154 protein-coding genes and 1 tRNA gene are annotated in these 179,725 nt (G+C 42.0%); 73 read left to right on the top strand and 82 right to left on the bottom strand.

Features of this window, described 5'->3' with window-relative positions:
- Window positions 1-46 precede the first annotated feature (46 nt).
- On the top strand, window positions 47-2,011 hold the full coding sequence (locus PP181_RS13625) for a heavy metal translocating P-type ATPase (RefSeq protein WP_163627708.1): 1,965 nt from the start codon (window positions 47-49) through the stop codon (window positions 2,009-2,011).
- A 288-nt stretch (window positions 2,012-2,299) separates the two neighbouring features.
- A complete protein-coding gene (locus tag PP181_RS13620; protein WP_127139846.1) occupies window positions 2,300-2,599 on the top strand; it encodes a MerR family DNA-binding protein in 300 nt (99 codons plus the stop codon).
- 273 nt (window positions 2,600-2,872) lie between these two features.
- On the opposite strand, the gene PP181_RS13615 is transcribed toward PP181_RS13620, so the two are convergent.
- From PP181_RS13615 to PP181_RS13575, 9 genes are all read right to left on the bottom strand, one after another.
- Entirely contained in the window at window positions 2,873-3,694 is an 822-nt protein-coding gene (locus tag PP181_RS13615; protein ID WP_127139847.1) for an NHL repeat-containing protein, read from the bottom strand.
- Window positions 3,684-4,025 (bottom strand): hypothetical protein, encoded by a 342-nt coding sequence (locus tag PP181_RS13610; RefSeq protein ID WP_272637511.1) that lies wholly within the window; start codon window positions 4,023-4,025, stop codon window positions 3,684-3,686. Before PP181_RS13610 ends, PP181_RS13615 begins: the two co-directional genes overlap by 11 nt.
- The gene (locus PP181_RS13605; protein WP_239057499.1) at window positions 4,022-4,519 is read right to left on the bottom strand and encodes a heavy-metal-associated domain-containing protein; all 498 of its coding nucleotides are present in this window, start codon (window positions 4,517-4,519) and stop codon (window positions 4,022-4,024) included. Before PP181_RS13605 ends, PP181_RS13610 begins: the two co-directional genes overlap by 4 nt.
- 28 nt (window positions 4,520-4,547) lie before the next feature.
- Window positions 4,548-5,417 carry a hypothetical protein gene (locus PP181_RS13600; RefSeq protein WP_239057500.1) on the bottom strand — a complete coding sequence of 290 codons (870 nt, stop codon included), beginning with the start codon at window positions 5,415-5,417 and terminating at the stop codon, window positions 4,548-4,550.
- A 13-nt stretch (window positions 5,418-5,430) separates the two neighbouring features.
- Complete coding sequence (locus PP181_RS13595) at window positions 5,431-5,703, bottom strand: thioredoxin family protein (protein WP_127139848.1); 273 nt, start codon at window positions 5,701-5,703, stop codon at window positions 5,431-5,433.
- Window positions 5,704-5,859: 156 nt separating this feature from the next.
- A complete protein-coding gene (locus tag PP181_RS13590; RefSeq protein WP_127139849.1) occupies window positions 5,860-6,222 on the bottom strand; it encodes a metal-sensitive transcriptional regulator in 363 nt (120 codons plus the stop codon).
- Between the two features lie 64 nt (window positions 6,223-6,286).
- Complete coding sequence (locus PP181_RS13585) at window positions 6,287-6,496, bottom strand: GDCCVxC domain-containing (seleno)protein (protein ID WP_163627710.1); 210 nt, start codon at window positions 6,494-6,496, stop codon at window positions 6,287-6,289.
- Window positions 6,496-7,098, bottom strand: a complete 603-nt coding sequence (gene merTP / locus PP181_RS13580; RefSeq protein WP_163627712.1) for a mercuric transport protein MerTP — start codon at window positions 7,096-7,098, stop codon at window positions 6,496-6,498. The genes PP181_RS13585 and merTP overlap by 1 nt, the downstream gene beginning before the upstream one ends.
- Window position 7,099: 1 nt before the next feature.
- A complete protein-coding gene (locus PP181_RS13575) occupies window positions 7,100-7,471 on the bottom strand; it encodes an ArsR/SmtB family transcription factor (RefSeq protein ID WP_163627714.1) in 372 nt (123 codons plus the stop codon).
- Between the two features lie 501 nt (window positions 7,472-7,972).
- Here PP181_RS13575 and PP181_RS13570 point away from each other — a divergent pair.
- The 5 genes from PP181_RS13570 to PP181_RS13550 all read left to right on the top strand — a co-directional run bounded on the left by PP181_RS13570 (window position 7,973) and on the right by PP181_RS13550 (window position 11,173).
- A complete protein-coding gene (locus PP181_RS13570) occupies window positions 7,973-8,809 on the top strand; it encodes a DUF932 domain-containing protein (RefSeq protein ID WP_163627716.1) in 837 nt (278 codons plus the stop codon).
- Window positions 8,810-9,462: 653 nt separating this feature from the next.
- Window positions 9,463-9,810, top strand: coding sequence for a single-stranded DNA-binding protein (locus tag PP181_RS13565; protein WP_163627718.1), 348 nt, complete (start codon window positions 9,463-9,465; stop codon window positions 9,808-9,810).
- A gap of 70 nt (window positions 9,811-9,880) precedes the next feature.
- The gene (locus PP181_RS13560; protein WP_127139855.1) at window positions 9,881-10,330 is read left to right on the top strand and encodes a JAB domain-containing protein; all 450 of its coding nucleotides are present in this window, start codon (window positions 9,881-9,883) and stop codon (window positions 10,328-10,330) included.
- A 141-nt stretch (window positions 10,331-10,471) separates the two neighbouring features.
- Entirely contained in the window at window positions 10,472-10,627 is a 156-nt protein-coding gene (locus tag PP181_RS13555; protein WP_239057501.1) for a hypothetical protein, read from the top strand.
- 366 nt (window positions 10,628-10,993) lie between these two features.
- Complete coding sequence (locus tag PP181_RS13550; RefSeq protein ID WP_127139856.1) at window positions 10,994-11,173, top strand: hypothetical protein; 180 nt, start codon at window positions 10,994-10,996, stop codon at window positions 11,171-11,173.
- Here PP181_RS13550 and PP181_RS13545 read toward each other — a convergent pair.
- Window positions 11,134-11,538 (bottom strand): hypothetical protein, encoded by a 405-nt coding sequence (locus PP181_RS13545; RefSeq protein WP_272637510.1) that lies wholly within the window; start codon window positions 11,536-11,538, stop codon window positions 11,134-11,136. The two genes, PP181_RS13550 and PP181_RS13545, sit on opposite strands and share 40 nt — an antisense overlap.
- Before the next feature lie 107 nt (window positions 11,539-11,645).
- Here PP181_RS13545 and PP181_RS13540 point away from each other — a divergent pair, with 107 nt between their 5' ends.
- Genes PP181_RS13540 through PP181_RS13530 form a run of 3 tightly spaced genes read left to right on the top strand, consistent with a single transcriptional unit; the run spans window position 11,646 to window position 14,866 of the window.
- The gene (locus tag PP181_RS13540) at window positions 11,646-12,230 is read left to right on the top strand and encodes a BfmA/BtgA family mobilization protein (protein ID WP_127139857.1); all 585 of its coding nucleotides are present in this window, start codon (window positions 11,646-11,648) and stop codon (window positions 12,228-12,230) included.
- A gap of 2 nt (window positions 12,231-12,232) precedes the next feature.
- On the top strand, window positions 12,233-13,252 hold the full coding sequence (gene mobB, locus PP181_RS13535; RefSeq protein WP_163627719.1) for a MobB family relaxase: 1,020 nt from the start codon (window positions 12,233-12,235) through the stop codon (window positions 13,250-13,252).
- Between the two features lie 12 nt (window positions 13,253-13,264).
- Window positions 13,265-14,866, top strand: a complete 1,602-nt coding sequence (locus PP181_RS13530; protein ID WP_272637509.1) for a type IV secretory system conjugative DNA transfer family protein — start codon at window positions 13,265-13,267, stop codon at window positions 14,864-14,866.
- An 11-nt stretch (window positions 14,867-14,877) separates the two neighbouring features.
- Here PP181_RS13530 and PP181_RS13525 read toward each other — a convergent pair whose 3' ends face one another.
- The 16 genes from PP181_RS13525 to PP181_RS13450 all read right to left on the bottom strand — a co-directional run bounded on the left by PP181_RS13525 (window position 14,878) and on the right by PP181_RS13450 (window position 34,955).
- Window positions 14,878-15,081 (bottom strand): hypothetical protein, encoded by a 204-nt coding sequence (locus PP181_RS13525; RefSeq protein WP_163627920.1) that lies wholly within the window; start codon window positions 15,079-15,081, stop codon window positions 14,878-14,880.
- A 143-nt stretch (window positions 15,082-15,224) separates the two neighbouring features.
- Window positions 15,225-16,799, bottom strand: a complete 1,575-nt coding sequence (locus PP181_RS13520; RefSeq protein ID WP_163627919.1) for a T9SS type A sorting domain-containing protein — start codon at window positions 16,797-16,799, stop codon at window positions 15,225-15,227.
- A gap of 25 nt (window positions 16,800-16,824) precedes the next feature.
- Window positions 16,825-17,226, bottom strand: coding sequence for a hypothetical protein (locus tag PP181_RS13515; protein WP_163627918.1), 402 nt, complete (start codon window positions 17,224-17,226; stop codon window positions 16,825-16,827).
- 519 nt (window positions 17,227-17,745) lie between these two features.
- Complete coding sequence (locus tag PP181_RS13510) at window positions 17,746-18,642, bottom strand: CorA family divalent cation transporter (RefSeq protein WP_163627917.1); 897 nt, start codon at window positions 18,640-18,642, stop codon at window positions 17,746-17,748.
- A 557-nt stretch (window positions 18,643-19,199) separates the two neighbouring features.
- Window positions 19,200-19,676, bottom strand: coding sequence for a DUF1905 domain-containing protein (locus tag PP181_RS13505; RefSeq protein WP_163627916.1), 477 nt, complete (start codon window positions 19,674-19,676; stop codon window positions 19,200-19,202).
- A 246-nt stretch (window positions 19,677-19,922) separates the two neighbouring features.
- On the bottom strand, window positions 19,923-20,630 hold the full coding sequence (locus PP181_RS13500) for a VIT1/CCC1 transporter family protein (RefSeq protein ID WP_163627915.1): 708 nt from the start codon (window positions 20,628-20,630) through the stop codon (window positions 19,923-19,925).
- A gap of 417 nt (window positions 20,631-21,047) precedes the next feature.
- Window positions 21,048-23,882 carry a type I restriction endonuclease subunit R gene (locus PP181_RS13495; RefSeq protein ID WP_272637508.1) on the bottom strand — a complete coding sequence of 945 codons (2,835 nt, stop codon included), beginning with the start codon at window positions 23,880-23,882 and terminating at the stop codon, window positions 21,048-21,050.
- Window positions 23,883-25,268, bottom strand: a complete 1,386-nt coding sequence (locus tag PP181_RS13490; protein ID WP_272637507.1) for a hypothetical protein — start codon at window positions 25,266-25,268, stop codon at window positions 23,883-23,885.
- Between the two features lie 214 nt (window positions 25,269-25,482).
- Window positions 25,483-26,349 (bottom strand): PD-(D/E)XK nuclease family protein, encoded by an 867-nt coding sequence (locus PP181_RS13485; RefSeq protein ID WP_272637506.1) that lies wholly within the window; start codon window positions 26,347-26,349, stop codon window positions 25,483-25,485.
- Between the two features lie 8 nt (window positions 26,350-26,357).
- On the bottom strand, window positions 26,358-26,663 hold the full coding sequence (locus PP181_RS13480) for a PD-(D/E)XK nuclease family protein (RefSeq protein ID WP_272637505.1): 306 nt from the start codon (window positions 26,661-26,663) through the stop codon (window positions 26,358-26,360).
- A gap of 119 nt (window positions 26,664-26,782) precedes the next feature.
- On the bottom strand, window positions 26,783-28,003 hold the full coding sequence (locus PP181_RS13475; protein WP_272637504.1) for a hypothetical protein: 1,221 nt from the start codon (window positions 28,001-28,003) through the stop codon (window positions 26,783-26,785).
- 2 nt (window positions 28,004-28,005) lie between these two features.
- Window positions 28,006-29,235, bottom strand: coding sequence for a restriction endonuclease subunit S (locus tag PP181_RS13470; protein WP_272637503.1), 1,230 nt, complete (start codon window positions 29,233-29,235; stop codon window positions 28,006-28,008).
- Between the two features lie 2 nt (window positions 29,236-29,237).
- Entirely contained in the window at window positions 29,238-30,800 is a 1,563-nt protein-coding gene (locus PP181_RS13465; protein ID WP_272637502.1) for a type I restriction-modification system subunit M, read from the bottom strand.
- A gap of 155 nt (window positions 30,801-30,955) precedes the next feature.
- On the bottom strand, window positions 30,956-33,352 hold the full coding sequence (locus tag PP181_RS13460) for an AAA family ATPase (RefSeq protein WP_272637501.1): 2,397 nt from the start codon (window positions 33,350-33,352) through the stop codon (window positions 30,956-30,958).
- A 150-nt stretch (window positions 33,353-33,502) separates the two neighbouring features.
- Complete coding sequence (locus tag PP181_RS13455) at window positions 33,503-34,426, bottom strand: hypothetical protein (protein ID WP_127139864.1); 924 nt, start codon at window positions 34,424-34,426, stop codon at window positions 33,503-33,505.
- Between the two features lie 244 nt (window positions 34,427-34,670).
- Window positions 34,671-34,955 (bottom strand): helix-turn-helix domain-containing protein, encoded by a 285-nt coding sequence (locus PP181_RS13450; RefSeq protein ID WP_272637500.1) that lies wholly within the window; start codon window positions 34,953-34,955, stop codon window positions 34,671-34,673.
- Window positions 34,956-35,470: 515 nt separating this feature from the next.
- On the opposite strand from PP181_RS13450, the gene PP181_RS13445 reads away from it, so the two are divergent.
- The 4 genes from PP181_RS13445 to PP181_RS13430 all read left to right on the top strand — a co-directional run bounded on the left by PP181_RS13445 (window position 35,471) and on the right by PP181_RS13430 (window position 42,601).
- Window positions 35,471-35,593, top strand: coding sequence for a hypothetical protein (locus PP181_RS13445; protein ID WP_272637499.1), 123 nt, complete (start codon window positions 35,471-35,473; stop codon window positions 35,591-35,593).
- 130 nt (window positions 35,594-35,723) lie between these two features.
- Window positions 35,724-38,756: a SusC/RagA family TonB-linked outer membrane protein gene (locus tag PP181_RS13440; RefSeq protein ID WP_272637498.1), complete on the top strand. Its 3,033-nt coding sequence runs from the start codon at window positions 35,724-35,726 to the stop codon at window positions 38,754-38,756.
- Between the two features lie 16 nt (window positions 38,757-38,772).
- Window positions 38,773-40,203, top strand: coding sequence for a RagB/SusD family nutrient uptake outer membrane protein (locus PP181_RS13435; RefSeq protein ID WP_272637497.1), 1,431 nt, complete (start codon window positions 38,773-38,775; stop codon window positions 40,201-40,203).
- Between the two features lie 76 nt (window positions 40,204-40,279).
- The gene (locus tag PP181_RS13430; RefSeq protein WP_272637496.1) at window positions 40,280-42,601 is read left to right on the top strand and encodes a zinc-dependent metalloprotease; all 2,322 of its coding nucleotides are present in this window, start codon (window positions 40,280-40,282) and stop codon (window positions 42,599-42,601) included.
- A gap of 117 nt (window positions 42,602-42,718) precedes the next feature.
- On the opposite strand, the gene PP181_RS13425 is transcribed toward PP181_RS13430, so the two are convergent.
- The 4 genes from PP181_RS13425 to PP181_RS13410 all read right to left on the bottom strand — a co-directional run bounded on the left by PP181_RS13425 (window position 42,719) and on the right by PP181_RS13410 (window position 44,923).
- Window positions 42,719-42,964 carry a DUF6520 family protein gene (locus PP181_RS13425; RefSeq protein ID WP_272637495.1) on the bottom strand — a complete coding sequence of 82 codons (246 nt, stop codon included), beginning with the start codon at window positions 42,962-42,964 and terminating at the stop codon, window positions 42,719-42,721.
- A gap of 57 nt (window positions 42,965-43,021) precedes the next feature.
- Entirely contained in the window at window positions 43,022-43,474 is a 453-nt protein-coding gene (locus PP181_RS13420) for a MauE/DoxX family redox-associated membrane protein (protein WP_272637494.1), read from the bottom strand.
- A gap of 96 nt (window positions 43,475-43,570) precedes the next feature.
- Window positions 43,571-44,497, bottom strand: coding sequence for a helix-turn-helix domain-containing protein (locus PP181_RS13415; RefSeq protein ID WP_272637493.1), 927 nt, complete (start codon window positions 44,495-44,497; stop codon window positions 43,571-43,573).
- A 45-nt stretch (window positions 44,498-44,542) separates the two neighbouring features.
- A complete protein-coding gene (locus tag PP181_RS13410) occupies window positions 44,543-44,923 on the bottom strand; it encodes a DUF7793 family protein (protein ID WP_272637492.1) in 381 nt (126 codons plus the stop codon).
- A 199-nt stretch (window positions 44,924-45,122) separates the two neighbouring features.
- Here PP181_RS13410 and PP181_RS13405 point away from each other — a divergent pair, with 199 nt between their 5' ends.
- The 5 genes from PP181_RS13405 (at window position 45,123) to PP181_RS13385 (ending at window position 50,148) form a co-directional block, all read left to right on the top strand.
- A complete protein-coding gene (locus PP181_RS13405) occupies window positions 45,123-47,528 on the top strand; it encodes an aminotransferase class I/II-fold pyridoxal phosphate-dependent enzyme (protein ID WP_272637491.1) in 2,406 nt (801 codons plus the stop codon).
- Window positions 47,529-47,540: 12 nt separating this feature from the next.
- Window positions 47,541-48,380: an RteC domain-containing protein gene (locus PP181_RS13400; RefSeq protein WP_127139874.1), complete on the top strand. Its 840-nt coding sequence runs from the start codon at window positions 47,541-47,543 to the stop codon at window positions 48,378-48,380.
- A gap of 286 nt (window positions 48,381-48,666) precedes the next feature.
- Window positions 48,667-48,945, top strand: coding sequence for a helix-turn-helix domain-containing protein (locus PP181_RS13395; protein WP_252079433.1), 279 nt, complete (start codon window positions 48,667-48,669; stop codon window positions 48,943-48,945).
- 4 nt (window positions 48,946-48,949) lie between these two features.
- On the top strand, window positions 48,950-49,489 hold the full coding sequence (locus PP181_RS13390) for a hypothetical protein (protein WP_127139876.1): 540 nt from the start codon (window positions 48,950-48,952) through the stop codon (window positions 49,487-49,489).
- Window positions 49,486-50,148, top strand: a complete 663-nt coding sequence (locus tag PP181_RS13385) for an ATPase (RefSeq protein WP_206513107.1) — start codon at window positions 49,486-49,488, stop codon at window positions 50,146-50,148. Before PP181_RS13390 ends, PP181_RS13385 begins: the two co-directional genes overlap by 4 nt.
- A gap of 70 nt (window positions 50,149-50,218) precedes the next feature.
- Here the strand turns inward: PP181_RS13385 and PP181_RS13380 are convergent, their stop codons facing one another.
- Entirely contained in the window at window positions 50,219-50,827 is a 609-nt protein-coding gene (locus PP181_RS13380) for an N-acetylmuramoyl-L-alanine amidase family protein (RefSeq protein ID WP_127139877.1), read from the bottom strand.
- A 253-nt stretch (window positions 50,828-51,080) separates the two neighbouring features.
- On the opposite strand from PP181_RS13380, the gene PP181_RS13375 reads away from it, so the two are divergent.
- The 10 genes from PP181_RS13375 to PP181_RS13330 all read left to right on the top strand — a co-directional run bounded on the left by PP181_RS13375 (window position 51,081) and on the right by PP181_RS13330 (window position 61,757).
- A complete protein-coding gene (locus tag PP181_RS13375; protein WP_127139878.1) occupies window positions 51,081-51,368 on the top strand; it encodes a hypothetical protein in 288 nt (95 codons plus the stop codon).
- A 1-nt stretch (window position 51,369) separates the two neighbouring features.
- Window positions 51,370-51,648 (top strand): hypothetical protein, encoded by a 279-nt coding sequence (locus PP181_RS13370; protein WP_127139879.1) that lies wholly within the window; start codon window positions 51,370-51,372, stop codon window positions 51,646-51,648.
- Window positions 51,641-54,055, top strand: coding sequence for a TraG family conjugative transposon ATPase (locus PP181_RS13365; RefSeq protein WP_272637490.1), 2,415 nt, complete (start codon window positions 51,641-51,643; stop codon window positions 54,053-54,055). The genes PP181_RS13370 and PP181_RS13365 overlap by 8 nt, the downstream gene beginning before the upstream one ends.
- Window positions 54,052-54,657 (top strand): conjugal transfer protein, encoded by a 606-nt coding sequence (locus PP181_RS13360; protein WP_206513108.1) that lies wholly within the window; start codon window positions 54,052-54,054, stop codon window positions 54,655-54,657. The genes PP181_RS13365 and PP181_RS13360 overlap by 4 nt, the downstream gene beginning before the upstream one ends.
- A gap of 6 nt (window positions 54,658-54,663) precedes the next feature.
- Window positions 54,664-55,494, top strand: coding sequence for a hypothetical protein (locus PP181_RS13355; RefSeq protein WP_163627930.1), 831 nt, complete (start codon window positions 54,664-54,666; stop codon window positions 55,492-55,494).
- A 46-nt stretch (window positions 55,495-55,540) separates the two neighbouring features.
- Window positions 55,541-56,167, top strand: a complete 627-nt coding sequence (locus PP181_RS13350; protein WP_163627929.1) for a conjugal transfer protein TraK — start codon at window positions 55,541-55,543, stop codon at window positions 56,165-56,167.
- Complete coding sequence (traM, locus tag PP181_RS13345; RefSeq protein WP_163627928.1) at window positions 56,148-57,095, top strand: conjugative transposon protein TraM; 948 nt, start codon at window positions 56,148-56,150, stop codon at window positions 57,093-57,095. Before PP181_RS13350 ends, traM begins: the two co-directional genes overlap by 20 nt.
- A 10-nt stretch (window positions 57,096-57,105) precedes the next feature.
- Window positions 57,106-57,906 carry a DUF4138 domain-containing protein gene (locus PP181_RS13340; protein ID WP_163627927.1) on the top strand — a complete coding sequence of 267 codons (801 nt, stop codon included), beginning with the start codon at window positions 57,106-57,108 and terminating at the stop codon, window positions 57,904-57,906.
- Window positions 57,907-58,334: 428 nt separating this feature from the next.
- A complete protein-coding gene (locus PP181_RS13335; RefSeq protein ID WP_163627926.1) occupies window positions 58,335-59,882 on the top strand; it encodes a Fic family protein in 1,548 nt (515 codons plus the stop codon).
- A gap of 453 nt (window positions 59,883-60,335) precedes the next feature.
- Window positions 60,336-61,757, top strand: coding sequence for an amidohydrolase family protein (locus PP181_RS13330; protein ID WP_163627925.1), 1,422 nt, complete (start codon window positions 60,336-60,338; stop codon window positions 61,755-61,757).
- 790 nt (window positions 61,758-62,547) lie between these two features.
- Here PP181_RS13330 and PP181_RS13325 read toward each other — a convergent pair.
- The 4 genes from PP181_RS13325 to PP181_RS13310 all read right to left on the bottom strand — a co-directional run bounded on the left by PP181_RS13325 (window position 62,548) and on the right by PP181_RS13310 (window position 68,856).
- The gene (locus tag PP181_RS13325; RefSeq protein ID WP_419776386.1) at window positions 62,548-64,722 is read right to left on the bottom strand and encodes an alpha-glucuronidase family glycosyl hydrolase; all 2,175 of its coding nucleotides are present in this window, start codon (window positions 64,720-64,722) and stop codon (window positions 62,548-62,550) included.
- A gap of 313 nt (window positions 64,723-65,035) precedes the next feature.
- On the bottom strand, window positions 65,036-65,254 hold the full coding sequence (locus PP181_RS13320) for a hypothetical protein (protein WP_154918731.1): 219 nt from the start codon (window positions 65,252-65,254) through the stop codon (window positions 65,036-65,038).
- Between the two features lie 32 nt (window positions 65,255-65,286).
- The gene (locus PP181_RS13315; RefSeq protein ID WP_272637489.1) at window positions 65,287-67,155 is read right to left on the bottom strand and encodes a tetratricopeptide repeat-containing sensor histidine kinase; all 1,869 of its coding nucleotides are present in this window, start codon (window positions 67,153-67,155) and stop codon (window positions 65,287-65,289) included.
- 207 nt (window positions 67,156-67,362) lie between these two features.
- Window positions 67,363-68,856 (bottom strand): DUF1593 domain-containing protein, encoded by a 1,494-nt coding sequence (locus tag PP181_RS13310; protein ID WP_272637488.1) that lies wholly within the window; start codon window positions 68,854-68,856, stop codon window positions 67,363-67,365.
- 272 nt (window positions 68,857-69,128) lie between these two features.
- Between PP181_RS13310 and PP181_RS13305 the strand changes: the two genes are divergently transcribed.
- The 9 genes from PP181_RS13305 (at window position 69,129) to PP181_RS13265 (ending at window position 82,334) form a co-directional block, all read left to right on the top strand.
- Complete coding sequence (locus tag PP181_RS13305; protein ID WP_272637487.1) at window positions 69,129-69,716, top strand: DUF4202 domain-containing protein; 588 nt, start codon at window positions 69,129-69,131, stop codon at window positions 69,714-69,716.
- 20 nt (window positions 69,717-69,736) lie between these two features.
- Window positions 69,737-70,321, top strand: coding sequence for a precorrin-2 dehydrogenase/sirohydrochlorin ferrochelatase family protein (locus PP181_RS13300; protein ID WP_138258606.1), 585 nt, complete (start codon window positions 69,737-69,739; stop codon window positions 70,319-70,321).
- A gap of 4 nt (window positions 70,322-70,325) precedes the next feature.
- Window positions 70,326-70,694 carry a DUF7009 family protein gene (locus PP181_RS13295; RefSeq protein WP_272637486.1) on the top strand — a complete coding sequence of 123 codons (369 nt, stop codon included), beginning with the start codon at window positions 70,326-70,328 and terminating at the stop codon, window positions 70,692-70,694.
- A gap of 62 nt (window positions 70,695-70,756) precedes the next feature.
- Complete coding sequence (locus tag PP181_RS13290) at window positions 70,757-72,625, top strand: feruloyl-CoA synthase (RefSeq protein ID WP_272637485.1); 1,869 nt, start codon at window positions 70,757-70,759, stop codon at window positions 72,623-72,625.
- A gap of 495 nt (window positions 72,626-73,120) precedes the next feature.
- Complete coding sequence (locus PP181_RS13285) at window positions 73,121-73,957, top strand: DUF3883 domain-containing protein (protein ID WP_272637484.1); 837 nt, start codon at window positions 73,121-73,123, stop codon at window positions 73,955-73,957.
- Between the two features lie 228 nt (window positions 73,958-74,185).
- Window positions 74,186-76,855 carry a UvrD-helicase domain-containing protein gene (locus tag PP181_RS13280; protein ID WP_272637483.1) on the top strand — a complete coding sequence of 890 codons (2,670 nt, stop codon included), beginning with the start codon at window positions 74,186-74,188 and terminating at the stop codon, window positions 76,853-76,855.
- A 274-nt stretch (window positions 76,856-77,129) separates the two neighbouring features.
- Entirely contained in the window at window positions 77,130-78,557 is a 1,428-nt protein-coding gene (locus PP181_RS13275) for a DUF1593 domain-containing protein (protein ID WP_272637482.1), read from the top strand.
- A 695-nt stretch (window positions 78,558-79,252) separates the two neighbouring features.
- The gene (locus PP181_RS13270; RefSeq protein ID WP_138258602.1) at window positions 79,253-80,527 is read left to right on the top strand and encodes a ribonucleotide-diphosphate reductase subunit beta; all 1,275 of its coding nucleotides are present in this window, start codon (window positions 79,253-79,255) and stop codon (window positions 80,525-80,527) included.
- Window position 80,528: 1 nt separating this feature from the next.
- Window positions 80,529-82,334, top strand: coding sequence for a ribonucleoside-diphosphate reductase subunit alpha (locus PP181_RS13265; protein ID WP_272637481.1), 1,806 nt, complete (start codon window positions 80,529-80,531; stop codon window positions 82,332-82,334).
- A 233-nt stretch (window positions 82,335-82,567) separates the two neighbouring features.
- Here the strand turns inward: PP181_RS13265 and PP181_RS13260 are convergent, their stop codons facing one another.
- Together PP181_RS13260 and PP181_RS13255 are read right to left on the bottom strand one after the other, a co-directional pair.
- A complete protein-coding gene (locus tag PP181_RS13260) occupies window positions 82,568-84,088 on the bottom strand; it encodes a carboxylesterase/lipase family protein (protein WP_272637480.1) in 1,521 nt (506 codons plus the stop codon).
- A gap of 18 nt (window positions 84,089-84,106) precedes the next feature.
- On the bottom strand, window positions 84,107-86,089 hold the full coding sequence (locus PP181_RS13255; RefSeq protein WP_272637479.1) for an alpha/beta hydrolase-fold protein: 1,983 nt from the start codon (window positions 86,087-86,089) through the stop codon (window positions 84,107-84,109).
- Between the two features lie 260 nt (window positions 86,090-86,349).
- Between PP181_RS13255 and PP181_RS13250 the strand changes: the two genes are divergently transcribed.
- On the top strand, window positions 86,350-87,180 hold the full coding sequence (locus PP181_RS13250; protein WP_272637478.1) for a DMT family transporter: 831 nt from the start codon (window positions 86,350-86,352) through the stop codon (window positions 87,178-87,180).
- Window positions 87,181-87,190: 10 nt separating this feature from the next.
- Here PP181_RS13250 and PP181_RS13245 read toward each other — a convergent pair whose 3' ends face one another.
- Complete coding sequence (locus PP181_RS13245) at window positions 87,191-87,382, bottom strand: hypothetical protein (protein WP_154918746.1); 192 nt, start codon at window positions 87,380-87,382, stop codon at window positions 87,191-87,193.
- 262 nt (window positions 87,383-87,644) lie between these two features.
- Between PP181_RS13245 and PP181_RS13240 the strand changes: the two genes are divergently transcribed.
- The 6 genes from PP181_RS13240 (at window position 87,645) to PP181_RS13215 (ending at window position 96,250) form a co-directional block, all read left to right on the top strand.
- Window positions 87,645-88,898 (top strand): TolB family protein, encoded by a 1,254-nt coding sequence (locus tag PP181_RS13240; RefSeq protein WP_272637477.1) that lies wholly within the window; start codon window positions 87,645-87,647, stop codon window positions 88,896-88,898.
- Between the two features lie 131 nt (window positions 88,899-89,029).
- Complete coding sequence (locus PP181_RS13235) at window positions 89,030-90,742, top strand: PorP/SprF family type IX secretion system membrane protein (RefSeq protein ID WP_272637476.1); 1,713 nt, start codon at window positions 89,030-89,032, stop codon at window positions 90,740-90,742.
- A gap of 627 nt (window positions 90,743-91,369) precedes the next feature.
- Window positions 91,370-91,990: a response regulator transcription factor gene (locus tag PP181_RS13230; RefSeq protein ID WP_272637475.1), complete on the top strand. Its 621-nt coding sequence runs from the start codon at window positions 91,370-91,372 to the stop codon at window positions 91,988-91,990.
- Between the two features lie 269 nt (window positions 91,991-92,259).
- Window positions 92,260-93,741, top strand: coding sequence for a xylulokinase (locus tag PP181_RS13225; RefSeq protein ID WP_272637474.1), 1,482 nt, complete (start codon window positions 92,260-92,262; stop codon window positions 93,739-93,741).
- A gap of 21 nt (window positions 93,742-93,762) precedes the next feature.
- Window positions 93,763-95,079 (top strand): xylose isomerase, encoded by a 1,317-nt coding sequence (xylA, locus tag PP181_RS13220; protein WP_154918750.1) that lies wholly within the window; start codon window positions 93,763-93,765, stop codon window positions 95,077-95,079.
- Window positions 95,080-95,233: 154 nt separating this feature from the next.
- Window positions 95,234-96,250, top strand: a complete 1,017-nt coding sequence (locus tag PP181_RS13215; protein WP_272637473.1) for a LacI family DNA-binding transcriptional regulator — start codon at window positions 95,234-95,236, stop codon at window positions 96,248-96,250.
- On the opposite strand, the gene PP181_RS13210 is transcribed toward PP181_RS13215, so the two are convergent.
- On the bottom strand, window positions 96,251-97,627 hold the full coding sequence (locus tag PP181_RS13210) for a Gfo/Idh/MocA family protein (protein WP_272637472.1): 1,377 nt from the start codon (window positions 97,625-97,627) through the stop codon (window positions 96,251-96,253). It lies immediately after the preceding gene.
- 144 nt (window positions 97,628-97,771) lie between these two features.
- Between PP181_RS13210 and PP181_RS13205 the strand changes: the two genes are divergently transcribed.
- The 5 genes from PP181_RS13205 (at window position 97,772) to PP181_RS13185 (ending at window position 104,293) form a co-directional block, all read left to right on the top strand.
- Window positions 97,772-99,148, top strand: coding sequence for a sialate O-acetylesterase (locus tag PP181_RS13205; protein WP_272637471.1), 1,377 nt, complete (start codon window positions 97,772-97,774; stop codon window positions 99,146-99,148).
- A gap of 141 nt (window positions 99,149-99,289) precedes the next feature.
- The gene (locus PP181_RS13200) at window positions 99,290-101,011 is read left to right on the top strand and encodes a GMC family oxidoreductase (protein ID WP_125222756.1); all 1,722 of its coding nucleotides are present in this window, start codon (window positions 99,290-99,292) and stop codon (window positions 101,009-101,011) included.
- A gap of 4 nt (window positions 101,012-101,015) precedes the next feature.
- The gene (locus PP181_RS13195; RefSeq protein ID WP_272637470.1) at window positions 101,016-101,738 is read left to right on the top strand and encodes a gluconate 2-dehydrogenase subunit 3 family protein; all 723 of its coding nucleotides are present in this window, start codon (window positions 101,016-101,018) and stop codon (window positions 101,736-101,738) included.
- An 11-nt stretch (window positions 101,739-101,749) separates the two neighbouring features.
- Window positions 101,750-102,568, top strand: a complete 819-nt coding sequence (locus tag PP181_RS13190) for a sugar phosphate isomerase/epimerase family protein (protein ID WP_154918755.1) — start codon at window positions 101,750-101,752, stop codon at window positions 102,566-102,568.
- A gap of 99 nt (window positions 102,569-102,667) precedes the next feature.
- A complete protein-coding gene (locus tag PP181_RS13185; RefSeq protein WP_272637469.1) occupies window positions 102,668-104,293 on the top strand; it encodes a sulfatase family protein in 1,626 nt (541 codons plus the stop codon).
- Here the strand turns inward: PP181_RS13185 and PP181_RS13180 are convergent, their stop codons facing one another.
- From PP181_RS13180 to PP181_RS13170, 3 genes are all read right to left on the bottom strand, one after another.
- The gene (locus tag PP181_RS13180; protein ID WP_272637468.1) at window positions 104,294-105,283 is read right to left on the bottom strand and encodes a sugar phosphate isomerase/epimerase family protein; all 990 of its coding nucleotides are present in this window, start codon (window positions 105,281-105,283) and stop codon (window positions 104,294-104,296) included.
- Between the two features lie 38 nt (window positions 105,284-105,321).
- On the bottom strand, window positions 105,322-107,097 hold the full coding sequence (locus PP181_RS13175; RefSeq protein WP_272637467.1) for an arylsulfatase: 1,776 nt from the start codon (window positions 107,095-107,097) through the stop codon (window positions 105,322-105,324).
- A 62-nt stretch (window positions 107,098-107,159) separates the two neighbouring features.
- Window positions 107,160-108,281: a glycoside hydrolase family 130 protein gene (locus tag PP181_RS13170; RefSeq protein WP_272637466.1), complete on the bottom strand. Its 1,122-nt coding sequence runs from the start codon at window positions 108,279-108,281 to the stop codon at window positions 107,160-107,162.
- 142 nt (window positions 108,282-108,423) lie between these two features.
- On the opposite strand from PP181_RS13170, the gene PP181_RS13165 reads away from it, so the two are divergent.
- The 3 genes from PP181_RS13165 to PP181_RS13155 all read left to right on the top strand — a co-directional run bounded on the left by PP181_RS13165 (window position 108,424) and on the right by PP181_RS13155 (window position 110,485).
- The gene (locus PP181_RS13165; protein ID WP_272637465.1) at window positions 108,424-109,137 is read left to right on the top strand and encodes a M15 family metallopeptidase; all 714 of its coding nucleotides are present in this window, start codon (window positions 108,424-108,426) and stop codon (window positions 109,135-109,137) included.
- 20 nt (window positions 109,138-109,157) lie between these two features.
- The gene (locus tag PP181_RS13160) at window positions 109,158-110,072 is read left to right on the top strand and encodes an alpha/beta hydrolase (protein WP_272637464.1); all 915 of its coding nucleotides are present in this window, start codon (window positions 109,158-109,160) and stop codon (window positions 110,070-110,072) included.
- Window positions 110,073-110,411: 339 nt separating this feature from the next.
- Window positions 110,412-110,485, top strand: a tRNA-Pro gene (locus PP181_RS13155).
- Between the two features lie 505 nt (window positions 110,486-110,990).
- Here PP181_RS13155 and PP181_RS13150 read toward each other — a convergent pair.
- Window positions 110,991-111,791 (bottom strand): membrane metalloprotease, encoded by an 801-nt coding sequence (locus PP181_RS13150; RefSeq protein ID WP_272637463.1) that lies wholly within the window; start codon window positions 111,789-111,791, stop codon window positions 110,991-110,993.
- A gap of 363 nt (window positions 111,792-112,154) precedes the next feature.
- On the opposite strand from PP181_RS13150, the gene PP181_RS13145 reads away from it, so the two are divergent.
- Window positions 112,155-113,105, top strand: a complete 951-nt coding sequence (locus PP181_RS13145; RefSeq protein WP_272637462.1) for a DUF4382 domain-containing protein — start codon at window positions 112,155-112,157, stop codon at window positions 113,103-113,105.
- A 73-nt stretch (window positions 113,106-113,178) separates the two neighbouring features.
- Here PP181_RS13145 and PP181_RS13140 read toward each other — a convergent pair whose 3' ends face one another.
- From PP181_RS13140 to PP181_RS13090, 11 genes are all read right to left on the bottom strand, one after another.
- Window positions 113,179-114,315, bottom strand: a complete 1,137-nt coding sequence (locus PP181_RS13140) for a serine hydrolase domain-containing protein (protein WP_272637461.1) — start codon at window positions 114,313-114,315, stop codon at window positions 113,179-113,181.
- 47 nt (window positions 114,316-114,362) lie between these two features.
- On the bottom strand, window positions 114,363-114,731 hold the full coding sequence (locus PP181_RS13135) for a hypothetical protein (RefSeq protein ID WP_272637460.1): 369 nt from the start codon (window positions 114,729-114,731) through the stop codon (window positions 114,363-114,365).
- Window positions 114,732-115,130: 399 nt separating this feature from the next.
- The gene (locus PP181_RS13130) at window positions 115,131-116,090 is read right to left on the bottom strand and encodes an alpha/beta fold hydrolase (RefSeq protein ID WP_272637459.1); all 960 of its coding nucleotides are present in this window, start codon (window positions 116,088-116,090) and stop codon (window positions 115,131-115,133) included.
- A 91-nt stretch (window positions 116,091-116,181) separates the two neighbouring features.
- The gene (locus PP181_RS13125; RefSeq protein ID WP_272637458.1) at window positions 116,182-116,826 is read right to left on the bottom strand and encodes a hypothetical protein; all 645 of its coding nucleotides are present in this window, start codon (window positions 116,824-116,826) and stop codon (window positions 116,182-116,184) included.
- Between the two features lie 216 nt (window positions 116,827-117,042).
- Window positions 117,043-117,660 carry a CatB-related O-acetyltransferase gene (locus PP181_RS13120; protein ID WP_272637457.1) on the bottom strand — a complete coding sequence of 206 codons (618 nt, stop codon included), beginning with the start codon at window positions 117,658-117,660 and terminating at the stop codon, window positions 117,043-117,045.
- Entirely contained in the window at window positions 117,657-118,043 is a 387-nt protein-coding gene (locus tag PP181_RS13115; protein ID WP_272637456.1) for a hypothetical protein, read from the bottom strand. The genes PP181_RS13120 and PP181_RS13115 overlap by 4 nt, the downstream gene beginning before the upstream one ends.
- Window positions 118,040-118,912, bottom strand: a complete 873-nt coding sequence (locus PP181_RS13110; RefSeq protein WP_272637455.1) for an SDR family oxidoreductase — start codon at window positions 118,910-118,912, stop codon at window positions 118,040-118,042. Before PP181_RS13110 ends, PP181_RS13115 begins: the two co-directional genes overlap by 4 nt.
- A gap of 24 nt (window positions 118,913-118,936) precedes the next feature.
- Window positions 118,937-119,395 carry a hypothetical protein gene (locus PP181_RS13105; RefSeq protein WP_272637454.1) on the bottom strand — a complete coding sequence of 153 codons (459 nt, stop codon included), beginning with the start codon at window positions 119,393-119,395 and terminating at the stop codon, window positions 118,937-118,939.
- Between the two features lie 21 nt (window positions 119,396-119,416).
- Entirely contained in the window at window positions 119,417-120,496 is a 1,080-nt protein-coding gene (locus tag PP181_RS13100) for a serine hydrolase domain-containing protein (RefSeq protein WP_272637453.1), read from the bottom strand.
- Between the two features lie 100 nt (window positions 120,497-120,596).
- Window positions 120,597-122,369 carry a helix-turn-helix domain-containing protein gene (locus PP181_RS13095; protein WP_272637452.1) on the bottom strand — a complete coding sequence of 591 codons (1,773 nt, stop codon included), beginning with the start codon at window positions 122,367-122,369 and terminating at the stop codon, window positions 120,597-120,599.
- Window positions 122,370-122,550: 181 nt separating this feature from the next.
- Window positions 122,551-124,023 carry a sensor histidine kinase gene (locus PP181_RS13090; RefSeq protein WP_272637451.1) on the bottom strand — a complete coding sequence of 491 codons (1,473 nt, stop codon included), beginning with the start codon at window positions 124,021-124,023 and terminating at the stop codon, window positions 122,551-122,553.
- Window positions 124,024-124,316: 293 nt separating this feature from the next.
- Here PP181_RS13090 and PP181_RS13085 point away from each other — a divergent pair, with 293 nt between their 5' ends.
- The 7 genes from PP181_RS13085 (at window position 124,317) to PP181_RS13055 (ending at window position 130,925) form a co-directional block, all read left to right on the top strand.
- Window positions 124,317-124,718: a response regulator gene (locus PP181_RS13085; RefSeq protein WP_138258569.1), complete on the top strand. Its 402-nt coding sequence runs from the start codon at window positions 124,317-124,319 to the stop codon at window positions 124,716-124,718.
- A 77-nt stretch (window positions 124,719-124,795) separates the two neighbouring features.
- On the top strand, window positions 124,796-125,338 hold the full coding sequence (locus PP181_RS13080) for a heme NO-binding domain-containing protein (RefSeq protein ID WP_272637450.1): 543 nt from the start codon (window positions 124,796-124,798) through the stop codon (window positions 125,336-125,338).
- The gene (locus PP181_RS13075; RefSeq protein ID WP_272637449.1) at window positions 125,331-127,745 is read left to right on the top strand and encodes a PAS domain S-box protein; all 2,415 of its coding nucleotides are present in this window, start codon (window positions 125,331-125,333) and stop codon (window positions 127,743-127,745) included. The genes PP181_RS13080 and PP181_RS13075 overlap by 8 nt, the downstream gene beginning before the upstream one ends.
- Window positions 127,702-128,832, top strand: coding sequence for an FIST signal transduction protein (locus PP181_RS13070; protein ID WP_272637448.1), 1,131 nt, complete (start codon window positions 127,702-127,704; stop codon window positions 128,830-128,832). Before PP181_RS13075 ends, PP181_RS13070 begins: the two co-directional genes overlap by 44 nt.
- Window positions 128,832-129,890 (top strand): sensor histidine kinase, encoded by a 1,059-nt coding sequence (locus PP181_RS13065; protein WP_272637447.1) that lies wholly within the window; start codon window positions 128,832-128,834, stop codon window positions 129,888-129,890. Before PP181_RS13070 ends, PP181_RS13065 begins: the two co-directional genes overlap by 1 nt.
- Window position 129,891: 1 nt before the next feature.
- The gene (locus PP181_RS13060) at window positions 129,892-130,212 is read left to right on the top strand and encodes an Hpt domain-containing protein (protein ID WP_154918778.1); all 321 of its coding nucleotides are present in this window, start codon (window positions 129,892-129,894) and stop codon (window positions 130,210-130,212) included.
- A 2-nt stretch (window positions 130,213-130,214) separates the two neighbouring features.
- Window positions 130,215-130,925: a LytR/AlgR family response regulator transcription factor gene (locus tag PP181_RS13055; RefSeq protein WP_138258563.1), complete on the top strand. Its 711-nt coding sequence runs from the start codon at window positions 130,215-130,217 to the stop codon at window positions 130,923-130,925.
- A 579-nt stretch (window positions 130,926-131,504) separates the two neighbouring features.
- Here the strand turns inward: PP181_RS13055 and PP181_RS13050 are convergent.
- Window positions 131,505-133,526: a tetratricopeptide repeat protein gene (locus PP181_RS13050; protein WP_272637446.1), complete on the bottom strand. Its 2,022-nt coding sequence runs from the start codon at window positions 133,524-133,526 to the stop codon at window positions 131,505-131,507.
- Window positions 133,527-134,114: 588 nt separating this feature from the next.
- Between PP181_RS13050 and PP181_RS13045 the strand changes: the two genes are divergently transcribed.
- From PP181_RS13045 to PP181_RS13035, 3 genes are read left to right on the top strand one after another with little or no spacing between them, the layout of a single operon-like run.
- Window positions 134,115-135,257: a response regulator gene (locus PP181_RS13045; protein WP_272637445.1), complete on the top strand. Its 1,143-nt coding sequence runs from the start codon at window positions 134,115-134,117 to the stop codon at window positions 135,255-135,257.
- 38 nt (window positions 135,258-135,295) lie between these two features.
- Window positions 135,296-136,573, top strand: a complete 1,278-nt coding sequence (locus tag PP181_RS13040) for an oligosaccharide flippase family protein (protein WP_272637444.1) — start codon at window positions 135,296-135,298, stop codon at window positions 136,571-136,573.
- A 20-nt stretch (window positions 136,574-136,593) separates the two neighbouring features.
- Window positions 136,594-137,823 (top strand): glycosyltransferase, encoded by a 1,230-nt coding sequence (locus PP181_RS13035; protein WP_272637443.1) that lies wholly within the window; start codon window positions 136,594-136,596, stop codon window positions 137,821-137,823.
- Window positions 137,824-137,874: 51 nt separating this feature from the next.
- On the opposite strand, the gene PP181_RS13030 is transcribed toward PP181_RS13035, so the two are convergent.
- The 11 genes from PP181_RS13030 to PP181_RS12980 form a co-directional block, all read right to left on the bottom strand.
- Entirely contained in the window at window positions 137,875-139,401 is a 1,527-nt protein-coding gene (locus PP181_RS13030) for a glycoside hydrolase family 2 TIM barrel-domain containing protein (protein ID WP_272637442.1), read from the bottom strand.
- The gene (locus PP181_RS13025; protein WP_272637441.1) at window positions 139,398-140,582 is read right to left on the bottom strand and encodes a hypothetical protein; all 1,185 of its coding nucleotides are present in this window, start codon (window positions 140,580-140,582) and stop codon (window positions 139,398-139,400) included. Before PP181_RS13025 ends, PP181_RS13030 begins: the two co-directional genes overlap by 4 nt.
- Window positions 140,583-140,623: 41 nt before the next feature.
- A complete protein-coding gene (locus tag PP181_RS13020) occupies window positions 140,624-143,713 on the bottom strand; it encodes a hypothetical protein (protein ID WP_272637440.1) in 3,090 nt (1,029 codons plus the stop codon).
- A 407-nt stretch (window positions 143,714-144,120) separates the two neighbouring features.
- Window positions 144,121-144,963, bottom strand: a complete 843-nt coding sequence (locus PP181_RS13015) for a universal stress protein (RefSeq protein ID WP_138258555.1) — start codon at window positions 144,961-144,963, stop codon at window positions 144,121-144,123.
- Between the two features lie 149 nt (window positions 144,964-145,112).
- Entirely contained in the window at window positions 145,113-145,526 is a 414-nt protein-coding gene (locus tag PP181_RS13010; protein ID WP_138258554.1) for a DUF6691 family protein, read from the bottom strand.
- Window positions 145,527-145,529: 3 nt separating this feature from the next.
- Window positions 145,530-146,087, bottom strand: a complete 558-nt coding sequence (locus PP181_RS13005) for a YeeE/YedE family protein (RefSeq protein WP_154918786.1) — start codon at window positions 146,085-146,087, stop codon at window positions 145,530-145,532.
- A 218-nt stretch (window positions 146,088-146,305) separates the two neighbouring features.
- On the bottom strand, window positions 146,306-146,443 hold the full coding sequence (locus PP181_RS13000; protein WP_161595348.1) for a hypothetical protein: 138 nt from the start codon (window positions 146,441-146,443) through the stop codon (window positions 146,306-146,308).
- Between the two features lie 35 nt (window positions 146,444-146,478).
- On the bottom strand, window positions 146,479-147,933 hold the full coding sequence (locus PP181_RS12995; RefSeq protein ID WP_272637439.1) for an NAD(P)/FAD-dependent oxidoreductase: 1,455 nt from the start codon (window positions 147,931-147,933) through the stop codon (window positions 146,479-146,481).
- A 116-nt stretch (window positions 147,934-148,049) separates the two neighbouring features.
- A complete protein-coding gene (cydB, locus tag PP181_RS12990; RefSeq protein WP_272637514.1) occupies window positions 148,050-149,087 on the bottom strand; it encodes a cytochrome d ubiquinol oxidase subunit II in 1,038 nt (345 codons plus the stop codon).
- A 10-nt stretch (window positions 149,088-149,097) separates the two neighbouring features.
- Entirely contained in the window at window positions 149,098-150,453 is a 1,356-nt protein-coding gene (locus PP181_RS12985; protein WP_154918789.1) for a cytochrome ubiquinol oxidase subunit I, read from the bottom strand.
- Between the two features lie 160 nt (window positions 150,454-150,613).
- Entirely contained in the window at window positions 150,614-151,279 is a 666-nt protein-coding gene (locus tag PP181_RS12980; protein WP_138258549.1) for a peroxiredoxin, read from the bottom strand.
- Between the two features lie 195 nt (window positions 151,280-151,474).
- Here PP181_RS12980 and PP181_RS12975 point away from each other — a divergent pair, with 195 nt between their 5' ends.
- Together PP181_RS12975 and PP181_RS12970 are read left to right on the top strand one after the other, a co-directional pair.
- Entirely contained in the window at window positions 151,475-151,852 is a 378-nt protein-coding gene (locus PP181_RS12975; RefSeq protein ID WP_154918790.1) for a hypothetical protein, read from the top strand.
- 76 nt (window positions 151,853-151,928) lie between these two features.
- Window positions 151,929-154,223 carry a TonB-dependent receptor gene (locus tag PP181_RS12970; protein WP_272637438.1) on the top strand — a complete coding sequence of 765 codons (2,295 nt, stop codon included), beginning with the start codon at window positions 151,929-151,931 and terminating at the stop codon, window positions 154,221-154,223.
- 57 nt (window positions 154,224-154,280) lie between these two features.
- Here the strand turns inward: PP181_RS12970 and PP181_RS12965 are convergent, their stop codons facing one another.
- Both PP181_RS12965 and PP181_RS12960 read right to left on the bottom strand, forming a co-directional pair.
- The gene (locus tag PP181_RS12965) at window positions 154,281-154,877 is read right to left on the bottom strand and encodes a class I SAM-dependent methyltransferase (RefSeq protein WP_272637437.1); all 597 of its coding nucleotides are present in this window, start codon (window positions 154,875-154,877) and stop codon (window positions 154,281-154,283) included.
- Between the two features lie 8 nt (window positions 154,878-154,885).
- Window positions 154,886-155,413, bottom strand: a complete 528-nt coding sequence (locus PP181_RS12960; protein WP_272637436.1) for a DsrE family protein — start codon at window positions 155,411-155,413, stop codon at window positions 154,886-154,888.
- Between the two features lie 198 nt (window positions 155,414-155,611).
- Between PP181_RS12960 and PP181_RS12955 the strand changes: the two genes are divergently transcribed.
- Window positions 155,612-156,652: a c-type cytochrome gene (locus PP181_RS12955; RefSeq protein WP_272637435.1), complete on the top strand. Its 1,041-nt coding sequence runs from the start codon at window positions 155,612-155,614 to the stop codon at window positions 156,650-156,652.
- Between the two features lie 6 nt (window positions 156,653-156,658).
- Complete coding sequence (locus tag PP181_RS12950; RefSeq protein WP_272637434.1) at window positions 156,659-157,996, top strand: OprD family outer membrane porin; 1,338 nt, start codon at window positions 156,659-156,661, stop codon at window positions 157,994-157,996.
- 71 nt (window positions 157,997-158,067) lie between these two features.
- Here the strand turns inward: PP181_RS12950 and PP181_RS12945 are convergent, their stop codons facing one another.
- Window positions 158,068-159,375 carry an NAD(P)/FAD-dependent oxidoreductase gene (locus PP181_RS12945; protein ID WP_272637433.1) on the bottom strand — a complete coding sequence of 436 codons (1,308 nt, stop codon included), beginning with the start codon at window positions 159,373-159,375 and terminating at the stop codon, window positions 158,068-158,070.
- A 157-nt stretch (window positions 159,376-159,532) separates the two neighbouring features.
- Window positions 159,533-159,736 carry a YgaP family membrane protein gene (locus tag PP181_RS12940; RefSeq protein ID WP_138258541.1) on the bottom strand — a complete coding sequence of 68 codons (204 nt, stop codon included), beginning with the start codon at window positions 159,734-159,736 and terminating at the stop codon, window positions 159,533-159,535.
- 202 nt (window positions 159,737-159,938) lie between these two features.
- Between PP181_RS12940 and PP181_RS12935 the strand changes: the two genes are divergently transcribed.
- Window positions 159,939-160,820 carry a sterol desaturase family protein gene (locus tag PP181_RS12935; protein WP_272637432.1) on the top strand — a complete coding sequence of 294 codons (882 nt, stop codon included), beginning with the start codon at window positions 159,939-159,941 and terminating at the stop codon, window positions 160,818-160,820.
- 157 nt (window positions 160,821-160,977) lie between these two features.
- On the top strand, window positions 160,978-161,829 hold the full coding sequence (locus tag PP181_RS12930; RefSeq protein WP_161598235.1) for a universal stress protein: 852 nt from the start codon (window positions 160,978-160,980) through the stop codon (window positions 161,827-161,829).
- Between the two features lie 152 nt (window positions 161,830-161,981).
- On the opposite strand, the gene PP181_RS12925 is transcribed toward PP181_RS12930, so the two are convergent.
- The 10 genes from PP181_RS12925 to PP181_RS12880 form a co-directional block, all read right to left on the bottom strand.
- The gene (locus PP181_RS12925; protein ID WP_272637431.1) at window positions 161,982-162,986 is read right to left on the bottom strand and encodes a c-type heme family protein; all 1,005 of its coding nucleotides are present in this window, start codon (window positions 162,984-162,986) and stop codon (window positions 161,982-161,984) included.
- Between the two features lie 137 nt (window positions 162,987-163,123).
- Entirely contained in the window at window positions 163,124-163,390 is a 267-nt protein-coding gene (locus tag PP181_RS12920) for a heavy-metal-associated domain-containing protein (RefSeq protein ID WP_272637430.1), read from the bottom strand.
- Window positions 163,391-163,409: 19 nt separating this feature from the next.
- Window positions 163,410-163,757: a rhodanese-like domain-containing protein gene (locus PP181_RS12915; RefSeq protein WP_272637429.1), complete on the bottom strand. Its 348-nt coding sequence runs from the start codon at window positions 163,755-163,757 to the stop codon at window positions 163,410-163,412.
- A gap of 335 nt (window positions 163,758-164,092) precedes the next feature.
- Window positions 164,093-165,502: an MBL fold metallo-hydrolase gene (locus PP181_RS12910; protein ID WP_272637428.1), complete on the bottom strand. Its 1,410-nt coding sequence runs from the start codon at window positions 165,500-165,502 to the stop codon at window positions 164,093-164,095.
- A gap of 264 nt (window positions 165,503-165,766) precedes the next feature.
- The gene (locus tag PP181_RS12905; RefSeq protein ID WP_272637427.1) at window positions 165,767-167,182 is read right to left on the bottom strand and encodes an MBL fold metallo-hydrolase; all 1,416 of its coding nucleotides are present in this window, start codon (window positions 167,180-167,182) and stop codon (window positions 165,767-165,769) included.
- A 129-nt stretch (window positions 167,183-167,311) separates the two neighbouring features.
- On the bottom strand, window positions 167,312-168,124 hold the full coding sequence (locus PP181_RS12900) for a sulfite exporter TauE/SafE family protein (protein ID WP_272637426.1): 813 nt from the start codon (window positions 168,122-168,124) through the stop codon (window positions 167,312-167,314).
- Between the two features lie 72 nt (window positions 168,125-168,196).
- Window positions 168,197-168,829, bottom strand: coding sequence for a Crp/Fnr family transcriptional regulator (locus tag PP181_RS12895; RefSeq protein ID WP_138258532.1), 633 nt, complete (start codon window positions 168,827-168,829; stop codon window positions 168,197-168,199).
- Between the two features lie 8 nt (window positions 168,830-168,837).
- Complete coding sequence (locus PP181_RS12890; RefSeq protein ID WP_336297575.1) at window positions 168,838-169,323, bottom strand: DUF983 domain-containing protein; 486 nt, start codon at window positions 169,321-169,323, stop codon at window positions 168,838-168,840.
- 49 nt (window positions 169,324-169,372) lie between these two features.
- On the bottom strand, window positions 169,373-169,732 hold the full coding sequence (locus PP181_RS12885; RefSeq protein ID WP_154918807.1) for a DUF2200 domain-containing protein: 360 nt from the start codon (window positions 169,730-169,732) through the stop codon (window positions 169,373-169,375).
- A gap of 23 nt (window positions 169,733-169,755) precedes the next feature.
- Window positions 169,756-170,556: a 3-keto-disaccharide hydrolase gene (locus PP181_RS12880; RefSeq protein WP_272637425.1), complete on the bottom strand. Its 801-nt coding sequence runs from the start codon at window positions 170,554-170,556 to the stop codon at window positions 169,756-169,758.
- 297 nt (window positions 170,557-170,853) lie between these two features.
- Here PP181_RS12880 and PP181_RS12875 point away from each other — a divergent pair, with 297 nt between their 5' ends.
- From PP181_RS12875 to PP181_RS12865, 3 genes are read left to right on the top strand one after another with little or no spacing between them, the layout of a single operon-like run.
- Window positions 170,854-174,177, top strand: coding sequence for a transglutaminase family protein (locus PP181_RS12875; RefSeq protein WP_272637424.1), 3,324 nt, complete (start codon window positions 170,854-170,856; stop codon window positions 174,175-174,177).
- Window positions 174,178-174,190: 13 nt separating this feature from the next.
- Window positions 174,191-176,755 carry a circularly permuted type 2 ATP-grasp protein gene (locus tag PP181_RS12870; protein WP_272637423.1) on the top strand — a complete coding sequence of 855 codons (2,565 nt, stop codon included), beginning with the start codon at window positions 174,191-174,193 and terminating at the stop codon, window positions 176,753-176,755.
- A gap of 2 nt (window positions 176,756-176,757) precedes the next feature.
- Window positions 176,758-177,648: a transglutaminase family protein gene (locus tag PP181_RS12865; protein WP_272637422.1), complete on the top strand. Its 891-nt coding sequence runs from the start codon at window positions 176,758-176,760 to the stop codon at window positions 177,646-177,648.
- Here the strand turns inward: PP181_RS12865 and PP181_RS12860 are convergent.
- Window positions 177,645-178,529: a dienelactone hydrolase family protein gene (locus PP181_RS12860; RefSeq protein WP_272637421.1), complete on the bottom strand. Its 885-nt coding sequence runs from the start codon at window positions 178,527-178,529 to the stop codon at window positions 177,645-177,647. The two genes, PP181_RS12865 and PP181_RS12860, sit on opposite strands and share 4 nt — an antisense overlap.
- A 12-nt stretch (window positions 178,530-178,541) precedes the next feature.
- Window positions 178,542-179,408, bottom strand: coding sequence for an MBL fold metallo-hydrolase (locus PP181_RS12855; protein ID WP_272637420.1), 867 nt, complete (start codon window positions 179,406-179,408; stop codon window positions 178,542-178,544).
- Between the last annotated feature and the right edge of the window lie 317 nt (window positions 179,409-179,725).

Here is a 179,725-nt window from a genome sequence, read left to right as displayed (position 1 = left end):
ATTATCGAAGTAGTTTTTAAAATGATATCAAACTTGATTAGAACATATGAAAAAGAAAAAAATAAACTTACGTGACTTAGAACCAAAAAAACAACAAGGCGAGCACAGTCACGACGATGGCCATAACCATAGCAGCCCTGAAGAAATTTCAAATTTTAGAACCTATCTACCGGCTATTTTCAGCTTTGTGATGTTGATAGCCGGAATCGCTATTGATTACTTTGATGCGTTTCCTTTCTTCAAAGGATGGATTCGCATAGTATGGTACACGGTAGCCTATATCCCTGTTGGTTTTCCGGTGATAAGAGAAGGCTGGAAAAGTATTAAAAATGGTGATTTCTTTACCGAATTTTTCTTGATGTCCATAGCCACTTTAGGGGCGTTCGCTATCGGCGAATATCCAGAAGGCGTAGCCGTAATGTTATTTTATGCTGTGGGCGAACTGTTCCAGAATGCGGCCGTTAACCGTGCGAAGGGAAATATAAAAGCCTTACTCGATGTAAGACCAAATGAGGCTTTGGTTTATCGTGATGGTGATTTTGTTTCAGTAAATCCCGAGACTGTTGAAATCGGTGAAAAGATACAGGTACGTGTAGGCGAAAAAGTTCCTCTTGATGGTATTCTGCTTTCTGAAAAGGGTTCTTTTAATACTGCTGCCTTGACAGGCGAAAGCAAACCTGATACAATTGCTAAAGGCGATACCGTTTTTGCTGGAAGCATCAACCTTGATGGTGTAATCGAAATCGAGACGACCAAGGAATTCAAGGATAGTTCCATTGCACGAATTCTGGATATGGTACAGAATGCAACTGCCAGAAAATCAAAGACCGAACTGTTCATCAGAAAATTTGCTCGGATTTATACGCCAATCGTTGTATTCCTTGCCATCGGACTGACGTTTCTACCTTACTTTTTTGTAGATGATTATGTTTTTAGGGATTGGCTCTATCGAGCATTAATATTCCTTGTGATATCCTGTCCTTGTGCTTTAGTCATCTCTATACCGCTGGGCTATTTTGGCGGATTGGGTGCGGCATCCCGCAACGGTATTCTTTTCAAGGGTGCTTCCTTTCTCGATGCAATGACCCAAGTGAACACGGTCGTAATGGACAAAACAGGAACTGTTACTAAAGGGGTTTTTAAAATCAAGGAAATCAATTCCATCACATTTGAGGAAACCGAGTTTATGAAGTATTTGATGGCGATGGAAGAGCAATCCACTCATCCTATCGCCAAGGCGATTCTCGAATATAAAGCTGACGGCTCGGATTATGAAGCGACTAATGTTTCAGAGGTTGCCGGAAAGGGATTGAAAGGAACTGTCAACGGGAAAACGGTGTTGGTAGGTAACAAGGCTTTGATGACCTCAAACCGCATAGAAGTCCCCTCGGAAACAGATGGTATTGTAGAATCAATCGTTATGGTGTCTATTGCTGGGGAATTTGCAGGTTATGTAACCATTGCAGATGAACTCAAGGATGATGCGCACCAAGCCATTAAACAAATTCGGGATTCAGGAATTTCCAAAATTATAATGCTATCCGGCGATAAGGATTCTATAACTCAACAAGTTGCAAAAGAGTTAAATATCGATTGGGCGAAAGGTGGGTTGTTACCCGAAGATAAACTGAATGAAGTTGAAGAACTTAAAAAGCAACCTGAAACGAAAGTCGCATTTATTGGCGATGGCATTAACGACGCACCCGTTTTGGCGGCAAGTGGTGTAGGTATTGCGATGGGTGGTTTGGGTAGCGACGTTGCTATAGAAACAGCCGATGTTATCATACAGACCGACCAACCCAGTAAGATTGCAAGAGCGATTAAAATTGGTCGATCAACGCGAAGAATTGTCTGGCAGAATATTGGGTTGGCATTTGGTGTAAAGGTTATTGTCCTCATTCTCGGTGCAGGTGGATTGGCCACGATGTGGGAAGCCGTATTTGCTGATGTAGGTGTTGCGTTGCTTGCTATCCTCAATGCCGTCAGATTGCAGAAAATGAAGTGGCAATAGGTCTTTTAATAAAGGGACTTATAGAAATACAGCCCCATAAATTAAACATTTTATGAAACGCAACGAATCCAGAAAAGAGATACTTAAAAAGACCAAATAAACAGAATGTTTGCGAACACCTACAATTTTAAGTGGTTGGATTTTGTATGCGATGTTTGTGCTCATTATTTTTTAAGTTTTCTTTACAAATATAGACCGTGGAGTATAGTCAACGGTCAAGCGAAATGTAGACTTTATTTTTAAGGTATATGCAAATGGGCCAGTTGTCCAAGAAAACAAGGTTTTCCGGTGATACCATATGCTTTTATAAAAGAAGGGTTTGATGCCGATGTCTCAAAGGAAGATGAATGCAACAGTTATAGGAATTACTCCGATGGAACTTTGGAAAAACTTCTTGTCAATGATGAAATGAAAGGCTTTGGGGTTACCTTAAATGAGATTTCAGATTTTTTGGGGCTATTGGAATTCAATACAGCTGCGTGTGAGAATGTATCACAAAAAATGCTTGAAAAGGTAAGGTTGATCGATAAGAAAATAAAAGAGTTGAAAGAAATGAAGAGCCTGATTATTGGAAGCTTGGATTCCTGAGCGTCCCAAGAAAGCAAATCGGAAAATTGCCCCTTGATTTCAGTAAATTTTTAGTTGAACGCTCAATTTTTCAGAGTAGCACATAACTTCTAACGGAACTCCATTCGGTATATATCCTCTATTTGGTGGTGCAAGATTTGATAATCCTTTAGCCTATCAAACCGATTAAAGGTGCCCTGCAATAATATTTTTTAGAAAGAATAGACCAAATGTTTTCATAAAAAGATGCTATTGTTACGTAAAGTATTTTTTTAAGGAACCAGTGATACATTACTATCTTAAAGACCAGATTAAAATTGAGTTTTCCTTAAAATTTGTGATGTAAAGTTTGTTCCTGTCGAACAGAACATCAGTTGGATATACGATGTTTTCTGTCAATATCTGAAGCAGTTGGCCCTGATGGTCAAAAATTAATACACGACTATTTTCTTGGTCGGTGATGGCCAATTCATTGACGTTTAAAGCAATTCCTGAAGCCACGTTTATTTTCTCATTTTGTCCGATGGTGGCAATATGGTTGCCTTCAAAATCAAAAATCTGGATCCTGTGGTTATAGGCATCAGCCACGTAAACCTTGCCGTTTTTCATCTTTACATCTATAGGATAGTATAGTTTCCCATCCTTATGTCCCTGTTTACCGATGGTAAAACTTTTATTAGGGGTCTCCACAATAATACGATGGTTATAAAAATCAGCGACCAAAATGGTGTCCCCATATACGGAAACACCTGCCGGTGCCTGTGGAGTCTTATTTATTTTCATGGGGCTTAACCTGCTATTTTTATATTTCCAAATGGAATCGGTCAAAAACTCTGGAATATAAAGTGTACCCTTTTCAAAATGGATGTTCATCGGTCGTTGGATGCCCGTGATGGAATCCAATACTTTTCCGTTCAGGTCTATTTTATACAGCCGGAAATAATCGGGGTCCGTAAACCAGATGACATCCCTATCCTTTGCCAACGCCAAGGGACGGGATTCTTCGGGAAGCGTAATCTTTCGTTCAAGCTGCCACTGTTTTTTGTGCCTCTCACAACCGGATATGAAAAGAACCAAGAAAACAATTGAGAGGACACTAACTAGTTTAGAATTCATATAAGTAGTTTAAGACGATAAAAATCAGGACCAGCGAGGTAACCGTCCATAAAGACCATGAATTGATACTGCATTTGCCAACGGTATTTTCGCACGGTTTCCCTTTGTTGCACTTTCTTGAACCTTTGAAATTTTTGTAGTGGGCGATCCCAAGAACAACTACCGAAAAGGTGCTCAGATAGGATTGTGCGGGATGCAGCCATTCAAAGTTTCCGGCCAAAACTCCCAATCCTGCCCCGAACGATAAAAATGCGGGCACAAGACAGCACATCAGGGGTAGAAAAGAGGTAAGCAAGCTTGTGCTCAACATCAATTTTAAAGTGGTCCTCATTGAATCCGTTCCATTTTTGATATCGTAAGTATCCATTGGCTTGGAAGATTGTCATCTTCCACATCGTCCACCGTGCCACTCACCGTGACGTTGCCCTCCGTCATTTTTTCAAGATATTCTGTAGAAGTGGCCTGCGACACCAAAAATTGTTCCCGGGGGGTGGCTACCAACCATTGGCCATTTTCTTTACTTAGTTTGCCCGAAACGGTCACCGCTGCTTTTTTAGCGGAAAACCCGTTCTTTTTCACTTCCTCTTGAATGGCCCCCAAAGTGAGTTCGTTCTCAGCGGCCAGGTCAAGATAGGCCCTTCCATCATTGAGACTGACACGGACCTTCTGAAGACCGTCCATCTTTTTCAGTCCCCGTTCCAGGCCATAGGCACAAGGGGCACAATCCATCCCGTACACTTCCTGGTCCACATAGGTTATCTGGGCGTTTAGAGTGCCCACAACCAACAAGACCATTATTATCACCAATACACTATTTTTCATCATACTCAACTTTTTAAAAATTTATCGCTATCTATAACCAATAGCTCAGATTTATCGCTACTCGGTATTTTTCCCTTACAGCTCCTGGAGTCAGGTTCTGTACCGCCGGGAACATAGCGCCAAAGGATATGCCCCATGCACCGTACAGTCCCAAAAAAGATGGGCCGACCAGAACCTTCGTGCTTCTCGTGCCAGAATCGTTCAGGTTTCCCTCATAGATGGCCTCACCGGGAAACTCGGCCAACGATTCAATGAAAATGCGCCAATCGGGTTTTGGATAATCACCCATAAAAATATTGGGGCGATACCCCACAACGGCAGAGGCATAGGGCAAATCCCCCAATTGTTCGCCGTTTTTCCCGAAATAATAGTGGTATCCTCCCCCGAGCCATCCATACCAGGTCCGTGAAGCATAGCCAGTTGAAATGGCGGCGTGTACGGATTGGCCGACGTTGACCTGTCCGCGTACATCATCGGTAGGTGTGGAAACACCAAAAACAGCGGTTGACTCAAAGCGCTTGCCCACACCAAAGGCATTGGAAAAAAAACGGTACCAAAGAGAAGCCTCGATATCTCCGTTTGCGGGCATATTGCTGTTGCCCCGGGTCCTCGGTGCGTTATCCAAACGCCCGATCATTGTCGGTGTGGTCAAATTGACCTGCAAATCTTCGGTAATTCCATAGGAAAATAGATAACGCAACATATACAAGGTTTCATCTTCCGTGCTTAGGGTCATACCAGCCACATTCAGATCCACTCCGCCCTTGGCAAGGGTCGGGGTCTGTAGACCATACAAGGGGCCGTGGCCTTGAGCCACCGCTACCCCCGTGAAAGCCAATTGGAATATCAATACCAGATAGTTGATTCTTGCCGGTAACTTCGTGATTTTTTTGACAATCATTTTTAGCTGGTTTTTATGAGATCTGTCCAATGCCCGCCTCCGTCAACCTTTCTTTGGTAATGGACGAGTCCTTACAACAATCCAACAATTTTCCGTTGACCGCAACCGCCGGTATTTTATGTACTCCGTATTCATTCATCTTAGCGAGACAGGTCTTATCGCTGAATTGCTCAACCAAATCGTATGTGGTTACTTCACATTCATCACAAGCCAGTTCCCGAACCATTTCGACGACAGGGTCACAGATCGGACAATTGGCGGTAAAAACTTCTACTTGACGTTTCATCTTTCTGTTTTTGAATTGTTTATTTCTTCTTTCCATTGTCATCGGATCCAAACAACGAATCAAATGTAGGAAGGAGGGTAGGGTGGTCTCCAAACAATATTAAAAAAAAATGTCCCTTTTTTTTGGGCCATTGATCGTATTGCTTTTTGGTAAAGTTTATTTGTCCCTATAGTCTTCCAGTTTGGCCTTAAGGGAGGCTATTTCCTTCATTTTGTCCGTAAGACTGTCCAATTCCAGATTAGGGAACTGCTTCCTGATAAATTCAATACGGTCTTCATTGCCACAATTCCCAGGGCAGGCTTCCACGGTTTCTGAAATCTTGATGGCAAGTGCCTTTCGATAGGTTTCGTCAAGCAACAGGAAGTAGGCCTTCTCCAGTCCCTTCTGGGCTGCCTTGAACTGTATCAGTATCTTCTCCGGGTCCGTATCCTCATCCAGCATTTTAACGAGACCGCTTATTTGCCCATTGATACTTTGCAACCTCGTTTTTATGTCCTTGCTTAAATCTCGTGGTATCATTGATTTTGAATTTTGTGACAAAGTAATGAGGCTCCCAGGGTGGTCCCCAAATAATTTTTCAAATTTACTCGCAACATAGAGAGCTTTCCTGAACGGATGGACAGGCAACGGTGCCATAGGAGCAGAATACACAACAATCGCCCTCTTTTGGACGTAATACTTCTTTGCAATTTTCACAATCGTAAAAGAATTGGCAAGCTGTCGTTGGCATTTCTTCCTCTTTCCTATGTCCACAGTTTGGACACTTGATCGTTGATTCTAAAATAGCTTCCATTATTCTATGATTTTATATCCCGTTTTTCCAATAGCAGATACTATTTCATTAGCACTTACCTTACTTCTGTCAAACTTTACAAAAGCTTTGGAAGTCTCATAATTTGCATCTACCCCTAAAACACCCTCTAGTTTATTTACCTCGTTTTCAATATGGGCCTCGCAACCTGCACATGTCATTCCCTCTATGGAATAAGTCAATTCACTTACGTTACTTTCAGATACATAGACTATTTGCCTCTCGGCATTTGAGTTAGGATAAAATATTTTAGAATAGTAGGGAAATGCCAACATTGTACCTGCAAAAATGGTAATCAAAAACAGGAAAGTCTTGGATTGTATGAACTTAGGTCTATCATCTTCACAGGCGCAATCAATATCCTGTGGACGTGGTTTTAATTTTTGATACCACGCAAATCCAAGAATCAAAACGGTCACACCCATTAAAATAGGTCTGTACGGCTCTATCCAAGAAAATGTGGAAGCAATTCCAGTAGTGCCGGAAAGCAGAGCCAAGACAGGGGTGATACAGCACAGTGAGGCCACGAAAGCTGAAAATAATCCAGTAAATGCCATTCGGTTGGATGTCATTGTTTTTTTCATGTTATGCAATTTTCCTTTCAGAGACCACATTGCTCAAAATAGCAGCCAAGAACGCTTGGTTTTCCTTTGAAATACGATATAATATCGTTTGTCCTGCTCTACGGGCAGAAATGACATTTGCATCCTTCATCTTACGTAAATGTTGGGAAATAGCCGGTACGCTCATTGCTAAAATATCGGCAAAATCACAGGGGCACAGTTCTGTTTCCCGTTGCAACAAATACAATATTTTAAAACGAACTTCATTGCCGGCCAGTGCCATAACTTTGCTTATTGCCTCGATAGAAGTTGTAACGCCGCTCAAATCTTCCTTGCATCTCAATATTTGAACATGATCGGCCTCTGCCCGGATACAACTATTTTGAATATCCATATGAACGATTTTCAACTAAATTACAATTGTATAATAATTTAAGCAAATACTTAAATATGTAATTTCTATCCACGACCGTTTTTCTTAAGGATGGAATCCAAACGAATGATCTTCTATTGGAGTTTTTGTTCTTTTCCTTAGTATTCTGGTTGGATAAGCTTTTTTGGATTATCAATGATCCTTGATTTTAAAGCCTAAGATATATATGCTCAACCCACCACTTGATTCACTTTGCTGGGATAAATCGAAAACATCGGAACAAACTTTTATACTCGGGTCTTTACCCAAGTGGTTCAGATCATATGGTTTTCCACTTTGAATGACACCATGGCCCAACACCCCGACCAATCCTTTGCACCAAGGTAAACGTCGCATCCTGTCACCGGACAAGGGACGGCATAAAGCCGCCAATCGCTTTTTATTCCGTTTCCTTGCCGCTCCACAGCCTGCCTCCCGTTTGGATTTCCATGCAAATATTGTTTAACCTTAAATCCAATGATTATGTATTTAGACAGATTGCAACAGGACGAGGTCTTCGTACCGACCCAGGTAAGACCGTTAAATGAACTGACCCCAATGCCCTCCCGTAAAGGGCTGGAACGCGCCATTGTCAGCAATGGCAAGATTGTCAATATTGTGTCCAAGAGCTATGGGCACATCGCCAACGAGCTTTTCTTCAAAAAAGCGGAACAGATGCTCATCGATGCGGGTCTTGACTACCACCGCCAGACCATCAACCGCTCGGACCGTACCTTCTGCATGGACTTTATCCTTTCCGACAGCTCCCAGTTCTCGGTGGGCAATGGAGAGGATACCATTCTGCCCATGCTGCGGTTTACCAACTCCTACGATGGGAGCGAGCGCACCTCGGGACATTTTGGGTTCTACCGCCAAGTATGCTCCAATGGCCTGCACGTGGCACAGGCAGAGATTGCCTTTTCCATCAAGCACAGCACCAACGGCGCCCACTTGATCATGCCCGAGATGGAGGGGCTGTTCAAAAAGTTCATGGACAACGAGTTCTATACCATCTCCGACAGGTTCAGCCAAATGATGGCCGTCGAACTGGTGGACACCAAGACCTTCGTAAGGGAAGTGCTGGAACGTACCAAACTGTTCCGTTATGAGTGCAGCGACAAGAACGCAAACCCGTCCAAAAAGGCCCGTGAGGTCATCGACATATTGGACAATGAGGCCGTATTGTTGGGCACTGCCCCAAACCTCTGGTTGGGCTACAATGCCTTCAATGCCGTATTGCACGGTACCCTGAAACGAAGCTTTTCACGTCAGGAGCGTCTGGACAAACAATTGTTCCAGACCGTTCTTGAAATGGCCTAAGTGTTCCGGTCTGGCATCAAGAGGGCACAACCCCTGAAGGAATCGCCATTGCCAAAACATCGACTCCCGGTACCTGAAGTATCGGGAGTTTTTTTGGTCATCAAAGCCATTTAAATACTATCGGGAATCGGTCAAACAAGGAAGCCCAACGTCCAGTGCTTTTTCACGTCATCCCCGGCAAACCCTTCTTGGGGATTTGCTCGTGGATTCCTAAAGCCCTGTCGTTGGTCTGGTGATTTTAAGGGGTTCATAATAAAAGAAGCCTTTGGTTGTTTTTCGGGGCATCGAAAAACAGGGCAGTGCCCAAGGACTTCCAATCAGGACGCCATCCCCTTAGCTCGCTTAACTTTCCGTACGCTTGCACGGGCTTGGGTCGGAAGGAATTCCTAGGGCCCTTATGGAACCCGTCAAGGCCAAGCGGGTTTTGCTCACAAATAGGGTTTCCACTTCCTAGTTTTTAGCCCTTCGGTAAAAACCACGTCGCAGAGCCTCCCGATTTCCTCCCAAAAGCCTTGACTGAACCCCCTTCTTTTATTGTGCTGCGCACCCAAGAAGCAAACAAACACCCCTTAAAATCCGCACACAATTGCATGGAGATACGGGGAAATCAGTAACCCGTCTGCCAAGAGGGCAGGCATTTAAAACCTTTTATTATGAGCAGTTTAAGAAACAAAGTACAGTTGATCGGTAACGTGGGGCAAGACCCAGTGATCACCAACTTGGAAAATGACAAAAAAGTTGCCCGTTTGTCCTTGGCGACCAATGAGCATTACAGGAACAAAAAGGGCGAAAAGGTCACCAATACCGAATGGCACAACGTGACCGCCTGGGGCAAGACCGCCGACATCATCGAAAAGTTTGTAATCAAGGGAAAGGAACTTGCCATTGAGGGAAAACTGACCTCCCGATCCTATGAGGACAAAGAGGGCAACAAGCGCTATGTGACCGAAGTGGTAGCGAGTGAGATTTTACTGTTGGGTGGAACCACCAGCGAGGAATAGAGGTTACGGGTGCCCTGTCTTTCTTTGGATTGGGCGCCCCATTCCTTTTTTAACCTGTAACAAGAAAAAGATGGAACTCAAAGTCAACGAAATACAGATCAGTTATCGGGAAAAGCTCTCTACCCTCAAATCCCTGTCGGTGACCAACTCCAAGGAGGTGGCGGAACTGTTGTTCCAAAATTGGGACAATCAGACCATAGGCCTGTACGAAACTTTTAAGATCGTATTGCTGAACCAGTCCAACAAGGTCAAGGGCATTTATCCGCTCTCCCATGGGGGCATCACGGGAACCTTGGTGGATGTGCGCATCCTGTTTGCCCTAGTACTGAAAACCCTTTCCGTGGGGGTCATCCTGGCACACAACCATCCCTCTGGGCAGCTCAAGGCAAGTTACCAGGACAAACAATTGACCCAAAAAATCAAAGAGGCCGCACAGCTTTTTGATGTCAAGGTATTGGACCATATCATTCTGGCACCCGATGGACGGTATTACAGTTTCGCAGATAACGGAATCCTATAAATGTTGTAGAAATGGACGAAAAGACAACAACATCCGAGCCTGAAAATGCAGAAGCATATCAACATGACCCAAGGGACTATCCCGATGGGTTCGATCCGAGCCTTTATGATTTGTAAACAATGAATTTTTAAACATTGAAACATGGTCTATTTGAATTTTACAAACCTCGATAGCGAAACCCAGGAACGTTTGCTTTCCAGTTCCAAGGAAGATGTGGAATATCGTTCCGGGACCGAATTGCGCCAATTTGCAGAAATCCATGATAAGGACTATGAAGCCCTCTTGGGCCTGCCCTGAGCGGAGTCGAAGGGAAGCGATGCGAAATCTATACAATTATGATTTTGTATTTAATATGTGAACCCTAAACACACTATCCAAGCCCATCCATTATGATGGGCTTTTTTTATGGGTTCATGGTTTGTTTTTAGGTGGGTCGAACACCCAAAAACCAATTAGGGAAATTCTTGTTTGTAAAGTACTGGGCAACCTCAAAGAATACCTATCCCTTATTTGACCGCAAGTTCGCCCTTCAAAAATGTTCCCATCAAAAGACTACGGCATAAACCGTTCGTACCTCACTATTTATTCCGTTTCCTTTTGAGCCGAAATTTTTGGGAAGTGCGGGGATGCCATCAAATAATTGATAACTTAAAATCATGTATTATGAAAGCAATTGTAAAAAAGTCGTTGGAGATCCCGGCAAAGAAACACCCAAAGAAAAGCGTTGTCAAAAAGACAGCTGATGCCACGGTGGACAAAACCTACTCCCTGGTGGTCAATCTCTGGATATTCCGGTATGAATATTACAGGGAACAGACCGACACCGTCCCATCGGAGGACTGACTGGAACAAGGCCCTTGAAAAAGGGTCTTTTTTTTTGGCGTTCCGGGGGAACACCTGACGTTGTGGAAACCCAGAAATGCCCGTTCCATATATTCCGTGGGCAAATGATGCCATTTGCCCACAGAACGCATTTTTGTACCCCGGGGAATGTGGGTATATTTAAGATGCTGCACCGCAGCACAGTTTGCACGGCATCCCAACCTGATTTGACTTTCCCAAAGTCCGTGCTCCATAAGGTATAATATGATAAGGGACGGCGGTCTTTTCAAGACGGCTTGTGCGATGCTTTTTTGGGCCGCTGCACAAAAAGGAGGAGCAAGAGGGTAGCACGCTCGCGCGTCCTTCCGATCATAGTTGCTGCGCAAGGCCCCTGTTTATGGGGGTTTGTGATATTTTAAAAAATAGGGTCCTTGGCGTTTTTAGCGTAAAAATCCGCTGGGGCCAATAAAACCAAGGAATTTTTAAGCTAAAAATGGATAGAGGATACGAAAAGGAAGCGTTTCGGACCGTGTGCATCAAAATATCGGTGCTCGCCAAATTCAAGGGCTTTTCCAAGCGGCAAGGGAAATCCCATTCCATGACGCTATTGGCCATGGTGGAGTTTTTTGAGCACAACGGGATCTCCCCGGACGAACGGATGCACGAGACGATCGCCAGCCTCAAATACCTGATCAAACGCCGCTTCAATGCCATGGTCGCCATTATGCGCAGCATTGAAAAGGAACAGACCCTGCCCACCGTTAGCATGATCCAGGCCCTCTTTGAACAGGAGCTGGCATCCGATGATGAGGAATGGGACAGCGATTTTGATTTTATCGAACAGCAATTGACCGAGGCCAAGCCATCCAAGGAGATGGAATCTTTTGATGTGGAGGTCACCGTGCCCAAGATCCGTTATGACCGTTTGGAAGAACAAATGGAGGAGCTCAAGGAGGATTTTACCTATGTGCTGGACCATGTGAGCGTATACCACAACCGCTTTGGGAAGGACCACCTCAAATTGGACCTCAATCCCGAGGCCATTGAAAAATACCGTACAAAACTTAAAAAGAAGTAATTATGTACATCGCCATCACACGCCAACAACTGGGGGACAATTTTAAGGGGAGTGCCCGGGATTTTGTCAACTATCTGGAAAAGGAGAACGAAGGGAGGGAACCGGAACTACAGGAAGGGTATTTCAATCAGGAAGAGAACAACATCGATGCGGAGCGGGTCATTGCCGAGATCGACGCCAATACGGCCAAGCTCAAGAAACGGGAGCCCAAGTTCTATTCCCTGGTGGTGAGCCCTTCCCAAAGGGAACTCCAGCATATCGGAAACGACCCCGAGAAACTGAGGCAATATACCCGGCAGGTTATGAATACCTATGCGGCCTCCTTTTATCGGGACCGTGAAGTGACCGTCAAGGACATCCTCTATTTTGCCAAACTGGAACGGGAACGCACCTATTCCGAAAAGGATCGCGAGGTCAAGGAAAACCAGGCCCATGCCAGCAAGATATTGGAACTGCAACACCGGGTCAGGGCCATTAAGGAAGGGCGGGAGCAAGGGGAAATTGCCAAGCTCCGGGAAAAGATAAATGTACTGGAAGGAGAGGCCCCACACCAATTGAACGGGAAGCGCATCGTACCCGGTATGGCCAAGGAAGGCTACCAGAGCCATATCCATATCATCGTGAGCCGAATGGATAGGACCAATACCCATAGCCTTTCCCCGGGGTCCAAGTTCCGAACTTCCGAGACCACGCTCCATGGGCAGACCGTCAAACAGGGCTTTGATCGGGACAAGTTCTATCGGGCAGCGGAAAAGACCTTTGACCAACAATTCAATTACCGAAGGAACTTTGTGGAGACCTACCATGCCCGTAACCTCTTGGACAAGGATCCGAAACGCTTTTTTTCGGCCCTCTTGGGCTTGCCAACGAATGAACGTCAAGCGGCCAAGCAATTGTTGTTCAAGGCGGGCATCAAGGTGCCGACCATACCGGTCAACAAGGCGCAATTGGCCTATAAGGCGATGATGCAGCTCAAAAAAGGAATCGGAAAGGCCTTGGAATCGGGGTCTATCGGAATTTAAAACAGTATTGCTATGGAAAATATAGGTTGGATGGAATTTATGGTCGGTTTGCTCGTTGGGGGAGGGATCTCCTTTGTGGTCAATCGATACCTCAAGTATGGCTTTCTGTATTATCTCGGTATCCTGCTTATGGTGGCAATCGCCATTGGAGAGATATTTGGCTGGCACCTCCTTTTGAAACAGTCCTTGGGCCTATGGCTTCCCTTGTTTTTTGTACATACCGTCATCTATGGGCTGGTGGATTACCATAAGGATAAGGGGAAGCCGTCCAAGGTGTTCGAGGTCAAATTGAAGGTAAGAGGAAGGCCCTTGGTGCTGGGCAACATCCGTCGTGGCGTATCCGTGATGGCCTCAGCAGGGAGCGGGAAGACCGAAAGTGTCATCTATGGCTTCTTGGAGCATTTTAAAAGAGAGGGTTTCTCTGGGGTCCTCCACGATTACAAGGATTTTGAGATCACGGAAATGGCCTGTCCCCTTTGGAAAGATCAAAAGGTGCCCTTCCATATCGTGTCCTTTGGGCCGATCTACCATCGGGTGAATCCCATCGCACCCCGTTACCTGCCCGATGAGGAGAGTGTCCATGAGGTGTCGCGGGTCTTGCTGGAAAACCTGATGGAACATCGGGACTCCGATGAGAACAGTACCTCCCGTTTTTTTAAGGATGCAGCTGAGGGTTTGATCAGTGGACTGATATGGCGGCTTAAGACCGAATACCCCGACTTCTGTACGCTGCCCCATGTGATGGCCCTGTACCAACAGTTGGGGACCAAAAGCTTGATCAAGTTTCTGAGGGAGAATCTTACCTCACGGGCCATGGCCGATGCCTTTATCAGTGGTGTAGGGTCGGAGCGGCAGACCGCTGGGGTGATGAGTACCTTGGCCAATGCCATCAAAAAGATCAGTACACGCAAGATTTTTATGGTATTGTCCGCTGATGAGATTCCACTGGACATCAATAATGAAAAACATCCTTCGGTCATTGCTTTAGTGAACAATCCACAAAAAGATGCCTCCCTTTCTCCGGTGATCGCCACCATTATGCATACCATTTCCAAACAGATGTCAAGAAGAAACCGCAAACCTTCCTTTATGCTGTTGGAAGAGGCCTCTACCTTACGGTTGTTGAACATGCACCGGATTCCGGCCACACTTCGGAGCTATGATATTGTGAGCGTTTATGTGTTGCAGGATAAGGTGCAAAATGATATGATGTACGGGGAGAAGGCCAGCAAGGCTATTTTATCCAATCTGTCCTATCAGTTCTTTGGGAAGGTGAACGACCCGGATACGGCAAGGTATTATGAGCGCTTCTTTGAACTGGTCAAAATGCCCACCCGGAGTGTGAGCAAAAGCTCGGGGCTGAGTCTGGAACGACGCATCACGGAAGGGGAAAAGGAGGTGTCCAAGCGCAGGGCGGAGGTGTTCTTCCGCTTGAAGCAGGGGGAGTTTGTGGTCTTTGCGGACGGGAAGGACCGAAAGGTACAGTTCCGAAGGCCCGAAATTCCAAAAGGCTTGCCCAAGCCCCTTGAAATCAAGGAGGGGGATTTGGAGCGGCATTATTTGAAGGTGCACCGGGAAGTCAGGTCGATATTTGATAACCAAGGAGGAAAGTAAACCTTGATTGGTCAATTCCTCTTGATACGATCAAGAATGAAATCTGCCCTTTTGCCAACGGGTGCTTTGGGTACCTCCACAAGTCCATAATCATATCCTCGATTGGTCTGAATCATTTTATTATAAGTGAACACCGCCTCGTTCCAATCCTGTGTCCGCTCGGCATCGGTATGGTAAGTATGGTAAATATCCCTCCAAGGGGGTAAGATGAACACATGGGTATGATACTACCAGTTTTCGGCATAGGTTTTTTTCCTGATCAATTAGAATGCCTTCTAGGACAGCGTAGAAAAGGGCATCCAAAAATCCACGGTCAAAAAAATGCAATTTGGTTACTGTTAAAGTCATAGGAATGGTATCACTCTATAATCACAGTGTGGATTTCATCCACTTTCTTTCCAACAACCCTTAAGAAATAGATTCCCTTTGACAATGCTGATACGTCCATTTTCATTTCTTGTACAGGTCCATTGTAGATGATTTCCTTAACAGCGTTTCCTGAAAAGTCCAACAATGTCAGTACAACATCCTGAATCTGGGGCATTGTTTCCAAACTTAATAAATTAATATTGCCTATTTGATTCTCTTGAGCCATAGAGACGCTTATTTCTGAAAAAGCAGGGTTCGGATAAACGGCCATTCGATGGCCACCGCTACAGTCTTCATAATAATAAGCATAATCAGAGCCGCAGTTAGAGGTTACCCCCATTTGGGAGGATCCACCTTCACATTCATATCTATAGCTAAAATAACGAGAAGTCGTTGTGCTTATCAGTTGGGAATTGATATACCATTTAAACGGGCTGGATCCGCCAGAAACATAGCCACTTACATAAATTGCGGCACCCTCTCCCTCAACGCTGGTAACAGACAAGTCCAGATTCTGTGAATTTAGGTTTACATTTTGGGTAATGACCATACCGTCCCCACATGCTCCGGGATTTGATATTGTCGCCCTTATCCAACCCGTGGATCCAGTTCCAGTCCTTGAGAAAGTACAAGGGTTTGATCCTTGGGATGAAATTCTGGTAATGTTGCTACTAGAGTCCCAGTTTATTGTAGCACCTGGTGGGAGGCCAATAATAGAATACGACCCGGAGGAACATAAATTCTCTAGGCCACTCATTTGAAAAGTGTTGACAAAGTTTTGTAAAATTGAATTGGAAATAAGGGCTTGTCTCATCCGTACCCCTTGACTACTTGTAAAATGATCCCTACAATGATGACGGGAATACGACATTATATTGTGCGTTAAGGGAGTATATCCACCCCCACCAGTATAAATACATGCAGCAGTAACGTTACCTGTACCGAGTTGTGGGTCTGCCGGGGTATCACAAACCAAATCACCAGCCGTCCCACAATTATCACCGTTAATATTTTCAGTACCAAAATATGTTTCGTGTGTATGATACAGATCAAGACAGTGGCCAACTTCATGGGGTGAAGTAGTAGATAATGCACTATTATTGATTACAGTTAGATTATTGGAAGGTATATATGCTAATCCAGCAATGGCTTGGCCATTAATTTCATAAAGGGTCTCAACAATATAATAGTTGAGTGCATTCGGGTTGTTATCAGTTGACATCAGATTATCCAGTTCATTTTTGTCATCGATATTGACATAGTTACTGTTGTTAATGAAATTTGTGCCAATACTGTTAAAAAATATATTATGGTCGTTAAAAGCATCGTTCAATTCGTCTATGACAGCATTTCTGTTTACAGCAACAAATGCATTTGTGCCATTGGATTCCTTAATAACATGGAATTGGACATCAATACAGTAATTTGTCACCTTTTGCTTTGATGTTTCAGTAGACGGATAGGTATTTTTAACTGTAGGTGTCTCAGTTCCGCATGTTTGGGAATTTGCACTACAATAGCATAGACAAATTAAAATAAACAGTGTTTGATAATTTTTTTTCATGTTTTAGTTTATCATTGGTTGGTAGTTAGATTTTTTTGAAAATGTCATAACAACCTTCATCACAGGTGCTTGGGATGCTTGTTAAAATCAAATTATTTTCCTCAAATTTGAATAGAAAACGAATTGGCTCGTCATGACAAGGCCTATTAATGGTTAAGGTGTCTTTCTCTATAGAAAACATGCCATCGCAATTGGGTACGAAACTGTCTTTGATAACACCATCTTCTGTAAATATTAAGGTTTTACCGTTATCAATGGAATCAATCCCATCTCCATCGAACCTTTGAAAGAGGAGCCATTGACCAGTTAATTCATTTTCTTGATTTTTTTTACCATCGTCGTCATTGCAGGATTGGAAAGTAAATACCATTGCCAACCCCATAAAAAAGCTCATTACCAAAATCTTCATTGTATTGTTGTTTTTCATAATTCTAAATTTATTGAGTTCTTTATCATCAATTGTAAAGGAAGTATTATCATAAGATTAATCTTACATTTTTTACCTCCATTTGTCAAAGATGTATTTTTTTGGGATCGGTTACCACTTAGAATATCAGCACAATGTTATTTTCAGTAATCAAAAAGTGCATATGTCTTCATACAAGAATTGACAGGCCAGTTACCGAAATAGAGATTGCGACAACGTTTTTAGAACGGAAAGAAGGTTGGAGTTGGAGGACGAACTTCTATGCCGCCATGCGGGCGGACTCAGCATCAATTTTTTTGAGAGATATCGCAGAAAAACCAGAAACAACCTAAATGAAAGTGTGTGGGATGATTAACAATAGCTTTCTTAACCAAGCTCTATTTTTGGGTGAATTGGAGGTAAATTCTTTAAAACAAAAAAGTGCCCTAATCCACGGAAGTTATAAGCTTAAATAAAAGATTTATAATAGGGCCTCTAGTGATACCATAGCCTGTTTTTTGCCAAAAAAAGGTATTCGGGCTAAAGGAAACGCTTTCGTTTGAACCAAAGGAATACGATCAGGCAGATAAGGATCATAAATCCCAAAGTATAGAAATAACCATTTTGCCAGCGGAGCTCAGGCATAACATCAAAGTTCATCCCATATATCCCGGCAACGAAGGTAAGGGGAAGGAAAAAAGCTGAAAAGATGGTGAGCACCTTCATGACATCGTTGCTTTTCTGTGCGGTGACGGACAGGTAGGAGGCCAGAAGCCCGTTGGTGTCCTCCACGGCCTCATCATAGAGCAGGTATTGGGCGGTAAGACTGTCCTTGATGTCCTGTAACTGGGGGTCATGGCCTTCACCGACCTTTAGGGCATCGATCACAGAGCGGATGAGTACGGTCAGTTTTTTGCCGATCCGGGCCTTTGCCTTAAAAAAATAAAGTTGCTCCAGTGTTAGATTGTCCCCTTTTTTTGTAAAGATGAGATTTTCAATATCATCGATCTTGCTGGACAGGTTTTCCAATGGCTCCTGAAAACTGTCGACCATTTTATCAATGATGTACAAAATGAGTGCGTCCATGTGCCCCATGTCGGGTAAATTGCTGTCAAGAAAAGCATATTCCGCCCTATGTATGGTTATCAAACGCCCTTTGGTCACAAAAAAGGCGATCTTATTGGAAAAATCGTTGATGGAGGTAGGTTTGTCGACCTCTTGCGTACATGCCCTCAATATCATGAAATAGCCATCTTCCATCTGTTCCATTTTTGGAAGGTGCCCGGCCTGGAGACTGTCCTTTACCAAAATGGGGTTCAGGCCATGGGTGGCCGCTATCCCTTGGGCCTCTTCGTTGGATGGGTTTTGTATATCGATCCATGTGAAATCCTGATATCTTTTTTCCCTGATAGTGGCAGTGTATTGTTCGCTGTTCATTGGCTTTTATCAAATTAATGGGGAATTGCAATTTAGGAATACGATTTTATAATCTGGCCAAAATCAGCATTCCTTCTCCCAAGCTAGTTGCCATGCACGGTTTTCAATCGTTGGGTTTGGGTCATACGGTCGGCCAATGGCGGTTAATAAGGGACAGTCCTTCAACCTAAAAGAATGGCACATCGGTATAGGGCCACCATTTTTATCAACTCCTTCCAAGTCGTGAGTAAATTTCACTTTATATCTTTAAAATCTTATTGGTCAATTCCGAAATGACAAGTAGGAACATATTTCCAACCATTTTTTACATACAATATCTTTTAATCTATCAGGCCTGACGGACATTGTGGGTCTACAGATTCATATCCTTCCATAATCAGGATTTTCGCCCCTAATTGTGTAGCTTGGACAATTTAACTTTTCCAATTAATCAAGTGTAAATCTGTAGTAATTTAGTTTTTATGTTGTCTATTTGTCGTAATAAGGCACAACACCCTGCTAGACGCAGTAACGTTCTGGCTGTTAAGGCAATTTGGTTTAGCTGTTAGCAATAGTGTTTATTCAGTTTCATACATTTTATTCCCAAGTTTTTCAATTATGTCCACTATCTTTTCAGCTTTTTGATTGTCAGTCGAAACATCATTAATTTCCTTAAAAAGTTCTTCACGTTGGTTTTTACTTAAATCTTCAAAAAGACTAATTACTTGAGCATCCCTAAAGCATTCTAAAATTTCCGTGTTATCCTTTTTATTAGTTTGATTTTCAAGATGTAAAGTTACAATAACTGTGTCGCCACCTTTTTTGTTTATTGCGTTTCTTATTTCAGAATTCACTGATATCTTCTTATCAGAATTTTTTACTGGTCCTAAGTTTTTATTTTTAATTTCATAATCGTCTATCGTCCCCGAAACTTTTAAATCGCCCCATTTACCTTTTATATTTCTTGTATTTGGTATAATCAATTGATATGTCCAAGCTCCATTCCCGGGAATATATTGCAGAGTCAACTTTTCATTTTCAATGATGTAATTCATTCGTTTACATTTAGGATTATTTTTCCTTCAATTTTGGCGTTTTCTACTTGTCTATGAGCTTCAACAGCATCCTCCAATCTCATAATTTTTCCAAATGACCGCTTTGAATTTTAGAGAGCCGACATTTTCATTAAGCGAATAATTTAGGGCTTCTCTTGGATTGCTTTCCGCTTCAGAATCCACCAAAAAATATGGGTTAATGATTTATCGTTACATGCGGATATACTGTCCCCATATTTATAAATTTTAGACGCTTACCCCAAAGAGATAACCCACGAATGCAGAAAGTCCCATAGCGATTGTGCCCCAAATGGTAATCCTGACCATTCCCTTCAACATATTTGAACCACCGGTTTTTGCGGCCGTTGCTCCCAAAATGATCAAGAAAATAGTTGTAAATCCATATAACCAATATTCCATTCCTTTAATTGGGGCAAAAAGAACGACTAGAAGAGGTAACATGCCCCCAACAGTAAATGCAGCACCTGACGCCAACGCGGCCTGAATCGGGTTGGCTTTACTGATCTCATTGATGCCCAATTCGTCCCGTATGTGCGTTCCCAGGGCATCGGCCGCAGTTAGTTCTTGGGCAACTTGCAGCGCTGTTTCCTTTTTCAGCCCTCTTTTTTCATAGATCTGGGCCAATATGTTCAACTCTTCTTCCGGCATTTCGACCAGTTCTTTTTTTTCTCTTTCAATATCTGCCTTTTCAATGTCGGTCTGTGAGCTTACAGATACATATTCTCCTGCTGCCATGGATGCCGCTCCTGCCACAAGGCCTGCCACCGTTGCTAAAATAACAGGGTCATTGGCCGAACTCGCCGTTGCAACGCCGATTGCGAGACTGGAAATGGAAATTATGCCATCATTGGCCCCCAAAACGGCCGCCCTTAACCAATTGCTCCTGTGGATGTAATGACTATCAAGGTAATTGTCGAGTGTTAAATTTTTCATTTCTTGCCTTGTTTTGGTTGCCATTGGGCCTAAGTTTAACTAAACTTTTTCGTGAACCATCAAATAAGCTTGGCATTAATGTTGTCCTTTAATGCGAGGTATGATGTCATTAATTTTCCATAAGGAATTGGGGGTAATCCAGCAACAATGTAAGAAATTTATAGAAAACCTATTAAGAATCAAATAGGGATTTAATAAAAGGAATGCTGGTACATATTATAAACAAGTTGGAATTGCAGAAAAAGCGGGTTCATTGCCACACCACGCTGTCTTTATCAGCCGTCTGTGCCCCCATCACCCGCAAGGTGCTGGCCCATTCTTGACCGCGGTGTGGCAACTATATGGTAAATTTACGAAAAAGGGTTGGAGGCAACTTTATTACAGGCGATGATAGAGGACTTTCTTACTCTGAACTGTCTATCCCATCCCATCAATAAAAGTTTCCACAAAGTCTTTTATCTTACCCAATATCCTGTCGGATGAGGTGGCTCTCTCCCTAAGGCTGGGTCTTTCGTTCATAACGGCAATAATCGAATCTCGTAAGGGTTCTTTTTCCGTGAACAGGTAATTGCTGACCAAATCAACCAACTTCTGGTAATCCAAGTTTTCTTCTTTGGCCAATTGAAGTATGGCTTTTTTCTTCTCTACCGTCCAAAAGGATTCAAATTCATTGGCCACCAGTTCGGAGTCGGTTATCAACGGTAGATTTTCCGTTATAAATCTTTCAATCAATTCTTTTTTGCTTCTTAATTGAGATTCTGAGGACAATATATCTGAAATCGCTTTGCGCTGTTCTTCTTGCTCCTTTGGTTCTGAATCGTGAAGTTTGGCCAGTAAGGTTAATATATAGGTAACATTTATTTCATCCCTTCGGATCAGTTCCAATTCAAAATCTATATCGTTTAGAATAGATACTTTCTCCTTCTGGGTTTCCGATTTTATGGTGTCATATAAATCCAAGTACTTGCTCTTGTAGTTCTCAAAGGTTTGTTCGTCAATTCCCAAATCCTCAAAACTAAATTCGGTGAATGTTCCAAGTACATTTTTTACGCGCATCAATTCCCTAAAGGCCTTTACAAATTCCAGTTCTTCTGCTTCAGAAGCCAAATCGTTCACACTATCAAAGGTTGGTGCAATGGCCTTTACACGCCCAACGGCTTCATCAAACTTTTCAATGTAATCATCATAGGGTTGCACTATGATCTCTTCAATGGCTTCTTTATTGGAAAACAGGGTTATGGCCTCGTCAGTGGGTTCTTTAAGGTTTCTAAAGGCCACAACATTTCCCTGGGATTTCACCTCATCCAATATTCTATTGGTACGGGAATAGGCCTGTATCAAGCCATGGTACTTTAAGTTTTTGTCCACGTAAATGGTGTTTAGCAACTTACTATCAAAACCTGTCAAGAACATATTGACCACCAACAAAACATCTACTTGTCTGTTCTTAACTCGTTTTCCAATATCCTTGTAATAGGAATAAAATTCATTGGTGGAATAATTGGTTTTGAACATCCCGTTATAGTCAGCCATAAACGCTTCCAATTTATCCCTTGTATGTTTTGTATCGTACCTTGATGGGGGCTCGGCCGCAAAATCATCATAATCCTCATCGGGGATAAAGCCCTGTGCGTCCTCATCCAATTGGTTGGCTTGGTAGGAGAATATCGTAGCTACTTTTAAATCGTGTTCGCCTGCTTCTTTCTTAGCTTGGAACAGCTCGTAGTACTTTATTAGCGTCTTTACATTCTGAACGCAAAAAATGGCCGTGTAACGTCGATTATGGGTTTTACGGTTATGATTGTTGATTATAAAATCAACATTGTTCTCCAATCGCTCAGGAGCCTCCAAAACCTCTGCGGTATTGATGTCCTCCACTTTTATATCAACAACATCATCTTTAGGTTTTACAGTGTTCATATATTCGATAGAGAACTTTAAAACGTTCCTGTCCCGTATGGCATCGGTGATGACGTATTTATGCAAACACTCTTCAAACAGATCCTTGGTGGTTCGTCTGCCCAGCTTATTTTTTACTGAATTATCGGCAAAAATTGGAGTGCCCGTAAAACCGAACATTTGGGCATTGCTAAAGTAGGTTTTAATGGCGTTATGGGTATCCCCAAACTGGCTGCGGTGGCATTCATCAAAAATAAATACGATACGCTCGTTTTTGAGCTTGTCCACTTTGGCCATGTGCTTTGGCTTGGAAATGGCCGTATTCAGTTTTTGTATGGTCGTAACAATCAGTTTCGTATCATCGGAGAGCTGCTTCACCAATGTGCCTGTATTGTTCGTGGCATCAATACTGCCCTCACTAAAGCTATTGAACTCTTTGATGGTCTGATAGTCCAAATCCTTACGATCGACCACAAAGACCACCTTGAGCACATCCTCTAAATTGGTAAGGATTTGAGCCGCTTTAAATGAGGTCAATGTTTTGCCCGATCCTGTGGTATGCCATATATAACCAAACTTATTGCTGTTTTTGACACGCTCCACAATCGCCTCTGTCGCATAGTACTGATATGGTCGCAACACCATTAAGGTGTTGGCCGTGTTCAACACAATGTATTTGGTGATCATCTTGGAGAGGTGGCATGGCTCCAAAAATGCTTTGGCAAACTCACTTAATTGCGTAATGATGTTGTTCTCCCTATCCGCCCAAAAGAAGGTTTGTTTAAAGGAACGTGCTTTTACAGGGTTGTTGGCAAAATACTTTGTGTTTACCCCATTACTGATGACAAAGAGCTGCACGAATTGGAACAAACCACTTCCAGAACCAAACGAATGCCGCTCATAACGGTTGATTTGATTGAAGGCCTCTTTCATTTCCAAGCCCCGCTTTTTAAGCTCTATTTGCACCAATGGCAGACCGTTTATGAGTATGGTAACATCATAACGGTTTTTGTAAGAACCTTCCATGGTGATTTGGTGGGTGACCTGATACTGGTTTTTGCACCAATGCACTTGGTTGATCAACTCCACATAACCCGTTTCTCCGTTATCTTTTGTATAAGTGATACGGTCACGAAGGGTTTTGGCCTTTTCAAAAATGTTGCCCTTGGAGAGTTGGTTGCGTATTTGCCTAAATTCTGCTTCCGAATAGGTGGTCCGGTTATGTTTCTCCAACTGACTCTTTAAGTTGGCGAGCAACTCAACCTCATCTTTTATACTGACTTTTGTATAGCCTAAGTCCTGTAGCTGTTCAACAAGGTTTTCCTCTAAAATGTATTCGGGTTGGGTGGTCATTTATTTAACGAATTTACCGAAATTATATCCAACGCTTATTCCAACAAAATGAGATGCACTTACTTCTCTCCATTGCAATTCAAAATTTACCGTTGGCTTGTTGTCCTTATCTTTTAAACTAAAAGGAATACCCAGTTTCCAATTTTTATAATCTTTTAAACTTGATTGAATTGACTCTATGGATGCACTTAAACCCATTGAATTATTAAACAACAACAATACACCTTCCATTTTAACAGCAGTTGCCCACGCATCATCATAGTCTCCCAAAAATACAGAATCAGAATCTCCCTCCACAACAGTTGTAATATTGTCTTTTACAATATTTTGAAAAGTCGCAGCAGTCTGATTACTAACCTTAAAATTGTTGGTCTTAAACAAGCCACTTTCAATAGTAAGCTTTGATGACCAATCTTTACCCCATCCATTAGTGTTTTTGGCAAATAAATAGTTAAATGTACCCGAAAAATTGTAGTCTCTGAAATTCCGCTTATCAATTACCAAACTATCCAAACTATGTTTTATAATTCGTTCCGTTAAGGGTAAATAAGCATCAATCGAAAACCAAGATAAATGGGAAGTTTTAATCAACTTCTCACTTTCTATATATTTAAGTTCTTCATCTATTATAGACTCATAGAATTCAAAATATTTTTTAACTATCTGCTTTTCTTCAGATTCCTTAATGATTAATTCGTTATCCCTATTATCAAAGTCTTTAAGAGTAACATCTTTGTTTAAAGCCACTGAATTGTATTTTTTCAGTGATTTTGCAACTTCTTTTTTTACATAGTTTTGTCTTATGTAGTCTATTTTTTCTACCTCCCCAGAAGAAATTTTGCCGTTAAAAACATAAGTATACTTTAGACCTAAACCGATATTACTATTAAACTCATATTCATTCGTTGTACTATTTTTTGAATATAAATTTGAAAATCCGTTACTTAAATTTGATTTCAGATAAGCCGTGAATAAATTTCCTACCTTTTGTATAGGTCTCAATAATTTAACCGCTTTTCTTTTCTCTTTATTTGCCAGAAAATTGTCCAACCTAAATGATTTCCCAATGGTTAAGGTCTTTTCTGAAGTATTAGCATTTATAAAGAAGTTACTAAAAGACAAATCTTTTGTGTTGTTGGCGTATGCAGTAATTTTTGCCTTGAAATACTTGTTCAGTACTGCATTGTTATAAAAACTATTTGCAGGCAATGAATCCAAGTCAGCTTCATAGTACTTAAAAAGAGTTTCTATGTTTAGATTATTTTTGTCAGATATTAATTCATTAACCTGATTCCTTTTTGCTAAGTCCTTTAAGATGTCATTCTGTGCATTACAGATGGAAAAATAGAAAAATAGTAAGGCTGTGATAAATACAGAAGCTTTCATAATGTTGGGTTTTGGTTAGTGAAAAAATGGGGGAAGACAACTAAATTCAAGTTGTAAGAGACAAGATACTATTATATACCCAAAACCTATTGTACAAAAACCCCAGAAATTCTAGGGTTTTTGTGCATTCACATTCGCTCTTTCTATTATAAAAACACTTGCCAAATTACCTCTTTCTAGAAGTTAGGTTTGTCCTTTTCGGTCTTTGCCACAACTATTTCAACGTCGCCAAAGGTGCTTCACTAACACTACAGATTTCCAAAAGTTTCTCTTTAACAAACTCAATCAATTCCTCTCGTTGGCTGGCATTAAATAGCTTGGAACGCTCACTTACATCATCAAAATACAGTATATCCCTGTTATAAGGCCATATATTGCTTTCCCTAAAGCCTGACTGAAAATATGCATGTTGCCCCAAGGCTTCTTTCAAAGGTGCTCTTTCCACTTTATCTTTATTGGCTATAATGCCATATATGGATTTTTGCCAAGGCATTTTGGATTGTCCTTCCAATTTGATGGAAATATTTTTTGGCCATTTGTCATTGGAAATAATTATTCCCTTCCAAGACTGGCTCAAATCATCGTCTGCCTTAATGTTCCAGTGGTCGTCCAATTCACTTTTAAGTCTTGCCACAATCTCATCCACAAACTTTTTGGTAGTTTCCAGTTCCACATCGGAGATTGCATTACTAATGGTTTGGGCTGCATTGTAGTTTTCCTTGACAAGCTTGTGCATTTCTTTTTCCATTACATCGGATAATTGATTGGTTAGTTTCTTTAATAAAATAATGTATTGCCGTATGGACTCCCTAAGAATCGGGTCTTCTGCGGATTCCTTTAAACAGGCTTCCAGCCAGTCTATAATATCTGTTTTATACGAAAGAGAATAGTAATCCTTGTCCAGAACCAATTTACCTTTACTTTCTGATGAAGCATCGGAACCATTGAGCGTTAAGTAATATACCGTGTTGTTTTCTTTGTTATGATTACAATAGCGTTGTAGTTGCACATTCTGGTCGGCTGCGTAGATTTTATTCTCAATGCAAATGCTGTTGACTAGGTCGGTTATGTAAATATCCACCCTGCCCCCTAATAGGTTGGCATCATTCGTCTTCCTATATACTTTTCCAAGACAACACTTGCTTTATCCAAATTGATGGTATCATTCCCCACGGTTTGTAAGAACAATTGCAAAAACAAGTCTCCCTTTAAATGCGAACCTTTGGGATTGAGCAATTCCCCTAAAAGAGCGGAATGTGTACCGTTCTCCTTGTGTTCCATGTTGAGGATGGAGAACACATTAAAGTTTTCCCCTTTTAATCTCGACACCTCATTGTGGTGGGCAATGATTCTTTTGGCGTCCTTGATCAGTTTTTTTTCGTTGGTGTACGTCATATACTAAATTGGTCTATACAAATAGCTGCTGCAACAAGCCTTTTTTAAACTTTTGGGTGTTTTCAACTTGTTATTGGTTTGCCAGGCTTCTTGTAACATGTATTCGGGTTGGGAGGTCATTATCTAAATTTTCTGAAAGCTTGAATGAATTGGTAAATCCCATAGCCCACCAGTAATCGGCCAATAAAATCAAAAACATAAAAACAAGTGCCATATTCCACTCCATCGCCTAAATAGTCGAATTTATGCGTGGGCAATAAAAACTGAATAAAATATTTTAAACCATCCAAAAAAGCCGCAAGAGAAAAATTAGGGTAAAAATCATATTTGGAAGTGGCCATAACCGAACCGAAGAAAAAAGGCCAGCCCACTAAAACAATGAACGCGAAAGCTCTTCCATACGAAGAACCATGATTATTGGAGCACTTATTTAGCCATAAATTAAATTGATCCAGTTTTACCTCTAAATATTTCGCTTTTTTTAGAACGTGTGACTTATTTTCTTCCACAAGCTTAATCCGAAGCTCATTTCTTAATGTTTCCTTTTCCAGCTTTTTGTATTCAATACTTTGAACTACATTATTTTGAGAAATATGCTCTTGTTTTAAAATTCTGAACGTTTCTCTCTTATTCTTAATGGGTATTTCAGCAGTTTCAGAAATCGCTCTTTCATAAGTTTCCTCTGAAAGATTTTTATTTAGACACTTATAATCTTTAACATGAAAATCAAAGATGCCCATTTCACCTGAACGTATAGCCGTTGATAAATCAAAGCCTTTTTCAATTTTTGTGCCTCTAAAAAGAATGAGTTTGTCTATAAGGCTATACGTGAAAAGTACATTTTCTTTAAAAGCAGTGGCACTAAAAACTGTTGTCCCCAAAAATTCTGTTTTGAAGAAAATTGTTGGTTGATAAAAAACACTTCTCCAAAAATCTGCTAAATCATAAAATGTTGTATTTCTAAAATTAACATTGTCATAAAAATAACATTCCCTAAATCTTATTTTACCGTTCAAATAATTATTTTCAGCATCAACAAAATTAAATTTGCAACTATTGAACTGTAGATTACTTTCAGATTCTACAAGCTCTAGTAAATACTTAAACTGACAGTTTGAAAAAGAAAAATGTTGCTTACTATTATTAGGTGAATATCTAGCCTCCCATTTTTCACTAGCTGATTCAGGTATTATTCTTTCTTCATTTATAGGCAATGTCAACGGGAAGTTTATTTCTAGATTTTTCACGCCAAAATAAAAATCCTCATCAACTTCAAAATAATTCTGTTTGAATAATTCTTCAAGTTCTTTCTCGCTATTTACTGGTATTAACTCTTCCATTTCTACACAAACATCTGCTGCAAAAGCCCCTTTTTAAACTGTTGGGTGTGTTCTATTTGAGCCTGCACCACGGCTATTTTTTTATCAATGACACTTAGAAAATCGGCGATTTTGGTTTGTTCTTCTTTTGAAGGTGTAGAAACCTTTATTTTTTCAATTTCAGACTTACTTATCTCAGAAAAGGTAGAACCATTTGCTCGTTTTAATAATTGATGTTTATTCATTTTAACCCAATTAAAAATAAAGACATTGTTGTTGTCTTTATTGACAATTAAAGATTGAAAGCCTTGATTAGTTGTGCACTCTTTTAAAGTTATGGCGACTTCTCCAATAGTTGCTCTAGTTGTCATTAAAATAGTTCCCACTGGAAGAATTTTTGCCGAAGATTTCTTTAAACCTAATTTTGACAATTTTCTAATGCTTTCATTGACAAAATCTTTTTTGATTTCAGTTGGTGTGAACCATTGAATATTTCCATTCCAATACTCACCCTTGCTTGTCTTAGGAGTACCCCCACCAACAATTTCACAAACATCCCCCAACCGTTTCTCCTCCCAATTAGGGTATGCACTCCCACCTGCTTTGGTAAACCGTAATTGTGGAACTTGCCCTGAGCATGCCGAAGGGAAGATTTGCTGCATCACACCCTTCTTATAGTCTTCCAACAAACGTTTCTTTTGTTGTAATTGGGCTATTTTTTTATCAACAGATGAAAGAAAAGAGGCTATTTTTTGTTGTTCGGGGAGTGTAGGAATGTTAATAGGTATACTTTTCAGGTCACCTGTAGTAAACCCTTTTATTGAAGTTCCTTGAGAGTGTTGAAAAAGTAGCTTACTCTTTGATATGAAATAATAAGCTATGTAATAGCTATCGTCTTTCCTTGGTATTAAGTTTGCAAAATCCTGACTTGTACATAAGTCTTGATTCGCAACAGCCACTTTACCAATTCCTACCCTCGCAACAAATAATATACTACCCTTCGGTATAACTTTAGTTGCACTTTCAGTTATGGCTAATTCAGATAAATATCTTGAAATATTTATATTGTGAATGTCATTTTCCTTAATGTCCGAACTTGAAATCCAAGGTGTTTCACCTTGCCAATACTCTGATTTATTTGTGGATGGGGTGCCTCCTCCTTTAAATGTTCCTAACATACCAACTTTTTCATCTTCCCATTCATCCGAAAACTCAACAAACCGCAATTTCGGCACCCGCTTTTGTTCTTTCATGGTTAAAACGGTGTTTTAAGGTTCAGTTGTTGGCAGAAGTCGGCAATGAGGGCATCCGTTTCGGCCATATCTTTTTCCAAGGCCTGTAAATCGGTGGCCACTTGGTCCAAATCCACAGGCTCCTCTTCTTCAAACGTATCCACATAGCGGGGTATGTTGAGGTTATAATCGTTTTCGGCCACCTCTTCCAAACTCGCTATATAACTAAATTTGTCTTTGGTGCTTCGGGTGCGGTAAGTATCTATAATGGCATCAATATGAGCTTCGTTCAGTTTGTTTTTATTGCCGTCTTTTTCAAAACCCTGTGAGGCATCAATAAATAAAATGTCATCGTTGTGTACCCTGCATTTGCTCAACACCAAAATACAGGTGGGGATGCTTGTGCCATAGAAGACATTGGCAGGCAGACCTATCACGGCATCCAAATAATTCAGTTCCTTTATCAGGTATTCCCTAATGGTGCCTTCGGCACTCCCCCTGAACAACACACCATGCGGCAACACGCAGGCCATGGTACCGTTTTCCGCCAATTGGTACAGCATGTGTTGCACAAAGGCAAAATCGGCCTTACTGGTGGGCGCCAAACGCCCGTATTGGCTAAAACGCTCGTCGTTTTCGTTCAAGGGGTTGTTTTTGCCTTTCCATTTGGCCGAAAATGGTGGATTGGCCACAATGGCCTCAAAACGCATATCCAAATGTTGGGGTTGTTCCAGCGTGTCCTCCTGCCTAATATCAAAGTGCCTGAAATGGACATCGTGCAAGATCATGTTCATCCGGGCCAAGTTGTAGGTGGTGCGGTTGAGTTCCTGCCCGAAAAAATCATCCACAGGCACCTCCCTGCTCACACGTAACAGCAAGGAGCCCGAGCCACAAGTGGGGTCATATACGCTTTTAAGCCGTTTTTTGCCCGTGGTCACTATTTTGGCCAGTATCTTGGAGACTTGCTGCGGGGTATAGAATTCGCCTGCTTTTTTCCCTGCTCCGCTGGCAAATTGTGAAATCAGGTACTCGTAGGCATCGCCCAAGACATCCGCCTCTGCATCCTCCAGGGCAAAGTCAATTTTATCCAAATGAAACAGCACTTTGGAGATAAGGCTGTTTCGGGCTTCGGTACTTCTGCCCAGTTTGGTACTGTTGAGGTCCAGGTCCTCAAAAAGTTTATTGAAATCGTCCTCGCTTTCCGTACCCATGGTACTTTGCTCAATACTGTTGAGAATGCTTTCCAGATCGGCAAGGATAAAGTTGCTCTCGTTTTCGGTATTGGCATTGCCCTTTTTGGCTATGGAGCTAAAGAGTTCATCAGGTTTTAGGTAGTACCCCAATTTTAATAGGGATTCCTCTTTAATGGCTTCCAAATCGCCTGCATCGGTAACCAAAAGGTAATCCTTAATTTGCTCGGTTTCCAATAACGTATTGGCGTATAGGTATTGTTTTTCGGAAAGGTATTTGTAGAAAATAAAGCCTAGAATATAATCTCTAAATTCATCGGCATCCATTTTGCCTCTCAACTCATTGGCAATGTTCCATAATTGCGTTTCGAGCAGTTTCTTTTGTTCTTCGGACATGAAGTATATTTAATTTTGGGTAGGGGAAATCTTATTATTCTCAAATATATGGAAACATTCGGTTTTAAGGGTAGCTTACAGATGGACTGGGTTGTTTGAGCGTTGTACTCCGTTAGTTAAGGGCGGGGCCATCCGCTTGATTGTGAGCAGTGTTTTTATTCTTCATCTTGAATTTCTATTCCGATACTCGATAATAAGGCTTCATATTGTTCATTATCTTTTTCTTTTATTTTATCTAGAATAAACTCTGCAGTTTTTTTCATTTCAGGTATGTCTATCGGTGTCATACTTCTTTCAAACAACCCCTCTAAATGTGAAAATTCGTTGTTAATTCTATCAGTCATTATCGAGGCTTGTCTATTATTCCCAAAGAACTTTGTTAGTTTATCAACTTGTTTGATAGTATTTGGGTATTTGTAGTATAGAAAAGCCTCTAGGAATTTCCGTGTATTATTTCCGAAATTATAGTATAAATTATGTTGATTTTCATCATCTGTCTCAGCAATCGAGCACTGATAAATTTGGTGGAAAAGGAAATTAAACTCTGTTACATAATCTTTTAAATACCTTGGCATTAATGTGATTTTACTTATTTCATTTTCTCTTGAAATCAAAAAATAGTTACAATGATTTTTGTTTAAAGCACTTGGCAATCTTTTTAAGTATTTTAAGAAGTCTAAATTATGAGTGGAAATAAATATCTGTTCATACTCTTGACTTGTGAAAATTTCTGCATTGATAAGACTATAAACGAAAAAAATATGATTACTATCTAAACTCGAAATTGGATCGTCAATCCAAATTATTGGCTTACTTCCCTTTGTTTCGACATCTTCAAGCTTTGCCATAAAATAACAAAACGCAATTAGACTGCTTTCACCTTCACTTAAATGATGTGCCTTGTTTCCGTTCCTTACAATTTCAAATTTTATTTTCTTCCCTCCAAACTCATCAGTATCCTCTAATGCTTGTAGTGTCAAAAAATCGTGACCAAAAAAATTATTTAAATATTCATTTACTTTAATTGCCCCTTTTTCTTCATCATTCATCAACCGCTCTTTAGCTTCGATTTGAGCAATTTGTCGCTTGATTTTTTCCTCCACATCATTCTTGGATTGAGTTTCAGCATCTGAAGTGTCTTTTAAAGATTGCACTCTTGCTTTTACAGTTGAAAATTGAATGTCAGTAGTAAAATCGCTTACCTCTCTCAATCTCAAAAGCTTCTTTGCTTTTGTCTGTTCGGTTTCCAAGGAACTACTGTATTCGTTCGCTTCTGTCCTAAAAGTTTCATATTTTTTCCAACAATCCTCTAGTAATTTACTATTATCAGTTACATCATTGTACGATTTAGAATTGAGTAGGTCATCTTTGCGTTCAACAAGCTTTTCTTTTATAGTATTTAAATCTGATTTTAATACATCAATCGCTTGTTCTCTTTCTTCTATTAAAGTGTCCAAGTCTGAATGAAACTTTGAGTAAAACAAATTTTTGTCAATTACTAGTATGGTCTCAATCTTCCGAATTGAATTTTCCGTTTCAGAAATTAAAGAATCAATTTCCTTTTCTAGTTTTTCTGATTCTTCATCAAAATGACTTTCTAATGCATTCCAACGTTCTTGTGAAATATCATTACCACAAAAAGAGCATTTTTCAAGCTTGTCCTTGTGTAATTGGCGACCTTCTTTTACCCAACGATTTAAAATTGCGTCTTTTAAAAGCTGCTCAATTTTATTGGAATTGCTAATTGATTTAGTTACGAGTTCTTTTGCCTTTCTATTTAGTGTATTTAAATCAAAAGTTGGTTTTTCAATTTCTGGAATGTTTGCATTTGTACTTTCATTGAGCAAATTCAATTTCGCTGTTACTTCTTGATCAGTTAATGGCTGAAAAGAGGTGTCCGAAACGGTTTTTACGTCACTTAGTAGTTTGGTGATATTATAGTTTTGGTCTCCAAACTTATCGGATTTGTATTTTATACCATTCGGATTGTTTGTTGCTTTATACCTTAATTGGTCATTTAAGCTATTGTTTGCGGTTTGATATGCTTGTAATGCAGTTGTTGCTCTCAATGAAGCATTTTTTAATTCAAGATAAAATCCTGTAGCATCAATTTCTTCTTCAGGATTTTCTTTCACACCCAGTTCATTTTTTAAAGCTTGAATTTCAGCTTCAATTGTAGCATTCCCACCAATTATGGCAAAAGGTGCTATGCTTTCATCAGGATTTACGATGAAACGAAGATTAGCCTTTACAAAGTCCTCATTGAAAACTCTGATTTTTTTTCCGTGTGCAGTTAAATTAGTTGGTGTACCATCAGCAACATCAGTTATGCTAACTTCAAATTCAGGGTTTTCATATTTGTCGGATAAATTGCCTGTTTCTAAAGCTCTTACAATACGCGACAAAGTAGTTTTTCCCGAATAATTCCGACCATAAAAAATATTGATTAGTTTAAATAGAACAACATTATTTCCGCTATCACGCATAGTTGAATCCCAATCAAAATTTTGAAATACAGCAAGATTATTTATTGATTTAAACTTTTTAATCATCTATTCGTATTGTTCTGGTTACATTGCTCACAACGGTCCGCAGCTAAGTAACGTGGAGCTTTCGAAGCTCTTACTTGTCCGTCCGTGACAAATTTAGCCACGAAGAGCGAAACCACTAACTGCCCCTTGTTTTCTTAGGTACTGTTGTTTTTAGTTTTCTGTTATTCCAATTGCATCTGCTAATTCTTTTAATCTACCAATTAAAAGTCCTGCTTTATTCCCCCAATACTTTATTTTCGAAATTTTATCTTTTAACCACTCAAGTTTAGGGTTCTTCTCTTTTAGAACTGTTTCGATCAAATCTTCAATAATCTCTTTGTCTGAGCCTTCTACATCTTTAGACTGTAACTCTTCTTTTAATTTTTTAAGTTCATCATCTAAATCAGGTTTAACCCATTTGACTAAATTCTCGTTTGAAATGGAAATGTTTCCTGTTTTGGCGGTATTTTGATTCAAGTTATTAATTGTAATTCTTCCTATACCTTCAATCTTCTGCGCTAAATCTTTAATATCTGATTCTATTCTAGAATACTGTTGAGAAAGAATTGTCATTTGTGATTTTAAGTCGACATACATTGATATGTCCAATCCAGGTTGACCATAATTATTGCTTTCAATATTATTATCCCCTTTCTTTTCTTCCTTTCCTTCTTTAGGCTTAATATTAATCATACTCAATGTTGAAGAAAGCATACTCTTTTGTTTGCCAAGATTCCGCAAGAGATTATTTTCGAACTTGCTCTTATCTTGACTCCAAATCTGTTCTTTCAGTTCAATAATGTCTTTATTCTTTTCATACAAATCGACCAAATCAGGTTTTCGAGAAGGCATAATATTCGAAATAATTTGGCTGGTTTGGGAATACCAATCTTCATATTTGTCAATCAATTCCAATTGGGTATTTAAAGTGTCCCCGGAAGGCTCAACCCAAGAATAGTCAGAGAATCCAATTACTACTACGCTCCCACCTCCTGTGGGAGAGTATTTAACCTGTACTTTTTGAAAGAATGCTTTAGCTAGCTCTTCTATTTCGGGAACCTTTTTCAGTAGGTCTTCTATTTGTTTCTTATTCATCTGTCTATTTTAATTAAGCACAACTTATTTATATACCCAGTTCTTCAGTATACACCGCCAAAATAGTTGGCCATGCCTAAGCCACGCCTCATAATGGTAGGTACAGCTTTCTTATCGTTCAACAAAGTTCTGGGGGGAGTATTGACGCTAAATGTAAGAATTTTCTAGAAAAGGAAAATGTGAATTTCTGTAAGAGACTTAAAGTGGGGGAAGGGCAAACTGAATATTTACTTTAATTGAATCCCTAACTGTTTTTAGGTTGAGCGGCTTTGATGTTTTTATATTTTTCTTCTTTTATAGGGTATTCAGGCCAAAAGTCTTTAGGTGAGCACTCCAATGCTATTGCAATTAAATTCAAGTGAATTGTATTGTATTTGGCCTTTTTAGAAGGCGCTTCTATCTGTGAGATAAAACCAATATTTTTTCCAATAGCTAGAGATAATTCTTCCTGCGTCACATCTTTGGCTTCTCGAATTTCTCTAACTCTAGATATTATATAACGTTCTATTTCGTCCAGCGATTCATGCATCCATCAAATTGAAACAAATTCTCAAAGAATAATTATGTACTATAGTACAGATTAAAAAATATTGTTATATTCGTCTAGAATTACATATTTTGCGATTCTTCGTTTAGAACATATTTGAAGCTATCGCTTTGAATCTCGACTTGAAAACTGGTAATTTTTAGTACACGAGAGGATAAGCAGATTGGCTCACGACCCGGGCGTGAGCTCTCTTATTCGTGTACAGGTATACCAGTACCTCAAGTCGGTAAGTTGAGTTTTCACGCCCAACTTTTTTCTTAGCGTTTGGTTTCTTTTTAGACTTTCGGGGCATCGCCCAACCATTTGGGTTATGGGAAACAATTGGCAGCTTTTTTTTGTAGGGTTCACACCGTGTTTTTGTCCCGTTTTTGGGGCATCGCACTCGGTGTTTGATATCCTGTTTAAAAAGAAGCCCAAGAACCCCGTATAACCTCCAAAGGCTAGTGCTATGGGATGCACGTTACATTTTTTTCCGGTTCACGATATCTCTTTGTCCCATGGCAAACGACTACACTTTTGGGCAACCGGCCCATAACAAGATCATAGCCACCATTATTTTTTGGGAATCCATTTCCGAGGGCCTTTGCCACTTGGACAGGATGGCCTATGTCCGAACCTAAATGTCCTAACACAAGTTACGGCTTTGCAGTGACTTTTGGGGCAGTGTGGATAAAAACCTATGGGCAGTTTCGTAATTGTCCCGTAGGGAATGCAATGAAACTAACAAAGTTATCAAACGAACTCAATTTTATGCAACTAGTAATACCATGTATGCGCAGGGCATCCCTGTTCATACTCCTATATGTTTTTTTAATGCCCATTTTAACGCAAAAACTGCAGGCGGGCACTGCCTTGGAACCACCACAGGCCACCGTATCCGGCACCGTGACCGATACTTCGGGGAGTCCCCTGGCCGGGGTGAACCTAGTGGTGGAATCCAAGAATGTTGGAACCATGTCCGATCTGGACGGTTCTTTTTCCATTAATGCCGGTCCTTCTGATGTGCTCATCTTTTCCATGGTGGGTTACAAGACCCTTACCGTGCCCATTGGGGGTAGGGAAGAGCTCTTTGTTTCTTTGGAAGAGGATGTTACTGCGTTGGGGGAAGTAGTGCTCAATGCAGGTTATTATACCGTTTCTGAAAAGGAACGTACTGGAAATATTGCCACTATCAATGCCGGTGTTATCGATAAGCAGCCGGTGAGAAATCCCTTGGCGGCGATGCAAGGGCAAATGTCCGGGGTCAACATTGTCCAGACCACGGGACTGCCCGGTGGTGGTTTCGAAGTCGAGGTACGGGGCAGGAATTTTATCAATGGTGTTTCCGACCCCCTGTATATTGTCGATGGGGTTCCCTTTGGCTCCCAATCCTTGGAGGCGTCTCGGATTTCCAATGAAATCATTGGAGGGAATGTCAGTCCCCTCAATGCCATCAATCCCAATGATATTGAGAGCATAGAAGTGCTCAAGGATGCGGATGCCACGGCCATTTATGGGTCCCGTGGCGCCAATGGGGTGGTGCTGATCACCACTAAAAAGGGGAGGTCTGGAAAGACCCGATTCGATGCCCATCTCAGTTCCTCCTTGGGCGAGGTATCCCACTTTGTGGAACTGATGGATACAGAACAATATTTGGAAGTTCGCAGGGAGGCCATTAGCAATGATGGGTACGGCTCCTTATTGGAGGACCCTTTCTATGACTTTGTTTGGCCCGATATCAAATCATGGGACAATAATCGGTACACGGACTGGCAAAAGGAACTGATCGGGGGTACTGCCTACCGGAACAATGCACAACTTTCCGTCTCTGGTGGCGGAGAATCGACCCAGTTCTTGGTCGGTGGCACCTACCAAAGAGAAACTACGGTCTTTCCAGGGGATTCCCACTATAAAAAGGCTTCCGTACGCAGCCAGGTCAACCATGGCTCACCTAATGGAAGGTTCAAGTTAAGTTGGTCCACGATCTATTCCAATGAGTACAATAAGATGCCGAGCGTTGACTTCAGTGCAAAGGCCAATTCCTTGGAGCCCAATGCCCCTGCACTCTATGATGAAGAGGGCAACCTGAACTGGGAGGGGAATACCTGGGACAACCCATTGGCTTCCTTGGAGGAAACGTATGTGGCCCAATCCAATACCCTTATCTCCAATGTCATGGTGTCCTATGGTATCTTGCCCAATCTGGAACTGAAATCCAGCTTTGGATTTACGAGTTATCGGTTGGATACCTATCGGACCATGCTCAGTTCGGCCACAAATCCAGGAAGGAATCTGACACCCCAAAGCTATTCCAATCTGACCACCAATGCCTCGCAAAGGGAATCTTGGATAGTGGAGCCCCAATTGCACTGGCGGAAGGATTGGGAGGGTGTTTCCGCAAAGGTGTTGGTTGGAACGACCTTTCAGTCGGAGACCACCCAACAATTTGTGTTGAGGGGATTGGGCTTTCCCAATGATGGCTTGATCAATAATATGTCTGCGGCGCGAACACTGGAAGTACTTTCTGATGCCGATAGCGAGTATAGGTACAATGCCGTGTTCGGCAGGGTCAACCTGAACGTATTGGATCGATATATCCTTAACCTAACAGGACGTCGTGACGGATCCTCACGGTTTGGTCCGGGCAGGCAGTTCGGGAACTTTGGGGCCGTTGGTCTTGCATGGATCTTTTCGAGGGAGTCCCTGTTCGGGGAAGGTTCCGTGCTCAGCTTTGGTAAGTTGCGTGCCAGTTATGGTACTACGGGGAGTGACAATATCGGGGATTATCGTTTTTTGGATACCTATAGTGTTTCAGGGGACGATTACAATGGTGTGACCATTTTGGAGCCAACTGGGATTTTCAACCCCCAGTTCGGTTGGGAGGAGAATCGAAAGTTGGAGGCGGCCCTTGAGCTTGGGTTTTTCAATGATCGTTTGTTTCTGAATGCTTCTTGGTACTGCAACCGATCCTCCAACCAACTGGTAGGGATACCCTTGGCGGCCACTACAGGTTTCTCGGAACTGACAGGGAATTTCGATGCCTTGGTGGAGAACACGGGATGGGAGCTGGATCTGCGTACCGTTAATCTCAGCTCCAAAAAATTGAATTGGTCCACTACCTTCAACCTGACACTTCCCAAAAATAAGCTGGTGGCCTTTGACGGTCTGGAATCCTCCACTTTTGCCAACCGTTATGTTATCGGCGAACCCCTGACCATTGAACGGCTTTTCCATGCCCTGGGAGTGGACCCGGAAACCGGTGTGTATACGTTTGAGGACTACAATGAAGATGGGGGCATCAGCAGGTCTGAGGACAAGGAATGGATAGAGGACCTGGCTCCTGAGTTTTATGGCGGTCTAGGCAATTCCTTGAGTTTGGGGAATATTACCTTGGAGGTTTTTTTTCAGTTCAAAAAACAGAAGGCTTTTAATGCCTTTCGGTATCGATCTACCCCTGGTTATAGGGGAAACGCCTCCGTGGATTTGTATGACCGTTGGCAAGAGCCTGGGGATGTGGCCCCAATCCAACGGTCTTTCAGTGGATTGGCACCCTCAGGGGGATGGGGCGCTTTTCAGCAGGAGAGTAATGCCGCTGTTTCCGATGCCTCCTTTATTCGATTACGGAACGTATCCCTGAACTATAAGGTTCCCACACTGGATAATGGCTTGGATGTGAACGTCTACCTGCAGGGACAGAATTTATTTACCCTGACCGATTACAAAGGGCCTGATCCCGAAGAACCCTCCAGAGACCGTCTTCCGCAGTTAAGAAGGATATCCCTTGGCCTGCAACTAAGTTTTTAATGAAAAAATGAACAAGATGAAAATTTTAAAGCAAAACATATATCATGCAATCTCTTTTGGCGGTAGTCTTCTATTGGATAAAGGAACCATTCTCCGATCATTTCTTTTGGTCGCCGGTCTAAGTATGTCCGCTTGTACGGATTTTGTGGAAGTGGATCCCCCGAGGAACAATTTGGTCTCGGAGACTGTTTTTGACGATCCGGCCACGGTGGAATCGGCATTGGCCAACCTCTATCATGGAATGCGGGAAGGCGGAATGGTGTCCGGTAGCTTTGGGATGACCCCTTTATTGGGTGTGTATAGTGATGAACTGGATTATTTTGGTTTTGATGCCGATTTTTCCCAACTGTACTATCACAACCTATTGGCGAGCAACGGTACCCTAATGGATTGGTGGGGCCAAGCCTACCACCTTATTTATGCCGCCAATGATATTATCAAAGGGGTGGAGCTTTCCGATGAACTTACCAAGGATGAAAAGAATAAGTTTAAAGGCCAGGCACTCTTCGTTAGGGCCTATATGCATTCATTATTGGCCTCGCTCTATGGGGACGTCCCCTATATCACCACTACGGATTACGTAAAGAACAACAAAGTGTCCCGAATGGACGTGGTCGTGGTTCAAGAACATATCATTGATGATTTGGAAGCGGCCGTGGACCTTTTGAAGGGATTGGATATGAATCAAGGGGAACGGGTACTGCCCGATCAATACGTGGCCCAAGCCTTTTTGGCACGGATGTATTTGTACTCGGAACGTTGGGAAAGGGCAGCATCCCTTTCCACTGAACTTATCAATGTCTTTGAACTGGAGAATGATCTGGATCAGGTGTTCTTGAAGGATTCTCCTGAGACCATATGGCAGCTCAAGGCGGAAGATGGTGAAAATACAAAGGAGGCCGGCCAATTGATCATCCAGTCCATCCCTGGGCAAACCTATGCACTGACCGATGGGCTTTTGGGAGCCTTTGAGCAGGGTGACGGTAGACGGGAACACTGGATAGGAGGTGTTACGGATGAGGATCATACGATTACGCTTTTTTATGCCCACAAATACAAGGCGGACTCCAATGAAACGGAGACCAAGGAATATTCCATTCTCTTTCGGTTGGCCGAACAATATTTGATCCGAGCCGAGGCCCGAGCCCATTTAGGGAATGTATCCGGTGCTTTGTCAGACCTCAATGCCGTAAGGGCCAGGGCAGGTTTGGTTGAGGTTACTGCCAATTCAACGGAGGCGTTGTTGGAGGCCATTCTCAAAGAGCGGCGCGTGGAACTCTTTACGGAACAGGGGCTCCGTTGGTTTGACCTGAAGCGGACAGTGATGGCCAACGAGGTAATGGGTGCCCTAAAGCCCAATTGGAAACCTACTAATGTGCTGTTTCCCATTCCTGAGGCTGAACTGGAAACCAATCCAAATCTATTGCCCCAGAACCCCGGGTATTGATTTAGACAGGGAAAAGCCACTTGATAAGGCTCCTAAGGAGAATTGGCTTGATTTACTAATCTTAAATATAACATGCATGAATAACTATATATTAGGTTTCTTTTGGTCACTATGTGTCATGGCGAACGTCTTTGGGAGAATGCCCATGGCGCATACCCTTGTGCCATTTGTGTTACCTCAAGAAAAACCTCCATTTTTAACCGCTTTTATGGAAGGGGACCAACTGTTCCTTGAAATTCCGGACCAACAATTGGATCGCCATATGATGTTTATGTGCTACAATGGGGTAAAGCGCAGTTTTATACAAGTGGTCTGGTCCCTACATAACGATAGCATGGTCTTGAAGCAACAAAGCATTGCATCCACTGCTGGAATCCAAATCCCGGTAGTTCCGGGATTGCCACTTAAAGAAAATGTTATCGCCATCTTTCCAGTAGAAAAGGAGAATACGGGAGCAAAGGGTCATTGTGTCAATATCACGGATCTCGTGTTGAGGAAGGAGATTAAATGGCCCCAAACGTTTGGCGGGGTGTCCTTTGGAAGTCCTATCCCGGACATATCCCTGGTTGTCGATGCGTATAATGGGCAGGATGAAACCCTGTTCAAGGTGCGACGTGGAATGGCCACTTCAGGTTCAAGGGTGGCAAAGCCCTTGATCTTTGGCTTCTGCGCCTTGGGAGAACCCATGAAAGGAAGGCGGTTTGATTACCGTATGGGATTCAGTAATGAAGAACAGGACAACGGTTTTCATTTTGGCCTGAAAAATAGAAAGGCCAATATCGGGCGGTGGCGTCTTAAAAAAAAGTACGATGATCAAAAGGTGAGTGTTCCCGAAGAACCCATTACCTTTTTGATCTCCCCGGAGGTCCCCAAGAAATGGAGATCCTATGTCAAAGCGGGAATAGAGGAGTGGTTGCCCGCTTTTGAATCGGCAGGGTTCAAGGATGCCTTGGTGGTCAAGGAAATGGACAGTCTGGATACGTGGCAGGCCCATAGTATCCATACCAATGTGGTGCATTGGTCCCAGAAAAAATTTTTTAGGGACAAGGAGTATCAGGATTTCGGGGGGACCATAGGTAACGTTGTAGACGCTAGGTCAGGCGAGATTTTAAAGGGTGATATCTTTTTGGGCGGCTCGGTGCGGAGTGCATCGGAAAGATACTTTGTGCGGTCCTCGCCCTTGGACAAGAGGGCGCAAAACTTTCCTTTTCCCGATGAACTTGTCGGGGCACTGTTCCAAAGGACGGCGGCCCATGAAGCGGGCCATGTCTTTGGATTGTTGGACGGGAATTTTGGGGAGTATATCTATCCATCGGACAAAATGAACGATAGTACCTGGTTGGCGACCATGGGCCATACGCCAAGCGTGATGAACTATGCCAGGAGCAACAACATTCCCCAGCCCGGGGACAGTATTCCTCCCCATTTGTTGATCCAGCATGTGGGTCCGACAGACCACTATAGTATACAATGGGCCTATACGGAATTTCCCCAAGAGATATCGGCCGAGGAAGAGAAGACGGCCTTGGAACGAATGATTCGATGGCAGGATACCGTGCCTTGGTATCGGTTCAATCTCAACCAAATGGAGGTGGTCGGGCCGGTGAATACCAGTCAGGTGGTAGAGACCAATGATCCTGTCCGTAGTACGGAACTGGCGCTGAGGAATGTAAAACGGGTTATCGAAATGTTGCCCCAAGTGACCCAAGGACAGAGCGACAATGCCCGTTTGGATCGTCTATATACGAAATCCGTAGCGTTGTGGAACGATCATATGAAACATGTGCTTTCCCTTGTTGGGGGATATGATGTGCAATATCAATCCCTGGATCAACCGGGTAATCCGTATGAACCGATTCCATGGGAAAAACAAATGGAGGCCTTGGACTTTTTATTGGCCAATGCCCTGGATGCCCCTGAATGGCTTACCGATCCAGCTTTTCATTCCAGGTTGAAGTACTCCTCCTTTCCAGATCAAGTCGTGGCTTATCAACAGTTGTTGATATTGGATATGATCGTCGCCAATCGACTGAAACGATTCGAGCAAATGGAAATCAGAAGGAACCAAAAAGATTTGCTTCGAGCATATCTGCACAGATTACAATCAGGGCTTTTCCTGGAACTCTATGGGGATATGGATTGGGTAGCTCCTAGAAGGCAGGAGGTTCAAATGACCTATATTGATGGATTGATCGGGCAGTTATCGAAAAAACGGACTGCGCTTGGTGCCGATGAACAGTTTCTTAACTACTCTGATTATTCAAAAGGTCTCATGGTATCGCAACTTATGGATTTGAAAAAGCAACTTGAAAAGACAGTCAAAAGCAAAAGAAGGAGTGATGTCAATGGGCACTGGAAGATGTGTTTGAGAAAAATCCATAGGTTTTTGGAGCATTGAGGAAAGTTTTACCATGGATAAGGCAAGTAGCTGATTGTCCTTGGTGTTTTTGAGTTAGTGCAAAAAAGGTGCCTTGTTGAAGGCACCTTTTCTTATGTAAATAACCAAGGGAGATTGTTAATCCCTGCCCAACTTAGGACTTGTTTCGGATTGTTCCGCATACAATTGGAATCCCTCGTAGGTACATAAATCTTCCCCGTTTGGGATACATTCTGGATCAACGGTGACAGTTTGCCAACCATTGATAGGGTCGAGGTAATGGCCCTGGGCTGGCACTGTTGTCTCTTCAGTGGCAAAGGCCAGACCAACCGCCATGATGATGGCGAAGGCCGGTAAAACGATTTTTAAAAATGATCTTTTCATTGTTCTATGTATTAAGAATGATGCCTACTCTTTTACTTAGGTTTTCGGCTTTCCCTATCACTGCACAGTGTTTTTAGATGATGACTTTTTTTCTTTGTTTTCCAATAGCACAATACCGATCAGGGCCAGTGCCATCCAACAGGCATTGAACACGAGGTGGGTTTCCCAGCCCATGGAGGATATGACGCCCCCGCAGGAGCAGGGGATGGAATCACTATATCTTAGAACTAGGATGATATAGGAGGTAAACAAGCCCATTAGGGTGAAACTGGCACAAAGAGCCAATTTTTGGTATTTGGGAAACCACAGAAGGCCAGCGATCACTAACTCCAGAAAGGGAACCCCCCACGAGATCAAAGAGGCATAAGGGGATAGGTAGGGCATCCGTTCCAACCGCAGTTGAAAGATGTTCAAATGGTTCAGTTTGCTTACCGCGGTATAAACGAAAAGGACGGTCAGTAAAAGACTGAAAAGGGCAACAAACTTGGAGTGGATTCCTTTGTACGACATATCTTTTGATTTGATATGACAAAGTTCGGGAGTCCGATTTACTTAAAACGGAGCATTCCTTGATTCAAACGGAGTAATTTGCGCATTTTGAAAGGGTTACCCCCTTAATGCGGTTGGGGTCTTGCCGTATTTGTCCCGAAAGGCCCGGGAGAAATGGGCGGCGCTCTTGAAACCGTTCATATGGGCAATCTCCTTGAGGGAAAGGTTGCTGTGCTGGATCAGGGTCTTTGACTTTCTAAGACGTTCCTGGGTCAGGAAACGGAAGATTGTGGTGCCATAGATCTGTTTGAAACCATACTTCAGCTTGTATTCATTGGTCCCCATCTGGAGGGCGAGGTCCTTGAGCAGGGGAAGATCCTTATGCAAATTGTTGAGGATCGTGTCATGGACCTCCCGAATCATTTGAATGTCCTCTGGGGTCAAGGTAACCTTATGCTCCTTGATGCCCTTGGTCACTTTGAGCTTGTTTTTGGGCAGTCCCGTTTCAAAGGGTTCCCCTTTGGAAAAGAAAACGGAGTTCAACACGATTTTCTGACCGCTACCATCCAAGGCCTGGTAGACCGATATTTGACAATCCTTGGCCAGCAAAAGACCATCGTTCGTAATGAATTCCAGGAACAGTACCGTTTCCGATCGGTCCCGCTTCAAATGTTTGATCATCTTTTTTGACCAAGTCCTTTGGGAGTTTTCGGTCATGAGTTCGGTGATATGTTTTCCGATAATGTCCTTGGGCATACAGGACAACAGGGAGCAGGTTCCGTTGGTGACCAATTCAATTTGACCTTTGGCGTCCAAGATCAGGGACAGTTGTATGATACATTGCGGAGTGTTGTGTGCATTGGCAAAACCCTGATGGATAAAGGCTGCCGCTATTTCCTCATTGACCATGTTCAGCATGACCACCAAAGAGGCGATATTGTCATTTTTATCGGAAGGCTCAAGGGAATAGAAGAAGTTGCCCTTGGCCATTTCCAAAAGCATCTTTTGGATGCGCTTTATCCTAAAATCATCGTTGTTCGGCATGGTTGTCGGTTTTTAAACAGTGGATCGTTTTGATGGTCTGTGACTTCATTGCTGGCCATGTTTTTTTAAAAAGGCCAGGGCCTCGGATTTTTTGGTAAAGGACCGGGTAGGGGTCGTTAGCGCATGGGTGCCCAAGTATATGCTGCTTATCACATCCGTCACAGGGGGATCGATCAAAAAGGCCAAGGCGGTAATCCATTGTGACCCTTCCAAGGCCAAATAGTCCCGTGCCGGTTTATTGACCCTCCGTACCTCACGGATGTCGCAGAGCACGGGCATTTCCCTTCCGTTTTGGAGCATCATCCGATCTCTGACAATCATTTGGGCGGCCCTGAGGTCGATACATAGGTCTTTTTGATAAATGATGTGCATCAACGCTTCGGTCATCAGATAAACAGCGTATTTGTTTTCATGTGATCTTTTCATGTGGCAAAAACTGGTAAAAACCCTGAATTTACAAAAATACTTTTTTCGGTATCGTAACATGGGGAACACTGTGCCAAATTAAAGGTATTTGACTTGACTGAAACGGAATAATACTTGATTGAAACGGAGTAAATGATTTGAGAATACCATTTAATCTGACAATTGCCATTACTTTTTAGGACAATTTAAACCAAACGATATGGCTAAGATCAAACACCACAATTTTTTGAACACCGTGCATGAAGTGTTCACCGATGCAAAACAGGCCGGGGTGCTGCACCTCTATGCCGGGGGAGAATCCTTTTCGGGCCGTACCATCCGGGTGGGCGGTAAGGATATGTTCCATTTTGGGACCACAGGCTATTTGGGGCTGGAGCAGGATGTCCGATTAAAAGAGGCCGCCAAGGAGGCCATTGATAAATTCGGGACCCAGTTTCCACTTTCCAAGTCCTATATCTCCAATCCGCTTTACGAAGCGCTGGAATCATCCATTGGGGAAATGTACGGGCATCCCATTATCATTACCAAGAACAGCACTCTGGGCCATTTGGGGGTCATCCCCAGTGCCGTGGATGATGATGACGTCATCATTTTGGACCATCAGGTGCACTGGAGCGTACAGAACGCCGCCAAGATGCTCAAAACACGGAGTGTGCCGATTGAAATGATACGGCACAACAATTTGGAGATGTTGGAGGACAAGATCAAGAAGTACCGGGATTCCAAGCGGCACATTTGGTATATGGCGGATGGGATCTACTCCATGTACGGGGACTATGCCCCAGTTAAGGAGTTGATGGACCTGTCCGAAAAATATCCCCAATTGCATTTTTATTTTGACGATGTGCATGGGATGAGTTGGGTGGGGCAGAACGGAACGGGCTACGTATTGGACCAATTGGGGGAGTTGCCCGAAAATGTGCTCCTGTTCGGTACGCTGAGCAAGACCTTTGGGACCAGTGGGGCGGTGTTGGCCTGTTCCAACGCCAAATTATATGACAAAATCAAGACCTTTGGTGGTCCCTTGACCTTTTCGGCACAGTTGGAACCCGCTTCCGTGGCCGCCGCCATCGCTTCCGCCAAGATTCATCTGTCTGAGGAAATCTATGAGCTGCAAGGGGAACTTCGGGAACGTATCGATTATTTCAATGCTTGTTTGGGAGCTACGGAGCTTCCCTTGATAGACCGGAACGAATCCCCGGTATTTTACATAGGGACGGGAATGCCCAAAACGGGCTATAATTTTGTCAACCGCCTGATGGGGGAGGGTTTTTATGTAAATCTGGGCATCTTTCCAGCGGTTCCGGTCAAGAACACCGGAGTGAGAATCACCATCTCAAGACATAATGAAAAGGCCGAGATCAAAGGGCTGGTCGATGCCATGGCATACCATTTTCCCTTGGCCTTGGAAGAGACGGGGACGAACCCGGAAAGGGTGTACCATGCCTTTACATTGGAACCCAAGACACGGGAGGAGCGCAGACCATTGGATGATCTGACTTTGGAGGCCAAGGAATCCATAAACCAGGTAGATAGGGAAGCATGGAACCGTTGTTTGGGCGGACAGGGTGTATATGATTGGGCTGGAATGAAATTCCTGGAGTCCGTGTTCCATGGCAATTCAAAAAAAGAACATAATTGGTCGTTCCGTTATGTGATCATAAGGGATGTCAATGGAAATCCGATATTGATGACCTTCTTGACCTTTTCCCTTTGGAAGGACGATATGTTGGCCCCTTCCGAGGTGTCCCGATCCATTGAGGAGGAACGAAGGTTAAATCCCTATCATCTTTCGTCCATGATACTTTCCATGGGCAGTTTGTTCACTGAAGGAGACCATGTGTATTGGGACAGCGCGCATCCATTGGGCGATCTGACCATGAACATTTTTTTGGAGTTCATGGAACAAGAGGAACGGAAGTTAGGGGCGAAAATGACCGTACTTCGGGATTTTCCCAAGGAAAGCAATTGGAACAGTCATCTTTACGGACATGGCTTTCTCCGGGTGCAAATGCCCGATTCCTGTACTGTTGATCTACAGGAAACACCTTCTATAGAACAGTATATCGGAGCACTATCTTCCAGAAACAGGAGGCATTTTAGGAAGGATATACAGCCCTATCTTGGCTTGGTCCATTGCAGGGCGGTCCAAAAACTAACTGCTGTGCAATTGGTCCAGGCCAAAAAACTGTTTGGGGAAGTGCAGTCCCGCAATTTGGGGCTCAATACTTATTCCTTCCCCGATGCGCTTTTTGATCGGATGAACGAGAACCCCTTATGGGAATTTATTATGCTGTGCCCCACTGATGAACCGGATAGGGTAGTGGGCGTTATGTTCTGTTACACCAATACGAATCAGGTGTGCGTCCCTGCCTTTGTCGGGATGGATTATGGTGCCTTGGAGCAATACGCCGTTTATCGTCAATTGCTTTATCATACCATTGAACGGGCCATAGTCCTTGGTATTCCGAAAATTGATTTTGGAATGACCGCTGCCTTTGAGAAGCGGAAACTCGGTGCGATTGTGCAGGAAAAATATGCATACATCCAAACCCGTGATAACTTTATCTTGGAACTCTTGGGGGTCATGGAGGGACAGCAATAATGGAGCGGTGCCATGAAATATCAAAAACTGTTATCAGAATTTGAGGGCCAGTTGGAGGCCTTGGAAAGTGGGAACGGCGATATCCTTTACAAAGCGGAGAAGGGCATCGTACTGGTGGAGAAGTGCATTCATAAACTGCAAAAGCAGATTGTGGGCAAGGACTTTGAGACACAGGCGGATGAGATCTATTTCTTCAAGCATGTCAAGCCGCAGATCTTTAGCAAGCTCATCTATTACATCCGCCTCTTCAGTATAGAGAGCAAACGCCCGCGGGGAAAGGATGTGGCCCAGGTCAAATACCTACAGCAACAGATCGATAAGCTGCAGACCTTCTTCAACGACAACTTGGAATTCTATAACTATTACCGGCGTGGGGCCATGTCCATGGACGAGCAGTATTTTGTCCGGGGCAACCGGGACCTGCGCATGCCCCTGGAATCCTTTCACTTTTTGATCGATGACCAGTTCTCCACCTGTCAGGACGGCACGGTGGCCACCATCATGGCCTATGACATGCTCATCGTGTACCTGAGAAAGGAAGTGGACGATCTGAACAACAATATGGAACCTACAAAGAACACACCTATGGAAAAACCATCAAAATTATTTTGGACCGGGAGCAAGACGGACCTGATCGAGCTCCTCTATGCCCTTCACACCAGTAAATACATCAATGGGGGGACCGTTGACATCAAGGAACTGGCCTCCCATTTCGAATACTTCTACAATGTGGATCTGGGCAATTACTACCACACCTTTATCGATATCCGTTCCCGCAAGAGCAGTAGGACACGGTTCTTGGAACGGCTCATCGAGATGCTCAACCAGCGGATGGAATCCCTGGAAGAATAGCTCCCTAATTTTTCCCAAGTTGGTACCAACTTGGGAATTTTGGTTTTCGGGGGTTTTGGGGACCGATTTTTCCCATTTTCAAACTTTTTTGGACCTCACCAAAGTCCAAATGGCCCTGAATCGATACAATTTATAGGATAAAAAAATCGTTCCCAAGTTGGTACCAACTTGGGAAATTTTTCCAAAAACCTTTTTGAGTTTTGTCAGTGAAAGTCAAATCGATGGAAGGGCCATCAAATGAAATGATAGTAATGCGGTGGTCCTTCTTTTTAAAAACTCAGAAATTATGGGAGCGACCATTATTACCTCGGAAGACCTAATGGAGTTCAAAGTGGAACTTTTGGAAGACATCAAGGAACTATTGCAAAACCACAACGGCACAACGGCCAAGAAATGGATCAAATCCAATGAAGTGCGGGAACTCCTGGGCATTTCCCCGGGAACCTTACAGAATTTGCGTATCAATGGCACATTGCCCTATACCAAAATAGGAGGGGTGCTCTATTACGATCAGCGGGAGATTATGGAAGTGTTGGAGCGGAACAAGGTCAACAAGAACTTCTAGGGGTTTGGAGGACATCAACTATATCAAACACCTGAACGGTGTCTTTGACCAATTTGCAAAGGACAACCGTTTGAACCCGACCCATATCAGTCTGTACGTAGCCCTTTTTCAGCTTTGGAACCATAATTTTTTTAGGGAGGAATTCCATATCAACAGGGAAGAGGTCATGGACTTTTCAAAAATAGGTTCCAAGTCCACTTACCATAAATGCATCAAGCAGTTGAGTCATTGGAACTATTTGCTATATATCCCTTCCCATAACCCTTTTAAGGGAAGCCGTATCAAGATGTTCGATTTTGGGACAAGTGATGGACAAGCTGTGTACCGAAGCCGTACCAAAATCGGGACAAGCAGTGGACAAGCACTGGTACCTATAATAAAACATATACAAACTAGGACAAATCATAAAAACAATAACAAACCGGAAAATTTAAAAAAAATGATTCCGTTGGATTTTGAAAACGACAACAAACCTAACGGGCTTGGCCAAAATCGGGACAACCTAAAAACCACCTCGGACAAGGATTACGGGGAACCACTATGAAACTGGACCATCCACATATCATCACGGAGGGCAACCTGACCTACCGCTTGGGAGAACTGAGCGGCAACAGCATCCTTTATGATTTTGACAAGATGCTCATCTATCTGGAGGCCAAGGGCAAGCTGATGTTCGGGGAGCGGTTCAGGATCTACAAGGAAGACCGCGGGATATTGCTGAAACTCTGCAACTATATCATCAAGGACTATGACAGCTGCAAAAAGGACGGCATCGACCCCAACAAGGGCCTGTTGCTGTCCGGGCCCGTGGGCTGTGGCAAGACCAGTCTGATGCGGCTATTGAAATTCCTGGTGCCTTACCAAAAACCGTATTCTGTCATTCCCAGCCGAAATATCGTGTTCGGCTTCAACCACATTGGTTTCAAGGTTATTGAGGACTACGGCAATGGGCAGTACTTTTGTTTTGATGACCTTGGGGTGGAACCTACGGGAAGGCATTATGGAAAGGATTGCAATGTAATGGGGGAGATCCTGTTGTCGCGCTACGAGCTTTTTGTCAACCGGCAGATCAAGACCCATTGCACCACCAATCTCAATGCCCGGGAACTGGAGGAACGTTATGGCAAGCGGGTAAGGAGCCGCATGCGGCAGATGTTCAATTTGGTGGCCTTTGAAAAGAACAGCAAGGACAAGCGCAAATAACTTCATTGTCGTTTGAGCACCATTCCCAATAGTTTTCCGATGATCTTGATGATTTCCATTAAAAATGCTTTCATAGTTCCAGGTTTTTAAAATTGTCAATGCCCAATAGGATGGCCAAGGCGATGGCTTTGATGTTCTTGCCCTTTAATAGATAGCCTGATTCATCCTGGTGGGACAGAAAGGCCATTTCAGCCAAAACAGACGCGCAAGTGGTAACTTCCCGCAGCACTTGAAAGTTGGCAGATTCAATGCTCCGTTGTTCGATGCCAAGGTTCCGTACCACTTCATCCAGGATCAATGATCCCAATAGAATACTTTCCCTAGAATATTGTCCGGACCTATTATGGACAAAAACCTCCATACCATTTGCTTCCGAGTTTTCCGCATGGTTGCAATGCAGCGACACAAACATATCGGCATGCAAGGCTTTTGCCAATCTGGAGCGATTTCCAAGGGATATCAAGGTATCGGTGTACCGTGTGAGATAGATATCGTATTTGCCATCCAAAAAGGTATGGTTCCATCGAACGATTTCCCTGGCCACGCTTAAGGCCACATCCTTTTCCCTAACTCCATATATCCCAATGGTGCCGGAATCCACCCCACCATGTCCGGGGTCAATGACCAGAATTTCTTTACGGGGCATTTGCTGACCAAAAAGCGGATAGAAATTGCACATCAAAAGGACAAAAACTTGAACTGAGCTAAGTCGAAGTTTGACGTTTTTGAAGCATTTGCAGACCCAGGGTTTTAAGGTTATCAACATAGCATTCCGCTTTTTACATAGATTTTGATGCCAATCCGCAGCAATAAAAACCAAATCATAACAATGAATATGTTATTCACAAATATCTGGTATACAACTATTTATGTGTCAATATACAGTAATTTTCGAATATCAAAACCAAACGAATTTTTAAACACTTTTTGATATGAAAAAAGCACTGTACTTCACTCTGTTATCACTATTAATTTCCAATACAGTTTTTGCCCAGATTGGTGGCATCGAGGATTCGGTCAACGATATTTCCGATACCATTCGGGCGATATTCCCCATTATCCTCGGAGTCATCTTTTTGGTGGGCTTTTTGTTCAATGCCGGTCATTTCTTTGGGGAGAACTCCGATTTGAAAAAAGGGATTACCCGGGTACTGGTCTTTGTGCTGATCGCTGGGGCCGTGGTGGGCATCTTCACCTATCTCATCGGAATAGTGGTCTAGGATGAAAAAGTACGAGGTCTATAGAAATATCCGCAAGCAGGCCATGATCATGGGCTTGCCCATTTCCTTGTTTGCCCTGATGATGGTATCGGTCATCGGTTCCCTGCTGATCATCATCTTTTCCTTCAGTCTTGGTGTCATCGTAGCCCTGCTGTTGTTCAATGCCCTGTTGTTCGGGGCATTGGCGCAGTTGGCCAAAAACCCAAATGTATTTGCTATCCAAAAGGTCTTCCCCCAAACCATCAGCAATAAAAAACTAAGTCCGCTTTCCTATGGATAAGATCAACCTAAATTCATATCATCCCATTCTTGATATCCAGGGGCATACCGTGTTTGCCTCCAACGGCAATGTAGTACTTTGTTACAAAGTGGATTTTCCCGAAGTGTATTCCCTTTCCGAGCCCGATTTTGAGGAACTGCACAGTATGTGGTTCCAGGCTTTCAAATCCCTGCCCACTGGTACGGTCATCCATAAAAAGGACATATATCAAAAAGTGGGCTATGATGCTGGGCAATTACCCGATCGTACTTTTTTGGAAAAGGCCACCCATGATTATTTTAAGGGCAGGGAATACCTGAGCCATCAAAGCCATCTGTTCTTTGTGCTGCCCTTGGACAAGGCCCTGAACGCTTCCAAGTATGTGAATCCCTTTCGGAAAACGGAAAAAGGCTATTATCGAAAATTGGATGCGCAGGTAGCGGAATTCATCACCGCGGTGAACGATGCCGTTTCCTATATCAACAACTGCCAAAGAGTGTCATTGGTGCCCATGCTACCCGCTGACATACTCACCCATACGAACGATTATTACAATGGTTTCAACCAAGATTTCGATACAGACATTTTATTGGGCAAAAAACATATCGAGATCGGCGACTATTATTTTGATGCCATAGCCGTCAACAATGAAGGGTGTTTTGCCGGAACGGTCCAGAGCAGCAAGATCAATGAAAAATTCACCTCGGATGACTTTAGCTTTCACCAAGGGTTTATCGATGGCCTGGGACTGGACCTTAACGAGAACCACATCATCAACCACATCCTCTATCTGGATGACAAACACAAGTGGTGTAAGCTACTGGACAAAAAAGTGGAGGAGCTCAGCAAAAGTTCCAATTTCGGTTCCCGGAACAAAGTGGTCCTCAAAAAGGTACAGCAAATCCTGGACCAGATCAATACCGATGACTCCTCTCGTATTATCCGTGGCCATCTCAATATCATTTTTTGGCATCCGGAAACCGAACATGTAAAACGGATAGGCTCCAAAATCAAGGGGGAGTTCAAGGAATTGGACATGGTGCCCTATCATCCCAATGGCGAGGAACGCAAGCACTACTTTTTGAACTCGCATCCCTGCCATGCCACCAACTTCTCCAACGAAGATCTGTATGTCACGGATCTCAAACATGCGCTGTGCCTGTACATCAACAACACGAGTTACAGATCCGATGATTCGGGGATCCTATTCAATGACCGCCAACACAACATCCCCGTCTTGAAGGATGTCTGGGACGAACGGAAAAAACGTATCAAGGCCCGGAACTTTGCCATTTTCGCCCCAACGGGCGAGGGCAAATCCTTTCTTGCCAACAATATCCTTCGTCAATTCTTTGAGCAGGGCGTGCGTCTGGTCATTATCGATCTGGGGGGCTCTTATGCCAAATTTGCCAAGCTGTACCCGGATGACCACATCATCCTACGGTACGAGCAGGGCAAGAACCTGGGCATCAACCCTTTTTATGTTTCAGGGGAGGGCGACTTTACCCCTGAAAGGCTGGAGGACCTGGCCGTATTCCTGTTGGAACTCTTGGCAGAGGGCAATACAGTGTCCAAGGGCAGGGAAGTGGCCATGAAAAAGGTGCTGCTCCATTACTACAAAACTGTGCGGGAACACCATTCCTTGGCGTCATTGTACCAGTTTGTGGACCATCATAAGGACAATCTAATCAAGGATCTCCATATCAGGGAGGAGGATTTCAGTGTCTATGGGTTTCTGCATATCCTATCGGAGTATGTGGCGGGTGGCCTGTACAGCTTCCTGTTCCATGTCGGCGAGGACCAGACCTATACCATCGAGGACAAGCGGATGATCGTCTTTGAACTGGACGAGGTGCGGGACAACAAGGAAATCCTCTCCGTGATGCTCAAGCTCATCAAGTCGGCCATCCAACGCACGATATGGCGTAACCGTTCCGAACGGGGCATCATCCTGTTCGATGAGTTTGCCAAGCAGCTGAAATTTGCGAACGTGCTGGAAAGTGTGGAGTTCTATTATCAGGCCATTAGAAAGCAGAACGGGGCCATTGGCATCATCCTACAGTCCATCAACCAATTGCCCAACAATTCCACTTCCGCGAGCATTTTGGAGAACACCCAGGTCATTTACAGTCTCCGTAACGAAAAGGGCTATGACGAACTGAAAAATAGGCTTAACCTGTCGTCCCATGACCTGAACCAGCTGCGATCCATCCGAAACAATCTGAGCGGGGATCGAAAGTATACCGAAATGTTCATCAAGATCGGGAAGGAGAGCAACATTTTCCGATTGGAAGTACCACCAGAGGTCTTTGCGGCCTATCTGACGGATGGGACAGAGAGTACCCAGATACTGGAACTTTTCGAAAAGACGAACGATATGGAACAAGCCATCACCACATTCATTAACCATAAAGACAAAGCGACATGAAAACAATTAGGAAACCAACATTTAGGAAAAAGATCCTTACACTGGGATTTGCCCTAACCTTCACCTTATTACTGCCGGCAGGCGCTGCCTGCCAGGGGATGCCGGTGTATGACAATACGAACTTCATCAGCATGACCAAATCGCTGGTGGAGTCGGCCAAACAGACCTCGGAACTGTTGAAGACGGTGCAATTTCTAAAAGAGCAAAAGGATAATGTCGTCAAGGTCAGCAATACAATCAAACAATTGAAGGCCCTACAGGAGCTGACCAAGAACAATGAGATTTTGTTCAGGACCGTACAGCAAGATGTAAGGGATATTTTGAATTCTCCCTATATCAAAGCGGGGGAAGTAGAGCAGGTATCCCGCTCATTTGAACAGATCATGGACACGGCCATAGACGACCTGGATTTTGTGAACCAGATCCTGTCCAGTGATTTTTTGAAAATGACCGATGCGGAACGCACGGCCATTTTGATGGAAAAGAAAGTCCAGTCCCACGAAATGGTCGCCGAACTGGAGGTAAAGACCAGACGCTATAGGGAGATCATTTCCTTCAGGAAGATGCAGGACAGGATCAATAATCGCGAAACACAATATTAGGGAATTATGTTCTTGGGAATAGGATTGGAATATGTGGATACAGTCTACCGGACCATCATGGACAGTGATTTTGCCCAGTATACCATTACGGGCATGAAGGCACTGGCCGTGCTGTTCTTTTTGGTCAACATTCTGAAGAAATACAACGAAGGCATCGCAGCTACCGATGGGCATACCTGGGGGCTGACACCCACGGAACTGGCCAAGAACTTTGCCGTCGTGATCTTGGTCATCTTCTCCACACAGGTGTTGGATGTCTTTGATGCTATTTTGGTGTCCATTGAGACCCAATACCGAGATACGGCCCCAGCGCTCCTCCCGTTACAGCTACAGGATGTGGATCTGGAACGGGATGTGGGCGCACTGGAGGCTGCCAAAAAGGCGTTGGCGCTGTTGTACGAGGCCTTGGTGACCCCTTTGTACGGGTTGAAGGTGCTGGCCTTTGTTATCGGGATTTTCCTATGGATGATGGACCTGTTCATCTATCCGCTGTTCCTGGCGGAACGCTTTTTCCTGTTGGGCATTATGCGGGCCTTCTTTCCCTTGGTGATTAGCTTGGCCGTGTTTGAAAAGTTCAGGGGACTGGCCTATAACTTCTTTAAGCTCTATACCGGGGTATATATGTTGGTACCGGCCTTCTTTTTGGTCAATGTCTTTGTCAATGCCCTGTACACGGAGATCAATACAAGCTTTTGGAACAACCTGTTCGGGACGGACTGGGGCAGTGAATTTTTTGCACCACTGATCGAACTGGCTTCCATTGGGTTCATCGTGTTCCTGAAGTTCAAACTGTACCGCAAAGCCACCTCCTTTACCTTCAAGCTCTTTGGTGGCTAAGACACATTTATAAATGTCCAATGCACATTAAAAAATTTAATAAAGAATGAAAACACCCTTTAAAAACATATACAATATCCTAAAGCTCAACCGCTTTATCGTGCTGGTCACGGTCATCGGGGCCGTACTGACCTGTATGGTCTCGGTGCTGATGGTCATAGGGCTCCACAGGGAAAGTATGGACAATGCCTTTGTGGTCAACGGGGATGGAAGCGTAATCCCATTAAAAATGGTCTCCCAATTGGAAAACCTCGAAGTGGAGGCCAAGGCGCATCTGGAACTGTTCCACCGCTATTTCTATGGAATCGATGCCAGTAACTATGAGAGCAACTTAGAGAAAGCCCTTTGGTTGGGCAATTCTTCGGTGGACGCCCTCTACCGGCAGAAAAAAGCGGAAGGGGTCTATAACCGTTTGCTGCAATATTCCCTGGTACAGAAAGTACGGAGCATTGCATCCAAGATGGACCTGCAATCGGAACCCTATAGGTTTGAGACCGTCACCGTATTTGAGATCAACCGGGGGTCGGTCACCGATACCTATGAGCTGACCACCACGGGGAACCTGATCCATGTGGACCGGAACTTTCCGAACAATACCCATGGTCTGTTGATCACCAACTTTTTTGAAAACACTTTAAAAAGAATTGAAAATTATGAAAGTAGAGAAAAATAAAATCGTTTTCGCGGCAGTCATTCTTTGCGTGGTCCTGTTGATTGTGGGCTATGCGATGATGGCACTGGGTGAAGGGGAAGACCCTGTAATTGACAACAACCAGATTCCCGTACCGGAACTGGGGGAGGAGCAGGAGCAGTACAAAACCAAACTGGAGGCCTTGGATGCCATCAAGGAAGAACGGCAGACCAACGCCCCGAGCATTTATGACGAGAGCCTGTTGGATTCCACAGGGGTCTATGACCCGGACCTGATGGAAAAGAAAAGGATACGGATTATTGACAGTATCTACAACGAAGGGCGCATTGATTATGCGGAAGGGACATACCGGAAACCCAAGACTGGGAAAGTGGCATTGGGCAATACCAAATCGGATTCCATCACCACCACAAAAGAAATTGAGACCAAAGATCCATCCATAGAGGTCAAGGAATTGGGGTTGGAACACCAATTGTTCTTCGCCTCAAATCCCATGGAACGGCCCATGGAGGTGACCAGAACCACGGATTCCCAGATCTTGGTCAGGGTGGATGGCACCCAAACGGTAAGGCAGTATTTCCGGTTACGGATGCGGCTCTTGGCAGATGCTGTCATCAATGGCACTGTAATTCCAAGAAATACGGCCATTTACGGATTTGTGAGCTTTAAGCCCAACAGGGTGCTGATCGCCATTGACCATATTGGCCACAGTCCCGTTACCTTGGCCGCTTATGATTTTGAAGATGGAGGTGAGGGAATTTATGTGGTGAACAGTTTTCGGGCGGAGGCCGGAAGGGAAGTGGTGGGGGATGCCATTGATGGTATCAATATCGGTGGGGTACCACAGGTCAGGGGCATCAAGGCACTCTTCCAAAGGGACAACCGTCTGGTCAAGGTGACTATAATGGATAATTATCGACTCATTTTAAAAGTCCCAAAGGGACAGTAAAACCTATCTTATGAAAATACGTATTCTTATACCGTTATTGGCATTGGCCAATGTATTGAACGCACAGGAAGTGTTGGACACCATCTACGCCAACGGGCATAAAAACGTGGCCCTGTTCTTTTCGGAACCCATCCGTCAGGGCATTGTGGGAGCGCCAAATTTTGTGTTTAGCTATAACCGGGAAAAGGAGCAGCACTTTGGTTTGGTACAGGCCAAGCCGGGCGAGGAAAGCAACCTATTGGTGTTGACCAAGGATGGACGGGTATATTCCTATATCCTCAAATACCGGAAACAACTCAGCAGGTTGAACCATTTTGTTACCGGTTCTGAGAGTATTGGCACTGAAAGACCGATTACAATTCGCAAAGAAGAACAAGAGGACGAAGAACTGGACAGTATTGCCAAGCGAAGGGAATACTTTGAGCGCTTTTGTAATTATCTTTTAAAGGCCAAGAACGAAAGGTTGGCCACCAAGAGAAAAGGGCGCATTAAACTTCAGTTACAGAAAATGGCCTACAATGGAAATGAGACGTACTTGGTCATGCAAGTGTCCAATAATTCGAACATTGATTTTGAGGTGGACTATCTAAAAGTCTATAGCGTTACCGGGAACAAAAAGAAGAAGGCATCCCACCAAAGACTGGAAAGGTTGCCAATACACCGATACCAAATGCCCTCTTTGGTCAAGAAGGGTGAATCCAAAAGGTTCGTGTACGTATTGCCCAAGTTCGTATTGGCCAAGGGAGAGTATTCAGAAATGGAACTACATGAAGGGAAAGGGAGCAGAAAAGTTTTGCTCAGGGATCCGTAATGCCCCCCATTCTTGACATCGCTCCGGTTATTTATGACATTTGGGCAATCACGGCTTTGAATCCACACCATTGGGAATTTTTATAATTCACAAAACCATGAACTAAACCTTGGGATAATGAGAACCACTAAAAACGGTAAAATAAAACCAATCCAATATTTTACTGTAGAGGACCGGGGTCAGTGTCTTATTGGTGTTCTTTGCTATGCTCATTTTTTCTGTCGAAGATTACAGATGACACCGTTTTTTGCACGTTAAAATCAAGCATATTGGATGTGGATTTCTGTTTTAATTGGCTCCCCCTGTATTTTTAACATAAAAACATAATATTTATACGTCATAAATATATAATTTTAGCACATCACAAATATATAATAACAAAACAGCATAGAAATATAATGTTTGCCCAATAAGATTGGTACAGAAAAATGGCAACACCTCAAGAAAAATTGGCCAAGGCCCTTGAAGCTTTAAAAACATTGCAAGATCAAGGTATCACCGCAATCAAAACTTCTGAACTCAGTCGTGTCCATCGGGAACGGTTGAGCGGGAATGGCTTTATTCGACAGATCATACAAGGTTGGTACATTATCGTACCTCCCGATGAACAACAGGGGGACAGTACCTCATGGTATGCCAATTATTGGAGTTTCTGTGCCCGGTACCTGGCCGAACGATATGGGGATTCCTATTGTATTTCAGCGGAACAATCCCTATTGCTTCATGCCGGCAACCAAACTGTTCCCAAACAATTGATCATCCGTGCGATCAATGGCACGAATTCCAACACGGAACTGCTGCATGGCACCTCAATGTTCACCATGAAATCCACATTGCCGGCAAAAGCGGAGATTATGGTATGGGAAGGTATCAGAATGTTGACTTTGGCCTCGGCCCTGGTAAATTGTTCACCGGGGATGTTTAAAGGAAACACCACGGATGTGCGCACCATATTGGCCATGGTACCGGATGCATCGGAAATACTTGGTTTATTGTTGGACGGGGGACATTCCACCATTGCCGGGAGATTGGCGGGAGCTTTTAGAAATATTGGGCGTGATGCATTGGCGGATGAAATCGTCAAGACAATGCAAAAGGCCGGTTACGATGTTCGAGAAAACGATCCATTTGGGGATAAACCCCCGGTTGTCCTCTCCATAAGGGATAAATCTCCCTATGTGAACAGGATTCGTTTACTGTGGCACAAAATGCGCAATGGGGTGATTTCACATTTTCCGGATGCCCCTGGCATTCCACAAGATCATGATAAATATATGAAGGAAGTTGAGGATATGTACGTAACCGATGCATATCATTCCTTATCCATTGAACGCTATAGGGTTACCGTGGAACTGATTGAACGGGTAAGGAGCGGCGAATGGGACCCCAAAGATAATGAGGCGGACAAAAGGCAACGCGATGCCATGGCGGCCCGTGGATATTGGTTGGCTTCCCAGCGCGTGCGTGAAAGTATCAAAAGTATTCTACAAGGGGAGAATTCTGGAAAAGTGGTGGACAATGACCATGGGGATTGGTACCGGGAACTTTTTGCGCCCAGCGTGACCTCGGGTATCCTAAAAGCCTCCGACCTGGCAGGATATCGAAATGATCAGGTATATATAGGAGGGTCGATGCACGTTCCTTTGAACAAGGATGCAATACGGGATGCCATGCCCGAATTGTTCGAACTGTTGCAGAAAGAAGAAAATGCAGCGGTAAGGGCCGTATTGGGGCACTTTATATTTGTGTTCATTCACCCATATATGGACGGCAATGGACGAATGGGGCGATTTCTGATGAATGTAATGTTGGCCTCAGGCGGCTACCCTTGGACCGTAATACCGGTGGAAGAACGTCAAACATATATGAAAGCTTTGGAATCGGCCAGTGTGAAAGAGGATATCGGACCATTTGCAAAGTTCATGGGATGGCTGGTCGATGAAGGCTTGAAAGGTACACCTGTAGCAAAAGTCTGATGGTTGTGACCTGGAGTTGCTACCTTTAATTCGGAACTATAATATCGTTTTTTCATGTTTCTAAAATATTTATTTGGTAACACAGTCTTAAACTTTCTGTCCGAATAAAGGTAGCAACTCCAAAGATTCTTGAGTATAGTTTTATGAACAATCAGAAACGGATCTATAGCTACCTAGGGTATTCAGCCTTGGAAAAAATAAAGCTTCTTATGAAGATGCATCCAGATTTTTTACTTCGCGTTTCCAATAAATTGGTCGCATCCTACTTGGGAATATCACCATATACCCTCTGCAGGTTGAAGCCAAGGCTCTGAAATGTTGCCATGGAGCATTGTTTTCCACTAAATTTAAGTCGTTCTTTATCCTTATGTAAAAGGGATGGGATTTTCAACGGAAACCATCCATCTATAGATCAAGTAGAATAGCTTATCAAAACCTTAACCAAATATGGAAATGAAAAAGATCGGTTTATTTTTACTGGGCAGTTTGTTGCTTACGGCCTGTGAGAACGATTCAAAAATACAGTTCGACATTCTGATTAAGAATGCGAACATTGTGGATACCGGCTCGGGCAATATTATAGAAGGGCAGCACATTGGCATAAAAAAGGATACCATTGCCCGGATTGCACCATACGATGCCGCAGAAAACTGGATGGGGACACAGACCGTGGATGCCAAGGACAAGTATGTGATTCCCGGCCTATGGGACATGCACGTACACTTTGGGGGAGGCGATACACTGATTACGGAAAATAAAAACCTTTTACCACTATATATTGCCAACGGGGTAACCACCGTTAGGGATTGTGCAGCAGACATAAGCCCAGAAGTATTAAAGTGGAAGGAACAGGTTGGGATGGGTACTTTATTGGGACCATCCATATTGACGGCAGGGCCAAAGTTGGAGGGAAAGAATTCCATTTGGCCCGGCGACCTCGAAATTGAAGATGAGCCGGAACTGTTACGGGCGCTGGACTCCTTGGACAAACTTCAAGTGGATTTCGTAAAGATCACGGACAATGCCCTTGATCCCCAATTGTTCCTGAAAAGTATCAAGGAGGCCACTAAAAGGGGCTATAAGACCTCGGGCCACATCCCGTTTGAACTGACCATCAACGAAGCTTCGGAAGCAGGACAGCGCACCGTGGAACATATGGGCTATATGCTAAAGGCTGGATCCTCACAGGAGGCCGAGATCATTGATAGGTTCAAGAAAGGTGGGATTGACCGGGAAACTGCACAAATACAACTGGACCAAACCTTTGATGGGGACGCGGCCATTGCAAAGTACCGGAAATTGGCCGATAATGGCACGGCAGTGGTTCCAACATTTATTGGGAGCAAAATTATTTCATACCTGGAACAGGATGACCATCTTTCTGACCCAGAACTGAAATATTTGGGGCCAGGTCTCATAAAAACCTATGATTGGAGGATAGAACGGGCAAACAAGGCCACTCAAGAAGAGATAGAGGCCAGACATGATAGGTATCGGAAAACAGTCGATTTGTTACCATTGGTACGGGAATCGGGAATGGACATCATTGCAGGAACCGACGCAGGCTTTTTGAACTCCTACATTTATCCGGGGTTTGCCCTTCACGATGAACTTCAAATCTTTGTTGATGGAGGACTTACACCTTTGCAGGCATTGCAGACATCGGTGATAAATGGCCCAAAGTACTTTGATCTTTTGGACTACTATGGAAGTGTCGAAGAGGGCAAGGTGGCCGATTTATTGATTTTGGAAAGGAATCCCATAAAAGATATTGGAGCCACTAAAACCATACATACACTGATCAAGAAAACAAAAGTGTACAACAAGGGCCAATTGAATCAACTTCTGGAAGAAATGGCCCAAATGTACCGCTAGTCCATTGAAGAAGTCTTGCCCTGCCCTTTTGGAAGCATGTCTGAAAAGAAGTCTCTCTTATACATTAAAGCCAAAAAATAGGGTTTAGGTTCTTATATCGTACCATGAACATCAAAACCTATTCTTTTCAAAAAAAATGGAATCTATTCCTTAGTTAAACTACTATCGCCTAAAGGTGAAAGATTTGGAACCGACTGTAAGTCGGCTTATGATTCACCGATTCTGAAATCACCATCTTCTCGCTCCATGTCCTGGTTCTTGATGTATTCCATTATCACCTCATCCGTCACCATTATAGTAGCCTTCCTTGAACATTCCATTCCAGTTAATATCATACTTAAAATTGGACCGGTTGGGACTGGACAGTAAGTTTTGATTTTATTTATACGAACTTGGTTTAGTTTAAATTGAATCCTTTAAATTTGATGTTAGAAAGTATCAAATTCCACACGAAGATGTCCTATAGGATGTCCTATTTTGGAATACAAGACATAAACATCTGGTTTATACGGGGTTAAGATGCAGGGTTCAGGCTCTGCCACCCCGACTTGATTATCAGAGGTTTACAAATTATTTTTTGTAAACCTCTTTTTATTTGTACTCTACAAAATACTAAATATATATTTAATTCGAAATTTGAAATTCAGTATTTGAGGTAGTACAATTTACCATTTTGATCTGCACACAAAAATCACATCTAAAAACTGAAGGTTTTTAGTATAGAACTGACAAGCATCTTTGGCTGCCAATTCGTAGCCATAGTACCTTGTTTCTAACTTACATCAATAATTTAATCCCATCTAGGACGTATTCCCGGTGCAAATGGGAACTTTAAGGATTTAAAATATTCCAAGGATTTCGTGGGCCTTTCTACACCTGTGGGCAAAGGACGATTGGAAAAGGTCTGAAAGTAGAGGAGACAGGCATCTCGCCACCATTTTGCTTCCTTCAATTGGATTTCCAATAACATGGACACCTCTTTGTACTCATTTTCAGAAAGATAAGGTTTCATGCGATCCCATGTTTTGATCATTTGTGTTACTTGGTCCACACCTTCCTGATATTTTAATGCGATGGCATCCCAAAGAATTTCACCATTTTCCAACTTATAATCCCAAGGTAGGTGATGAAACCACAACAGGTATTCCTGAGGTATGGTTTTTGGGTCATTATACTGCACGGCAATTTCGGATGCGTATTGCTCTGTGGCATTGCTTCCGCTTGGCGTTCTATCAAAACCAACTCCTAATGAATCGGCTTTATGATAATAAACAGGGTTCCAATCCGGTCTACCTAGATTGTCGACCCAAGGACCCGGTCCGTAATGGTGACCGGTATCGAATATGTGGTGCAGACCAAGCGGATTCATATAGTTAACTACCGCTTCCCTAGAATCTAGCATCATTTCCTTTATCGGATCCACAAATTCCTCTTCATTGGAATAGGTGGCCCTTAGCCATTCCTCTGCAATGGTGTTCGCGCTTAGGTAAGGGTCCCAGGCCAAACGTCCAAAACCATACCAATTGGCCTGTGCAAAAGGGTGGCCTGTCCAATTGATATCAGTACCAATGTTGGAGACTCCCGCCATACCTGTCAGTTTGTTCCCATATAGGCTTCCGTCTATGACTTTTGCTACAGTAGAACCTTCCCCTTTCTGAAAAGTATCGGCGTCCAAGACTTCTTCGAAAAGTTTGGGCAAATACACCAAATGAGTGCTGAACCCCAAGTATTCTTGGGTTATCTGAAACTCCATGATTAGCGGTGTCTTTTTCATGGCACCGAAAATAGGATGAAAGGGCTCCCTTGGTTGAAAGTCTATAGGGCCATTTTTTACCTGCACCAAAACATTGTCCATAAAGTTACCGTCATACGGTAAAAACTCGTCATAGGCCTGCTTGGCACGATCCGTATCGTCATGTTCTGAATAGACAAAGGCACGCCAAATGACATTGCCCCCAAAGGGTTTTACGGCCTCTGCCATCATATTGGCGCCGTCAACATGATTCCTACCATAATTTTGGGGTCCGGGCTGTCCTTCGGAATTGGCCTTAACCAAAAAACCACCAAAGTCTGGAACGATTGCATAAATTTCTTTGGCCTTATCTTTCCACCATTGTTGTACTTGGGCATTTAAGGGATCCGCAGTTTCCAGTCCACCGATTTCCATAGGAGCGGAGAAACGTGCTGTCAAATATACTTTGATGCCATAGCTCCTAAAGATATCTGCCAAGGCCTTTACTTTTTCAAGATACATGGGAGTAAGAATCAAGGCGTTTGCATTAACATTGGTAAGTGCGGTAGCGTTTATTCCAACGGAGGCATTGGCCCTGGCATAGTCAATATAGCGTTGGTCTACATATTCAGGTAATTTTTGCCAGTTCCAAAGTGAGGATCCCGCATAGCCCCTTTCCACTGAACGATCCAGATTGTCCCAGTGGTTGAGCATTCGAATGTCCAATTTAGGATTGTCTACAACTTTTAAATCATCGAGGAGATGTTGGGACTGCATAAGATGTAGAAATCTGAATGTACCATAAAGAACCCCAAGATCCGTTTTGGCGGTGATTACTGTAACTTTTTTATTTGTTAATTTGACAGATTTCAAAACGAAACCATCGCCTTTTACATCCATCATTTCCATGGATACGGCCGATTTAAGGTCTACCGGCAGATTCTGATAAACGTCCACGATCAGGGCGTTGCCCTTATCGATCGCACTCAAAAAATCGATGTCCGTACCAAGCATTTGAGGCAGGGCCAGCGCTAGTTCTTCTTTGGCATTAAGTAGCGAAGGTGTGCTATTGCCAACAACTATTTTGGAGCTTATATCTTTGTAGGAAGCCGATAATTTGGAATCGGTAATTTGTTCATATTTCAGCCAGAGCTTATAATCATTTAATTGTTGACCGTTTGTTTCTAAGTTGTAAAAGCATAGGAACATTAGAAAAAGCCTACATAATTTCATTTGATGTATTTTAGAAGTATTCAATTTATGCCAAATTGCTAATTCTTTGCGGGTTAAACAAGTTAATTAATAGTATTCACACAATATATTTTGGAAAGACAAAATATGGTGATTAAAAAATGGTCCCACCCCCCTTACAACGGTACAATAATTCCCTTTTTTTATGAAGCTAACTAAAAGCTTTTCGTTGTTTTCCCTATTCGGATTATATATCCTTTGGGAATTTTGGTAAAACGGAAAACAATGAGTAAACTACTGATAAGGCTTATGAATTCACCTATGACCTTATTTATAAATCCAGTCCCTATTTGCTTCAAAATCCGCATAATCCTATGGATTGGAAACCTTGGATACCTGTAGTGGCCGTAGCAGAGGCTTTACCAATTTTGTAAGGACTAGGGCATCCTAAAATTATTTCGTCCACATTCACGAATTTCTTATAATCAAAGGTTTTTAACAGGGATTTCGTTACTGTCCTGGGCAACATGATGACAACCCGAAACATGCTACTTTTTAAGTCTCTAGATAACATCAATTGTTTTTTGAAGATAGGGATTTGTATACCTAGGCTACTTTTTGATTTTCGGAAAAGGTTACAGTAATCGTGGTTCCTCTATCCTCAACGCTATCCACATGTATATCACCATGGTTCCTTTTTATGAATTCTGAGCTGAGTACCAGTCCAAGCCCACTTCCTTTTTCACCGTTGGTACCGTTCCTTCCTTTTGGTTTTTGTACCGAAAATAACTGTTTTCTGAATTCAGGGGTCATACCAATTCCTGTATCTGATATTATAATCTTAATTTCCTTGAAAGTATGGGTAACGGATAGTTTTACAATGCCATTCTTGGGAGTAAATTTTATGGCGTTATTTATCAAATTTCGAACTACAAACTCAATTTGGTTCTTATCTCCCATAAATTTTGGATTACCTATTACGGAAGTTTCAAGAGCTACCCCTTTGTTAGATGCTATCACCATAAAAATTTCCGTCACTTCATCAATTATTTCCTTTAAAGAAATTAGTTCCGTTCTGTCCTCCAGCACGTTCATTTGACATTTGGCCCAGATAATCAAATTATCCGTCATTTTTAGTGTATTATCAACAGATGAACTTAGTTGTTTTCCCATATTCAATATCTCCTCCTTGCTTAATAAATCTAGATGATCAACCAGAACAGTAATGAAGGATTTTAAAGAGGTCAAAGGGCTTCTAAGGTCATGTGCTACAATGCTGAAGAATTTATTTTTAGTGGCGTTTAGTTCCTGTAGTTCTTCTTTTTGCGTTTGAATGGTTTCATTTTGCTCCGTTAGTTCTTTGTTGATGCGTTTCAATTTTCTTAAAACAAGGAAGAATCCAATAAGAAATAAGAGAATTATGATTATACTAATGTTTCTAAATAGTATCGTTGAGGCCTGCGCGGCATTTTCCTTTTCCAAAGCTTGGGTGGTTCTGTTCAATGTATGTATAGAGGCCATACTTTGCGTCAACCTATTTCTATCCTCCAGTTGAATTCTTTTAATGGATTCAGAGAGTTCATTATGGGCATTGAAATAGTAGTTTACCTTTTCTAGGTTGCTCCGTTCCAAATAAAAAGCCTGTAAGTCTTTATATACCCTTAATAAGGGCTGGTTCAAATGAAATTTATTGCAATATGCCTCGGTGCTTTCCAAGTAAGAATATTGAAGACTTGAATCGCCTTCGTTTTGGGCAATTTGGGCTAGTTGAAGCATTGCCTCCACTGTCGCAACCTTTTGGGAGTTTTTACCTAGCTCCTCGGAAATCTTAAGTATACTTTTAAAATAATGTTTAGCGGAGTCGATTTGGTCTTCGTTTACCTTTATAAGTCCCATAACTTTAAAGCAACTTGAAAGGACGGGTAGATTACGTATGGAATCGTTTATTTTAATGGCATACCGGGTTAAGTTTTCGGCCTCGGCCAAGTCTTTGTTGTTATAGTAGCTTTCTCCTAGATTATGGGCCGATACCCCTATTCTTTCGGTGATACCCAAATCCTTGAAAATCTCGAATGATTTTTTGTGGTAATTTATTTCTTGTAAACGATTGTTAAGACTGCGATAGATATGTCCCATGGAAATATAACAGTTCGCCAATCCCTCCTTGTTGGAATTTTTCTCAAAAATATCGATGGCCTTATGAATATATTCAGTGCTCATAAAATAATTATCATTTATGGCATATATACTGGATAATATCCTGTAGCTGTAGGCTATACCTGTTTCATCCTTCAATTCTATAGATAACTGCAACGCCTTTTCGGCATATTTTAATGATTTTAAATTATCTACGTACGTCAATTCCCTACTAAGGGTATAAAGAATTTCAATTTTTTCCTTGGAAGTGAGCTCTGGTTGGGTCAGTAAATATTCAAGTTCCTTTACGGTTTGCGAGCGTACAATTGTTCCTATCAATAGAATTAATAGGAAAATGAATTTCCTGGACCGTATTCCAGTTAGAAAACCAAAAATGTTCATATTTCCGGGGGATTTGTAGGAAATTATTTATAAGTGAACGGTTGCCCTCTTAAAATAGTATTTTCAACCGATTAATATAAATCAATATTGTTTCGTTGCCCAAAAGAAACACATTTTTGAAAAGTTGATTTTTTGGATTTTGAGCTACAATACAGAAACAATGACTCTTTGATATCGTGTCAATGCTGGAAATCCCGTATCGGTCCCTTCAACAATAATATGAAATTGATTCTTTTTTTTGGCCGTTTTGGGTATTTGTACGGTAACGATAGCGTTCTCCACTTTAACCTCGGCATGACCGTCACCCGCCTCGTCATAGCACCAGGCCCACAGGTAAACGGGATGCCCGTCAATGTCATTTAAAGCAACGTGAATGTTGAAGATTTCACCCGCTTTAGCGGTAATGGAAAGCCCTTCTTTTATGATAACTTCAGGTGCGTGGTTGGCTTCCTCAAAGGTTTTGACGCACCAATCCGCACGAGCGGCAAAATCCAGTTGCATGGCTTTTATCCAGCGGGTTTGGGGATAGCTTTTGTCCATCTTGCCCGTTTCGGGATTTAGGTCAGCCGCATGGTCCCCATCCTCATATCGGTACGGGTTATCCTTGGAAAGCACAAATCGACCGCTCCATCCACCTCTTGAAGGGTCTTCGTAGTTGTTCAATCCTACATCCAATAAATGTAAAAATGCGGGACTATCGCCTTCCGATATAAAGTCATATTTGGAGAAACTCCCGCGTTCCGTGTTGGCAATTTTAGTGATATCGCCCTCAAAATGATTGGGGTCTCCTTCTTGTTTTTGTCCGTCCCCATAGGAATAATATTTTTTTAGGAGGGGACCATGGTCATTGATAATATTGGCGCCCATAAAACTTCCCTCTAAAAAAGGTTGCTGACTTTTGGGAACCACTTGTTTCCAAGGATAGGCAAAACACCAGAACTGATTCGCGTTGTAGAAAACCCTAATCTTCGGCCAATTGGGTCCTATATAGTTTTTGTAGGTGGCATCTTGGTCCATAATGGTATAAATAATGGCTTTTTTAGAGACTTTTTCCTTAATATCTTTCCAGTCCCGGGTGTCCTTGTAATCTTCCTCAATGGATTTTAAGGCCCTGGCAATGGTATTGGTACCTCCCCATGCTTGTAAAAACAGCTCTCTATCGTCATCATCAAGCAACTTTTCTCGTATCAATCTTGAACCTTCTGTACGTTGGGCCATTTCCCCTTCAAAATCGATATTGCCCACGCGTATCAAGTCCAATAATTCTTGCGGGGAAGGATAATTGCTATCATGGCCTATGAGGTTAGGGTAGACCTTGGCATATTCCGCCAAAAGCTCTTGTATCCAATTGGTTCCCGGCCATCGTAGGTCCGTAAGGTCCTTGCCATAGATTTTTTTGGTCATTTCCATTTCGGACGTGAATGTAGTACCCTTACCATCACCCTTCCAATGCCACATGGAGCTGGAATAGACCAAACCCTGGGTTTCAAATTCATTGGAGTAGAGGAGGTACCTGATGAAGGTATCTACATCGTCAATTTCACCATCGGTGGTCACAATGGTTCTTTTCATGGTTTCCTGGGCCCAACCCATAGTGATAAAGGCCAAACCTAGAGAAAGTAATAGGATATTTTTCACACGTTTAGTATTGGATTAATAGCTTGATTTTAAACATTTCTTTTTATAGAGGTATTTAACATAGCATAACAAATCCCTCGATTAGGGTTTCATGCGGTAATGTATTGTCATTCAGTATGTTTTATGGAAGCGTAAACTCCGACTTTGAAAAGATATGAAAATTCAAATTTTGGAAAAGACATATTATAGGTATTTTCAGAGGCATCCAGTTAGTTTATTCGGTCCATTTACAGCGACGAATCATTATCGTATCTTAGTCTAAAATTCCGATTATGGCAACTTCCAACAAATTATTAAAGGCATTTGAGCTCTTTGACCTTGCAAACTCAAAGGATCCAAACAAGGAGCTTTTCATGGGAAGGGAATATCCCAAAGAAGTGCTGTATGCCATTAGGATGACCGAAAAACTCAACGAATTTGCCCCTGATGCCTCAGAAGTTTTGCGCTTAACGGTAAGGGCTCAACACATTTGTAGATGGGAAATTCCTAGGGAATCCTATGAAATGAATCGGACAGGTTATTTGAAGTGGCGACAGGACCTTAAAAAGTTTCATGCCGAAAAAGCCTCTGAGATATTGGAAAAAGTTGGATATGATTCGGAAACAATAGACAAGGTGAAATTTCTGTTGGAAAAAAAGCAATTGAAAAGAAACGCAGAAACCCAAACCTTGGAAGATGTCATTTGTTTGGTCTTTTTGGAATTTTACTTTGAGCCCTTTGCCAGGGAGCATCCCGAGGAAAAGGTGGTGGATATTTTACAAAAGACCTGGCGGAAAATGTCGAAAAAGGGACAGGAGGCCGCATTGAAACTCCCCCTGTCACAAACATCCAAGGAGTTCGTGGAAAAGGCCTTGTCATAAATGAGAATAAATGTGAGCATATGGAGCGAAATGAACTATATCCTATTTTTTTAAAGGTTTCCAACCTAAAAATATTGATCGTGGGCGGAGGCAATGTGGCCTTGGAGAAATTGACCTTTTTGCTGAAATCGAGCCCCAATGCGCAGGTGGAAATGGTTTCCCCCATGTTTCGGGAGGAGACCGTGCAATTGGCCCAAACTGCGCAAGTGGTGATGCATAAGGAATACTATGACCCAAGTTATTTGGAAGGCAAGCATATGGTCGTTGCCACGACGGATAATGTTGCCGTGAACGAGCAAGTGTACCATGATTGTAGGGAACGAAGTATTTTGGTGAACGTGGCGGACAACCCTCCATTTTGTGACTTTTACATGGGAGGTATCGTCACCAAGGGGAACGTAAAAGTGGCGATTTCCACGAATGGAAAATCCCCCACGACCGCCAAAAGGCTCCGGCAGTTTTTTGAGGACGTCATCCCCGAGAATATTGATGATTTGGTCAAAAATCTCAATGAATTCAGAAAAACTATCAAAGGCGATTTTGAGGAGAAAGTGGAAACCTTAAACGAATTCACCAAAGGTTTGGTTGAAAAGAAGAATAAATGAACTCATGAAAATTAGAATCCAAGGGAATACGGTGCGCTATCGACTCACAAAAAGTGAAGTGGAAACGTTGGCGCAAACGGGATATTACAAAGAGGAGACCCTCTTTGGGGAAAGGACCTTTGTGTACGCGATTAAGGCGGATCAGGCCATACCAGAATTGCATGCCGACTATGTAAACGACACCATCACCATGTACCTGAACAAGGACAAAAGCTCGGCATGGCCTAAGAACGAAATAGTGGGTTTCAGCTCGGAAATAAAAACTTCAAACGGCAACACCTTGTCGCTTTTATTGGAAAAGGATTTTGTATGTATGGATAATACCGATGAAGACCAATCTGACAATTATCCAAACCCGAAATTGTCAAAATAGGGCTTGATTGCCTATTTTTACCCCCTCTGGACCGTCAGGCAGATGGCCAATTCAATTATGTTATGAGCGAACAGACCTGGGTGACCGATAACATTCCCTATTTGGAGGTACCAACAATTTCCGTTGATATAGAGAGACGGGTCGGGGAAAAGGGCGTCAATTATCTTAAATCCAAAATTCCTCTGGGGCAACACCCAAAAAAAATCACCGAACGTTTACAATTTTGGGCACATACAACACCTAATGCCATTTTCTTGGCCCAGCGCGAGGATGGCGGAGAATGGAGAACGCTGACCTATATGCAAGCTTGGCAGAAAATTCAGGGAATCGCGCAGTATCTTTTGGAAACCGTGACCTCAAAAGACAGGCCAATTGCCCTGCTTTCCGGTAATAGTATTGAACATGGACTATTGGCACTGGCCGCTATGCATATCGGGATACCTTATGCGCCTATCAGTCCCGCATACTCCTTGAAATCGGATAGTTTTGATAAACTGAAGCATTGTTTGGATGTTTTGGACCCCGAATTGATTTTTGTTCAGGATGGAAATGCCTATAAAAAGGCGTTGGATGGCGTAGCCAGCAACACCCGTAATTGCCGATTGGTTTTTGTTGAAAATGGGATGCCGGAGTCGGACCGTTTCGAGGATATCGTAAAAACCAAATCGACACCCAAGGTTGCGGAAGCCTACGATAAAATAGGTAGGGATACCTTGGCAAAGGTATTGTTTACAAGTGGTTCCACAGGGCTGCCCAAGGGTGTCATGAATACCCACGGTAACCTTACGGCGAATTGGCAGCAGATTACCCAGACCTTTCCCTTTGTGCAGAACGGTGCCTTGCAGTTGATGGATTGGTTGCCTTGGAACCATACCTTTGGTAGCAACCATAATTTTGGGTTGGTCATGTACAATGGAGGTTCCCTGTATATCGATGAGGGCAGCCCGACTCCAACAGGAATGGCGCAATCCATTAAAAATCTAAAGGATTTTGCCCCAACGGTTTATTTTAACGTACCTAAAGGGTTTGAAGAGCTCATTCCCTTTTTAAATACCGATGAAGGTTTGCGGCAGACGTTCTTCTCCAGGCTGAAGATGCTTTTTTATGGCGGAGCCAGTATTTCACAAAAAGTTTGGGACGAACTTGAAAGACTTTCCATACAGACTACGGGAAAGCGGATCTTGATTTCATCCGGTTTTGGGATGACGGAATCTAGCCCGTCTGCCATGTTTTGTACCGCCTATGACAGCAAGGCCGGATTTTTGGGGGTGCCGGTTCCAGGTTTGGAAATGAAACTGGTCCCCATGGAGGATAGGTGGGAGGCAAGGTTCAAGGGCCCCAATATCACGCCGGGCTACTGGAAAAATCAGGTGGCCACCGTCAATGCTTTTGACAGGGAAGGATTTTATAAAACCTCTGAGGCTTTAAAATTCATTGATGAGCATGACCCCAATGTAGGCATGCGCTACGATGGTAGGATAGCCGAAGATTTTAAATTGAGTACGGGAACCTGGGTAAATGTGGGGAATCTCAGAGATAACATTATAGCCCAAGGCAAAGGTTTGGTAAAGGATGTTGTCATCACGGGGCATGACCAGGATTTTGTGGGGGCCGTTTTATTCCTGAATCTGGGATATTGTGCGGATTTTTTGGGTGGCGGACTTCAAACGACCGACTCCAATGCAGCGCATTCCCTCCCCATACGGGACTGTTTACAGGAAATGCTGGATACCCTTGCCCAAAAAAGTACAGGCAGTTCCACGAAAGTTAGGCGTGCCATAATTGCAGATTTTGAACTTTCACCCGAAAAGGGAGAAATAACGGAAAAGGGATCCATCAACCAATATGTCTTCTTAAAGCACAGAAGTTCCTTGGTGGCCAAACTATACGGGCACAACTTGGAACCCGGTATTTTGGAAACGAACTACTAACGGACCAAGAATGTACCGTTGGTCCTTTATGGCCCCTCGTAGCTTTTTGTATGGCAGTTCGCATGATTTTCGATAGCAAATTGTATCGAGAACAGCTTGCTCAAAAGTAATATTTGATTCTCGACACTTGCCGTGTTTCAGGGTAATTGCTGGAATGCATACAAAAAGAAGTGATTGTTCATGGCACTATTAAAGACTTGGACCAACTTTTGAAAAGGGTATTTGGAATGCATAAATGGTGAATCTGTAAGGATACAGGAAGGGGTTTTGCGGTCTATTGTAATATATTTTGGCTTTATTGAATAAAACCCTTTGACTACTTTTAATGTACTACAAAAATTAACTTAAAATGACATGTCTTAAAAAAACCATATTTAAGTTTGAAAACTAATTTATGAAAAATGTGAATTTCAAAACTTATTTTTTAAGGAAGGATTCAGAGTCTGAAGTTTATTCAAGAAGTTTAATAATTTTTACTTCGCAACAATTAGAAAAATGAATGAATGGTCCAATTTAGAAGTTGAATTAATAGTCACCGATTATTTCAGCATGTTATACAAAGAGCTAACTGGACAGGATTTTAAAAAAACTGAGCACAGAAGGTCGCTACTCCCACAGTTAAATAATCGATCAGAGGGATCAATTGAATTCAAACATCAGAATATTAGTGCTGTTCTGATAAACTTTGGACAACCATATATAAAGGGCTACCTCCCCAGATATAATTATCAGAAGATTCTGGAAGATAAAGTAATTGAATACCTTTACAATCATAAATCTATTGAGAAACAATTTAAAGATTTTGCTGATGGAGATATAGTTCAAATCAACACATCCAAAGATTTTACCACATTAATTGTTGACCCTCCGGAAATTAATTTAAATTTTGAAGAACCAAAGTCAATATATTCAAAGAGTCCAATCAAGACAAACTATTTAGAAAAAGAACAACGTAATCTAAGACTAGGTTTAATGGGCGAAGAATTTGTTTTAGAGTATGAAAGATGGCGACTTAAATCTTCGGGTAATGAGAATTTAGCAAATCAGGTTAGATGGATATCTAATGAAGAGGGAGATGGAGCTGGTTTTGACATCTTATCTAAAAACCAAAATGGAACAGATAAATATATCGAAGTAAAAACAACCAAATTGGGAAAGGACACTCCTTTTTTCTTTACTCGAAATGAACTTCAATTTTCAACGCACAACAGTAAAGATTATCATCTTTATAGACTTTTCAATTTTGAAAAGAAAGCAAAAATGTTCATAAAGAATGGTGGGTTAGATACAATTTGTTCTTATGTTCCAATATCCTTTAAAGGACAATTTTAATTTAGTTAATGCAATAAACACTAGTTTAATACTTGCAACTAGTTTAGCCCTAATATAAATTTCTATTTATAATTTGGGTTCAATTGTCTAATTGAAAATAATGAATTAAACATGAGTAATTGTAAAACCAAAAAGTAAGTTAAATATGCTACTTGTCGTATGCAGTATTTTATCCTTAAAACAAGGAACACCTATAGAAATAGTACCCATAAAATATAATATCTGAATATGATATTTATTTTAATTGTCATTTCTGTTGTAATAATTGGCATTCTGATTTTTTACCGACAATTACTAGAAAAGAAAAAATATCAGGATACTACCTACCTATCCCACTTACAAAAAATCCCTTTGTTTTTTGATACGATACAAAAGTTTGACGACTATCTTACTTGGGTGCAACGTGACCAAATAAAAATAGGTTTTTCTGTTACCGGTCAATACTTTAAAAACAAATCTGATTTTTATAAGAAAGAAGAAACCGTAAAAAAATTCAATGACATCTTCCAAGACTTTGACAACTATGTTGCAAACTACAACCGAAATTATATTCTTTCTCAAAAAGAAAAACTAGACGTATACTTTGACGATATTGAAGGCAAAAAATTAGACGATCAACAACGAACCGCAATCATCACTGACGAATATTCAAACTTAATAATTGCCGGTGCTGGTTCAGGTAAAACCTTGACCATTCTTGGAAAAGTGAAATACCTAATCGAACATAAAAATGTTAAACCCGAAAACATACTTTTACTTTCTTTCACCAAAAAAACCGTTGATGAGTTAAATGAACGACTAAAAAATATTGGGCTTGGAGCAAGAGCAACTACTTTTCACAAACTTGGGTATGACACCATAAAAAAACATCAAACACTAACTGTTGCCGTAACAAACGAAAACACATTAAGGAATGTGGTAAATGAGTATTTAGAAAAGGAAATCTTTAACAATACGGAAGCATTGGAAGCATACATAGTGTACGTTTCGTGTTTTATGAATATTCCTGAAGAAAACGAAAGTTACGATTCACTTGGCGAAAAAATAGATACCGAAAAGGGAATTGATTTTCAAACCTTAAAATCTAAATGCGAACCTGAATCGTTAAACAAAGTAGCTTTAAAATCGCTTGACACTATACAAGGCGAAAAAGTCAAAAGTGTTGAAGAACTTACCATCGCAAATTTTTTGTATTTGAACGGTATTGAGTACGATTATGAAAAACCGTATCCTTTCGGAAATACAATGTATCGCCCTGACTTTTACCTAAAAGATTACGACATCTATTTAGAACATTTTGGCATTGACGAAAGTAATAGGGCTAAATGGCTAACGCCATTTAATGAAGAAAGGTATATCGAGGAAATGGAGTTAAAACGGGAAACTCACAAAACGTACAACACCAAACTTTTAGAAACTTATTCCTATTACAATCGCAACAACGTTTTGCTTGACAAGCTAACAGAAATATTGAGCAATGAAAATGTGATTTTCAAACCCCGTGATGTAAAGAACATCTACACAAAAGTTAAGGACAATGACAAAAATTTTGGAAAGGAAATAACAAATTTGATTCAGACCTTCATCAACCTTAGCAAATCAAGACAATTAAACTACGATTCAATAATTTCCTTGTTTTCAGACAAAAGCAGAGCCGAAAATGAGTTTATGCTTGAAAGACAAAATACATTTTTGAAATTTGCACTTCCAATTCTAAAAAAATATGACAATAAGCTTAAAGAGAAAAGTGAAATTGATTTCAATGATATGATAAATCAGGCAACTGACCTTATAAAAGTAAACCAACCGGAATACTCATATCAACATATTATCATTGACGAATATCAAGACATTTCATTTTCAAGATTTAATCTAATCAAAGAAATTCGGGATTTATCAGGAGCAAGATTAATTTGCGTTGGGGACGATTGGCAATCAATTTATCGTTTCGCAGGTAGCGATATTTCGCTATTTAGCAATTTTGAAAAACACGTTGGGAAATACGAACAATTATTCATTGAGCAAACCTACCGCAATTCTCAGTCACTTATTGACATCACTTCTAAATACATTCAAAAGAACAAAAAACAAATACAAAAAAATCCGAAATCCAAGAAAGAACCTTTGGAAAACCCAATCAAGTTTGTTTATTATTCATCCGACAATGCCGAAGATATGTTCATAAATGAAGTTCAAGCACTTATAGACAAAAATGGCAACAAGCCTATTTTGGTTTTAGGTCGTCATAGCTTTGACATCAATGAATTTATTAAGCTCACGCCAAACAGCAAAATAAAGTATTACGAACGTAGCGAAAAATTGGAAATAAAAGGCTTTGAAGACCTTAACGTTAAATACATAACCGTTCATAAATCAAAAGGTTTAGAATCGGATAATGTAATTGTGTTGAACCTTAAAAACCACTTGCTTGGTTTTCCTAACAAAATGACGGACGACCCTATGTTGTCATTATTACTCAGCGATGACGAGGAATATCGATTTGCCGAAGAACGAAGATTGTTTTATGTGGCACTAACAAGAACAAAAAACGAAGTGGTGTTACTTATTCCGACCGATGTTTCACTATTTGCGGAAGAGTTGGCCACAGACAACGACTTCTTAATTACGGCAAACAATGAAAAATTAAGTAAAACAAATTGTCCCTATTGTCAGACAGGGCATCTTGTAATAAGACTTAACGCACTTAGAAACAATCAATTTTTAGGCTGTTCGCATTACCCAAGTTGTAACCAAACATTTAATGATATAAAAATCTTAGAAAACACCATACTTTGTCCGAGTTGCAAAAGCGGTTTTATGACGAAGAGAAGCGGAAAGTTTGGCTATTTTTTAGGTTGTACAAATTATCCGATATGTAAGAACACAATAAATCTATAATTACATTATTATTCGAAGGATTCTATAGGTTTTATCGGATGCTTTAAAGAACATTAACCATACCTAAACCTAAAATTATAAGCTTATACCATTACTTAATTCACCTTTGCCCAAACTCTCAAGGAGAAAACACTACCCGCTTTCTGACGCAAAGAAACAGCAACAATGTTAATTCGGTTTTGTTAACTTTAGCATCCTTAATATAAAACTAGACCAATAGAATCAACGCTAAACGGGGTGCATTTTCAAGTGCTGCTCTGGTAACCTTATTCCTATGAAGACATTTTTGTGGTTCCTTTCCTTTTGTTTGCTTGTCTGCCAATTATCGCTCGCCCAAACCCATCAAAAAAACAGGGTCATTATCCTAACGGATATTGAGGCCGATCCAGATGATACGCAGTCCTTGGTGCGTTTGCTGCTCTATTCCAATCAAATCGATATCAAGGGGCTGGTGGCAACCACCTCGTGCTGGATGCAAAACAAAATAAATCCGGAGTCCATTGCCAGGGTGATCCGAGGGTATGGAAAAGTACAGCCCAATCTTTTAAAACACGAATACGGCTTTCCAGAATCGGAAGCTCTGTTATCCTTGATCAAAAACGGACTTCCGGTGTACGGGATGGACGGGGTTGGCAACGGTAAAGATTCCGAAGGTTCCGAATGGATCATTAAGGTCTTGGAAGAAAAGGATGATCGTCCCTTATGGATTTCGGTTTGGGGCGGGGTAAATACCTTGGCGCAATCCCTCCATAAAATAAAACAAACGAAAAGTAAAAGCGAAGCCCAACGGATGATTTCAAAACTGCGGGTATATACCATTTCCGATCAGGATGACAGCGGTCTATGGATCCGCAATACGTTTCCGGAGCTGTTTTATATCGTTTCCCCGGGAGATCACTATGCCTCGGCCACTTGGACGGGAATCAATACGTATGTTAACGGAATCGATAACAGCACCATAAGCAATGCTTGGATTACTAAAAATATTCAGCAGGACCATGGGCCCTTAGGTGCGGAATATCCCGATGTGGCTTGGGGCATGGAAGGCGATACCCCGGCTTTTTTGTCCCTTATACCCAACGGACTCAATGCACCCGAACATCCGGAATGGGGCGCATGGGGCGGCCGATATGCCCTCTACAAACCGGAATTTGACAAGACCAAAAAAGGAAGTTCGGTGGTAACCATTGCTCCCGAGACCCGGGCTATTTGGACGAATGTCGATGATACGTATACACCTTATGTGCCCCAACAATATGGGAGAAGCGTAAAAAGAGACACCCTAACGTTCAAGAATAATAAGGCCACCTTGTGGCGGTGGCGGGATGATTTTCAAAATGATTTTGCCGCGCGTATGGACTGGTGTTTGATGCCATACGAAGAAGCGAATCACCCGCCGGTTCCCGGTTTGACCCATCCGGAGGAATTTACCGTAAAATCGGGCGAAGCTTTCAGTCTGGATGCTTTTAATTCTACCGATCCAGATAGGGATAACCTAAGTTATTTATGGTTTCACTATCCAGAGGAAAGTACGTATCAAAAGGAAATCTATATGGGGGCGGAGAACGTTCATATCATGAACCTTACGGCACCTGAAGTGGATAAAAAGGAAACCCTTCATTTTATTTTAAAGCTCTCCGATAAAGGCAGCCCTTCCTTAACAAGGTACAAACGGGTTATCGTTACCGTTGAGCCTAAATAGCGGATCTGGCTAATGGAGTAGAAGCTGTGCCATTCGTTTTTTTTGGGACTCTATTACGGTATAGGGCATTTACAATTTTGCATACCTAGTGATGTGTTACGTCTTACCAATGAAACATAAAACTGATAATGTCTCTTTTTTAGAACATTTGGGACACAAATTTAGATGTAACGCATACATAAGACGCTAGAAGAAAATCGAAAAGTACGTAATCAACAATCAAACGCCGGAAATAACAAAAAAAATCCTATTGGTCAAAACCATGTACAGTGGATATAATTCTATTGACCAAAAAAATACAGGAGGATTATTTTTGTTTTTTAAAATTTATAATACATCGATTTGTAAAAATTTAGAGGATGGGCGCGCATTTATACAGGTCCTATTTGCCACTATTTTAGGGGTATAGGTTTTTATATCTTTTGAAGGCCTTTAAATCGATTATAATTGTAACCCCAAGACGTACTAAATTGAGTGCTGCCGGGTATTCAAGGTAATTTGTAACTTTATTTGTTTGTTTTTAAATAACTGAAAAACAGGTATTTAAAAATTATATTTTTGCTTTTTTATTCAGTTCGGGTTTTTAATTGTTGATAAAACTGTTGAAAAACTAAAACGTCCCACCTACCATTTAAGGGTTAAAAATTTGACCTTTATACCTCTCGAAAATAGTTTCATTTTAACCTTTTATTAACATGGAGATAACGGAAGTCATCAAAAGGGACTTTACCACTAAACCCTTTCAATTAGAGAAGATAACGAATGCAATTTTGAAGGCAATGACCGCAGTGGAACTTGGTGGTCCCGGTGATGCCGAAAAAATTTCCGAAACCGTTTACTCGGCGCTGCTGGAGAGAAAAAGGGCAGATGACGCTTACAAACCTACCGTAGAGGAAGTCCAGGACTTTGTGGAGAAGAAATTAATGGAAGGCGGCTTTTTTGAAGTGGCCAAGGCCTACATCCTTTACAGAAACGAACAGGCCCAAAAAAGAAAGTCGAACATTTTTGAGAAACGCATCAACCTAAAACCCTACGAATATCCTGCCTTGTACGAGTATGTACCGGCAATAAGACATTCGTACTGGATTCATACCGAGTTTAATTTTACCAGTGATATACAGGACTTTAAGACCCGTCTTAATGATACCGAGCGTAGTGCCATCAAGAATACCATGTTGGCCATTTCACAAATTGAGGTAGCCGTAAAAAGTTTTTGGGGCGATATCTATCACAAAATGCCCAAGCCTGAAATAGGTTCCGTAGGCGCCACTTTTGCCGAAAGTGAAGTGAGACACCACGATGCGTACTCCCATCTACTGGAAATCCTGGGCTTGAACCAAGAATTCAAAACCCTGAAGAAGAAGCCCGTTATTATGAAGCGTGTCCATTATTTGGAGACCGCCCTCAAGAATGCAAAGAGCGAGGACAATAAAGAGTATGCGGAATCCATCCTTTTATTCTCCCTGTTCATTGAACACGTTTCCCTGTTCTCCCAGTTCTTGATCATCATGGCCTTTAACAAATACAAGAACATGTTGAAGGGTATCTCTAATGTGGTGGAGGCCACTTCCAAAGAGGAGCAGATCCACGGGGATTTTGGTATCGACATCATTAATATCATAAAGGATGAAAATCCGGATTGGTTCGATGTGGAATACCACGCCATGGTTCAGGATATGTGTAAGGATGCTTTCGAAGCTGAAAGTGATATCATCGATTGGATTTTTGAGGCAGGAGAAATCGACTTTTTGCCTAAAGTTTTGGTAAAAGAGTTCATTAAAAAGCGATTCAACGATTCCCTGGACAGCATAGGAATCGACAAAATATTTGAGGTAGACGAAAATTTATTGGCGCAGACCGAGTGGTTTGACGATGAGATTATCGGTACCAAACACGGAGACTTTTTCGTGAAAAGATCTATCAACTATAGCAAAAGAACACAAAGTATAACCAGCGACGACTTATTTTAACATGAACGAGACAAAACTAAACCTACAAAACGAAGTAGTACAGGAAGGAAAAGTATTAAAGGGTTCAGACCAACTGGTGCAAGCCAGAAAGGAGGCATTGAAGAACTTGTCCGAAGAGAAGGGGCAAGGAAAGGGATTTGCCTGGTTGAACGACCATAGCCGAAATTTTTTGGCATCGGGCTACCTAACAAAAGGAGTTACCCCAGAGGAACGAATCCGTGAAATTGCCGATAGGGCAGAGGCTATTCTGAAGATTCCAGGATTTTCCGATAAGTTCTATGGCTACATGAGCGAAGGCTTTTTCTCGTTGGCCTCACCTGTATGGTCTAACTTTGGTAAACAGAGAGGATTGCCAATTAGTTGCTTTGGGTCGCACATCGATGATGATATGGGAAACATCCTGTACACCCAATCAGAAGTGGGCATGATGTCCAAATTGGGTGGAGGAACATCTGGCTATTTCGGAAAAATCAGACATCGCGGGGCAGAGGTTAAGAACAACGGTCAGGCTTCCGGTGCCGTGCATATCATGCAATTGTTTGAATCCATGGTTGATGTCGTTAGTCAGGGTTCCGTACGTCGCGGTCGTTTTTCACCCTATTTACCTGTGGAGCATCCGGATATTAAGGAGTTCTTGGAAATCGGAACGGAAGGAAATCCCATTCAGGAGCTGACCCACGGGGTAACCGTTACCAACCAATGGATGCAGGAAATGGTGGATGGCGATACCGATAAAAGGGCTATATGGGCGAAGGTTTTACAGCGAAGGGGAGAAATGGGCTACCCATATATCTTCTTCAAGGACAATGCGAACAACGGTGCTGCGGATGTGTTCAAGGATAAAAACCTGCCTATCTACGCCAGTAACCTGTGTACCGAAATCATGTTGCCTTCCAATGACAATTGGTCTTTCGTTTGTGTATTATCCTCCGTAAACCTTTTGCACTACGATAAATGGAAAAATACCGATGCCGTGGAAACTATGGTGTACTTCTTGGATGCCGTGATCAGTGAGTTCTGTGAAAAATTGGAGGCCTACCGTGATTCAGATAGCCGTGAGGACCGCCAGACCTTCCTATTTATGGAGCGTGCCTATAATTTTGCGAAGGACAACCGCGCTTTGGGCCTAGGTGTTTTAGGATGGCATTCCTTCCTACAATCCAAAATGTTGGCCTTCGATAGTCAGGAAGCCTATAACTTGAACAGTGAAATTTTCAAGACAATTAAGGATAAGTCCTATAAAGCATCCGAGGAGTTGGCGGAGAAATTTGGTGAGCCAGCCGTTCTAAAAGGTTATGGAAGGCGTAACGCCACCTTGAACGCCATTGCGCCAACAACCTCCTCCGCATTCATTTTAGGTCAGGTTTCACAAGGTATTGAGCCAATTTGGTCCAACACCTATGTAAAGGACATCGCCAAGGTAAAGACCACCATACGAAACCCATATTTGGAAGCGCTTTTGGAAGAAAAGGGAAAAAATACCACCGAAGTTTGGAGAAGCATCCGGGATTTTGATGGTTCCGTGCAGCATTTGGATTTCTTGACCCAAGAGGAGAAAGACGTATTCAAGACCTATTCCGAAATCGACCAAATGGATATCATTTATCAAGCGGCTAATAGGCAGAACCATATTGACCAAGGGCAATCCGTGAACATCATCGTCCACCCGGAAATGCCTGTGAAGGAAATCAACAAAATCCATGTAACGGCTTGGAAACTGGGCTTGAAGTCATTGTACTATCAACATAGTATGAACGCGGCACAGAAGTTCAAGCAGAAGAAAGATTGTGCTAGTTGTGAAGCATAGTCCATGAGTTATAAATTAAGAAAGGCCCGCAGGAAAGCGGGCCTTTTTATATCATAGCCAAAACGAAAAAATCAATTCGGCAAACCCGGATTATGCATTAGGACATCGTCATGAGGGTTCAAAATACAATAAACACAAGTGTTTTCTTAATTTAAGCATAGCACCGCTATGGTGAAATTAAAAAACAGTAAAAAAGCGTGTGTTTGCAGTAGTTTGAAGCCGTAATAGATTTTCTATTGCATGATACGGGTTAAAAACTCAAATTCGTCCTTGTATCTGTTTTGCATACCTAAATCACCCGTATCAAAAACCATTATATTTCCGGTATTCAAATCATAAGGTTCCCAGTTTGGTAAGTTTTCCCCATTTGGATTCCCGGTTTTGGCAAAATTGACCCAATAACCGGACATTTGATTTTCCAAGGTACGCTCCGCAGGCTTCCAGTCCCGTTGCCACTGATCTAAGGTATGAAGGGCAAAAGGCACTTCTGAGGTATGGAAGGCCCCATAATTGGGAAAACCAGGTTTGTCCGTGGGAACATGGGTAAACTCATACAACCATACGTCCTTGTCCATGTATTTGGCCAACAGGTAACTAGGTATACCCGCGAAATTCAAAAGGTTCAATTTCTTTTGGGATTCGGCGGCCTCTTCATTGGTGTTGGCGGGAAAATACTCCAGAAATTCACCCGTTCTATCCCCATAATTCTTAAAAACCTGTTCTTTGAAGGAATCCGAGGTAATATCGTTTACGGGAAAGAGGGCCGCATCACCGGGCAACCAACCCGATAGTACGGAAACCTGATTCTGTTTCCCATCCTTGAAGGACTGTAGCAAATCGGTCGGCAGGAAGTAGTCGTCCAAAACCACCCCAAACCTTCCCGCTTCCCGTTGTGAACTTATTTTCTGAAGTTCTTCGGCAGGTATTTTTCGTAAATCCGATAGGGAAGAAGCGCCGGCAAGTTTTTGGAAGGCCAGACCTTGCTGCTCTGCCGATACTAGATCTTGCATCAACCGACCGCTTAAAATCCCTCCGCTTTGGGTAATGGCCTTATGAAAATATCCCGATGCCAAAGGAGAAGCAATCTGGGCATTCACGCTAAAGGATCCGGCAGATTGCCCTGCAATGGTCACATTGTTAGGATCGCCGCCAAAGACCTCAATATTGTTTTTCACCCATTTCAGGGCTTGAAGTTGGTCCATGAAACCGTAATTTCCAGAGGCATTATTGCCGGATTCCGCACTCAATTCTGGGTGCGCCATAAACCCTAAGACCCCAACACGATAATTGATACTGACATAGACAACGCCCTGTTCCGCAATCTGGGTACCGTCATAAATATCGCAGTTGGCCGACCCTGAACTTAATCCACCCCCATAGATCCAGACAAAAACGGGCAGTTTTTCGTTTTCGGATTTAGCAGGAGTCCAAACATTCAGGTATAGGCAATCCTCGCTCAAGGGCTCAGATTTGGCAATAAATTCTTCGGTCCAACATAGAAAAGGTTCCGGTTTGTTCTGTATGGGACTGGGCCCGAATTCGGTACATTCCTTTACGCCCTCCCACGGGGTTACAGGTTGTGGCGACTTCCATCGCAAATCTCCTACTGGGGGCTGGGCGAAGGGGATTCCCTTAAAAATTTGGATATCGTTACTGGTGTAGCCTTTTACCATTCCATCTTTCGTCTGTATGGTTTGGGCTTGTACTCCATACGTAAGCAAGACGAGTAGTACACCAAAAGTCTTTAGTTTCATCCTTATCGCGTTTAAGCATTATTTCTTTTTAAACAGTAAGGGCGCAAAATTGTGTAGATTTCGTCGCCATGCCCGGAAGGTATGGCCACCTTCACTATTTGTATAGTTGTATTTGATTCCGAAGTCGTCGAACATGGCCATCATGTTCAAGTTGTTTTGATAGGCGATATCGGCTTCGCCACCCATGTAAATTTGGAAAAGTTCAAACCGATTGATTTCTTCGTTTTCCATTACATCGGCATAATTTTCCTTTATTTCCTTGATGTTTGGAGAAAAATAACCGGTACTCATAGGTATCACATAACCGAACAATTCCGGATTCCAAAGTGCGGTGTTCAAGGTCTGTACACCTCCCATGGAAAGTCCGGCAATAGCCCTGTCAGAACGTTTTGTGGAAACGGGATACGTGTTTTCTATGAATGGGATGATTTCGTTTAGCAAATCCCCGCAAAAGGGATCTTGTTGTGGTCCCGCACCCATGAAAAATCCTTCTTTATTGGTATGTACGCTGGGCATTACCACGATCATGGGGGCCAGTTTTCCTTCGGCGTATAGATTATCCAAAATCACATTGGCCCTGCCCGCTGTGGTCCAGGATGCATCATTATCGCCTCCACCATGTAATAAATAGAGCACGGGAAGTTTTTCCTTCTTTTTTAATCGATCGTACATAGGTGGGAGGTAGACATGTAGCCGTCTTTGCGCACCATCCAAGGTTTGCGAGGTGTACCAGACTTTTTCAACACGACCGTGCGGAACATCCTTTCTGGTTTGAAAGTCATTTTCCTTGCCTTCAATCTCTACAAGATTTGAGAAACCGTTCAGACTTTCCTTGACCAGGGTATTTTTAGGATCCAAGGTCTTGATTTTGTTCACGGTAAAGTCATACGTATAAATATCAGGGGTAACCGTATTTTCCGTCGTACCGGACCAAACACCCAAGTAATTCTTTTTCAATGCAATTCCCGGAAAGCCATTTGGGAAATCCCCGGAAACGGATACTTCCTCCGCCATTGGGGCATAAATTTTAAATTCCAGTTTCTTGTCCGCATTCAATAAAACGGATCGTAGGGAGTCATTTGGGCTAGTGGGTCTTTGAAACGGGGAGAGGTTGGTAGAACCTTCCATAAATCCGTGCATTTTCAGCCATGCCCCAAAGGATTCGTACCAAGTGTCGGTCGGCAGGTTTTGTGTTCGCATGCCAAATCCATGCCCCCCTTTTTCATAAATATGTAGTTCCGCGGGTTGCCCGGCCTTGAACCATTTGTTGTAAATATTGATACTGTACGGTACCATGCCCAGTTGATCATCGCTTGCCACAGCAATGTAGATGGGGGTCTCTTCCCATGGTATTTCAGAACCGATGATTGCCGGTTCATAGGCATAGATAGGCGCAACAAAGTTGGGTCGGTTGCTCTCATTGGAATTGTACAGAACCGACATTGTTAAGGTGCCACCGGCCGAAAAGCCCATAAACCCGATTTTTTCAGGGTCGATATTCATGCTTTCCGCATTTTTCCGAACATATTCCATGGCCTTTAGTCCATCGTTCATGGCAAGTGTAACAATAGGTTCGTTTTCCTTGTCCAACGCTTCAAAATCGTTCATTTTACTCATGAGTTCCTTTACGGGGTCATCGGTAAAGCTTCGCGCTACCCGGTACTTAAGAACAAAAGCGGCAATACCCTTGCTGTTGAGCCATTTGGCCACATCGACCCCTTCTGATTGGATACTTAGGGTATGAAAGGCTCCACCGGGAGCAATGATTACCGCAGTTCCATTCGCCGATGCCTTGGGGGGTAGATAGGCCGTGATTGTAGGGTCCGTGACGTTGTAGACGACCTTGGTATTAAAAAGGTTGTTTTCGCTCAGACCTTCCTTCCAATCCAATGTCTCAGAGCCTGGGGCGATTCCCTCATATAACTTAATTTCCTTTTGCCCATGGGCAAATTGGGTGAAGGTGAAAAAGAGAATTAATATCGATATAGTCTTCGGTAACATGAATGCCTAAATGTTTAAATAGATTGTCTCAAAATGTAACAATATTATACCGATTTTTTGATACTTGCTCGTTTTTATGTAATTAAATTCAATTCTATGTGATTTTCTTTAGTATTTATTGTCAATACGCACGGAACTACTTTTAGTGAGTTGGTAATAATAGGGTATTCCGGTTTGTGTTTTTTGTAGTCTGGAAATTATCGGGTTTCATATTTTATACGGTTTCCTTCGCGTAACTTTGTACAAAGCCATGCTAGACCTTGAAGAAAGCCGTCCTGTACATGATCATAAGTACATTCTCGTTCACCTTAATGAACGCATTCGTAAAATACTTAAGCCATTTCCCAACGTTTGAAATCGTTTTTTTCAGGTCCATTGGCTCGCTGTTTCTAGCTACCTCCTACATTCTTATAAAAGGCATACCTATATTGGGTAACAACAAAAAGCTCATGCTCTATAGGTCGTTTGCAGGCTTAACGGCCATGAGCCTTTTTTTCATGTCCTTAAAATACATCCCTGTGGGCACTGCCGTTTCCTTAAGATATATCGCCCCCATCTTTGCCACCTTTTTTGCGGTCTTTTGGTTGAAAGAAAAGTTGCGGGCCGTACAATGGTTACTTTTTTTAATAGCCTTTTGTGGTGTTTTGGTCATAAAGGGTTTTGGGGAAGATTTGGATACAACGGGTCTGTTATTGGTATTAACGGCCTCCGTATTTAGTGGGCTGGTCTACGTGTTGATCCGCAGGATCGGAAATGGGGATCATCCCTTGGTGGTGGTGAACTATTTTATGTTTACCGCCACGCTGATAGGTGGCTTGTTGAGCATAAATAATTTTATGCTGCCAAAGGGAAATGACTGGTTTTTACTTTTAAGCCTAGGTTTTTTTGGTTTTTTTGGTCAATTGTTCATGACCAAGGCCTTTCAAGTGGCCAAAACGACCCTGGTCGCTCCACTGAAATATATTGAGGTAATTTTTACGCTTACTATAGGCGTATTTTGGTTTAGGGACTTCTACTCCTTTTTTAGTCTCTTAGGAATCCTGATGATCATTGGCGCCTTGGTGGCCAACGTGTTCATAGGAAAACGGTAGCTTCACCTTTTTACCTACCTGTCCTGGTTTCGGCAATACTATGGTTAATGTCGTGCAGGGAATTAAGGAGAACACTTGAAATCTCATTTTCTATTTCATGGTAGTTCTGAAAGAACAGCATGGCTGCTATAATGAACATTATTAAAACCAAGTTGTCCGTAAGTAATTTAATGTTCGGGTTTGTTTTGGAAGAAGTGCTCATATCAAATAGTGTTGGTATTGTGTACTAGCAATTTACAAACCTTTAACATAATTAACAAATAATTAAGAAAAATAAACCATGTCTTAATTAAAATTTTTAGTTAGAAACTGAAATTCTAGGATGAACGGATACAATTATTCGATGAAATACACAAAATTTTAAGGAAATCATCAAAAAAAGGGTAAAACCTATGAATTTTTAATAAGTCGGTGCACGGTATCTTTTGGGAACTTTGACCTGTTGAACCCCAAATACCTGTATTATGAGAAATACGTTAGCTTACAAAATGGTCATAGGGTGTAGTCTTTTAATAGGATGTTATACGCTGAATGCCCAAAATGGAATGGCGGTTTCCAATGAATCGGCTCGTATGAGCGAGTTGGAAAAGCGCCAACAGAACTATGAGGACCTAAAATCCCTGGGTTATACTGAAAAGGAAATATATCAGGATTTGGGCAACGCCCATTTTTTGTCCCATAATTATGAGACCGCGCTGTTTTGGTACGAAAAGTTGATGGAAATCAGTGCCGATGGTCAATTAGATGCCTCCTATCAAAAGCGGTACGATCATGCGCTGTCCAAATTGGGACAGGAGGCCAAACAGGCCGAAACCGATGAAAACTGGACGGAGCTGGTAAAATCCGACTATCACATGACGGACGCTTCCATGAGTTCAACCAAGAGGCAATTGAGAAGGAGCTACTTTAAACCTTTATATATCGATTCGAATTACAGTACGGCTTCAATTGGGAATGATAGGCCTTATGTAGTAAAAGAGCAGGAAGTAAAACACGAGCGGGAATTAAACTACGAAAGCCCTATGGTTTTAACAAGGGATGGTAACACTGCCTATTTCAGCAAGGAAGTCATGGTAAAACCTACAACTGGCCTATTTTCAAAGAAACAGAAAGTTCACCGTATCTTTAGGGCGGACAAGGTAAACGGTGAATGGAAATCCATAAAGGAACTGGCCTTGTGTCCCAATGATTATTCGGCCTTGCATCCGGCCATTTCAAAAGATGGTACCAGATTGTTCTTTGCATCCAATATGCCCGGTACCTTTGGAGAGTATGATATTTATGTATCTACCATAAAAACAAATGGTGTGGTAGGCGTGGCCAAAAATTTAGGAACCAAAGTAAATACCCCAAAAAACGAAATGTATCCAAAGGTTATGGAAGGCAATACCTTGGTGTTTGCCTCCGAAGGCCATCAAGGATATGGAGGGCTCGATGTTTATATGGTTGAAGTGGAAAAACGCAACGTTGGTTTGGCCATGAACATGGGCAGTTCCATAAACAGCCCAAGCGACGACTTCTCGATACAGTTCACTAGCGGCCAAATGGGATATGTGATGTCCAATAGGGGAGGCGATGGAAGAAAGACGGAACTTGTCGCCTTTTCGTTCCCTCAGGAAGGAAAAACACAGCATGCCAGGGACTTTCAGTTGATGGAGGCTTTAAATACCGAGGAGAGGACCCAATATTCAACATCCGTTTTTGAAGAAGATCATTAACTGATATATCCCCTAAATATAGAGATTCGGAACCTAACAAAGGACATCGGAATCCATTTATGGAACATGGAAAATTCGATACCCCCATTCCTTTGAAGACACAATTTACTTGAACTTTTAACCCTACTCAAATGAAATTCGCTATAAAAAAATCGGTACTAATAGGACTGCCCATTTTACTGTTCCTATTTGTTGGAAGCATGGCTGGATTCGCCCAGGAATCCAATGCCAATTTGAACTCGAGCAGCACCTATCACAATCAGCTGTTCTATAATAGATACTTGATCAACCCTACATTTTCACTGGTTAGGGAAAATAAATCCTACCTCAACATTTTGCACAGGAACCAATACGCCACTTTTGATGACAATACCCAAAACTACTTCCTTGGTTTCAGCAATATGCTTAATGACAGAACCGCAATAGGTATTGGTGTTTACAGTCAATGGTCCGGAGTCGTACAGGAATTCGGTTTCAATGCCAACTACGCCACTGCCGTAAAATTGGGTGACAAAAGCACGCTAACCTTTGGAACCAACGTTACCTATTTTAATCAAGGTCTGGATAAAAACCGCGTGGTAATTTCCGAAGCCGATCCAGAAATATCCGATGCCAGAAAAGAGAGTAAAATTGCCGTACAACCGGGAATCAACCTGTCCATTGGAAAGTTCGATTTTGGATTGTATGCCCAGGACTTACTCCGATACAACCAAACTACGGATGAATTTTTGACAAACCTGTCCACCCGAAGCGTAAAGGCCTCCATGCAGTACACACATAGCTTTAACGCTGGCCGAGGGCTCTTTGAGGACGCACGATTGATGCCCTTGGCCCAAGTGGGCAAAAACGAGGATGGAAGCATGTACTATTTAGGTTCCCTGCTGTTGGATCTACCCAATTATGGATGGTTACAGACTACTTTGGATCAAGAATATGGAATGTCCGCCGGGGTAGGCTTTAACTTCAGCAAAAAAATGTCCCTAGGATATTTGATAGAAAAGGACCTCTCGCAGAACGAATCCAATTTGGGGTGGAACCATGAAGTTTCTTTGGCTTACAAATTCAAGGATGAGGACATGTCCATTACAATTGCAGATCGATCTGAGGACAGTAAGATAGATGCAATTGTCCGAAATTATGAGGAGCAGATTGCCGATTTGATATCGGAGCGTAATAAAACTCGAAAAAAGGAAAAGCGTGAAGCTGAAAAAGAGACCATCACCAATCCGGTTGCGGCGTACGCTATGGAAAATATAGATCCGAACGACTTGGCCTACCAAAACCGTTTGATTCTTGACGAGCTTATCCTAAGGCAGGATTCTATAGAGGAGGCGAGGACTTTGGCTTTTGAAAAGAAGTTCGAGACCATCGTACGGCTTTTACGCAACGATATAAAGAACAGTGTGGACTCCAACCTTCAAAATTTCAAATTAGAAGAGCGGACCATGATGGCGGCCAAAAAAATGGAAGAGGAACATGCACGTAGGGCCGCAGAGGAGGATTTCGAAAAATATAACAAGCTGCCCATCAAAATGCTGGGAAGCGCGGATATGTTGGGGGTTAAATCTGGCTACTATGTTATTGCCAATGTGTACAGCAACAAAAAGTACTTGAACGCCTTTATGCAAAAGCTAAAGGACCAAGGCTTGAACGCCCAACAGTTCTACAACAAAGAAAATGGTCTGTATTACGTCTATTTGGCGGATTATGATTATAAGAGTGATGCGCATGATGCCTATGTATCCAATCTAGGCGGTAAGTACAATGATGAAAAGTGGATTATGCAGGTGGACGAGCACACGGCCACTGTGTCGAACACCTTTGAAGATAGTGATTCATATTAAGAAGATTAACAAAAATATAGCAAGGATTGCATACTAGAATCGATATATAAAAGTTTGAGTATTTCTATGTTTGAGTAAATTGTCGACAGAAGGAGGGGTAGTATCCGGGGGGATAACTGGGGCCCCTCCTTTTTATTTTAAGCTATAATTTTCGATGAACTACACTCAAATAGTGTATTTGAACGAAAAAATTAGGGAGATTGTCAGGTATAGTTGTTAAAGAAGTATATTTCGGAAACAAACAGAAATAAACCATTCTTTAACCCCAAATCCCCCAGATTATGGATAATTTTTACCTACAGCTTGCTACCCACAGGCAATCCTTCTTAACGACAAGCCCAAAGCATTTGCTCAATTTGCTTTATTTTTTGAAATGTATCTTGAAACCTATTTGGCATCGACCGTTGTTTGATACAGAGCAGCATCGCCGCTAAATTAATTTCGCCCTACACCTTTATTTTTTCGGTTTGATTTCCAAATGTACCCAATTTGGAAAGGATGTTTTTTCGGCTGGGCCCAAAAAAACTTCCTAGCGAATAAGGGCCGTAGGCTACCCAGATTTTACCCAATTATTAACCCCCGGATTTGGTTTCCAAAAGAAACCGAACAGGACAATTTAACTTACTTATGAAAACTCAGGATTTAAAATTTATCATTGTTGAAAAAAACGAACATTTACATGTTAGCTATCTAAACTACCTAAAAAAAGTGGATGGTTTTCAACTCATGGGAATTTATACCACACCCCATAAGGCACTAAAGGATTTTAATAGAACCAGGCCGAACATTGTGTTGACCGAGGTTGACCTGGAGGAAACCAGCGGTTTGGAAACCATTCAGTTATATAGAAAAAAGGACTGGAACGTAAAGGTGGTGATGATCAGTGAAAACAATGACTTCGAGCTTATTAAAAAAAGTTTCAAAAAAGGAGCAAATGGCTATTTGACCAAACCCATGTCTGCAGACAAGTTTAGCCATGCATTGACCAGCGTCAGGGAAGAAGGAGCAACCATCAGTAACGATATCGTTAAACAAGTTGTCTCCAATTTCAATAGGAAATCCTATAGTTTCTTTTCGGAACGGGAGAATCAGATCGTAGACTATTTATGCAATGGGGCAACCTATAAAATGATAGCCGACAAACTATTTGTTACTACCAGTGCCGTCAATTTTCACATTCAGAATATCTATCTAAAGTTGGACGTAAATTCAAAGTCCGAAGCTTTGAGCAAGCTTGAAAGTCTATAATACCTACTTATGCTTTGGGTAAAGGTCCTTGGAAACAAATCTGGTTTCCTTGGGCCTTTTTCTTTACGAAAAGGGTTTCGATAAATTTTCGTAATTCACGAAAAAAATATAAATATCTAAAAATCAATAGCATATTGATGTTTAATACTAAATAATCACTCGAAAGTTCTTTCTTATTGACAAGTAATCTTAGCCGTGCTATTCTTTTTAAAGCTTGTATTATAGTACCTTTATAGGGCTAAATTAGAATGCATTAAAGTAGTCCGTATATGTATTATGTAGGTTTGGATATAGGTAGTTCTTCCATTAAAATCGCTTTGGTGGAATCAGGTACTGGAAAAAGTGTGGATGTGGTACAGGAGCCTGAGACCGAGATGTCCATGTTGGCAATAAAAAATGGTTGGGCGGAACAGAATCCTGAGGATTGGTGGACCTATGCCTGCAAGGGTATCAAAAATCTGATTCAAACTCACGGAATTTCTTCCCAAGATATAATTGGTATAGGTATTTCCTACCAAATGCATGGGTTGGTGCTCGTGGATAGTGACGGGGAAGTGCTTAGGAATTCGATTATTTGGTGCGATAGTCGTGCAGTGCCTATCGGTCAAAAAGCTTTTGAGGAAATAGGTGAGGACAAATGTTCCGAGTATCTCCTGAATTCCCCCTCCAATTTTACGGCAAGTAAGCTAAAATGGGTAAAGGACAATGAACCTAATATATATTCTAAAATCTATAAGTTTATGTTACCCGGGGATTACATAGCAATGAAGTTTTCGGGTGAAATAAATACAACGGTCTCCGGTCTTTCGGAAGGGATTTTTTGGGATTTTAAGAAAAAGGATATTGCCACCTTTTTGATGGACTACTATGGTCTGGATGCCAATTTGGTTCCTGAAATCGTTGACACTTTCGGTATTCAATCCAAGGTAAATGAAAAGGGTGCTTCGGAAAGTGGACTAAAAGTAGGGACACCTATTTTGTATAGGGCTGGGGACCAGCCCAACAACGCCTTATCCTTAAATGTATTTAACCCGGGTGAAGTGGCGGCCACAGGAGGTACCTCCGGTGTTGTCTATGCCGTTACCGATAGTCTATCCGTAAAGGAAAGTGCTAGGGTAAATAATTTTGCCCACGTCAATTATAGTCCGGGAAGCGACTCAAGAATAGGGAAGCTCTTGTGTATAAATGGTTCCGGAATCCAGTACAGGTGGTTGCTGAATAATTTAGGAGTGGGTTCCTATGACGAGATGAACAGATTGGCCAATGAGATACCTGTTGGGTCTGATGGTGTGGTTATCATACCTTTTGGTAATGGAGCGGAGCGAATGCTTAACAATCAGGAAGTTGGTACAAGGTTGGTAAATATAAACTTGAATAATCATGGTAAGGGGCATCTTTGTAGGGCGGCCCTTGAGGGTATCGCATTTTCCTTTGTTTATGGAATGGAAATAATGGAATCCGATGGTATTCAGGTCAACGTCATGCGGGCTGGTAACGATAATCTTTTCAGGTCCAAGATATTTTCGGAAACGGTGGCTACCCTAATAGGCTATGATATAGAAATTTATAATACTACAGGGGCCATTGGGGCCGCTAGGGCCGGACTTTTAAGGGAAGGTGATTATGATGCTTTTGGTAAGGCTATCATGGAAAACGATTACGTGATGACATTTAAGCCGCTTACACATAAAGCGGAATATCAAAAAGCCTACCAGCATTGGAAAAAGGAATTGGAATTAATAACAAAGTAAACAACTTATAAATCAGTAATAATGGCAGAAAAAGTATATTTCAAAGGAATTGATGCAATTAAATTTGAAGGCAAGGAATCTGATAATCCCTTGGCATTCAAATATTATAACCCTGAACAAGTGGTGGCGGGCAAAACGATGCGTGAGCATTTTAAATTTGCCATCGCCTATTGGCATACGTTCTGTGGACAAGGGTCTGACCCATTTGGTCCGGGAACACAGAATTTTGAATGGGACCAGTCTTCTGACCCTGTACAGGCGGCAAAGGACAAGGCAGATGCAGCCTTTGAGTTTTTTGAGAAAATTGGTTTCGATTATTTCTGTTTTCATGATTTTGACCTAATTCAAGAAGGTCCAACCTTTGCGGAGTCGGAAAAAAGATTGCATACCATTGTAGACTATATCAAGGAGAAGCAGAAGGCATCCGGTAAAAAATTGCTCTGGGGAACGGCCAACTGTTTTTCAAATCCACGTTATATGAACGGTGCGGCGACCAATCCCGAGTTCAATGTCGTTGCAAGGGCAGGTGCCCAAATTAAAATGGCCTTGGACGCTACCATGGAGCTAAATGGTGAAAACTACGTATTCTGGGGCGGTAGGGAAGGTTATATGTCGCTATTGAATTCCGATATGGGCCGAGAATTGGACCATATGGGTCAGTTTTTGACCATGTGTAGGGATTATGCCCGTGCCCAAGGGTTTAAAGGAAATTTCTTCATTGAGCCAAAGCCTATGGAGCCCATGAAACACCAATACGATTTTGATTCCGCTACCGCCATTGGTTTCCTAAGGGAGTATGGATTGGATAAGGATTTCAAGATCAATATAGAGGTAAACCACGCTACTTTGGCGCAGCATACCTTCCAACATGAATTGGCGGTTGCCGGAAAAGCAGGAATGCTGGGTAGTTTGGACGCCAATAGGGGCGATTACCAAAACGGATGGGATACGGACCAATTTCCAAACAATATCCTTGAAACTACTGAAGCCATGTTGGTATTCTTGGAAGCGGGAGGACTTCAAGGAGGCGGTATTAATTTTGATGCCAAAATCCGAAGAAACTCTACGGACCTGGAAGATATATTCCTTGCACATATTGGTGGTGCGGATACCTTCGCCCGTGCCTTGATAACCGCGGATAAAATAATTTCCTCCTCTGCTTATTCAAGCTTGAGAAAAAAACGGTATAGTTCTTTCGACTCAGGAAAGGGGAAGGAATTTGAGGAAGGCAAATTGGACTTGAAGGATTTGTACGAAATTGCCAAGGAGAACGGCGAGTTACCTTTGGTTAGTGGCAAACAAGAGCTTTTTGAAAATATTGTAAATCAGTATATTTAATCAAAGGATTTTTTTATCAAAAAGGTCTTGATATGCTTCAAGACCTTTTTGGTTTTAAGTAACAGTCTCGCTTAAAGCAAGCGAGGTGAGGATAGAGATATTCATTTGGTTCATGGCGCTAGCGCCATGGCATTCAAAATTTGATTATCGGACAATGAAGAAGATTACCCTAAAGAATATAGCGCAACATTTTGATGTTTCCATCTCTACGGTATCCAAGGCGGTCAACGACAGCCATGAAATTAGTAGGGATTTGAAGAAGCGTATACAGGAGTATGCCAAGGAACATCATTACAAACCTAATAAGCTGGCCTTAAATCTTCTGAACCGAAGTACCAAGACCATTGGGGTCATCGTTCCAAATATTTTGAACTACTTTTTTGTTCAAGTATTATATGGTATTGAAAAGGTGGCCAATGAAAATGGCTATAATATTATCAGTTGCATAAGTGATGAATCCCATGAAAAGGAGTCCAAAACCTTGGCGTTTTTGGATTCGGGAACGGTAGATGGTCTTATCATTTCTTTGGCTGAGGAAACCCAGGTGAAGGAACAAATCGAGGGGTTACGGGAAATAACGGAGAGTCAAATACCATTGGTGTTGTTCGATAGGGTATCCGAATTGATAGACTGCGATAAGGTAATCGTAGACGATTTTGAAGCAGGATATAAGACGACCAAATTCTTTTTGAACATAGGATGTAAAAACGTTGCTTTCGTTTCTCCCATTGGCAAATCGAGCGTAGGGAAGTTGCGGTTGGCTGGGTACAGAAAGGCCTTGGAAGAAGCGGGAATCAAGTTCGATGAAAAGTTGGTGGTCAATTTTACCGCCAAGGACGATCTTGATTTGCTCATGTCCTTCCTTTTGAACTACAAACCCATAGATGGTATTCTGGGCTTGGATGAAATTACGGCGGTAAAAATTTTGCACATCGTAAAATCCCGCGGTTATAATGTTCCTGGGGATGTGTCCATAGTAGGATTTACGAACGGTCAGTTGTCACAATACGTCACGCCTTCCTTGACCATGGTGAGTCAGCATGGAAAATTCATTGGCGAAAAGGCCGCAGAGCTATTGATCAAACGCATAAAGGAACCCAATAGACCATTTGAGACCAAAGTGGTCAAAACAAGCCTTTTGGTACGGGATTCTACCAAGAAACTTCAGTAATTACACGGTGTCCGGATGTGGATGTTCCCAATCCTCCCTATAGTCGCGCGTTAATCTGGCCGTAGCTTCTTCATCCCCCACAACGGTCCTGGTTTTGGGATCATACGTCAAAGGTCTTCCCAATTCCATGGATAGATTGGCCAAAATACAACTGGCGGTTGAGATATGTCCCTCTTCTATATCCGCTATAGGTTTGGTGCCATTTGCTATTGCTTCCAGAAAATCGATCATATGCCTTCGAGTAGCTGGCGCCGCATGCAATTCATTGTCCTTTTCCTCCAAATCTTCGGGATATTTCTCTTTCTCGTAAAGTACGTTGAAATGAATCGGTTCGCCGTTCTTGTAGGGGATATAATCGGCTTGCATGGTACTTCCTTTAAGTACGCCCTTTTCGCCATAGATTACGAAGGCCCAGGGATATTCCGGGTCCGCTGGGTTGCCCCAGCTTCTATGTTGCCAAACACAATTAAGGTCATCATATTCAAAAACTGCGGTCTGTGTATCGGCTATATTTGATTTTCCTTCTTTCTGTATGTAGATGCCGCCTTCTGAACTTATTTGTTTGGGCCATCCCAAATCTAACATCCATCGTACGGTGTCCAACATGTGTACGCACATGTCTCCCATAATGCCATTGCCGTATTCCATAAAAGTCCGCCACCATCTTCTATGTGGAATTCCGTCATAGGGTCTCCAAGGTGCTGGACCCGTCCACATTTCGTAATCCAAAAATTCCGGTACCGGTTGTAAGGGAGGGTTTCCGTTGGCCCTCATGTGATAATAGCAGCACATCTCCACATGGCCAATCTTGCCCAAAAGCCCCTTATCAACAATCTCCCTTTTGACATCGATCAAATGTGGGGTACTTTTTCTTTGGGTTCCAACTTGTACCACCCTGTTATATTTTCTGGCGGCAGCCACCATGGCCTCACCTTCCATTATATCCACGCTGATTGGTTTTTGGACATACACATGTGCCCCTGATTTTAGGGCTTCAATACACATTAAGGCATGCCAATGGTCTGGGGTCCCGATTAAAACAATGTCCAGTTTTTCTTTTTTGAGCATGTCCCGATAATCCGAATACATCTTTGGCTTTTTCCCGTTCTTTTGGCGTTGGGAAACCTGTTCCGCGACATCGTTAAGAAAATTCGAATCCACATCGCAAAGGGAAACCACTTCCACATTGGCAACTTGTATAAGTTTGAACAGATCACTGGTGCCATACCAACCGGTTCCGATAAGTGCTACTTTTTTTGGTTTTTCATCGGCAAAAAATTCGAATCCATAACTGCCCATGGAGGATAGGAGTAGGGAGGCGGCAGATGCACCTTTGATAAAATTCCGTCTACCTAAAAATTGGTTTTCAGTGGTCATAAATAGTTTCTTTAGAATGCTGGACTGTGAAAAAGTTTTGTGTAAGTTATCAGATAAAAACAAATAAACACATCATGTTGGCATAAAAATTACCTGAACCTTATTAAATATTTATATTTGATTGGTTTAAATTAACAATTTATCATGAGGCGACTGTTTTTACTATTTTTTGTTTGCTGTGTTTCTATTGCGAAGGCGGAAATTACCCTTCCAAGTATATTTTCAAGTAATATGGTCTTGCAACGGGAAGCTACCGTAGATTTTTTTGGGTGGGCCCATCCAGGTGAGGAATTTACAATTTCAACCGGTTGGGATTCCAAGGTACATTCCGTAAAAACGCCGATAACGGGCAAGTGGAAAGTATCCGTGGAAACATCCGGTGCAGGAGGACCTTATAAGATTGCCTTTAAAGGAGATTCCAATGAGATTCTACTCGATAATATTTTGATCGGGGAGGTGTGGCTATGTTCCGGGCAATCCAATATGGAATGGAGCGCCAATAGCGGATTGGACAATAAAGAGGAGGCCATAGCCAGTTCCAACAAACCTACGATAAGGCTCTTTACCGTAGAAAAAAGAACGGCCGATCATCCCCAGGACGATTTGGCCGGGACGTGGCAGGTTTGTTCACCAGAAACCATGCCCGAATTCAGTGCGGTGGCCTATTTTTTTGCCGAACGACTTCAGGAAGAAATGGACGTACCCATTGGATTGATAGACTCTTCATGGGGAGCTTCCTGTGCCGAAGTCTGGACACCGGAAGAGGAGTTCGATAAGAACCCAGCCCTACAGGAGGCCTACGAACTCATAAAGCCCAACCCTTGGGTGCCCATAGAAAAATCGATTTTGTACAATGCCATGATCGCTCCTTTAACGAGTTTTAAAATAAGCGGAACCCTCTGGTATCAAGGGGAATCCAATACGGCCAATGCCGAAAGCTATGAAAACACCTTTGGCACGCTTATAAATTCTTGGCGAGATAAGTGGGGGTATGATTTTCCATTCTATTATGTGCAAATAGCTCCTTATAAGTATGGAAGGGAATATGAAGGCGGCATCGTTCGTGATCAACAAAGGAGGACCTTGTCACTTCCCAACACGGGTATGACCATGACCAGTGATATTTGTACCGTGGACGATATCCATCCTAGAAATAAAAAGGATGTGGGCATCCGTTTGGCGAACATTGCCCTTAAACAACAGTATGATGTTTTGGATACAACTGTCTATGGACCTTTGTTCGATAAGGCCGAAGCTATCGGGGATAAAGTAATGGTTCATTTTTTACATAATGAAGGGCTTACCGTGAAAGGAAAAGACTTGGAGCATTTCGAGGTTTTATCATCGGATGGAACTTGGTATCCGGCGAAGGCGAAAATCAAAAATGGTATCGTAACCGTACAGGCAAAAGAGGCAAAGGAGCCAAAAATGGTTCGATATGCTTATAGAAGTACGGACATTCCAAATTTATTCAATTCGGTTGGTTTACCTGCGTCAACTTTTATAAGTGAGGAGCTTTAATTTAATTCATTGGTGTACGGGATTTTCAAGAAATGGAGTATAAAAACATCAGGATTCATGAATTTATACTTCCAAACAGAGAAATGGCTAATTAGATTTTGAATAATTCTATAAATTGTACTATAAACCAAATACCAAGTTATGCAGATAAAAGAATCCTCCGAAGTGTATGATGTAATTATTGTAGGCTCCGGGGCCGGTGGCGGAATGGCCACCAAACAATTGGCGGATGCAGGACTGAACGTAGCCGTTGTTGAAGCGGGTCCGTTTTTTGACCCAGCGGACCCAAAAACGATGACCCAGTTAAAATGGCCATACGATTCGCCAAGAAGAGGTGCCGGCACCGATCGGGCCTTTGGGGAATGGGATCAGTCTTGGGGCGATTGGGAAGTGGAAGGAGAGCCCTATACCCATGAGGAAGGAACCGAGTTTAAATGGTGGCGTGCCAGAATGCTTGGAGGACGTACCAATCACTGGGGGCGTATTTCACTTCGATTTGGACCAAAGGATTTTAAAGGGAAATCAAGGGACGGTCTTGGCGATGATTGGCCTATAGGGTATGAGGATATAAAACCTTATTATGACAAATTGGACAAGCTCATTGGGGTCTTTGGGACCAAGGAAGGCCGTGAGAACGATCCAGACGGTTTTTTTCTTCCTCCCCCAAAACCAAGGTTGCACGAATTGTTTTATATCAACGGGGCAAAGAAAACAGGTATTCCGGTGATACCTGGCCGACTTTCCATGTTGACCAAAAGAATCAATAACGAACGAGGCGTATGCTTCTATTGTGGCCAATGTGGACGCTCTTGTCAGGTCTATGCCGATTTCTCTGCGGGAAGTTGCCTCATCTTTCCGGCTCAAAAAAATGGAGGCAAGGTAAAACTCTTTGTCAATTGTATGGTGCGCGAAGTGACTACCAATGAGGAAGGCAAGGCGACTGGAGTTTCTTACATCAACAAGGAGGATAGAAAAGAATATAAATTAAAAGGTCGGGTCGTCGTTCTGGGTGCATCCGCCTGTAGTTCCGCTAGGATACTCCTAAATTCTAAAAGTAAACAGCATCCCAACGGACTTGGAAACAGTAGTGATGTTGTGGGCAGGTATTTACACGACTCTACGGGTGCCAGTGCTGCCGGCGTCATTCCAGGCCTATTAAACCGAAAAGTGTCCTACAACGAAGACGGGGTAGGAGGTATGCACGTCTATTCCCCATGGTGGGGAGACAACTCCAAGTTGGATTTTCCCCGCGGCTACCACATTGAGGTTTGGGGCGGAATGGGCCAACCCAATTACGGTTTCGGTTTTGATCCCAACGGCATGAACAAGTTTTTCGGATTAAAAGTGGGAGGATATGGCGATAGTTTACGGGACGACGTAAAGAAATACTACGGTTCGGTCATTGGATTTGGAGGTAGGGGGGAAGCCATCGCATTCAGGGAAAACCGATGCGAAATAGACCCCACCACCGTGGACAAATACGGTATCCCTGTACTGAAATTCAATTACAAGCACTCACAGTATGAAATCAATCAGGCCAAGCACATGCAGGATACCTTTGAAGAACTGATCCATAACATGGGCGGTATCCCCTTGAGCGAAAAACCCGGAAAGGACCAAAACTACGGCTTGTTGGCCCCTGGACAAATTATTCACGAGGTGGGCACTACACGTATGGGTGATGACCCAAAAACTTCAGTCACGAATAAATTTCAGCAATTGCACGACTGCGATAATGTGTTCATTGTAGATGCCGGACCCTTTGTTTCGCAAGCGGACAAAAATTGTACGTGGACCATCATGGCCTTATCTTGGAGGGCATCGGACTATATAATCGATCAACTAAAAAAGCAAAATATTTAATAAGATGGACAGAAGAAAGAGTTTACAGACCCTACTCCTTGGTGGGGCAGCAGCAGGGTCGGGACTGGTTTTCAATTCCTGTAAAACGGAAACTACGGAAGCCGTAGACCAGGCCATCACGGAAAGTAGCGATACATATTTTGGAAGGACCCCTGCAGAGCTGGAACGTTTGGAAAAACTACAGGCAGAGCAATTGTTCAACGAACATGAAATGGAAACCATTGCCGCTTTAAGCGTGGTTATCCTTCCGCCAAAAGAACCCCATGGCGGACCCATAGAGGCGGGAGTACCGGAGTTAGTCGAATTCATGGGCAAGGATATTCCGGAGATGGCCCCAACCTTGTTGGGCGGACTCATGTGGTTGGACCATAAGAGCAATACTGAGTTTGGAACCGAGTTTAAATCGGCCACCTTGGAGCAGAAAAAACAGATCTGTGATGCCATTTGCTGGCATGATACTGAGAAGCCATTATCCGAACAACCTTTGGAAATTCAATTCTTCTACATGATGCGGGGCTTGACGGTTACCGGTTACTACACCTCCAAAGTGGGCATAGCGGATTTGGGCTACAAGGGCAACCAGCCCAATGTCTGGGACGGTGTTCCGCAGGATGTGCTGGACCAACATGGCGTAGCGTATGACCCGGAATGGATTGCTAAATGCGTGGACCAAAGCAAGCGAAACGTCATTGCGGAATGGGACGATGAAGGAAACCTTCTAACCTAATTACAAAGAAAATGAAGAAGCTTTTAACGGTAATTGCTATTGGATGTATGGCGTTCGGCGCTAGCGCCCAGGAAGTCGGGTTGCAATTGTATAGCCTTAGAAACCAGTTTAAGGAAGATGTTCCCGGAACCCTAAAACTCATCAATTCATGGGGAATCTCAAAGATTGAAGGCGGCGGCACCTATGGAATGCCTTTAGAGGACTTTCAAGGACTATTAAAGGAGCATGATCTACAGGTTGTGAGCGTTGGAGCGGATTTCAATGATTTGGAAAAAAATGTGGACAAGGTCATCCAGAATGCCAAGGATTTCGGGGCTAAATATGTCATGTGCGCATGGGTTCCCCATGATGGGAACAATTGGGCCTTGGAAGAGACCAAACATGCCACGGATGTTTTCAATACGGCCGGAAAGCGCTTGAAGGAAGCGGGTTTGACCTTGGCCTATCATGCCCACGGCTATGAGTTTAGACCGTATGAGGACGGTACGTTCTTTGACTATATGGCCAAGAATGCGACCGATTTTACCTTTGAACTTGATGTGTATTGGGCGCAACATGGGGGTGCCGATCCGGTAGCGCTCATGAAAAAGTATCCTGGGAAAATGACTTTATTACATTTAAAGGACATGGAGCATGGTGTAAAGGGCAATAATACCGGCCATGAGGACGTAGAGACAAACGTCGTTTTGGGTGCCGGTCAAGTGGATATTGCCGGAGTGGTTGCCGAAGCCAAAAAACTGGGTCTGGAATACATGTTCATTGAGGACGAATCAAGCCGGGTGGTGGAGCAAGTTCCTCAAAGCCTAGAATTTTTGGAAAGCCTAAAATAGTTCAAAATCAATATATTGAGTCAAAGCCGTTCAATGGAAACTTTGAACGGCTTTTTGTTTGTAAAAATCATATATTTATAGGAATCTCGATTTAATTCTATGTCTCCTAAATATCTGATTACCCCATTACTAGCTTTTTTATTTTTTGGTTGTGCCGATAAGGAAAATGTCAATCGAACTATGGACTCCCATGACCTACCCAACATCGTTTGGCTGGTTGCCGAAGACCAATCCCCGGAATGGTTTCCCATGTATGGGGATTCCACGATATCCTTGCCAAATTTGGAGTCCCTTGCAGCCGATGGGGTGGTCTTTACCAATGCGGTAGCACCGGTTCCCGTGTGTGCCCCAGCCAGAAGCTCCATTATTACTGGCATGTATCCCACGACCTTGGGAACCCATAATATGAGAACACATAAACCCTGGGCGCCAATCAATGAGCCTCTATTGGATAGCTTGCCCAGCTACTCCCCTGTGGTGCCGGAGGGAGTGAAAATGTTTCCAGAATACCTACGAAAAATTGGTTATTACACCGCCAATGGTCCTAAGGAGGATTACAATTTTGAAAAGACCGATGCGGCTTGGGACGAGAGCAGCGGGGAACGCCATTGGAGAAAACGTAAAGAAGGTCAGCCATTTTTTACCGTGTTCAATTTTGCTGTGTGCCACGAGTCCCAAATTTGGAACAGGGGCCAGGATACACTTTTTGTCGATCCTCTGAATGTACAGGTGCCTCCTTATTTCCCGGATTCGGAGGTAATCAGACATGATTTGGCCGTGAATTATAGTAACCTGAAGCGTTTGGATGACCAGATTGGAGTGGTTTTGGAAGACTTGAAGGAAGACGGCCTGTATGAAAACACTATTATCTTTTTCTATGGTGACCATGGCGGACCCTTTCCCCGTCATAAAAGGGCATTGTACGATACCGGGGTAAAAGTACCCTTGATCATAAAATTCCCTAAAAATAAAAATGCTGGAAGCCATGATGACCGTTTGATAAGTTTTATAGATTATGCCCCAACACTACTTTCGCTAGCAGGCATTGAACCGCCAAAAGTGATGCAGGGCGTGGCACAATTTGGGAAGTATGAACTGGGGAAGAAACCAAAATACACTTTTCATACTTCGGATCGGTTTGATGAGATTTATGACCGATTGCGCGCCGTACGTAGCAGGCGTTATAAATACATTAAAAGTTACAATACGGAACTAAGTCACTCGTTGCCCGTTTCCTATCGCGAGCAAATGCCGATGATGCAAGCATTACGTAAACTTTATAACGAAGGAGCCTTGAACGAACAACAGGCAGCTTGGTTGCATCCCACCAAACCGGAAGAGGAATTGTACGATTTGCAAAACGACCCTTATGAACTGGACAACCTCGCAGGAAATCCCGATTTGCAAGATACGCTCATCTTCTACCGAAACATTTTAGATGAATGGATTAAGGATAGTAAGGATTTGGGCGGAATCCCGGAGCGGGAACTTATTGCCAAATGGCTCCCCGATGGAAAAGCAAAGCGTTTACCTCCCTTAGAAGTTGCCATGAATGATTACGTCGTCCAGTTGATTTCCCCGCAACCGGACGCTACGATTGTTTGGAAACTTCCCCAGGATTCCATTTGGAAGGTCTACGTAAAACCACTTTCCAAAGATTTGAATTTTGAGGCCAAAGCGGAACGGATCGGGTATCTGGATAGTGAGATTCTAAGAATGGAATAGTTAGTAATACCCCGCCTTCTGCAGAGCCGAACTCAAAACCAATACAGAATTTTCAAAACTCTTTTTTAGTAGGGTATCGGCATCCATGGAATCCCAATACCCTTTATTGAACAATTCTACTGAAAATCCGCCCCTAAATCCCGCTTCATACAGTTTTGGAACAATTGAATCGTACGGGCAAATGCCTTCCCCGGGCAAAACACGGTCGGCATCCGTCAATTTATCATACGTGGGTTCAGAGGGATAGTCGTTCATGTGCATTACGGGCAATTTGGCACCGTTGAGAACATCGATCGTATCCCATGAATTTCCACCGCGGTGCACGTGATAGAAATCCAACAGCAGGGACGCCTTGGGATGGCCTGTTTCTATGATAATCTGTGCACAGTCAGACACCTTGTGCAGGGCTCCCATGCCCCAAAGTTCTAGGACGGGAATCACCCCGGTTTCCGCTTCCAAATCGAGAATAGCGTGATAACGTTCCGCATATTCGCCCATATTAGAGGGTTCTAACTTGGAAATTCCCATAACGGGTGCCGCTATATGTTCTCCGCCCAATTCCTTAATGATGTTCATCTCCTTGCGGAGTTGTTCTAGGGCGTTCTTCCTTTTTTCAGGGTCATCACTGCACCATTCCGAAAAACCAATGATGTTTTCCAATCTCAGGTTACCGGCCTGCAATTTTTCCTTTAAAGTTTGCGTGGTGCCCCCTTTTTCCAAATAGGTCATGATATCCCGCATCCATAATTCAATTCCATCAAAACCGGCAGCGATTACCTTTTCAATCTGGACATCAACCGGAAGTTGGTATGCCATTAAGGTCGAGGTATTTAGGCTTACCCTAAACGGGAGCGAATGTTTGGGTTCCTGTGCACCCCAACCGACTTCTTGTGTAAAAGTATTGCCAAAGGCCCATCCCGATGAAGCCGAGACAGCGAATAGGGTACCTGTTTTCAATAGGTTTCTGCGGGAAATATTCTTGGTCGACATAAAAATGGTTTAAGTGAGCACAAAATAGAAAAAAGGATTCACTCTATGCGTTCAAATTGCAAAAGTCGGACATCCGGGCCTGTACTTTTTATTCGGTCTAGTTTTAAGACAAACGGCATTCTACCGGTATCCAATTCCATTTCGCCCATATTCCAAGGTTTAAAATCCTTTACATAGGATTCCATACGCTCCACCCGGTCGTTTTCCATGCCCCTAAGTGGAGGGTCATGTACTGCTGAAATTGTAGTCCTCATGGTATTTTTTCCTTGTTGTAGCATGATTTCGGCACCCGAATTTCCCTCGGGTATGGTATAATAGAGGGTAACTTGATAGCTTCCTTTTTTTAAGGTTTCTACATCCCAATAAATGGAATCCTTGGTTTGGGTCCAATTTGTAAAAAATGTGTTGTTGGGAAAACGGTTACTACGCTCAATGTCTCCTGTTGCCATTGCATCCCTGGCGGGTAGTTGGGTAAACTTGAAATCGGGATGGCCCAAGGTAAAGGGTCGGTCGTCCGTTTCCTTGGTGAGCGGTGGGTATTTTGACAGCCATTTCCTTTTTTGGAGTACCAGCGAATCCCGAATTTTGGGGAGTTTTTCGGCAATATCCAATTTTTGTCCGGGGTCGTTTACCATATCGTACAATCGGTTTTGATCATCCAAACGGTATTGTTGGGTCCTCAAACTGGTGCGCCCGGCCCAGTGATTGTAAATTATGCGGTCCTTGTAGTCCGAATTTGGCTCGAAAATCCACGGGGCCAAATTTATCCCATCGGCTTTAAATTCGGTATCGGTAATATCCAACAACCCCAATAGGGTAGGGGTGATATCGATGGACCCACCATTTCTGTCTACTTGAATACCCGGTTTGATATGGTCCTTCCATCGGATAAAAAAGGGCGTTTTAACAGCGCCTTCATCGGTAGCACCTTTCTTACCTCGCAATCCGCCGTTCCAGCGCCATCCATTGGGGCCATTGTCCGATAGATAAACCACTATCGTATTTTCTTCCAACCCAAGCGTTTTCAAATGTTCTGAAATCCGACCGACATTTGCATCGATATTTTCCACCATGGCCAAAGCGGCCCTTGTAAATTGAGTATCTTCCTCCTCTGGATTTTGGTAGGTCATGTTCAGTTCCTTGTCTTTAAATCGGTTCCAATACGTATCCGGAACCTGCATTGGACTGTGGGGCGTATTTAAAGGAAGATAGACAAAGAAGGGTTTATTTTTGTGGGTTTGAATAAAGGAAATGGCACGATCGGTTAGGTCATCTGCCAAGAAACCATTGCCTTGCACCAATTCACCATTGTGTTCCAACAGTGGACTAAAATAGTTGCCCCAGTGCCCCGAAGCAAATCCGTAAAACTCATCAAAACCCCTGGAGTTGGGATGATACGGAGGTTGCATACCGTTATGCCATTTTCCAAAGGCGGCGGTTTTATATCCATGGTTTTTTAATATTTCGGCAATCGTGGGTACACCAATGTCCATTCGCTCGCCGCCTGCCGAGGTATCATGCACCCCAAGTCGGGTAAAATAGTTTCCGGTCAAAAGTTCCGCTCGAGTAGGGGAGCAGACAGGTTGTACGAAGAAATTGGTAAAGGATACCCCTTTTTTGGCAATGGCATCGATATTGGGAGTGTTCAGATTGGTATTGCCATGAAAGCTCAAATCGCCCCACCCTTGGTCATCGGCCATGATTAAGACGATATTGGGTCTTCCTTCATCGCTTTTTTTTGCCTCTTGAATCCGTTCTTTGCAGGACCATAAGAGTCCGAAACAGCAATACCAGATAATAATAATTGGCCGCATACATCAATTTTTAATACTTACTCCTATCACCTAACCCCTAACCCCTAATCCCTAACTTCTATCTACTTCTTAATCGCCAATCCCACCATGGAATCTGCCGTCCCATAGTACAGAAACCATTGGTCCTTAAAATAGACCAATCCTTGTATAAAGGTAGTTCCAGCCTTGTATTGCCCGCTGACTTCATGGGGCAAGCTGGGGCAAATGAAAGGGGTTGCCAGTCGTTCTAGCATCTTGGTTGGGTTTTCTTTATCAAAGAGTACCTGCCCGCCACAATAGGTGCCTTCTGGATATTGGTCGGTTGCACCTTCGCCGGAAAGATTCTTTCCGTTGTACAACAACAAAATCCCATTTTCTGTATATAATGCCGGGGGTCCAGGTTCGGTCAGGTGACTATCGAATTCGTTCAAGGTCGGTTTAAATACATGAAGGAGTTCGCCATTTTCATCGAGTAGGGGTGTCCAGTCTATGCCGTTTTCACTTTCGGCAAGATTTACAAAAAGTTCTCCCCAATACATGAGGTATTTACCATTGAACTTTTTGGCGATTAAACGGCCATTGGTTAATTCCGTCACCACGGAACCCGACTTGCTCCAAACATCCAAGAATTTACCGTCGTAGGCCTTTTGAAATATGGGGCCATGGTTGGTCCAATTTTTCAAATCATCTGAAGACGCTACCGAAAGTCGGGCTACATCCTGATTCCAACTGGTGTAGTACATAAGATACGTGCCATCAGGCGTTTCTACGACCCTAGGGTCTTCCATGCCCCCCGGATAATCCCATTTCTTGAATGCGTCGTCCTGTGGAAAGAAAACCGGTTCCGGATATTTGGTGAAATCAATACCATTGGTACTATAGGCAAGCCCGATTCTTGAGGTGCGTCCGCCTAGAATGGCATCAGGGTTGTCCTCGGCCCGAAACAGGAGAAACACGGTATCGTTTTTTACAATGGCCCCTGGATTAAAGACATCGGCCTTTTGCCATCGGACCTCATTTTGGGTAATGGGGTCGGTAAATATGTAGGTGGAATCCGGTATCATGATCGGATTTTTTTCGACCTTTTCAAAACCTAACAGCCATTGGGAAGCGGGTTCTTCTCCAGTTGCCTCGGTTGCCTCGGATATGTTTTTGCAGGCTAAAAAAAGGATAAGGATACTAACGAGGGAAATTCTTGAATACATAATTTGGGTTTGATTTTTCACAAGCTTCAATTTACGCATAATTGCAAGAATCGGCACTAAAATTTAAAACCCTGTTTCTAAGGCGAGCAGCTTTTAGGAAGTTCCCTCAATTAGATGTAATTTAAGCGCAATAATTACAAGTATGAAATACGTTTTTGGAATGCTTTTCTGTCTATTTGTTGTTTCCTGTAAATCGGGAGATAAAAAGGAAAAAGAGTCAGCAATCCCCGAAAGAATACAGAAAAAGGAGAGCGTAATCGAGGAAGCACCAGTTCAGGAAATCCAACTAAAAAGATTTGATGGTCTGGCCGATACTACCTTTATAAGGCTGGCCGACTTCAGTAATGACTTTGCCTATGACATGCGCTATGCCACTGAAAATAACTTTTTAAAGGCTAAGGTGTATGAATGTGCCGAATGCTACACCCGGGTCAAAACCGCGAAGGCCCTAATTGCCGCTAATAAGGACTTTTTAAAGGAAGGTGTAAAAATAAAGTTCTACGATTGCTACCGGCCCAATTCCGTTCAGTACAAGATGTGGGAGATTGTTCCCAACCCACAATATGTGGCGAATCCGGTAAAGGGTTCCATTCATAATAAAGGAGGGGCAGTGGATATTACCTTGGTGGATATGGAGGGGAAGGAATTGAATATGGGAACCGATTTTGATTTTTTCGGGAAAAGGGCCTATCATGATACTACGGACCTTCCCCAAGAAATTTTGGACAATCGGAAATTTTTAAAGGAAACGATGGAAAAGCATGGCTTTTGGTCCATACGCACGGAATGGTGGCATTATAACCTCGCATCGGCATCCAACGAAAAAATAGCCGACTTTACCTGGGACTGTGAATAAATTGACTTAAAAAAATGGAAATGATCAAGAAGCTTTTTTATGGTGTTATAGTTCTAATTTGTATGACAATCTCCGCACAGGATACCATCATGCCCCTTTGGCCCAACGGAAAAATACCAAACCACGTTAAGAGCGAGGAGAAAGAGACTCATAGAGAAGAAGGTATTCTCATTATCAGTAAGGTGCAAGACCCCACTATTGAGGTGTATTTGCCTTCTGAGCGCAATGCCACGGGAGAAGCTATGTTGATATTTCCGGGTGGAGGTTATGGGGTTCTGGCCTATGACTGGGAAGGAACGGATATTGCGAAATTTTTAAATGGAAAAGGCATTGCCGGTATTGTGGTTAAGTACCGATTGCCTTCCGAGGTATCGCAAGTGGACAAGCACAATGTGCCTCTGATCGATGCCCAACGCGCCATACGTTTGGTGCGTAGTAAGGCCGAAAGTTGGAATATCAAATCGGATAAAATAGGAATTATAGGATTCTCAGCAGGAGGACATTTAGCTTCTACCTTAGGGACGCATTACAATGAAAAGGTGTATGAGCCTTTGGACACAGTGGATAAACTAAGTGCCAGACCGGATTTTATGGCTTTGGGGTATCCTGTAATCACTTTTGGAGGCAAGACCCACGGAGGGTCCAAGAAAAACTTGATTGGAGAAAACCCGTCCGAAGCTATGATCGGACACTTTTCCAATGAAAAACAAGTATCAGCCGAAACACCCCCTACCTTTTTGATGCATGCTACGGATGATGGGGCGGTTCCCGTTGAAAACAGTTTGTTGTTCTTTCAAGCCTTAAGGGATAACGGTGTCTCAGCTACCATGCATATTTACCCGAAAGGTGGCCATGGATTCTCCTTGGCAAAGAAAGATAATCACTTAAGGGGCTGGACGGAACGAATGTTCGAATGGATAGAAAGTCTACGATAGTTTACCCAAAATATGCAGTAGAAAATCTATTATGGCTCCAAACTACTGCAAACACACGCTTTTTGCTGTTTCTTAATTTCACCATAGCGGTGCTATGCTAAAATTAAGAAAACACTTGTGTTTATTGTATTTTGGACCCTCACAACGAAGTCCTAATGCATAATTTGGGTTTAAAATTTGCAAAAAGATAGGGAGTAATCTATTTTACTTTTTTATTTTTGCCATCCGAATTCGGGATGTAGCCCTTCGACTGCGCTCAGGATAAACTGCACTACAGGATGTTCTGGCAAGGTCTTAAAACTGCAAGCCAACCTAGGGTTGGTTTTTATATTGAAGTTTCGGGATGTAGCGCAGTCCGGTAGCGCACTCGGCTGGGGGTCGAGTGGTCGCAGGTTCAAATCCTGTCATCCCGACAAGCTAAAGCGATAAAGGTTTTCGTAGAGAGTTTACTTACTTAAGAAAACCTTTCGCATTTAGCTAAACTAAAGCGAAGCTTTAATTTGCAACAATAGCGGTGTAAAAGGATTCTCCAAAACTTTGCCGCTTTAGAAATAATAAAATTCCAACTTTTTTATTACCATCATTGGAGGTATAAAGGATTCTTTAAATCCAACTTTCTTGAAAAAAATCAAAGCTAAATTAGCTATGAGCGTGTTTTTGACTTGCCAAATCAATCTTTTGATTAGCCACTTTTTAAAATTTCAATTTTAAATAACTAATATATCCTAGGTATATTTCGTAAAATATAGAATTTACATTTAGGATGAGTATGAAAAATGTTGAAGCATTTAAAATAAGCTTATAGACAACCTAAAAAATAATATAGATTACTAATTATCTAAAAGTCGGCTGCGGATTGGCCTTAAAATAGGTTCATCTAAAGCCAAATATTTTTTATTGAATAGGATAATTGATTTATCACTTTCCACCATTTGCCTGCAAGTCCGAAATGCAAAGCGCATCCAGCGGTGGAATGGAACCTCCGGTCAACATGTTAAGCAATCCTTCTCCTGTTTCGGCTGTCCAGAACATGAGACAGTTTTCATTCGTACAATGCCTACCATGCTCGATATCTTGGTGATTTGTCTGCATGGTAGTTCCAGCATTTACTAACCCGAGTAAATGCCCCATCTCATGATTTACCACAACTGTTTCCAAAGTGGACAAACTGGGAGCCAAAGGTTGATTGCTAAATTCTCTTATGGTCTGCTCAAAAATTACAAATGAGGTATTACGATAAGCCACACCTAATACCGAACCGTTTTCGGTATTCTGGTCATACTCGCCGTCTATAAAGATACCGCTTACCGCAATCGTCCCTTTCTCATTGAATTTACTGCGATGCGTGTCCTCTAAATTTCTTATGTCCTGTATAGAATAAAATTCTTGGTCTACCTTTTCAATTTGTCGCAGAATAATTTCAATTCCTTTCGGCTTGTTCAACCGGGCTTCCAAGAATTCCTTAAAATTATCCAAAGTTGTAGAAGTTGGGTTCAGTTCGCCCACATACAATATTTCCAAAATCAACTTTTCAAAACTACGGGATGATAAAAGATCGTTCGCCGAATCCCCTACACTTTTTTTATTTACAGAAGTGTCCACTTCGATGGGGTTTCCATTCTCATCTTCAATAATTTCGGTGCTATTTCCTGTATCCTTTGAACAGGAAATAAGAACTGAGAATAATAGGAGAATAATTTTTAGACTTTTAGTTCCCATAGTTATTGAATTACTTGCTTGACAAACAAATAGTCGACATAAATAAAACGTGATTCATGTACTGAAATTGTATTTCTAAAACAATTCACAAAGGAAAAAGAAAGATGGCCGCTAATATTTATAGTGTTATTGGCACATATTGGCATCTTTCCTTATTGTGGATTTAGCTTGTCTAAAAAATTCTAATTCGAAAAGAGGAATTTTAGGCCCAAAATAGTTAAATGGCTTAACGGATTAAAAAACAAATGATTAAGTAGGTCGAATAGAGGTGTAAAGTTTACTTTCAAAAATTTTAACACTTTTTATATAGGGAAAATTCACTTTCGGATGTTATATAGGTACAAATCATAAAAATTAATAAATATGAAAAATCATTTAAAAATAGTAACGATCGCATTAACAACCATATTCCTCATGACTTCGTGCAGTAAGGATGATAATGGGGGTTCGGAGATGGGTGCTGAATCTTATGAAACTACTTTCAAGATTACTGATGCCCCAATCGATAACGCCAATGTTGAGGCGGTCTTTGTTACGGTTTCCGACATTAAGGTAGATGGTACCTCCTTAGAGGGTTTTAACAAAACAACCTTCGATTTGGCCGCCTTGGTCAATGGACAGACTAAAACTTTAGGAAACTTGCAGTTAGAAGCTGGTTCTTATTCCAATATTGAATTGGAGTTGGACTATGATATGGATGCCTCGGGGAATACCCCCGGCTGTTATGTAGAGATGGTCAATGGAGAAAAGGATAAACTGGAGGCCGCTTCCAACAAAATAAGTATCACTGATTCTTATGAAATATTTGCCTCCAATACCAATGAGATAATTATAGATTTTGACCTAAGAAAGACCATAAAGGAAGAACAGGGAACCGTATCCAATAATTTTGAATTTGTCACAATGGCAGAGCTGTCAGCAGGTATACGTACTCTTAACAAGGAAACTACGGGAATGATTTCCGGAATTGCCAACGATGTCCAAAATACCTCCGATAAAATTATTGTATATGCCTATGAGAAAGGAGCATTTAATGCCGAAGTGGAAACAAATGGGAAGGGAGATAGCAACGTAACTTTCGCAAATGCTGTTACCAGTTCTGAAGTAAGTGGACTGAACAATGAATACAGCCTGAATTTCTTGGCTGAAGGTGAATATGAGCTGGTCTTTGCCTCATATAAAGAGGAAGGTGACGTGGTTAGCTTTAACTCACTTTTGCAAGTGGAATCGACGACTGGACTTAATCTCGGGGCCCTCTCCGTAACTTCTGCTATTCAGCTAAGTGCCAATGTTACGATAACTGGTACGAAATAATCAAATTCAGTGTTTCATCATTTATTTTTTAGCCCCTTGTATTGCAAGGGGCTAATACTTATTACCTATAATGTCATTCTTTTTGGATTAATTTAAGTATTTCATACACCAAATTTAGCGCTCCCTTTGAAGCTTCCAATTGATTTAAAGTGCCCGATACGTAGGTATCCAATTGAGGGCAGTACCATAAAAAGGAGGCGGTACTACCCGTGTGGCCGATGACTTCCAAATTTGAATCATTATTATAAAGCTCCTTAAAGGATACTTTCCTAAGTCCGTAACCATAATCCATTCCAACGGTTTCATATACCCATTGCTGCATGTCCTGACGGGTTTCTTTCTTTACTAGTGCATCGTTGTTGAATCCCTGAAGGAATCGGGTTAAATCTTGGGTTGTTGCGACCAGACCACCTCCACCCCAATCGGCACTTAAACTTTTTAGCGTTGATAGTTCCGCATCGCCAGCATAAAATTCGGCCATGGCCATTTCATTTTTCAACGGCGACGATTTTAGATTGATATAGGAACCGTTCATTCCCAAAGGCTTAAAAATATGCTGTTTAAAAAATTCGTTCAAGGAAAGGCCGCTTACCTTTTCTATCAGCAGTGCCAACAGCACATATTCCGTATCCGTATAATGGTAACCCTCACCCGGGGCAAAATGGGGCTCCATCTTCTCTTTAGAAAACTGGATGAGTTCCTCAGGAGACCATAATCTAGCGGTATCCATTAACAGTTGATTAATGATATTGGGACTACCATCAATTGTGTTATCCGTAAAATAGTCCGGTAAACCTGATGTATGCTGCAGAAGATGCGCTATGGTAATGTCTTTTGAGTACTCATTTCCATCCAATACGTGCAGCTTTTCAATCAGTGATTTTGGTAGATGTTGGGCGATTTTATCTTCAAAATTCAGCCTCTTTTGGTCCTTTAACATGCCTACAGCTGTAGCCGTGAGCATTTTGGTAATGCTGGCCGTATAAAATGGAGTATTGATTGTTAAAACATTTTCCGAATTCACGGTACTTTCCGCCAACCGAAGATCAATTCCTTTAGATTTGGAATAGACGTGCAGAAAAGCACTTTTGATAGGTTTCTTTTCCAATTCGGTCGCAAATAATTCCGCAATCTTTTGAGGTGCGTTCTGCTGACCAAATGTCCATATGGAAACAAAGAGCACTATGGTCCGTATTACCTTATTTTTCATTGTATTGCTTTCTTTATGTAAGATACTTCATTTAAAATAGTCCTTTATTAGAACCAACTGAACCCTAACCCGATGTTAAAACTTACTGCGTCCCTATGTGCATCTCCTGCTAAAAAAGCCCTGCCCTTTACTAGCTTGGACTGCACGTTCAGCGCAAAATTTTTCTTCTTGAAGATTTCATAGCCCGTGCTGGCCATCACGGCACATCCAAAATTCCAATCATCATTTTCGTTGTCCTTAATGTCGTAGAGTGCGGGTGAATCTATGGCCAAACCTATACCTCCATGAATCCACCAACGGTCATTTGCCCAATATTGCAGGGACGGTATAAAGCCTCCAAAATGTCTGTCATTGTCCTGAAATTCGTATATGTTTCCCGGTAAAGAGACCGTAATGGCTAGATTGTCGTTCAACATGTGGCCGAACTTTAAATCTGGAAAAACAAACGTTCCCTGGGCATTATCAAACGTTTGATTACCAGCACTATCTTCTATACCGATGATACCGCCGCCTACTTGGAATTCAAAGATGAAACCGTCCCTCTGTGTTGTTGTTACAGAATGTGTGTTTTATGCATATGTAACACTTGATGCGAATGCAAAGGCTACACAAGCCATTTTTAAGACGGTTTGTTTTTTGATTGTTTTACTCATGCCTTTATTATTTAATTTTAATAGGTATTCGTGAATCTTTGATTTCATGATTGTTCGTTTTTTGATTGTTTTAAATTGATGTTACAAAGTTGGGATACCTATTCAAGCAAATCGTCTTGAATTATAATTTGAAACCTAACTATTCCTTTTACTTTGGATTGATTACTTGTTGGCCTTCGCCAAGACATTATATATCAAGTTTTGCATTTCTACGGATTTGTACATCGGTATTTGATGACCCACATTTTTCAGCCGAAACAGTTGCTTTTTGGGTGCTTCTAGCCTTTCATAAAATTTTTGTGTGAGTTCAAAACCGGTGGTTAGATCGTCCTCCCCTATGAATACATACACGGGGATTTTAAAAAGGGTTCGATGCTTTAAGGCCTTAATGCTATACAGTTCTTTATAAAGGGGCATCCATTGTGGCTCCCATTCCTTAAAGAATTTCATGTATTGACCAAATTCATTTTCTGGAATGGGAGTTCCCTTGTAATCACTGATCCATTTAAATTGAACGGCCATATCCTCGACATTTTCATAAGGTATATGTACAGCTTTAAGTTGCCTAACGGCCTCCTTCTTGTTCCGTGCCTTGTAGTGTTTTATCAGTTTGGCTTGGGCCGTGTTTTGACTTTTTTGATTATCCAATACGGGACTAACGGCCACCAATGAGGCTATTTTATTTGGATATTCTGTTGCCAAATGGAACCCTAAAACGGTTCCCCAAGAATTGGCTACCACTATCATTTTGTCTTTTTGAAACGCTTCCAATAGATATTCCAAGATGTCCTCGGTATCTTGTTTCATAACTGAAAGGGTGGGCGATTTTAAATTACCGATCGATGATTTTCCAGACCCTCTTTGGTCCCAATGGACCACCAAGAAATGTTCTTCCAGAATATGGGTGATTTGTTCCCTGTGGGATGCGCTCGCCGCTCCAGGCCCACCATGTAAATACAGCATAAGGGGCTTGCTTTTATTCCCTTTTATGCTGATAAATTGCTTACTGCCCCCAATTTTCACAAATTGGGTAGTATCCACACGTGTTGAATCCAGCCTAGGACTCTGCGCGAATAAAGTAGCGGATAGCGCAATACAAATTACTGTTAATAGATATTTCATGAGGTTGTAGCTAAAAAAATGTTTGTTAAATCACTATAATCAAAGTCTTACTTGATGACCCATAGAGGACTGTATCACTTTGGGATTGTCTTTAGAATTTGATTCCAACGTATAGATTAGGTTCAAAAAGGAAATAGGATTTCCATTTATTGTCTAATTGTTTAAAGGCGTCCGGGGTATTGGTATCGAACATCCAATTTTGAAAATGGACCTGGGGCTCAATAAAAATGCGCTTCTTTTTTCCGAAAGCAATATGATAACCCAAATGGTAAGACGAGTAGAGCTTGAATCCGTTGGCTATTTTCTCATTGTTCAGGTCTAGATAGGTTTTGTATTGCGGTAGCACTTCCACCGTAGCGAACAATCCTTTCCAGAGCATGCGTTGGTATGAAATTCCAATACCCGTTTCACGTAGGTAGCCGGGATAGAATTCACTTTCGGAATCTATTTTATCCAATAGTCCATCCCACCACTGTATGCCCATGGGCTGAAACAACCTCCAAGTGGCGAATTTTACACCGATGATGTTTTTGGAATCCAATTCGCGCTTCACATGAAGCTCAATATGTTGTGTATTTGTTCTTTCGCCTCCTTTACCAATATTACCTAGGATGATGGCAGGAAAGCTTACCCTGTAGGTATAATCGGAATCATTACTCAATATAGATTCCTTGTTACTTTGAGCAAAAACACTTAACGTGCAAAGTGTTAGACCGATGATGAATAGTTTTTTCATTGTAATGTGTTTTTAATTTTCGTTTTTGATTTGTAATGAATTGATGAGGCAAAGAAACTGTACACAGGAAGGCGTATCGTCCTGAATTATGATTCAAAACCTTTTTGTTTTCCCTACTACTTCTAGGCTTTTGTATCAGGAAAAGAAAAGTTAGATGCACAAAAAAAGGCTTAACATTTTCAGTGTTAAGCCCTCTGGAACATATTATGTAAGTTTTTAAAACAACGCTTCCGGATTACTGGTAAGTTTCCCTAGATTTTGGGTGATTTTTTCAATATCCCAATGCCACCATTGTAGTTCCAACAACCTGGAAATGGTAGCCTCGGAGAAGCGTTTTTTAATTGGTTTTGCCGGATTGCCACCCACAATGGAATAAGGCTCCACATTTTTAGTGACCACCGCCTTTGTGGCAATGATGGCTCCATCGCCAATATGCACTCCGGGCATAATCGTTGCCCCGTGGCCTATCCATACATCATTGCCGATAATGGTATCCCCTTTTGTAGGATAGCTTTTGCCCTCCATGGCGTTTTGCCAAGCACCTCCAAATATGGCAAAGGGATAAGCCGTTGCGGCTTCGGTGAGATGATTGCCACCGTTCATTATAAAGGTAGCACCGGAGGCAATCATACAGAACTTCCCAATGATGAGCTTATCCCCAATAAAATCAAAATGGTATTTGACGTTTTTTTCAAAGTTGGCAACATCTTCAAAATCATCGTAATAGGTATAATCCCCTACAGTGATATTCGGATTTGTAACAATGTTTTTCAGAAAACAAAGGGTATCGTAGTTTGGTAAGGGGAAGCGGGTATTTGGGTCCGGAGCTTTCATGGATTACGTTTGGACATTTTAAATAAACTTAGCGCTAAAATAAGGGTAAGCAGGGCTTGCGCTTTTTCAAAAATACTTTCTGCCAGCAGATTACCAAGGGTATTGAGCACAAAATATACGGAAAACACCAATAACCATCTGTTTAGGGTTTTCTCGTGCCATTTATTGGGAATTACTTTGGTTTTCATTAAAATCAAACTACCTAAAAACAGCAGGACCAAAAGTGCTACCCATTCTAAAATTAGGATTGTTTTGGGTTCCACTATTTTTCCTCCCCAAACCACATGGGATGGGATAAATTGCAATAAAATCAGTATATGAAATAGAACGTAGGCCATTACAATACCCAGCGCAATTCTTCCAAAAACGTTTATTTTTTTCATTTTGGTGCTATATTGTTTTGAACTACTTCCTTGTAAAAATCCTCCAAATGATGGGTGCCAAAACAGGGGGCAATACAATCCTCTGCCATTAAGGTGAGAAAAAATTCGATGGGTCCATAGGTTTTGACACTGATAAAAGTTCGCAAAAACCAAATGGTCAGTTTTCTGGACCAATCCGGCAAATGCACAATTTTAATGGGCTTGTTTAAGGTTTTTAGCGCGAGTTCACTTATTTCATTTAGGCTTAAAACATCCGGACCTCCAATAGTCAGTTCTTTGTTACCATCATCTAAGGTAGCTACAATGGCTCTTGCCAGGTCATCGCCATGGATAGGATTGAATTTTTGATGGCCGGAACCAAACAAATAAACACGTCCCGATTTCGCCATTTCTAAAAAATCCTTCATATCCGAGAAAAAACCATTCGGCCGTACGATGGTATAATGCAACCCCGAGGCTTTTAAAGTATCCACAAACTTTTCCTTGGCCTCAAGGATTTTTAGATTGCGGTGTTTGTCCCCGTTAATGGCGGACACATACACAAAGTGCTTGACATCCGCCTTTTTAGCTTCTTCCAACAAATTCAAATTGGCCTGATAATCGACATCCATGTAGGTAAGACCGTCTTTTTGCCTAGTGATGCCCACGGTAGAAATTACGGTGTCAATGCCCTTACAGATATCCCGTAAGGTTTCAGGTCGTGTTACTTGGGCCTGTTTTATTTCCAAATAATTCTCATGGTCATTTTGCAAGCTATCGGGATTGCGCACAATGGCGACGACCTGATTTTTCCTTTCGATGAGGACTTTCAATAAGAAACCACCCAAATAGCCTGTAGCGCCTGCCAATAATACGTTGGTATGTTTCATCACTAATAAAAATTTAATGGTTTTTCAGTCCAATTTTCTTTTAAAAATATATCGGGTTATAAAAATCCCATTATCGTCATTTTTGCCTGCGTCACTTTCCACGGCACTGGTTACGAACACCAAATCCCAACCTTCTGTAAGCATGTCCGTAAGTTTTGATGAAATCAAGGCATCGTTCGCTACAATATTTTGAAAGCGTATTCCGCCCAAATTATAAAAGTTCAACAGTTTTGTTTCCTCAAAATTTTTGACCCTAATATCCTTTCTCTTGGCTTTATTCCTCGTATTGTCGTCTTCTGTTTGCTCAGAAGTGAATTCCTTGTAATCCCTTTCATCGTTGGATGAAAGCATACGTGATCGGCCCAATCCGCTTGAAACAATAGATTCTACACTTGTTATGACCTTAACTTCATAGTCTTGCTGACTAAAAACAGGATTTGTACAAAATGTGTAAAAGGCAAATAATACTACTAATTTTTTCATGTCTCTATAATTGAAATATTTTTAATTAAACTCCTTGGTCAATAGGTGTTCGATAATGGTGTTGCGTTGTGTTCCCGTATCGTCTTGCTGATTGCTTAACAGTACCATCGTCGCATCATATTCCGGTATAAAACCGATCATACTCCAATAGCCATTAATATCGCCACCGTGCCAGTACATGGTGGTACTGCCCTCTTGTGTGGTAAACCATCCCAAGCCAAAATCCACATAGCCACTTGGAACATCTTTGGCAAATATTTCCAACTTTTCAGCTTCGGTAAACCAATCTGTTTTTACGGCATTGGTCCAGCTTTCCATATCGCTTGGTGTACTACTGAAATCGCCTGCCCCAAAAGGAATGTCCATAGGATACGAACTATTGAGATTTCCGTTCAAATAACCCTGTGCATGGGTATCGATATCAATCTCATCCGTCCCTTTGTAGGATCCTGACATTCCCAACGGATTGAAAATTTTCTGCTGCACGTATTCGTGATAGGGCATTCCCGATACCTGCTCCACCAACAAGGCTGCAATGAGATAGTTTGAGTTGCAATACTCTTTGTTAGACCCTGGTGTAAAATCGAGTCCATTTTCAAGGATCAATTCCTTGATAAGCTCATAAATAGTCCCTTCATCCAAGGTTTGCCCTTGTTCGTAAGCGCCTTCAGCCAGTAATTGATACTCTGGTACACCCGATTGATGGGATAATAACTGGGCAATGGTAATTTGATCACCATTTGGGAATTCGGTATCAAATTCATCCAAGGTTTGATCAAAGCTTTGGATCATCCCATCACGTTTTAATTGCACTACCGTCGCTGCGGTAAGTGTTTTGGTAACCGAACCTATTCGGTACCCTAGGTTATCCCCTTGGGGCAATTCCGTGTCTTGATTTGCCCATCCAAAACCCTGGCGTACCAAATCCTTCCCGTTTTTGGTGACTATGGCATATCCTTGAAACCCGATATCGGTGAGGACATTTTCAAGTGTCGTGTCGTTGGGATTGGGTGCAGTGGTGTCGTCTTCCTTAGAGCAAGATGTAAAAAGTAGTACAGTGGTTACTATAAATGGGAGTAAGAATTTGTGTAAAGTTGTCATAATTGTTCGTTTATTGATGTATAATTTTGATGCAAAGATTGACCGTAAGTACACATCAATCGTTCTGAATTATAATCTGAAACGAACTAAGGAAGATGAATCATGAATTGGACTTCATCCAAGCCCTAGGGGTTATCCCCTCTATTTTTTTAAAATAGGTATTGAAAACGCTTTTGGAATTGAACCCGCTGTCATAGGCCAATCCAAGAATGGTCAAATGCGAGTTTTTGGGGTCCAGGGCAATGGATTTAAAACGTTTTAGGCGGTATGAATTCACAAAGTCATTAAAATTTAGATCAAAGGCGGTATTGATCAGGTAAGATATTTTATTGGTGTTGAACCCTAGGACATCGGATACGAATTTTAAACTCAATTGCGGATTCAGAAAAGGTTCCTCTTCCTCAAAATAGGTTAGCAGTTCCTCTTTTAAGGCCTCAGTTTGGGTAGCATCTAAAATAGTAGGTGTTGATTTTTCTTCCTCTTCCACGGGGGATGTAATATCCGAAAGGCACAGGTTGGAATGGTGCAAATCCGAAAAACCAACCATCCCGTGTAAGGGTTTCAAAAAAGGTTCTTGCCTGTAATTGATGATTTGGCCACGCCTGCGTTCGATCAATTCCTTCAAACGGGAAAAACCTAACGCTTTATGGTTGGAATTACTCAAAATATAAAGGTCGTAGGGAACAAGCATGGTTTCGTTACTTTCACTAGCTGTCCATCGTGATACAATTTCCTCCGGGACTTCAACAGGTTTTTCATTGATAAGTCGGAACAACAATTTTTTCTCTTCGAGTAATGGCGTGTCCTTTATAAATTCTTCAAAATGTTGTTTTTGGTTGAGCCATATCAAACAAAAACACTTTAAATGATGCGCTAAGGCTAATTCCGGATTAAGGGTTAGGGCATAATCTACAATTTCCAAGGCTTTATCAAATTGACCTTGATAATAGCAGATATGGGCAAAAGTGTAATGATTGTTTGCCGAAAGCGGATCTACATCCAAAAGTTTGTTGGCATATACTAAGGCCTCGTCAAAAAAGCCGAGGGCAATGAACAGTTCCGCCATAGCTTCCAAACCATCGATGTGATTCGGATTAATGGCCAAGACTTTATTGATATGGATGTACGCATTTTTAAAATCCCATTCCTCCCAAAAAAACTTACCAACAAAAGACAACGGATATTCTGGCAAGGAAGTGTCTATTTCTTTGGCGATCAAAAGATTGTCAATGGCCAAATCCATAGCTTCTTGGTAGGGCATATACCCCCACATGGCCAATAATCCGTAGCATTGCAAATTGGCATAATAGGCTTTCGCATAATTTTTATCCAATGCAATGGCCTGATCATAATAGGTTATGGCCTCGTTAAGGCTTTCCGGGGTCCATTTTAATTGCAATGATCTTCCTTTTAAAAATAATTGATAGGCATCAATATTGTTTGTTGGTTGATTGATCAAATGCTCCTGAACTTCAAAATGTCCAAAATTGTTTCGGACTTCATCCGCAATGGCCAGGCTAATCTCATCTTCCAGATCAAAAATATCCGTTAATTCCCTATCGAACCTTTTGGACCAATAATGCGTTCCGTCCGCAACATCTATTAACTGTGCCGTTATCCTAACCCGTTCCCGGGATTTTTTAATACTTCCCTCAAGTACCGTGTTAACACCCAATTGCCCACCAATTTCCCGAATATCAATACCCTTCCCTTTAAAGGCAAAGGAGGAGGTACGGGCAATTACCTTAAGCTCGTTGATTTTTGTGAGTGCATTGATGATTTCCTCGGTAATCCCATCACAGAAATAGTCATTGTCAATATCATTGCTCATATTGACAAAAGGTAAAACTGCTATGGACTGCGTACTACTCATTAATTCGATAAGCAAGGTAGCTAATCAAAGAGGAAACATCTAAGGATTAAATATTGCCACCTGTCAGGGTTCAACCACAGAACTTAGGCGTAAACTTAATTTTTATTTTTCAACTAAAATTCCATTTACCAACAATTCTTGAGATTATGGATTTGTATATAAATAGGTTAGACTGATCCAATTACTTTGCAAACCGCATGATAGAGTTCGTTCCCTTACCCTTTGTGCTCTCGCAAAACAATGTACCGCCATTCATCTCCGTAAAATCCTTGGCAATGATAAGGCCAAAGCCGGTTCCTTTTTCTCCGTCGGTTCCCAAACTTGTTTTTGGGGCATCTTGTTTTTCCAGGTTTTTATACCAATCCATATCCATTCCAACCCCATAATCCCTGACTCCCACCTCAATAACTTCTGTAGTACCTTTGGACCAGAGCACCACTTTCTGTCCGTTCTCACTAAACTTGATGGCGTTCGAGGTCAAGTTTCTGAGGACGACCAAAAGCATATTTTTGTCAATAAAAAGGGTTTCGCAGTCGATATTTAGCGAAATGTCGATCTGTTTGTCCTTGGCCATTTTTTCGAATTCTTTTTTGATAGCTGAAAAAATCGATTGTAAATCACATTTCTCCTTATTCAATTGTACACCTTCCAATTGATTATAAGACCACTGCAACAGGCCGTTGACCATGGTTATTTTATATGAAATATCGCTTTTCAGCTTGCCCGTAAAATTTTTCATCTCCTCATTGGCCAGTTCACTTTCAATAATGTCAACCATCTGTCCCAGATTTACCAAGGGAGCCCTTACATCATGGGTAATCAAGGAGAAAAGTTTGTTTTTAAGTTTATTTACTTTGACCAACTCTTCGTTTTGGTCCTCTAATTTTTGTTTCGCAATTTGAAGTTTTTCGGTTTGTTTGTCGACCTCAATTTTTAAAAGTTCGTTGGCCGCTACCTGCATCTTGATGTTCTCATCTTCCAAAAACTTGAACTTGAAGCCTATCAGTATTGAAAATAAGATCAATTGTAATGTGATCAGGATAGCACTTACCAATACTATGAATCCTGTGTTTATAGGAAAATGATTCATCAAAAACCAAGTAACTACATATAAAACACCCGAAATCAATAGAGGAGTATTAGCATACAAATAATAGGTGTTGAACTTCTTTGTTTTGAACAAAAGAAATCCCGATACTATGTTTATTATCAAGGTAACCAGTGCGGTACATGCGGCAAGTAGCTCTAGTATTTCAGAGAGTAAAGGATTTATTACCGTTAGTATGTTCAGAATGTGCAAAACGGGAAGGACAATGACCAAGAGAATCAGAAGTTTATAAATTTTGAACAGCCGTGGATTTCCCTCCTTATCAATATTCAAATAATTCTCGGTAAACTTCAATAGACCAAAGGTGGTCAACATGGCGGTAACCAACGAGGCATGATAAGCGATATTAGCGATGTTCGGACCAAAACGACCTTCAATGAAGAGATACAGGCTCCAATGGAGGGTCAAACCAAATATCAGTATCGCATAATAAAGTAGGATTCTATGCTTTAAAACAAGGAATGAGAGGAGATGATATATCCCAAAAACACTAAAGATGGCCGTAAAAACGATTGTTGAGATATACCGTACCTCCATGGAATCCATACCTGTTTAACTAATTGGTTTTAATATAGAATATTTGGATAATTCACACAATTTTTTTGGAGTCTGGAGTGCATAGGGTTTTGTCCAACTTCTGTCATTCTTCCTAGTATAAATTAATTAAACTTAATTTTAAGGTGTTGGAATATTCCGTTGAATAAATATTCTGAAATTATTTCAATTCCTTTATCTTAGGTAATTTACCATTCGTCTACATTAAAAAGTAATCCGCCGATAGTGATTCATAAATATGGTATCTTAACAAGATATTTGTTCGTTACTCTAAACATAAACTTATGCACATTTTACTAATTGAGGATGATACAATAGAAATCATGAAGTTGGAGCGCACCGTGAGTAAGCTAGAGGTAAATCATAAAATAACCCAAGCAAAAAATGGAGAGGCGGCGCTGGAGTTTCTTAATTCTGAAAACAGGTTGCCAGATATCATTTTGTTGGATCTGAACATGCCTAGAATGAGCGGTATAGAGTTTCTTAATATCCTTAAAGAGGATGATAAGTTACGTTACCTTCCAACAATCGTTCTCACAACATCCGAGAACAGGGTCGATTTGTTGGAATGCTATAAGATCGGTATCGCCGGTTACGTCATCAAGCCCTTAAAATACGAGGATTACGAGCATAAACTTAAGCGCGTTCTGGAGTATTGGGACATCAATGAATTGGTGAAAGCCTAGTTAAAAAGACCATTTCACAACAAAATTTTAGCGGCACGTATTACTTTTCTTACATTTAACCTGACTTATTCAGCAACATGAAAGGAATTGTTTTTACAGAGTTTTTGGAAATGGTAGAGAATGCTTATGGACTTGAGGTAGTGGACTCAATCATAGAAAAATCCAATCTACCGTCCGAGGGTGTGTATACATCCATTGCAACTTACGAATTTAATGAAATGGTCAGCCTTATTACTGCTTTGAGTAAAGAGGTTAATGTGCCCTCTGGTGACCTAATATACACTTTTGGCCATTATCTTTTTTCGAGCTTGGGCAGAGCCCACCCAGAGGTAATACAAAACTACAATAGTCCCTTGGGGTTGCTTTACTCCATTGAGGATCATATACATGTACATGTAAAAAAACTGTATCCAGATGCAGAGTTGCCTTCCTTCAAAATTCTAGATAAGACAGATAGTTCCTTAACAATGATCTATACCTCTTCAAGAGGCCTTTATCGTCTAGCCCATGGTCTAATAGAAAAGACCTTTGAGCATTTTAACGGTAAGGCAGATGTAACTTATGATCTACTAAAAGAGGATGGAACCCAAGTAAAATTTAAGATTGTCCAAAATGGATAATAAGGAAATCAATCTTCTTAAAAAAGCCCTTGAACGGCAAAAGAAAGCACGTCAACAGGCAGAGAGAATTCTAGAAAACAAATCCAAGGAGCTTTATGACGTAACGCGTCATTTAAAGGAGACCAATAACAAATTGGAAAATCTTTTAAGCGAAAAAACATCAGAATTAGATGGTGTTTTCATGAACATTTTAGATCCATACGTACTCATGGATCTGCAGTTCAATGTTATCAATATGAACACTTCCGCGAAGGAACTGTTGCAAAAAGACCACACCAAAGAGAATGTAAATCTGGCACGTTTTATACACCCAGATTTTCAACAATATACCTTGGAATCCATGCAGTCTTTATTAGAGGTGGGCACCTTAAAAAACTATAGGGCGAAAATCATTATATCCCAAGGGATGGAAATTTGGGTTCAAATTAATGCCAGTCTCATTTTCAATAGCCAAAGAAAACCAATTGCGGCTCAAGGTATCATTAGGGATATTACCGGGGAGATGGAAGTAAAGGAATTGCTTGGGGAACAGAAAAAGCAATTGGACATAATCGTGGAAAACTCCCCTTTAGGTATTCTGCTGGCGAAGGACAATAAAATAATCAAGGCCAACGAAACATTCATGCAGATGTTAGGGTATTCCCATCATGAGCTCATGCATATTTCCTTGAAGGATATATCCGCCCCGGAAGAACAATCGGATTCATGTATGCTTCTCGATCAAATGAACGAAGGTATCTTGGAGGAGTTTACCGCCATTAAAAAATTCTTTAAAAAGGATGGGTCGTTCATTTTGACCAAGACCAGAATGAATGCCGTGACCAACCATCAAGGGGAGATAAATTATCAGGTAGGTATTATTGAGGACATTTCAAAGGAGCGAAAGGCCGAAATGGAATTGAAGGCATCGGAGAGTAGACTTTCCACCCTAATCTCCAATCTACATTCTGGAGTTTTATTGGAGAATGAGGATCGAAAAATTGCACTTACCAACAAAATGTTCTGTAACCTTTTCAACATTCCCGCAAATCCGGAAGATTTGAAAGGAGCGGATTGCAGCGAATCAGCAGAACAGAGCAAGGTTTACTTTAAAAACCCCGACACATTCGTAAAACGAATAGAGGAAATACTAGAACAGAGGGAGATCGTTCTTTCGGATGAGCTTGAGTTGATCGATGGTAGGATTTTTGAAAGGGATTATATTCCAATTTACAATGACGGTATTTACAAAGGGCATCTATGGGCATATCATGACGTTACCATCGGTAAAAATTATAAAAAGAATCTAGAGGCCCAAAGGGAGAAGTATAGTAGCATTATTGCCAATATGAACCTTGGTCTTGTGGAAGTGGACAATAATGATGTTATTCAGATGGTGAACCAAAGTTTTTGCCAAATGAGTGGTTTTAGGGAACATGAACTAGTGGGCAAGGTTGCCAGGGATATCTTACAGGTTTCCAATAAGGAATTAATTCCTTCCAAAAATAAGAGACGTTTGTCCGGAGCATCGGATTCCTACGAAATAGAGGTGCAAAGCAAGGATGGTAGAAATAGGCATTGGCTCATCAGCGGGGCACCAAGATATAATGAATCCGGGACTGTCATTGGATCGATAGGGATTCACTTGGATATTACGGATCAAAAGAACTTGGAGTTCCAAAAGGAAAAACTTTTAAAGGAATTGGAAATAAGCAATACCGGATTGCAGGAATACGCTCATATTGTATCGCACGACCTAAAATCCCCGCTGAGAAGTATTAGTTCCTTAGCCACTTGGTTGTATGAAGATTACAAGGATATTCTGGATGAAGGTGGTAAACAGAATTTACAGATGATGCAGGAAAAAGTGGCTTCCATGGATAAATTGATTCATGGCATCCTAGAATATTCCACAGCCAATAGTTCTGAACTGGATAGTTCAACGGTAAACCTCAATGAAGTGGTATCGGAGATTAGGGAAACCATTTATATCCCTGAACATGTTACTATAAGTGTTCCTGAAAAATTACCAGTAATACAAGCGGATAGAACAAAAATGTACCAACTTTTTCAAAATATCATTGGCAATGCAGTGGTTCATATTGAAAAGAAAATGGGTGTTGTTGAGGTTACTGCAAGTGAATATGATGATTTCTGGGAGTTTTCCATTAAAGATAATGGTGTAGGAATTCCGGAAAAATTCCATAAAAAAATCTTTAAAATTTTTCAATCTATAGGGAACAATGAAAGATCTACCGGCATAGGATTGTCCATTGTTAAGAAGATCGTGGATCGGTATGAGGGTGACGTTTGGGTAGAAAGTGAAGTGGGGAAAGGAACGGATTTCCATTTTACGATTAAAAAAAGTTTAGTAAGTCAATCAGATGAAAATTGTACAGGCAATAAAAAGGCAAAACAACCCTTTTGAGTTTAATAATAAAAAATACTTGACCAGACCTTTGGTGTTGGTTTTTGGCAATAGGTTTATTTTGGAAAGTGGAACTATTTACAAAGAAATAAGAGGTTTGTTTCCAGATGGACATTTGGTCTTTGGAAGTACTAGTGGTGAAATTATGGATGATACCGTTATGGAGGAATCTGTAGTACTGACAGCCATAGAGTTTGAGAAAAGTAGTTTTTTGGTCAAATCCAAAAATCTGAAGACCTACCAAAACGATGAAATAGCATTGGGCAATAGTTTGATCAAGGAGTTTCCCAAAGAAGGATTAAAACATGTGTTTATCATTTCTGACGGTAGTAGTGTCAATGGCAGTGCACTAATTACTGGTTTGGAGAACGGAAAAGAAATTGGTGTAAGTCTTTCGGGCGGATTATGTGGTGATGACGATCGTTTTGAACGAACGTTGGCTTCGTATAATGAACCTCCAAAAGAGGGTGAAATCGTGGGTATTGGGTTTTATGGTGAAACCTTGGAGGTGACCAGTGCCAATTATGGGGGATGGACCCCTTTTGGGCCACAGCGAATAATTACACGATCCCAGGGAAATTTACTTTTTGAACTGGATGGTAAACCTGCCTTGGACCTATATGTAAAGTATTTGGGTAAGAAGGCAAAGGATCTTCCCAAGTCGGCCCTTTTGTATCCATTAAGCGTGAAGACATCAGAAAATGCAGAACCTATTGTTAGGACAATTTTAAATATAGATGAAAAGGAAAATACCATGACCTTGGCCGGTGACGTACCCCAGGGCTCCAAGGTACAATTGATGATGTCCTCAGTAGATGATATCGCCAACGGAGCCAATGAGGCCGGGAGGTTGGCAATGAAGGATAGATTGAAATCTCCAGAACTTGCCCTTTTGGTCAGCTGTATTGGCAGAAAATTAGTCATGGACCAAAGAACGGAAGAAGAGATAGAGGAAGTTAAGTCCGTAATTGGTGGTGATGTCTATATTGGCGGGTTTTATTCTTATGGAGAATTGGCACCCTTTAGTCAAAACAACTCCTGTAAGCTTCACAATCAAACGATGACACTAACCTTATTTAGCGAATAATGCACTCCTTGTTAAAGAGACAATTACGTAAATATTTACCTAATGAGGAGCAACTTACTGAGGAAATGACCCAATTTTTGGATGCTGTCCAGAAATCATATGAAAATTTCGACGAGAAATTTTACATGCTACAAAGGGCGTCTACCATAAGTTCAGAAGAATTGTTCGAGGCCAATCAAAGGCTGGAGAAAGAAGCCGTTCGTCAAAAGGCAATTCTGACGGACCTAGAAAGTGCCATTGAAAGTTTAAGTAAGAATCTACATGAGAAGGAGGTATTGTTCACAGAGGGAGAGCATGGATTTAACGCAGAATATTTGGCCAAGAATATTAGTGACCTGGCCTCACGTATGTCAGGCATGACCGCAGAAAAGGATAGGCTTTTAAAGGATTTGGAGGAACAGAATAAATCTTTGAATAACTATGCCCAAATGGTCTCCCATGATCTAAAATCCCCCATTCGAAATATAAACGCCCTCATGAGCTGGATTGTGGACGAGGAGAAGGAAAAGTTTTCGGATATAAGTAAAAACAACTGCTCTTTAGTATCCCAGAATCTGGAGAAGATGGACAAATTAATATCGGGAATCCTAAAACAAGCTACTTTGGGCCAAACCCAAGAACAGCCAGTATCCTTTGAATTGAGGAATCTTCTTGAAGAAATTCAACGTACTATTTATATTCCTGAAAATGTTTCTCTTACGTTTGGCGAAGAGCTCCCTACCATGACTTTCGAAAAAGAAAGATTGGAACAATTGTTCATGAATTTGATAACCAATGCGGTCAAGGCTACCGAAGACAAAGAAAATGGGATTATTTCCATAAACTATGAACCGGATGACACTTTTTGGAAGTTCAGCATTGCAGACAACGGAAAGGGCATACCAAAGTACCATCAAGAAGGAGTTTTTGAAATGTTCAAAAAATTGGAAAATGATGTTCTTTCCACAGGAATAGGCTTAGCCATTGTAAAGAAAATCATTGAACTGTATGAAGGTGAAATTTGTTTGGAATCCGAAGAGGATAGGGGAACAACTTTTTATTTTACATTAAAGAAATGATATGACAGAACAGCCTAACCTAGAATACATCAACCAGCTCTCCGGAGACGATATGGATTTTAAACAACAATTTATTACCATTTTAAAGGAAGAATTTCCTTTGGAAAAGGAAGTGTATTACGATCATGTTGAAAACGCTAGGTTAAAACAGACAGCGGACATTGTTCATAAGATTAAGCATAAGTTTAATATATTAGGACTTCATAATTCTTACGAAGTAGCGGTAAGGTATGAAAAGGAGCTATTGGAGGGGCGTACCAACTCTGAAACTGAATTTAAATCCATCCTAAAAAAAGTGGAGACCTACTTAGACATAATTTGAGTATGAATTGCATTATAATTGATGATGAAGTTGCGGCAAGGGCCATAGTTAGAAAATTGTGTTCTAATTTGCCGAACATTGATGTCATCGAAGAGTTTGACAATGCCATTGAAGCCATCAAGTTTTTAAACCATCAGGACATAGATATTGTATTTTTGGATATACATATGCCCGGTTTTAGTGGGGTCGATTTTGTACAAACCTTAAAAAGCCCACCAAAGATTGTATTGACAACTTCAGATACCCAGTTTGGCATAGCCGCCTATGAATATGAATGTATCGTTGATTATTTGGTAAAACCTATTACTTTGGAACGGTTTGAAAAGTGCATTCAAAAGGTAAAAAACACGTTGGTCCAGCAACCTAAGAATAGCCCTGAAAGAACGGAAGAAACCTCGGTAGGTGAAGACCTCTACATTAACATAGACCGCAGGTTAATCAAATTAAAGTTCCACGAGATTTTAGTGATCGAGGCGAAAGGGGATTATATCGATATAAAAACTGAAAAGGAAGGTTTTAGGGTACATAATACTTTAAAGAAAATTAAGGAAAAATTACCGGACAAGCTGTTTCTGCAAATCCACAGGTCTTATATAATTAATTTTACTAAAATTATTGATATTGAAGATAATAGTGTTCTTATTGAAAAAAATGTAGTACCAATAAGCCGCTCCAATCGTCCTGAATTAATGCGTAGGCTCAACCTCTTGTAAGTTTTCCTTAATTTCCTAGTATCCAACCAAGAAAAGATATCAACTGTCTATACCTTAAGACTTCAACACTAACAAAGTTCTACCTTTGGAAGCTTGTTATAATTAATTCAAATCATCAAATTATGGAAACTATAGTATTAATAATAGGGGCAATGAAGAAACTTGTATCGACTTAAAAATGAATGTTATCCATAGTTGTGTTTAATATTACATTGTCCTTAATAAGCTTGATTTAAATTTCTTTTGATATAAGAAGCTTAGAATCTTTTTCTTAAAGAAAATAGTGCTTGCTTAATGACCTTTTAGACCAAGATTCCAGAAAACTTCAAATTTTGAGCAAGATTCCCAAGTAGATTTTTGTCAAATTCAAAAAACTACACATCATAAAATAGTTATTGCTAGCAAACGTAACCCTTACTTTTTAAGGTTTTGTATGACCTAGGGCCACTTTGTTGGGAGAATATACCAGTGATACAGGTCCAATATATTTCAAAGACAAGAATTAAGTTGTAGGTTAAGGAACTGCGTTGCATTAAACTTCTATGACAATTGTTAGCAATCAAAGCAATCTAAAAAGTACTACTGGCCAACACTTTTTTGGTATAACGGTTGTTTTGTGAACATCCATTTGAATTTGAGGCCCACCTCTGAGAATTCAAAACCTGCTGCAGTTGCAGATGCTATGTTGCTATATTTCCCATAGATTTTAAGATTAAAGTAGTTAGATACCTCATATTGCAGCCCAAGCTCTGCCCTAAAAATATTGGTATCTGGGTCTTCCTCTACCTTTTGGATACCAGTTGCGGCACTTGCCATGAAATCCAATTTTTCGGAAAACTCCCCGCGTACATCGACAAAGACTTCAAATGCTTGGTACTGTTCCGGACTAAAATAAACTATGGGTACTTGGTCCTTAAAAGTAATATACTGATAGTTTACACCCATTTTGAGCGCTGGTTTTTTAAGTAAGGTATAGTACAACGAGGTGAATAATAGACTCCTAACATTTTCATCACTCTGAAGGGTATACATAGCTTGGGTATACCAACCTAGATTAAAGTTGGTCCCTAAATTGTAATTGAGTCCGTAGTGGTTTTGAACGATTTCCCTTTCTATAAGATCTGCATTGAAGTTTTGGATTTCCCGTTGATAACCTAGGTTCAGATTTTGCAGTTTAAAGGGTTGAAGCTGTAATTGCGCATCGATTAAAGGCTGTGAATACCTATCGTTCATAGAAATACTGTTATTGACACCCATTGCCAGCATAACGTTTGTCTTGGGTAGCAGTTTATATTGGAGACCTGCAAGTAAAACATGGGAACTAGCTTCATTGCCACTTGCTGTATTCTGGGTACTTCTATACATGTATGACAGATGTGTTCTAAATTTTGTGGACCAAGGGATTTCTACAGTAGTATTGGTAAAATAAGCTTGGTTTTTACCATTATCAAAAGAGAAAGCCCCATGTTCCTGAATATTTGGAAGATGCATCAGGTCCAACTTTTCAATAAATCCTAGGGCATCTTTTTGATTTTTATAATAATCAAGGGTTTTGAATGCCATTTGGTATGCTGGCATAATTTTGTCTGCGGCAAATAAAGCATTGGCCTTACCTAAATTACCATCGAACGAGGCGCTGTCATTTTGCAGAATGGCATCATAATGGGCAATACTACTTTTGGGGTCTCCCGTGTAAAGGCCTAAGGTTGCCTTTAAGGCAGAAAGCCAGTCCATAGTGCCATATTTTTCTTCCAGTACCCGTATTTCCTTTTTGGCCTTCGCAAATTTCCCATTCCAAATCAACGCCTGTATGTAACGGTCATTGGTGCGTTCCGTTAATTCAAAATCGTCAATATTTTTTACTTCGGTCAGATTGCGGGTTGCTACCTTAAGGGCATCTTTGTCCTTTTCTCCAATGTGTTCGGCGAGACTAATTCCATTGCGCGCTATTATGGTATCCTTCTGGGTTGTGGCGTATCTCCAATAAGTAGCTTTGGCAAGGTCCACTTCCTTGGTTATGAGATATAGGTTGGCGAGATTTAGAAGTGCGTCTTTGTCCTCTGGAAAATCTTCAAAAATATGGTGGATTAATTTCTCTCCCTTATCATATTCTTGGTTATTTACAAATTCATTGGCATAACCTAGCCTTATATATTTTCTGGATGTTCTGGCACTTCTATTGGTCGAATCCAATGCTATGGCTTTCTCAATCCACTCGAGGGCGATTTCGTACTGCTTAAGGTTACTCAAGGTATTCGCATAACCTAACACAGCCCCAAATTCCTTGGGATACTTTTTCAGGAGACTCTCATATAGTGTTTTGGCCTGCTCATATTCCTTAGACCATAAATAGGATTCATTGTAGTTTATCAGTATTTCAAAATCCTCAGGATATTCTGTCAACAGGTCTTTAAATAACGAAGTAGCTTTCTCAGGTTCCCCACTTAATCCAACTGCTCTGGCATAACAGAGTTTTGCCGTTTTGTTGTTGGGGTCTGTTTTTAAATAATCGAAAAAGAATGCCTCGGCCTTTTCAAAATCTCCATTCTCCAGATAGGTAAACCCTTCTGTCATTTGTGAATGCAGAAAAGTAAATGTCATGAAAACAACAATAAATATGAATAATTTCCGAATCATTTAAATTGTAAGATTTATACTGTTAATACCTAACGTGGATAATCTTATTTTATTTGTGTATTAGGGTGTTATAAAATTATAATGCCGGGATTTACTTTGGAAGTAAGTTATTTACCATTGGTCTATACTTATGGATCAACCACCTAAGCTGAGGAATTTGGGACATCAAGAAACTGAATATTTGTGGAAGAAAATTAATGGATACTATACATTATAGTACCCAGTGAAACTAGCAATTGAAGAAATAAATACTTAATGCATAAGGGTGGTAAGCTTATTTAGATTTTATGAAAAAAAAGGGCTCCAAATAAGATTAGCATCATTTTAAATTATTTGTGCCTGATTAGAAGGTAGCCCAAAGGCTTTTGGGTACTAATACTAATTTGATGGGTTATACTAAATGAGAGTGTTTTGAATGGCCTTACCCTTAAACTTTTTTTAATTAGTCCTCTAAAGCCATGGTGATGTAGTATTTCAACGAAAAAATAACATGAAATAAAATATTTGAAAAATACTACGTTAAATGTAAGTTAAATATTACCTTTTAAAATTATGAAAGTTCTTGCGATTGATGACCAACAACTAATTCTTCTTTCCGTTGAAAGGATGTTAAAGGAATTAGGATATACTGTAATGATAGCCGATTCTGGTGAAAAGGGTATTGCATTGTTCAATTCTTTTGAACCAGACCTTGTCCTTGTCGATATCAACATGCCCGACATGTCTGGTCTAGACATCGTAAAACGGATAAAGACAAATTCCAAGAAAGATGTGCCTATAATGGTAATGTCTGGTAATACGCAAGAGGAAACAATTATTTCTGGATTTACACTGGGTATCGATGATTACATGAAAAAGCCTATTAGTTTGGATGAAATGGCCGCCAGGGTAAAGCGAATTATAGGAGCGCCCAATATTGAAACCACAACGACCTCCCATAAAAACGATAGCAGGATTTTACAAAAGAACTGTGTAGGTGTTGTAATTCCCTGTTATAATGAAGAAGAACGATTATTGAGTGAGGAATTCAAGGACTTTGCCCATAAAAACCTTGGTTACCATCTCTGTTTTGTTAACGACGGGAGTACGGACAATACCCTGGAAGTGCTTAGGAAGCTAGAAGAGGAAAGTGACAATAATATAAGCGTATTTGATTGTGAGAAAAATGGTGGTAAGGCCGAAGCTGTTCGCCAAGGTATGCTGCACCTGGCCAAAGATCAGCAATTGGATTGTATTGGCTTTTTAGATGCGGATCTTTCCACAGATTTTAGGGATTTTGATGATTTGGTGGAAACGCTTGATCAATCAGATTTTGAAATAGTGAGTGGTTCAAGAATGAGTAGGATGGGGGCCAATATTACCAAGGAGTCTGCCAGGAAAATCATAAGTATGACCATTAACCTAATTATCAGGACCATATTGAGAATGCCCTTTAATGATACCCAATGCGGAGCCAAGGTCATGAAGAGTTCCTTGGTCCCTTTATTGTTTGAAAAGCCTTTTATAACAAGATGGTTGTTCGATGTGGAAATCTTTATGAGGATAAGAAAGCATTTTGGTAAAACCAAAGCCAAGGAAATGATTTGTGAACAGCCATTAAAACGTTGGATTCACGCAGACGGTTCAAAATTGTCCATGAAGGATTCTGTTAAGATTGTGGGGCAATTAGCCAAAATAGCCATTTCGTATAGATAGGAACTACCTTCAATATTCATCCCAATACAACAATAGTAATGACCTCCGTCAAACTGGTTTTAAAAAAGGTTTCGCCCCAACAAATGTTCATGATAAGTGCCATTTTGGTAAATGGTGGAAATTATCTCTACAATTTGCTTTTGGGTAGGATCCTGGGACCCGGTGCTTTTGCGGATGCCGCCCTGTTGGTAACGTTATTATTGGTGCTTTCATTTATAGGAATGACCTTTCAATTGGCCACGACAAAATTTGCCGTGGTTTATTCAGGTGATGTTTGGATCGCCTTTAAGAACATCATGTATAGGTATGCCGCCTTTTTTGGTATTACAGTCGGGGTATTAATCATATTGTTTTCCAGTCAGTTACAAGATATTTTCCAAACTCGTAGTTCACTAATCTTTGTTCTTTTTGGGTTGGCCGTGCCGCTTTATTTTCTAATGAGTGTCAATAGGGGGAGATTTCAAGGGCGTCAGGAATTTGGCAAGTTGGCAGCTACCTACCAGACAGAGATGTGGAGTAGGTTACTTTTGACATTCATTGCTTTATGGCTTTTGCCTTTCGAGTCTGGGATTGTAATAGCATTAGGTATTGGATTATCCTTTTGTTTTGGTTTATTTCCATCCGGAATAAAAATGGCCAATTTCAGGTCTAATTTTCATCTTAACAGAACACAACTTACGGAGGTTTGGGTGTTCATTGGCCTTACTGCGGGTTATGAACTTACCCAGATAATAATCAATAATAGTGACATCTTGTTGGTGAAGCATTATTTTGATAATTATAAGGCAGGTCTCTATTCATCCTTGGCCTTAATTGGTAGGGTGGTATATTTTGTGGCTTGGATGTTCGTAATGCTATTGATGCCTACGGTAATACAAAAGCAAAAGGATGGTGAGCCTACCAAACCTGTCCTATTAAGATACGTATTGTTGATTGGTGCTTTATCAGCAACCATAGTAATAGCCTGTTCTTTGATGCCTGAGTTCATTATTACAGTAATGTTCGGTGAGTCCTACCTCCCTATTTCAGGTCTACTATGGAAATATGCGCTGGCCACGTCGCTCTTTGCCGTATCCAATATCTTTGCCTACTATTTTCTATCCTTGAATCAGTATATGCCCGTAATACTTTCCGGGGTATTGGGATTGTCACAGGTATTTTTGATCACCTTTTTTCACTCAGATTTGGCTATGGTAGTGCATGTACAAATCCTTGCAATGATGATTTTGTTGTTTGCACAAATACTATTCTTTTTTGCATCCAACAAGACCAGTGCGTCTCGTGGGAGCAATGATGTAAATACAAAAGAAGTATAAACAGAAATATTTGATACCCTATGAAACTAGCAATCGTAACCGCGTACCCCCCTAGTAAAGTAACCTTGACCGAATATGGCTATTATTTGGTGAAGCACTTTAGGCTTCAGCAAGAAGTGACAGAGCTTATCTTGATTACAGATTATACCCAACAACCAAAGGAAATTGATTTTGAGGAGGAAGGTTGTAAGATAACAGTAAAGGAATGTTGGAAATTTAATAGTTACAAAAATATATATACCATCAATAAGGCTATTTCCCAATCAAAACCAGATGCGGTACTTTTTAATCTTCAGTTTTTAAAATTTGGGGACAAGAAGATTCCTGCGGCATTGGGGTTAATGCTTCCATTTATCTGTAAGACCAGGGGAATACCAACAATTTCGCTGCTACACAATATTTTGGAGAAAGTTGATTTGGAAAATGCCGGGTTTACTAAGAATAGATTCTTACAATGGGCCTATAATCTTATAGGCACAACTTTGATGCGCTTCGTCCTTTCTTCGGATATTCTCGCCGTAACCATGAGCAAATATGTTGGTATTTTGGAGGAGAAATACAAAGTACGTAATGTTGCCCTCATCCCACACGGATCTTTTGAAACTCCACCCGAGCCTAGTTTTGAACTTCCCTTAGGGCCAAAGAAAGTTATGGCATTCGGTAAGTTCGGAACCTATAAGAAGGTCGAAATATTAATCGATGCCGTAGAATTAATAAGAAAGCGAAGCAACATAGACATTGAGATCGTAATTGCGGGTACAGATAGTCCAAATACACCGGGATATCTGGATGCTATCAAGGAGAAATATAATGATGTGGAACAGCTTACATTTACAGGCTATGTAGCGGAAGAGGATGTACCCATGCTATTTGGCGATAGCGCGGTAACCGTATTCCCGTATACCTCAACAACAGGTAGTTCAGGGGTATTACACCAAGCAGGCAGTTATGGAAATGCCGTAGCTCTTCCAGATTTGGGAGACCTTAGTACCCTAGTTCAAGAAGAAGGATATAGAGGTGAGTTTTTTGATGCCTACGATCCGTCTTCCTTGGCCAATGCCATCGAGAAGATATTATATGACGAACAATACAGGGTTAGCCTTGGTAGGGCCAATTATAATGCTGCATGTTCACTCCCAATGTCTTCAATTACCCAGATGTACATAGATTACTTTAAGGCCATTCAGAAGGCCAAGGCCAATGGTTTTAAATTGAATGACTTGACTAAAGAAGAAAAAGTGGCGGTTTAATTTTTGATTAGTTGTAAATGAAAGGATTGACCACAGTTGGTCACTCCTTTTTTATTTATCCACTATTACTTTTACGACTTCCTTTGGATTGCCATTTTTATCCAATAAGCCAAAATATTTTTGTTTGGATTTTCTCCAGGGTAATCGGCCCACTACGGAATTGGGTACAAGGTCAAAATCATACAACGTCCAAAAAATGCTTGGAATACCTTGGGATTCAATGCCCTCTTGTATTTTCTTAAAATAGGAGGACTGTTTCCTTTCTGATCCCATGTAGGCGTTCCAAAAGCCACTATATGAGGAATATCCATATTCTTGTAGAACAATGGGTTTATCCGGTACGGCTGTTTTAAGTAGCGAATAAGCCTCTGTAAAATTATCAGGGTCGAGATAATAATGAAACGATACATAATCAACCTCTTCCGACAGGTTTTGGGCCGCCTTTGCATTTGACCAACCAATGGTGATAGGATGCTCAGAATCCCATTCCTTGATTTCTTCCAAAGTGTTCCTTAGCCATGCTAGTACATTGGATTTACCACGTGATTCAAAATCCAAATCCGGCTCATTCTTAAGGTCCCAACCTAGCAAGGCTTCATGGTTTTTAAGCGCTTCAACAATTTGCTCCGCATGCCTATGGGTCAGGGTCCAGTCCTGTATCCCATAGTCCCCGTAAAAGTCAAATAGCGTTACAATTACCTTTAGGTTAAATTTTTGGGCAATATCCAAGGTTGTTGAAAGTTGACCCAATTTAACGCTATCGACCTCAGCTTTACCAAAAGACTCGTAAGGCACGAAAATCCTGATGGAATTAAGGCCTAAATCCTTAATTTTTTTAAAATCCTTGTAAATAATGCTGTCCTTGAAATTGCTCCCGAACATATCCCAGGCATGGTCCTTTGGGTAGTAATTGACACCTTTTACTTTGGAGAGCAAACTTTCATCCAAATTTTGTATGGTGTTGGCTATATTTTTTTTCTTACCCGCATCCATTTGTACCATATGACGAACTCTCCAAAAACCATCCTCCAATAAAAGTAAAATTTGATAGGTGTTCGTAGAATTTTGGGAATGTAGAAGTCTATCTTGTAGGTAGGTCTCTTGATAGTGCTCCACATTATGATCGGTAAGAACGGCTAGTTTGCCGTCTGCACTGTAAAACTCTAGTTTTGGGTTATGCTTTATGGAAGTTGTCTTTATGGTTATATTTTGGGATTGGTTCAGTTCGATTAAATCGTACAATTTTACACGGGCACTGTCTGTAAAATAATCTGAAATACCGTAACGATTATTTGTTTCCAGAGCAATACTTTTTACCTGCCAAGACTTTACATAATCCCTTTCAATTTCGTTTAAAGTTTGTTCCTCTATGGGGCGACCTTCGTTGTTTTCCAAATTCCATTGAACCTTTGGTAAGTAAGAAGCGGTAAGCTTTTCAGGAAGGTGGAGCATTTTTGAACGGTCGGCACCCGAATTTAAATAGGACCAAACAGCGCTTATTCCAAAGATAATCAAAGCGTTAAGTGCCAAAAAAGATATAATAAGTAAGGTTTGGTAGATGGTACGGTTCAATCTCATTCTATCTCCAAGTTTTCAGTTTTAGTAATGCCGGCACTTTCAATTCTAATTTCATATGAGCCTTTTATTAAGAAGTCTTTGGTAAGGCTAAAAGAACCTTTACCAAAGCGGGTAGTGGTTGTTTTGGTTTCTATAAGTTCACCGTTAGGTTTGCTGATAATCATTGTAATGGGGATACCGTCTGGCACCAATTGTTGCATGAAACTTTTCATGTTCTTAACGAATACCGTAGTGCTGTCTTTTGAAATTTCGATGTCAAAACTCTTAATGGCTTTTTCAAAATCCACAACGAGTGTATTACTCTGCGCAGCACCAATTACATAGGCGGTCACGTTCCATCGCTGTTCTTTATTTGGGTGTAATATTTTGCCTTTTGCGATTCCGTTTAGCGTGGTGCCCACTGTTTGCAGTATCATGTTTTCTGAACTTTCAATGTTAAATGTAACCATGGTCCCATCTGTGATTACATTTCCAAATTCATCTTTAATGATATCCGTTATAAAGGCTATCTGTTGATTGCCATCGGCAAACTTATGGTTTCTTTCAAAGATAATCCTAAAATCAGTTGGAATGGATGGATAGACCTTTGTTACAAATTCCTTGCTATTTACATTATCATAGGATGCAGCTACCAATATCTGTCCGGATTCCTTTGGACTAAATATTCTTTCCCAACCTATAAGATTTTTGGTATAAACGAACTCGTTTTGAATAGCTTCCTTGAACTGGAAACTATAATCTATCCTGGTACTATCCAATAGAGGATTGTCATAGCTATCTGTGGGTGCAATGACCAACATAGAGAAATCCCTATTACCTGCAGAGATGCTTCTTGGGCCCAGATAGGTCTCCAAAACGGGATACGAATTATTAGGGAGTATGTTTAATTGCCCCTCCTCGTGAGATAAGCCGTTGTAAACCAGATTCCATGAGCAAATTCCGGCTTTGTTTTTGAATGATGAAGGAAAAGTGTACGATAGTGTATCCCCTTCGACATTAGGGGGCACAAGTGTCGAACCTGTTGCATTGTTCAAGAGTAAATACACATCATCGACTACGTTTGCCCTAAATTTTACGGTAATAGCGTGACCGGCCACAACTTCGGTAACTGGTGTCAATAGTTGGAACGACCCATTTTCATTACTGACCACAGGTGATTTGTTCTCCCTGCATCCTGTCAAAAGGATAGTTGCTAGTGCTATGTACCTAATAAATTTCAAAACTATCTTGGATTGCCTATGTAACCGTTTACTTCAACTTTAATAAAATCAAAACCGCGTCCTGGAGTAGGTTGAAAAAGATTTTCCTGATGTGATGGAATCCTGTTAGGGAACATCTTTCTGGAAATAGATGCATTGGGTAATCCATTGACAAAACAGTTTTCAAGACTGTTGTTAATGGTCTGAATTCCATTTAGGTCGTTTAACGAAAAATCGAAAGTCTGTTTTCTTTGGATGCGGACCCCTTCCTTTAAAAAACGATGGTCTACCCATATCAATTCCTTATCAGAATTGTAGTAGGAAAGCAATAACTGCGGTATGGTCACTTCTTGGATGCCAAAATTGAACAAGGTACCCCTAATTGAATTTTCTTCTATGTGGAGTTCTTGAAGGGCCACGCTTTTGTAGAGATCTGTTGTAGCGGAATTACCGGCGCACTGTAAGTTGAATTTTGTAGGTTGCTCTGAGAGCGAAACCGGTGTAAATTCATCGGGGTCAAAAGTAGGGGGGATGGTATCTTTGGTGGAGGACCAGGCTATACCTTCAAAATCTACCCTAAAACTCGTTATTTCCTTTGGCATTAACTTATGCTTCATTTGATATTTTGCATTATAGTTTGCCAGTTCTTGGTTTTCATCATTATAGAGCGTGGCTTTAAGAACCACATCCGATGGAATATCGTCAACGTTTTGTAGTTCTCCAATGATACTGTATCCGTTGTCGAATTTTACCAGCTTTGCCTTTAATATCTCGAGTACCGGTTGCTTCAATACATCTTCATGATTTGTTTGTTGCGTTGTAATGCGCCTTCTGCCATGATTAAAATAACTTGTGCCATTGGATGATAGGAATTGATCTGGAGGTAAATCATTATCAAAACCTTTGGCATGTATGAACCATTTACCATTTACCTTTATTAGGTCGTGTTCATAATCCTTCTTTATTTTTTCCAAAGGGGTAATCCATTGGGTATGAACATTGGCCTTTGCATAATTATCAGATTCTTCAATAATATCTACGCCAATTGAATCCAATTTGGCATACGAGCTTAAAATACCGTCAGTTACGGATACTTCCAACATATATTGGGAAAGGCTTACCTGGTCATTTGGGTCAATATAGGAATGGGCCCTTGTAAATTCTTTGAAATCCAGTGCGTCAAAATAGGCCATTAAGACATTTTTGGGGGCAATTTGTTCTGCGTGGTTCAAATAAGCTTGATATCCACCATAAACAAATACAATTAGTAAGAAAAATGCCCAAATATGGCTTGTAAACACAATTTTGGGTGAAAATTTATCATAGGATACGGCATACTTCAAAAACAAACCTTCAGGTAATTTTTTTGACTTCAAAGCACGTAGCCAGACCCATTGGATATTTATAATAAACGCAACAATAACGGTTAATAAAGGAATAATGCCCCAAATTATTTTTAACCAATTGGAAACGTCCTCTTTTGATATATTAGCTGGTATGGGTGGAACATTTAGCTTTTCCCAGACCATAATACCGTTTTCTAATTGTTGCAAGCGTTGCCATCCACAGAAATATAAAATTGGGTCATAGAATTTGTCATTTGAGAAGATATATTTCAAATTATATTTTTCAGGAACGGTTAAAAATTGTTGTAACGACCCAATACCTTCAACACCCCTAAATTTAGAATTTTCCAAACGTTCAATGGCCCTTGTTGTAAGTTCAGGTAGTCTTCTGGCCGAATGATAATTACCATCAACGGTCATGGCATTGGTTTGGGCAGATAGCCAAGCCATCTGATCTCCAAAGCCAAGAGGTAGGTAACGCCACTGATCATGTTGGTCCTGCCCTAAAAAATTTACGATGGGTAGCATGTTAATTTTTTGTGGTTGGGATGGCCTAAAATAATCTAGGCTCATTGTAAAGACGACCATGAGCAAAATACCTCCAGCAATCGACCCACCAACAATTTTGTGGTAGATGGACCCAAAACGGTCTTGGATGTATACCCTTAAATCCCCTTCTACCAACCGAAAAACAAATTCACCAAAAATGGGAAGCGCCATAATGGTTGCCCAAAGCGTGAACCTATCCAAGGTTAGAATATTAAATGCGGTTTCACCTAAAGCCAGCCGTGGTATTGGTGTAGTACCACCCGTACCCAAGATTGTAAGGATGGTAAAGGACAAGCCAAAGAAAAGGTAACGTTTACTATAAAACCTATAAAATATATAGGGAAGTAAAAACAACAATATGCCCCAAGGAATAAGAAAGAAAACCAGACCCGATGATGTAACCTCTAGAAAATTGTCCCTGGATCCATGGGGTATGGGGACTTGAGTAATGGGGTTTTTCTTTGAATTCAACCAATAGGGTAGAATACAGAAAACAAATAAAATAAGAGATCCAAATCCAAAAATTACGATTCGCCAAAAAAGCTTTTTAAATTGAAACCAGAAAACCTTGAAAGTGATAGCCCTATTATGCTGTACTTGATCTTTAGTGGCATCCATAACCACCATACCAATCAGTGGAAATATGAAGAATACCATTCCAAAAATGGGCGTCACGTGATGAGAGGTTACCGTTACGGCAATTAGCGATAAACTAGTGGCCAAGTACCTTAGTTTTCCAGATTTTATCCATAAATATATTTCCGGTAAGGCATGCAGTAATATAGATAGGGCCAAAATACTGGGTAATTGCCCAAAAATATGCAAGGTTTCAATGAAGGTTGATGAGAATACAGCCAAGAGCGAGGTGTACCCTGCGATTTTCCTATCACCTGTAATTAATAGTCCAAACCGGTATGCACCCGTAATAAAGAGAACTATTCCTATCAAGGCCACAGTAAACATACCAAATTTAAGACCGCCTAAATAGGATAAAATGCCTATGGTCTGATGTACCAGAGGAGGATAGGACTGTACCGTAAATCCGGTATACCACCTGTAATCCCAAGGTTCAAACCAGCTTTGGGCGTAATGGTCTGCAAAGAACAAATGGATCAATGCATCATAGGTTGATTCCAGTGTGAAGAAAATACTAGAACCGTGAAAGCCCACCCCAATAAAGAGTGCCAGAATTAGTAGTATATTCGACCTTTGTTTCATTTTAAAGGTGTAGGAAAATATAACAATATAAAAGTAAATATATTGTGGTAGTTTCTTGTAGTCATAGGTCTATCAAAAAAAACCTTTCATCTATAGAAAATCACCATCCGCCTTCGAGGATTAATTGAAAAGTTAAACCATCAGTAGTTTGATTAACGCCCACTTAGAAACTATTCCCGAAGAATTCCATTTTTGTTGAAGCCAACTTTATTAGAATTCTTAAGCCTACAGCAATGAATTTAAAAAATAATGCATTGTAGATCTTTCGTTGAACTTTTGTCTAGACCATAAAGTATACATGAATTCAGATTTGTTTTAGGAGTACTAATAATAATATATTGTCCTAATACTTACTATCAATTGCAGTATAGTAGGTTATAGTACAGATATACTACAGTTTGAATTGATTAATTCAATGATTTAGGATTAATGGAAAGAATAGGAATTTTTATCTGCGATTCCATGGATTTAATCAAATCTTTATGGAACAGTCTTTTGAAAACTGATTGCTCTTCCCGCTCCAATAATGCAATCATGCTTGAGTTTTCATCACCAATGAACATCCTTAACCCAAGGGGTACCGTTTGGGCATTAATAAGGTGAAAGGATATGCTTTCTCCTGGTATTTTTTCAAGCAAGATTTCCTTGAACCATTCCATTTGTTCACCTTCTTTAGTGTTTTCATCGGTAGTCACATGGACAATTTTAACAGTAACTTCTTTGTGAGGAAAAAGCTGTTTCAATTCAGAAATTGCGCGGACATCCGCGTTCTCAAAATCGGTGGCATAGGCAATCGAGGTAATGGTCGAATATTCAAAGGTGTTAGGTACGATCAATAATTTGCAATTGACATTCTTGAGCAGCTTATTGGCAATATTTCCAGAGAACATCCCTCTCTTGGTATGTTCGTCCTTCATGCCCACCAGTACAAGTTCACAGTTTAAGGTTAAGGCGTATTCCAAAATGGTATCGGCAATCGAAATACCATATTCGGCCCAAAAGTGGATTGAAAGTTTTTGTTGGTCCTTTATCCCGTTTTCCCTGTAATATCGGGTTAACAGCTCCAATTTTTCTCCTTTGAGGCTACGCTGTAACTGTTCCTCAGTTTTAATGGTTCTTCCGGCTACTGGTGGAATATCGTACACATAGAGAAGAACCAATTGAGCGTTCAGCTGAAGCGATAATTTTTGGGCATATCGTAAAGCTGATACCGAGTTCTCATTGCAATCTGTGGCGTAAAGAATGGTCATAGGTTTACTTTTTGGGTTTCCTACAAACTATTCAAAACTATTGGATTAGGGCATGATAAAAGTCATACCAAATCAACCGTAAAATTAATAGGTTGTACGTTTTTCCTGTTTTGCAGTATTGAAAAAACGAGTAGTTTTATGACCTACCTTTAGTGCGGTAGTCTATCCTTCATCAATCCGTACAAAAATGTCCCGAAAATAGATGCGATGATTACCACAATGATGGGAACATAACCTACTCCTACCAAAGTAAACATGGGTCCTGGACAAGCACCGGCCAAGGCCCAGCCCAATCCAAAAAGGATACCCCCAATCATATATCGGCTAAAACTTTTGGCCTTGGGCGGTAGTTGAATCGTCTCCCCATAAAAAGATTTAATGGGAACTCTCTTAATCAATTGTACCAGAATAATCCCAATGATTACCGTAGAACCGATAATCCCGTACATATGGAAGGATTCAAATTTGAACATTTCATAGATCCTGAACCAGGAGGCCGCTTCAGATTTGAACATGGTGATTCCGAATATGATTCCGATAAACAAATACGCTAGTGTTCTCATAGTTTAAAAAAGTAAGGGGAAAATAAGATGTATCATAACCAAACCTCCAATAAAAAAACCGACAACCGCTATTAAGGAAGGCAATTGTAGATTGCTAAGGCCGGAGATAGCATGGCCAGAAGTACAACCTCCGGCATAGCGTGTTCCAAATCCGACCAAAATACCACCAACTGTTAATAGTAGAATACTTTTTATATCGGTCAAGGCATTCATATCAAATAGTTCTGTGGGTAAATAGGCCTTTCCGGCACTACTAAAACCTAATTCGTTAAGGGTAGCTACCGTATCTGGATTGATGGCGACCGCGGCATCGGTGGTCATAAAATGTGAACCGATAAAGCCACCTATAATGGCCCCTAGTACAACTATCAGGTTCCAACGTTGTGCCTTCCAATCAAATCTAAAAAAATCCGATTTCTTTCCGGCACCACAGATGGTACATAGGGTCCTTAAATTGGAAGACATCCCAAAATTCTTCCCTACCATCAATAACAAAAACATGACCAAGGCGATCATGGGCCCGGAGACATACCAAGGCCAAGGTTCATAAATCCAGTCCATAGCAACTATTATGGCACAAATATATGACTTTGATCAGGTTTTTGTATGTAACAATAGTTACACATCACTGCCTGGGCCCACAATAGGAAAGCTATGCTGTATGGAAAACCAAACTTTCGTGTATTGTAAACAGTCCAAAGAAAATCACTTGTATATGCTCCGAAGTTGATTTAATTTAGGAACAGGGAATCCAATTGTGACCGAATAATTCAGTCATTTCAAGAAATGTTCCTGGTACCTCCATGGCCGCCCGCAACGATGACCAATATTTTTAGGCTCAACCAAATAAACTTAAAAAATTGGATAACGGGGTTCATCATGAAAAAGCGCTTGGATTTTGAAATTCGTTGTGTCATTGCATCAAGGATTGGATTGAATTGAAAGTTTATAGTTATTCCGGAATGAGCCACCAAAACGGCCTCATTTTGGCTTTATAAAGAAATGCGTAATGTAGTGCCAGTTTTAGCCAATGGCCCGCCAGACCTATTTCCCCAAAGGTTTTTTTAAGTTGTCTTCCCTGGGTATCCGGGTACTTTTTGTAGTCCGGCACAATGGGATAAGTGGTTATGCTTATGCCACTACCTTGGGTCATACCGTATCCAGCGGACGCGATACAGGCCGCTCCCATATTCCCGAGCGAACCTTTGTGGTGGAGTTCCTTTTTGCCCTTAATGGTATCGATAATATTGTCCGCTACCAGCTTGGCGGTAATTCCTGATGGCATTCCTGTCCTTGGTGGTGCAGGAGAAATGGTGGTTCCGTTTCTGCTTACCCTAGGTCTTGAAATGGCATGGGGAGGCGCAAAAGCGATGCCCGGAGCAAATATATTGGCGTAGGACGGGTTTTGATAGGTTTCTGGCCAATCCTGAACGCTCCATTCCTCATAGGGTTTTGGTGTATAATCGGCATCCACGATCATAAAACCATTGAAAAGTTTTTCGGTAATATCATTTTGATTTTTATCATACGCTTTGAATCCGTGTCCGGAAAAGGCCGGTATGAGCATAGCAAAGTCATAGGTTTCTGATTTGAACTCCCCTTCCAGATTTTCGTAATGCGCCACTCCGTCCTCTATTTTGTTCACTCCGGCCCCCAAAATCCATTGGATGCCCCGGTCCTCAAAGACCATTTCTACCATTTCACTGGATTTCATGATATTGCTTCCATAGCTTAGGAGCATTCCGTCCATGCCAAAGTCCCCTAATTTGGGTTCGTTTGATATCCAGACTATCTCTGCCTTATCCCTAACCTTGTGTCGCCTTAGTTCCTGTTCCACATTGAGGATGTACTCAAACGCGGCACCTTGACAGGTCGATTTTGCATGGCCCGTACCAATGAGAATCTTCGTTTTTACACCCTGCTTCATTTGCTTGATCAAATCATCAAGTGCATGCCAAGCATGTTCTGCGTGCGAATACGTGCACACGGAATATGCCTTGTTGATTCCGGGGTTTAATCCCTCCGTCATTTCAAAGGCAAGTTTAGGCCCGGTCGCATTGATTAGGTAGTCATAGGTGACCTTTTCGGTTTTTCCCCTTTTTTCCCCGGCCACATATTCTATTGTTACAAAAGGTTTGTCTGTTTCCAAATCCCCTTCCGGAAAAAAGGTCATGACCTTTGCCTGTTTGTAACCGATGCCTTTTTTCTTATAAAGGGGCTCCAGCGGAAAGAGGATTTCCTTTGATCGCATCCTTCCAATGCCCACCCAAATATTGGAGGGAATCCATTGGTAATTGCTGTTGGGCGATACTACGACTACCTCATGTTCTTTGGGCAGTTTTCTTCGCAGGTGGGTCGCCGCAACGTGGCCGGCGATACCGGCACCTAATATGACTATTTTGGACATGGTCTTAATTTTACATTAAATATAAAACCAAGTCGGTTTGCCCACAGTTACCAATGTTACACAAAAAAAAGAGCACCAAAGTTGGTGCTCCTCAAAAAACAGCCATTGCTCATACCTCAATAACTGGTATCGTCCAATTTTACCTTTCCGTGGAAGGTTTTGTATAAAAATAAAAAGTACCCCGCCAAAAGTGGCGCTCCGATCAAAACGATGGTCAGCATAATGCCCAATGATTTTTGGGAGGATGCCGCATTGTAAATGTTTACACTGTATTCAGGATCTATGGTAGAGGGTAGGAGTACTGGATAGAGCTGGAATGCCACCAACATCAACAAAAACGCCATGATCAGCGATGAAAAGACCAATGCCTGGGAATACTTTTTTTTGGAGACCAATCTTGGAACGTTGGCAACGGCCAAAAAAGCCATAACGGGGAGAAGGAAAAAGATTGGTTGTTCCTTGAATTTATCGGTTACTCCATGAAGGAATGTTAGGGTGTACAAAGAGGTAATGGCAAAGCTAATGATAAAGAATACCATACCCTTTTTCAGAAGGTAGGACAGCCTGTCGTGCAGCTTTCCTTCGGTCTTTAACAACAAGAAAATCGCCCCTTGGGTCATAAAAATGGATAAGGTAGTGAGGCCTGTCATTAGCGCATAGGGATTTAAAAAGGTAAAAAAGATTCCGCCCCTGTATTCAAAATTTGCATGAAGCTCAAAGCCTTGTAGAATGTTTCCAAGAACAACGCCCAAAAGAAAACCTATAAGCGTATTTGAGACAAAATAGACGATATCCCAAGTTTTTCGCCACCAGGTCATTTCTTCCGAACTTCTAAATTTTATGGCGGCCGAACGAAGCACAAGCAGCATCAAAAACAACATGAAGGGTATATACATGGCCGAAAGCATGGTTGCATACATGACAGGAAAGCCCGCGAAGAGGGCACCTCCACCTATAATCAACCAGACTTGGTTTGCGTCCCACAGCGGACCAATGGCGTTTATGGCGATGCGCCTGCTCAAGTCCTTTCTAAAAAAGAGATGCCAAGCACCTGCACCGTAATCAAAGCCTTCCAAAATCGCATAGCCGGAAAACAAAAGCCCAACGACCAAGTACCATAAAGTGGGGTAATCAATTCCTAGAAATGTTTCCATCATGTCGGGTTTATGTGTATTTCAAAAATTCATCTGGGTTTTTGGCCTCTTCATAGGGCCCGTGTTTTATTTTCTTGTTCAAGGAGTACAAAAACAATAAAAATAGGATGGCATAAACGACTAGAAATAAAATCAGCGAGAAAAGAATTTGATTTGCCGATACTTCCTGTGAAAAGGCCTCACTGGTTTTTAAGTGGCCATAGACCACCCAAGGTTGCCTTCCCATTTCCGCGGCAAACCAGCCCACCTGATTGGCTATCTGCGGTAGCAATACCGAAAACATAAAAATGCGCAGCAACCATTTTTTCTCGAACAAAGTACCCCGCCACCACAAAAAGCTTGCATAAAGGGTCAACAAGATCAAAAACATTCCAATGGAGACCATAATATGGTAAAACTGAAATACCGCATTGACCTGTGTAGGTATTTCATCCTTGGGAAAAGCATTCAAACCCTTTATAGGCGCCTCAAAATCCTGATGTACCAAATAGGACAATCCACCAGGGATTCCCATACCGGTAACTTTTTGGGATTCGTTGTCCACCCAACCAAATAGATAGAGATCCGCTGCTTCGGATGCATTATAGTGACCTTCCATTGCGGCCAATTTAGCGGGCTGGTTTTTGGCGACGCCATCCGCAGAACTATGACCGGAGACCAATTGCATCAATGATACGATCGTTGCTATCGCCAAGGAAATCTTGAATGCCTTTTTGGAAATCTCTATATACCTTCCCTTTAAAAGGTAATAGGCATGTACGCTCAAGACCATAAAAGCACCGGCCAAAAAGGCACCCTGCCAAACATGGATTATTCTATCCATACTCGACGGATTGAAAACCATGGCCCAAAAATCCGTTACCTCGGCCCGTGCGTTCAGACCTTCGCCCACAATATGATATCCGGCAGGGGTCTGTTGCCAACTATTGGCCACCACGATCCAAATGGCGGAAAACATGGAACCCAAAAAAACACCGATCGTGGAAATGAAGTGCACTTTTGGCGAAACGCGGTTCCAGCCGAAAATCAAGATACCCAAAAAGGTACTTTCCAGACCAAAGGCAAAGAGCCCTTCGGCGGCCAGCGCGCTTCCAAAAATATCACCTACATATTTGGAGTACACGGACCAATTGGTACCGAATTCAAACTCCATAATGATACCTGTGGCCACGCCAATACCAAAGGTGATGGCAAATATTTTCAACCAAAACCTAGTTAGGACCTCATATTGTTTGTTGCCCGTTTTTAGGTACAGTCCTTCCAAAACCACCATTATCAAGCCTATTCCTATGCTCAAGGGTGGATAGATGTAATGAAAGGCTACTGTGAAAGCGAATTGAATTCTGGCGAGAATCTCTACATCCATGATGATAGCTTTGATATAAAATTACAATTGAGATATATTTTGTTCTGTAATATGGGTTACAAATTGGAAAATTTAACATTTAGTTCTTTCTCAAAATGAAGCCCAAAAAAAATCGGCCAATTTAAACAGGCTCTCTTAAATCGACCGATGGTAATGAGGATTAAATGCTTTTTTTGGCTAAATACCAATCCACTTTTTCCAAGGAATCGTCATTAATGCGTTCATTCAGCTCATCCAAGGTTTTTGGAGGTCCAACGATGACCTTATCACCTTTTTTCCAATCCAAGGGCATGGCCACTTTATGCTTATCAGAAGTCTGTAGTGCTTCCAAGGCCCTAAGGATTTCGTCCATATTCCTACCAACATTTAAGGGGTAATACATTATTAACCGTATTTTTTTACTTGGGTCAATAAAGAATACGGCACGTACGGCTGCGGTTTCACTTTCATTGGGTTGGAGCATTCCATACAGTTTGGACACTTTCATATCCAAGTCGGCAATAATCGGAAAATCAAAATAGACACCTGTGTTTACCCGTACATTTTGCACCCAGCCCAAGTGCGCGTGAATGCTATCGATACTTAAACCCAAGAGTTCTGTATCAAGGGCATCGAATTCTCCCTTTCTAGTGGCAAAACCGCTCATTTCAGTAGTACAAACGGGTGTAAAATCCGCTGGATGGGAGAACATCACCACCCATTTGTCTTTGGCGAAATCAGAAAATTTGATTTTACCTTTTGTTGTTATAGCTGTAAAATCGGGTGCTTGGTCCCCAATTCTTGGCATGGGATTCACATTTTCAGAATTGACATTTTCAGTACTCATAATAGATATTTATTATTGTTAATTTAATTTTTGATAAATTTATATTATCGATTTTCATTCCGAAGTAACCTGGGTTACATAGCTGTCTTTTTAACATTTTTTGAACTTTTTTCCTTTTTTTATCCATTTTTATTTTTCTTCCCTTTTGTGACAAAAGTCACTTTGTAAAACTATTTGTCGATTTACTTTTGCCGGATGCAACTAAAATCCTTGGGTATAACTTGCCTGTTTTTGGCCATTACCGTTGCCAGTAGCCTAAAAATTGCGGGCACATTGGGATATTATGCGCTTTTTACGGAAGACTTTATAGAACGTTATTGCGAAAACAAGGAAAGACCGGAGTTGCAATGCGATGGTAAATGCGCCCTTTCCAAAATGTTGGCACAGAAGAAGCAGGAGGAAAGGGAACCCATCAATTTGGATTGGTTGAAAACGGAAACGATACTCTTTTTGGAAAACGTATCGTCCGTGCGCTTTGAAACTTTTCCAATTGTAAGAAGGAACAAGTTTCGTCACATCAATTTATACCGGTTCAGGTACATCCAGCATATAGTTATACCTCCCTGGAAATAGGTTTTTTCCATTTCCGCTTACCGGAGTTTCCAAGACTCATGGTACCTCTTCTATGTATAATTATTAAAGCTTAAAAATGAATCTAAAGTTTTTTGGGTTGCTAGCGGCGTTGCTACTGGCAAACCTACTCAATGCACAAAATTTTAAAGGCCAGGTAGTATCTGAAAACAACAACGAAACGCTATCGGGTGCCCATATACAAATAAAGGGCGGCAGCTCCACGTACACGGATGCTTACGGCACGTTCAGAATTCAGGTGGACCCAGAGGGAGAGACCCTTGTAATATCATTTATGGGATATGGGACCAAGGAAATTGAGGTAAGGCCCTCCAACGAGATTATGCGGATTGCCCTAAAAGAGGCACCCATCCAGATTCAGGGTGTCCTGGTTACGGGGCAGCTTCAGAACGACCCCGTCCTTACCATGCAAACGAATGACTATGTGAGGAAAATTGTCCAACCACGGAATGTGGCCGACCTTTTTTCGGATGTCAATGGGTTCTCCTTGATAAAACGTGGCAACTATGCCATCGATCCCAGTTTTAGGGCTGCGCAATATGAACAGCTGAACGTTCAGTTCGATGGGGGAACAAAGGTTATGCATGCCTGTCCCAATAGAATGGACCCCATAACGACCCACGTAAATCCTGAGGAAATAGAAAAGATAGAAATCATCAAGGGTCCTTACACCGTGCGCTATGGAGCTACTTTTGGAGGTGTGGTGAACATGGTGACCCAAAAACCATCGGCCATGTATGGTCTTAGCGGACAAATAAACGCAGGTTATGAGAGCAACGGGGGCTCTATGGTTTCATCGGCCCAAATTCAACAGGCTACTTCAAAATATGATATTGGCGGAACCATAGGGTATAAGGATTTTGGTAATTATCAGGACGGCGATGGCACGGAAATTCCCTCCTCCTTCAGGAGTCTGGAATATGGGGTAAGGGCCGGATATAATTTTAGCGAGGACCAAAGGTTGCAGGCCAATTGGAGACAATCCTATGGTAGGGATGTTTTGCATGCAGGTCTGCCCATGGATACGGACGAGGATAATAGTAGTATGTTTTCCCTGGATTATAAATTGACGGGACGTAGCGGATCGCTCAAAGAGGTAACTGCAAAGGCCTACTACAGCTATGTGGACCATATCATGTCAAATACCAAAAGGCCTTCTTTCATGATGACCGAAGCCATTTCTGAAATAGATGCGACCACATCTGGTGGAAAACTGGAGTTCAAGCTGGTTCCCAATGCAAAGCTTTCACTCTATACAGGTTTGGACCTCTTGCATATTGCCCGTGACGGTGCCCGTACCCGTTTGGTAAAACGGAACATGATGGGGCCCTTGCCAACGCCCGTGCAATTTGTGGATAAGGTATGGCAGGATTCCTACATAAACGACCTTGGCCTATTTGCTGAAAGCAAGTATTCCCTGACCCAAAATACGATTTGGACAGCCGGTGTTCGGTATGACAACGTACGCTCCAAAATCAAGGACCCGGAGGCCGATTTTGCGGCCTTGTACCCAGATTTGGAGAAGCGTACCGAACATAACGTAAGCGCTACGACCTCATTGAAATATGCGCCTTCGGCGGAATTTATCATGGAGGTCGCCTATGGCAGGGGGGTGCGTTCCGCCAATATGATTGAACGTGTCATCAATCATTTTACGGTAGGACAGGATCCTTTCGAATATATAGGCAATCCTAATTTGGATGCCGAAGTGAACAACCAGTTCGAACTAGGATTTAAAGGTAGGCTACCACTTTCTGAAGAAAGTTCGGGGACATTTAGCTATAGCACTTCATTTTACTATTCATTGTATGAAAATTACATCGTTCCGGTCATAGACGAAACCTTGACCCGAAAGTTCATGCCGGGCAACGAACCTCGCAATCCCAAAGTCTTTCGCAATTTGGACGAAGCCTATAAAACAGGATTTGAGGCTATGGTGGGCTTTGACTTTTGGGACCATTTCAATTTTACGACAGAATTGGCCTATGTGTACGCAAAAAATAAGGACTTGAACGAATCCTTGCCACTGGTTCCTCCCTTGAATACACGATTCAGGTTGGGTTATGAGGTGGATAGGTTTTGGACCAATGTGAACTATACCATAACGTCCAGACAGGATGATATCGCCCCTTCCTTTGGGGAACGGAGTACTCCCGGTTACGAGGTTTTGGATATTCGTTTGGGCATAATTCCTGTTACGAATGTGTCCTTGGGCGTGGCGATGTTAAACGTGTTGGATGCCTCCTACAACAACCACTTAAATTTCGCCTTCAATAATCAGGCAGGTTTCACCAATGTGCCCATCAATGATCCCGGAAGGAATTTTTCCGCTTTTTTACAGTATAAATTCTAGAATTATAAAGGGACATTTTAAATAAGAATAAGGAATATGGAAAAAGGGAACTATAAATTAGTTCCCTTTTTCACCTACAAATCGAATTACAGAGGCTTCGCCCACATGGTAAAGGCCTTCTTTTAGTTCTATGGTCAGTGCTTCAAGATAAGAAAAACGGATTCCTGTAAATTCTTTTTTGACTTCGGCAACGGAGAACAGCAAGTCCAAATTTTTGGGACCTCCGGATGGTTTGCCCAGCTGCGATTTTGAAAAGGCCTCAAAAATGATCTTGCCACCCGGCCTTAAAAATGAAAGTAGGTGTTGATGTGCTTGATACCGAATATCTATCGGAAAATGGACATAGCTGAACCCAAGCACATCAAACTGCTTTTCCGTGCGATACTCCAGAACATCACATACTTGGTAATCCGGGTCAAAACCGGACGGATGTATTAAATCGAGGGCCTTATCCTTGGCAGATTCGCTATAGTCAAAACAATGTACCTGCCAACCTTTTTGAAGGGCATAGAGGGCATTTCTGCCCTCGCCTTCGGCGGGGAGTAAAATGGATGCAGGTTGCAGTTTATCCAGTTCTTGCTTAAAAAATTGGTTTGGCTCCGTCCCGTAGGCGAACGTTTCCCCGGAATATCGCTGGTTCCAAAAATCCTTCATCAAAAAAACTAGGGCATTAAGGCATAGCCTTGCAATTGATAATTGGCCAAAACGGTCATTGCGGATAGGGCCAATTCCGTATTCGGGTTGAGGTCTTCTGCCCTGATATTCCGGGCAGCCGTGGCCTGTGCGCAGACAAATAGTTCAACGCCATATTCCTTCAATAGCTGCAACAGTTCCGTATTCGGGTTGACCTTGCTATACATTTCTTGGTGTTTGGCATCTTTCAATGTGGCAAAGGTGGCGGCCCCATGTATGGCCGCTACCATATGTACCTTATCCGAAGGAATACCGGCCGAACCCAACATGTTAATGACCCTGGCTATTTTCCAAAGCCCCTTGTTCACGCCATCCATTTCAGAATCGCTGGTAATATCGAATACCAATTTGTACTCCAAGGAGGCATCGGGCTGTACGGTCACATCCTTGAAATTTTTGATCTTACCATAGCCCTTAATAATTGGGGTTTCCCATTCCTGGCCCAAGGAGACTCCAATACAGAAGAGGGCGGTCAAAAGACTTAATACTGATTTCATATAGTTTGTTTCTAGTTTTTGGAATTGGATCGATTTGCTTTTAAAGGGACCAATATTTACTTCCCATCCCTTTGTAAATTTCTCGATAAGTTTACGAAAATATCGTTTCATTTTGGGTTTATTTGTAACAATTGTTACTGTATTTTCTAAGGTTACCAATTATTTTCGTTGGTCTTTTAAAGGGTTGTGCATAAGGTTATGGAGCATTTTGGATATTTGGTAAGACGTCTTTTTTGGCTCTTTGTCACCGTACTCTCCTTGATTACCGTGCTTTTTATCACATTGCTTACCTATCGGACCGAAACTACCATCCCTAGCAAAACCGTATCCCTTACTGTCTCTAATTCGGAATGGCAGCCCAAAAATGTATTGGCCGCTTTGGAGGACGGAAGTACGCCCCAAAGGGTTAAAGTCGGATTTCTTTTGGTATCCGAATCTCCCGAAAATATTGGCCCACAGGCCCCGGACCCAAACAAGCGATATGCCGGTAACAATCTTTCCTGCACCAATTGCCATCTGCAATTTGGAACCCAAGCAGGTTCGGGGTCTTGGGTGGGCGTAGCGAATCGTTTTCCACAATTTGGCGGTAGGGCGAATGCTGTGGGCGATCTACAAGATCGCATCAATGGATGTATGGAGCGTAGTATGAACGGAAAAAAATTACCAAAAGATTCCCAGGAAATCTTGGCCATTGTGGCCTACATGGAGTGGTTGGGGGAGGATTTGCCCCAAGAACGGGAGAATGAGTTCAAGGGTTTTCCAAAAATTAAAATACCAGAAGTACGGGTCGATTTGGAGAAGGGTAAATCCGTGTACGATAGGGAGTGTCTCGTATGTCATGGAGCCGACGGGCAGGGAATCAAAAAAACCGATACTTCCAAAGGCTATCTCTATCCGCCGCTGTGGGGCATGGATAGCTTTAACAACGGTGCTGGTATGCATCGAGTAATCACGGCTGCGGAATTTATCAAGAGCAACATGCCCTTTGGGTTGGCCACTTACAAAAATCCGAAGCTTACCGATGAAGAGGCCTACCACGTCGCAGGTTACATCAATAGTTTTGTACGACCGATAAAGGCAAACACGGAGGCCGATTATCCGGATAAGAAACTAAAACCCGTGTCCACTTCTTACGGTCCCTGGGCGGACGATTTTTCCCAGGAACAGCATCAGTTTGGTCCCTTTCAGCCCATCATGGAATACTATAAAGAGAATTACAATATTGAAAAGGTGAAATAAGGGCCCATGCGAAAAATCGTCATTTTACTCATACTGCCCCTCTTTCTCCATTCTCAAGATACGTCCAGGCCTTTTGTGCAGGGACAGCTTTCCGGACAGTGGCGAAATTATTTTATGCATACCGCGAACAAAGGCGACTTAAAGGATTTTAGGGCCTTGGCCACAGGTGGTCATTTAAAATACCGGTTGAATGTAGGCAACAACTTTACAGTGGGCGCCGCCTTGTATAATTCAACCAACCTGGGACTTCAGGATTTGACCGTTCCGGATGCGATTACGGGAAGGTTGAGTAGGTACGAGGAGGGACAGTTTGACCGCTTGGACCTTGAAAATGATGCAATATTCCTATTGGGCGAGTTGTACTTGGAATATAAGATAAAAAAGCACCACTTCACTTTAGGTCGTATGAAAATCAATACGCCCATGATAAACCCGCAGGATGGCAGGATGATACCCACCTTGGTGCAAGGTTTTTGGCATAGATATAAACCAAATCCGGGTAGTACGTTTCAATTTGGTATTCTCAATGCCATTGCGCCAAGATCTACCGGAGGTTTTTTTGGAATCGGGGAAAGCATAGGGACTTATCCCGTGGGAAGGTCCATATTTGGTGCGGAAAGCCGCTATGCTGGGAATACGGAATCGGACTATATTATTTTATTCAATTCCGATGTAAAACTCATGGAAAACCTACAATTGGGTATTTGGAACTATTACGTGGACAATGTCTTTAATACCGTTTACGTAAAGCCCCGATACAGATTGAACGAAGCATGGACCCTGGAAGCCGAGTGGTTGCATCAAAACAAGTTAGGGAACGGCGGAAATGCCTTGGATGAATTGCAATATTTCGGCCAGCCGTCCTCGGATATTTTAGGGCTCCAATGGGGGTATACTCATAATAAAACCAATATTTCATTGGGCTATGATTATATATTGCCCGGCGGACAGTTTTTGTTTCCGCGCGAGTGGGGCAGGGAAGACCTGTTCAGTTTCCAGAAACGGGAACGCAGCGAGGGCACAGCAAAAAATCATGCCCTTGTATTGACGTATGATACTACCTTTCCTGTCCTCAAAAATGATCTGGATATTAGGTCGATTGTGAGCTTGGGCAGGCACTGGAAGCCATCCGTTATCGATGCCGAAAGGAACAAATACGCTATACCGGATTACACCCATATCAACTTGGACCTTTTTTTTAATATAAAGGGGTTAACCAACTTAAAACCAGAACTATTGGTTACCAGTAAAATAGGGAACGGGGATATTCCCAACAACCCGAACTTTTTCTTCAATAAGGTGGATATGCTCCACGTGGATTTTATCCTCAACTACAATTTTTAGAAGGATTCGACCAAATAAAAAAGATGAGGTTTTTGGCCTCATCGTTTTCTTAATATTGGGGAGTTTATTTATTAAACGTCCTGTCCCTTCATCATCTTGTTCCAGTATAAATAAGGGAGTCCGTATTTTTTTAGCATCCATAGTCTCCAATGTTCTTTCGAAGAGTCAAAAACCAACATCTGTTTTAATTTAGGATCCGGTGTAAAATTGTTGTTATAGTCAAATTCTGCCAAGACCATCTTACCATAATCGGTTACTAAGGGACAGGAAGAATATCCATTGTAGACTTTTGAGCCCATGGAATTTGTTTTAATCAGTTTATCGATGTTATCCACAACGATGGGAACCTGTTTGCGAATGGCAGCCCCCGTTTTTGCCGTTGGCAAAGCGGCTACATCGCCCAATCCAAAAATATTGGGATAGGTATTGTGCTGCATGGTTTTATGGTCCACATCCAACCAGCCTGCCTCGTTCACCAAAATGGAATCCTTCACGAACTTTGGCGCCACCGAAGGGGGTGCCGTATGGAGCATATCATAATGGATACCGTAGCGGTTACCATCAACGGTTACCTTCACGTCCTTGTAGTTGTATTGGAAGGAGTCGTCCAGAAGTCGGTCATCGTCCTCACCGGCCATTACCACACAACCACCTGCGGTTATATCCTTGCCCAGTTCGTACCATGCAATTTTTTTATCGGCATCCACAGCCACCAACTTGTGGTAAAAGCGCAGGTTGATATCCTTTCTGTCCACAACTTCCATTAATGTTTTGGCCACTTCCTTAACCCCAAATATGACCGTTCCACTGGTTGCAAAAACGACATCTGTTTTGTCCCTTACGCCACTTTTTCTAAAATGGCTTTCTGCGAGATACATGATTTTTTGGGGAGCCCCACCGCATTTTATCGGGGTGGTGGGCTGGGTAAATAGGGCGGTGCCGCCCTTAAAGTTTTTGATTACGTCCCAAGTATGGTTGGGGTCCGTATAATTGCTGCACACCACGCCTTTGTCCATGGCCTCTCCTAGACCGGGAACCAAGCTATAATCGTAGGCCAAACCGGGCACGACCACCAAATAGTCATAGGATATGTCTCCGCTAGCGGCCGTTTGAACGATGTTATTTTCAGGGTCAAACCCGGTCGCCTTGTCTTTAATCCAGGTAGCTTCCTTGGGCATAACGGATGACATTGGCCGTGCGGTCTTATCAAAATCATAGGCACCTGCGCCCACCAAGGTCCACGCGGGTTGGTAGTAATGGGTGTCCGATGGTTCAATGACGGCTACGTCCTTGGCTTTCTTTTGCTTTATCAGTTGCGACGCCACCATGATGCCGGCAGTACCCCCTCCAATAACAAGAATTTGATGATGTGAGCTCATTTATTGTAAATTTTTATTCAACCTGTTAAATATATAGGGTATTTTTTACGAATTGTGTAACAAAAGTTACAGAGCCTTGAATTTATATGATAGCGGTCATAAAAAAGACCGATTCCTTCGTTAGAAATCGGTCTTTACAAAATGATTAAAATGATAATTATTTTGTTTTGCAGGTACTGATCCCGAAGAGCGTATACAGAGGACAAAAACTGACGAGACTCGTCAATACAAAAATGGCGGCCAAGGCCATCAATACATAGGCTAAGGTTCCCCCGATGACATTAAAATAGTACAGGGCAAACACTGCCAATGCAATAATGATTCGGATAGTTTTATCCGCACTTCCCATATTTTTTTTCATGATTAAAAGTTTAATTTGTTCCTATTGTTTTAAAATCCCAACCAACTGTTCAAGTCGGTGATGTTTCCGTTACATTTTGGTAGTTAATGCGTTACGATTCAAAATTGACTCTAATATAGTGATATTATCGGTCAAGTTTTGTAACTTTGGTTACCAAACCTTACGGAGCAAGAAATTATCTTTGACCTTATAAATTTGGACTATGAAATATCTAAAAGCTTTTTACGATGCTTTTTTGGGAACCCTCAACTGGACCTGGAAATCCATCCTATTTGAGGTTCCTTGGCATACGAATTATTTTTGGGGACTCATCGTGATTTCTTTGCTTGTTTGGGCATTGGAAATAGTCTTTCCTTGGCGAAAGAATCAGGGTATTTTCAGAAAGGATTTTTGGTTGGACGCCTTCTATATGTTTTTCAACTTTTTCCTTTTTGCGATTGTCATCAGCGGGGTATATAAAGTTCTTCAGTTGTTCTTTGAAGAAATGGGCATTACTGCCAAGAGTTTGGCCCTAATAGATTTTACCGCATGGCCTTCTTGGGCGCAATTGTTCGTTTTTTTCCTGATTTTGGATTTTGTTCAATGGTTTACCCATATACTTTTGCACAGATATGAGGTACTATGGAATTTTCACAAGGTACACCACAGCGTTAAGGAAATGGGCTTTGCGGCACATTTGCGCTATCACTGGATGGAAAACATCCTATACAAGCCTCTAAAAACCTTTGGTGTAATGCTATTGGGCGGTTTTGAGCCGGAACAGGCCTATATTGTCCACTTTTTCGCCATTGCTATCGGGCACTTGAATCATTCCAATATCAAGATTACCTGGGGACCCTTGAAATACCTTTTGAACAATCCGGTGATGCATCTATACCATCATGCCTACAACCTGCCCTCGGATAAGCGATATGGCGTAAATTTCGGCATCAGTTTAAGTCTTTGGGATTATATTTTCAAAACCGATTATGTTCCAGAAGATAGTGGTACCGTGGAACTTGGCTTTGCTGGTGAGGAGTCCCTACCAAAAGATTTTTTTGGGCAATTGTTTTATGGATTTCGCTGGAAGAAAAAGGTAGGGTAAGTCCTTGTTAACGAAGGTTATAAAACTCCAATCACGTAAGTTTTAATGATTATTAAATAGTTCTACTAACTTTCCCAATCAAGGATGTGTACATGACAATTGTCAGGTTTTAGTATTATTTTATTAAGTAGTTTGTGGCTAAATAAAAATGTCAAGTATGAGAAATGTTATTTTGCCCACCGATTTTTCACCCAATGCCCAAAAGGCAATTGCCTACGCCCAAAATCTTTTTAAGGGGAACACCACAACGTTTTATTTGGTAAATGTCATGGATGGGGCCGTCCCCTATAGTACTACTGGCATAGGTACCAAAAGGATGGCAGAGACCATCAATAAATCACTGTTGGAGCAGTCCAATGAAGGTTTGGAGACCACCATGGCCGATCTTAAGGCACAGGGCATAGCAGAGGAACACACTTTCGTGCCATGTTCCCTAAAGGGCTCTTTTTTTAATACTATTGAAAAGTTTATTGAGGAAAAGGACATTCATTATGTAATCATGGGTACCAAAGGGGCCTCCGGTCTTAAAGAGATGACCTTGGGAAGCAATACCAGTAGCCTTTTGGGAAAAGTACTGGCGGCGGTCCTAGCCGTACCAGAGAATTATAGTTTCCAGAACATCGAAGAATTGGTCTTTGCTACCGATTTCGAGGTTGACTATTCTGAAAAGGGACTTGCACCCTTGCTGGATCTTAGGAGGGATCATAATGCACGCATTGCAGTGCTGTTCTTGGATGAGCAACGAAAAGGGTTGAGCGGCACCCAAATTACGGCCAAGTCCTATCTACAGACTCTTTTAAAAGAAGAAAACAGTGATTTTTTTGAACTGGACGGGGTAGGTGTCGCTATGGGTGCCCGGTTGTTCACTAAGAGCCGTAGGGCAGATCTTCTTTGCCTTGTAGCCAAAAAACATGATAAACTGTTGGATTTATTTAGGAAATCTGAAACCAAGGGAATGGTAAACCATGCAGATGTTCCTATTTTGGTTTTGAACCAAGCTAATTTTTAATTGTTCACTGCCATGATTTATTAGGAAGCGCAGACTGGACCGGGACTTTTGTAGCCAAGGAAATAGAGAATAAGGTAATGAGTTTAAAGTTAAAGGTATATTTTTCCCAAGTCAAAGATTTTTCATCCTTTCACCTTTGAACCCCGCCGTTCTTAAGGCTCTTCCTTCTGAAAAGTAATACTCCAAATACCCCGTACCTCATTGGTGGAATATCCCGTAGCGGCATCCTCAGGGTAGCGTTCGTTTAATATGGAGACCACTTCTGAAGGTATATCCTTAGATGGATTCCCATGACATTTCAGGCACATATCGTTGGTGACAATAGGCGCGTAGAAGTGTGTTTTATCGCCGTTTTCGATTACTATGGGCTCATAAACTTCATTTGCCCTAATTTTATCCTTGAAAAAGGCAATGTGCTCCATTTCTTGGGCATTGGCCTTGTTTCTAAGATTTCTGGTCTTGTCCGAAACTCTTTTGATTTTGGCGTTATGTACGATCGCCATGCTATCCGTTAACGGATAGGCCCTTTCATTGCAAAACTTCAATGCCGCGACCGAACCTTCCTTTTGCATTTTTCCCATGAGGTTCTTGCCCAATACCTTTTGGGTACTTTGGGCAATCTCCAAGCCTATTTGTTTTGCCGATTTTTGAGGGGCGTCCGCCTCCTTTAGCACTTTTCCCTGCTGCTCAAAGTTTCCGGAACCGTGTCCTTGTTCCCAGTGCTCCTTAAACCAGCTGGGTTCCTCAATTTTATAGTCAAACAGATACTCCGATATAATTCTGATATCCTCCTCCGAATAGGGTTGATATGGCATTACCCCGAATCTTTTTAGGGCACCTTTCATCTTTCCTTTTTCCAGGCTGGGTTTTTCCACAAAGTTCCAAATGGCATCCACAAATTCTTCCTTGGTGGGGCTGTCCATGAGGTATCTAGCCTTAATGGCGACCATGGGCGGGGCGATCCGTGCATCCTCGCTGGCATCGGGACCATGACATACATAGCATTTGGCTTCCATAAGTTCCTTGCCCAATAAAACATCTTGTTGGTTAAATGCTGGCTTTTCTATTGCTACCTCGGAAATCGATTTATCAGTATTCCCTGAATTCTTGCAGCTTGCTAAATATAGAAGCGAGATTATGAATAGGATTTTTTTCATCGGATTGATTTTTTGAATTAAATAGGCTTGCACCGGCTTCCTAGGTATTTGTGGGAAGACTAAAAATATCCCTTCGTTGATATGGATTACTGGTCATTCCAAATGAAACATCGGCATCAAAATACCATTTTAAAGCGCTATTTCATTTTACCTGTAGCACAGCTAACATAGGACTTGAATTGTGCCATCTTTGAATTTTCCATATCCACCGACGGATATCCAATTTTCCGAAGCTTTTCCTTAACCAGTAGGGCATCGTCCAAATCCTGGTATTCAAAGGAAACGGAGGAAGTTTCTACGTCCACAGAAACATTGGAAACCGAATCCAATTCAGATACTTTACTGATGATCGTTTTTGCACAGCCCCCACATTTAAGGTTCTGCACCACTAATGTAGCCTTCATACCAGTACTTTTATTATGTTCAGTTCCAGGAATTATAGCCTCCCCGTAGATCGTAAATTTCGTTAAAACCCATAGCTACCAGCTTCTTTGCCGCCTTTTGGCTTCTAGCGCCGGATCTGCAGTAAACATATACAGGTTTATTTTTATCCAATTTCTCAAAAGCCGTCCTGAAGTTCGAGGCATTGAAAAAATCGATGTTAAGGGCCTTTTTTATGTGTCCGCCGTTATATTCAGAAGGGGTCCTTACATCCACCAACTGTACTTTTGGGCCGCTGATGGCAGTGGCATATGCGTTTTTGTCCAAAATGAAGATGTTTCCCGTATCGGTAGTGTTCTTGGAACCAAATAGTGCGCTTAGAAATGACATTTGTTACGAATTTTAAAGTGAGAATTTTTAAAAGGAGACAGACTTTCTGGCCTGCCTCCTTTAAACAACCAACCAATTAAAAACAATCGGATCAATACCTATCCCTAAATATCGATCGGATTCATGTTACTACAGTTGTATTACTATAGTGCCCTAAAGGTATAATGTAATCCGGGCACCCACAGTAACTATAGTTACACAAGGAAAAAAAATCGAAAAATTTAGGAATACCTGCCTTTGAGGTAAAAAAAAGACCCACAAAAATCATGAAATGAATCTTTCCGTGGGTCTCTAACTAACTAAAAGTTCTATGAAGGTATTTGATTTACATTAATTTACAAAGTAGATGGGCAAACATATTCGGAAACTGGTATTCCGACTTCATTGATGGCTTTAAAACCGCCCTTTACATCGATCAAGTTATGGATGCCCCTACTTTTTAAGATGCTGGCGGCAATCATGCTCCTGTAACCTCCGGCACAATGAACATAAAATGTATCGTGATCCGGAAATTCGGCCAAGTAATCGTTCAAATAATCCAAGGGCGTGTTATGTGCTTCCAATACATGTTCGGAAAGATATTCGCTGTTCTTTCGGACATCGAAAACAGGAATATTTTCCTTTTCCATCTGTGATTTTAATTCCGAAGCATCGACCTGACTAACCGTATCATATTCCATGGAGGCCTTTTTCCAAGCCTCAAACCCGCCTTCCAAATAACCAAGGGTATTGTCAAAACCGACTCGGGATAATCTGGTAACGGCTTCTTCTTCCAAACCTTTTGGTGCCACCAATAGAATGGGTTGTTGTACATCTGCGATCAAGGCTCCCACCCATGGGGCGAAGCTACCATCAAGCCCTATGAATATGGATCGTGGGATATGTCCTTTGGCAAAGTTGGCCGCATTGCGAACATCCAATACAATGGCTCCAGTTTCATTGGCTGCCGCTTCAAAGGCTTTTGGGGACAGGGCCCTTGTTCCTCTTTCAAGAATCTGGTCGATATCCTCGTATCCTTCCTTGTTCATTTTTACGTTTAAGGGGAAATATTGTGGCGGAGGCAATAATCCGTCCGTAACTTCTTCGATAAATTCCTCCTTGGTCATGTCCGCTCGAAGGGCATAGTTCATTTTTTTCTGATTTCCCAAGGTATCCACGGTTTCCTTCATCATGTTCTTTCCACATGCGGAACCTGCACCGTGGGCGGGATATACGATTACATCATCGGCGAGTGGCATTATTTTTTCCCGAAGGCTATCGTATAGGAACCCGGCGAGGTCCCTTTCCGTCAATACGCCCATTTTTTGGGCAAGGTCCGGTCTACCTACATCTCCCAAGAACAGGGTGTCACCGCTAAAAATAGCATGGTCCTTTCCATCTTTGTCCTTTAGTAGATAAGTGGTGCTTTCCATGGTATGCCCGGGGGTGTGAAGTACCTTTATGGTTACCTCCCCCAGTTTGAATTCCTGGTTGTCCTTTGCAATAATGGCTTCAAAATTTGGGTTCGCGTTGGGCCCGAAAACGATGGGTGCCCCGGTCTCCTTGGCCAAGGTAAGGTGTCCGCTCACGAAATCGGCATGAAAATGTGTTTCAAAAATATACTTGATTTTTGCATCATCCAGTTTCGCCCTATTGATATACGGTTTTACCTCCCGTAGCGGGTCTATAATGGCTACCTCTCCTTTACTTTCTATATAATAAGCTCCCTGAGCTAGGCAACCTGTATAAATCTGTTCAACTTTCATCTGTTTATTTTTATTGTTTTTAATAGGTCAGATGCAATGCGCCAATAACAATTTACTCACGAAGCTTGTCTATTTTCGAAACAGGTGTTCGTGAACCCTTGGTTTCAGTAGGTATCAAAACTTGTTATGGCTCATTTCATGAGTACACAGTTTTTAATTGAAGACAAAATTACTAATTGTAATTTACTAAATAGGTAACAAAGGTTACATTTGCCGCAAACAAAAAGCCCCTATAAAAGGGGCTTTTTTATAGTTTTCAATGAATTATAACATGGTGGACGGGCATACGTATTCCGACTTTGGAAGTGCCGTTTTGGCAAGGTCGGCGAAGCCTCCCTCTACATCCGCAAAATCCTGCCATCCCCGTTGTTTCAGTATGGATGCTGCAATCATACTTCTATAACCGCCCGCACAGTGTATCACAAATGTGCTGTCCTTGGGAAATTCCGCCAAATGTTGGTTTATCTCATTCAATGGAATGTTCACCGCACCGATCAAATGCTCGGAATCAAATTCGCTTTTTTTGCGAACATCGATTATTAATGGTATTTCGTCTTTCATGGCTTTTTCCAGTTCCGTGGCCGAAATGCGGTTGACCATCTCAAATTCCTTACCAGAATCTTTCCAGGCCTCAAAGCCCCCCTTCAAGAAGCCTACGGTGTTGTCATAGCCCACCCTAGATAAGCGCGTAATGGCCTCTTCCTCTTTTCCATCGTAGGTCACCAGCAGAATTTCCTGTTTGATATCCGGAATCATTTCGCCCACCCATTGGGCAAAACTACCTTCCAGACCAATGTTGATGCTGTTGGGAATAAAACCCTTCGCAAAATCGGCCGCATCCCTTGTGTCCAAAACCAAGGCTCCAGTTTCATTGGCCACGGCCTCAAAGGCTTGGGGCGAGTAAGGGGTTGTGGCCCTGTCCATTATATTGTCCAAACTTTCGTAGCCCTTGATGTTCATCAATACGTTCTTTGGGAAATAGCCCGGTGGGGTGGTAAGTCCGGTTAGCAATTCCTTTATGAACTCCTCCTTGGTCATATCGGCTCGGAGGGCGTAGTTTACTTTTTTTTGGTTCCCTAGGGTATCCGTGGTTTCCTTGCTCATCATTTTACCACATGCGGAACCGGCTCCATGGTTGGGATACACGATTAGGCCATCGCTCAAGGGCATGATTTTGTTTCGAAGGGAATCGTACAAATGCCCCGCTAATTTTTCCTCGGTCAGTTCGGATACTACGTGCTGGGCCAAATCGGGTCTTCCCACATCGCCAATGAACAAGGTATCGCCCGTAATAATTCCGTGTTCGTTTCCTTTTTCATCGATAAGTAAATAGGTGGTACTTTCCATGGTATGGCCCGGGGTATGGATAACCTTTACCTTGTAATCGCCTACTTCAAAAATTTGCCCGTCTTCGGCGGTAATGGCTTCGTAGGCAGGTTTTGCCCCCGGTCCAAAAACGATCTTGGCATTGGCTTTTTTCTGAAGGTCCAAGTGACCGCTTACAAAGTCTGCATGGAAATGGGTCTCAAAGACATATTTGATTTTGGCATTGTCCTTTTTTGCCCTATCGAGATATGGTTGAACTTCCCGCAAGGGATCAAATACGGCGGCTTCACCTTTACTTTCAATATAGTAGGCGGCATGCGCCAAACATCCTGTATAGATCTGTTCTACTTTCATAATTGCTGATATTTAATGGTTTACTTTTTAAAAGTAGGGATTCCCAAAAAAGGATACAGTGACTTTTGTTACATAAGCCGAAAAATTGTCGCGGTAGGGAAAATGCAGTAAAACTTGAAAAATGCGCGTCTAGGAAAGGGTGAAGAACTCCATGTAAAAAATGAATACGGCCATCAACAGAATAAAATATCCGAAGCCTTTCTTCAGCTTATTACCGTCGATAAAGTTGCCCATATAACTTCCTATAAAGATTCCCAAAAAGGAAAGACCTGTAAAAATGAGAAGGAAAAACCAGTTGATTTCCATGGTCAACGCATCCCCCAAAAAGAAACCCATTAAGGATTTTACCGCAATAATGATCAAGGAGGTTCCCACGGCGACCTTCATTTCTACATTGGCCAAGATAACGAGCGCTGGAATGATCAGAAAACCGCCCCCGGCCCCAATAAGGCCAGTGATACCACCAACCAACAAGCCTTCTGCCAAAATGAGGGGGTAATTGTATTTTACAACGCCAGTCACTTTCTTTGGGGCTTCCTTTTTTGTTTTTAACATGGAATATGCGGCAGGAATCATTAGGATTGCAAACAACCCGAACATACCCATGCGACGTGTAAACTGAAAATCACCTATTTCAAACAAAACATCCGGTAAAATGGGAACGAGATAGTGCCTTACCAAGGTTACCCCTATAATAGCGGGTATACCAAAAACAATCGCCGTTCGCCAGTTCACATATCCTTTTAGATGTTGTTTCCAACCGCCTACCAAGGCACTTGCCCCGACAATAAAAAGGGAGTAGGCCGTGGCCACTTTTTCATTTACGGAAAATAGGTAGGCCAGTACGGGTACGGCCAAAATGGAACCTCCACCGCCAATGAGACCTAGGGATATTCCAATGATTAACGCGCTGATGTAACCAAATATGTGTAGCACTTCCATGTAACATTTACAATTACAGGTGCGAAGCTATAGCACCTACAGAAGCCTTGCAGTAACATTGGTTACAAAGGATTACAAATCCAAAATTTTAATGTAGTTGCGATGCAGCTCAATGGAGCCCATCTGTTCCAGTTTTTTTAGCAATCTGGAAATCACGACCCTGGAGCTATGCAGTTCGTAGGCTATTTCTTGATGGGTGTTGTTGATGATGTCCCCCTTGTTGATTCTAGCCTTTTCCTTGAGATAACTGATCAAGCGGGCATCCATTTTATCGAATGCGATACTGTCTAAGGTACTCAACAATTCGTTCAGCCTTTCGTGATAGCTGTTGAACACAAAATTTCGCCAGCTCTTGTATTTTACGGTCCATTCCTCCATTTTTTGCATGGGCACCATAATAAGCTTGCTATCGGTTTCCGTAATGGCCCTGATTTCACTTTTGGAATCTCCCATACAGCAGGCCAAGGTCATGGAGCAGGTGTCCCCTTTTTCCAAATAATACAACAGAAGCTCGTCCCCATCATTGTCCTCCCTTAGGATTTTGATGGCTCCTGAAATCAAGAGTGGCATTCCCTTGATGTAATCACCAATTTCAATGAGTTTGTATCCTTCGGGGACTTCTTTAAAGGTACCTACCTGTACGATTTCATTAATGAGATCCTTTTCAAAAATCGACCCATAACTTTCTGTAAGTTCCTGTATCATTGATGAGATTATTTAACCTTATCGGCAATTTCCTTATTATAGTTGAAGAAAAAATTTGCCCAGATCGACTTTGACACGGCCGCAATCCAGGGCATGGTCAGGACCAAAACGGTCACTATGGCCCCAAATATTCCCAAAATACTCAGGTCAAGACCCAAGAGCAACGTTAGAACATATACCGCAACGGCAACCGCTACGCCTACGGCATAGGAAACATACATACTGCCATAATAAAAACTGGGCTCTATGCTGTACTTAAGATTGCATTTGGGACAATGCTCCTTCACTTTATTGAAGTTGCTCAATTTATAGGGGTTCGCCTCTAGAAAAGCCCCTTCATGACATCTAGGACATTTTAAAAATAGAATACTATAGATTTTGGAACCTTTGCCGAACATACCGTGTATTTTACTGCAAAAATAAACTATATAAACCGTTATCTGGGTAACTTTTGTTACAGAGGTTTCGGCCGGATATTTAAAATTCGACCCCATTCTTTATGGAAAACTATGAATCTAAAACGGTTTACGCATCCCAATATCCCTATTTCCTCAAAATCTTGTCCATGGCTTTACCCTTGGCGAGTTCATCCACCAATTTATCCAGATAGCGTACTTTTTGCAACAGTTTGTCCTCAACTTCCTCCACGCGGTACCCACATATGACACCGGTGATTTTGGAAACATTGGGATTTAGTTTGGGAGCCTCGTCAAAAAAGGTCTCAAAATTTGTTTTGTTCTCAATAATATTGGCCAAGGCTTCCCTATCATAACCTGTTAGCCAGAAAATTATAGTGTCCACATCCTCTTTTGTTCTCCCTTTTTTTTCGGCCTTGGCAATATAATGGGGATATACGCCTGCGAAGGACATGGTGTAGATACGGTGTTTTTTCGGTTCGGACATAGGAAATAGTGGATATTTTTATGTTATAACTCTCTGAGCCATATGTTTCTAAAACTTATCGGTTCACTGGGGTCGCCGTGTGCCTGAAGTCGGATAGGGGATGGGCCATGTTTTCTATAGCTTGGTGGGCCTATCCAAGGGGTGATTCCCTTAAGTTCGTAATTGTTCTGAACCAAAACCCCATTGTGAAATGCCGTAACACTTGCGGCCGATTTTAGTGTGCCATCCTCATTAAAACGTGGGCCTTTCCAAACGATGTCATAGGTCTGCCACTCGCCGGGTTTTCTGGCGGCATTGGCCAATGGAATGGATTGTTTGTACATAGACCCTACCTGGCCATTGACGTAGGTATCGTTATCGTAGTTGTCCAATATCTGTATTTCATACCCGTCCTCGAACAACCCGGTTTCATCAAGTCCCAGATAGGCTAGGAAAATTCCGCTATTGCCCCTGCTTTGGCGTTCGCCCGTAATATTCTCAGGGATTAGGTATTCCAAATGCAATTGGTAATCCAGGTAGCTGTCTCTCGTCGTGAGACTACCTGCTTTTTTATTGACGGTCATAATGCCGTTTTCCACCTTCCAAGTTTCGGAATTTTCAGGGTTGTCATAGGTCCACTTTTCTAAATCGGTTCCGTCAAAAATTACAACCGCATCGGACGGTGGCTCGCCGTAGCATTTCCCGGCATCCACTTTGGGAGGAACGGGTTCATACACTTCTGTTTTTTGGGATTCCTTGTATAGTTTTTCCCAGTCTGGTTCTTGGGAGAAACTTCGTATTGAAGTTGAAAAGGCGATTATCGCAAGGGCTAATTTTATTTTCACGAATGGTACTATTTAAGGGTTATTTCACGTATGTTTCCACTGTCAAAAGGTTTCAAATCTAGAATTAGATCCTACGTTGATAATCACAAGATAGCAATTCGCACTATGAAATCAAGATCGGTTCTTTCCTTTAGTAAGTATTGATTTAACTTATTTAGTTCTGGGTTACAAATTATGATAAATTCAAAAATAATCCCAAGAACTATGATTTGGATAAAAATAGAATGGAAACCTTTCTAAAAATCTGTAATTGGGAATTAAGTTTTTATCTTAGTTAGGCTTGAAATTTATAAGTATATGGCTTTAAAAGTAGCGATTAAACATTACACCCGATACAAATACGATAGAAGGGTCAATCTGTCCCCCCACATATTTAGACTGCGACCGGCTCCGCATAGCAGAACACCCATTGAGGCGTATTCAATCAAAATAAAGCCGGAAAACCATTTTTTCAATTGGCAACAGGATCCCTTTGGAAATTATTTGGCCCGTTTGGTCTTTCCTGAAAAAACGGACGAACTTTCCATTGATGTGGAAATCATTGCCGATATGAAGACCATCAATCCCTTCGATTTTTTCGTGGAGGAATCGGTGGAGAATTTTCCTTTCACCTATAAACCCGAACTGAAAAAGGAACTGTTGCCCTATCTTGAAATTACGGAAGAAGGGCCCCTTTTACAGGAATGGTTATCCAAAATAGACAAAACACCCAGACGCAGTATCGATTTTTTAACGAGTCTCAATCAAGGCCTTTACAAGTATTTGAACTATACGATCCGTATGGAACCGGGCGTCCAGACCTGCGAGGAAACCTTGGCCAGAAAGCTGGGTTCCTGTAGGGATTTTGCTTGGCTGTTGGTACAGACCCTTAGGCATTTAGGCCTAGCGGCCCGGTTCGTTTCGGGATATTTGGTACAGTTGAAGGCTGATGAAAAATCCCTGGACGGTCCGTCCGGTCCCGAAGAGGATTTCACCGATCTGCACGCCTGGGCTGAGGTATATCTCCCCGGTGCTGGGTGGATAGGCTTGGATGCCACGTCCGGTCTGTTAGCTGGGGAAGGACATATCCCACTGGCCTGTACGCCATCCTTTGAAAGTGCCTCTCCTGTATATGGACTCACCGATCCCTGCGAGACCCAATTCGAGTTCGAGAATTCCGTAACCCGAATCTTTGAATCCCCCCGCGTTACAAAACCGTATACGGAAGATCAGTGGCAGGCCATTTACAATCTAGGTTTTGCCGTTGAGGAAGAATTGCAGGAAAACGATGTACGGCTCACGATGGGTGGGGAGCCCACTTTTGTATCCATAGACGACATGGAATCCGAGGAATGGAATACCGCTGCGGATGGTGCGCATAAACGTCAATTGGCCAGTTCCCTCTCGGTCAGATTATTGGAAACTTTTGGCAAAGGCGGGATGCTGCACCATGCCCAGGGAAAATGGTATCCCGGCGAGGCCCTCCCAAGGTGGTTGATCGGGGTACATTGGCGAAAGGACGGCGATACCATTTGGAAGGAACCCGATTTATTGGCATCCTTCACCAAAAAATATGAGCTGCCGAATGATATTACCTCCAAATTTCTAAAAACCCTTACTACCTATTTGAAGTGTCCTGATGATTCCATTATCCCGGCTTACGAGGATGCCTTTTACTTTTTGTGGGAGGAACGGAAACTACCCGTGGATATCGACCCAAAGAAATACAACGAAAAGGATTCTGCCTTACGTAAGAAATTGGGCGAAGTGCTGGAACAGGGTGTCGGGAAAAGTGTTGGGCATGTATTGCCATTGAGTAAAAAAGGGAATCGGTGGATTACAAATCCGTGGAAATTTCGGGGAACACATCTCTTTTTAAGTCCTGGGAATTCGCCCATAGGACTGCGTTTGCCGTTGGAATCCCTGCCCAAAAATCCGGAGATACCCTCGGAACCCACGGCAGAACCGGAATTGTTCGAGGCCAAACCACATCTAAAAGCGTATGCCTCAGATTTGAATGAACGGTTGAAAAGTGATGTAATAAATTCCGATAAAAACCATCCGTACGTTCGCACCGCCATTTGCGCCGAAGTGCGGGAGGATAAACTGTTTTTATTCCTACCTCCCTTGGACAGTGCCGATGATTTCTTGGATTTGGTGGCCAGTATCGAGGCAACGGCCAAGGAGCTTCAAGTGCCCGTTATTCTGGAAGGATATGAACCTCCAAGGGACAACCGATTGGAAGTTTTAAAAGTTACCCCGGATCCGGGCGTTATTGAGGTGAACGTGCATCCTGCCAACAATTGGAAAGAACTGACCGAAAATACCCTTACACTCTACGAGGAAGCGAAAAAGTCGCGTTTGGGCACCGAAAAGTTTATGCTGGACGGCAAGCACACCGGTACCGGCGGTGGAAACCACGTCACCCTTGGCGGATCAACCCCTGCGGATAGTCCGCTATTAAGAAATCCGCAATTGCTTCGCAGTTTACTCACTTTTTGGCAGCACCATCCCGGGCTTTCCTACCTGTTTTCAGGAGCGTTTATTGGACCTACAAGTCAGGCGCCCCGTGTGGACGAAGCACGTCTGGAGAATTTGTATGAATTGGAAATCGCCTTTTCGCAAATTCCTGAGGACAAGGAAGTTCCTTTTTGGTTGACGGACCGACTCTTTAGGCATTTGTTAACCGATATCACAGGAAATACTCACAGGGCCGAGTTCTGCATTGATAAGCTATACTCGCCCGATTCTTCTTCCGGGCGGTTGGGCATTCTGGAACTTAGGGCCTTTGATATGCCTCCACACGCCCAAATGAGCCTGATGCAAATGTTATTGGTACGCACCTTGGTCTCCTGGTTTTGGAAAAAACCATATAAACATGATTTGGTACGTTGGGGTACGGAACTGCATGACAAATTCCTTTTGGAACACTATGTAAAAGAGGATATTAGGGATATAGTGGGGCAGTTGAACGAGGCGGGATATCCCTTTAAATTGGATTGGTTCGACCCATTTTTTGAATTTAGGTTTCCCCTGTATGGCATGGTTGAGATCAACGGGATGCAATTGGAGCTACGCATGGCCATTGAGCCCTGGAATGTCCTGGGCGAAGAGATGTCCGGAAGGGGAACGGCGCGGTATGTGGATTCCTCCTTGGAACGGGTACAGGTAAAATTGAAAAACTTTACGGAACAACGTTATACCTTAACGTGCAATGGAATCAAGGTGGAATTGAGCCCAACGGGAACCAAAGGGGAATATGTGGCTGGGGTACGGTTCAAGGCATGGCAACCTTGGTCCGCCTTGCATCCCACCATAGGTGTGGATACACCCTTGGTTTTTGATATTGTGGATGACTGGAACAAAAAATCGATTGGGGGCTGTACCTATTTTGTTTCGCATCCGGGAGGCCGTTCCTATGATACCTATCCGGTAAATAGTTATGAGGCGGAATCTAGAAGAATTAACCGTTTTTGGGAGTTTGGCCATACCCAAGGTGAAGTTGTACCGATGGAAGTCGTTCCTTCATCAAATTTTGCTGGTAGAATGGTACAACCTAAGTCGGCTTCCAATACATTTGCATACAAAGAGATACCTATAAATCCGGAATATCCTCATGTAACGGATTTAAGAAAGAAGTAATTAGCAGATTTTAATGTCCACAACTACGAAGGCGAGCTGGTTAAATAGCTATGAAACAAAGTTTGGGAACGACGAGTTGTTCACCGCAAATAATGATGTAAAGACCTATTGGAAAAAGCTGTTCACGGGCTTTGATAAATTAGGAGAAAACGGACTTTCCGGACGCCAAAAGGATATCGATTGGTTGCTTCTAGAAAATGGGGTCACCTATAATGTATACAATGACCCGCAGGGAATGCACAGACCATGGAACCTTAATGTAGTTCCCTTGGTCATGCACCGGAACGAATGGCAAAATGTGGAGGCCGGACTCAAGCAACGGGCGGAGTTGTTGAACCTAGTGCTTAAAGATGCCTATGGGGAACGTAGATTGATCAAGGACGGCATCATACCGCATGAAATTATCTACGGTCACAGGGGTTTTTTGCGCCAGTGTGCCGGAATCGAATATACTACGGATAAGCTCCTTTCAATTTATGCGGCCGATTTGGCCCGTGGAACGGACGGTCGTCTTTGGGTGGTGAACGATAGGACCGAGGCCCCTTCCGGTATGGGCTATGCATTGGAAAACCGGTCCACCACAAGTAGGATTCTTCCGGAGATGTACTCCAAAATGAACGTGACCCGATTGTCCACCTTTTTTAAGGAGTTCCATCAGATGTTGATACATGCCGCACCCGGAAAAAAGGACAATCCAAATATTGTAATCCTTACCCCAGGATCACATAACGAAACCTATTTTGAACACGCCTACATGGCATCTTTTTTAGGATACCCACTCGTGCAGGGTAATGATTTAGTGGTGCGCGATGGATTCCTTTGGATGAAGTCCTTGCAGGGCCTCAAAAAGATTGATGTGGTATTGCGAAGGGTAGATGATGCCTTTTCGGACCCCTTGGAACTGCGGGAGGATTCGCACCTTGGGGTTGCAGGATTGTTGGATGTAGTCCGAAGAAAAAATGTATCCGTCATTAACCCTGTAGGCAGCGGGGTCATTGAAAACCCCGGTTTGATTCCCTTCATGCATGCCATTTCCAAATATTTTTTAAACGAAGATTTAATACTTCCGCAAATAGCATCCTGGTGGTGCGGGCAGGAAAAGGAAAAGAACTACGTACTCAATAACCTTTCCAATTTGGTGGTCAAGCGCATAGACCGCACCAATAGGGAGAGTATTTATTTTGGTAAGTTTTTGAGCGATAGCGAATTGGAATCCCTAAAAGCGCAAATATTGGAACGGCCCTATAGGTTCGTGGCCCAGGAACAAATCAATTTCTCCACAGCGCCCAATCTATCGGGAAACATCCTAGAGCCTAGAAACGTGGTAACGCGGGCTTTTTCCATTGCAACGGGCGACCACTACAGTATCATGCCCGGCGGATTGGTACGGGTGGCGCCGGACAGTAGGACCGTTCGGGTTTCCAATCAAAGGGGAGGTACAAGCAAGGATTTTTGGGTGGTTGAGGACCAAGTGGTTAAGGAGGATAAAAATAAAAATTGGGAACAGAAATCGGCTATAGCCATATCCGGTCTGGACGATTTGCCAAGCCTAACGGCCGAAAACCTATATTGGGCCGGCCGTTATGTGGGTAGAACCCTCGTAAATGCCCGATTTATAAGAACGGTAATGCGTCAGTTGGCCATGGTGCAGAACAGGGATGAAAAGCCGGAAGCCCTAAAACTACAAGTACTTTTAAAGACCGTTACCCATTTAACGGGCACCTATCCCGGCTTTGCCGAAAAAAACAAGGAGAGCAATCCGGCCATGGACAGTCCTTATGAGGAAATGCTTTCCGTTATACGGGACAAAAATAGGGTGGGTAGTTTGGCCCATACTATTGGAATGTTCAGTAATTCCTACTATTCCATTCGCAACCTGTGGTCTTCGGACATGTGGCGTGTTTTTGAGAACATCCAAAAGCTATGGCAGGGCTTTTTGGAGGACGAGAATCCGTCCATCCTAAAAATTCTAAAAGTCCTGAACCAACTGATTACCCGCTTGATCGCCTTTATGGGACTGATCGAGGAGAGTATCATGGTGCAGCAAGGACTTTTACTTTATTTCATAGGTCTGCAATTGGAACAAAGTATGTTGACCATATCCAAATGCCGATCCTTATTGGCCGTAAAATATGAATCGCAGGTAGAGTATGATCTATTGGAGTATCTGCTTACGAGTCACGAAAGCTTGAATATTTACAGATACAGTTATCGGTCGCACATTCAATTGGAGCACGTGCTGGATTTGGTGATTTTGGACGTTGAATATGCGAGGTCCCTCACGTTTATGATCAAAAGGCTTCAAAAGGATATCGCTCGTTTGCCACACTCCAGAAAGGACCAACAGCTTACCAGCTACCAGAAATATGTTTTCAGCGCATTTTCCAAGTTACGGCTATCGGAATCGAACAAATTATGCATGACAAGATCCAAGAACGATGTGGTCAGGGAGGATTTGGACAGTCTTCTCGGGGAGCTTTCCGATTTGTTATATAAAACCTCCCAATCCTTAACGAGCACCTATTTCAACCATACGGATAGACAGACACAAATGTTCACCCAGTCATTTCCCATATAAGCATGGTCTTTAACGTTACTCATATCACCACCTATAAATACAATGCCCCGGTCAATTACTGCCATAATATCGCCACGCTGAGGCCACGAAAATCTGACGGACAGGAATTGTTGGACTATAAAATAAACATCAGCCCCAAACCTGCGGAGATAACGGAGCGATTGGATTTTTTCGGAAATTATATAACCCGATTTTCCATACAAGCGGAGCACGATACCCTTAAGGTTACGACCAAGAGCAAGATTATTAGGCACTATGGGACCATACATGATTCGTTCTTTTCCGATGCCTGTAGAAGTATTACCATGACCCAGGCGCTCAATGCCCTGAACGAAAATGACCCTGCCACCATGGAGGCGAAACAGTTTGTACTGGAATCCATATTTATTAGGCGTACCGATAAAAATATTAGGGAATATGCGGAGCTTTCATTTCAAGCAAGCCGGTCCGTTTTTGATGCCGCCCATGAGCTGATGCAGCGTATTTATACCGATTTCGATTTTGTGTCCGGCTTCACCAGTATCTCTACACCGGTGGAAGAGGTCATGAAAGAAAAAAAGGGGGTCTGTCAGGATTTCGCGCAGATTGCCATCGCCTGCATACGATCAGTGGGGCTGCCTGCACGCTATGTGAGCGGGTATATTGAAACATTACCACCACCTGGTAAGGAGAAGTTAGTGGGTGCCGATGCTTCGCATGCTTGGTTCTCCATCTTCATTCCCGGTTTTGGATGGGTTGATTTTGACCCAACGAACAACCAAATCCCCAAGGACCAGCATATTGTGGTGGGTTGGGGCAGGGATTACTATGACGTACCTCCCTTAAAAGGAGTGGTCTATGGAAGCGGAAAAAGCAAGCTTAAAGTGTCCGTAGATATTGCCCGCGTAAATTAGGTCAATTCCTTCTTGAAAAAATCGATTGTTCTTTTCCAGGCCAACTCAGCGGCTTCCCGGTCAAACCTTGGGGTAGTGTCGTTATGAAAGCCGTGATTGGCGTTTTCGTACATATAGGCTTCGTACCGCTTTCCATGATTCTTAAGTGCTGCTTCATATGCAGGCCAACCTTCATTGACCCGTTTGTCCAATTCGCCAAAATGAAGAAGCAAGGGTGCGTTTATTTTATCGATATCCTCCGTAGGCTGACCTCCGTAAAAGGGTACAGCGGCACCAAGGTCCGGAACCTTAACGGCCATCATATTTGAAATCCATCCGCCAAAACAAAATCCTACGACACCCACGTTACCATTACATTCCGGATGGTTTTTGAGGTATTCGAAAGCCGCGATGAAGTCCTCCAGCATTTCGTCCCGATCCCGCTTCCGCTGCAGTTCCCTGCCATCGTCGTCATTGCCCGGATAGCCCCCAAGGGGGGTAAGGGCATCAGGGGCAACGGAAATGAATCCGGCCAGTCCGGCGCGTCTGCCCACATCTTCAATATGCGGATTCAGCCCCCTGTTTTCGTGAACGACTACGATACCGGGGAGTTGTTCTTTTGCATCGGCCGGTCTTGAAAGCAAGGCCTTGATGGAACCACCTCCTTTGGGCGAGTCGTAATGGATGTATTCCGATTTTAAATTGGGGTCATCGGCCTGTATCTGAATTTTTTTAACGTAATCCGGAGATATAAAACTCAACAAGGAGGATACCGTAATACCACCCACGGCATAGGTGGAAAGTTTGTCTATGAACAACCTTCTACTTACCCGGTTGTGGGCGTAATCGTCATATAGGTCAAATACCTCCTGTTTGATGTCTTCTTTTCGTAACTCTTTCATATTACTAAGTTTTTAATCGGCAGATTTATAAATGAATTCAACAATCCGGTCCGCATTGATAAAGCCTTGTCCGTGGGTTTCGTCCCATTCTTTGGAAATTCCCATTTTTTGGACCTCCTCCAAAGATTTTCCATCACTTCTAGCCGCTATGATACGTTCCCTCAAGGTAGTCAAAATATCCGTATACTCCTTTAAATCGGTCTTTGAGGAAACGGACCCATGGCCGGGTATGATTTTGGTTTCTTCATCAATAAGCTCCAAGGCCATAGTGGTGTTGGATATCAACCCATCGATGTCGCCCCCAGAATCCAAGTCAATGTAGGGGTAGCGACCGCTAAAAAAATTGTCGCCCATATGGATGACATTGTCCTGTGGAAAGTAATAATAGGTGTCACCGTCCGTGTGGGCAGGATTCACATGCATGGCGTGCACGCTTTTGCCGTTATCGAGGTATAAGGTCATTTTGTGGTTAAAGGTAACAACGGGCCACGCCTCTTGGGATCTGGGTTCATCGGCTTCAACCATCCGCTTGCGAACGTTCTCGTGGGCAATGATCATGGCTCCGGCATTGGCCAAGTTTTCATTACCGCCCGTGTGGTCACCGTGCACATGGGTATTCAGTACGAAATTAATGGGTTTGTCCGTAATCGTTTGAACATGCGCCACAATCTTTTCGGTCAGGGGACCAAATTGGTCGTCGATGAGATAAGCGGCATCTTCACCAACGGCCAGTCCTATATTGCCTCCGGCACCAAAAAGTACGTAAACGTTTTCGGTGAGTTTTTCCGAGGTTATGGCCACATCACTAAAATCACGCTGTGCAAATGTCAATGACATACAGATAAAAAATACGAAAAGGAAGGGTCTAATTTTTCTCATGGTTTACGTTGGATACAAATTTCAATTGGTCGACAATAATTTCTTTGAGGTTTTATAAAAAACAAACCCATTTACAAATACCGCAAAAGAAAATTCTATTGGACCGAAATGTGATTCATTCCTGGAATTATTCTTTACGATAGCTTCTAAAGTTATGATTTTAAAACGGTAATTCCTGTTGTGGGAGGCATTTTGTTCGGTTGGATGTGGCAAGGGTTTAAAAAACTGAATATTAGTCGAATAGCATACTATTTAATTATGAAACATTTAACATATTCATATTAAACCATTCGATTTCTTTATGGTCCTATTCCATT

Origin of the sequence: Maribacter sp. PR66 (genome assembly GCF_028464205.1) — a bacterium.
Lineage (GTDB): Bacteria > Bacteroidota > Bacteroidia > Flavobacteriales > Flavobacteriaceae > Maribacter > Maribacter flavus.
Note: the sequence above shows the minus strand (reverse complement) of the source record. Positions and strands in the feature narration are given on the sequence as shown.

What these genes read in the sequence shown, in the direction of transcription:
- PP181_RS13445 (WP_272637499.1), top strand. Translation starts at nt 35,471, where the DNA reads ATGGCAAACGACTACACTTTTGGGCAACCGGCCCATAACAAGATCATA.
- PP181_RS12985 (WP_154918789.1), bottom strand. Translation starts at nt 150,453, where the DNA reads ATGGATGTAGAGATTCTCGCCAGAATTCAATTCGCTTTCACAGTAGCC.
- PP181_RS13205 (WP_272637471.1), top strand. Translation starts at nt 97,772, where the DNA reads ATGAGGCGACTGTTTTTACTATTTTTTGTTTGCTGTGTTTCTATTGCG.
- PP181_RS13355 (WP_163627930.1), top strand. Translation starts at nt 54,664, where the DNA reads ATGTTCTTGGGAATAGGATTGGAATATGTGGATACAGTCTACCGGACC.
- PP181_RS13455 (WP_127139864.1), bottom strand. Translation starts at nt 34,426, where the DNA reads ATGAATAAGAAACAAATAGAAGACCTACTGAAAAAGGTTCCCGAAATA.
- PP181_RS13190 (WP_154918755.1), top strand. Translation starts at nt 101,750, where the DNA reads ATGAAGAAGCTTTTAACGGTAATTGCTATTGGATGTATGGCGTTCGGC.
- PP181_RS13415 (WP_272637493.1), bottom strand. Translation starts at nt 44,497, where the DNA reads ATGCCGAACAACGATGATTTTAGGATAAAGCGCATCCAAAAGATGCTT.
- PP181_RS12860 (WP_272637421.1), bottom strand. Translation starts at nt 178,529, where the DNA reads ATGAAAGAGTTACGAAAAGAAGACATCAAACAGGAGGTATTTGACCTA.
- PP181_RS13540 (WP_127139857.1), top strand. Translation starts at nt 11,646, where the DNA reads ATGGATAGAGGATACGAAAAGGAAGCGTTTCGGACCGTGTGCATCAAA.
- PP181_RS13610 (WP_272637511.1), bottom strand. Translation starts at nt 4,025, where the DNA reads ATGAGGACCACTTTAAAATTGATGTTGAGCACAAGCTTGCTTACCTCT.
- PP181_RS13615 (WP_127139847.1), bottom strand. Translation starts at nt 3,694, where the DNA reads ATGAATTCTAAACTAGTTAGTGTCCTCTCAATTGTTTTCTTGGTTCTT.
- PP181_RS13115 (WP_272637456.1), bottom strand. Translation starts at nt 118,043, where the DNA reads ATGAAAAAAATAAACGTTTTTGGAAGAATTGCGCTGGGTATTGTAATG.
- PP181_RS13140 (WP_272637461.1), bottom strand. Translation starts at nt 114,315, where the DNA reads ATGAAAAATAAGGTAATACGGACCATAGTGCTCTTTGTTTCCATATGG.
- PP181_RS13560 (WP_127139855.1), top strand. Translation starts at nt 9,881, where the DNA reads ATGGAACTCAAAGTCAACGAAATACAGATCAGTTATCGGGAAAAGCTC.
- PP181_RS13380 (WP_127139877.1), bottom strand. Translation starts at nt 50,827, where the DNA reads ATGTGCAATTTCTATCCGCTTTTTGGTCAGCAAATGCCCCGTAAAGAA.
- PP181_RS12975 (WP_154918790.1), top strand. Translation starts at nt 151,475, where the DNA reads ATGCAACTAAAATCCTTGGGTATAACTTGCCTGTTTTTGGCCATTACC.
- PP181_RS12920 (WP_272637430.1), bottom strand. Translation starts at nt 163,390, where the DNA reads ATGAAGGCTACATTAGTGGTGCAGAACCTTAAATGTGGGGGCTGTGCA.
- PP181_RS13210 (WP_272637472.1), bottom strand. Translation starts at nt 97,627, where the DNA reads ATGACCACTGAAAACCAATTTTTAGGTAGACGGAATTTTATCAAAGGT.
- PP181_RS13395 (WP_252079433.1), top strand. Translation starts at nt 48,667, where the DNA reads ATGGGAGCGACCATTATTACCTCGGAAGACCTAATGGAGTTCAAAGTG.
- PP181_RS13065 (WP_272637447.1), top strand. Translation starts at nt 128,832, where the DNA reads ATGCACTCCTTGTTAAAGAGACAATTACGTAAATATTTACCTAATGAG.
- PP181_RS13500 (WP_163627915.1), bottom strand. Translation starts at nt 20,630, where the DNA reads ATGAAAAATTTAACACTCGACAATTACCTTGATAGTCATTACATCCAC.
- PP181_RS13490 (WP_272637507.1), bottom strand. Translation starts at nt 25,268, where the DNA reads ATGAAAGCTTCTGTATTTATCACAGCCTTACTATTTTTCTATTTTTCC.
- PP181_RS12900 (WP_272637426.1), bottom strand. Translation starts at nt 168,124, where the DNA reads ATGGAAGTGCTACACATATTTGGTTACATCAGCGCGTTAATCATTGGA.
- PP181_RS13070 (WP_272637448.1), top strand. Translation starts at nt 127,702, where the DNA reads ATGAAAATTGTACAGGCAATAAAAAGGCAAAACAACCCTTTTGAGTTT.
- PP181_RS13030 (WP_272637442.1), bottom strand. Translation starts at nt 139,401, where the DNA reads ATGAGATTGAACCGTACCATCTACCAAACCTTACTTATTATATCTTTT.
- PP181_RS13425 (WP_272637495.1), bottom strand. Translation starts at nt 42,964, where the DNA reads ATGAAAAGATCATTTTTAAAAATCGTTTTACCGGCCTTCGCCATCATC.
- PP181_RS12965 (WP_272637437.1), bottom strand. Translation starts at nt 154,877, where the DNA reads ATGAAGGATTTTTGGAACCAGCGATATTCCGGGGAAACGTTCGCCTAC.
- PP181_RS13495 (WP_272637508.1), bottom strand. Translation starts at nt 23,882, where the DNA reads ATGACCACCCAACCCGAATACATTTTAGAGGAAAACCTTGTTGAACAG.
- PP181_RS13410 (WP_272637492.1), bottom strand. Translation starts at nt 44,923, where the DNA reads ATGAAAAGATCACATGAAAACAAATACGCTGTTTATCTGATGACCGAA.
- PP181_RS13005 (WP_154918786.1), bottom strand. Translation starts at nt 146,087, where the DNA reads ATGGACTGGATTTATGAACCTTGGCCTTGGTATGTCTCCGGGCCCATG.
- PP181_RS13305 (WP_272637487.1), top strand. Translation starts at nt 69,129, where the DNA reads ATGGCAACTTCCAACAAATTATTAAAGGCATTTGAGCTCTTTGACCTT.
- PP181_RS13020 (WP_272637440.1), bottom strand. Translation starts at nt 143,713, where the DNA reads ATGAAACAAAGGTCGAATATACTACTAATTCTGGCACTCTTTATTGGG.
- PP181_RS13370 (WP_127139879.1), top strand. Translation starts at nt 51,370, where the DNA reads ATGAAAAAGTACGAGGTCTATAGAAATATCCGCAAGCAGGCCATGATC.
- mobB (WP_163627719.1), top strand. Translation starts at nt 12,233, where the DNA reads ATGTACATCGCCATCACACGCCAACAACTGGGGGACAATTTTAAGGGG.
- PP181_RS12895 (WP_138258532.1), bottom strand. Translation starts at nt 168,829, where the DNA reads ATGATACAGGAACTTACAGAAAGTTATGGGTCGATTTTTGAAAAGGAT.
- PP181_RS12970 (WP_272637438.1), top strand. Translation starts at nt 151,929, where the DNA reads ATGAATCTAAAGTTTTTTGGGTTGCTAGCGGCGTTGCTACTGGCAAAC.
- PP181_RS13080 (WP_272637450.1), top strand. Translation starts at nt 124,796, where the DNA reads ATGAAAGGAATTGTTTTTACAGAGTTTTTGGAAATGGTAGAGAATGCT.
- PP181_RS13440 (WP_272637498.1), top strand. Translation starts at nt 35,724, where the DNA reads ATGCAACTAGTAATACCATGTATGCGCAGGGCATCCCTGTTCATACTC.
- PP181_RS13405 (WP_272637491.1), top strand. Translation starts at nt 45,123, where the DNA reads ATGGCTAAGATCAAACACCACAATTTTTTGAACACCGTGCATGAAGTG.
- PP181_RS13225 (WP_272637474.1), top strand. Translation starts at nt 92,260, where the DNA reads ATGTATTATGTAGGTTTGGATATAGGTAGTTCTTCCATTAAAATCGCT.
- PP181_RS13040 (WP_272637444.1), top strand. Translation starts at nt 135,296, where the DNA reads ATGACCTCCGTCAAACTGGTTTTAAAAAAGGTTTCGCCCCAACAAATG.
- PP181_RS13165 (WP_272637465.1), top strand. Translation starts at nt 108,424, where the DNA reads ATGAAATACGTTTTTGGAATGCTTTTCTGTCTATTTGTTGTTTCCTGT.
- PP181_RS13480 (WP_272637505.1), bottom strand. Translation starts at nt 26,663, where the DNA reads ATGACGTACACCAACGAAAAAAAACTGATCAAGGACGCCAAAAGAATC.
- PP181_RS12885 (WP_154918807.1), bottom strand. Translation starts at nt 169,732, where the DNA reads ATGTCCGAACCGAAAAAACACCGTATCTACACCATGTCCTTCGCAGGC.
- PP181_RS13200 (WP_125222756.1), top strand. Translation starts at nt 99,290, where the DNA reads ATGCAGATAAAAGAATCCTCCGAAGTGTATGATGTAATTATTGTAGGC.
- PP181_RS13365 (WP_272637490.1), top strand. Translation starts at nt 51,641, where the DNA reads ATGGATAAGATCAACCTAAATTCATATCATCCCATTCTTGATATCCAG.
- cydB (WP_272637514.1), bottom strand. Translation starts at nt 149,087, where the DNA reads ATGGAAACATTTCTAGGAATTGATTACCCCACTTTATGGTACTTGGTC.
- PP181_RS13590 (WP_127139849.1), bottom strand. Translation starts at nt 6,222, where the DNA reads ATGATACCACGAGATTTAAGCAAGGACATAAAAACGAGGTTGCAAAGT.
- PP181_RS13625 (WP_163627708.1), top strand. Translation starts at nt 47, where the DNA reads ATGAAAAAGAAAAAAATAAACTTACGTGACTTAGAACCAAAAAAACAA.
- PP181_RS13290 (WP_272637485.1), top strand. Translation starts at nt 70,757, where the DNA reads ATGAGCGAACAGACCTGGGTGACCGATAACATTCCCTATTTGGAGGTA.
- PP181_RS13265 (WP_272637481.1), top strand. Translation starts at nt 80,529, where the DNA reads ATGAACGAGACAAAACTAAACCTACAAAACGAAGTAGTACAGGAAGGA.
- PP181_RS13255 (WP_272637479.1), bottom strand. Translation starts at nt 86,089, where the DNA reads ATGTTACCGAAGACTATATCGATATTAATTCTCTTTTTCACCTTCACC.
- PP181_RS13010 (WP_138258554.1), bottom strand. Translation starts at nt 145,526, where the DNA reads ATGAGAACACTAGCGTATTTGTTTATCGGAATCATATTCGGAATCACC.
- PP181_RS13275 (WP_272637482.1), top strand. Translation starts at nt 77,130, where the DNA reads ATGAAGACATTTTTGTGGTTCCTTTCCTTTTGTTTGCTTGTCTGCCAA.
- PP181_RS13420 (WP_272637494.1), bottom strand. Translation starts at nt 43,474, where the DNA reads ATGTCGTACAAAGGAATCCACTCCAAGTTTGTTGCCCTTTTCAGTCTT.
- PP181_RS13125 (WP_272637458.1), bottom strand. Translation starts at nt 116,826, where the DNA reads ATGAAAAAACTATTCATCATCGGTCTAACACTTTGCACGTTAAGTGTT.
- PP181_RS13105 (WP_272637454.1), bottom strand. Translation starts at nt 119,395, where the DNA reads ATGAAAAAATTAGTAGTATTATTTGCCTTTTACACATTTTGTACAAAT.
- PP181_RS12945 (WP_272637433.1), bottom strand. Translation starts at nt 159,375, where the DNA reads ATGAGCTCACATCATCAAATTCTTGTTATTGGAGGGGGTACTGCCGGC.
- PP181_RS12875 (WP_272637424.1), top strand. Translation starts at nt 170,854, where the DNA reads ATGGCTTTAAAAGTAGCGATTAAACATTACACCCGATACAAATACGAT.
- PP181_RS13605 (WP_239057499.1), bottom strand. Translation starts at nt 4,519, where the DNA reads ATGATGAAAAATAGTGTATTGGTGATAATAATGGTCTTGTTGGTTGTG.
- PP181_RS12955 (WP_272637435.1), top strand. Translation starts at nt 155,612, where the DNA reads ATGGAGCATTTTGGATATTTGGTAAGACGTCTTTTTTGGCTCTTTGTC.
- PP181_RS13295 (WP_272637486.1), top strand. Translation starts at nt 70,326, where the DNA reads ATGAAAATTAGAATCCAAGGGAATACGGTGCGCTATCGACTCACAAAA.
- PP181_RS13280 (WP_272637483.1), top strand. Translation starts at nt 74,186, where the DNA reads ATGATATTTATTTTAATTGTCATTTCTGTTGTAATAATTGGCATTCTG.
- PP181_RS13235 (WP_272637476.1), top strand. Translation starts at nt 89,030, where the DNA reads ATGAAATTCGCTATAAAAAAATCGGTACTAATAGGACTGCCCATTTTA.
- PP181_RS13340 (WP_163627927.1), top strand. Translation starts at nt 57,106, where the DNA reads ATGAAAATACGTATTCTTATACCGTTATTGGCATTGGCCAATGTATTG.
- PP181_RS13555 (WP_239057501.1), top strand. Translation starts at nt 10,472, where the DNA reads ATGGTCTATTTGAATTTTACAAACCTCGATAGCGAAACCCAGGAACGT.
- PP181_RS13045 (WP_272637445.1), top strand. Translation starts at nt 134,115, where the DNA reads ATGAAAGTTCTTGCGATTGATGACCAACAACTAATTCTTCTTTCCGTT.
- PP181_RS13175 (WP_272637467.1), bottom strand. Translation starts at nt 107,097, where the DNA reads ATGCGGCCAATTATTATTATCTGGTATTGCTGTTTCGGACTCTTATGG.
- PP181_RS12865 (WP_272637422.1), top strand. Translation starts at nt 176,758, where the DNA reads ATGGTCTTTAACGTTACTCATATCACCACCTATAAATACAATGCCCCG.
- PP181_RS12870 (WP_272637423.1), top strand. Translation starts at nt 174,191, where the DNA reads ATGTCCACAACTACGAAGGCGAGCTGGTTAAATAGCTATGAAACAAAG.
- PP181_RS13515 (WP_163627918.1), bottom strand. Translation starts at nt 17,226, where the DNA reads ATGAAAAACAACAATACAATGAAGATTTTGGTAATGAGCTTTTTTATG.
- PP181_RS13570 (WP_163627716.1), top strand. Translation starts at nt 7,973, where the DNA reads ATGTATTTAGACAGATTGCAACAGGACGAGGTCTTCGTACCGACCCAG.
- PP181_RS13505 (WP_163627916.1), bottom strand. Translation starts at nt 19,676, where the DNA reads ATGAATTACATCATTGAAAATGAAAAGTTGACTCTGCAATATATTCCC.
- PP181_RS13530 (WP_272637509.1), top strand. Translation starts at nt 13,265, where the DNA reads ATGGAAAATATAGGTTGGATGGAATTTATGGTCGGTTTGCTCGTTGGG.
- PP181_RS13465 (WP_272637502.1), bottom strand. Translation starts at nt 30,800, where the DNA reads ATGTCCGAAGAACAAAAGAAACTGCTCGAAACGCAATTATGGAACATT.
- PP181_RS12935 (WP_272637432.1), top strand. Translation starts at nt 159,939, where the DNA reads ATGAAATATCTAAAAGCTTTTTACGATGCTTTTTTGGGAACCCTCAAC.
- PP181_RS13245 (WP_154918746.1), bottom strand. Translation starts at nt 87,382, where the DNA reads ATGAGCACTTCTTCCAAAACAAACCCGAACATTAAATTACTTACGGAC.
- PP181_RS13460 (WP_272637501.1), bottom strand. Translation starts at nt 33,352, where the DNA reads ATGATTAAAAAGTTTAAATCAATAAATAATCTTGCTGTATTTCAAAAT.
- PP181_RS13600 (WP_239057500.1), bottom strand. Translation starts at nt 5,417, where the DNA reads ATGATTGTCAAAAAAATCACGAAGTTACCGGCAAGAATCAACTATCTG.
- xylA (WP_154918750.1), top strand. Translation starts at nt 93,763, where the DNA reads ATGGCAGAAAAAGTATATTTCAAAGGAATTGATGCAATTAAATTTGAA.
- PP181_RS12950 (WP_272637434.1), top strand. Translation starts at nt 156,659, where the DNA reads ATGCGAAAAATCGTCATTTTACTCATACTGCCCCTCTTTCTCCATTCT.
- PP181_RS13270 (WP_138258602.1), top strand. Translation starts at nt 79,253, where the DNA reads ATGGAGATAACGGAAGTCATCAAAAGGGACTTTACCACTAAACCCTTT.
- PP181_RS13325 (WP_419776386.1), bottom strand. Translation starts at nt 64,722, where the DNA reads ATGAAATTATGTAGGCTTTTTCTAATGTTCCTATGCTTTTACAACTTA.
- PP181_RS12910 (WP_272637428.1), bottom strand. Translation starts at nt 165,502, where the DNA reads ATGAAAGTTGAACAGATTTATACAGGTTGCCTAGCTCAGGGAGCTTAT.
- PP181_RS13230 (WP_272637475.1), top strand. Translation starts at nt 91,370, where the DNA reads ATGAAAACTCAGGATTTAAAATTTATCATTGTTGAAAAAAACGAACAT.
- PP181_RS13090 (WP_272637451.1), bottom strand. Translation starts at nt 124,023, where the DNA reads ATGGATTCCATGGAGGTACGGTATATCTCAACAATCGTTTTTACGGCC.
- PP181_RS12995 (WP_272637439.1), bottom strand. Translation starts at nt 147,933, where the DNA reads ATGTCCAAAATAGTCATATTAGGTGCCGGTATCGCCGGCCACGTTGCG.
- PP181_RS13585 (WP_163627710.1), bottom strand. Translation starts at nt 6,496, where the DNA reads ATGGAAGCTATTTTAGAATCAACGATCAAGTGTCCAAACTGTGGACAT.
- PP181_RS13450 (WP_272637500.1), bottom strand. Translation starts at nt 34,955, where the DNA reads ATGCATGAATCGCTGGACGAAATAGAACGTTATATAATATCTAGAGTT.
- PP181_RS12930 (WP_161598235.1), top strand. Translation starts at nt 160,978, where the DNA reads ATGAGAAATGTTATTTTGCCCACCGATTTTTCACCCAATGCCCAAAAG.
- PP181_RS13430 (WP_272637496.1), top strand. Translation starts at nt 40,280, where the DNA reads ATGAATAACTATATATTAGGTTTCTTTTGGTCACTATGTGTCATGGCG.
- PP181_RS13360 (WP_206513108.1), top strand. Translation starts at nt 54,052, where the DNA reads ATGAAAACAATTAGGAAACCAACATTTAGGAAAAAGATCCTTACACTG.
- PP181_RS13335 (WP_163627926.1), top strand. Translation starts at nt 58,335, where the DNA reads ATGGCAACACCTCAAGAAAAATTGGCCAAGGCCCTTGAAGCTTTAAAA.
- PP181_RS13035 (WP_272637443.1), top strand. Translation starts at nt 136,594, where the DNA reads ATGAAACTAGCAATCGTAACCGCGTACCCCCCTAGTAAAGTAACCTTG.
- PP181_RS13050 (WP_272637446.1), bottom strand. Translation starts at nt 133,526, where the DNA reads ATGACATTTACTTTTCTGCATTCACAAATGACAGAAGGGTTTACCTAT.
- PP181_RS13110 (WP_272637455.1), bottom strand. Translation starts at nt 118,912, where the DNA reads ATGAAACATACCAACGTATTATTGGCAGGCGCTACAGGCTATTTGGGT.
- PP181_RS13400 (WP_127139874.1), top strand. Translation starts at nt 47,541, where the DNA reads ATGAAATATCAAAAACTGTTATCAGAATTTGAGGGCCAGTTGGAGGCC.
- PP181_RS13185 (WP_272637469.1), top strand. Translation starts at nt 102,668, where the DNA reads ATGTCTCCTAAATATCTGATTACCCCATTACTAGCTTTTTTATTTTTT.
- PP181_RS13350 (WP_163627929.1), top strand. Translation starts at nt 55,541, where the DNA reads ATGAAAACACCCTTTAAAAACATATACAATATCCTAAAGCTCAACCGC.
- PP181_RS13300 (WP_138258606.1), top strand. Translation starts at nt 69,737, where the DNA reads ATGGAGCGAAATGAACTATATCCTATTTTTTTAAAGGTTTCCAACCTA.
- PP181_RS13160 (WP_272637464.1), top strand. Translation starts at nt 109,158, where the DNA reads ATGATCAAGAAGCTTTTTTATGGTGTTATAGTTCTAATTTGTATGACA.
- PP181_RS13320 (WP_154918731.1), bottom strand. Translation starts at nt 65,254, where the DNA reads ATGTTATCTAGAGACTTAAAAAGTAGCATGTTTCGGGTTGTCATCATG.
- PP181_RS13550 (WP_127139856.1), top strand. Translation starts at nt 10,994, where the DNA reads ATGAAAGCAATTGTAAAAAAGTCGTTGGAGATCCCGGCAAAGAAACAC.
- PP181_RS12925 (WP_272637431.1), bottom strand. Translation starts at nt 162,986, where the DNA reads ATGAAAAAAATCCTATTCATAATCTCGCTTCTATATTTAGCAAGCTGC.
- PP181_RS13135 (WP_272637460.1), bottom strand. Translation starts at nt 114,731, where the DNA reads ATGTTGAACGACAATCTAGCCATTACGGTCTCTTTACCGGGAAACATA.
- PP181_RS13120 (WP_272637457.1), bottom strand. Translation starts at nt 117,660, where the DNA reads ATGAAAGCTCCGGACCCAAATACCCGCTTCCCCTTACCAAACTACGAT.
- PP181_RS13145 (WP_272637462.1), top strand. Translation starts at nt 112,155, where the DNA reads ATGAAAAATCATTTAAAAATAGTAACGATCGCATTAACAACCATATTC.
- PP181_RS13475 (WP_272637504.1), bottom strand. Translation starts at nt 28,003, where the DNA reads ATGGAAGAGTTAATACCAGTAAATAGCGAGAAAGAACTTGAAGAATTA.
- PP181_RS13375 (WP_127139878.1), top strand. Translation starts at nt 51,081, where the DNA reads ATGAAAAAAGCACTGTACTTCACTCTGTTATCACTATTAATTTCCAAT.
- PP181_RS12890 (WP_336297575.1), bottom strand. Translation starts at nt 169,323, where the DNA reads ATGGGGTCGAATTTTAAATATCCGGCCGAAACCTCTGTAACAAAAGTT.
- PP181_RS12960 (WP_272637436.1), bottom strand. Translation starts at nt 155,413, where the DNA reads ATGAAATCAGTATTAAGTCTTTTGACCGCCCTCTTCTGTATTGGAGTC.
- PP181_RS13435 (WP_272637497.1), top strand. Translation starts at nt 38,773, where the DNA reads ATGAAAATTTTAAAGCAAAACATATATCATGCAATCTCTTTTGGCGGT.
- PP181_RS13150 (WP_272637463.1), bottom strand. Translation starts at nt 111,791, where the DNA reads ATGGGAACTAAAAGTCTAAAAATTATTCTCCTATTATTCTCAGTTCTT.
- PP181_RS13075 (WP_272637449.1), top strand. Translation starts at nt 125,331, where the DNA reads ATGGATAATAAGGAAATCAATCTTCTTAAAAAAGCCCTTGAACGGCAA.
- PP181_RS13180 (WP_272637468.1), bottom strand. Translation starts at nt 105,283, where the DNA reads ATGTCGACCAAGAATATTTCCCGCAGAAACCTATTGAAAACAGGTACC.
- PP181_RS13060 (WP_154918778.1), top strand. Translation starts at nt 129,892, where the DNA reads ATGACAGAACAGCCTAACCTAGAATACATCAACCAGCTCTCCGGAGAC.
- PP181_RS13100 (WP_272637453.1), bottom strand. Translation starts at nt 120,496, where the DNA reads ATGACAACTTTACACAAATTCTTACTCCCATTTATAGTAACCACTGTA.
- PP181_RS12980 (WP_138258549.1), bottom strand. Translation starts at nt 151,279, where the DNA reads ATGAGTACTGAAAATGTCAATTCTGAAAATGTGAATCCCATGCCAAGA.
- PP181_RS13330 (WP_163627925.1), top strand. Translation starts at nt 60,336, where the DNA reads ATGAAAAAGATCGGTTTATTTTTACTGGGCAGTTTGTTGCTTACGGCC.
- PP181_RS13260 (WP_272637480.1), bottom strand. Translation starts at nt 84,088, where the DNA reads ATGAAACTAAAGACTTTTGGTGTACTACTCGTCTTGCTTACGTATGGA.
- PP181_RS12855 (WP_272637420.1), bottom strand. Translation starts at nt 179,408, where the DNA reads ATGAGAAAAATTAGACCCTTCCTTTTCGTATTTTTTATCTGTATGTCA.
- PP181_RS13385 (WP_206513107.1), top strand. Translation starts at nt 49,486, where the DNA reads ATGAAACTGGACCATCCACATATCATCACGGAGGGCAACCTGACCTAC.
- PP181_RS12905 (WP_272637427.1), bottom strand. Translation starts at nt 167,182, where the DNA reads ATGAAAGTAGAACAGATCTATACAGGATGTTTGGCGCATGCCGCCTAC.
- PP181_RS13565 (WP_163627718.1), top strand. Translation starts at nt 9,463, where the DNA reads ATGAGCAGTTTAAGAAACAAAGTACAGTTGATCGGTAACGTGGGGCAA.
- PP181_RS13240 (WP_272637477.1), top strand. Translation starts at nt 87,645, where the DNA reads ATGAGAAATACGTTAGCTTACAAAATGGTCATAGGGTGTAGTCTTTTA.
- PP181_RS13215 (WP_272637473.1), top strand. Translation starts at nt 95,234, where the DNA reads ATGAAGAAGATTACCCTAAAGAATATAGCGCAACATTTTGATGTTTCC.
- PP181_RS12940 (WP_138258541.1), bottom strand. Translation starts at nt 159,736, where the DNA reads ATGAAAAAAAATATGGGAAGTGCGGATAAAACTATCCGAATCATTATT.
- PP181_RS13470 (WP_272637503.1), bottom strand. Translation starts at nt 29,235, where the DNA reads ATGAAAGAACAAAAGCGGGTGCCGAAATTGCGGTTTGTTGAGTTTTCG.
- PP181_RS13520 (WP_163627919.1), bottom strand. Translation starts at nt 16,799, where the DNA reads ATGAAAAAAAATTATCAAACACTGTTTATTTTAATTTGTCTATGCTAT.
- PP181_RS13595 (WP_127139848.1), bottom strand. Translation starts at nt 5,703, where the DNA reads ATGAAACGTCAAGTAGAAGTTTTTACCGCCAATTGTCCGATCTGTGAC.
- PP181_RS12915 (WP_272637429.1), bottom strand. Translation starts at nt 163,757, where the DNA reads ATGTCATTTCTAAGCGCACTATTTGGTTCCAAGAACACTACCGATACG.
- PP181_RS13575 (WP_163627714.1), bottom strand. Translation starts at nt 7,471, where the DNA reads ATGGATATTCAAAATAGTTGTATCCGGGCAGAGGCCGATCATGTTCAA.
- PP181_RS13170 (WP_272637466.1), bottom strand. Translation starts at nt 108,281, where the DNA reads ATGTATTCAAGAATTTCCCTCGTTAGTATCCTTATCCTTTTTTTAGCC.
- PP181_RS13055 (WP_138258563.1), top strand. Translation starts at nt 130,215, where the DNA reads ATGAATTGCATTATAATTGATGATGAAGTTGCGGCAAGGGCCATAGTT.
- merTP (WP_163627712.1), bottom strand. Translation starts at nt 7,098, where the DNA reads ATGAAAAAAACAATGACATCCAACCGAATGGCATTTACTGGATTATTT.
- PP181_RS13510 (WP_163627917.1), bottom strand. Translation starts at nt 18,642, where the DNA reads ATGAACAGCGAACAATACACTGCCACTATCAGGGAAAAAAGATATCAG.
- PP181_RS13000 (WP_161595348.1), bottom strand. Translation starts at nt 146,443, where the DNA reads ATGACACAACGAATTTCAAAATCCAAGCGCTTTTTCATGATGAACCCC.
- PP181_RS13085 (WP_138258569.1), top strand. Translation starts at nt 124,317, where the DNA reads ATGCACATTTTACTAATTGAGGATGATACAATAGAAATCATGAAGTTG.
- traM (WP_163627928.1), top strand. Translation starts at nt 56,148, where the DNA reads ATGAAAGTAGAGAAAAATAAAATCGTTTTCGCGGCAGTCATTCTTTGC.
- PP181_RS13195 (WP_272637470.1), top strand. Translation starts at nt 101,016, where the DNA reads ATGGACAGAAGAAAGAGTTTACAGACCCTACTCCTTGGTGGGGCAGCA.
- PP181_RS13095 (WP_272637452.1), bottom strand. Translation starts at nt 122,369, where the DNA reads ATGAGTAGTACGCAGTCCATAGCAGTTTTACCTTTTGTCAATATGAGC.
- PP181_RS13015 (WP_138258555.1), bottom strand. Translation starts at nt 144,963, where the DNA reads ATGACCATTCTTTACGCCACAGATTGCAATGAGAACTCGGTATCAGCT.
- PP181_RS13130 (WP_272637459.1), bottom strand. Translation starts at nt 116,090, where the DNA reads ATGAAATATCTATTAACAGTAATTTGTATTGCGCTATCCGCTACTTTA.
- PP181_RS13285 (WP_272637484.1), top strand. Translation starts at nt 73,121, where the DNA reads ATGAATGAATGGTCCAATTTAGAAGTTGAATTAATAGTCACCGATTAT.